The organism is Agrococcus sp. Marseille-P2731, from assembly GCF_900117395.1.
Classification (GTDB): Bacteria; Actinomycetota; Actinomycetes; order Actinomycetales; family Microbacteriaceae; genus Agrococcus.
In genome coordinates, this window is record NZ_FPEG01000003.1 from 673,930 (window position 1) to 895,182 (window position 221,253).

General features: G+C 72.7%; 221 protein-coding genes (1 of these 221 only partly in view). 112 read left to right on the forward strand and 109 right to left on the reverse strand.

The genetic code is table 11. The annotated features are described in order from the left end of the window. The first annotated feature begins 6 nt into the window (after positions 1 to 6). Together BQ6202_RS11330 and BQ6202_RS11335 are read left to right on the forward strand one after the other, a co-directional pair. Positions 7 to 777, forward strand: a complete 771-nt coding sequence (locus BQ6202_RS11330) for a response regulator (RefSeq protein WP_072314542.1) — start codon at positions 7 to 9, stop codon at positions 775 to 777. Between the two features lie 34 nt (positions 778 to 811). Continuing rightward, the gene (locus tag BQ6202_RS11335; RefSeq protein WP_072314543.1) at positions 812 to 1,186 is read left to right on the forward strand and encodes a hypothetical protein; all 375 of its coding nucleotides are present in this window, start codon (positions 812 to 814) and stop codon (positions 1,184 to 1,186) included. A gap of 61 nt (positions 1,187 to 1,247) precedes the next feature. On the opposite strand, the gene BQ6202_RS11340 is transcribed toward BQ6202_RS11335, so the two are convergent. After that, positions 1,248 to 1,454, reverse strand: coding sequence for a helix-turn-helix domain-containing protein (locus BQ6202_RS11340; RefSeq protein ID WP_072314544.1), 207 nt, complete (start codon positions 1,452 to 1,454; stop codon positions 1,248 to 1,250). Continuing rightward, entirely contained in the window at positions 1,454 to 1,930 is a 477-nt protein-coding gene (locus BQ6202_RS11345) for a DUF2975 domain-containing protein (protein WP_072314545.1), read from the reverse strand. Before BQ6202_RS11345 ends, BQ6202_RS11340 begins: the two co-directional genes overlap by 1 nt. A 334-nt stretch (positions 1,931 to 2,264) precedes the next feature. Between BQ6202_RS11345 and BQ6202_RS11350 the strand changes: the two genes are divergently transcribed. From BQ6202_RS11350 to BQ6202_RS11360, 3 genes are read left to right on the forward strand one after another with little or no spacing between them, the layout of a single operon-like run. Then, positions 2,265 to 2,735, forward strand: a complete 471-nt coding sequence (locus BQ6202_RS11350; protein WP_083587231.1) for an ArsR/SmtB family transcription factor — start codon at positions 2,265 to 2,267, stop codon at positions 2,733 to 2,735. Beyond that, on the forward strand, positions 2,732 to 3,181 hold the full coding sequence (locus BQ6202_RS11355; RefSeq protein WP_072314546.1) for an SRPBCC family protein: 450 nt from the start codon (positions 2,732 to 2,734) through the stop codon (positions 3,179 to 3,181). The genes BQ6202_RS11350 and BQ6202_RS11355 overlap by 4 nt, the downstream gene beginning before the upstream one ends. After that, on the forward strand, positions 3,178 to 3,750 hold the full coding sequence (locus tag BQ6202_RS11360; protein ID WP_072314547.1) for a dihydrofolate reductase family protein: 573 nt from the start codon (positions 3,178 to 3,180) through the stop codon (positions 3,748 to 3,750). Before BQ6202_RS11355 ends, BQ6202_RS11360 begins: the two co-directional genes overlap by 4 nt. 228 nt (positions 3,751 to 3,978) lie before the next feature. Here the strand turns inward: BQ6202_RS11360 and BQ6202_RS11365 are convergent, their stop codons facing one another. After that, the gene (locus tag BQ6202_RS11365; RefSeq protein ID WP_072314548.1) at positions 3,979 to 4,401 is read right to left on the reverse strand and encodes an arsenate reductase ArsC; all 423 of its coding nucleotides are present in this window, start codon (positions 4,399 to 4,401) and stop codon (positions 3,979 to 3,981) included. Positions 4,402 to 4,702: 301 nt separating this feature from the next. On the opposite strand from BQ6202_RS11365, the gene BQ6202_RS11370 reads away from it, so the two are divergent. Then, on the forward strand, positions 4,703 to 5,053 hold the full coding sequence (locus BQ6202_RS11370; RefSeq protein WP_072314549.1) for an ArsR/SmtB family transcription factor: 351 nt from the start codon (positions 4,703 to 4,705) through the stop codon (positions 5,051 to 5,053). Here the strand turns inward: BQ6202_RS11370 and BQ6202_RS11375 are convergent. Continuing rightward, positions 5,040 to 5,741: a hypothetical protein gene (locus BQ6202_RS11375; RefSeq protein ID WP_072314550.1), complete on the reverse strand. Its 702-nt coding sequence runs from the start codon at positions 5,739 to 5,741 to the stop codon at positions 5,040 to 5,042. The genes BQ6202_RS11370 and BQ6202_RS11375 overlap by 14 nt on opposite strands. Positions 5,742 to 5,842: 101 nt before the next feature. Here BQ6202_RS11375 and BQ6202_RS11380 point away from each other — a divergent pair, with 101 nt between their 5' ends. After that, the gene (locus BQ6202_RS11380; protein ID WP_072314551.1) at positions 5,843 to 6,724 is read left to right on the forward strand and encodes an ABC transporter ATP-binding protein; all 882 of its coding nucleotides are present in this window, start codon (positions 5,843 to 5,845) and stop codon (positions 6,722 to 6,724) included. Continuing rightward, positions 6,721 to 7,854 carry an ABC transporter permease gene (locus BQ6202_RS11385; protein ID WP_083587233.1) on the forward strand — a complete coding sequence of 378 codons (1,134 nt, stop codon included), beginning with the start codon at positions 6,721 to 6,723 and terminating at the stop codon, positions 7,852 to 7,854. The genes BQ6202_RS11380 and BQ6202_RS11385 overlap by 4 nt, the downstream gene beginning before the upstream one ends. Positions 7,855 to 8,104: 250 nt before the next feature. Here BQ6202_RS11385 and BQ6202_RS11390 read toward each other — a convergent pair whose 3' ends face one another. Continuing rightward, complete coding sequence (locus tag BQ6202_RS11390; protein ID WP_072314552.1) at positions 8,105 to 9,454, reverse strand: cryptochrome/photolyase family protein; 1,350 nt, start codon at positions 9,452 to 9,454, stop codon at positions 8,105 to 8,107. A gap of 125 nt (positions 9,455 to 9,579) precedes the next feature. On the opposite strand from BQ6202_RS11390, the gene BQ6202_RS11395 reads away from it, so the two are divergent. Genes BQ6202_RS11395 through BQ6202_RS11405 form a run of 3 tightly spaced genes read left to right on the forward strand, consistent with a single transcriptional unit; the run spans position 9,580 to position 11,566 of the window. Next, positions 9,580 to 9,939: a GntR family transcriptional regulator gene (locus tag BQ6202_RS11395; protein WP_072314553.1), complete on the forward strand. Its 360-nt coding sequence runs from the start codon at positions 9,580 to 9,582 to the stop codon at positions 9,937 to 9,939. Beyond that, complete coding sequence (locus BQ6202_RS11400) at positions 9,936 to 10,835, forward strand: ATP-binding cassette domain-containing protein (protein ID WP_143143722.1); 900 nt, start codon at positions 9,936 to 9,938, stop codon at positions 10,833 to 10,835. The genes BQ6202_RS11395 and BQ6202_RS11400 overlap by 4 nt, the downstream gene beginning before the upstream one ends. An 11-nt stretch (positions 10,836 to 10,846) precedes the next feature. Continuing rightward, the gene (locus BQ6202_RS11405) at positions 10,847 to 11,566 is read left to right on the forward strand and encodes a hypothetical protein (protein ID WP_072314555.1); all 720 of its coding nucleotides are present in this window, start codon (positions 10,847 to 10,849) and stop codon (positions 11,564 to 11,566) included. Between the two features lie 83 nt (positions 11,567 to 11,649). On the opposite strand, the gene BQ6202_RS11410 is transcribed toward BQ6202_RS11405, so the two are convergent. Continuing rightward, positions 11,650 to 12,060 (reverse strand): hypothetical protein, encoded by a 411-nt coding sequence (locus BQ6202_RS11410; protein WP_072314556.1) that lies wholly within the window; start codon positions 12,058 to 12,060, stop codon positions 11,650 to 11,652. A gap of 192 nt (positions 12,061 to 12,252) precedes the next feature. Between BQ6202_RS11410 and BQ6202_RS11415 the strand changes: the two genes are divergently transcribed. Then, on the forward strand, positions 12,253 to 13,302 hold the full coding sequence (locus BQ6202_RS11415; RefSeq protein ID WP_072314557.1) for a threonine aldolase family protein: 1,050 nt from the start codon (positions 12,253 to 12,255) through the stop codon (positions 13,300 to 13,302). 62 nt (positions 13,303 to 13,364) lie between these two features. Here BQ6202_RS11415 and BQ6202_RS11420 read toward each other — a convergent pair whose 3' ends face one another. From BQ6202_RS11420 to BQ6202_RS11430, 3 genes are read right to left on the reverse strand one after another with little or no spacing between them, the layout of a single operon-like run. Beyond that, entirely contained in the window at positions 13,365 to 13,973 is a 609-nt protein-coding gene (locus tag BQ6202_RS11420) for a DUF3618 domain-containing protein (RefSeq protein ID WP_072314558.1), read from the reverse strand. Then, entirely contained in the window at positions 13,970 to 14,446 is a 477-nt protein-coding gene (locus tag BQ6202_RS11425) for a phage holin family protein (protein WP_234946201.1), read from the reverse strand. The genes BQ6202_RS11420 and BQ6202_RS11425 overlap by 4 nt, the downstream gene beginning before the upstream one ends. Continuing rightward, the gene (locus BQ6202_RS11430) at positions 14,443 to 15,378 is read right to left on the reverse strand and encodes an ATP synthase subunit B family protein (protein ID WP_072314559.1); all 936 of its coding nucleotides are present in this window, start codon (positions 15,376 to 15,378) and stop codon (positions 14,443 to 14,445) included. The genes BQ6202_RS11425 and BQ6202_RS11430 overlap by 4 nt, the downstream gene beginning before the upstream one ends. A gap of 181 nt (positions 15,379 to 15,559) precedes the next feature. Between BQ6202_RS11430 and BQ6202_RS11435 the strand changes: the two genes are divergently transcribed. The 3 genes from BQ6202_RS11435 to BQ6202_RS11445 are packed head-to-tail and all read left to right on the forward strand — an operon-like array spanning position 15,560 to position 17,046. After that, complete coding sequence (locus BQ6202_RS11435; RefSeq protein ID WP_072314560.1) at positions 15,560 to 16,042, forward strand: hypothetical protein; 483 nt, start codon at positions 15,560 to 15,562, stop codon at positions 16,040 to 16,042. Next, a complete protein-coding gene (locus tag BQ6202_RS11440) occupies positions 16,039 to 16,350 on the forward strand; it encodes a transcriptional regulator (protein ID WP_072314561.1) in 312 nt (103 codons plus the stop codon). The genes BQ6202_RS11435 and BQ6202_RS11440 overlap by 4 nt, the downstream gene beginning before the upstream one ends. Positions 16,351 to 16,383: 33 nt before the next feature. Further along, complete coding sequence (locus tag BQ6202_RS11445; protein WP_072314562.1) at positions 16,384 to 17,046, forward strand: YdeI/OmpD-associated family protein; 663 nt, start codon at positions 16,384 to 16,386, stop codon at positions 17,044 to 17,046. 222 nt (positions 17,047 to 17,268) lie between these two features. Here BQ6202_RS11445 and BQ6202_RS15020 read toward each other — a convergent pair whose 3' ends face one another. From BQ6202_RS15020 to BQ6202_RS11465, 3 genes are all read right to left on the reverse strand, one after another. Beyond that, positions 17,269 to 18,402: a pyroglutamyl-peptidase I family protein gene (locus tag BQ6202_RS15020; RefSeq protein ID WP_083587234.1), complete on the reverse strand. Its 1,134-nt coding sequence runs from the start codon at positions 18,400 to 18,402 to the stop codon at positions 17,269 to 17,271. A 63-nt stretch (positions 18,403 to 18,465) separates the two neighbouring features. After that, positions 18,466 to 19,269, reverse strand: a complete 804-nt coding sequence (locus BQ6202_RS11460; protein WP_072314563.1) for an endonuclease/exonuclease/phosphatase family protein — start codon at positions 19,267 to 19,269, stop codon at positions 18,466 to 18,468. Between the two features lie 3 nt (positions 19,270 to 19,272). After that, positions 19,273 to 19,902 (reverse strand): TetR/AcrR family transcriptional regulator, encoded by a 630-nt coding sequence (locus BQ6202_RS11465; RefSeq protein WP_072314564.1) that lies wholly within the window; start codon positions 19,900 to 19,902, stop codon positions 19,273 to 19,275. A 100-nt stretch (positions 19,903 to 20,002) separates the two neighbouring features. Between BQ6202_RS11465 and BQ6202_RS11470 the strand changes: the two genes are divergently transcribed. Beyond that, entirely contained in the window at positions 20,003 to 21,490 is a 1,488-nt protein-coding gene (locus BQ6202_RS11470) for an MDR family MFS transporter (protein WP_072314565.1), read from the forward strand. Positions 21,491 to 21,552: 62 nt separating this feature from the next. Next, positions 21,553 to 22,524 (forward strand): ROK family protein, encoded by a 972-nt coding sequence (locus BQ6202_RS11475; RefSeq protein WP_072314566.1) that lies wholly within the window; start codon positions 21,553 to 21,555, stop codon positions 22,522 to 22,524. A gap of 208 nt (positions 22,525 to 22,732) precedes the next feature. On the opposite strand, the gene BQ6202_RS11480 is transcribed toward BQ6202_RS11475, so the two are convergent. Continuing rightward, the gene (locus BQ6202_RS11480) at positions 22,733 to 24,325 is read right to left on the reverse strand and encodes a DEAD/DEAH box helicase (RefSeq protein ID WP_083587238.1); all 1,593 of its coding nucleotides are present in this window, start codon (positions 24,323 to 24,325) and stop codon (positions 22,733 to 22,735) included. 329 nt (positions 24,326 to 24,654) lie between these two features. Here BQ6202_RS11480 and BQ6202_RS11485 point away from each other — a divergent pair, with 329 nt between their 5' ends. Next, positions 24,655 to 25,974, forward strand: a complete 1,320-nt coding sequence (locus tag BQ6202_RS11485) for a cytochrome P450 (protein WP_072314567.1) — start codon at positions 24,655 to 24,657, stop codon at positions 25,972 to 25,974. A gap of 147 nt (positions 25,975 to 26,121) precedes the next feature. Next, complete coding sequence (locus BQ6202_RS11490) at positions 26,122 to 26,565, forward strand: hypothetical protein (RefSeq protein ID WP_072314568.1); 444 nt, start codon at positions 26,122 to 26,124, stop codon at positions 26,563 to 26,565. Between the two features lie 3 nt (positions 26,566 to 26,568). On the opposite strand, the gene BQ6202_RS11495 is transcribed toward BQ6202_RS11490, so the two are convergent. Genes BQ6202_RS11495 through BQ6202_RS11505 form a run of 3 tightly spaced genes read right to left on the reverse strand, consistent with a single transcriptional unit; the run spans position 26,569 to position 31,004 of the window. After that, positions 26,569 to 28,008 carry a sugar porter family MFS transporter gene (locus BQ6202_RS11495; RefSeq protein WP_200792248.1) on the reverse strand — a complete coding sequence of 480 codons (1,440 nt, stop codon included), beginning with the start codon at positions 28,006 to 28,008 and terminating at the stop codon, positions 26,569 to 26,571. A gap of 12 nt (positions 28,009 to 28,020) precedes the next feature. Next, positions 28,021 to 28,797, reverse strand: a complete 777-nt coding sequence (map, locus tag BQ6202_RS11500) for a type I methionyl aminopeptidase (protein WP_072314570.1) — start codon at positions 28,795 to 28,797, stop codon at positions 28,021 to 28,023. Further along, positions 28,794 to 31,004, reverse strand: coding sequence for an ATP-dependent Clp protease ATP-binding subunit (locus BQ6202_RS11505; RefSeq protein ID WP_072314571.1), 2,211 nt, complete (start codon positions 31,002 to 31,004; stop codon positions 28,794 to 28,796). Before BQ6202_RS11505 ends, map begins: the two co-directional genes overlap by 4 nt. Before the next feature lie 195 nt (positions 31,005 to 31,199). On the opposite strand from BQ6202_RS11505, the gene BQ6202_RS11510 reads away from it, so the two are divergent. Then, complete coding sequence (locus BQ6202_RS11510) at positions 31,200 to 32,258, forward strand: hypothetical protein (protein ID WP_072314572.1); 1,059 nt, start codon at positions 31,200 to 31,202, stop codon at positions 32,256 to 32,258. 108 nt (positions 32,259 to 32,366) lie between these two features. Beyond that, positions 32,367 to 33,116 carry a Pr6Pr family membrane protein gene (locus BQ6202_RS11515; RefSeq protein ID WP_072314573.1) on the forward strand — a complete coding sequence of 250 codons (750 nt, stop codon included), beginning with the start codon at positions 32,367 to 32,369 and terminating at the stop codon, positions 33,114 to 33,116. A gap of 9 nt (positions 33,117 to 33,125) precedes the next feature. Here BQ6202_RS11515 and BQ6202_RS11520 read toward each other — a convergent pair whose 3' ends face one another. The 4 genes from BQ6202_RS11520 to BQ6202_RS11535 form a co-directional block, all read right to left on the reverse strand. After that, positions 33,126 to 33,821: a dihydrofolate reductase family protein gene (locus BQ6202_RS11520; RefSeq protein WP_234946202.1), complete on the reverse strand. Its 696-nt coding sequence runs from the start codon at positions 33,819 to 33,821 to the stop codon at positions 33,126 to 33,128. A 97-nt stretch (positions 33,822 to 33,918) separates the two neighbouring features. Then, positions 33,919 to 34,764 carry a hypothetical protein gene (locus tag BQ6202_RS11525; protein WP_072314574.1) on the reverse strand — a complete coding sequence of 282 codons (846 nt, stop codon included), beginning with the start codon at positions 34,762 to 34,764 and terminating at the stop codon, positions 33,919 to 33,921. Between the two features lie 56 nt (positions 34,765 to 34,820). Then, positions 34,821 to 36,176 carry a sensor histidine kinase gene (locus BQ6202_RS11530; protein ID WP_072314575.1) on the reverse strand — a complete coding sequence of 452 codons (1,356 nt, stop codon included), beginning with the start codon at positions 36,174 to 36,176 and terminating at the stop codon, positions 34,821 to 34,823. Then, complete coding sequence (locus BQ6202_RS11535) at positions 36,169 to 36,846, reverse strand: response regulator transcription factor (protein WP_072314576.1); 678 nt, start codon at positions 36,844 to 36,846, stop codon at positions 36,169 to 36,171. The genes BQ6202_RS11530 and BQ6202_RS11535 overlap by 8 nt, the downstream gene beginning before the upstream one ends. A 93-nt stretch (positions 36,847 to 36,939) precedes the next feature. Between BQ6202_RS11535 and BQ6202_RS11540 the strand changes: the two genes are divergently transcribed. The 5 genes from BQ6202_RS11540 to BQ6202_RS11560 all read left to right on the forward strand — a co-directional run bounded on the left by BQ6202_RS11540 (position 36,940) and on the right by BQ6202_RS11560 (position 39,701). Beyond that, a complete protein-coding gene (locus tag BQ6202_RS11540) occupies positions 36,940 to 37,740 on the forward strand; it encodes an alpha/beta fold hydrolase (protein WP_072314577.1) in 801 nt (266 codons plus the stop codon). 44 nt (positions 37,741 to 37,784) lie between these two features. After that, positions 37,785 to 37,988 (forward strand): CopG family transcriptional regulator, encoded by a 204-nt coding sequence (locus BQ6202_RS11545; RefSeq protein WP_072314578.1) that lies wholly within the window; start codon positions 37,785 to 37,787, stop codon positions 37,986 to 37,988. Further along, complete coding sequence (locus BQ6202_RS11550; RefSeq protein ID WP_072314579.1) at positions 37,985 to 38,374, forward strand: type II toxin-antitoxin system death-on-curing family toxin; 390 nt, start codon at positions 37,985 to 37,987, stop codon at positions 38,372 to 38,374. The genes BQ6202_RS11545 and BQ6202_RS11550 overlap by 4 nt, the downstream gene beginning before the upstream one ends. Before the next feature lie 4 nt (positions 38,375 to 38,378). Next, positions 38,379 to 38,981 (forward strand): hypothetical protein, encoded by a 603-nt coding sequence (locus tag BQ6202_RS11555; RefSeq protein ID WP_072314580.1) that lies wholly within the window; start codon positions 38,379 to 38,381, stop codon positions 38,979 to 38,981. A gap of 225 nt (positions 38,982 to 39,206) precedes the next feature. Beyond that, positions 39,207 to 39,701, forward strand: a complete 495-nt coding sequence (locus tag BQ6202_RS11560; RefSeq protein WP_072314581.1) for an Hsp20/alpha crystallin family protein — start codon at positions 39,207 to 39,209, stop codon at positions 39,699 to 39,701. 64 nt (positions 39,702 to 39,765) lie between these two features. Here the strand turns inward: BQ6202_RS11560 and BQ6202_RS11565 are convergent, their stop codons facing one another. The 7 genes from BQ6202_RS11565 to dnaK all read right to left on the reverse strand — a co-directional run bounded on the left by BQ6202_RS11565 (position 39,766) and on the right by dnaK (position 46,561). After that, positions 39,766 to 40,290, reverse strand: a complete 525-nt coding sequence (locus BQ6202_RS11565) for a hypothetical protein (protein ID WP_143143723.1) — start codon at positions 40,288 to 40,290, stop codon at positions 39,766 to 39,768. A 62-nt stretch (positions 40,291 to 40,352) separates the two neighbouring features. Then, the gene (locus tag BQ6202_RS11570; protein WP_072314583.1) at positions 40,353 to 41,609 is read right to left on the reverse strand and encodes a hypothetical protein; all 1,257 of its coding nucleotides are present in this window, start codon (positions 41,607 to 41,609) and stop codon (positions 40,353 to 40,355) included. An 8-nt stretch (positions 41,610 to 41,617) separates the two neighbouring features. Then, positions 41,618 to 42,472, reverse strand: a complete 855-nt coding sequence (locus tag BQ6202_RS11575; RefSeq protein ID WP_072314584.1) for a hypothetical protein — start codon at positions 42,470 to 42,472, stop codon at positions 41,618 to 41,620. Positions 42,473 to 42,550: 78 nt separating this feature from the next. After that, positions 42,551 to 42,985: a heat shock protein transcriptional repressor HspR gene (locus BQ6202_RS11580; RefSeq protein ID WP_072314585.1), complete on the reverse strand. Its 435-nt coding sequence runs from the start codon at positions 42,983 to 42,985 to the stop codon at positions 42,551 to 42,553. Next, positions 42,985 to 43,944, reverse strand: coding sequence for a DnaJ C-terminal domain-containing protein (locus BQ6202_RS11585; RefSeq protein WP_072314586.1), 960 nt, complete (start codon positions 43,942 to 43,944; stop codon positions 42,985 to 42,987). The genes BQ6202_RS11580 and BQ6202_RS11585 overlap by 1 nt, the downstream gene beginning before the upstream one ends. Positions 43,945 to 43,991: 47 nt before the next feature. Then, a complete protein-coding gene (locus tag BQ6202_RS11590) occupies positions 43,992 to 44,699 on the reverse strand; it encodes a nucleotide exchange factor GrpE (RefSeq protein ID WP_072314587.1) in 708 nt (235 codons plus the stop codon). 2 nt (positions 44,700 to 44,701) lie between these two features. After that, positions 44,702 to 46,561, reverse strand: coding sequence for a molecular chaperone DnaK (gene dnaK, locus BQ6202_RS11595; RefSeq protein WP_072314588.1), 1,860 nt, complete (start codon positions 46,559 to 46,561; stop codon positions 44,702 to 44,704). Positions 46,562 to 46,821: 260 nt separating this feature from the next. Here dnaK and BQ6202_RS11600 point away from each other — a divergent pair, with 260 nt between their 5' ends. The 8 genes from BQ6202_RS11600 to BQ6202_RS11635 all read left to right on the forward strand — a co-directional run bounded on the left by BQ6202_RS11600 (position 46,822) and on the right by BQ6202_RS11635 (position 53,406). Then, positions 46,822 to 47,517: a DUF1345 domain-containing protein gene (locus BQ6202_RS11600; RefSeq protein WP_072314589.1), complete on the forward strand. Its 696-nt coding sequence runs from the start codon at positions 46,822 to 46,824 to the stop codon at positions 47,515 to 47,517. A 45-nt stretch (positions 47,518 to 47,562) separates the two neighbouring features. Then, a complete protein-coding gene (locus tag BQ6202_RS11605; protein WP_072314590.1) occupies positions 47,563 to 48,105 on the forward strand; it encodes an NUDIX domain-containing protein in 543 nt (180 codons plus the stop codon). Positions 48,106 to 48,178: 73 nt separating this feature from the next. Further along, a complete protein-coding gene (locus tag BQ6202_RS11610; RefSeq protein ID WP_083587239.1) occupies positions 48,179 to 49,648 on the forward strand; it encodes an MFS transporter in 1,470 nt (489 codons plus the stop codon). A gap of 136 nt (positions 49,649 to 49,784) precedes the next feature. Beyond that, positions 49,785 to 50,084 (forward strand): hypothetical protein, encoded by a 300-nt coding sequence (locus BQ6202_RS11615; protein ID WP_072314591.1) that lies wholly within the window; start codon positions 49,785 to 49,787, stop codon positions 50,082 to 50,084. Then, a complete protein-coding gene (locus BQ6202_RS11620) occupies positions 50,084 to 51,322 on the forward strand; it encodes a hypothetical protein (protein WP_072314592.1) in 1,239 nt (412 codons plus the stop codon). The genes BQ6202_RS11615 and BQ6202_RS11620 overlap by 1 nt, the downstream gene beginning before the upstream one ends. Before the next feature lie 61 nt (positions 51,323 to 51,383). Then, positions 51,384 to 51,992 (forward strand): hypothetical protein, encoded by a 609-nt coding sequence (locus BQ6202_RS11625; protein ID WP_072314593.1) that lies wholly within the window; start codon positions 51,384 to 51,386, stop codon positions 51,990 to 51,992. Next, positions 51,992 to 52,615 carry a hypothetical protein gene (locus tag BQ6202_RS11630; RefSeq protein WP_072314594.1) on the forward strand — a complete coding sequence of 208 codons (624 nt, stop codon included), beginning with the start codon at positions 51,992 to 51,994 and terminating at the stop codon, positions 52,613 to 52,615. The genes BQ6202_RS11625 and BQ6202_RS11630 overlap by 1 nt, the downstream gene beginning before the upstream one ends. Then, a complete protein-coding gene (locus BQ6202_RS11635) occupies positions 52,603 to 53,406 on the forward strand; it encodes a hypothetical protein (RefSeq protein WP_072314595.1) in 804 nt (267 codons plus the stop codon). The genes BQ6202_RS11630 and BQ6202_RS11635 overlap by 13 nt, the downstream gene beginning before the upstream one ends. Positions 53,407 to 53,415: 9 nt before the next feature. Here the strand turns inward: BQ6202_RS11635 and BQ6202_RS15155 are convergent, their stop codons facing one another. Further along, positions 53,416 to 53,934 carry a MarR family winged helix-turn-helix transcriptional regulator gene (locus tag BQ6202_RS15155; protein WP_234946203.1) on the reverse strand — a complete coding sequence of 173 codons (519 nt, stop codon included), beginning with the start codon at positions 53,932 to 53,934 and terminating at the stop codon, positions 53,416 to 53,418. A 120-nt stretch (positions 53,935 to 54,054) separates the two neighbouring features. Here BQ6202_RS15155 and BQ6202_RS11645 point away from each other — a divergent pair, with 120 nt between their 5' ends. Further along, positions 54,055 to 54,432 carry a hypothetical protein gene (locus BQ6202_RS11645; RefSeq protein ID WP_072314596.1) on the forward strand — a complete coding sequence of 126 codons (378 nt, stop codon included), beginning with the start codon at positions 54,055 to 54,057 and terminating at the stop codon, positions 54,430 to 54,432. Positions 54,433 to 54,545: 113 nt separating this feature from the next. Continuing rightward, positions 54,546 to 55,073 (forward strand): 2'-5' RNA ligase family protein, encoded by a 528-nt coding sequence (locus tag BQ6202_RS11650; RefSeq protein WP_072314597.1) that lies wholly within the window; start codon positions 54,546 to 54,548, stop codon positions 55,071 to 55,073. 10 nt (positions 55,074 to 55,083) lie between these two features. Here BQ6202_RS11650 and BQ6202_RS11655 read toward each other — a convergent pair whose 3' ends face one another. Both BQ6202_RS11655 and dcd read right to left on the reverse strand, forming a co-directional pair. Beyond that, positions 55,084 to 56,022 carry a hypothetical protein gene (locus BQ6202_RS11655; RefSeq protein WP_072314598.1) on the reverse strand — a complete coding sequence of 313 codons (939 nt, stop codon included), beginning with the start codon at positions 56,020 to 56,022 and terminating at the stop codon, positions 55,084 to 55,086. A 17-nt stretch (positions 56,023 to 56,039) separates the two neighbouring features. After that, positions 56,040 to 56,687, reverse strand: a complete 648-nt coding sequence (gene dcd / locus BQ6202_RS11660) for a dCTP deaminase (protein ID WP_072314599.1) — start codon at positions 56,685 to 56,687, stop codon at positions 56,040 to 56,042. Positions 56,688 to 56,831: 144 nt separating this feature from the next. On the opposite strand from dcd, the gene BQ6202_RS11665 reads away from it, so the two are divergent. After that, complete coding sequence (locus BQ6202_RS11665) at positions 56,832 to 57,281, forward strand: hypothetical protein (RefSeq protein WP_072314600.1); 450 nt, start codon at positions 56,832 to 56,834, stop codon at positions 57,279 to 57,281. Positions 57,282 to 57,305: 24 nt separating this feature from the next. Here the strand turns inward: BQ6202_RS11665 and BQ6202_RS11670 are convergent, their stop codons facing one another. Both BQ6202_RS11670 and BQ6202_RS11675 read right to left on the reverse strand, forming a co-directional pair. After that, the gene (locus BQ6202_RS11670) at positions 57,306 to 58,160 is read right to left on the reverse strand and encodes a DUF1206 domain-containing protein (protein WP_083587240.1); all 855 of its coding nucleotides are present in this window, start codon (positions 58,158 to 58,160) and stop codon (positions 57,306 to 57,308) included. 20 nt (positions 58,161 to 58,180) lie between these two features. Continuing rightward, positions 58,181 to 59,068, reverse strand: coding sequence for a DUF1206 domain-containing protein (locus BQ6202_RS11675; RefSeq protein ID WP_159433644.1), 888 nt, complete (start codon positions 59,066 to 59,068; stop codon positions 58,181 to 58,183). Positions 59,069 to 59,242: 174 nt separating this feature from the next. Between BQ6202_RS11675 and BQ6202_RS11680 the strand changes: the two genes are divergently transcribed. Then, positions 59,243 to 61,744, forward strand: coding sequence for a dienelactone hydrolase family protein (locus BQ6202_RS11680; protein WP_072314601.1), 2,502 nt, complete (start codon positions 59,243 to 59,245; stop codon positions 61,742 to 61,744). 150 nt (positions 61,745 to 61,894) lie between these two features. Here BQ6202_RS11680 and BQ6202_RS11685 read toward each other — a convergent pair whose 3' ends face one another. Then, positions 61,895 to 63,004, reverse strand: coding sequence for a carboxylate-amine ligase (locus BQ6202_RS11685; RefSeq protein WP_072314602.1), 1,110 nt, complete (start codon positions 63,002 to 63,004; stop codon positions 61,895 to 61,897). A gap of 112 nt (positions 63,005 to 63,116) precedes the next feature. Between BQ6202_RS11685 and ku the strand changes: the two genes are divergently transcribed. Genes ku through BQ6202_RS11700 form a run of 3 tightly spaced genes read left to right on the forward strand, consistent with a single transcriptional unit; the run spans position 63,117 to position 67,912 of the window. Next, positions 63,117 to 64,193, forward strand: a complete 1,077-nt coding sequence (ku, locus tag BQ6202_RS11690) for a non-homologous end joining protein Ku (protein WP_072314603.1) — start codon at positions 63,117 to 63,119, stop codon at positions 64,191 to 64,193. 1 nt (position 64,194) lies between these two features. Further along, positions 64,195 to 66,714, forward strand: coding sequence for an ATP-dependent DNA ligase (locus BQ6202_RS11695; protein ID WP_143143724.1), 2,520 nt, complete (start codon positions 64,195 to 64,197; stop codon positions 66,712 to 66,714). Positions 66,715 to 66,739: 25 nt separating this feature from the next. Further along, on the forward strand, positions 66,740 to 67,912 hold the full coding sequence (locus tag BQ6202_RS11700) for an acyl-CoA dehydrogenase family protein (RefSeq protein WP_072314604.1): 1,173 nt from the start codon (positions 66,740 to 66,742) through the stop codon (positions 67,910 to 67,912). A gap of 229 nt (positions 67,913 to 68,141) precedes the next feature. Here BQ6202_RS11700 and BQ6202_RS11705 read toward each other — a convergent pair whose 3' ends face one another. Genes BQ6202_RS11705 through BQ6202_RS11715 form a run of 3 tightly spaced genes read right to left on the reverse strand, consistent with a single transcriptional unit; the run spans position 68,142 to position 70,253 of the window. Further along, positions 68,142 to 68,993 carry an HAD family hydrolase gene (locus tag BQ6202_RS11705; RefSeq protein WP_234946204.1) on the reverse strand — a complete coding sequence of 284 codons (852 nt, stop codon included), beginning with the start codon at positions 68,991 to 68,993 and terminating at the stop codon, positions 68,142 to 68,144. A 10-nt stretch (positions 68,994 to 69,003) separates the two neighbouring features. Further along, a complete protein-coding gene (locus BQ6202_RS11710; RefSeq protein WP_072314605.1) occupies positions 69,004 to 69,660 on the reverse strand; it encodes an SDR family oxidoreductase in 657 nt (218 codons plus the stop codon). Then, on the reverse strand, positions 69,657 to 70,253 hold the full coding sequence (locus BQ6202_RS11715) for a DinB family protein (protein ID WP_072314606.1): 597 nt from the start codon (positions 70,251 to 70,253) through the stop codon (positions 69,657 to 69,659). Before BQ6202_RS11715 ends, BQ6202_RS11710 begins: the two co-directional genes overlap by 4 nt. 129 nt (positions 70,254 to 70,382) lie before the next feature. Here BQ6202_RS11715 and BQ6202_RS11720 point away from each other — a divergent pair, with 129 nt between their 5' ends. The 5 genes from BQ6202_RS11720 (at position 70,383) to paaZ (ending at position 75,869) form a co-directional block, all read left to right on the forward strand. Further along, the gene (locus BQ6202_RS11720) at positions 70,383 to 70,589 is read left to right on the forward strand and encodes a hypothetical protein (protein WP_072314607.1); all 207 of its coding nucleotides are present in this window, start codon (positions 70,383 to 70,385) and stop codon (positions 70,587 to 70,589) included. A gap of 198 nt (positions 70,590 to 70,787) precedes the next feature. After that, on the forward strand, positions 70,788 to 71,972 hold the full coding sequence (locus BQ6202_RS11725) for a thiolase family protein (protein ID WP_072314608.1): 1,185 nt from the start codon (positions 70,788 to 70,790) through the stop codon (positions 71,970 to 71,972). A 127-nt stretch (positions 71,973 to 72,099) separates the two neighbouring features. Next, a complete protein-coding gene (locus BQ6202_RS11730) occupies positions 72,100 to 72,870 on the forward strand; it encodes an enoyl-CoA hydratase/isomerase family protein (protein WP_072314609.1) in 771 nt (256 codons plus the stop codon). Next, entirely contained in the window at positions 72,867 to 73,772 is a 906-nt protein-coding gene (locus tag BQ6202_RS11735) for a 3-hydroxyacyl-CoA dehydrogenase family protein (RefSeq protein ID WP_072314610.1), read from the forward strand. The genes BQ6202_RS11730 and BQ6202_RS11735 overlap by 4 nt, the downstream gene beginning before the upstream one ends. Before the next feature lie 3 nt (positions 73,773 to 73,775). Then, a complete protein-coding gene (gene paaZ, locus BQ6202_RS11740; RefSeq protein ID WP_072314611.1) occupies positions 73,776 to 75,869 on the forward strand; it encodes a phenylacetic acid degradation bifunctional protein PaaZ in 2,094 nt (697 codons plus the stop codon). Positions 75,870 to 76,111: 242 nt separating this feature from the next. Here paaZ and BQ6202_RS11745 read toward each other — a convergent pair whose 3' ends face one another. The 4 genes from BQ6202_RS11745 to paaI all read right to left on the reverse strand — a co-directional run bounded on the left by BQ6202_RS11745 (position 76,112) and on the right by paaI (position 79,576). Beyond that, positions 76,112 to 76,813 (reverse strand): transglycosylase family protein, encoded by a 702-nt coding sequence (locus BQ6202_RS11745; protein WP_072314612.1) that lies wholly within the window; start codon positions 76,811 to 76,813, stop codon positions 76,112 to 76,114. A gap of 232 nt (positions 76,814 to 77,045) precedes the next feature. Continuing rightward, a complete protein-coding gene (locus BQ6202_RS11750) occupies positions 77,046 to 77,663 on the reverse strand; it encodes a TetR/AcrR family transcriptional regulator (RefSeq protein WP_072314613.1) in 618 nt (205 codons plus the stop codon). 123 nt (positions 77,664 to 77,786) lie between these two features. Beyond that, positions 77,787 to 79,091, reverse strand: a complete 1,305-nt coding sequence (gene paaK, locus BQ6202_RS11755; RefSeq protein ID WP_072314614.1) for a phenylacetate--CoA ligase PaaK — start codon at positions 79,089 to 79,091, stop codon at positions 77,787 to 77,789. Between the two features lie 38 nt (positions 79,092 to 79,129). Beyond that, positions 79,130 to 79,576, reverse strand: a complete 447-nt coding sequence (paaI, locus tag BQ6202_RS11760; RefSeq protein WP_200792250.1) for a hydroxyphenylacetyl-CoA thioesterase PaaI — start codon at positions 79,574 to 79,576, stop codon at positions 79,130 to 79,132. A gap of 151 nt (positions 79,577 to 79,727) precedes the next feature. Here paaI and paaA point away from each other — a divergent pair, with 151 nt between their 5' ends. From paaA to BQ6202_RS11805, 9 genes are all read left to right on the forward strand, one after another. Then, positions 79,728 to 80,717 carry a 1,2-phenylacetyl-CoA epoxidase subunit PaaA gene (gene paaA, locus BQ6202_RS11765; protein ID WP_072314615.1) on the forward strand — a complete coding sequence of 330 codons (990 nt, stop codon included), beginning with the start codon at positions 79,728 to 79,730 and terminating at the stop codon, positions 80,715 to 80,717. After that, positions 80,717 to 81,022, forward strand: a complete 306-nt coding sequence (gene paaB / locus BQ6202_RS11770; protein ID WP_072314616.1) for a 1,2-phenylacetyl-CoA epoxidase subunit PaaB — start codon at positions 80,717 to 80,719, stop codon at positions 81,020 to 81,022. Before paaA ends, paaB begins: the two co-directional genes overlap by 1 nt. 50 nt (positions 81,023 to 81,072) lie before the next feature. Further along, complete coding sequence (gene paaC, locus BQ6202_RS11775; protein WP_072315144.1) at positions 81,073 to 81,924, forward strand: 1,2-phenylacetyl-CoA epoxidase subunit PaaC; 852 nt, start codon at positions 81,073 to 81,075, stop codon at positions 81,922 to 81,924. After that, entirely contained in the window at positions 81,921 to 82,427 is a 507-nt protein-coding gene (paaD, locus tag BQ6202_RS11780; RefSeq protein WP_072315143.1) for a 1,2-phenylacetyl-CoA epoxidase subunit PaaD, read from the forward strand. Before paaC ends, paaD begins: the two co-directional genes overlap by 4 nt. Before the next feature lies 1 nt (position 82,428). Beyond that, positions 82,429 to 83,583: a 1,2-phenylacetyl-CoA epoxidase subunit PaaE gene (paaE, locus tag BQ6202_RS11785; protein WP_083587245.1), complete on the forward strand. Its 1,155-nt coding sequence runs from the start codon at positions 82,429 to 82,431 to the stop codon at positions 83,581 to 83,583. A gap of 26 nt (positions 83,584 to 83,609) precedes the next feature. After that, positions 83,610 to 84,383, forward strand: coding sequence for an enoyl-CoA hydratase/isomerase family protein (locus BQ6202_RS11790; RefSeq protein WP_072314617.1), 774 nt, complete (start codon positions 83,610 to 83,612; stop codon positions 84,381 to 84,383). A gap of 53 nt (positions 84,384 to 84,436) precedes the next feature. Beyond that, positions 84,437 to 85,177 (forward strand): maleylpyruvate isomerase family mycothiol-dependent enzyme, encoded by a 741-nt coding sequence (locus BQ6202_RS11795; RefSeq protein ID WP_072314618.1) that lies wholly within the window; start codon positions 84,437 to 84,439, stop codon positions 85,175 to 85,177. 61 nt (positions 85,178 to 85,238) lie between these two features. Further along, a complete protein-coding gene (locus BQ6202_RS11800; RefSeq protein ID WP_072314619.1) occupies positions 85,239 to 87,386 on the forward strand; it encodes a RecQ family ATP-dependent DNA helicase in 2,148 nt (715 codons plus the stop codon). A 52-nt stretch (positions 87,387 to 87,438) separates the two neighbouring features. After that, positions 87,439 to 88,209: a DUF805 domain-containing protein gene (locus tag BQ6202_RS11805; RefSeq protein ID WP_072314620.1), complete on the forward strand. Its 771-nt coding sequence runs from the start codon at positions 87,439 to 87,441 to the stop codon at positions 88,207 to 88,209. Positions 88,210 to 88,221: 12 nt separating this feature from the next. Here the strand turns inward: BQ6202_RS11805 and BQ6202_RS11810 are convergent, their stop codons facing one another. The 7 genes from BQ6202_RS11810 to BQ6202_RS11840 form a co-directional block, all read right to left on the reverse strand. After that, a complete protein-coding gene (locus BQ6202_RS11810) occupies positions 88,222 to 89,871 on the reverse strand; it encodes a DHA2 family efflux MFS transporter permease subunit (protein ID WP_234946205.1) in 1,650 nt (549 codons plus the stop codon). A 240-nt stretch (positions 89,872 to 90,111) separates the two neighbouring features. Continuing rightward, the gene (locus tag BQ6202_RS11815) at positions 90,112 to 91,005 is read right to left on the reverse strand and encodes a class C sortase (RefSeq protein WP_072314621.1); all 894 of its coding nucleotides are present in this window, start codon (positions 91,003 to 91,005) and stop codon (positions 90,112 to 90,114) included. An 81-nt stretch (positions 91,006 to 91,086) separates the two neighbouring features. Beyond that, complete coding sequence (locus BQ6202_RS11820; RefSeq protein WP_083587247.1) at positions 91,087 to 92,508, reverse strand: SpaH/EbpB family LPXTG-anchored major pilin; 1,422 nt, start codon at positions 92,506 to 92,508, stop codon at positions 91,087 to 91,089. A gap of 55 nt (positions 92,509 to 92,563) precedes the next feature. Beyond that, on the reverse strand, positions 92,564 to 95,464 hold the full coding sequence (locus BQ6202_RS11825; RefSeq protein ID WP_072314623.1) for a CshA/CshB family fibrillar adhesin-related protein: 2,901 nt from the start codon (positions 95,462 to 95,464) through the stop codon (positions 92,564 to 92,566). Positions 95,465 to 95,887: 423 nt separating this feature from the next. After that, positions 95,888 to 98,416, reverse strand: a complete 2,529-nt coding sequence (locus BQ6202_RS11830; RefSeq protein WP_072314624.1) for an ATP-dependent Clp protease ATP-binding subunit — start codon at positions 98,414 to 98,416, stop codon at positions 95,888 to 95,890. Between the two features lie 105 nt (positions 98,417 to 98,521). Then, positions 98,522 to 98,956, reverse strand: coding sequence for an iron chaperone (locus BQ6202_RS11835; protein WP_072315147.1), 435 nt, complete (start codon positions 98,954 to 98,956; stop codon positions 98,522 to 98,524). A 329-nt stretch (positions 98,957 to 99,285) separates the two neighbouring features. After that, on the reverse strand, positions 99,286 to 100,743 hold the full coding sequence (locus BQ6202_RS11840; RefSeq protein WP_083587248.1) for a dicarboxylate/amino acid:cation symporter: 1,458 nt from the start codon (positions 100,741 to 100,743) through the stop codon (positions 99,286 to 99,288). A gap of 290 nt (positions 100,744 to 101,033) precedes the next feature. On the opposite strand from BQ6202_RS11840, the gene BQ6202_RS11845 reads away from it, so the two are divergent. The 3 genes from BQ6202_RS11845 to BQ6202_RS11855 are packed head-to-tail and all read left to right on the forward strand — an operon-like array spanning position 101,034 to position 103,962. Then, positions 101,034 to 102,563, forward strand: a complete 1,530-nt coding sequence (locus BQ6202_RS11845) for a phytoene desaturase family protein (RefSeq protein WP_083587249.1) — start codon at positions 101,034 to 101,036, stop codon at positions 102,561 to 102,563. Next, positions 102,560 to 103,012 (forward strand): hypothetical protein, encoded by a 453-nt coding sequence (locus tag BQ6202_RS11850; RefSeq protein WP_072314626.1) that lies wholly within the window; start codon positions 102,560 to 102,562, stop codon positions 103,010 to 103,012. Before BQ6202_RS11845 ends, BQ6202_RS11850 begins: the two co-directional genes overlap by 4 nt. Further along, positions 103,009 to 103,962, forward strand: a complete 954-nt coding sequence (locus BQ6202_RS11855) for a hypothetical protein (RefSeq protein ID WP_083587250.1) — start codon at positions 103,009 to 103,011, stop codon at positions 103,960 to 103,962. Before BQ6202_RS11850 ends, BQ6202_RS11855 begins: the two co-directional genes overlap by 4 nt. Positions 103,963 to 104,024: 62 nt before the next feature. Here the strand turns inward: BQ6202_RS11855 and BQ6202_RS11860 are convergent, their stop codons facing one another. Beyond that, positions 104,025 to 104,564, reverse strand: coding sequence for a type 1 glutamine amidotransferase domain-containing protein (locus BQ6202_RS11860; RefSeq protein ID WP_072314628.1), 540 nt, complete (start codon positions 104,562 to 104,564; stop codon positions 104,025 to 104,027). Positions 104,565 to 104,960: 396 nt separating this feature from the next. Between BQ6202_RS11860 and nrdH the strand changes: the two genes are divergently transcribed. The 5 genes from nrdH (at position 104,961) to BQ6202_RS11885 (ending at position 109,674) form a co-directional block, all read left to right on the forward strand. Then, positions 104,961 to 105,188 (forward strand): glutaredoxin-like protein NrdH, encoded by a 228-nt coding sequence (gene nrdH / locus BQ6202_RS11865; protein ID WP_072314629.1) that lies wholly within the window; start codon positions 104,961 to 104,963, stop codon positions 105,186 to 105,188. Then, entirely contained in the window at positions 105,185 to 105,619 is a 435-nt protein-coding gene (gene nrdI, locus BQ6202_RS11870; RefSeq protein ID WP_072315150.1) for a class Ib ribonucleoside-diphosphate reductase assembly flavoprotein NrdI, read from the forward strand. The genes nrdH and nrdI overlap by 4 nt, the downstream gene beginning before the upstream one ends. After that, entirely contained in the window at positions 105,607 to 107,757 is a 2,151-nt protein-coding gene (gene nrdE / locus BQ6202_RS11875; protein WP_200792252.1) for a class 1b ribonucleoside-diphosphate reductase subunit alpha, read from the forward strand. Before nrdI ends, nrdE begins: the two co-directional genes overlap by 13 nt. Before the next feature lie 35 nt (positions 107,758 to 107,792). Further along, positions 107,793 to 108,911 carry a class 1b ribonucleoside-diphosphate reductase subunit beta gene (gene nrdF / locus BQ6202_RS11880; protein WP_083587251.1) on the forward strand — a complete coding sequence of 373 codons (1,119 nt, stop codon included), beginning with the start codon at positions 107,793 to 107,795 and terminating at the stop codon, positions 108,909 to 108,911. A gap of 97 nt (positions 108,912 to 109,008) precedes the next feature. Beyond that, complete coding sequence (locus BQ6202_RS11885) at positions 109,009 to 109,674, forward strand: DUF998 domain-containing protein (protein WP_072314630.1); 666 nt, start codon at positions 109,009 to 109,011, stop codon at positions 109,672 to 109,674. Positions 109,675 to 109,678: 4 nt separating this feature from the next. Here BQ6202_RS11885 and glsA read toward each other — a convergent pair whose 3' ends face one another. After that, positions 109,679 to 110,887, reverse strand: coding sequence for a glutaminase A (gene glsA, locus BQ6202_RS11890; RefSeq protein WP_072314631.1), 1,209 nt, complete (start codon positions 110,885 to 110,887; stop codon positions 109,679 to 109,681). Positions 110,888 to 110,945: 58 nt separating this feature from the next. Then, complete coding sequence (locus tag BQ6202_RS11895) at positions 110,946 to 112,160, reverse strand: glutaminase (protein ID WP_072314632.1); 1,215 nt, start codon at positions 112,158 to 112,160, stop codon at positions 110,946 to 110,948. A gap of 110 nt (positions 112,161 to 112,270) precedes the next feature. On the opposite strand from BQ6202_RS11895, the gene BQ6202_RS11900 reads away from it, so the two are divergent. After that, positions 112,271 to 113,380: a DUF998 domain-containing protein gene (locus tag BQ6202_RS11900; RefSeq protein ID WP_083587252.1), complete on the forward strand. Its 1,110-nt coding sequence runs from the start codon at positions 112,271 to 112,273 to the stop codon at positions 113,378 to 113,380. Next, entirely contained in the window at positions 113,377 to 114,699 is a 1,323-nt protein-coding gene (locus BQ6202_RS11905) for a DUF5302 family protein (protein ID WP_072314633.1), read from the forward strand. Before BQ6202_RS11900 ends, BQ6202_RS11905 begins: the two co-directional genes overlap by 4 nt. Positions 114,700 to 114,882: 183 nt before the next feature. Here BQ6202_RS11905 and BQ6202_RS11910 read toward each other — a convergent pair whose 3' ends face one another. Next, complete coding sequence (locus tag BQ6202_RS11910; RefSeq protein WP_072314634.1) at positions 114,883 to 115,614, reverse strand: MBL fold metallo-hydrolase; 732 nt, start codon at positions 115,612 to 115,614, stop codon at positions 114,883 to 114,885. Between the two features lie 83 nt (positions 115,615 to 115,697). Here BQ6202_RS11910 and rmuC point away from each other — a divergent pair, with 83 nt between their 5' ends. Then, positions 115,698 to 117,182, forward strand: coding sequence for a DNA recombination protein RmuC (rmuC, locus tag BQ6202_RS11915; protein ID WP_072314635.1), 1,485 nt, complete (start codon positions 115,698 to 115,700; stop codon positions 117,180 to 117,182). A gap of 4 nt (positions 117,183 to 117,186) precedes the next feature. After that, positions 117,187 to 117,837 carry an NUDIX hydrolase gene (locus BQ6202_RS11920; RefSeq protein WP_072314636.1) on the forward strand — a complete coding sequence of 217 codons (651 nt, stop codon included), beginning with the start codon at positions 117,187 to 117,189 and terminating at the stop codon, positions 117,835 to 117,837. A 41-nt stretch (positions 117,838 to 117,878) separates the two neighbouring features. Here the strand turns inward: BQ6202_RS11920 and BQ6202_RS11925 are convergent, their stop codons facing one another. Beyond that, positions 117,879 to 119,267, reverse strand: a complete 1,389-nt coding sequence (locus BQ6202_RS11925) for a sodium/glutamate symporter (RefSeq protein ID WP_072314637.1) — start codon at positions 119,265 to 119,267, stop codon at positions 117,879 to 117,881. Between the two features lie 24 nt (positions 119,268 to 119,291). Then, complete coding sequence (locus tag BQ6202_RS11930; protein ID WP_072314638.1) at positions 119,292 to 120,419, reverse strand: NAD(P)/FAD-dependent oxidoreductase; 1,128 nt, start codon at positions 120,417 to 120,419, stop codon at positions 119,292 to 119,294. Positions 120,420 to 120,514: 95 nt separating this feature from the next. Here BQ6202_RS11930 and BQ6202_RS11935 point away from each other — a divergent pair, with 95 nt between their 5' ends. Beyond that, the gene (locus BQ6202_RS11935; protein ID WP_072314639.1) at positions 120,515 to 121,369 is read left to right on the forward strand and encodes a MurR/RpiR family transcriptional regulator; all 855 of its coding nucleotides are present in this window, start codon (positions 120,515 to 120,517) and stop codon (positions 121,367 to 121,369) included. Continuing rightward, positions 121,366 to 122,535 carry an NAD(P)/FAD-dependent oxidoreductase gene (locus BQ6202_RS11940; RefSeq protein ID WP_083587253.1) on the forward strand — a complete coding sequence of 390 codons (1,170 nt, stop codon included), beginning with the start codon at positions 121,366 to 121,368 and terminating at the stop codon, positions 122,533 to 122,535. Before BQ6202_RS11935 ends, BQ6202_RS11940 begins: the two co-directional genes overlap by 4 nt. On the opposite strand, the gene BQ6202_RS11945 is transcribed toward BQ6202_RS11940, so the two are convergent. Beyond that, complete coding sequence (locus tag BQ6202_RS11945; protein WP_072314640.1) at positions 122,536 to 123,420, reverse strand: EamA family transporter; 885 nt, start codon at positions 123,418 to 123,420, stop codon at positions 122,536 to 122,538. It lies immediately after the preceding gene. 39 nt (positions 123,421 to 123,459) lie between these two features. On the opposite strand from BQ6202_RS11945, the gene BQ6202_RS11950 reads away from it, so the two are divergent. Both BQ6202_RS11950 and BQ6202_RS11955 read left to right on the forward strand, forming a co-directional pair. Beyond that, complete coding sequence (locus tag BQ6202_RS11950) at positions 123,460 to 123,996, forward strand: MarR family winged helix-turn-helix transcriptional regulator (protein WP_072314641.1); 537 nt, start codon at positions 123,460 to 123,462, stop codon at positions 123,994 to 123,996. 37 nt (positions 123,997 to 124,033) lie between these two features. Next, complete coding sequence (locus tag BQ6202_RS11955) at positions 124,034 to 124,597, forward strand: MarR family winged helix-turn-helix transcriptional regulator (RefSeq protein WP_143143725.1); 564 nt, start codon at positions 124,034 to 124,036, stop codon at positions 124,595 to 124,597. On the opposite strand, the gene BQ6202_RS11960 is transcribed toward BQ6202_RS11955, so the two are convergent. Genes BQ6202_RS11960 through idi form a run of 9 tightly spaced genes read right to left on the reverse strand, consistent with a single transcriptional unit; the run spans position 124,594 to position 132,320 of the window. Further along, positions 124,594 to 125,025 (reverse strand): pyrimidine dimer DNA glycosylase/endonuclease V, encoded by a 432-nt coding sequence (locus BQ6202_RS11960; RefSeq protein WP_072314642.1) that lies wholly within the window; start codon positions 125,023 to 125,025, stop codon positions 124,594 to 124,596. The two genes, BQ6202_RS11955 and BQ6202_RS11960, sit on opposite strands and share 4 nt — an antisense overlap. Next, positions 125,022 to 126,581, reverse strand: a complete 1,560-nt coding sequence (locus tag BQ6202_RS11965) for an SDR family oxidoreductase (protein WP_072315155.1) — start codon at positions 126,579 to 126,581, stop codon at positions 125,022 to 125,024. Before BQ6202_RS11965 ends, BQ6202_RS11960 begins: the two co-directional genes overlap by 4 nt. 14 nt (positions 126,582 to 126,595) lie before the next feature. Then, complete coding sequence (locus tag BQ6202_RS11970) at positions 126,596 to 127,528, reverse strand: prenyltransferase (protein WP_083587254.1); 933 nt, start codon at positions 127,526 to 127,528, stop codon at positions 126,596 to 126,598. Next, positions 127,521 to 127,880 (reverse strand): lycopene cyclase domain-containing protein, encoded by a 360-nt coding sequence (locus BQ6202_RS11975; protein WP_072314643.1) that lies wholly within the window; start codon positions 127,878 to 127,880, stop codon positions 127,521 to 127,523. The genes BQ6202_RS11970 and BQ6202_RS11975 overlap by 8 nt, the downstream gene beginning before the upstream one ends. After that, a complete protein-coding gene (locus BQ6202_RS11980) occupies positions 127,877 to 128,233 on the reverse strand; it encodes a lycopene cyclase domain-containing protein (RefSeq protein ID WP_072314644.1) in 357 nt (118 codons plus the stop codon). Before BQ6202_RS11980 ends, BQ6202_RS11975 begins: the two co-directional genes overlap by 4 nt. 13 nt (positions 128,234 to 128,246) lie before the next feature. Next, positions 128,247 to 129,818 carry a phytoene desaturase family protein gene (gene crtI, locus BQ6202_RS15025; RefSeq protein WP_072314645.1) on the reverse strand — a complete coding sequence of 524 codons (1,572 nt, stop codon included), beginning with the start codon at positions 129,816 to 129,818 and terminating at the stop codon, positions 128,247 to 128,249. Further along, positions 129,815 to 130,744 carry a phytoene/squalene synthase family protein gene (locus BQ6202_RS15030; RefSeq protein ID WP_072314646.1) on the reverse strand — a complete coding sequence of 310 codons (930 nt, stop codon included), beginning with the start codon at positions 130,742 to 130,744 and terminating at the stop codon, positions 129,815 to 129,817. The genes crtI and BQ6202_RS15030 overlap by 4 nt, the downstream gene beginning before the upstream one ends. Continuing rightward, positions 130,741 to 131,760 (reverse strand): polyprenyl synthetase family protein, encoded by a 1,020-nt coding sequence (locus BQ6202_RS11995; RefSeq protein ID WP_072314647.1) that lies wholly within the window; start codon positions 131,758 to 131,760, stop codon positions 130,741 to 130,743. Before BQ6202_RS11995 ends, BQ6202_RS15030 begins: the two co-directional genes overlap by 4 nt. Further along, complete coding sequence (gene idi / locus BQ6202_RS12000; RefSeq protein ID WP_072314648.1) at positions 131,757 to 132,320, reverse strand: isopentenyl-diphosphate Delta-isomerase; 564 nt, start codon at positions 132,318 to 132,320, stop codon at positions 131,757 to 131,759. The genes BQ6202_RS11995 and idi overlap by 4 nt, the downstream gene beginning before the upstream one ends. A 59-nt stretch (positions 132,321 to 132,379) precedes the next feature. On the opposite strand from idi, the gene BQ6202_RS15240 reads away from it, so the two are divergent. Next, positions 132,380 to 132,919 carry a MarR family winged helix-turn-helix transcriptional regulator gene (locus tag BQ6202_RS15240; protein ID WP_083587255.1) on the forward strand — a complete coding sequence of 180 codons (540 nt, stop codon included), beginning with the start codon at positions 132,380 to 132,382 and terminating at the stop codon, positions 132,917 to 132,919. Between the two features lie 82 nt (positions 132,920 to 133,001). On the opposite strand, the gene BQ6202_RS12010 is transcribed toward BQ6202_RS15240, so the two are convergent. Next, on the reverse strand, positions 133,002 to 134,429 hold the full coding sequence (locus BQ6202_RS12010) for an ATP-dependent DNA helicase (RefSeq protein WP_072314649.1): 1,428 nt from the start codon (positions 134,427 to 134,429) through the stop codon (positions 133,002 to 133,004). Between the two features lie 170 nt (positions 134,430 to 134,599). On the opposite strand from BQ6202_RS12010, the gene BQ6202_RS12015 reads away from it, so the two are divergent. Then, a complete protein-coding gene (locus BQ6202_RS12015; RefSeq protein ID WP_072314650.1) occupies positions 134,600 to 135,409 on the forward strand; it encodes a class II glutamine amidotransferase in 810 nt (269 codons plus the stop codon). Positions 135,410 to 135,414: 5 nt separating this feature from the next. After that, the gene (locus tag BQ6202_RS12020) at positions 135,415 to 136,707 is read left to right on the forward strand and encodes an aminoglycoside phosphotransferase family protein (RefSeq protein WP_072314651.1); all 1,293 of its coding nucleotides are present in this window, start codon (positions 135,415 to 135,417) and stop codon (positions 136,705 to 136,707) included. Here the strand turns inward: BQ6202_RS12020 and BQ6202_RS12025 are convergent. From BQ6202_RS12025 to BQ6202_RS12040, 4 genes are all read right to left on the reverse strand, one after another. Then, on the reverse strand, positions 136,694 to 136,912 hold the full coding sequence (locus BQ6202_RS12025) for a DUF3618 domain-containing protein (protein WP_072314652.1): 219 nt from the start codon (positions 136,910 to 136,912) through the stop codon (positions 136,694 to 136,696). The two genes, BQ6202_RS12020 and BQ6202_RS12025, sit on opposite strands and share 14 nt — an antisense overlap. Next, complete coding sequence (locus BQ6202_RS12030; protein ID WP_072314653.1) at positions 136,909 to 137,409, reverse strand: phage holin family protein; 501 nt, start codon at positions 137,407 to 137,409, stop codon at positions 136,909 to 136,911. Before BQ6202_RS12030 ends, BQ6202_RS12025 begins: the two co-directional genes overlap by 4 nt. Next, positions 137,409 to 137,714 (reverse strand): hypothetical protein, encoded by a 306-nt coding sequence (locus BQ6202_RS12035; protein ID WP_072314654.1) that lies wholly within the window; start codon positions 137,712 to 137,714, stop codon positions 137,409 to 137,411. Before BQ6202_RS12035 ends, BQ6202_RS12030 begins: the two co-directional genes overlap by 1 nt. Before the next feature lie 109 nt (positions 137,715 to 137,823). Beyond that, positions 137,824 to 139,764 (reverse strand): M13 family metallopeptidase, encoded by a 1,941-nt coding sequence (locus BQ6202_RS12040; RefSeq protein WP_072314655.1) that lies wholly within the window; start codon positions 139,762 to 139,764, stop codon positions 137,824 to 137,826. 50 nt (positions 139,765 to 139,814) lie between these two features. Here BQ6202_RS12040 and BQ6202_RS12045 point away from each other — a divergent pair, with 50 nt between their 5' ends. The 5 genes from BQ6202_RS12045 to BQ6202_RS12065 all read left to right on the forward strand — a co-directional run bounded on the left by BQ6202_RS12045 (position 139,815) and on the right by BQ6202_RS12065 (position 144,833). After that, positions 139,815 to 141,125 (forward strand): MATE family efflux transporter, encoded by a 1,311-nt coding sequence (locus BQ6202_RS12045; RefSeq protein WP_072315158.1) that lies wholly within the window; start codon positions 139,815 to 139,817, stop codon positions 141,123 to 141,125. 158 nt (positions 141,126 to 141,283) lie between these two features. Further along, complete coding sequence (locus BQ6202_RS12050; RefSeq protein ID WP_072314656.1) at positions 141,284 to 142,543, forward strand: serine hydrolase domain-containing protein; 1,260 nt, start codon at positions 141,284 to 141,286, stop codon at positions 142,541 to 142,543. A 59-nt stretch (positions 142,544 to 142,602) separates the two neighbouring features. Continuing rightward, entirely contained in the window at positions 142,603 to 143,802 is a 1,200-nt protein-coding gene (locus tag BQ6202_RS12055) for an MFS transporter (RefSeq protein ID WP_072314657.1), read from the forward strand. Next, complete coding sequence (gene nucS / locus BQ6202_RS12060) at positions 143,799 to 144,494, forward strand: endonuclease NucS (RefSeq protein ID WP_072314658.1); 696 nt, start codon at positions 143,799 to 143,801, stop codon at positions 144,492 to 144,494. The genes BQ6202_RS12055 and nucS overlap by 4 nt, the downstream gene beginning before the upstream one ends. Before the next feature lie 81 nt (positions 144,495 to 144,575). Then, on the forward strand, positions 144,576 to 144,833 hold the full coding sequence (locus BQ6202_RS12065; protein ID WP_072314659.1) for a DUF6480 family protein: 258 nt from the start codon (positions 144,576 to 144,578) through the stop codon (positions 144,831 to 144,833). Between the two features lie 28 nt (positions 144,834 to 144,861). Here BQ6202_RS12065 and BQ6202_RS12070 read toward each other — a convergent pair whose 3' ends face one another. The 9 genes from BQ6202_RS12070 to BQ6202_RS12110 form a co-directional block, all read right to left on the reverse strand. Further along, positions 144,862 to 145,470 carry a hypothetical protein gene (locus tag BQ6202_RS12070; RefSeq protein WP_072314660.1) on the reverse strand — a complete coding sequence of 203 codons (609 nt, stop codon included), beginning with the start codon at positions 145,468 to 145,470 and terminating at the stop codon, positions 144,862 to 144,864. A gap of 58 nt (positions 145,471 to 145,528) precedes the next feature. After that, complete coding sequence (gene hemL / locus BQ6202_RS12075) at positions 145,529 to 146,830, reverse strand: glutamate-1-semialdehyde 2,1-aminomutase (protein ID WP_072314661.1); 1,302 nt, start codon at positions 146,828 to 146,830, stop codon at positions 145,529 to 145,531. Then, positions 146,827 to 147,864 carry a porphobilinogen synthase gene (gene hemB, locus BQ6202_RS12080; RefSeq protein WP_083587258.1) on the reverse strand — a complete coding sequence of 346 codons (1,038 nt, stop codon included), beginning with the start codon at positions 147,862 to 147,864 and terminating at the stop codon, positions 146,827 to 146,829. Before hemB ends, hemL begins: the two co-directional genes overlap by 4 nt. A gap of 82 nt (positions 147,865 to 147,946) precedes the next feature. Further along, positions 147,947 to 149,329 carry a tripartite tricarboxylate transporter permease gene (locus BQ6202_RS12085; RefSeq protein WP_072314662.1) on the reverse strand — a complete coding sequence of 461 codons (1,383 nt, stop codon included), beginning with the start codon at positions 149,327 to 149,329 and terminating at the stop codon, positions 147,947 to 147,949. Next, entirely contained in the window at positions 149,329 to 149,754 is a 426-nt protein-coding gene (locus tag BQ6202_RS12090) for a hypothetical protein (protein ID WP_072314663.1), read from the reverse strand. Before BQ6202_RS12090 ends, BQ6202_RS12085 begins: the two co-directional genes overlap by 1 nt. Then, entirely contained in the window at positions 149,751 to 150,707 is a 957-nt protein-coding gene (locus BQ6202_RS12095) for a hydroxymethylglutaryl-CoA lyase (RefSeq protein WP_072314664.1), read from the reverse strand. Before BQ6202_RS12095 ends, BQ6202_RS12090 begins: the two co-directional genes overlap by 4 nt. Further along, a complete protein-coding gene (locus BQ6202_RS12100) occupies positions 150,704 to 151,969 on the reverse strand; it encodes a hydroxymethylglutaryl-CoA reductase, degradative (RefSeq protein WP_072314665.1) in 1,266 nt (421 codons plus the stop codon). The genes BQ6202_RS12095 and BQ6202_RS12100 overlap by 4 nt, the downstream gene beginning before the upstream one ends. An 80-nt stretch (positions 151,970 to 152,049) precedes the next feature. After that, positions 152,050 to 153,837, reverse strand: a complete 1,788-nt coding sequence (locus BQ6202_RS12105; RefSeq protein ID WP_083587259.1) for a helix-turn-helix domain-containing protein — start codon at positions 153,835 to 153,837, stop codon at positions 152,050 to 152,052. A gap of 41 nt (positions 153,838 to 153,878) precedes the next feature. Further along, on the reverse strand, positions 153,879 to 154,721 hold the full coding sequence (locus BQ6202_RS12110) for a helix-turn-helix transcriptional regulator (RefSeq protein WP_200792253.1): 843 nt from the start codon (positions 154,719 to 154,721) through the stop codon (positions 153,879 to 153,881). A 196-nt stretch (positions 154,722 to 154,917) separates the two neighbouring features. Between BQ6202_RS12110 and BQ6202_RS12115 the strand changes: the two genes are divergently transcribed. Then, the gene (locus tag BQ6202_RS12115; protein ID WP_072314667.1) at positions 154,918 to 155,862 is read left to right on the forward strand and encodes an SDR family oxidoreductase; all 945 of its coding nucleotides are present in this window, start codon (positions 154,918 to 154,920) and stop codon (positions 155,860 to 155,862) included. A gap of 46 nt (positions 155,863 to 155,908) precedes the next feature. Here the strand turns inward: BQ6202_RS12115 and BQ6202_RS12120 are convergent, their stop codons facing one another. Further along, the gene (locus BQ6202_RS12120; protein ID WP_072315160.1) at positions 155,909 to 156,955 is read right to left on the reverse strand and encodes a serine hydrolase domain-containing protein; all 1,047 of its coding nucleotides are present in this window, start codon (positions 156,953 to 156,955) and stop codon (positions 155,909 to 155,911) included. Positions 156,956 to 157,014: 59 nt separating this feature from the next. After that, positions 157,015 to 158,691, reverse strand: coding sequence for an ABC-F family ATP-binding cassette domain-containing protein (locus tag BQ6202_RS12125; protein WP_200792254.1), 1,677 nt, complete (start codon positions 158,689 to 158,691; stop codon positions 157,015 to 157,017). Between the two features lie 485 nt (positions 158,692 to 159,176). On the opposite strand from BQ6202_RS12125, the gene kdpA reads away from it, so the two are divergent. From kdpA to BQ6202_RS12150, 5 genes are read left to right on the forward strand one after another with little or no spacing between them, the layout of a single operon-like run. Further along, positions 159,177 to 160,856 (forward strand): potassium-transporting ATPase subunit KdpA, encoded by a 1,680-nt coding sequence (kdpA, locus tag BQ6202_RS12130; RefSeq protein WP_072314669.1) that lies wholly within the window; start codon positions 159,177 to 159,179, stop codon positions 160,854 to 160,856. Beyond that, positions 160,853 to 163,015, forward strand: a complete 2,163-nt coding sequence (gene kdpB / locus BQ6202_RS12135; RefSeq protein ID WP_072314670.1) for a potassium-transporting ATPase subunit KdpB — start codon at positions 160,853 to 160,855, stop codon at positions 163,013 to 163,015. Before kdpA ends, kdpB begins: the two co-directional genes overlap by 4 nt. Before the next feature lie 10 nt (positions 163,016 to 163,025). Beyond that, positions 163,026 to 163,628 (forward strand): potassium-transporting ATPase subunit KdpC, encoded by a 603-nt coding sequence (gene kdpC / locus BQ6202_RS12140; RefSeq protein ID WP_072314671.1) that lies wholly within the window; start codon positions 163,026 to 163,028, stop codon positions 163,626 to 163,628. Between the two features lie 2 nt (positions 163,629 to 163,630). Continuing rightward, positions 163,631 to 166,141 carry a sensor histidine kinase gene (locus BQ6202_RS12145; RefSeq protein WP_072315161.1) on the forward strand — a complete coding sequence of 837 codons (2,511 nt, stop codon included), beginning with the start codon at positions 163,631 to 163,633 and terminating at the stop codon, positions 166,139 to 166,141. Further along, positions 166,138 to 166,815, forward strand: coding sequence for a response regulator (locus BQ6202_RS12150; RefSeq protein WP_072314672.1), 678 nt, complete (start codon positions 166,138 to 166,140; stop codon positions 166,813 to 166,815). Before BQ6202_RS12145 ends, BQ6202_RS12150 begins: the two co-directional genes overlap by 4 nt. Positions 166,816 to 166,820: 5 nt before the next feature. Here BQ6202_RS12150 and BQ6202_RS12155 read toward each other — a convergent pair whose 3' ends face one another. From BQ6202_RS12155 to BQ6202_RS12175, 5 genes are all read right to left on the reverse strand, one after another. After that, positions 166,821 to 167,498 (reverse strand): response regulator, encoded by a 678-nt coding sequence (locus tag BQ6202_RS12155; protein ID WP_072314673.1) that lies wholly within the window; start codon positions 167,496 to 167,498, stop codon positions 166,821 to 166,823. Next, complete coding sequence (locus BQ6202_RS12160) at positions 167,495 to 168,652, reverse strand: sensor histidine kinase (RefSeq protein ID WP_200792255.1); 1,158 nt, start codon at positions 168,650 to 168,652, stop codon at positions 167,495 to 167,497. Before BQ6202_RS12160 ends, BQ6202_RS12155 begins: the two co-directional genes overlap by 4 nt. Before the next feature lie 134 nt (positions 168,653 to 168,786). Further along, complete coding sequence (locus BQ6202_RS12165; RefSeq protein ID WP_072314675.1) at positions 168,787 to 169,632, reverse strand: ABC transporter permease subunit; 846 nt, start codon at positions 169,630 to 169,632, stop codon at positions 168,787 to 168,789. Next, on the reverse strand, positions 169,629 to 170,558 hold the full coding sequence (locus BQ6202_RS12170) for an ABC transporter ATP-binding protein (protein ID WP_072314676.1): 930 nt from the start codon (positions 170,556 to 170,558) through the stop codon (positions 169,629 to 169,631). The genes BQ6202_RS12165 and BQ6202_RS12170 overlap by 4 nt, the downstream gene beginning before the upstream one ends. A gap of 135 nt (positions 170,559 to 170,693) precedes the next feature. After that, the gene (locus BQ6202_RS12175) at positions 170,694 to 171,284 is read right to left on the reverse strand and encodes a helix-turn-helix domain-containing protein (protein ID WP_072314677.1); all 591 of its coding nucleotides are present in this window, start codon (positions 171,282 to 171,284) and stop codon (positions 170,694 to 170,696) included. An 84-nt stretch (positions 171,285 to 171,368) separates the two neighbouring features. Between BQ6202_RS12175 and BQ6202_RS15160 the strand changes: the two genes are divergently transcribed. From BQ6202_RS15160 to BQ6202_RS12190, 3 genes are read left to right on the forward strand one after another with little or no spacing between them, the layout of a single operon-like run. Next, complete coding sequence (locus BQ6202_RS15160; RefSeq protein WP_072314678.1) at positions 171,369 to 172,424, forward strand: NAD(P)/FAD-dependent oxidoreductase; 1,056 nt, start codon at positions 171,369 to 171,371, stop codon at positions 172,422 to 172,424. Beyond that, positions 172,421 to 173,083, forward strand: a complete 663-nt coding sequence (locus BQ6202_RS15165) for a class I SAM-dependent methyltransferase (RefSeq protein WP_072314679.1) — start codon at positions 172,421 to 172,423, stop codon at positions 173,081 to 173,083. Before BQ6202_RS15160 ends, BQ6202_RS15165 begins: the two co-directional genes overlap by 4 nt. Continuing rightward, positions 173,080 to 173,367: a DUF1905 domain-containing protein gene (locus BQ6202_RS12190; protein WP_072314680.1), complete on the forward strand. Its 288-nt coding sequence runs from the start codon at positions 173,080 to 173,082 to the stop codon at positions 173,365 to 173,367. The genes BQ6202_RS15165 and BQ6202_RS12190 overlap by 4 nt, the downstream gene beginning before the upstream one ends. A gap of 7 nt (positions 173,368 to 173,374) precedes the next feature. Here the strand turns inward: BQ6202_RS12190 and BQ6202_RS12195 are convergent, their stop codons facing one another. From BQ6202_RS12195 to BQ6202_RS12240, 10 genes are all read right to left on the reverse strand, one after another. After that, positions 173,375 to 173,866 (reverse strand): aminoacyl-tRNA deacylase, encoded by a 492-nt coding sequence (locus BQ6202_RS12195; RefSeq protein WP_072314681.1) that lies wholly within the window; start codon positions 173,864 to 173,866, stop codon positions 173,375 to 173,377. 181 nt (positions 173,867 to 174,047) lie between these two features. Next, complete coding sequence (locus BQ6202_RS12200) at positions 174,048 to 174,896, reverse strand: uroporphyrinogen-III synthase (protein ID WP_072314682.1); 849 nt, start codon at positions 174,894 to 174,896, stop codon at positions 174,048 to 174,050. A 17-nt stretch (positions 174,897 to 174,913) separates the two neighbouring features. Beyond that, positions 174,914 to 175,861 (reverse strand): hydroxymethylbilane synthase, encoded by a 948-nt coding sequence (hemC, locus tag BQ6202_RS12205; protein ID WP_072314683.1) that lies wholly within the window; start codon positions 175,859 to 175,861, stop codon positions 174,914 to 174,916. A 91-nt stretch (positions 175,862 to 175,952) separates the two neighbouring features. Next, complete coding sequence (locus tag BQ6202_RS12210; protein WP_234946206.1) at positions 175,953 to 177,329, reverse strand: ferrochelatase; 1,377 nt, start codon at positions 177,327 to 177,329, stop codon at positions 175,953 to 175,955. Further along, the gene (gene hemQ / locus BQ6202_RS12215) at positions 177,326 to 178,042 is read right to left on the reverse strand and encodes a hydrogen peroxide-dependent heme synthase (protein ID WP_072314684.1); all 717 of its coding nucleotides are present in this window, start codon (positions 178,040 to 178,042) and stop codon (positions 177,326 to 177,328) included. The genes BQ6202_RS12210 and hemQ overlap by 4 nt, the downstream gene beginning before the upstream one ends. Continuing rightward, the gene (locus BQ6202_RS12220) at positions 178,039 to 179,811 is read right to left on the reverse strand and encodes a protoporphyrinogen/coproporphyrinogen oxidase (RefSeq protein WP_072314685.1); all 1,773 of its coding nucleotides are present in this window, start codon (positions 179,809 to 179,811) and stop codon (positions 178,039 to 178,041) included. Before BQ6202_RS12220 ends, hemQ begins: the two co-directional genes overlap by 4 nt. Further along, positions 179,808 to 180,920: a uroporphyrinogen decarboxylase gene (hemE, locus tag BQ6202_RS12225; protein WP_072314686.1), complete on the reverse strand. Its 1,113-nt coding sequence runs from the start codon at positions 180,918 to 180,920 to the stop codon at positions 179,808 to 179,810. Before hemE ends, BQ6202_RS12220 begins: the two co-directional genes overlap by 4 nt. Positions 180,921 to 180,978: 58 nt before the next feature. After that, on the reverse strand, positions 180,979 to 181,293 hold the full coding sequence (locus BQ6202_RS12230) for a hypothetical protein (RefSeq protein ID WP_072314687.1): 315 nt from the start codon (positions 181,291 to 181,293) through the stop codon (positions 180,979 to 180,981). Continuing rightward, the gene (locus BQ6202_RS12235; protein ID WP_072314688.1) at positions 181,286 to 181,843 is read right to left on the reverse strand and encodes a hypothetical protein; all 558 of its coding nucleotides are present in this window, start codon (positions 181,841 to 181,843) and stop codon (positions 181,286 to 181,288) included. The genes BQ6202_RS12230 and BQ6202_RS12235 overlap by 8 nt, the downstream gene beginning before the upstream one ends. Before the next feature lie 2 nt (positions 181,844 to 181,845). Continuing rightward, complete coding sequence (locus tag BQ6202_RS12240; protein WP_072315163.1) at positions 181,846 to 182,400, reverse strand: RNA polymerase sigma factor; 555 nt, start codon at positions 182,398 to 182,400, stop codon at positions 181,846 to 181,848. A 167-nt stretch (positions 182,401 to 182,567) separates the two neighbouring features. Between BQ6202_RS12240 and BQ6202_RS12245 the strand changes: the two genes are divergently transcribed. The 10 genes from BQ6202_RS12245 (at position 182,568) to BQ6202_RS12290 (ending at position 192,026) form a co-directional block, all read left to right on the forward strand. Beyond that, positions 182,568 to 183,011 carry an Asp23/Gls24 family envelope stress response protein gene (locus tag BQ6202_RS12245; protein WP_072314689.1) on the forward strand — a complete coding sequence of 148 codons (444 nt, stop codon included), beginning with the start codon at positions 182,568 to 182,570 and terminating at the stop codon, positions 183,009 to 183,011. Further along, positions 183,008 to 183,196 carry a hypothetical protein gene (locus BQ6202_RS12250; protein ID WP_072314690.1) on the forward strand — a complete coding sequence of 63 codons (189 nt, stop codon included), beginning with the start codon at positions 183,008 to 183,010 and terminating at the stop codon, positions 183,194 to 183,196. The genes BQ6202_RS12245 and BQ6202_RS12250 overlap by 4 nt, the downstream gene beginning before the upstream one ends. Next, entirely contained in the window at positions 183,193 to 183,501 is a 309-nt protein-coding gene (locus BQ6202_RS12255) for a hypothetical protein (protein ID WP_072314691.1), read from the forward strand. Before BQ6202_RS12250 ends, BQ6202_RS12255 begins: the two co-directional genes overlap by 4 nt. A 28-nt stretch (positions 183,502 to 183,529) precedes the next feature. Beyond that, entirely contained in the window at positions 183,530 to 184,147 is a 618-nt protein-coding gene (locus tag BQ6202_RS12260) for a hypothetical protein (RefSeq protein WP_072314692.1), read from the forward strand. Beyond that, entirely contained in the window at positions 184,144 to 184,689 is a 546-nt protein-coding gene (locus BQ6202_RS12265; protein ID WP_072314693.1) for a hypothetical protein, read from the forward strand. Before BQ6202_RS12260 ends, BQ6202_RS12265 begins: the two co-directional genes overlap by 4 nt. Positions 184,690 to 184,761: 72 nt before the next feature. After that, the gene (locus BQ6202_RS12270) at positions 184,762 to 184,947 is read left to right on the forward strand and encodes a CsbD family protein (protein ID WP_072314694.1); all 186 of its coding nucleotides are present in this window, start codon (positions 184,762 to 184,764) and stop codon (positions 184,945 to 184,947) included. Positions 184,948 to 185,054: 107 nt separating this feature from the next. Next, positions 185,055 to 186,476: a glutamyl-tRNA reductase gene (locus BQ6202_RS12275; RefSeq protein WP_072314695.1), complete on the forward strand. Its 1,422-nt coding sequence runs from the start codon at positions 185,055 to 185,057 to the stop codon at positions 186,474 to 186,476. A 15-nt stretch (positions 186,477 to 186,491) separates the two neighbouring features. Beyond that, the gene (locus tag BQ6202_RS12280) at positions 186,492 to 187,955 is read left to right on the forward strand and encodes an MFS transporter (protein ID WP_234946207.1); all 1,464 of its coding nucleotides are present in this window, start codon (positions 186,492 to 186,494) and stop codon (positions 187,953 to 187,955) included. Between the two features lie 164 nt (positions 187,956 to 188,119). After that, complete coding sequence (locus tag BQ6202_RS12285; RefSeq protein WP_072314696.1) at positions 188,120 to 190,168, forward strand: glycogen debranching N-terminal domain-containing protein; 2,049 nt, start codon at positions 188,120 to 188,122, stop codon at positions 190,166 to 190,168. Between the two features lie 121 nt (positions 190,169 to 190,289). Then, a complete protein-coding gene (locus BQ6202_RS12290; protein WP_072314697.1) occupies positions 190,290 to 192,026 on the forward strand; it encodes an HNH endonuclease in 1,737 nt (578 codons plus the stop codon). Positions 192,027 to 192,221: 195 nt separating this feature from the next. On the opposite strand, the gene BQ6202_RS12295 is transcribed toward BQ6202_RS12290, so the two are convergent. Genes BQ6202_RS12295 through BQ6202_RS12310 form a run of 4 tightly spaced genes read right to left on the reverse strand, consistent with a single transcriptional unit; the run spans position 192,222 to position 196,553 of the window. Next, positions 192,222 to 193,055, reverse strand: a complete 834-nt coding sequence (locus tag BQ6202_RS12295; protein WP_072314698.1) for a carbohydrate ABC transporter permease — start codon at positions 193,053 to 193,055, stop codon at positions 192,222 to 192,224. After that, the gene (locus BQ6202_RS12300) at positions 193,052 to 194,251 is read right to left on the reverse strand and encodes a carbohydrate ABC transporter permease (RefSeq protein ID WP_072314699.1); all 1,200 of its coding nucleotides are present in this window, start codon (positions 194,249 to 194,251) and stop codon (positions 193,052 to 193,054) included. The genes BQ6202_RS12295 and BQ6202_RS12300 overlap by 4 nt, the downstream gene beginning before the upstream one ends. Positions 194,252 to 194,271: 20 nt before the next feature. Beyond that, a complete protein-coding gene (locus tag BQ6202_RS12305) occupies positions 194,272 to 195,519 on the reverse strand; it encodes an extracellular solute-binding protein (RefSeq protein WP_072314700.1) in 1,248 nt (415 codons plus the stop codon). A gap of 11 nt (positions 195,520 to 195,530) precedes the next feature. Beyond that, positions 195,531 to 196,553: a LacI family DNA-binding transcriptional regulator gene (locus BQ6202_RS12310; RefSeq protein WP_072315165.1), complete on the reverse strand. Its 1,023-nt coding sequence runs from the start codon at positions 196,551 to 196,553 to the stop codon at positions 195,531 to 195,533. 117 nt (positions 196,554 to 196,670) lie between these two features. On the opposite strand from BQ6202_RS12310, the gene BQ6202_RS12315 reads away from it, so the two are divergent. Beyond that, positions 196,671 to 198,557, forward strand: coding sequence for a glycogen debranching N-terminal domain-containing protein (locus tag BQ6202_RS12315; protein WP_072315166.1), 1,887 nt, complete (start codon positions 196,671 to 196,673; stop codon positions 198,555 to 198,557). 31 nt (positions 198,558 to 198,588) lie between these two features. Further along, entirely contained in the window at positions 198,589 to 200,034 is a 1,446-nt protein-coding gene (locus BQ6202_RS12320; RefSeq protein ID WP_072314701.1) for a hypothetical protein, read from the forward strand. Here BQ6202_RS12320 and BQ6202_RS14800 read toward each other — a convergent pair. The 6 genes from BQ6202_RS14800 to BQ6202_RS12345 all read right to left on the reverse strand — a co-directional run bounded on the left by BQ6202_RS14800 (position 199,938) and on the right by BQ6202_RS12345 (position 205,802). Next, the gene (locus tag BQ6202_RS14800) at positions 199,938 to 200,447 is read right to left on the reverse strand and encodes a tetratricopeptide repeat protein (protein ID WP_159433645.1); all 510 of its coding nucleotides are present in this window, start codon (positions 200,445 to 200,447) and stop codon (positions 199,938 to 199,940) included. The genes BQ6202_RS12320 and BQ6202_RS14800 overlap by 97 nt on opposite strands. Beyond that, complete coding sequence (locus BQ6202_RS12325; protein WP_072314702.1) at positions 200,444 to 200,989, reverse strand: hypothetical protein; 546 nt, start codon at positions 200,987 to 200,989, stop codon at positions 200,444 to 200,446. Before BQ6202_RS12325 ends, BQ6202_RS14800 begins: the two co-directional genes overlap by 4 nt. Then, complete coding sequence (locus tag BQ6202_RS12330; RefSeq protein ID WP_083587262.1) at positions 200,986 to 201,789, reverse strand: hypothetical protein; 804 nt, start codon at positions 201,787 to 201,789, stop codon at positions 200,986 to 200,988. Before BQ6202_RS12330 ends, BQ6202_RS12325 begins: the two co-directional genes overlap by 4 nt. 66 nt (positions 201,790 to 201,855) lie before the next feature. Beyond that, positions 201,856 to 202,845: a carbohydrate ABC transporter permease gene (locus BQ6202_RS12335; protein WP_083587263.1), complete on the reverse strand. Its 990-nt coding sequence runs from the start codon at positions 202,843 to 202,845 to the stop codon at positions 201,856 to 201,858. Then, positions 202,842 to 203,798 (reverse strand): carbohydrate ABC transporter permease, encoded by a 957-nt coding sequence (locus BQ6202_RS12340; RefSeq protein ID WP_072315169.1) that lies wholly within the window; start codon positions 203,796 to 203,798, stop codon positions 202,842 to 202,844. The genes BQ6202_RS12335 and BQ6202_RS12340 overlap by 4 nt, the downstream gene beginning before the upstream one ends. A 666-nt stretch (positions 203,799 to 204,464) precedes the next feature. Continuing rightward, positions 204,465 to 205,802, reverse strand: coding sequence for an ABC transporter substrate-binding protein (locus BQ6202_RS12345; protein ID WP_072315170.1), 1,338 nt, complete (start codon positions 205,800 to 205,802; stop codon positions 204,465 to 204,467). A gap of 294 nt (positions 205,803 to 206,096) precedes the next feature. Here BQ6202_RS12345 and BQ6202_RS12350 point away from each other — a divergent pair, with 294 nt between their 5' ends. Further along, positions 206,097 to 207,116, forward strand: coding sequence for a LacI family DNA-binding transcriptional regulator (locus BQ6202_RS12350; RefSeq protein ID WP_072314703.1), 1,020 nt, complete (start codon positions 206,097 to 206,099; stop codon positions 207,114 to 207,116). Between the two features lie 45 nt (positions 207,117 to 207,161). Here BQ6202_RS12350 and BQ6202_RS12355 read toward each other — a convergent pair whose 3' ends face one another. Further along, complete coding sequence (locus BQ6202_RS12355) at positions 207,162 to 207,923, reverse strand: ATP-binding cassette domain-containing protein (RefSeq protein WP_072314704.1); 762 nt, start codon at positions 207,921 to 207,923, stop codon at positions 207,162 to 207,164. A gap of 43 nt (positions 207,924 to 207,966) precedes the next feature. Between BQ6202_RS12355 and aztB the strand changes: the two genes are divergently transcribed. From aztB to BQ6202_RS12375, 4 genes are all read left to right on the forward strand, one after another. Continuing rightward, positions 207,967 to 208,878, forward strand: coding sequence for a zinc ABC transporter permease AztB (aztB, locus tag BQ6202_RS12360; RefSeq protein WP_234946208.1), 912 nt, complete (start codon positions 207,967 to 207,969; stop codon positions 208,876 to 208,878). Continuing rightward, positions 208,875 to 210,149 carry an ABC transporter gene (locus BQ6202_RS12365; RefSeq protein WP_234946209.1) on the forward strand — a complete coding sequence of 425 codons (1,275 nt, stop codon included), beginning with the start codon at positions 208,875 to 208,877 and terminating at the stop codon, positions 210,147 to 210,149. Before aztB ends, BQ6202_RS12365 begins: the two co-directional genes overlap by 4 nt. Further along, the gene (gene aztC / locus BQ6202_RS12370) at positions 210,146 to 211,090 is read left to right on the forward strand and encodes a zinc ABC transporter substrate-binding protein AztC (RefSeq protein WP_072314705.1); all 945 of its coding nucleotides are present in this window, start codon (positions 210,146 to 210,148) and stop codon (positions 211,088 to 211,090) included. Before BQ6202_RS12365 ends, aztC begins: the two co-directional genes overlap by 4 nt. An 88-nt stretch (positions 211,091 to 211,178) precedes the next feature. Next, positions 211,179 to 212,432, forward strand: coding sequence for an NHL repeat-containing protein (locus BQ6202_RS12375; protein WP_234946210.1), 1,254 nt, complete (start codon positions 211,179 to 211,181; stop codon positions 212,430 to 212,432). A 69-nt stretch (positions 212,433 to 212,501) separates the two neighbouring features. Here BQ6202_RS12375 and BQ6202_RS12380 read toward each other — a convergent pair whose 3' ends face one another. Next, complete coding sequence (locus BQ6202_RS12380) at positions 212,502 to 213,266, reverse strand: GOLPH3/VPS74 family protein (RefSeq protein ID WP_072314706.1); 765 nt, start codon at positions 213,264 to 213,266, stop codon at positions 212,502 to 212,504. Between the two features lie 100 nt (positions 213,267 to 213,366). Between BQ6202_RS12380 and BQ6202_RS12385 the strand changes: the two genes are divergently transcribed. Both BQ6202_RS12385 and BQ6202_RS12390 read left to right on the forward strand, forming a co-directional pair. Next, positions 213,367 to 214,608, forward strand: coding sequence for an inorganic phosphate transporter (locus tag BQ6202_RS12385; RefSeq protein ID WP_072314707.1), 1,242 nt, complete (start codon positions 213,367 to 213,369; stop codon positions 214,606 to 214,608). Beyond that, positions 214,605 to 214,832: a hypothetical protein gene (locus tag BQ6202_RS12390; protein WP_072314708.1), complete on the forward strand. Its 228-nt coding sequence runs from the start codon at positions 214,605 to 214,607 to the stop codon at positions 214,830 to 214,832. Before BQ6202_RS12385 ends, BQ6202_RS12390 begins: the two co-directional genes overlap by 4 nt. A 12-nt stretch (positions 214,833 to 214,844) precedes the next feature. Here BQ6202_RS12390 and BQ6202_RS12395 read toward each other — a convergent pair whose 3' ends face one another. Then, the gene (locus BQ6202_RS12395; protein ID WP_072314709.1) at positions 214,845 to 215,618 is read right to left on the reverse strand and encodes an RDD family protein; all 774 of its coding nucleotides are present in this window, start codon (positions 215,616 to 215,618) and stop codon (positions 214,845 to 214,847) included. Positions 215,619 to 215,685: 67 nt separating this feature from the next. Between BQ6202_RS12395 and BQ6202_RS12400 the strand changes: the two genes are divergently transcribed. Further along, a complete protein-coding gene (locus tag BQ6202_RS12400; protein ID WP_072314710.1) occupies positions 215,686 to 216,690 on the forward strand; it encodes a pirin family protein in 1,005 nt (334 codons plus the stop codon). Positions 216,691 to 216,696: 6 nt separating this feature from the next. Here the strand turns inward: BQ6202_RS12400 and BQ6202_RS12405 are convergent, their stop codons facing one another. Then, complete coding sequence (locus BQ6202_RS12405) at positions 216,697 to 217,485, reverse strand: alpha/beta fold hydrolase (protein WP_072314711.1); 789 nt, start codon at positions 217,483 to 217,485, stop codon at positions 216,697 to 216,699. Between the two features lie 97 nt (positions 217,486 to 217,582). Then, entirely contained in the window at positions 217,583 to 218,164 is a 582-nt protein-coding gene (locus tag BQ6202_RS12410) for an HhH-GPD-type base excision DNA repair protein (RefSeq protein ID WP_072314712.1), read from the reverse strand. Positions 218,165 to 218,356: 192 nt separating this feature from the next. Between BQ6202_RS12410 and BQ6202_RS12415 the strand changes: the two genes are divergently transcribed. The 4 genes from BQ6202_RS12415 to BQ6202_RS12430 all read left to right on the forward strand — a co-directional run. Then, the gene (locus BQ6202_RS12415) at positions 218,357 to 218,617 is read left to right on the forward strand and encodes a hypothetical protein (protein ID WP_072314713.1); all 261 of its coding nucleotides are present in this window, start codon (positions 218,357 to 218,359) and stop codon (positions 218,615 to 218,617) included. A gap of 53 nt (positions 218,618 to 218,670) precedes the next feature. After that, a complete protein-coding gene (locus BQ6202_RS12420) occupies positions 218,671 to 220,068 on the forward strand; it encodes a glucose-6-phosphate dehydrogenase (RefSeq protein ID WP_072314714.1) in 1,398 nt (465 codons plus the stop codon). Further along, positions 220,065 to 220,736 (forward strand): DUF3159 domain-containing protein, encoded by a 672-nt coding sequence (locus tag BQ6202_RS12425; RefSeq protein WP_072314715.1) that lies wholly within the window; start codon positions 220,065 to 220,067, stop codon positions 220,734 to 220,736. The genes BQ6202_RS12420 and BQ6202_RS12425 overlap by 4 nt, the downstream gene beginning before the upstream one ends. Before the next feature lie 182 nt (positions 220,737 to 220,918). Further along, positions 220,919 to 221,253 carry the 5' portion of a M24 family metallopeptidase gene (locus BQ6202_RS12430; protein ID WP_072314716.1) on the forward strand. It continues 844 nt past the right edge of the window, so only the first 335 of its 1,179 coding nucleotides appear in the window; it begins with the start codon at positions 220,919 to 220,921; the stop codon falls past the right edge of the window.

Below are 221,253 nucleotides of genomic sequence, written 5' to 3' on the forward strand. Positions count from 1 at the left end.
GACACCGTGACGCGCATCCTCCTGGTGGACGACCAATCCCTCGTCCGGGCCGGCTTCGAGACGATCCTGACGAGCGAACCGGGCTTCGAGGTGGTCGGACAGGCCAAGGACGGCGCCGAGGGCGTCACGCTCGCCGCAGAGCTGCAGCCCGACGTGATCTGCATGGACGTGCAGATGCCCGTGATGGACGGCCTCGAGGCCACTCGCCGCATCACCGCGGGCTCGACGCATCCGGCCGTGCTCATGCTCACGACCTTCGACCGAGAGGACTTCCTGTTCGAGGCGCTCTCGGCCGGCGCCTCCGGCTTCCTGCTGAAGACCGCCGAGCCCGAGCACCTGATCGACGCGGTCCACGCGCTCGCACGCGGCGACGCACTGCTCTCACCAGAGGTCACGCGGCGCGTCATCGAGCGCTTCGCGGCGGCGCCGGCGGCCGCGCCGACCGCCGCCTCCGCTGGTGGTGCCGGCGGAGGCGAATCCGACGCAGCCGCACCTGGCGTCGACGCATCCGGCGTCGACGCATCCGGCACCGCGGTCTCGGCAGCCGTCGCGTCGGCGGCCGACGCGGCCCTCGCCCAGCTCACCGAGCGCGAGCGCGAGACGCTGCTGCTGCTCGCACGCGGCCGCTCGAACGCCGAGATCGCGAAGGAGCTCTTCGTGGGCGAGGCGACCGTCAAGACCCACGTGTCGAACGTGCTGCTGAAGCTCGGCATCCGCGACCGCATCCACGCCGTCATCTGGGCCTACGAGCGGGGCGTCGTCGCGCCGAACGGCTGACGGCGCGGCCCGCGTGCTCGCTAGGCTCGACCGCATGCGTGCTCGAACTGCTGCCATCGCCCTCTCCGCCGCCTCGATGCTGCTGCTCGCGGGATGCTCCGGGGGCTCGGACGCATACTGCGAGACCCTGCGGGAGCAGCCCGCCGGCAACTACGTCTTCAACCCCTACATCGGTTGGGGCTCGGGCCCGGCAGAGGTCGACAGCAGGCTCGCGGCGATGGATGCGGTGGGCGAGCCGCCGAGCGACATCGCCGACGAGTGGGAGGCCTGGCGCGCGCACCTGACCGCGATCAGCGAGGCCGAGACGGCCGGCGAGACGCCGACCGAGCTGATCGCAGCGGCTTCCTCCGGCGAGGCGGCAGACGCGGGCACCGCGCTCAGCGAGCACTACGTCGACGCCTGCCTCTAGGCGATCAGCCTGCCCGACACGGGCTGCGCGCTGCCGCGACCGGGCTGCTGAGGTCGGCGCTTCACTCGGGCTCGTGGGCCAGCAGGTCGCCGGGCTGGCACTCGAGCACGCGGCAGATCGCGTCGAGCGTCGAGAATCGCACCGCCTTCGCGCGGCCGCTCTTGAGCACGTGCAGATTGGCGGGCGTGATGCCGATCTGCTCGGCGAGCTCGGCGACGCTCAGCTTGCGCTTCGCGAGCTCGACGTCGAGGTTGAGCACGATCGGCATCAGACCACCTCGGCCATCTCGTGCTCGAGGTCGGTCGCCTTGGTGAGCAGCCCGCGCATCACCACGAGCAGCAGGCCGATGCCGGCGGCGCCGAAGAAGCCCATGATGAGGAAGATCGCCACGACCGGCGGCAGCGCGCTCGCGACCGCGAGGACGACCAGGGCGACTGCGAACAGGGCGGATGCGGCGAGCGCGCACGCGATCATGATGCCGACGAGGCCGAACGCGCGGGCGTCGAAGATGCGGTCGCGCGCGACCATCGAGAGCAGCCGCCACATCACGAGGAGCGCGACCTGCACGCAGAGGATGATCGCGATGCAGCCGATGATGCCCGGCCAGCGCAGTCCCGCGGCCTCGGGCATCTCGCGGACGGCCTCGGCGGCGAGCAGCGGCACGAAGAAGCCCTGCCCGGTCAGCGAGAGCAGCAGCGCGACGACGATGACGACCTTCGCGCCGATGATGGCAGCTCGTTGCATGGTGATCCCTATCGCTATTCGATACTGAAGTATCGAAGAACGATACCATGCGTTCGCACCTCGACCACGGCCCTCGCGGTGTGCGCACCACTCCCCGCTCCCGCTCCCCGCTCCCAGCCCCCAGCTCGCAGCTCGCTCCTCGCTAGCCGCGCACCGCTCCGCAGGTATGGGCGGAAGTGCTCCACAGCGCAGCTCCGGCGAGCACTTCGCCCCATCGCTGCCCCGGGCAGCGGATGAGCGGCGGCGCGGCAGGGGTTGACACGTCGCTCTCCAAGGCGCACGATGGGCTCACACCAGCGCGTAAGCAAGTGCTAACGCACGAGAGGGGTGCGGGATGCCGATCGCGACCGATCCGCTCAGCCGCATCTTCTTCGCGCTCGCCGATCCGACGCGACGCGCGATGCTCGGGCGCCTCGAGGCTGGCAGCGCGACCGTCGGCGAGCTGGCGGAGCCCTTCGCCATCAGCCGGCCCGCCGTCTCTCAGCACCTGCGGGTGCTCGACGACGCCGGCCTCATCGAGCGCACGCGCCAGGGCCAGTGGCGCTCCTGCGCACTGCGCCCCGAGGGCCTCGACGACGCCGAGCGCTGGGTCGCCGAGCACCGCGCCGCCTGGCAGCAGCGCTTCGACCGGCTCGACGAGACGCTCGCCGCCCTCACCGCGCGCCCTGGCGCATCCGATTCCGCCGCATCGGACCTTGCCGCATCCGACCACGACACATCCGACACCGACGCATCCGACACCGACGCATCCGACACCGACAGCACCGGCGCACCAGCCGGGCACGACACCGAGGAGCACCGATGAGCACGACCAAGCAGTTCACGATCACCCGGGCGTTCGACGCCCCGCGCGCAGCCCTGTGGCGCGCGTGGACCGACCCCGCCATCGCCGCGCAGTGGTGGCATCCGCACGAGGTCGTGACGCCGCCCGAGTCGGTCGAGATCGACCTGCGCGTCGGCGGCACCTACCGCTACCTGATGGTCGCCCCGGACGGCAGCGAGTACCCGACGGGCGGCGAGTACCTCGAGGTGCGCGAGCCCGAGCGGCTGCGGTTCTCGTGGGCCGACCCTGACGACGCCGTCGCCGACGCGATGCTCATCACGATCGACCTGCGCGAGCTGCCCGAGGACCGCTGCGAGATGACCTTCCACCTCGCCGGTGTCGACGAGGAGCGAGCGACCGAGGAGAGCATCCACACCGGCTGGAGCGAGGCCTTCGCCGAGCTCGACGCAGCGCTGGCCCGCGCATGATCACCGTCGAGCAGATCGTCTCGGCCGACGGCTTCGCGGCCGAGCCGGACGGCGGCATGCGCTTCGTCGCGGCGACGGCGCCACCTGACGACCTCACCGACGACGCGCAGCTGGCGATGCTCGAGTCGATCGACGCGATCGTGCTGGGCCGCCGCACGTACGAGATGTTCGCGAGCTACTGGCCGAGCGCCGACCCGAGCCGCGAGCGTGTTGCCGAGCCCATCGCGCGGCTCCCGAAGCTCGTCGTCTCCTCGACGCTCGAGCGCGCGCCCTGGGGCGACGGCGAGATCGAGGTCCTGCGCCCAGAGCCGAGCGCGGCGGATGCGGTCGCGAGCCTCGAGGGCAGGTTCGACTCGGTCATCGTCTGGGGGTCGCTGCGCCTCGCGAGCGCGCTGCTCGAGGCGGGCCTCGTCACGCGGCTGCGCCTGCGGATCTGCCCCGCGCTGATCGGCGAGGGCCTGCGCTTCACGCCCCCGAGCCTCGACCAGCGCGTCATGCGGCTGACGTCGTCGACCGCCATGCCCTCCGGCCACGTCGTCACGGAGTACGAGCTGGCGTCGCCGCGCTGACGCTGCGCTCGGGCTCGCGCTCTCGCGCGCGCATCCGTGTGCACCGAGGTGCTGCCTGCCGCCACTCGCGGCCGCAGCAGCGTGCACACGGATGCCCCGGCCCCGGGCGGCGGGGGCAGGGCGAGGGCGGCGGCGTCAGTGCGACGGCGACGGCTCCAGCAGCAGCTCGTCGATCAGCGCCTCGACCCGGCGGCGGCGGCCGCCGCGGATGACGCGAGGGCGGCGGCGTCAGTGCGACGGCGACGGCTCGAGCAGCAGCTCGTCGATCAGCGCCTCGACCCGGCGGCGGATGTCGTCGCGGATGACGCGCACCGCCTCGACGCTCTGGCCGGCGGGGTCGTCGAGCTGCCCATCCTCGTAGCGCTTGCCGGGGAAGATCGGGCAGGCGTCGCCGCAGCCCATGGTGATCACCGCATCCGACGCCCGCACCGCGTCGACCGTGAGCAGCTTCGGCGCGTTCGTCGCGATGTCGATCCCCTCCTCGCGCATGGCCTCGACGGCCGCGGGGTTCAGGCTCTCCTTCGGCGCGGAGCCCGCGGAGCGCACGTCGATGCGATCGCCGGCGAGCGCCTGCAGGTAGCCGGCGGCCATCTGCGATCGGCCGGCGTTGTGCACGCACACGAACAGGACGGTGGGCTTGTGGTCGCTCATGGCATCTCTCTCGGAGTGGTCGGGGTCGTCAGGTGGGGAGGGCTGCGCGGGCCGACCCCGCGCGCGCAGGGCCGACCGCGTGCCCCTCAGCAGCAGCCCGGCGGGCAGCACTGCGCGTCGAGCTCGGGCGGGCAGCCCAGCTCGACGCAGATCGTGTTCGCGTCCATCGCTCCTCCTCCCCCATCATCCGATCGACGTCGATCGATCGATCGATCGATCGACATGAATATCGACAGCCGTCGATGGGATGAGTGTGCCGGGAAGCATCGACGCCTGTCAATATGCGTGGCATCATCGATCCGTGACCACCATCGAGCTGCTGCCGCTGCGCGACCTCCAGGCGTGCTGCTCGCCCATCACGGGCGAGGTCATGAGCGCCGAGAACGCCGCGAGCCTCGCGCGCACCCTGAAGGCGCTCGCCGACCCCGCGCGCCTGCGCCTGCTCTCGATGGTCGCGGCCCACGAAGACGCGGAGGCCTGCGTGTGCGACCTCACCGAGCCGCTCGGGCTCTCGCAGCCGACGGTCTCGCACCACATGAAGGTGCTCGTCGACGCCGGCTTCCTCACTCGCTCCAAGCGCGGCACCTGGGCCTACTACCGGCTCGTGCCCGACGCGCTCGAGCAGGTCTCCTCGCTGCTCACGAAGCCCTGACGCCCGGCCCATCCGGCCGCGGTCGTCGCATCAGCTCGACGCGCACCAGCGGCAGGAGGTGCTTCGCGAGCACCACCGTCGCGATCGCGTCGTCGAGCTCGACACCGAGGCTGACCACGTGCTCGTCGTCGATCGTGATCGCCGGCAGCTCCACGCCGTCGACGGTGACGGATGCGGCGACCGCGTCGCGCTCGGACGGCGGATCCACGAAGGAGTCGGGATCGAACAGCACCGGATGCCGCTCCTCGCGGAAGGTGTTGGCGATCACGTTCCACATGTGCAGCGCGAGCCGCTCGGCCAGCGTCGAGTCGTCGGGCCCGAGCACGTGCGTCTGCACGGCCTCGTACGCGAGCGGGAACCGCATCCACCGCATCAGCTCGATGGCGTGAGGCGAGAACCGCGGCGACGGGTTCGCGAGCGCCGCCTCCTGGTCGGGCGAGAGCTCGACGTGGTTGCCCGGATCCTCGAGGTCGGCCGGGTTCCTGACCACGGCGTACATGATCGACGCGTTCGTCCAGTGGGTCGGCCCGCCGTCGATCGACGACGACGAGATCGTGTTCACAGCGATCTCGCGGATGCTCGGCTGCGGCACCAGGGTCACGAGCGGCACGGGGAACGTGGCCGCCACCTCGTCGATCGTCGGCAGATCGGGGATCGGCCCGTCGTCCTCATGGTCCTCGAAGAGCATGCCGCGAGCCTCGCACGCTGCGCCCTCCCCCGCCAGGGGGAGGCGCGATTCCCACCCGCAGGCGGAGGCGGCCAGACACTCGCGCTCCCTACCGTTGAGGCATGCTCTCCATCCATGCGATCAGTCGCTCCTTCAACGGGCACCAGGCGCTCAAGGACATCTCCTTCGAGGTGCACGACGGCCTGATGACCGGCTTCGTGGGCGCCAACGGTGCCGGCAAGACCACCGCCATGCGCATCCTCCTCGGCGTGCTCTCGCCCGACAGCGGCGAGGTGTGCATGGACGGCCGCCCCATCACCGCCGACGACCGCGCCCAGTTCGGCTACATGCCCGAGGAGCGCGGTCTCTACCCGAAGATGAAGGTGCACGAGCAGCTCGTCTACCTGGCCCGCCTGCACGGCGTGACGGCCCCCGCGGCCGCCAAGCGCGCGGACGACCTGCTCGAGCGCCTCGGCCTCGGGGAGCGCAAGGACGACACGCTCGAGTCGCTCAGCCTCGGCAACCAGCAGCGCGCGCAGATCGCCGCCGCGCTCGTGCACGATCCCTCGGCGCTCGTGCTCGACGAGCCCTTCTCGGGCCTCGACCCGATGGCCGTCGAGGTCACGCTCGACGTGCTGCGCGACGTGGCGCGCGCCGGCGCCCCGGTGCTCTTCTCCAGCCACCAGCTCGACGTCGTCGAGCGCCTGTGCGACTCGCTCGTCATCCTCGCCCACGGCGAGGTGCGCGCCGCCGGCACCCGCGCCGAGATCCGCGCCGCCCACACGCGCCCCGAGTGGGTGCTCGAGACCGACGACGCGGGCTTCGTGCGCGCGATCCCCGGCATCGAGGTGATCGAGTTCGACGGCGGCCACGTGCGCTTCGCCGCCGACAGCACCGACGCCGCCGACCGCGTGCTCCGCGACGCGATCGAGCGCGGCACCGTGCGCAGCTTCGCCCCCTCCATCCGCCCGCTGAACGAGATCTTCCAGGAGGTCGTCCGATGAGCGCCACCACCGCATCCGCCCCCGCTGACGGCGGTCACGCCAACCACCGCGGCCGCACCGGCTTCTGGCAGGCGACGGGCATCGTCGCCCAGCGCGAGATCCTCATCCGCGTGCGCTCGAAGTCGTTCATCATCTCGACCGCGATCATGCTCGCGCTGATCCTCGCGGGCGTGCTGTTCTCGTCGGTCGGCCCGCAGCTGTTCGACGAGGACACCACGGTCGCGACCATCGCGGCGCTCGCCCCCGCGCTGCAGGGGCTCGACGGCGTCGTCGTCGACACCCTCGGCTCTGCGGATGCGGTGCGGCAGGCCGTGCAGTCCGGCGCGGCCAGCGCGGGCGTGCTGCAGGGCACCGGGGCGAGCGGCCTGCTCGTCATCGGCGACCGCGAGACCCCCTCGGCGATCGTGCAGATGCTGAGCGTCACGCCCGAGGTCGAGCTGCTCGACCCGAACGCGCCCGACCCGCTGCTCACCTACTTCATCGGCATCGCCTTCGGCATCGTCTTCTTCTCGTCGGCCATCACCTTCGGCCAGACGATCGCGCAGTCGGTCGTCGAGGAGAAGCAGTCGCGCATCGTCGAGATCATGCTCGCGGCGATCCCCGCCCGCGCCATCCTCGCCGGCAAGGTGATCGGCAACTCGGTGCTCGCCTTCGGGCAGATCCTGATGATCGCCGCTGTCGTGCTGCTCGGCGGAGCCATCACCGGCTCGCAGCTGCTGCTCGACGGGCTCGGCATGCCGATCGTGTGGTTCGTGGTGCTCTTCACCGTCGGCTTCGTGATGCTCGCCTCGCTTTATGCTGCGGCGGCCGCGCTCGTGTCGCGCGCCGAGGATCTCGGCACGGCGACGAGCCCGCTGATGATGCTCGTGATGCTGCCCTACATCGCGGTGATCATCTTCAACAACAACCCGGTGGCGCTGCAGATCATGTCCTACGTGCCCTTCTCGGCGCCCGTGGCCGTGCCGATGCGCGTCTACCTGCAGTCGCAGGAGTGGTGGGAGCCGTACCTCTCGCTCGCGATCCTCATCGCGTTCACGGTCGCCGTCATCGCCTTCGCCGCGAGGATCTACGAGCGCTCGCTGCTGAAGACCGGCTCGATGGTGAAGTGGCGGGATGCGCTGAAGCAGTAGCGCTCGCACTCCCGCAGCGGCCCCCGGCACTCGCCCGGGGGCCGCTGCCGCGCGAGCCCTCGCACAACGCAAGCCCCGCGAGCGATCAGCGGGCCGGATCGCTCCCGTCGCGGGCGATCGCCGGGCGCGTGCGCTCGACGGCTTGCGTTGTGCGAGGAGTGAGGGCGCGAGGTCAGAGGCACGAGGTCAGGGGCACGCGGGCAGGGGCACGCGGGCAGGGGCACGCGGGTAGGGGCACGCGGGTGCTCGGTCAGGGGCGGGCGGCCTCGTAGCGCGCGAGCGCCTCCTGCCGCTCGGCGGCGTGGTCGACGATCGGCCCCGGGTAGCCGCCCTCGTAGCCATCGGCGGCCTTCCAGGGCTCATGGGCGGATGCGCCGGGCAGGTGCCGCAGCTCCGGCACCCATCGCCGCACGTAGGCGCCGTCGGGGTCGAACTTCTTGCCCTGCAGGATCGGGTTGAAGACCCGGAAGTACGGGGAGGCATCCGTGCCCGTGCCCGCCGTCCACTGCCAGCCGTGGTTGTTCGAGGCGAGATCGCCGTCGGCGAGCAGGTCGAGGAAGTGCCGGGCGCCGACGCCCCACCAGACGTGGAGATCCTTCGTCAGGAAGCTCGCGGTCAGCATGCGCAGGCGGTTGTGCATCCAGCCCTCGGCCTGCAGCTGCCGCATGCCCGCGTCGACCATCGGGAAGCCGGTGCGGCCCTCCTGCCAGGCGCGGAAGCGCTCGTCGGGCTCGTCGTAGGCCATCGTCACGAGCTGCTCGCTGTAGTCGTGCCACGCCGAGCGCGGCTGGTGCCACAGCACGTCGGCGTAGAACTCGCGCCAGGCGAGCTCGGTGCGGTAGCGCAGCATCGAGCGCTGCCCTGCCCCGCTGCGCGAGTGCGCGACGCGGTCGAGGTCGGCGAGCAGCGTGCGCGGGTGCACGGCACCGAGCTTGAGCGCGACCGACATGCGCGAGGTGTCGTCGAGGTCGGGGCGGTCGCGGTGCTCGTCGTAGTCATCGATCGGCCCGTCGAGGAACTCGGCCCAGCGCTCGAGCGCTGGCTCCTCGGCGGCCCAGTCGAGCGTCGCCGACACCTCGGGCACCGCCGGCAGCGCCTCGCTCTCGACCCCGCGCACCCACCGCGGCGAGGGCGCCTCGGCGGGCGCCCGCCAGCCGTGCTCGAGCCATGCCCGCGAGAAGGGCGTGAACACGCGGTAGTGCTCGCCATCGCCCTTCAGCACGCGCCCGGGCGAGACCGCGTAGGGGGTGCCGGTGGCCACGAGCGGCACGTCGAGCGCGCGCTCCACCGCCCGGTCGCGGCGGCGCCCGAGCGGCGTGGTCTCCCCGGAGACGTGCACGGCGCTCGCGCCCGCCTCGGTCACGAGCGCCGGGATCACCTCCTCCGGCCGACCCGAGCGCACGACGAGCGCACCATCGGTCGCCGCGTGCAGCGCGTGCAGCGCCGTGAAGAGCGCGGCCGTGCGCGCCGTGCCCGCGCGCTCGAAGGACGGGTCGAGCACGAACACCGGCAGCACCTCGCCCGCCTCGGCGGCCGCGACGAGCGCGGGGTGGTCGCGCACCCGCAGGTCGCGGCGGAACCAGACGATCTGCGCGGGCATGACGGCAGGCTACCCGCGCCGCATCGCGAATCGCTTGACACCGCATCGCTTGCATGGTTCATTAGTGGAGTAATGAACCAACGGAGCGAGATGCGCAGCTCGGTCCAGACCCCCAGGAGGCAGTCATGCTCGACGAGAGCAAGCCGCTCTTCCAAGCGGTTGCCGAACAGATCGAGGACGGGATCCTCGACGGCACCTACAGGGAAGACAGCCAGGTCCCCTCGACCAACGAGCTGGCCGCCTTCCTCCGCATCAACCCCGCAACCGCCGGCAAGGGCCTCGGGCTCCTCGTCGACGCGGATGTGCTCATCAAGAGGAGAGGGATCGGCATGTTCGTCGCTCCAGGCGCCCGCGAGGCACTTCGCCAGCGCCGCAAGTTCGCATTCCAGGACCAGTACATCGCACCGCTGCTCCGCGAGGCAGCACAGCTCGGCATCACCGCCGAGGAGCTCGCGGGCATGATCACGAAGGAGGCATCGCGATGAGCGCCGTCGTCACCACCGAGCTCACGAAGCGCTATCCAGAGGTGGCAGCGCTCTCGGGCGTCTCGATCCGCCTCGAGGAGCACCGCATCCACGGCCTCCTGGGCCGCAACGGCGCGGGCAAGACCACCCTCATGCAGCTGCTGACCGGCCAGGTCTTCGCGACCGGCGGCGAGATGCAGGTGCTGGGCGCGAGCCCGGTCGAGAACGTCGAGGTGCTCTCGCAGACGGCGTTCATCCAGGAGAGCCAGAAGTACCCCGACACCTTCCGTGCCATCGACGTGCTCCGCATCGCCGCGGGCGCCTACCCGAACTGGGACCAGGCGTACGCCGACCGGCTCGTCGAGCAGTACCGCCTGCCGGTCAAGCGCCTGATCAAGAAGCTCTCGCGCGGCCAGCTCTCGGCCATCGGCATCGTGATCGGCCTCGCCGCCCGCGCACCGCTCACCTTCTTCGACGAGCCCTACCTGGGGCTCGACGCGGTCGCTCGCCAGATGTTCTTCGACGACCTGCTCGCCGACTACACCGCGCATCCGCGCACCATCGTGCTCTCGACCCACCACATCGACGAGGTCGCGAACCTGCTCGAGCACATCGTGATCCTCGATCAGGGCAAGGTGCTGCTCGAGGCAGACACCGACGACCTGCACGACGCGGCCATCACGGTGTCGGGCAGGGCGACGACGGTGGATGCGTTCCTGTCGGGCCGCGAGGTCCTGGAGCGCAAGGTGCTCGGCACGCTGGCCACCGCCACCTTCGCCCCGCGAGACGGCGACGAGCTCGCCGCCCGCGAGGCCGGCCTGGACATCAGCCAGGTCTCCCTGCAGGCGCTGTTCGTGCACCTGACCACCGCCAACGCGGCCACGGCCGCTGACCGCGCCGACCGCGCGATCGTCTGAGAGGAGTCGTCATGCGCATCCGCAACGTCGTCCAGCTCCACACCGTCAACAAGATGCAGGCCTTCGGCTGGCCGCTGCTCATCATGTGCTTCTCGCTCGCCATCGTGCTCGCCATCGGCGCGCTCGTCGGCAACCTCGGCGGCCCCGAGGCACGCGAGGGCATGAACACGGGCATGCAGTACAACGGCGCGATCTTCGCCCTGCTCGGCCCGCTCATCGGCTTCGGATTCACCGCGATGGGGCAGTACTTCCCGCTCGCGCTGGGCCTCGGCCTCAGCCGCCGCGAGTTCGCGGCCGGCACCACGCTCGTCTTCCTCGGCAACGCCGTGTTCTACGCGGCCATCATCACGATCGGCAAGGTGATCGAGGTCGCCACCGGCGGCTTCGGGCTCTCGATCCGCTTCTTCGACGTCGTCTACACGGGGCTCGGCGAGTGGTGGCAGACGCTGCTGCAGACCTTCCTGCTCATCATCATGGTGATGCTGGTCGGCGCCGCGATCACCACCGCGTTCCACCGCTGGGGCCAGCCGTTCCTCTGGGTCTTCTGGAGCAGCCTCGCGGTCGTCGCCGTTGCCATCGGCGCCGGCTTCATGCTCTCGGAGGGCTTCCGCAGCACCGGCCTCGAGATCCTCGCGATGGGCTGGCTGCCCTGGATGGGCGTGACAGCGGCCCTCGCCCTGATCGGCGCCGCGGTGTGGCTCACGCTGGTGCGGCGGGCGCAGGCTCGCTGACATCGCCCGCCCGCAGCACGAGAGCCCGTCCCGCAGACGCGGGGCGGGCTCTCTGCTCTCGTCGGTCGGTCGGATGCGTCGGCTCAGCCGAGCGGGTCTGCCTGATCCGGGTGCTCGTCGCCGTCCGCGTCGTGCTGGCCCACGTCGATCGTGGCGGCGCCGGTGCCGTGCTCGGGCGACTCCGCCTGCTGCACGGGCGAGCCCTCGTGCGGCCCCCCGCCCCTCGCGCCCGAGGCGCCGAGGCCGTGGATGGGCGATTCTGCCTCCTGCACCGGCGAGCCCTCGCCGTCGATCGAGGCACCTAGGCCGTGCACGGGCGAGGCCGCGCCCTCGACGGGCGAGCCCCGACCCGCATCCGAGGGGCCGGTGCCGTCCGCCGGCGACGCAGCGCCGTCGTGGTCGTGGTCGTGGTCGTGCGCGTGGTCGTGCGTGTGGTCGTGCGCGTGATCGTGGTCGGTCGTCCCGTCGTGCTGCGAGTTCTCGTGGTGATCCATCTGCTGCTCCGTTCCGCTGGAAGCTGCGCCGGCTGGCGCCGCGGTCTCGACACGGGTTGCCCCGCACGTCGTCGTGCTGGTGGTGCTGCCGCCATTGTGCACCGCCCGCCTGAAGACCCGTACCCCGAGATCTGCGCCCCGCATCCGCCCGCCGCTCGCCGCCGCGCCCGCCACGTCTGCGAGGATCGTCACGTGCAGACGCTCCACGACTCCGACCGCCGCGGCTTCGCCTCCGACAACTACTCCGGGGTGCACCCCGAGGTGCTCGACGCCATCGTCGCCGCCAACGGCGGCCACCAGACCGCCTACGGTGCCGACGACTACACCGCCCACCTGCAGCGGGTCGTGCGCGGCCACTTCGGCGAGCAGGCCGCGGTGTTCCCGGTCTTCAACGGCACCGGCGCCAACGTCGTCGCGCTGCAGTCGCTGCTGCCCCGCTGGGGCGCGGTGATCGCCGCGAAGAGCGCGCACATCAACGTGGACGAGGGCGGTGCCCCCGAACGCGTCGGCGGCATGAAGCTGCTCACTGTCGACACCCCCGACGGCAAGCTGACGCCCGAGCTCGTCGAGCAGGAGGCGTGGGGCTGGGGCGACGAGCACCGAGCGCAGCCGCTCGCGGTCTCCATCACCCAATCCACCGAGCTCGGCACGCTCTACACCGCTGACGAGATCCGCGCGCTGGCCGACCACGCCCACGAGCGCGGCATGCTGCTGCACCTCGACGGCGCGCGGCTGTCGAACGCGGCGGTCGCGCTCGGGCAGCCCTTCCGGGCGTTCACGACGGATGCGGGGGTCGACATCCTCTCGCTCGGCGGCACGAAGAACGGCGCGATGGGCGCCGAGGCCGTCGTCGTGCTCTCGGCCAGGGCGGGCGAGGGCTTCGTCTATCTGCGCAAGCTCAACATGCAGCTCGCATCGAAGATGCGCTTCATCTCCGCGCAGCTGATCGCGCTCTTCGAGGGCGACCTGTGGGAGCGCAACGCTGCGCACGCGAACGCCATGGCGGCGCGCCTGCGCGCCGCCGTCGAGCAGCTGCCGGGGGTCGAGTTCGCCTACCCGACGCAGTCGAACGGCGTCTTCGCGCGCTTGCCGGAAGGTGTCGCAGACGCGGTGCGCGACGCGTTCTTCTTCTACGACTGGAACGCATCCGCCCGTGAGGTGCGATGGATGTGCACGTGGGACACGACCGAGGCAGACGTGGATGCGTTCGCGGCGGCCGTGCGGCAGGCCGTCGGCGCGTAGGCGGCGCGCACGAAGCAGGGGCCCCGGCGATCGCCGGGGCCCCTGCTCGCTGACGGATCAGATCAGTGCTTGGCCTGGTCCTGCACGCGCTGCTGCGCGTCCTGCGCATCCGACCTCACGTCGTCTGCGGCGCCCTGCGCCTCGCCCTTGATGTTCTGGCCGGCGGCGGTCGCCGTCTCCTTGAGCGACTGCGCGGCGTCCTGCGCGGGCTCCTTGAGGTGCTCGCCGGCCTCCTTGGCCACGTCCTTCGCCTCGTCGACGAGGGGCTGCGCGCTCTCCTTCACCTTGGCAGCGGCCTGCTTCTCCTGGTCGCTCGCGGGGATCAGCGAGGCGATGAGCGCGCCGACGCCGAAGGCGATCAGGCCCACCGCGAGCGGGTTGCCCTTCGCCTTGCGCGCGACGCTGTCGGTCGCGTGGTGCACGCTGTCGCCGACCTGGCCGACCGCCCCCTGCACGTTGTCGCCGACGCGGCCGATCGCTCCGGAGCCGTGGTTGTCGTCGCTGCCGAACAGCTTGTCCTTGACGTCGCCCAGCGCAGCCTTCGCGCGGGTCGTCTGGCGGTCGACCATGCTGCTGGGCGAGACCTTCTCGGCGAGCGCGTCGACGTCACCGCTCACCTCGGCTCGCGTGCGGTCGATGCGCGCGCGGATCTCCTCGGGTGTCTCGTTCATCGGTTCTCCTCCTTGGTGTGCAGTGCGTCAGGGATGTGCTTGACGGAGTCGACCGTCTTGGGCATCGGCTCGACCTTCGCGAGGGCCTTGCGACCCTGCAGGTAGAGGACGAGGGCGACGACGGCCCAGAGGACCGCGACCACGACGAAGCCCCAGGCGGTGTGGTCGAAGAGGTCGCCGAGGGCGAACGCGAGCGCGAACGACAGCAGCACGACGAAGAGGTGGCCTGCGTAGCCGGCGCCGCCGAGCATGCCGGCGCTCTTGCCCGCGCGCTTCGCCTGCTCCGTCGCCTCCGCCTTCGCGAGGGCGATCTCGTCGCGCATGAGCGTCGAGACGTCCTGCATCAGCTCGCCGACGATGTCGCCCACCGACTGCCCGGCCGCGCGGCGCTCCGCGTCGTTCGTGGCTGCGGCGACGGCCGGATCCACATGGGGCGCGTTGCTCCCGTAGGTGGGGATCTCGGAGCCGCTCACAGTCCGCGCTCCTCCGGGCGGGTACCGGTCGAGGGGCCGCCGGGCATGTCGCCGGGCACGGTGTCGCCCGTCCACGGCTCGTTGTCGCCTGCGGTCGGGACGCCCGAGCCGGCCGCGTAGCCGGTGCCGGGCACATCCGTCACGACGCCAGGCCCTGCGCCCGCACCGCCGACGGTGCCTGCAGAGCCGGTCGAGTAGCCGCCGGTGCCGGGGGTGCTGCTCGAGTAGCCATCCGTCGAGGAGCCGCCGGCCGCGTGGGCTCCGCCGCTGCTCGGGTAGCCGCTGCCACCGGTCGTGCTCGAGCTGCCGTGCTCATCCTTCGCGTCGGCGATGAGGCCGCGCGTCAGTCGGCCCACCAGCAGGCCTGCGACGCCGGCGATGGCGATGAAGGTGCCGGGGCGACGGCGGGCGAACGACTTGAGCTCGTCGAGCAGGTCTGCCGGCTCGCGGTCGTTCAGCCAGCCCGCTGCTGCCTCGACGCGGTCGCCGACCTGTGTGACGATCTGCTGCGCGATGCCGTCGCTGGCGCCCTCGCCCGAGGCCATCGAGCGGAGGTCGTCGCTCACGGTGCGCATGCCCTCGGCAGCGCGACGCTGCTGCGTCGACGCCTGCTCGCGGGCCTCCTGCATCGTGGTGTCGAGCAGCTGCTTGGCCTGGTGCTTCGCCTCTCCGGCGACGTTCTTGGCCTCGTCCTTGGCGGTGCCCGCGACGCGCTGGCCTGCGTCCTTGGCGGAGCTGCCGAGGTTCGCGGCCTCCTCCTTGGCGGTGTCCTTCACGCCCGAGGAGGAGCTGCTGCCGCTCGGACCGGTCGTGCCGGTGGAGAAGGGCTCGCCTGCGGCCGGCACGGTCGGAGCGGCGAACACCGCGTCTGCCTCCGGTGGCGTGCCGGTGGGCCGGGCGAGCGGGTCATTGGGCTGGTATGCGTCGGTCATGAGTCATCCAATCCTGTTGACGCGGGAGGATTCCCCCGCTGCCGCCGATGTTGTACCCCAATGCTGAGTGTGGCCTCCGAGGTCGCTTCGCGTCGGCGCCGAGCAGACCGTGCTGCGAGCGCCCACGCGGCGGCGACGAAGAGACTTGCCACTCGGGCAAGTCGCTCGTAGACTTGCCGACATGGAAAACGATGGCGCCGCATCCGCCCTCACCCCTGATGAAGCGCGCGAGGCGCTGCGCGACCTCGACAGCGATGGCGCCGCGCTCGCCGAGCGCGTGGTCACGCCGCCCTGGTACCACCCCGTCGTGGCGCTCTTCGTCGTGATCTTCGTGGTGTCGACGGCGATCCCCGGTCCAGCCTCGCTGATCGTGCTGGCCATCGCCGTCGTGGGCCTCGTGCTGGTCACGATCGCCTACCAGCGCCGCTACGGCGTCGCGACGAGCCGGCCGGCCGGGCCACGCAGCCGACGCATCCTCAGCGCGATGATCACCGTCATGGTGGTCTGCATGCTCAGCGGACTCGCCATCAAGTTCACGGAGGTGTCGCCGTGGTGGTCGCTCATCCCGGCAGTCGTGGCCGGGGCGCTCACCGTCGTGCTCGGCCGCGCCTACGACGCGCGGCTGCGCGGCGAGCTCGGTCAGAACGGCAGTGCGCCGGCATGAGCGCGAAGGTCGTGCCGGCCTTCAGCGAGGTGATCCACTCCCCCGTGCGGCTGCGCATCGCTGGCCTGCTGCGGCGTGTCGACGAGCTCGAGTTCGGGGTCGTGCGCGACACCCTCGGCATCGCCGACGCGAACCTGTCGAAGAACCTCAAGGTGCTGACGGATGCGGGGCTCGCCTCGGTGCGCAAGGAGCCGTCGCTGCAGCGCGCGGATGCTCGGCGGCTCACCTGGGTCTCGCTCACGCCGAGCGGCAGGGCCGCGCTCGAGGGGCACCTGGCTGCGCTCGCCGAGATCGCCGGCGGCGACTGATCGCGCGTGGGCGGCTGCTGGCATGCTGACTGCATGCAGCAGCAGATCGGCACACCAGGCGGCAGCGACGAGCGGCCCGCGGTGTTCTTCCGCGACGCGGCCGAGTTCCGCGCCTGGCTCGAGGCGCACCACGAGACCGCGACCGAGCTCTGGATGGGCCTCAACGCCAAGCACGTCTCGCCGCGCGGCCTCACGTGGGCCGAGGCGGTGCCAGAGGCGCTGTGCTTCGGCTGGATCGACTCGCTCTCGCAGAAGGTCGATGACGACGCGCGGCGCCAGCGCTGGACCCCGCGCAAGACGGGCTCGAACTGGTCTGCTGTCAACGTCGCGCACATCGCGCGGCTGACGGCAGAGGGGCGGATGCGCCCGGCCGGCATCGCGGCCTACGAGGCCCGCCGGGAGGACAGGACGGCCATCTACACCTACGAGACGAACCCCGAGTCGCTGCCGCCCGAGCTGCAGCGCCACGTCGACGCGAGCCCGGCCGCGGTGGCGTTCCTGGCGGAGGCGACCGCGAGCTATCGCCGCACCGCCATCGGCTGGGTGCTGGGCGCGAAGCGCGAGGAGACCCGCCAGCAGCGCGCGGAGCAGCTGGCCGTCGACTCGGCTGCCGGCCGCCTCATCCCGCCGCAGCGCTACGGCGCCACCCCCCGCTGGGTGGAGCGGGCCGCAGCCGCAGCCGCCGCCGCCGGCTGAGCCCGCCGGTCGAGCCCCGCCGGTCGAGGAGCGCGCCGGGCGCAGCCCGGCAAGCCCCCGCCGGTCGAGCCCCGCAGGTCGAGGAGCGCGCCGCGCGCAGCCCGGCACGCCCCCCGCAGGTCGAGGAGCGCGCCGCGCGCAGCCCGGCACGCCCCCCGCAGGTCGAGGAGCGCGCCGGGCGCAGCTCGGCACGCGTCACGAGACCAAGCCCCGCAAGACCCGCTACGCCCCCAGATACCGCGCCAGCTTCGCCAACGACGACCCCAGCCCCAGCTCGTGATCAGCCTGCGACACGCCCTCCGGCACCCCTGTCGCAGCGACCGTCACGCGCGTGCCCGCCTCGACGGGCTCCAGCACCCACGTCATCGTCATCTCGCCGCCGAAGCGCTCCTGACCCGAGTCGAACACCACGCGCTGCACGACGCGGCGCCCGGGCACGAGCTCCGCGAACGTCACCCGCGACACGTCGGTGTCCTCGCCCGTCTTGGCGTCGACCGGAGCTGCGAACCGCAGCTCCATCGTGAACCCGCCGCCCTCGTGCGCGCCAGCCCACTCGATGCGGCCGACAGCCCCCTCCGGCGGCAGCCACGCCTCCAGCGCGGCGGGGTCCAGCAGCGCCGCGTAGACCTGCCCGGCGGCGGCGGCCACCACGGTCGACGCGCGATCCACCCGCCCGACCTCGCGCGTCGACGGCCGGTTCGCTCGCGCCTCCGCGATCGCCCGCACCATCGCGGCGAGCGCCAGCCCGAGGTCGTCGAAGGTGAGCCCCTTGCCCTCGTGCGTGATGCCGGATGCGCGTGCCGGCGCATCCGCGTCGGTCTCGGCACCGACGGTGGCGGCGCCGCGCGTGCGCACGGCGGGCACGTGCACGAAGCCGCCCGGCACCGGCAGACCTGCGACGCGGTAGGCGATGTGGTTGCAGAGGAAGCGACCCGCGTCGTCGCTGACGTCGGCGGGCAGGCCGACCGCCAGAACCGCGGAGACCAGGGCGTCGACCTCGAAGCCGGATCCCCGACGCGCGGGGCCGGCGGGGTCGATCGCTGAGCCGAGCGGCTGGCCGCCGGTGTTGTCGGGGATCCACGCGAAGTCCTCGTTCACGCCCCAGCGCTCCGGCGTGATCGCGGCGCGGCCACCGGCCTCGCCCACCGCGAGCACCGCATCCGGAGCGTGCTGCTCGACGAGCGCCGCGAGCGAAGGGCCGGCTGCAGCGAACGAGACGGGCAGCTCGCCGGTGACCAGCTCGACCCCGGCCTGCGGGTCGGCGGCCCAGGCCGCCGCGAGTCGCCGCACCGCCTCGATGCTCGCGTTCTCGGGGTCGCCGCCGAAGGGCTCGAAGCCTGTCACGAGGATCTTCATGCGCTCCATCCTGCCGGGGCCGGCCGGGAGCGGCCTCACCGCGGCTGCCGCCCCAGCCAGCGGCTATCGCTCGCCGGCGCCGTGGCCGAGCTGCACGAGCACGGGCAGGTGGTCGGAGACCACCGGCCGCTCGACCGCGAGCTGCCTCGACGGCGGCAGCGCGGCCGCGTCGTCGACGATGCCGAGCGCGTGGTCGAGCTGCACGAGCGGACTCGGCATCGGATAGGTGGCGCCGCGAGCGAGCAGCGTGCTGCCGGCTCCTCCGACGGCGCGCACGAGCGCGCGCGGCAAGTTGAGATCGCCCAGCAGGATGCGCGGGCCGGGCAGCGTGCGCAGCCACGGCAGCACCTGCCGCAGCTGCCGAGCGTTGGCGCCCGGCACGAACGTGAGGTGCGCGCTCGCGACGGTGATCTGGCCGAGCGGCGCGTCGATCGTCGCCGCGATCGCCGCGCGCGGCTCGTCGTCGATCCAGTGCACGGAGCGCGACCGCACGTCGACGACAGGTGCGCGGAACGAGGACGCCGGCTCGAGCCGCAGCGTGTGCCAGCGCACGACCGGATGCCGCGAGAGCAGGGCGATGCCGTAGGCGTGCGGCGTCTGATCGAGGTCGGCGTCGTCGGCCGGCCGCCACGACCGCGCGGGGTCGCCGATGAGCGTCGGATGGAACCGCCAGGCGGTCGCGCCCATCGCCTCGGCGGCGAGCGCGGTGAGGTCGAGCGAGCCCGATCGCGGTTGGCCGCGGTCGACCTCCTGCAGCGCGAGCACGTCGGCGTCGAGCACCGCGATCGCCTGCGAGAGGGCGTCGGGGTCGACCAGCCCGTCGGCCCGCGCCACGCCGTGCTGCAGGTTCCAGGTCGCCAGGCGCATGGGTCAGTCGCCGGGCGAGCCGTCGGCGGGTCGCAGTGCCGCGAACACCACGTCGAGCAGTCGCAGGCGCTCGGCGAGCGGCATGCCGCGCGGCTCGCTCTCGCGGGTGACGGCGTTCAGCCCGGCGAAGGCCGCCCCGACCAGGGCCCGATGGCGCACGAGATCCTCGACCGCGGCGGGGCGGCCGCCCGCGGCCTGCGCGCGTGCCAGCAGCCGCTCGGTCACCTCCTGCTCGAGCTTGGAGAAGCGGTTCAGCAGGATCCCCGTCAGCACCGGCGCGCCCTCGGCGATGCGCTGCACCTTCGCGGCCCACTCACCCTCGGCCTGCGGGCTGCTCTGCGCGATGGCCTCGCGGATCACGACGCGCAGCGTCTCCCACGGCCGCTCGTCGAGCGGGCGCTCGTCGATCGCCTCCAGCACGGTGTGCGCCGTGCGATCGAAGTGCAGGAAGAGCACCTCGTCCTTGGTCGCGAAGTAGCGGAAGAACGTGCGCTGCGAGATGCCGACCGCCTCCGCCACGTCCTGCACGGTGGTCGACTCGTAGCCGCGCTCGAGGAACAGCCGCTCGGCCACCTCGGCGATCTCCCGCTGCACGGCACGCCGTGCGAGGTCGCGCGTCGGTGAACGGGTCATGAACGAAACGTACCAGGCAGACGAAAGCGGCGGTTCATGCATATACTGGCAGTCACTGACACGAACGGATGCTCGTGCCAGGCAGAAGAGGGAGAGTGCGATGACCACGGTCGAGCAGCGCGAAGCTGAGCAGGTCGACGATGCCGGGCAGCGGAGGCGGATCGCGGCACTGATCGGCACGCTCGTCGCCGGCGCGTTCGTGATGATCCTCAACGAGACGGTGATGGGCGTCGCCCTGCCGGCCGTGATGCAGGACTTCGGCGTCACCGCCGGCGCCGGCCAGTGGCTGACGACGATCTTCATGCTGACGATGGCGATCGTCATCCCGATGACCGGCTTCCTCCTGCAGCGCTTCTCGGCGCGCGCGATCTTCATCGCCGCGCTCGTGCTCTTCACCATCGGCACCGGCATCGCGGCGTTCGCACCCGCGTTCTGGGTGCTCCTCGTCGCCCGCGTGGCGCAGGCGGCCGGCACCGCGGTCATGATGCCGCTGCTCACCACGACCATCCTCAGCTCGGTGCCGCCCGAGCGCCGCGGCCGCATGATGGGCCTCATGGCGATCGTCATCTCGGTCGCGCCGGCGCTCGGCCCGCCGCTGTCGGGCTTCGTCATCACGCTCGCCGGCTGGCGCGCCGTCTTCCTCGTCGTCCTCCCGATCGCGGCGCTCGTGCTGTTCGTCGGCGCCGCGCTCATCCGCGGCGGCAGCGCACCCGGCGGCGGCCGCTTCGACCTCGTGAGCGTGCTGCTCTCGACCACCGCCTTCGGCGGCCTGCTCTTCGGGCTCGGCAGCATCGGCGAGGCGGCCGGCGGCCACGGCAGCAGCCTGCTGCCCGCCGTCGCCATCGCGGTCGGCGCGGTCGCGCTCGCCCTCTTCGTCTGGCGGCAGCTGCGCCTGCAGCGCAGCGACGCGGCGATGCTCGACCTGCGCACCTTCACCTACCGACCGTTCTGGATCGGCATCGTGCTGCTGCTCGTGGCGATGGCGTCGCTCTTCGGGGCGCTCATCCTGCTGCCGCTCTACCTGCAGAACGTGCGCGGCCTCACGCCGCTCGACACCGGCCTCGTCACGCTGCCCGGCGCGCTGCTGATGGGCATCGCGGCGCCGTTCATCGGCGCGCTCTTCGACCGGGTCGGGCCGCGCCCGCTCGTCATCCCGGGCGCCGTGGTCCTCAGTGCCGGCCTGCTCCTGCTCGCGCTCGTCAGCGACGCGACGCCGATCTGGGGCGTCGTGCTCGCCCACGTCACGCTGAGCGCGGGCCTCGCCCTCATGATGACGCCGCTGATGACGAGCGCGCTCGGCTCCCTGCCGCCACGGCTCTACTCGCACGGCAGCGCGATCACGAGCACGCTGCAGCAGTTCGCCGGCGCGCTCGGCACGGCGGTCTTCGTCACGATCATGTCGGTCGGCGCGGCGAACGCGGCCGACGCGGGACTCGACCCGATCGCGGCGCAGGGCCAGGGCATCCACCTCGCCTTCGTCGCCGGGGCGGTCGCTTCGCTGCTCGCGATCGTCATCGCGTGCTTCGTGCGCCGACCCGAGGAGCCGGCGGCGTCCGCCGACGCCGAGACGCAGGACCTCGTCCGCTAGGCCGCGAGCGCTCCTGCGCGAAGCGGTGCGGTGCGGATGCGCCGGTACGGCAGGATTGGCCCGTGACGATCGCAGGCCTCGATGTTGGCGGGACGAAGATCGCGGGCGTCGCGCTCGCCGCGCGCGGCGGGAGCGGCAGCGCGCCGCCCCCGTGGACCCTCGACGACGTGCTGGCGCGCAGCCACCGCACCCACAGCATCCACGGCCCCGAGTCGCTGGCCGACGCGGTCGAGGCCGCGGTGCGCGAGCTCGACGAGCAGCTCGCGGCAGCCGGACACCCGCCGGTCGAGTCGGTCGGCCTGGCGATCGCGGCGTGGATGACGCGCGACCGCGAGACCGTCATCTGGGCGGCGCACCTCGGCGTGCGCGACGCGCAGGTGCGGGCCATGCTCGAGCAGCGGCTCGGCATGCCGGTGACGATCGACAACGACGCCAACGGCTACCTCGTCGGCGAGGCGGCGATGGGCGCGGCGGCGGATGCGTCGTCGTCGATCCTGATCGCGCTCGGCACCGGCGTGGGTGGCGCGTACGTCGCCGACGGCCGACCGCTCATCGGCGCGAACGGCCTCGGCGCTGAGCTCGGCCACGTGACGGTGCTCGAGGCGGGGCCGCTGTGCTCGTGCAGCGCGCACGGCTGCCTCGAGGCCTTCGCGGGCGGCAACGCGCTGCGCCGCGAGGCGGCATCGGTGCCCGCAGCCGTGGCGCTCGCGCCGGACGGAGTGCCGACGGCTGCGCACCTCGCCGCCGCCGCCCGCGCGGGCGACGAGCGAGCGCTCGCGGCGATGGCGCATGCAGGATGGGCGGTCGCGGCGGGGCTGCGGCGGCTGCTGCCCGCCTTCGATCCCGAGGTGGTCGTGCTCGGCGGCACCGTCATGCTGGCGTGCGCCGACCTGCTGCTGCCGGTCATCGAGCGCGAGCTCGCCGAGCACGCGCCGCTGCAGGGCGTGCCGCAGCCGCGCCGCCTGGTGCTCGCGCAGCTGGGCGGCCACGCCGCGGCGATCGGCGCCGCCGTGCTCGCCGCGTCGCCGCGCTGAGGAGCGCCGCGCCCCACGCCCCACGCGCCACGTCCCCCCTGCCGCGCGGCGGCCTCTCAGAGTTGCAGCGAATGGTCGTCCCGCTGCCGCTCAGCCGACCGAACGCTGCAACTCTGAGGGGCCCGACGCCGCAGGGGCGGGAGGCGCCCGACACAGCGGCAGCGCCCCTCCGGCGGACCGGAGGGGCGCTGTGCAGTGCTTCGAGGGGTCAGCCCTGCGCGCGGCGCGGGGCGCGGCGCTGGCCGCCGCCCGAGCGACCGCTCGGCTGGCCGTCCTGCAGCGAGCCGCCACCGCCCGACGACCACGCGACCGACGAGCCGCCACGCGGCGAGCGAGCGCCGCCCTGGCCGCCGCGGCCGCCCTGACCGCCACGGCCGCCGGCCGCAGGTGCCTGCTGGCGCTGCTTCGTCTCGGGGCGACCCGAGCGATCCTTGCGGGGGCGCTCGGCGCGAGCCTCGCCGCCGCCGGCACCGTGGGCACCGGAGCCCGCGACTCCATCGCGCGACGCGCGCTTGCGGCGCGCGTTCGCACCCTGCGACGAGCCGCCACCGCGCTGCTGCGGCAGCTCGTTGCCCGAGCCCGGGCCGCCGGGGACCGGCGCCACGTGGGGCGCGTACGGCCCGACCAGCACGTCCACCGCATCCGACGAGGCCGTGACGATCTGCGCCGGCGCCTTGATGTCGGCCTTGCGCAGCAGCGCCATCGTGTCGCGGCGCTGCGAGGGCAGCATCACCGTCGCGACGTCACCGGCCGAGCCAGCGCGTGCCGTGCGGCCCGAGCGGTGCAGGTATGCCTTGTGCTCCATGGGCGGGTCGACGTGGACCACGAGCTGCACGTCGTCGACGTGCACGCCGCGGGCCGCGACATCCGTGGCCACGAGCACGCGGACGGTGCCGGCCGAGAACTCCGCCAGGTTGCGGTCGCGGGCGTTCTGCGACAGGTTGCCGTGCAGGTCGACGGCCGGGATGCCGGATGCGGTCAGGTGCTTCGCGAGCTTCTTCGCCTGGTGCTTGGTGCGGGTGAAGAGGATGCGACGGCCCTCGCCCGAGGCCAGGCGGCGCACGAGCAGGTTCTTGTCGGAGTCGGCGACCTCGAAGACGTGGTGCGTCATCGCGGCGACGGGCGAGTTCGCCTCGTCGACCGAGTGCATGACCTGGTTCGTGAGGAAGCGCTTGACGAGCTTGTCCACGCCGTTGTCGAGCGTGGCCGAGAACAGCAGGCGCTGGCCAGAGCTGGGCGTCTTGTCGAGGATCTTCGTGACGACCGGCAGGAAGCCGAGGTCGGCCATGTGGTCGGCCTCGTCGATGACGGTCATCTCGATCGCCTGCAGCGACGCGATGCCCTGGTTCATGAGGTCCTCGAGGCGGCCGGGGCACGCGACGACGATGTCGACGCCGTTGCGCAGCGCGGTCTCCTGCGGGCGCTGCGAGACGCCGCCGAAGATGGTGGTGACGGTGAGGCCTGCGGCCTTCGCGAGCGGCGCGATCTCGGTCGCGATCTGCGTGGCGAGCTCGCGCGTCGGTGCGAGCACCAGGCCGAGCGGCAGGCCCTTGCGGCGACCGCCGCCGGCGAGGTCGCCGGAGAGGCGGGCGACCAGCGGGATCGAGAAGGCGAGCGTCTTGCCGGAGCCCGTCTTGCCGCGGCCCAGCACGTCGCGTCCCGCGAGGGTGTCCGGGAGCGTGTCCGCCTGGATCGGGAACGGGCGCTCGCGGCCTGCGGCGCTCAGCGCGGCGACGAGCTTGGCGGGCACGCCGAGCTCGGCGAAGGTCGTGGTGACCTGAGGGGTGGTGGTGTCAGTCAAGGTTGCTCTTTCTGTGAGCGTGCGCGCGCATCCTGGTCCGCACACTCGTGCGGTCGGGCCCGTGCTGGACCCGGGATGGGTGGATGCGTCGACGCAGTTCGGCGAGCGCGGCGGTGGCCGCGATCGTTCGCCGTGGAAGGTTCATCGACACCCGAGGATCTCGGATGGAGAGAGGAGCGTTCAACGACGCAGGCGAGCTGGCAGCGATGCCCTGCTCGCGCAGTGCCTCCATCGTAGCAGGTGGGGTCTGACACCGGCAGGGCTCGGGGACGCTCGGGGCGCGGTCAGGCGGTCTCGTTAGCGTCGAGGGTGACGGAAGGACGACCTCCATGACGCACTCCCCGACTGCCGACGACACCATCCCCTTCGTGCTGCGCGGCTACGACTTCACCCGCTCGGTCTGGCGCCGCTCCCGCAGCGCCACGGCGCGCGCCATCCCCATGCGCCTGCTGCTCGACGACGGGCTGCTGGTGCGCGGCCGCGAGGGCGTCGAGCTGTTCTACGACGAGGCTCGGATGCGCCGGCACGGCGCGATGCCGGCGTTCGTCCAGGAGACGCTGTTCGGGCACGGCTCGGTGCACTCGCTCGACGGGGCCGAGCACAAGCACCGCAAGGCGACGTTCCTCGACGTCGCGTACGAGGACGAGCAGGTCGAGCGGCTGCTGCCGCACCTCGAGCGGGAGTGGCGCAGCGAGGTGGAGGCGTGGGCAGCCGGAGGCGAGCGCTCGGCCTACGACGCGGCGGTCGGCGCACTGGGCCGAGCGATCATGCGCTGGGCGGGCCTGCCGGGCACCGCGGCGGCGAAGACGCGCTGGGCGGCGAGGGAGGCGCAGATCGTCGACGGCTTCGGCGTGCCCTACTCGCCGGAGTTCGTGCTTGCCGTGCTCAACCGCCACTGGTGCGACCGGCACGCGAGGGAGCTGATCGCAGCGGTGCGGGCCGGCACCGTCGAGGCTGCGGAGGGCTCGGCGCTGCATGCCTGGGCCTGGCACCGCGGTCCGGACGGCGAGCTGCTGGAGCCAAAGCTCGCGGGCGTCGAGCTGCAGAACGTGCTGCGCCCGATGATCGCCGTCGCCCGCTTCGTCGCCTTCGCCGCGAAGGAGCTGCACGAGCGCCCCGAGTGGCGAGCGCGCATCGCCGCGGAGACCGCGGAGCGCGGCAGCCTGACGGAGGGGCCGCTCGCGGTCGCCTTCGCGCAGGAGCTGCGACGCACCGCGCCCTTCGTGCCGATGCTGCCCGCGGAGACGCTGACCGAGGTCGAGCTCGACGGCGAGCGGCTGCCGGCCGGGCACCGCGTGTTCCTCGACATCCAGGGCACGAACCACGATCAGGCGGCGTGGGATCGACCGCGCGAGTTCGACCCGGAGCGCTTCGTCGGCCGTGACGACTGGGAGTCGATCCCCGAGTTCATCCCGCACGGTGGCGGCCACCCCGCCACGGGTCACCGCTGCCCGGGCGAGAAGATCGCGATCGCCGGGCTCGCTGCGGCGGTCGCGGCGCTCAGCGACCCGCGGGTGCGGATCCTCGGCGAGGGCCTCGACGTCAACCGCCGGCGGCTGCCCACGAAGCCGGCCTCCGGCGGTCGCGTGCGCAGCGCATCCGACCCCTCGTCGTCGACCCAGTCCCAGGCGAAGTGCCCGTTCCACTGACGCTCGTGCGGTGAGATCGCCGTCGCCTGTGGACCGCTCCCTGGCCGGATCCTGCGGCCCCGGCTAGCCTGGGGCCAGACCAGGGGCGCCTGGCGGCGACCATCGCTGACCGACGACTCCGCGGCATGACGGACGAAGGAGCTCGCCATGGCACACACCGACGACCGGCCGGCGAGCGAGCGCGAGCCGCTCCACCAGCGCACGGCACCGGAGGCGGCGCCGATGGTCGTCGGGCGTGCGAGCGAGCGGCCGAGTAGGCGCCGCTCGACCCTCGGCATCGCGATGCTCGTCGCGGGCATCGCCGCCGTGGCTGTCGGCCTCATCGGGCTCGGCTCGCGCATGCTGCCGACCGCCCGCGCCGTGCGCGACACGACGCTCGACCCGATGGCGACCTTCTTCATGGGCACCGCGGGCTCGACGGGCGAGCTGGTGCTGGTCATCGTGCTCATCGCGCTGGTGCCGGTCGGCATCGTGCTCGGATGGCTCGGCTATCGGCGCCTGGTCGACGACGGCCCCTCGCTGGCGGCCATGCACCAGTCGAACTCTCCGAACGCGATCATCAACCTGGGCGGACCGGGCGGTTCGTACTAGCGGTCAGGACCGTGAGAAGACCGCGCCGCTGGCGATGTCGGCCTCGAGCGACTCGAGCGTGCGGCCCCGCGTCTCTGGCACCTGCGTCGCGATGAACGCGAGGGCGAGCGCACCGACACCGGCGAAGAGGAAGAAGGTGCCGGTGATGCCGACCCCTGCGACGAGCGAGGGGAAGGTGAGCGCGATGGTGCCGTTCGCGATCCAGTGCGCGAACACCGCGACGCCGATGCCGACCCCGCGCATGTGCAGCGGGAAGATCTCGGAGAGGTAGACCCAGGTCGCGACGTTGAGGAACGTCTGCATCGAACCGACGAAGGCGACGACGAGCACGAGGATCACCCAGGGGCGCAGCGGGTCGCCGGGCTGCAGCAGCAGCGAGGCGCCGCCGATCAGCAGGTGGCAGGCGGTCGTCAGCGAGAAGCCGGCGAGCAGCGTCGTCCGCCGATCGAGCCGATCCATGAGCCGCAGCGCGATCAGCCCGCCGATGACGGCGATGACGCCCGGTGCGATGTTGGCGATCAGCGCTGCGGTCTGCTCGAACCCGGCTTCGACCAGCACCGTGTTGCCGTAGTACATGATCGAGTTGATGCCGGTGAGCTGCTGCGCCACGCCCACGCCGATGCCGACCAGCAGGATGCGCACGAGCCAGCGGCTGCGCAGCACCGCTCGGAGACCGGTGCGCGATCCCGATCGCTCGTGCCGTCGCGTCGCGACCTGCGCGACCTCGCCGAGCTCGGCGATCGCGCGATCCTCGGCGCGCACGGTGCGCAGGACCGCGAGCGCCTCGTCGCGCCGGCCGCGCTCGGCGAGCCACCTGGGAGACTCGGGCATGCGCAGCATGCCGATGAACAGCGCGATCGCGGGCAGCGCGCAGACCGCGAACATGATGCGCCAGACGCCGTCGAGGTGCCCGAGCGCGATGCCGAGCACCGCGTTGACGATGAACGCCGCGAGCTGTCCCGCGACGATCGCGACCTCGTTGCGGCCGGAGATCGAGCCGCGGATCTCGTAGGGCGCGAGCTCTGAGAGGTACACCGGCACGACCGTCGACGCGCCGCCGACCGCGAGCCCGAGCAGGATGCGGCCGAGCACGAGCGCGGCGAAGCCGGGTGCGAGGACGATCACGAGCGTGCCGACGAAGAACACGACGGCCAGGGCGACGAGCAGCGTCCGGCGACCGAACGCATCCGACAGCCGGCCGCCGACGAGGGCGCCGAAGGCGGCGGCGAACACTAGCGAGCTCGTGACGATGCCCTCGGTGAGGGCGTCGAGGCCGAGCTCGGCGCTCATCGGCCGCAGCGCCCCGTTGATGACGCCGGTGTCGTAGCCGAACAGGAGCCCGCCGAAGCACGCGACGATCGAGATCACCCCGAGCCGCCGACGGTGGGGGCCTGGCGTGAGCGGCGGCAGCGCCGACGCGCGCGACAGCGTGTCGCCGGTCACGATCGAGCCGGCCTAGCGCCGCGTCGGCAGCGTGAGGATCTCGGCAGCGCCGTCGGTGATGGCGATGGTGTGCTCGGAGTGCGCCGTGCGCGAGCCGGTCGCGCTGCGGAGCGTCCAGCCGTCGGCGTCGGTGACGAGGACGTCGGTGTCCGCCCTCACCCAGGGCTCGATCGCGAGCAGCATGCCGGTGCGCAGCGGCACACCGCGGCCGGGCCGTCCGTCGTTGGGGATGTGCGGATCCTGGTGCATCGTGGTGCCGATGCCGTGGCCGCCGAAGTCGGTGTTGATCGCGTAGCCGGCGTCGCTGAGCACCGTGCCGATCGCGTGCGAGATGTCGCCGGTGCGACCGCCGGGCACCGCTGCGGCGATGCCGGCGGCGAGCGCGCGCTCGGTGATCTCGATGAGGGCGAGGCTCTCGGCGTCACCGTCGCCGCCGACGACGAAGCTGATGGCCGCGTCGGCGGCCACGCCGTCGAGCAGCACCGCGAGGTCGAGCGTCAGCAGGTCGCCGGCCGCGAGGCGGTGGTCGCGCGGCTTGGCGTGCAGCACCGCATCGTTGACGCCCGTGCAGATGTAGTGCCCGAAGGGGCCGTTGCCGAACGACGGCGCGTAGTCGACGTAGCACGACCGCGCACCGGCCTCCTCGATCATCGCCTTGGCCCAGCGGTCGATCTCGAGCAGGTTCGTGCCCGCGGCGACCCGGCCCTCCAGGGCGTGGAGGATGTCGCCGACGAGCGCGCCGGTCTTCCGGCCGCGGGCGACCTCGGCGGGGCTCAGGATCTCGATCATCCCTCCATCTTCCCGTCTCCGGCGGGGTCGAACGACCACGGCGCGGGCCGCTCTGCCCCCGCGGCACCCACCCACAGGCCCGTGCCATCGGGGGCGACGTCGACCGCGACCGTGTCGCCGTCGCGCACCTCGCCCGCCAGCAGCGCTCGCGCGAGCCGATCGTCGATCTCGCGCTGCATGAGCCTGCGCAGCGGCCGCGCGCCGTACATCGGGTCGTAGCCGCGCTCGCTGAGCCACTGCCTCGCCGCATCCGTGACCTCGACCGTGAGGCGCCGCTCGGCCAGGCGCCGGTCGAGCCCGCCGACCTGGATGCCGACGATCGAGCCGAGCTCCTCGGCGCTCAGCGCGTCGAAGATGACGATGTCGTCGAGCCGGTTGACGAACTCGGGCTTGAACGCCGCGCGCACCGCGCCCATCACCTGCTCGTGGGCCTGCGCCTGCGGCACCGTCGGGTCGGTGAGGAACGCCGAGCCGAGGTTGGAGGTGAGGATGAGGATGGTGTTGCGGAAGTCGACCGTGCGGCCCTGGCCGTCCGTGAGGCGCCCGTCGTCGAGCACCTGCAGCAGCAGGTCGAAGACCTCGGGGTGGGCCTTCTCGACCTCGTCCATGAGCACGACCGAGTAGGGGCGGCGGCGCACCGCCTCGGTCAGCTGCCCGCCCTGCTCGTAGCCGATGTAGCCGGGAGGGGCGCCGACCAGGCGGGCGACCGAGTGCTTCTCGCCGTACTCCGACATGTCGATGCGCACGAGCGCCTTCTCCTCGTCGAAGAGCAGCTCGGCGAGCGCCTTCGCGAGCTCGGTCTTGCCGACGCCCGTGGGCCCGAGGAAGAGGAACGATCCGGTGGGCTGATCGGGGTTCGAGACACCTGCGCGCGAGCGGCGGACGGCGTCGGCGACCGCCGAGACCGCCTGGCGCTGGCCGACGACGCGGTGCGCGAGCGCATCCTCGAGCGCGAGCAGCTTCTGCGTCTCGCCCTGCATGAGGCGGCCGACGGGGATCCCCGTCCAGGCGGCGACGACCGAGGCGATGTCGTCGCTCGAGACCTGGTCGCCGACCATGCGGGCGCCAGCCTCCGCAGCGCTCGCCTCGGCCTCGGCCACCTGCCGCTCGATCTGCGGGATCTCGCCGTAGAGCAGGCGGCTCGCACGCTCGAGGTCGCCGTCGCGCTGCGCGCGCTCTGCGCGGTTGCGCAGCTCGTCGAGCGACTCGCGCAGGCTGCCGATGCGGTTGAGGCTCGCGCGCTCGGTCTGCCAGCGGGCGTCGAGCTCCGCGAGCTCCGCCCGCTGCTGCTCGAGGCTCGCCTCGAGGGCGGCGAGGCGCTCCTTCGAGGCCTCGTCGCGCTCGCGCTTGAGCGCGAGCCGCTCGATCTCCATCCGGTCGACGGTGCGGCGCAGCTGGTCGATCTCGGTCGGAGCCGAGTCGATCTCCATGCGCAGGCGGCTCGCGGCCTCGTCGATGAGGTCGATCGCCTTGTCGGGCAGCTGCCGGGCGGTGATGTAGCGGTTCGAGAGGGATGCGGCTGCGACCAGCGCGCTGTCGGCGATCGTCACCTTGTGGTGGGCCTCGTACCGCTCCTTGAGCCCGCGCAGGATCGCCACGGTGTCCTCGACGCTCGGCTCGCCCACGTAGACCTGCTGGAAGCGGCGCTCCATCGCCGCATCCTTCTCGATGAACTCGCGGTACTCGTCGAGCGTCGTCGCGCCGATGAGGCGCAGCTCGCCGCGGGCGAGCATGGGCTTCAGCATGTTCGAGGCGCCCTGGCTGCCCTCTGCGGCGCCCGCGCCCATGATGATGTGCAGCTCGTCGATGAAGGTGACGACCTGCCCATCGGCCTTGGCGATCTCGGAGAGCACGTTCTTCATGCGCTCCTCGAAGTCGCCGCGGTACTTGCTGCCGGCGATCATCGCGTTGACGTCGAGCGAGACGAGTCGCTTGCCCTTGAGGCTCTCCGGCACGTCGCCCGCGACGATGCGCTGGGCGAGGCCCTCGACCACGGCGGTCTTGCCGACGCCGGGCTCGCCGATGAGCACCGGGTTGTTCTTGGTGCGGCGCGAGAGCACCTGGCTGATGCGGCGGATCTCGCTGTCGCGCCCGATCACCGGGTCGAGCTTGCCGGCGCGCGCGATCGCGGTGAGGTCGGTGCCGAACTGCTCGAGCGCCGAGCGCTGGTCGTCCTGATCCGGCAGTATGCCGCCCATTCGTGCCATCGATTCCCCCATCGATCAAACTTGAGTGGTGTTGGCTCAAGTTTATGCGAGATCCGGTGAGAGCACCAGCGCCGAGGCCGAACCTGCGGTGGCAGCGAGTCCGAGACCTTGGGCCGGGGAGCCCGGGTCTGCTACAAACAGGCCATGTCTCGGACCCCGCCCGCGCGAACACCGCGGAGTGCGGCGACGCCACGCGTGGTCGGGCTCGCGCTCATCGTGCTCGGCATGGTCGCGGGAGCGATCGCGGCGTTCTCGATCGCTGATCCCCGGTGGTCGGTCGCTGCGGCATGGCTCCTCTCGTTCGCGACGGTGGGCGTGGCCGCGGGCCTGCTCACGCTGCGCCGAGCGAGCTGGTCCGATGACGCGTGGCCCAGCGCGAGCGCTCAGGACAGTGAGCGGCAGACCCGCCGCACCCTGCTGATCTGCGGCGCGTTCCTGCTCGTCGCCTGCGCTGCCGCGCTGCTCGGGCTGCTGCTGCCGGACACTGCCGGCGAAGCGGATGCGACCCGCACCTGGTGGTTGGTCGGCAGCACCGGTGTCATCGGAGCCGTGCTCGTGATCGCAGGGCTCGCGCCCATCCCTCCCGCCGTCGACTCCATGGAGCGGCCGCCGGAGGACGCCGATGCGGATGCGGACGCGGCGTGGGTGCGGATCGGGCCGCCCGCATCCGCGCAGCGGGCCGGGGACGTGCTGGGACCGCTCAAGAGCGCCCAGCACCTCCAGGTGCCGCTCCTGCTCCTGCCGCTGCTCCCTGCCTTCTTCAACCTGGGGACGTGGGTGGCGGCAGCCGTCGTCGCAGCCGCGCTGGCGGCCTCCGCGGTGATGCTGCTGGTGCTCCGCCGCCGATCCCGGCCGCCGTGGATCGCGCGCGACGGCTCCGCGATCCGTCACGGCGCCGTCGACCTGCCCGCGGAGGAGATCGACGCCGCCAGCCTGTCGGTCGTGCCCTGGCAGGCCGACGCGACCGAGCGCAGCCTCTCCATGACGATCACCGCTGCTGGCAAGCACCGAGGCACGATCGCGCTCCGCCGGCGCGGACGACTCGTGCTGACCGCGTCGCAGACCGCTGCGCTCGAGGCGCTCGTCACGCGCTCTGCGATCGAGCTGCCGCGCGACTCGAGCGACCCGAAAGGTCGGTTCTCCCGATCGTCCTACCCGACGCACCTCACCAAGGAGGACGCGCTCGCCGTGGTGCGCGAGCCTCCGGGCGATGGCGAGCCGCTGCCGATCCTCGCGCAGCCCGGCCGGCCTTGAGGTCGAGACTCCTCCGAGCAGCCGCCGATCGTCCTCCCCGCACGGCTACGATCACCGTGACGGGGTCGAGCCTCCTCGATCCCCCACGAGCGAGCGTCAGGAGCCCGCATGTCGACCAGCCCCACCACGGCCTCCCCGGTGCGTCGATTCCTGCTCGTCGGGCGGGCGGTGATGGCGCTCGCCATCCTCGCCGCGGTCATCGGCCAGCTCATCACGAGCGTCAACGTCTGGACGGCCAGGGGCGACGAGTCGATCCCCCTCGACGTGCTCAACTTCTTCAGCTTCTTCACGATCGAGTCGAACCTGCTCGCGATGGTCGTGCTGGGCGTGCTCGTCTCCGCGCAGCTCGGCCGACCGCGCATCGGTCGGCGCTTCGACGTGCTGCTGCTGTGCGCGACCACCTTCATGATCGTCACCGGCATCGTCTACAACACGCTGCTGCGCGGCATCGAGCTGCCGCAGGGCTCGACGCTCGGCTGGTCGAACGAGATCCTGCACCTGATCGCGCCGCTCTGGATGCTCATCGACTGGGTGCTGAGCTCCGGCAAGCGTCAGGTGCGCTTCGCCGATCTCGGCATCGTCGCGATCTTCCCCGTCGTCTGGCTCGCCTACACGCTGCTGCGCGGACCCTTCACCCTCGACCAGTCGCGCGGCCGCGACTGGTGGTACCCCTACCCCTTCCTCGACCCCTCCACGCACGCGAACGGCTACGCCGGCGTCGCGATCATGTGCGTGATCGTGGCGGCCACGGTGCTGCTCGGTGCCGCAGCGATGGTCGCGATCGCTCGGGCTCGCCGCCGGCCTGGCGCAACAGCCGTCGAGCCCTCGGCCGGCGAAGCCTCGACGCCGATCGCCTGAGGGCAGCGCCTACTCCTCGACCTGCATCTCCTTGCCGTCGACCACCACGTAGGTCGCGGTGCGGAAGGGCGCCGGGGTCAGCGTCATCGCGACCGCGCCGCTGCCCGCGACCCGGGCATCCGTCACCTGGAAGCCTGTGGGCTGCGCCACGTCGTGGAAGAGCCGCTTGCCCGCGCCGACGACGGTCGGGAACACGATGAGCCGCAGCTCGTCGAGCAGCTGCTCGGCGATGAGCGTCTGCAGCAGCTGCCAGGAGCCGTGCACCTGCAGCTCGCCATCGCCCGAGTCCTTCAGGGCGCGGATGCGCTCGGTCACGTCGTCGGCGATGATCGCCTCGGTACCCGCCCACGTCGCGTCGGCCTCGCGCATGGTGGTCGAGACGACATGCTTCGGCGCCGTGTTGAGGCGCTGCGCGACCGGGTCCTGGGGATCGGTCACGAGCGGCCAGTAGTCCGCCATCATCCGGTAGGTCGAGCGACCGAAGAGCAGCGCGTCCGTGCGCTCGAACCAGCCGCTGACCACCTCGCCGACCGTGTCGTCGAAGGCGGGGGCGACCCATCCGCCGTACCGGAAGCCACCGCTCGTGTCCTCCTCGGCACCGCCCGGGCCCTGCATGACACCGTCGAGCGTCATGAACTCGTGCGCGATCAGTCGCATCGTCGTCTCCTCGTCGAGACCGGTCTGGCGGGGCGCCGCTGCCGGCACGTCCGAGCATGCTCGCCCGCGACGGCACTGGCAAGGGGCGGAACGCCGAACCGCCGCGCCGCCTCTCGGCTGCGCGGCGGTCCCTGTCGAGGTGGGATCAGCGGTCGGTCTCGAGCACCGCGAGATCCTCGGCGAGGTCGACGTCGATCTCCTCGCCGTTCAGCACGACCTCGACCTCGTAGCGCACCCGGTCGTCGTCGGTCTCGATCGAGCGCACCTCGCCGCCGCCGGCCGCGGCGATCGCTGCGGCGCTGATGTCGCCGATGCGCGCGGGGTCGAGCGGCAGGTCGTTCGAGCGGTCGTCGTCGTCCTCGCGCACGAGCGCCTCGCCGGAGAGGGGCACGAGCACGTCGAGCTCGCTGCCGTCCTCGAGGCGCACGTCGACCTTCCAGCCGCCCTGCTCGACCTCGATGCCCGTGGCCTGGCCGCCGTCGGCCGCGGCGATGGCCGCATCGATCGCGGCGATGAGGTCGGCCTCATCACCCGTCGCGGCAGCACCGGCGGGGGCGGCGCTGGCCGAGGGGCTGTCGTCGCCCGGCTCTGCCGAGGCCGACGGCTCCGGTGCGGTGGTGGAGCCGGGAGTCGCCGCGCCCGGAGCGGTCGAAGCGCCCGGTGCGTTCGACTCGTCGGGGGTCGACGAGGTGGACTGCGGCTCGCGCTCGTCGCCGTCCTCGACGGCCTCGGCGATCGCCATGCCGACACCGGCGACGGTGAGCACGGTGAGCGCGGCTGCCGAGCCGATCAGCACCGGCTTCAGGATGCCGCGGCCGCGCTTGGCGGCGGGCGCCTCGGCGGGCGCGCCGTCGATGACGGCGGTGGGCTCTGCGGATGCGTCGGTGGGCCGGGCGGGATCGCGCGGCGTCGGGTCGTTCGAGAGGTCGTTCGTGCGGGCGTCGTTGGCGTCGCCGGACTGCTGCGGCTCGCGGGGGGTCTGCTCGTTCATGGCTCCACCCTCGCCCGCGGGGCCTGACGCGACTCTGAACGATCCTGAACAGCGCTTCAGGTGCGGTCGGCGTCGACCGGCAGCTCGAGCACGAACCGCGCGCCGCCCGCGGGCGAGGTCGTGATCCAGGCGTCGCCGGCGTGCGCCCGCGCGACCTCGCGCACGATCGCCAGCCCCAGGCCGGAGCCGCCGGCGTCGCGCGCCCGTGACTCGTCGAGGCGCACGAAGCGCTCGAACACCCGCTCGCGCTCGCCCTCGGGCACGCCCGAGCCGTCGTCGTCGACCCAGACCATGCTGCGACCGTCGCGCACGACCGAGCCGAGCGCGACGCCGTCCCGCGCGTGGCGCAGCGCGTTGTCGACCAGGTTGCGCAGCGCGCGCCCGAGGAGTCGCGCATCCCCCACCACCGGGGCGCTGCGCAGCGCAGCGCCGTCGATGCGTCGCCCCAGCGCGCGCACGCGCTGCACCTCGGTCAGCGCGAGGTCGTCGAGGTCGACCGGGCGGCGCTGGCCCGCCTCGTGCTCGTCGAGCCGCGCGAGCAGCAGCAGGGCCTCGACGATGCCGTGCATGCGCTCGCCCTCGGCGAGCACGACGTCGGCGAGCTCGCCGGGCGCCGTCGCCTGGGGATGCGTGCGCGAGAGCTCGGCGAACTGCCGCATCGAGGCGAGCGGCGAGCGCAGCTCGTGCGACGCGTCGGCGACGAAGCGGCGGCGCGCACGCGCTCCCGCCTCGACCCGCCCGAGCATCCGGTTCATGGTCGCCGCGAGCCGGTCGATCTCGTCTCCTCGCCCGCTCGCCGGCAGCCTGCGGTCGAGCGCGGTCGCGTCGATCGCGTCGACCTCTGCGCGCATCCGGTCCACGGGGTCGAGCGCGCGGCCCACGACGATCCACACCACGGTGCCCACGAGCACGATCGCGAGCGGCACCGCCACGAGCAGCAGCATCGTCGCGAGCCGCACCGCGTCGTCGATCGCCGACGCGGAGCGGGCGACGACGATCGTGCCTTCGTCGACCTGCTCGGCGACCACCACGAAGCGCTCGTCGTCGAGCCGCGCCTCGATCGGCTCGAGCGCTGGCGGCTCGGGCAGCTGCGCGGCGGCGTCGGCGTTGACGACCACGCCCGTCGCCGTGCGCAGCGCCACGAGCACGTCGTCGTCGCGCTGCACGAGCGCGGCGGTCTGGATCGTGCCGGCGTCGACGCCCTCCGCGAGCGCCGCGAGCTCATCGGTGAGCTGCGCGCCGACCGAGGCGGTCAGCAGCCGATCGAGCGACCAGACGACGGCGACGGCGCCGAGGCTGAGCGCCACCGCGACGACCGAGAGGGCGGCGACCAGGATGCGCAGGCGGATGGATGCGCCGCGTCGCGCGCGCCGCGCGCCCGCAGCGGGCTGGCGTGCAGCGGGCTCAGCCACCGTCGGCCGCCAGCCGATAGCCGGCGCCCCGCACCGTCTGCAGCGCGTCGCGCCCGAACGGCCGGTCGACCTTGCGACGGATGCGCCCGATGTAGACCTCGACGATGTTCGGATCGCCCTCGAACTCGTCGGACCACACGTCGTCGAGCAGCTCGCGCTTCGTCACCACCTCGCCGCGGCGCCGCAGCAGCAGCTCGAGCACGGCGAGCTCGCGCGCGGTGAGCTCGACCTCCGCGTCGCCGCGGTGCACGGTGCGCGCCGCCGGGTCGAGCCGCAGGTCGCCCGCCTCGAGCACCGCCGGCCGCTCGCGAGCGCCGCGCCGGGCGAGGGCGCGGATGCGCGCCACGAGCACCGGGAACGAGAACGGCTTCGTGAGCCAGTCGTCGCCACCGGTGTCGAGTCCCTCGACCTCATCCCACTCGCCGTCCTTGGCGGTCAGGAAGAGCACCGGCGTCCAGTCGCCCTCAGCGCGCATGGTCTGGCAGACGCGGTAGCCGCTCATGCCGGGCATCATGACGTCGAGCAGCACGATGTCGTAGCTGAACTCCCGCACCCGCCAGAGGCCGTCGACGCCGTCGTGCGCGACATCCACCGTCATGCCCTCGGCCTGCAGCCCGCGGCGCACGCCGTCGGCGAGGCGCACCTCGTCATCGACCAGCAGCACGCGCATCCCATGATCATCGCGGCTCGAGACTGACGCGGCGCTGAACAGGCCGGGCAGCTCGTGCCGTGCCGTCGCATCCGCCGCCGCTAGCGTGGTCGCATGACGAGCGGCAGCCTGCACACCACGCACCTGGGCGAGCACGGCTCGCCCGTCGTCTTCTGCCACGGCCTGTTCGGGCAGGGCAAGAACTGGACGGCGATCGGCAAGGCGCTCGCCGATCGGCACCGCGTGACGCTCGTCGACATGCCGAACCACGGGCAGTCGCCGTGGACGGAGCGGCTCGACTACGAGCAGATGGCGGATGCGGTCGCCGACGTGATCGACGAGCCCGCGACGCTCGTGGGGCACTCGATGGGCGGCAAGGCGGCGATGCTGGCGGCGCTGCGGCACCCAGCGGAGGTCGCGCGACTCGTCGTCGTCGACGTCTCGCCGGTGGAGTATCGCTCGAGCGACGAGTTCCGCGGCTTCATCGACGCGATGCTCGCGATCGACCTCACCACGATCGCGTCGCGCGGCGAGGCGAGCGCGGCGCTCGAGTCGGCGGTCCCCGACCCGGGCATCCGCGGGTTCCTGCTGCAGAGCCTGCGTCGCACCACGAGCGCTGAGCAGGAGACGGACGGCAGCGCGGCGTGGCGCTGGATGCCGAACCTCGAGGTGCTGCGCCGCGACCTCTCGGTGCTGCGCGGCTTCCCCGAGACCGATGCCGTCTACGACGGGCCGGTGCTGTGGATCGGCGGCGAGCGGTCGGGCTATGTGCGCGACGAGTTCCGCGACGCGATGGAGGCGCGGTTCCCGAACGTGCGACGCGTGACGGTGCGCGGCGCCGGGCACTGGGTGCACTCCGAGCAGCCCGCGATCGTGACCGAGCTGCTCGAGCGCTTCCTCGACGCGGAGGCCTGACCGCGGGCCTTGCGTCACTGGTACCACATTGATACCATCTGGCCATGGCCATGACGCTGCGACTGACGGAGGATGACGAGCGCATCCTCGGCGAGCTTGCCGAAGCCGAGGGCGTGAGCCGCCAAGAAGCGACGATCCGCGCGATCAGGGAAGCTGCTGCCCGCCGGGGCCACGAGGATGCCGTGGGCCAGCTGTCGTCCGCGGCGCGCATCCGCTACGCCGCGTTGCTCGACCGGCTCGGTCGTTGACCGACTACCTGACGACTGAGGACCTGCTGACGCTCGTCTCCGACCTCCGCGTCGGCCCCGTGCGCGACGTCGGGCTGCTCGAGTCGGCGGCGCGACGTCCGGCGACCACGCTCTGGGGCACCCCCGCGTACGCATCCCTCGAGGAGCAGGCAGGCGCGCTCATCGAATCTCTCGTCCGCGGGCAACCACTGGTCGACGGCAACAAGCGGCTCGGCTGGCTGGCCCTCGTGGTGTTCCTCGGGCTCAACGGCGTCGAGCTGAACGCCCCCGATGACGACGCCTATGACCTGGTCATCGCCATCGCGACAGGCTCCGCCGATGTCGCGGCCACGGCCGCGGCGCTGCGCTCGTGGCGCGAGCACCCGCACCGCATCAGGCAGGATTGAGGTCATGCCTGCGACCGAAGAGCCCCGTGCGCGCGTCGTGCTCATCGGGGGTGCATCGGGATCCGGCAAGTCCCGCATCGCCGAGCTGAGCGGCCTGCCGATCCTGCGGCTCGACGACTACTACCGCGAGGGCGACGACCCTGCGCTCCCCCGCCTCGAGTCGGGCGAGGCCGACTGGGATCACCCGGGCTCCTGGCACCGCGACCGCGCGCTCGCTGCGCTCGAGGAGCTCGCCCGCACCGGCCGCACGACCGCGCCGGTCTACGACATCTCGCGCAGCGCATCCGTCGGCGCCCACGAGGTGACGCTCGGCGGTGCCACGCGCTTCGTGGCGGAGGGGATCTTCGTGGCCGAGGTGGTGGCCGAGGCGGAGCGCCGCGGGATCCTGGCCGATGCGCTGTGCGTGCGACGCTCGCGCTGGGTGACGATGGGGCTGCGCTTCGCGCGCGATCTGCGCGAGCACCGCAAGAGCCCGGCGTTCCTCGTGAAGCGCGGCATGCTGCTCGCGCGGCGCGAGCCCGCGATCGTGGCGCGGCTGACGGATGCCGGGTGCCGGCCCGTGCGCGTGCGGGCGGCTGCGCGCATGCTGGCGTCGTCACGCGCCTGACGCTTCGACGCGCTCAGCGGTCAGCCGCTGCTCCCTGAACCGGTGCTCGCCGCACGCGCCACCGTATCGAAGGGCCGATTCCCAGCGATCACGAAGCAAGGAGTTAGCACTCTCCGAGCGAGAGTGCCAATCATGGAAGCACCTCGAGATGCGCAGCATCCCGAGCGCCACAGACACCGGAGCCGACGCACGGGGCGGCGGCTCACGCACGAGGAGGTGGTTGTCATGGCACTGACCTTCGATCCCTTCCGGGAGATGGACCGCATGGCCGCTCGGCTGCTCACCAGCAGCGGCACGCAGCGTGCCGCCAGCTGGATGCCGATGGACCTGTATCGCTCCGGCGACGCGTACGTCGTGAACGTCGACCTGCCGGGCGTCGACCCCGGGTCGATCGCCCTCGACGTCGACGCCAACACGCTCACCATCCAGGCCGAGCGCACGATCGGGGCGGCGGATGGGTCGCAGTGGCTCGCGCAGGAGCGCCCGGCTGGGCGCTACGTCCGGCAGCTCGGGCTCGGCACCGACGTCGACCTCGAGCACATCCAGGCGAGCTACGAGCACGGCGTACTGATGCTCACGATCCCGATCGCCGAGCGCGCCAAGCCCCGCAGGATCACCGTCGAGCAGCGCGACAGCCGCGCGCAGCTCGACGCCGGCTCGTCCGCCGACGACGCCCGGAGCGCGGGCTCGCCCACGCGGGCGGCCGGAGCGGCCGCCTAGCGACCAACGATGGCCCCGCCGCGAGCGCAGCCGATGCTGCCGACCGCGGCGGGGCCCTTCGCGGTCAGGCGGGGTGCGCCATCCGCGCCTCGCGCCTCGCGAGCGCCAGCCAGGTGCGCGGGCCGGCGAGCCAGCCGATCAGCCACGAGAGGGCGATCGACAGCACGACCCACGACGAGGCGATGATCCAGAAGCCGACGACGCCGGTCAGCAGCGTCAGGAGGCCGAGCATCCAGCTCGACAGCGTCGAGAGCACGGCCTGCAGGCCGGTGCCGAGCGCGGCGCCCCTGAACGTCACGGCCGCCGCGCCCACGACGCCGGCCGCGCGCATCCGCCTGGTGCTGAGCCAGCAGCCGGGCGCGCCCGCCGCGACCGCCACCAGCACCAGGGCGAGCACGAGCGGCACGAGCCAGCCCGGGTCGAGCTGTTCGATCCAGTCGACCACGCGCAGCCCCCACTCGACATCGTCGAAGAGGTCGATGATCGCCCAGCGCAGGAAGGCCGCGACGAGGGCAGCGACGAGCAGCCCCCAGAAGAGCCCTGCGCCCGCAGCCACGAAGCCCAGCCCGACCCCGCCCGCCGCGCGCACAGCGGCACGCTGCGGCGCGCTCAGCGGATCCGGGGGCGCGATCTGCCGCGCACGCCTCGGCGTCATCGCTGCGCCGCTTCGGCCCGCCCGGTCGCGAGCTCTGCCTCGTCGCGGGCACGTGCGGCGGCCTCCTCCTCGGCGGCGAGCGCGCGCAGGTCGACGCGCGGTCGCGACTGCGAGAGGAACAGCCAACCGAAGAGCATGCCGACGAGGCCGGTCAGCACGACCGCGATGCCGAGCTCCCAGAACAGCGCCGTCCACAGCGTGCCGACCGTGAACGATGCGCTCGAGCTCGCGAGCATGGCGAACACCGCACCGATGAGCGCGATGGGCCACAGCATGAGCCCGATGAGGCCGGTCGCCGCCGTGGTGCACAGCCAGGCGAGCCAGGTCGAGCGGTGAGGCTTCGTGAGCCCGGCCGACGCCGACCACATCGCCTGCACGAGCCAGCCGCCGGCGAGCAGGCCGCCCCCGATGAGCAGCCCGATGAGCGCGGTCGCCCAGATGCGGTCGGGCATGGTCCAGCGGGCGACGATCGCGGTGAAGGAGTCGGTCTCGAAGTCGCCGCCGTCGCCGCCGGTGTGCAGCAGCAGCGCGAAGCCCGCGATCAGGATGCCTGCGGTGAGCAGGTGCGTGGCGAGCGCCATGAGCGTCTGCCCCAGCCACGAGCTGAGCAGGGCCGCGCGGCGCTGGCGTGCCGACCACGTCACCCTCGGCGGGAGCATCATCACCATGTGCTGCGGCGGCGGGCCGTAGCCGTACGGGCTCGGCGCATAGGGGCCGGGCGCTGGGCGCACCTGCTGCGGCGGCGGGCCGTAGCCGTACGGGCCCGGCGGGTAGGGGCCGGGTGCCGGCTGCGCTTGCTGCACCTGCTGCGGCGGCAGCCGATATCCCTGCTGCGGCGCGGCGTGGACGACCTGCGCGCCGCCGAACGGCATCCCTGCCACCGGGTTCTGCACCTGCCAGCCGGTCGGCACGAAGCGCTGCGGCATCGCCTCGGCGACTGCCGGCACGAAGCCCGGCGGCATCAGCTGCCCGGGCATGCCGAGGCCCGGGTTCGCGATCGGCAGGCCGTGGGGCCCCACGACGCCGAGCCGCTCGCGCCTGGCCCTCGCGCGCTCCTCGGCGCGCGTCTCGACGGTCGTCGTCGGCACGAGCGCGTCCCGCCGCGCCGCGGCCCGGTCGGCCCTGCGCTTCGCTCGACCCGAGGCGGCAGCGCGTGCCGCAGCGTCAGCGGGCACCGGGCTGTCGGCACCGGGCGGGGGCGGTGCGCCGGTGCCGGGCTCCGGCGGCCCGGGGACGGGTCGAGGGTCGGGCACGATCGCGATCAGCCCTCCCCGCCCGCCGGCACTCCGGTCACCACCGTCGCGCGGAAGGCGGACGCCATCCACCGCCACACGAGCAGTCCCGCGATCACCGCGATCGCCACGACCGCGGCGAGCACCAGCAGCGCGAGCATCGGGCTCACCACGGCGCCAGCCGCCCCGCCGTCGCCGAGCTGCAGCACCAGCGCCGTGAGCGCCACCGCCTGCAGCAGGCCGGCGAGCCCGAGGCCCGTCGGCACGGCCGTGAGCGTGACGAGCACGGGGCGGAACACCCCGTGCGCCCGCAGCACGAGCCAAGACAGCAGCATGCCGACGAGGATCAGCCCGCCGCCGGCGACGAGCAGCCAGACCGACCCGGCGTCGAGCGCGATCGCCGCGTCGCCAGCGGCGGAGCCGCCGAGCGCGAGCGCCCGCTCATCGGCGATGAGCAAGCCCGTCAGCGCCTCGGCCACGGGCGCGATGACCCTGATGGAGAACCATGCCACGACCGGCAGCAAGAGCGCGATGAGGCCGAGCGACACGAGCGGCAGCCCGAGCGCACCGGCGATCGAGGCACCGCGCCTGGCGCGGCGCGTCAGCTTCGGACGCTGCACCTGCACGCGCTCGACGGTGACCTGCGGGTGCCGGATGCGCTCGGTGGCGTCGGGCACGTCCGCGGGCGAGATCGTGATCCGCGCAGGCAGCTCGCCGTCGCCCTGCGCGGCAGGCTCCACCTGCTCAGCGCGCGTCGGCGTCGCCGCCGCCGTGCGAGGCGCCCCGCTCGAGCGCCGCGGACGTGCCTCGCCGTCGTCGAGCGGCAGCGGGATGGGCGCCGACGCGTCGCGTGGCACGGGCTTCGGCCTCGGGGTCTCGTCCACGGCCACATTGTGGCACTGCTGGAGCGCGGGCGCCTGGTGCAGACGTCGGCGCACGCGGCCGCGGCCGGTCGCCGCGGCTCAGAGGTGGCGCTGCGGCCGCCAGAGCACGACCTGGCCCGGCTTCGCGGGCCGCGCGCCGGCGCGCAGCGTCGTGATGCCCGCGTGACCCGCCGCGAACACGCGGCGGCCCGCCTGCTGCATCACCGCATCCGCCAGCGCGCTCTCGAGCTGCCGCACGCGTGCGCGCAGCTCGCGGTTCTCGTCGCTCATCTCGAGGATCCGGCGGATGCCCTCGAGCGAGACGCCCTCGCCCGAGAGCAACTGCACCTGCTTGAGGCGTCCGACGTCGCGCATCGAGTAGCGGCGCGTGTTGCCCGCCGTGCGAGCGGGCTCGACGAGCCCCAACCGGTCGTACTGCCGCAGGGTCTGGGCGTGCAGGCCGGCCAGCTCGGCGGCCGCCGCGATCGAGAAGATCGGCGACGCCTCGTCGAGGCCCTCCGGCACGCCCAGCATCAGCTGGCCTTCGCCTTGGTGAGCAGATCCTCGCGAGGCGACTCGGTCGGGCCGGCCTGCACGAAGGCCTCGAGGTGCGAGACCTGCTCCTTCGTCAGGTGACCCGGCACCGCGACCTGGATGGTCGCGAGCAGGTCGCCCGTGCCCTTCTTGCCCGCGACGCCGCGGCCCTTGACGCGCAGCACGCGGCCCGACGGCGTACCGGGCGCGACCTTGAGCCGCACAGGGGCGCCACCGAGGGTCGGCACCTCGATCGTGGCCCCGAGCGTCGCCTCGGCGAACGTCACGGGCACGTCGACGCGCAGGTGCAGCCCGTCCATGGTGAAGACGGGGTGCGGGCGCACCTGCACCGTCAGGATGAGGTCGCCGGGCTCGCCGCCGGACGGCGAGGGGTCGCCCTTGCCCGCCAGCTTGATCTTCTGGCCGTCGTGCACGCCTGCCGGCACCTTGACGGTCATCGTCTTGCCGCCGACGGTGAGCTTGAGGGTGTCGCCCTGCACCGCCGAGGTGAAGTCGAGCGCGGCGCGCGCGGCGACGTCACGACCCTTGGCCGGCCGCCGGCCGCCGAAGCCGCCGCCGAAGCCTGGCGTCTGCCCGCCGAACATGCCGCCCAGCAGATCCTCGAAGTCCCCCTGCGAGTACTGCACGCGGGGGCCGCCGCCGAAGCCGCCGAAGACATCCTCGAAGCCGCCGGAGCCGCCGGGCGCGAAGCGCGGCCGGCCGCCGGCCATCGCGCGCACCGCGTCGTACTCCTGGCGCTGCTTCGGGTCGGAGAGCACCGAGTGGGCCTCGGAGATCTCCTTGAAGCGCGACTCGGCGGCGGCATCGCCCGGGTTCGAATCCGGGTGGTACTGCCGTGCGAGCTTGCGGTACTGCTTCTTCAGGTCGGCAGCCGAGACGTCCTTGGCGACGCCGAGCACGGCGTAGAAGTCCTTGTCGAACCAGTCATTGCTGGCCATGCGGCGTCACCTCCTCCTGCCCGCGACGGGGCGCACTGCTCCCCGCCTCACTCTGCCGGGACGAAGACCGCGACCTTGGCGGGCCGCAGCATGCGGTCGCCGACGCGGTAGCCCGACTGGATCACGTCGGCGACCACCATCTCGGTCACCTCCGGGTTCGGCAGCTGCGCGACGGCCTCGTGCTTGTCAATGTCGAAGACCTCACCGACCTCGCCCAGCCTGACGACGCCGAGCGCCTCGAACGAGCCGCGCAGCTTCGCCGCCACGATCGCGAGCGGGCCCTCGACCAGATCGCCGTGCTTGTCGGCCAGGTCGAGGTCGTCGAGCGCCGGCAGCAGCGATTTGATGACGGATGCGGTGGTCGCCTCGCGGTCACCGGCCCGCTCCCGCTCGGTGCGGGCGCGGAAGTTGACGTACTCGGCCCGCAGGCGCTGCAGCTCGTCGAGCTGCGCCGCCGACTTCGCCTCGAGCGCTGCGCGCTCGGCGTCGACCGCTGCGGCCTCGCCCTCGAGCAGCGCGCGGTCCTCTGCGCTCAGCTCATCGTCGGCGGGCGCGGCCTCGGACGCGTCGTCCTGCGCCGCTCCCGCCGCCGGGGCGGCCCCGGAGGCCTCTCCTGCGCCCGCCGAAGGGGCGGCCGAAGCCGGCTCGCGGGGCTCACCCGTGACGGGATCGATGCGGCGCTTGTCCGTGACGCGAGGCTCCTCGAGCCCCTCGTCGTGCTCGCGCGGCTCCTCGAACTCCTTGGGATCCGCCACGATTACTTCTTCTCGTCCTCGTCGTCCACGACCTCGGCGTCGACGACGTCGTCGTCAGCGCTCGCGTCGGCCTGCGGCTCTGCGCCGGCCTCGTCGGTGGGCTGCTCGGCCTGGGCCTGCTGGTAGATCGCCTCGCCGAGCTTCGACTGCGACTGCTGCAGCTTCTCGACCGAGGTCTTCACGGCCTCGTCGTCGTCGCCCGCGAGCGCGGCCTTGACCGCGTCGACGTCGCCCTGCACCTCGGTCTTCACGTCCTCCGGCAGCTGCTCGCCGTTGTCGGTGAGGATCTTCTCGACCGAGTAGACGAGCGTCTCACCGGTGTTGCGCATCTCTGCGGCCTCGCGGCGGGCGTGATCGGCGGCCGCGTTCTCCTCGGCCTCCTTCACCATCCGGTCGATGTCCTCCTTCGAGAGGCTCGAGCCGCCCGTGATGGTCATCGACTGCTCCTTGCCCGTGCCCTTGTCCTTGGCGGACACGTGCACGATGCCGTTCGCGTCGATGTCGAAGGTGACCTCGACCTGCGGGATGCCGCGCGGAGCCGGCGCGATGCCGGTGAGCTCGAAGGTGCCGAGCGGCTTGTTGTCGCGCGTGAAGTCGCGCTCGCCCTGGAAGACCTGGATGGCGACCGAGGGCTGGTTGTCCTCCGCGGTCGTGAAGGTCTCGGAGCGCTTGGTCGGGATCGCGGTGTTGCGCTCGATGAGCTTCGTCATCATGCCGCCCTTGGTCTCGATGCCGAGCGACAGCGGGGTGACGTCGATGAGCAGCACGTCCTTGCGCTCACCCTTCAGCACACCGGCCTGCAGCGCGGCGCCGACGGCGACGACCTCGTCGGGGTTGACCGACTTGTTCGGCTCCTTGCCGCCGGTGAGCTGCTTGACGAGCTCGGTGACGGCGGGCATGCGGGTCGAGCCGCCGACCAGCACGACGTGGGCGATCTCGCTCACGGTGATGCCGGCCTCGCGGATGACGTCCTCGAAGGGCTTGCGAGTGCGCTCGAGCAGATCCTTCGTCATGTTCTCGAACTGGGCGCGGGTCAGCGTCTCCTCGAGGTTGGCCGGCCCGTTCTCGGTGAGCGAGAAGTAGGGCAGCTGGATGCTCGTGCTCGACGAGGCCGAGAGCTCCTTCTTGGCCTGCTCGGCGGCCTCCTTCAGGCGACGCATGGCGATCTTGTCCTTCGAGACGTCGACGCCGGACTGCTCCTTGAAGCGCGTCTTGAGCCACTCGACGACCCGGTCATCCCAGTCATCGCCGCCGAGGCGGTTGTCGCCGGAGGTCGAGCGCACCTGGATCGTGGAGAAGTCGTCGTCCTTGCCCACCTCGAGCAGCGAGACGTCGAAGGTGCCGCCACCGAGGTCGAAGACGAGGATCAGCTCGTCCTCCTTGCCCTTGTCGAGGCCGTAGGCGAGCGCCGCGGCGGTGGGCTCGTTGATGATGCGCAGCACGTTGAGGCCTGAGATCTCGCCGGCCTCCTTCGTGGCCTGGCGCTCCGCGTCGTTGAAGTACGCGGGCACGGTGATGACCGCGTCCGTCACCGGCTCGCCGAGGTAGGTCTCGGCGTCGCGCTTGAGCTTGCCGAGGATGCGCGCCGAGATCTCCTGCGGCGTCAGCTGCTTGCCGTCGATCTCCTGCTTCCAGTCGGTGCCCATGTGGCGCTTGACCGAGGAGATGGTGCGGTCGACGTTCGTGACGGCCTGGCGCTTGGCCGGCTCGCCCACGAGCGTCTCGCCCTCCTTGACGAAGGCGACGACCGAGGGGGTCGTGCGGAAGCCCTCAGCGTTCGCGATGACGGTGGGCTCGCCGCCGTCGAGGAACGCGACGACGGAGTTGGTGGTGCCGAGGTCGATGCCGACTGCTCGTGCCATAGTCTCTTGCCTCCTGTTCGCAGCTGTGCTGCGCTCTGCCTGATTCCGGCGGAGGAGGCCACCGTCAGCCCCCGGGCCGCCCAGTGGGCGCCCGCCTGACGGTGGACTCGTCCCCCGGAACCTCGGCTGCGACCGGCGCCCGGGTGGGCGCACAACCTGAGTCGCGATGGCTCAACTTTCGCACCTTGAGTCGAGGGGTGTCAAGTTTCGCGGCTGTGCATCCGCCGTGAGTCCCCGCGGTGCCCACTAGCGTGAGCACCATGGCGAAGATCTCCGCGTTCCTCCAGCGCGAGTACATCCGTCACTCGGTCGCGACGGTGATCGCCGGGATCGTGGCAGCTGCGGCCTACATCGTGGCCTACCTCGTCCTGCGCGAGCCCTTCGAGGGTGGTCTCCTCAACCTGTACGCGTCGGCCTTCGCGCTCGTCTTCGGCGCCTACGGCCCGACCTTCCTCCTCCTGTCGCACCTCGCCTTCCGCTCCTTGCGCGGCAAGGCGCTGCGCGCACGGCTGCGGCGCTCAGAGGAGCGCAGCCGCCTCGTGCGCCACCTCTTCCTGGGCGGGCCGGCGTCGTGGTCGATCTCCATCGTCGCCGTCGGTGTCGCCTCCGTCGTGCTGCTCGCGGTCGAGAGCACGGGGGTCGACCTGTGGCTCATCGTGCGCTGCGTGCTGGGCGTCGGCGGCACCTGGGTGCTGCTCGTCGCGGTGTTCGCGATCGACCACATGCGCGGCTGGGCCGAGCACGGCGGGCTGCGCTTCCCTGGCGACGAGGAGCGCTCCTTCGGCGACTTCGTCTACGTCTCGACGCAGCTCTCCACCACCTTCTCGTCGTCGGACGTCGCGCTCACGAACGGCGCAGCCCGCCGCGTCGCGACGGTGCAGTCGATCGTCGGCTTCGCCTACAGCACCGTGATCATCGCGGTCTTCGCCTCGTTGCTCATCACGCGCACCGCGTAGTCCGACCGCGCGCCTCGCCGCGACGGCCATCTCTAGGCTGGCGCAATGAGATGGACCACGCGCTCGACCCGCATCGCCTACGAGAACCCCTGGATCCGGGTGCACGAGGACGAGGTCACGCGCCCGGACGGCGGCGAAGGGCTCTACGGAGTGGTGGAGCTGCGCGACGCCGTCTTCGTCGTGGCGCTCGACGAGGACGACGCGGTCGTGCTCGTCACCATCGATCGGTACACGATCGGCCGCGACTCGCTCGAGGTGCCGGCTGGCGGCAGCGACGATCAGGAGCCGCTCGTCGCCGCCCAGCGGGAGCTGCTCGAGGAGACCGGGCTGGAAGCCTCGGAGTGGATGCCGCTCGGCAGCCTCGACGCGCTCAACGGGATCGCGCGCGCCCGCGAGCACGTCTTCCTCGCCCGCGGCCTCTCCCAGGCGGCGGATGCAGCGGAGAGCCAGGGCGAGGAGGGCATCTCGGCCGTCACCCGGGTGCCATTCGGCGAGGCCCTCGCGATGTGCGGCGACGGTCGCATCCGCGACGGCGAGACCATCGCCGCGCTCGCGCTCGCCGCGATCCGCCTCGGCCGGCTCGCCTGACGCGCTCGGGCACGCCCTGGCGCGCCCTCGCCGGCGTCACCTGCTGTTCGCCTTTCGGTCCTACGCTCAACCCATGAGCGTCCCTCACGAGCCGCACGCGGCATCCGCCACCGCTTCACCGCCGACGGCGGATCGATCGCCCGACGACATCGTGCAGCCGGCCCAGATCGGCGTCGAGCCGATGACCCGCCGCGAGCTCGGCAGGCGTGCCCGCGCGTGGGCGATGTGGGATTGGGGCTCCGCGTCGTTCAACGCGGTGGTGACGACCTTCGTCTTCAGCACCTACCTCGCATCCGACCTCTTCGTCGACCCCGCGATCGTCGACGCGGCGGGCGAGGCGGGTTCCCCGGAGCTCACCCGAGCGCTCGCCGACAACGCTGCCGTCGTCGCCTGGGCCATCGCGATCGCCGGTGTCCTGGTCGCGCTCATCGCGCCCATCGTCGGCCAGCGGTCGGATGGCGGCGGTCGCCGCAAGCTGTGGGTGCTGGTGAACACGGGGTTCACGATCCTCGCGATGGCCGGCATGTTCTTCGTCACCCCGGTGCCCGAGTACGTCTGGCTGGGCGCCCTGCTGCTTGCCGCGGGCAACCTCTTCTTCGAGTTCGCCAGCGTCAACTACAACGCGATGCTCCACCAGGTCTCGACCAAGGAGTCGCTCGGGCGCACCTCGGGCTTCGGCTGGGGCATGGGCTACGTGGGCGGCATCGTGCTGCTGGCCCTGCTGCTCGTGCTGTTCATCCTGCCCCTGGGCGGAGACGGCCACGGCGTGCTGGGCGTGCCCTTCGGCCGCGACGGCGCCGGGCTCGACACGCGCCTCGCGGTGCTCGCGAGCGCCGCCTGGTTCCTCGCGTTCGCGCTGCCGCTCATGCTCCGCGTCCCCGAGCTGCCGCCGACCGGCATCGTGCCCAAGCGCGTCAGCGTCGTCGAGTCGTACCGCATCCTCTTCCGCACGATCTCTCGCATCGGTCGCCGCGCCCCCAAGACGCTGCTCTTCCTGGTCGCCTCCGCGATCTTCCGCGACGGCCTCTCCGGCGTGTTCACCTTCGGCGCCATCATCGCCGCGCAGGTGTTCGGCTTCGAGTTCCTGGAGGTCATGCTCTTCGCCATCGCCGCGAACGTCACGGCCGGCATCGGCACCTTCGTCGGCGGCTGGGCCGACGACCGGTTCGGTCCGAAGATCGTCATCATCGCCTCGCTGCTCGTGCTCGTGGCCTCCGGCACGGCGGTGATGTTCGTCGATGGCAAGGACATGTTCTGGGTGTGCGGCCTGGCGCTCGCGACCTTCGTCGGCCCGGTGCAGTCGGCATCGCGCTCGTTCATGGCGCGCATCACACCCGAGGGGCGCGAGGGCGAGATGTTCGGCCTCTACGCCACCACCGGCCGCTCCGTGTCCTTCCTCACTGCGACGCTGTTCGGCGCGTTCGTCGGGCTCACGGGCGACACCCGCTTCGGGATCCTCGGCATCGTCGTCGTGCTGCTGGCCGGGCTGCTGCTGGTGCTGCCCATCACGCCGAAGCCGACGACCATCGACGACCGCGACTGACGCATCCGGCCACCCCGCTGGCGAGCGCTGCGCGCAGGACAGCCCGGACGGGCAGTTGTCCCCATCGCGAGCACCCCGCCCGAGTCGCTAGCGTCACTATGTCCCTCCAACCGACGAGAAAGCACCACTGCGCCCCATGAACGTCAAGGTCGACTACTCCAAGCTCTCGACGCTCAGTCGTCGACTGCGCGACATCATCGATGAGTTCGACGAGGCATCGGCGCGCCGCGAGGACCTCGAGGCGGCGGTCGATCGGCCCGACGGCCACGCCACGCTGCAGGATCGCGTGCGCGAGTTCGAGTCGCAGTGGGACGACCGCCGCAACCAGCTGAAGGACGGCCTCGAGAACGTGCTCGAGCGCACCGACAAGACGCTGGAGGCATGGCAGACCGGCGACGAGGAGCTGGCCGCGAGCGTCGAGAGCGAGGAGTCCTGATGGAGATCACACCGGTCGGCAAGCACGAGATCCGGGTCATCGAGGGCAACGCCGAGGAGGTCACGAAGCGCGGTCGCGCGATCGTCACGCTCGGCTTCCAGATGACCCAGGCCGCCGAGACGATGAACGCGCTGCTCGAGGACGGGGCGGAGCAGGAGGGTCAGTGGATCGACAAGCTCAAGGAGGCCTCGAGGGAGGTCAACGATGAGCTCGAGCGCGCAGGCTCCCTGTACTCGGACGTCGGCCCGTACGTGCGCGACTACGGCCTCGCTCTCGGCGAGGTGAAGACGGCGATGACGCCCATCGTGAGCGAGTGCCAGCGGCTCTGGGACATCTACGTCGAGAAGCGCGACGCCGCCGACGACGCGGAGTCGATGCCCGTGGCCTACCCGACGGGCGAGCGCGCGGATGATCCGGACGCCAGGCAGCAGGCGGAGCAGGACCAGCAGTCGGCCGCGACCACCGCGCGGACCGCCGCCGACAACGCCTACGCCGACTGGAGCGCCGAGGCCGCGAAGTTCGACACCGAGCACGACACGTGGTGGGAGGAGTTCGACGCCGCCTGCAACGGCATCGAGACCGCGACGACCAACGGCATCGAGGACTCCTGGAAGGACAACCTCGACGGGCTCGTCGCGTTCGTCCAGACCGTCCTCTCGATCGCCGGCCTCGTGCTGGCGGTGCTCGCGCTCGTCGTCGGCGGCCCCATCGTGGGCCTCCTGGCGCTCATCGTCGGCGTCATCGCGCTCGGCCTCACGATCTACCAGTTCTGCCGCGGCGACGCGAACGGGTGGGACCTCGCGTTCGCGATCGTCGGCGTGCTGCCGATCGGCGCCATCGGCGACTTCGCCTCCGGGGGCCTGAAGACGGGGTTCAAGAGTTGGATCGGGCTCTCGAACGGCATGAGCTTCACCGACGATGCCGCCCGCTGGGGCCTCTCGCTCACCGGCTCGGGCTTCAGCCCCGCGACCTGGGCGTCGAACATGCGCGGCCTCGCCCCGGAGGCGGGCTACCTCGTGGGCGAGGGCACCGAGATGTTCGCCGAGTTCATCTCGACGCACGGCGGCGACACCTGGCAGGCGCTCGGCGACCTCGGCCACACGCCGTGGGCGCTGGCGTACACCGCCGACGCCGTCGGCAACTACTTCGGCGTCGTGCCGGGGATGGTGCGCGACACCATCCAGGCCGGCACGGGCATGCCCGACCTGTTCGAGCAGATCCGCTGGCCGACGTATTGAGCGCCCCCGCCGGGACGCCTGGGCCGGCCGGCGCCGGTAGCGTTGTGGCCGAGGTGATCACGTGACCGATCTGCGAACGCTGCTGCGAGGCGGCGACGCCGTCCCCGCGTTCCGCATGCTGCTCCCGCAGGGCTGGGTGGCGCATCGACCCGACGAGCGCGGCGAGCGGCAGCTGCTCGACGCGGCGGCGAAGAAGCTCGCGGCAGCCGGCCGCCCAGAGCTGCTCGCGCAGCTGCGCGCGCACGCATCCGTCGCCTACCGCCAGCTGCGCGAGCAGCGGGCGTTCCTCGTGATCATGCCGGGCGAGGGCACCCCGCAGGCGCTCTTCCTGCCGGCGACGATCACCGGCATCGAGCGCGTGGACACGCCGGATGCGCCGGTGCGCGAGGTGGTGATCGACGCGATCCGCTCCAAGGGCGCGAAGCCGCTCGACCGCGCGGGGATGATCGTGCGGTGGGTCGAGCGCCGCGACGTCGCGCTCGACGGCGAGCAGACCGCCACCACGTCGATCAGCTACATGATCCCCATCCCCGGCGCCGAGCGGCGCCGGGCCGTGCAGCTCACGGCCGTCATCACGCATCCGACCGATCTGCCCGCCGACGACGAGGTGCTCGAGCGCTGGATCGCGCTCATCGACACGCACGTCGCGACCTTCTCCTGGGAGCCCTGATGCGCGGCATCACCGTCGACTTCGACCCGAGCCTGACCATCGAGGTGCCGCGCGACGGATCGCTCGGCGAGCGCCACCCGGGATGGGCGGCGTCAGAGCTGGAGCGCATCGCGGCGCACGACGAGCAGCTGCTCGACGACCCGGCGGCGATCACCGACTGGCTCGAGGGCGTGCGCGCGAGCGTGGCACCGACCGCGACCTACACGCTCGCCGTGCGCTCCCCGGACGCGAGCGCGCTCGCGGTGCTGCGCTTCGACGTGCTCGACGAGCCGCTCGACGAGGCCTCGCAGCGTCGCATCGTCGAGCCACCGGCGTCGTTGCCGCCGCGGCACGACGTGGTGGAGCTGCCGCAGCTCGGCACGAGCCTGCGCATGCAGATGCTCGGTGAGCGCCAGGGGCAGCCGTACTCCCTCGTGCAGTGGATGGCGGTGCGCCCCGGCGGCTCGGTCGTCGCCACGCTGGGACCGCTGCCCCCGAACGGCATCGAGGCCTTCCGCCCCTACGCCGAGGCCGTCGTCGCCAGTGCACGCCCCTCCGGCCTCGACCACGAGGGCACGCCGTGGGCGGAGCAGCCGTCGCTGCTCGTCGAGGTCGTGCCTCCGGTCGAGCGGTGGCAGGCATGACCGCCGCGGGCTACGCCGCGCACCGCTCGAGCTTCGCGCCCGACGACTGGTGGCGGATGGAGGCAGCGGCCTTCCGCGGTGACGACGCGGTGCGCGACGCGCTCGCGCTCACCGCCCCTCGGCACCTCGCCCTCACCCTGCGGGGCGAGCGCAGCGGCGCCAGCGCGCTGCAGCGGGCCCTCGCGGTGCCCCTGCTGCTGTGGTCGCTCGGCGCGCTCACCCTCACCGTCGTGTGGGGCCTGCCCGTGCTGGCGTGGAGCATCGCCTTCCGCGACGACGGTCTGGCCGCCGGCAGCTTCGGCCTCATCGCGCTCGTCTCCGCGCTCTGCGGCCTCGCGCTGCTGGTTCAGGAGCTGCGTCGGCCCGCGCTCGACCGCGGGCTCGTGCCCGTCGCGATGATCCGCCTGGTGCCGGCGGCGCTCGGCGTGCTCGGAGCGCTCGTCTGGCTCGGCGCCGGCGCCCCCGTGGACGACTCGCTCGAGCGCGTCGTGCCGGTCACCGCCGCGTGGGTGGTGCCGATGGTGGCCGACCTCGTGATCAGCGCGGTGCTGCTCGTCCTGGCGCTGCGCGGCCCGCGTGTGCCCGGCGGCGCGCGGCAGGCGCGCAACGACGAGCGGCTCGCCGCCGCGGTCGCCGCACTGCCGGCTGAGCGGCGCGAGGCCATCGCGCGCGACCTGGGCGCAGCGATCGACACCCTGCTGCGTGCCGGCGCCATCGAGCCGGCGGTCGCCGAGCGCGCTCGCGCCGCGCAGCTGGGCGGGCTCGCCCGCTCGATGTCGCCCGCGCTCTAGGCAACCGCCTCAGGCGGGCCAGGCGAGGGCGAGCTTGGCCAGCAGCCGAGCGAGCTCTGCGCGCTCGGCGCTCGTGAGCGACGTCGCCGCTGCGGCCACCTCCGCTGCCCGAGCCTCTGCGTGCGCCTCGAAGCGCGCGCGGCCGGCCCTGGTCGCCTCGATGACGGTGCGCCGACCGTCTGCGGGGTCGGGGATGCGACGCACGAGACCCGCGTCGCCCAGCGCCTGTACGAGACGGGATGCGCGCGGCTGATCCACGCCGATCGCGTGACCGAGGTCGGTGATGGACCGCGGCTGCTCGGCGTGCACGATCGCGTGCAGCATGCGTCGCGCGCCCATCGCGCCGCGGTGCCCGCGGGGGCCGCCGTGCTCGTGCTCGCCGTGAGCGGCGCCTGCCTCCACGTGCGGGCGCGGCGTCGGAGCCATGGCGCGGTGGCCGCGCCCCGGCGCCCTGCGCATGCCGATGCGGTCGAGCGCAGCGGCGATCTCGACGATCGACGGATCTGGGGCTTGACGATCAGCGCTCATGCATGTCATCCTACATGTACATGCTCCTTGACATGGATATGTCCAATGACATGTATCGCCCGGCGCACCGCGCCGGCATCGGCGGCGGAGCGCCGCCACAGCTGAGAGAGGACCATCGCCATGCGACACCCCCACCACCTCCACGAGAACACCCATCACCACGAGATCGACGGCCGCCAGGGCCGCGAGCACGAGCACCGCCGGGGCCGCGGGCACGAGCACCGCGAGGACCGCGGGCACGAGCACCGCGAGGCGCACGCCGGCCCCGGGCACTGCCACCGCAGTGGCCGCCCCGACGGCGTGCACCCCCGCGGCGCTGCACACCGACACCCAACCCTCGAGCGCAGCATCATGCGGTCAGCCCGACGCATCCGTCGTGCGGGCCTGACGCCCGAGCAGCTGCACGATCGCATCGCGACGACCGTCAGCCACGCGGACTACGTCACGACCATGCGCACGCTGCGGCGCATCGGCATGGAGCTGCGCGCCGAGCGCTGATCCCGGCGGCCGCTGGCAGCAGCCACCATCGAGCGCGCCCCTGCACCAGCGGGGGCGCGCTCTCGTGCGTCCACGTTCGGCCGCGCACCGCCCGCATCGGGCAGGCTGGGCGCATGGAAGCGCGCCGATCGAGCCTCGAGCTGCTGCTCGACGAGCGCGCAGAGGCGCAGGTGCGCGCGCTTTGGAGGGCGCTCGCCGATGCCGGCCTCTCGAGCCTCGCCCGCCATGAGGCCCCGAGCAACCGGCCGCACGTGACGCTCCTCGCGCTCGCCGGCCTCTCCGCCGACGCAGCGCCGCAGGACGTGCCGCTCCCGGTCCCGCTCGTGCTCGGGCCGCCGCTGCTGATGGGTGAGGGTGACCGCCGCGTGCTCGCGCTCGCCATCGTGCCGAGCGCCGAGCTGCTGGCGCTGCAGCGGCAGGTGCGGCAGGCAGCAGGCGGCGACGACGCGCAGCAGGACCCGCACTTCGCCGCTGGGCGCTGGCTGCCGCACGTCACGCTCGCACGCCGCCTGCGCCTGGCCGACGCAGCCCAGGCGCTCGCGCTGATGGGCCCGTCGATCGAGGCGCACGCGGTCGCGCTGCGGCACTGGGACCCGGAGACGGCGACGATCACGACGATCGCGAGCGCCCCGGCCTCCTAGCGCTGAGCCACTAGACGAGCGGGTCGTCGGGGCGCGTGCGCTCGGCCTCGATCGACGGATGCCCGAGGATGCGGCCGATCAGGTGGGCGCTGCCGCCGACGAGCGTGATGTCGAGGTCGAGGTCGGTCGCGATGAACCAGGCGGGGGCGCCGTGCGGCTCGACTGGCCAGAGCGCGTTCGGCGTGCGGCCGGAGTGCGGCCACTCCGCACGCCACCCGAGGCCCGCGCGCTCGACCCAGGCCGGGTCGGCGAAGGTCGACAGGCGGCCCCGCAGCAGCACGTGGCCGCGCCCCTGCCCCTCAGCCGGCAGGCCGAGCTCGTGCTGCTCGCGCAGCGCTCGGGCCACCTCGGGGTCGACCGCGGCGGCGAACGCCGCGTCGTGCGCCGCTTGCGCCGCGCGCGTCGCACGCTTGGCCTCGCGCCGCGAGGGCTTGTCGCCCTCTGGCCACGCGAGGGCGATCACGCTCCCAGCGCTGTCGAGCCCGTGCCCTCCCCAGAACGCCGTCAGCACCTCCGCGTCGCCGTGCTCGTCGAGCAGCAGCTCGGTGAGCGTGCCCAGCAGCGGCAGCGGGATGTCGCCGTCGGTTGGCTCTTGGATGCGGCTGCCGTCCGGCAAGGTGTGCCCCTCGATCAACAGACTGCCGTCGGGCAGGTCACGAGCAACCTGGCCGAAGCGGTTGAGCCACGCCGTCCAGGGTTGCCGCTCCCCCACCCGATCACCGATCAGCTCGGCCGCCTCCGCCCACGTGATCTCGCGTGACGACTGCTCGGGGTTGCCCCACGCATCCGTCGTGCCCGTCGGCGTCATGAGCGTCGCGGGGTGCAGGATGCGCGCGTAGGCGTCGAAGATCGGCGGCACGTTGGTCGCGACCGAGCCGAGGTCGCTGAGCGACGCCTGCACCCAGCGGGCGACCTCGATGTCGTGCTCGACGCGCAGCGGGCCGGCCATCAGCGATCAGCCCCGGCTCACGGCTCGGCCTGCTCGACCTCGCTCGGCACCGCGGGCACCTCGGCGGTCGCAGCGGCACCGGGCGTCGACTCGATGCGCGTGCGGTGGAAGCTCTGGAACGAGCGCGACGCGGTCGGCCCGCGCTGGCCCTGGTAGCGGTTGAGGTTGCCGCCCTGCCCATAGGGCACCTCGGCTGGCGACGAGAGCTGGAAGTAGCAGACCTGCCCGATCTTCATGCCCGGCCACAGCTTGATCGGCAGGGTCGAGACGTTCGAGAGCTCGAGGGTCACGTGCCCCGAGAAGCCGGGGTCGATGAAGCCGGCCGTCGAGTGCGTGAGCAGGCCGAGCCGCCCGAGCGACGACTTGCCCTCGAGTCGCGCGGCGACGTCGTCGGGCAGCGAGATGCGCTCGTAGGTCGCGCCGAGCACGAACTCGCCCGGGTGCAGGATGAATGCCTCGTCGGCGCCCACCTCGATCAGTCTGGTGAGCTCGGGCTGATCCTCCGCGGGATCGATGTAGGGGTACTTGTGGTTGTCGAAGAGCCGGAAGCCCCGGTCGAGCCGCACGTCGACGCTCGACGGCTGCAGCATCGAGCGGTCGAGCGGGTCGAGGCCGAGGGAGCCGGAGTCGAGCCGGGCACGGATGTCGCGATCGCTGAGCAGCACGAGTGCGAGCGTATCGCCCGATGCCTAGGCGGAGCAGGCGGATGCGGTGGGGTGGTTCACAGGCGAAGAGGGGACGATGAGAGCACGGGTCGTCGTGCGGAGACGGCTCGCGGCACGGCATGGAGCCTCACGGGGAGGTGGCGCATGGATGGCAAGCGGGAGCGCCGGCTCGAGGATTGGGTCGAGCTCGCAGCAGCTGCAGTCGAGCGCGCCCGGAGATCCCACGGCAAGGACGAGGTCGCCCGTCGCGTCGACGCGTCGCTGACCGACGAGGACTACGAGACGGTGGTGCGCGTGCTGCGCACGATGGGCCGCGACCTGCAGGTGAGCGGCCCGAACCTCACGACGCTCGACGCCCGCCTGCGGGGCAGCGCGCACGTCGATCAGCACCCACACGTGCCCCAGACCCCGGAGGACGCGGCCGAGTCGGAGCAGGGCGGCGAGATGGCCGACGACGCTCGGAACCCCGAGTCGACGCTCGCAGACCTGCCGCCTGCCGAGCGCGCCGGGCTCTCGCCGGCAGAGCTCGCCCGCAAGCTCGCGCGCCTGCGGAATCCCGTGCTGCCGCATCCGCGGCGCGGCCGGGGGAGCTAGCCGGCCAGACGGCGGGGGCTGCGCTCAGCGCGCCCACACCCCGCGGGCGACGCAATACGCGCCGTAGACGATCAGGCCGACCGCGATCGCCAGCAGCGCGATCACCCCGCCCGGCACCGTCGTCAGCGACTGCAGCGCGCCGTCGAGCCCGCCAGCCTCCTCCGGATCGACGCGCACCGCGGCGATCACGAACAGCACGCCGGCGATGCCGATCGCCACGCCCTTCGCGACGAAGCCCGGAGCGCCGAGCGCCTCGACGAGGCGGCAGAACCGCGCGGACGGCGCGACATCCTCGAAGAACCTCCTGCGCACGCCGCGCAGCACGAAGGCGACGCCCACCCCGACGACCACGACGCCCACGAGCCCGACCAGCCACTGGCCGAGGGGATTCGTGAGCAGCGCCGACGACACCGACTCGGTCGTCTCCTCGCCGTCGACGTCGCCTCCCGCCGCGAAGATCAGCGCGGTGCCGCCGACCACGCCGTGGCCGATGCCGCGCCCGGCGGCTCGCAGCGCATCGCGCCGGCTCGTGCGCGACTGCGCGACCGCGACGACGAAGGCGTGCAGCGAGAGCGCGACGAGCGCGATGCCGACGCACCACAGCGCGATGCCGCCGAGGAGCGTGCTGTCGATCGCGCGCATCGCGCCCGACTGGTCGGCCGAGCCACCCGCGCCGAAGGCGACGCCGATGGCGATGCCGCCGATGAGCATGTGCACGAGGCCGTTGGCTGACTGCCCGACGCTCTCGACCCAGGAGGTCGCGCTGTGCTCCTCGGCCTCCACCGCCGCATCCTGCGCCTTGTGCGCTGCGCGACCCGCCGCATCCGCAGCGCCGGTCGCATCGTCGGCCGTCGCCTCAGGCCTCTCGCTCGTCGCCATGCCTGCGCTCGCCCCGGGTCTCAGCGCATGCGGGGCCACGCCGCGCGCGCGAAGCAGTAGACCCCGTAGAGCATGAGGCCGAGCGCGATCGCGATGAGTGCGAAGACACCGCCGGGCACGGTCGTCAGGGACTGCAGCGCGCCGTCGAGCCCGCCCGCCTGCTCGGGGTCGTGCAGGATGGCCGCGATCACGAAGAGCACGCCGACGATGACGACCGCAGCGCCCTTCGCGACGTAGCCGCCGGTGCCGAGCGCATTCACCGCCTTGCTCCAGCGCTGGGGCGGCGCGACATCCTCGCGGAACTTGTGCTGCAGGCCCTTCACGACGAAGTAGGCGCCGACCGCGGCGATGCCGAGGCCGATCGCGCCGACGAGGATGCGGCCGAAGGGCTGCGCCATCAGGTCGCCTGAGAACGATTGCGCGCTCTGCTCCCCGTCCGAGCTGCCGCCGAGCGCAGCGGTGATCGCCGTCGCGCTGACGACCGCGTAGGCGATCGCGCGCCCCGCGGACTTCAGCCCGTCCTGCTTGTCGTGCCGCGAGTCGGAGACCGCGCTGACGATCGAGTAGATCGCGAGCGCAGCGAGCGCGATCCCGACCGCCCACAGCGCGAAGGCGCCGAACGGGCTCTGCTGCAAGGCCTGCATGGCGCCCGACTGATCCGCGGATCCGCCGTCGCCGAACGCGACGCCCAGCGCGATGCCACCGATGATGAGGTGCACGACGCCGTTCGCCACCTGGCCTGCGCTCAGCGCCCAGCGCGCAGCCGGGTGCCGCTCGGCGTCGGCCGCGGCGCTCTGCGCCTTGCCCGCGGCGCCGCGCGCCGACGCGGTCGCGCGACCGGCGGCATCCGACGCCTTGTCTGCCGCGCCCGAGGCGCGATCGCGGGCAGGGTGCTCTGAGCTCGTCATGCCGGTCACCGTACGCGGCATCGCCAGAAGGATGCTGAGCAGGATGGCCGCGGCGGGGGTTGGAGGCGGTGAGGGTTGGACGCGGCGGGGGTCGGACGCGGTGAGGGCTGGACGCGGTGGCGGGTGGGCGCTGAGACGGATCGGCTACCGTGGCGACGACGCGAAGGAGCAGAGATGGCGATCGAGACCACCGACGACACCGCGACCCACTGGCACGGCACCGAGGGCGACCCGGTCGTCGTGCTCGCGCACGACTGGAACGGGCGGCTGCCCTGGATCGACGAGCTGGCCGAGCGGCTCGCGGGCGAGGGCTTCCGCGTGGCGGTGCCCGACCTCTTCGACGGCCGCACCACGACCGACGATGCCGACGCGACGGCGCTGCTCACCGAGCGCTACGCCGACACCGAGGGTGCCAACCGCATCCTGAGCGAGGCGATCGGCGAGGCCAGGGCGCTCGGCAGCGAGCGTGCGGCGATCGTCGGCTTCTCGATGGGGTCGACGCTCGCGCTCGGCTATGCCGCCGAGGGCGCGCTCGAGGCGGTCGTCGCCTACTACGGCGCGGCGATGCCGGGGATCGAGGCCGGGCCGCGGACGCCGGTGCTCTTCCAGCTCGCCGAGAGCGACGACTGGAGCGGGCGCGAGGCGCCGGAGGACTACCGCGCGCGGCTCGAGGGCGAGGGCTTCGACGAGGTCGAGATCCGGCACTACGCGGGAGCGGTGCACGGGTTCCAGAACGCGCAGATCCCGCAGCGGTTCTCGGCGGATGCGTCGGCTGCGGCCTGGGAGACGACGGTCGCGTTCCTGCGGGGGCGGGGCGCGATCAGGGCCGCTCAGCGTTCCCGGCTCGGCAGGTTGACGGCTCGTCCACAGTCCCTGAGTCGTGTCAGTGGCCGGTGCGACACTTCGCCCATGACGAGGGATGCGGTGCGGCAGCAAGGGCCGGAGGGCGCGGTCGGTGCGGCGTGCTTGGGTGCCGCGCCTGATGCCTCGCCGCCGGCGCCGACGCTGCCGCCGCACCGGGTGCCGGTGCCGTTCGCTCCGGACTTCTTCGACGGTCCGACGTGGCTGCGCGGCGGGCCGCACCCGCTCGACGAACCAGTGGCCAAGGCGCCCGCGGCGCGCGATGACGATGCCAGCCGATCGGACGTCGCGGGGATCGAGTCGGTTGCCGCTGAGGTCGAGTCGGTGGCTCCTGCGCCGGTGACGGGTCGTGACGTGGCGGAGTCGGCGATGCGTGCGGTGGTCGAGATCGATGCGGCGATCGCGAGCCTGGAGGCGATGCGGGTGCGGTTCCTCGCCGGCATCGGGCACGTCGCGGTCGAGGATGAGCTCGAGGAGCGCCTCGACCCGGGCGTCGGCGTGCGCGATGTCGCGTGCGAGCTGGCGCTGATGGAGCGCCGCAGCGACCGCACCCTCGAGGCCGACATCAGCCACGCCATGGAACAGGTCGCCGCATGGCCGGCGACGGTGCACGCGTGGGGCGAGGCGCGCATCCACCGCGGCCACGTCGGCGTGATCACCGAGATCGGCGGAGCCATCCAAGACCCCGACGGCCGGGCGGCGTTCGAGGAGGCGCTGCTACCGCACGCCGAGCAGACCACGCCCGGCCGGCTGCGCGCCATCGCGCGCCGCGAGCTCGAGCGGCACCTGGAGCAGCCGCTCGCAGCCCGTCACCGGACGGCCCGCGACCGTCGGGGTGTGTTCCAGAAGGAGCTCGACGACGGCATGTCGCGGCTCGAGCTGATCGCCCCGACCGTGCTCGTGGCCGCGACTCACGATCGGCTCACGCAGATGGCCAAGGCCACCCTCCGCGCCGCCGACGCCAGCGGAGAGGGCAAGGACCCGCGCACCTTCGACCAGCTCCGCGCAGATCTGATGTGCGATCTGCTGCTCACCGGCGACCCCGCCGGCGCCACAATCGACGCCATCCGAGCAGACGTCACGATCGTCATGCCCGCCGACGTCCTCGTCGGTGTCGACGACGGCGACACCGACCGAGACCGCACCGCCGGCGACACCGACGGCACTGCCGACGACGCTGTGAGTGACGCCGCTGTGAGTGACGCCGCTGTGAGTGGCGCGGCGCAGCGCCCCAGTGTTGGTGGCGAAGTGTCCAGCCGGGCGCGTTCCGCCGACGTCGGCCGCGATCAGCGGACCCGCAGACGGACGGCCGCGGTCGCGCGCCTCTCCACCGGCGCCCCCGTCGACCCCGAGACCGCTAGGCGGCTCGCCGAGCGCGCGACCGCCTGGACGCGCCTGTTCACCGACCCCCTCACCGGCCACGTCACCGCCGTCGACACCTACGTGCCCTCCAAGCGGCTCAAGCAGCTCCTCCGAGCCAGAGACCAGCACTGCAGATGGCCCGGCTGCGGCCAACGCGCACACCGCAGCGACCTCGACCACACCATCCCCTGGACCGACGGCGGCACCACCGACACCGGCAACCTCGCCCACCTCTGCAGACGACACCACACCCTCAAAGGCGCACAGCTCTCCGGCGCCAGACGCTGGAAGGTCCACCAGCGCTCACCAGGCGTCCTCGCCTTCACCTCACCCATGGGGGAGACGTATGTGGACGAGCCGCCAGAGGTGAGGCCGGTGTTCCGCGAGCGCGAGACCGAACCTGAGGTGTGGGGCGCCGAGGTCAGCGAGTCCGCTGGGCCGCTCCCCTTCTGACACCTTGCCGGTCGACGGCAGCGCCGGCCGGATCTCACGACGCGAGCGCCCGCGGGGTGCGCTTCGCATCCTGAGCTCCTCGAAGTGCGACCGGCGGCGGGAGGGCGCGCACTCCGGATGCCGGGCTCGTCGCGGCGCGACCGCGCGCGCTCAGGCTGTGAACGTCGAGCGCAGGAGGCGCGCGACCGCAGGGCGGCCATCCGCGAGCGCCGCGCGCTGCCGGACGGCGCCGTTGCCCTCGGCACGCGTGCGCTCGATGACGGCGCGCACTCGCTCCTCGTCACCGGCAGCGGCCAGCGCGGGCGCGACGAGCTCGAGCATCCGATCGATCACGCTCCAGGCGGGGGCCAGCTCGGCCGTCGTGGGGTCGACGAGCTCGCCCTCCAACCCATGCCTCGCCGCGTGCCAGACGGCGCCGTCGACCAGCTCGGCGTGGGCGCTCGCCTCGTGGTGCGGCAGCTGGCCGGCCGCAGCCACCTCCACGAGCGCGCGGCTCAGCAGTGCCGCAGCGACCGTCTCGTCGGCCGAGAGCTGCGCGTCGAAGGCTCGCAGCTCCACGGTCGGGTAGCGCTCGGCCAGCCGCATCATCCAGTAGATCGAGGCGGTGTCGAGCGTCGTGCCGATCCCGACGAGCGCACGCACGCGCCGCTCGTAGTCGGCGGCGTCGGCGAAGATCGGCGGCACCGAAGCGGTCGTGAAGCGCCGCCCGACGATGGTGCGCCAGCTCGCGAACCCCGTGTCCGCACCCTCGAAGCACGGCGAGTTCGCGGTGAGCGCGATGAGCGGCGCGAGCCAAGGCCGCAGCGCCCGCATCACCCGCACGCCCTCCTCGCGGCTGCCGATCCCGACGTGCACGTGCAGGCCCTGGATGCGGTGGTCCGGGCGGATCGCACCGAGCTCGTCGACGAACCGGGCATAGCGATCGCCACCGGCGACGCTCGAGACTCCGCGCCCGAAGGGCGTGCCGATGCTCGCGGGGACCAGCCCGCGGCGATCGGCCGCCCCTCCGAGCGCCCGCCGGAACTCCCGCACCACCCGCTCTGCGGCATCGCCCTCGCACAGCACCGGCGACGCGAACTCCAGCTGCGCCTTCAAGAACTCGCTCTCGACCCAGCCGACGGTCGCCTCGACGTCGGCGATCTCGGCGATGACATCCTCGGCGACGTCGACCGGCGCGAGCGTGTCCGGCTCGAGCAGGATCATCTCCTCCTCGACGCCGAAGGTGCGCGGTGAGCGCCTGACCGGGTGCGTGACCGTCATGCTCGGGATTCTCCCCGACGCCGCGCAGACCCTCCAGAGCGACGCGACGCATCCGCCGTTCCTGTGAGTTGCGGGGGTGGCGCCTCTCAGGCGTGTGGGGGACAGTGAACGCATGCGGGCGATCTGGAAGGGCTCGATCACGTTCGGGCTGGTCAACGTGCCGGTGAAGCTGTACGCAGCCACCGAGGAGCACGATCTCGAGCTGCACCAGGTGCACGACGCCGACGGCGGGCGCATCCGCTACCAGCGGCGCTGCGAGGTGTGCGGCAAGAAGGTCGAGTACTCCCACATCGACAAGGCCTACGACGACGGCGAGCAGACGGTCGTCCTCACCGACGACGACATGGATGCGCTGCCCGCCGAGAAGAGCCGCGAGATCGAGGTGATGGAGTTCGTGCCCAACGAGCAGATCGACCCGATCCTCTTCGAGCGCAGCTACTACCTCGAACCCGACTCGAAGAGCCCGAAGGCCTACGTGCTGCTGCGCCGCGTGCTCGAGGAGACCGAGCGCACCGCCGTCGTGAAGCTGTCGCTGCGGCAGCGCACCCGCCTCGCCTCGATGCGCGTGCGCGACGGGGTGCTCACCGTGCAGACGATGCGCTGGGCCGACGAGGTGCGCGCGGCCGAGTTCGAGTCGCTCGACGCCGACGTGCGGATCGGCAAGCGCGAGATGGAGCTCGCCCGCTCGATCGTGAGCGACCTCGAGGCCGACTTCGAGCCCGAGCAGTACATCGACGAGTACCAGGAGCAGCTGCGCACGCTCGTCGAGGCCAAGCTCGACCAGGGCGAGGCGCTCGACACGGCGGCGACCTTCGGCGAGAGCGACGAGGGCGAGGGCGCCGAGGTCATCGACCTGCTCGAGGCGCTGCAGCGCTCGGTCGAGAAGAAGCAGGGCGCGGATGCGTCGAGCCCGACGCGCAGGCGAGCACCGGCGCGGAAGGCGGCCGACGATGAGGAGCCCGCGGCGAAGGAGCCCGCCGCGAAGCGAACCCCGTCGAAGCGCGCGGCAGCCGACGAGCCGGCGGCCAAGAAGCTCGCCGCAAAGAAGGCACCCGCCAAGAAGGCACCTGCCAAGAAGGCACCGGCGAAGAAGGCACCGGCGAAGAAGGCACCGGCGAAGAAGGCACCGAGCGCCAGCTCCACGAGCTCGACCACCAAGAAGCCGGCGGCGAAGCGGAAGTCGGCCTGACGTGCCGGCTGCCGAGCGGATCACGGTCGGCGGGCGGAGCCTGCGCTTCACGAACGGCGACAAGGTGCTCTACCCGTCGACGGGCACGACCAAGCGCGACGTGCTCGAGTACGTGCTGCGCGCATCCGACGCCCTCATCGCGCACTCGGCAGGGCGCCCCGTCACGCGCAAGCGCTGGCCGGATGGGGTGGGCACGGCGCGCAAGTCCGGGCAGGTGTTCTTCCAGAAGACGCTCGAGCGGGGCGCGCCCGACTGGATCGAGACCGTCGAGCAGCGGCACTCGACCGGGCCGAAGCACTACCCGCTGCTGACCGAGCCCGCGACGCTCGCGTGGATGGCGCAGATGGGTGCGCTCGAGCTGCACGTGCCGCAGTGGCGCGGCGTCGACGGCGAGCGCTCGAACCCCGACCGGTTGGTGCTCGACCTCGACCCCGGCGACGGCGCCGACCTCGACGACTGCGCGCAGGTGGCGCTGTGGGTGCGCGAGCTGCTCGTCGACATCGGGCTCGACCCGGTGCCGCTCACGAGCGGCTCGAAGGGCATCCACCTCTATGCGCGCCTCGACGGCACCGTGACCTCCGAGCAGGCCAGCGCGGTGGCGCACCAGCTGGCGCGGTCGCTCGAGCAGCTCCACCCCGACCTGGTCGTCAGCGACATGAAGAAGGCGCTGCGGCAGGGCAAAGTGCTCATCGACTGGAGCCAGAACTCGGCGTCGAAGACGACGGTCGCGCCCTACTCGCTGCGCGGGCGGCTGCGACCCACGGTCGCGGCACCGCGCACGTGGGAGGAGGTCGAGGCGGGCGGCCTCGAGCAGCTCGAGATGGATGCGGTGCTCGAGCGCCTGGAGCGCGACGGCGACCTCATCGCCGCGCTCGACCCGCCGCCCGACCGGCTCGCGAAGTACCGCGGCATGCGATCGGCCGATCGCACGCCCGAGCCCGTGCCGGCCGAGCCCGCCGTGGCAGGCGAGGGGCAGTCGTGGGTGGTGCAGAAGCACCAGGCTCGGCGCCTGCACTACGACTTCCGGCTCGAGCAGGAGGGCGTGCTCGTGTCGTGGGCGGTGCCGAAGGGGCTGCCGACCTCGACGACGCAGAACCGGCTGGCGGTGCAGACCGAGGACCACCCGCTCGAGTACGGCTCGTTCGAGGGCGTGATCCCGAAGGGCGAGTACGGCGCCGGCAAGGTCGAGATCTGGGATGCCGGCGACTTCGAGCTCGAGAAGTGGCGCGACGACGAGGTGATCGCGGTGCTGCACGGGCAGCCGGGCGGCGGGCTCGGAGGCGAGCCCTACCGCTTCGCGCTGATCCAGACCGACGCCGACAAGCGGCAGTGGCTGGTGAAGAAGACGAAGGAGCAGCCGGGCGAGGATGCGGCGCCGGCGAAGGCGGCGGGCGCGGGGGCCGGCGCGAAGCAGGCGAGTGCCAAGGAAGCCGGTGCGAAGGCCGGCGCCAAGGCCGGCGCCAAGGCCGGTGCGAAGGCCGGCACCAAGGCCGGCACCAGGGCTGGCGCGAGGACCGGCGCGAAGGCGCGATCCTCGGCGAAGGAGCGCACCCGCGGTGCGAAGCCGCGCCCCACCGACCTGCGGCCGATGCTCGCGACGCAGGGCGACGCATCCGACATCGACGACGAGCGGGAGTGGTCGTTCGAGGTGAAGTGGGATGGCTGGCGCGCGATCGTGCAGCGAGACGGCGACACCGTGCGGCTCGTGAGCCGCAACGGTCGCGACCTCTCCGGCGCGTTCCCCGAGCTCGTCGAGGCGCTGCCCGCCGCGATCGGAGCGACGGATGCGGTGCTCGACGGCGAGATCGTGATGCTCGAGCGCGGCGTGGCGAGCTTCGAGGCGCTGCAGGATCGCGCGGGCCTGACGGGGCGCGCGGCGGCGCGGGCTGCGAAGCAGACGCCGGCGACCATCATGCTGTTCGACGCGCTCGAGGTGGACGGCGAGCGCCTCACGGGCGAGCGCCTCGACGAGCGGCAGTCGCGGCTCGACGAGATCGTGCACGAGAGCCCGCGCGTGAAGGTCTCGAAGCCGCTGCGAGGGGCGCTCGCGCGGATCCTCGAGGTGACGGCCGAGCGCGGCCTCGAGGGCGTCATCGCGAAGCGCGACGACGGCACGTATCGGCCGGGCGTGCGCACGCGCGACTGGCTCAAGCTCAAGCACCAGCTGCAGCGCGAGGTGGTCGTCGTGGGTTGGCTCGAGGGCAACGGCTCGCTCTCGGGCACCGTCGGCTCGCTCGTGCTCGCGCTGCCGGGCGAGGGCGGGCGGATGCGCTACGCCGGCCGGGTGGGCACGGGCTTCTCGGGCGCGGACCGCGACCGGTTGCGCGATGAGCTGCGCCCGCGCAGGACCGCGCCGACCATCGACGACCTGCCCGCGGACGTGGCGCGCAAGGCGCACTGGGTTCGCGCCGCCGTCGGCGAGGTGGAGCACACCGAGCAGACCTCCTCCGGTGCCCTGCGGCACCCCGTCTGGCGTGGCCTGCGCCCCGACAAGTCGCTCGCCGACCTGAACCCCGAGTAGGCCGCAGCGCAGGCAGGATGGATCCATGACCACCGACCTGCTGGACCTCGAGTCGCTGCTCACCGACGAGGAGCGCGCCGTGCGAGCGCGGGTGCGCGCGCTCGTCGACCGCGAGATCAGGCCGCACATCGCCGACTGGTTCGAGCGCGCGCACTTCCCGCGCGAGCTCGTGCCGCAGCTCGCGGCGGAGGGGCTGCTCGGCATGCACCTGACGGGCTACGGATGCGCGGGGCGCTCGGCCGTGGAGTACGGCATCGCGATGCAGGAGCTCGAGGCGGGCGACAGCGGGATCCGCACCTTCGCGTCGGTGCAGGGATCGCTCGCCATGACGGCGATCGCGAAGCACGGCTCGGAGGAGCAGCGGGAGGCCTGGCTGCCGCGGATGGCTGCGGGCGAGGCGATCGGCTGCTTCGGGCTGACCGAGCCGGGCGCGGGCAGCGACCCCGGCGCCATGCAGACCTTCGCGCGCCGCGACGGCGGCGACTGGATCATCGACGGAGCGAAGCGCTGGATCGGGCTCGCCTCGATCGCCGACGTCGCCGTCATCTGGGCGCAGACCGACGATGGCGTGCGCGGCTTCCTGGTCGAGACGGCGCCGCACGGCGTGCCGACGCCGGGCTTCACGGCGGCCCCGATCGAGCCGAAGCTGTCGATGCGGGCCTCCATCCAGTGCGACATCGTGCTCGACGGGGTGCGCGTGCCGGGGGCCATGCGCCTGCCGGAGGCGCGCGGGCTGCGGGCGGCCTTCGAGTGCCTGAACGAAGCGCGCTTCGGCATCGCGTGGGGAGCCCTCGGCGCCGGGCGCGATGCGCTCGAGACCGCGCTCGCCTACGCCGGCGAGCGCGAGGTCTTCGGTCGTCCGCTCGCCGCGATGCAGCTGACGCAGGCGCGGCTGGCCGAGATGGCGCTGTCGCTGCAGCAGGCGCAGCTGCTCGCGCTGCACCTGGGGCGTCGGAAGGATGCGGGGCTGCTGCGACCGCACGAGATCTCGATGGGCAAGCTCGCCTCGTGCCGCACCGCGATCGACGTCTGCCGCGAGGCGCGCGCGATCCTGGGCGGCAACGGCGTCTCGCTCGACCACTCCCCCATGCGGCACGCGGCGAACCTCGAGAGCGTGCGCACCTACGAGGGCACGGACGAGGTGCACACGCTCGTGATCGGGCAGGCGCTGACGGGGATCGCCGCGTTCCGCGGCTAGCGGGCCCGGAGGAGCGTGCGGCACTCCGTAGGTCGAGGAGCGCGCGGCCTCTGGCCGCACGCGTCACGAGACCGGCCGGCAGGGCGCGGGCTCCGGTCTCGTGACGGCAGCGACGCTCCGCGCCGCGGCCTCCTCGACCTACGGGGCGCCGGCCTCCTCGACCTCCGGGGCGCCGCGGCCTCCTCGACCTCCGGGGCGCCGCGGCCTCCTCGACCGCCGGGGTCGCGCGCTACGCGAGCAGCCGCTCCAGCACCCGCACGACGCCGTGCTCGGCGTTGCTCGGGGCGCGGTGACGGGCCGCCATCAGCACCTCAGGGTGCGCGTTCGCCATCGCGAAGCTCCACTCGGCGTCGGCGAGCATGCCGAGGTCGTTCAGGTAGTCGCCGAAGACCACCGTCTGCGCCCGCGTCACGCCCAGCTCGCGCTGCAGCGCCTCGACGCCGAGCCTCTTGTCGACGCCGTCGCGGATGACGTCGGCCCAGTGCGGCGAGCCGATCACGACGCGATGCCCCGCAGGCGCATCCGGCACCCAGCGCGCCACCGCCGCCGACGAATCGGTCGCGGAGTGCATCGCGAGCTTCAGCACGTCGTCCGTGCGCTCGAGGAGGTCGTCGACCGTCTCGAGGGCGGCGTGATAGCGCTGCGCCTGCTCGACGAAGCCGGGCTCCCGCGACTCGATCGACGCCACGGCGCGGCGGCTCGCGACGACCCCGAGCTCACCCTCGGATGCCCGCACGCGCCGCACGATCTCGTGCACCGCATCCGCGCTCACCGTGGTCGCCTCGAGCACCTCGCCGTCGTGCGTGACGATCGCGCCGTTCTCGGCGATGCAGGACGTGCCACCGGCGCGCTCGAAGAGCTGCTCGAGGGTCGCGAGCTGCCGGCCGCTCGCCGGCACGAACGCGATGCCGGCGTCGCGCATGCGCGCCAGCAGGGGCCAGAAGGCCTCGGGGATGCGTCCGGCGCCGTCGAGCAGCGTGCCATCCATGTCGGCGACCACGAGCCGGATGTCGAGGTCGGCCGGGAGGTCTGGCTCTGGCGGGTGCTCGACGGGCGCCGCGGGCAGCGGCGTGCCCGTCACGCGGCGCGACTCACGCCGTGACAGCGACGGCGATGGGCGTGCGGCCGTCGCCGAACTGGATCGTCCGGCCGATCGTCGAGGGATCGGCCAGGGTCGCCGCGACCACGCGGGCGACGTTGGCGCGCGAGACCGCGTGCTCGCCATCGGCGGCGCCATCGCCCACGACCTCGATCTGCTCGGTCGGCTCCTCGAGCGTCAGCATGCCCGGGCCGAGGATCGTCCAGTCGAGGCTCGACGCCCGCAGGTGGTCGTCGGCGTCGGCCTTCGCCTGTGCGTAGGCGTAGAAGTCGTCGTCCTCCGGCACGCCGTGGTCCTGGCCCGCGCCCATGTAGGACACCATCACGAAGCGCTGCACGCCGGCATCCGCCGCTGCGTCGATGACGCGGATCGCCGCATCGCGATCGACCGCGAAGGTGCGCTCGGCGCTGCCGCCCCCGGCGCCCGCGCTCCAGACGACCGCATCCTGCCCGCGCAGCAGCTCGGCGAGCTGCTCGCGGTCGAGCTGCTGCACGTCGGCGACGACCGGCGTCGCGCCTGCCGCCTCGATGTCGGCCGACTGCTCGGCCTTGCGGATCACGCTCGAGACCTGATCGCCACGCTCTGCCAGCAGGGGTGCCAGCAGCAGCGCGACCTTGCCGTGCCCGCCGATGATGGTGATGCTCGTCATGCTCGCTCCTCGGTTCCGTGGTTCGTCGTCTCGTCTGTCTTGCCTGTCGTGCCTGCCGTGCCTGCTGCATCCGCAGCATCCGTCACGTCCCAAGCGTGGTGCTCGAGGTCGTGCAGCGCATAGATGAGCAGCGTCTCCACGGTGAACACCGAGCCGTTGGATCGCCTTCCCGGCCGATCCCACGCGTCGGAGGGCACCGCATCCGCCGCGCTGGCGAGCCCCGCGGCCGCCACGTCGAGCGCGGCCGCCACATGCTCGGGCGCTTCGCTGCCGTAGTCGCCGTCGATCGCCGCCCGATCCTGATCCCAGTTCGCGAACTCGGGGTCGTCCTCGCCGAGCAGTTGCTCGAGCCGCGCCTGCATGACCCCGCAGACGTCGCGCACGTGCGCGGCGTACTCGAGCGGCGACCAGGTCGCCTCGTCGGGCCGCTCGGCGACGGACTCGCCGTGCAGCCGCTGGTGCATCGCCGCAGCGGCGAGGCGGATGCGGCGGCCGAGATCGTCGCGATCGACCGCGAGCGGGTCGAACCCGCAGTCGGGGCACCGCTCGCGCAGCACCCACGTCCAGTCCTTCGTGTCGGGCTCGATGGGCATGCGCCCAGCCTCCCACGCGGGCTCGGGCGCACCCTGATCATCCGCGAGGATGACGCCCGCGCGACCGCGGGGGGACGCGGCCCGGGGCCTGCGATTCGTAGCGTCGAAGCAGACGAAGGGAACCCCATCATGGAGATGTTCGCACTGCTGTTCACCATCGCCGAGGTCGCGCTCGTGGCGCTCGGGATCGCCGCGATGACGGTGGTCGCCATCGGCGGCGTCGTCGTCGGGAGCGCCTCGCTCGTGCAGCTGCGCGGCTCGCACCGAGCCAGCAGCGCCCCGCGCACCGCTCCGGCCGCGCGCCGCCAGCCGGCGGCCGCCTCCGCCACGGCCTGAGCCACTCGGCCTGAGCCACTCGGCCTGGGCCGCTCGGCCTGAGCCACTCCGCCTGGGCCGCTCGGCCTGAGCCGGCCCGCGCACCCGCCGCCCCGCGCTTGCGAGCGCACCCACGGGGGCATACTGTATTCCTGAACGATCGGTCACTAATTCGCGGCCGCATCGGATCGCGTCACCGACAGCGCAGTCAGGAGTCCCATGCCCGAGGCCCTTCTCGTCGGCGGCGTGCGCACGCCGGTCGGCCGCTACGGCGGCGCCCTCGCCGGGGTGCGCCCCGATGACCTCGCCGCCCTCGTCATCGCCGAGGCAGTGCAGCGCGCGGGCATCGACCCGGCGTCGATCGACGAGGTGATCTTCGGCGGCGCCAACCAGGCCGGCGAGGACAACCGCAACGTGGCGCGCATGGCGACGCTGCTCGCGGGTCTGCCCGACGAGATCCCCGGCATCACGGTCAACCGGCTCTGCTCCTCGGGCATGTCGGCCATCATCATGGCCTCGCAGATGATCCGGGCCGGTGACGCCGACATCGTGATCGCGGGCGGCGTCGAGTCGATGACCCGTGCGCCCTGGGTGCAGGCGAAGCCCGAGCGCCCCTGGGCCAAGCCCGGCGAGGCCTTCGACACCTCGATCGGCTGGCGCTTCACGAACCCCCGCCTCGCGGCCCGCGACAAGGCCACCTTCTCGATGCCGGAGACGGCCGAGGAGGTCGCGCGCGTCGACGGCATCACCCGCGAGGAGGCCGATGCCTTCGCGCTGCGCTCCCACGAGCGCGCCATCGCGGCGATCGACGCCGGCCGCTTCACCGACGAGATCGTCGCCGTGCCGACGAAGGGCGGCGAGGTGGCGGTCGACGAGGGGCCGCGGCGGGAGACGACGATGGATGCGCTGGCGCGCCTCCGGCCCGTCGTGACCGGTGGGTCCGTGGTCACGGCCGGCAACGCATCCAGCCTCAACGACGGCGCATCGGCGATCGTCATCGCGAGCGACGCTGCGGTCGAGCGCCTGGGCCTCGCTGCGCGCGCCCGGGTCGTCGGCGGTACGAGCGCCGGCATCGCGCCGGAGATCATGGGCCTCGGGCCCGTGCCCGCGACCGAGAAGCTGCTCGCGCGCACCGGGCTCGAGATCGACGACATCGGTGCCGTCGAGCTGAACGAGGCGTTCGCGACGCAGTCGATCGGGACGATCCGGCGCCTCGGCCTCGACGACGGGATCGTGAACGCCGACGGCGGCGCGATCGCCCTCGGGCATCCGCTCGGCTCGTCGGGCTCGCGCCTCGTCGTGACCCTGCTGGGTCGCATGGAGCGCGAGGGCGCCGACCGCGGACTCGCGACCATGTGCGTCGGCGTCGGCCAGGGCACCGCGATCATCCTGGAGCGCGTGTGAGCGCCGGCACCCTGCCCGCCCCGACCGTCAACCGGTGTGGCGGCACCCCGACCGGATCATCCGGTCGAAGCGCCGCCACACCGGTTGAGCGTCGCGCTCGCGCGCGGCCGTCGGCGAGGAGCGCGGCATGAGCGAGTCGCTGCGGATCGAGGATCGCGGCAGTCACGTGCTGGCCACGCTCGACCGACCCGAGAAGCGCAACGCGATCGACCAGGACCTCGTCGACGCGCTGCACGAGCTCTGCGCACGTCTCGAGGTCGAGCGCCGCACGCTCGTGCTCACCGGCAGCGGCGGCACCTTCGCCGCCGGCGCCGACATCGCGCAGCTGCGCGAGCGCCGAGCCGCCGATGCGCGCGCGGGCATCAACACCCGCTGCTTCCAGCGCATCCGGGCCCTGCCCATGCCGGTCATCGCCGTGCTCGACGGCTACGCGCTCGGCGGCGGCGCCGAGCTCGCCTACGCCGCCGACATCCGCATCGGCACGCCGAGCCTCAAGATCGGCAACCCCGAGACCGGGCTCGGCATCATCGCCGGCGCCGGCGCGACCTGGCGGCTGCCGGAGCTCGTCGGCAGCGCCCTCGCGAGCGAGATGCTCCTGACCGGCCGCATCCTGACCGCCGGCGAGGCGCTCGCCGCAGGCCTCGTCACCGCCGTGCTCGAGCCGGTCGCCGCCCTCGATCGCGCCGCCGAGCTCGCCGCGCGCATCGCGAGCCTCGATCCCGCGGCGACGCAGGCGACGAAGCGCACCCTGCTCGCGCCGCCAGAGGCCCACCCGGCGATCGAGCTCGACGAGCAGGCCGTGCTCTTCGAGTCGGAGGAGAAGGAGCGTCGCATGACCGAGTTCCTCGAGCGGCGCAGCCGGCGGGCCGATACCTCCGAGCGCGAGGGCGAGCGATGAGCGACCAGCAGCAGCACGAGCATCAGCACGACGACACGGATGCCGTGGTCGGCGCGGGCGCGCCAGAGCGCGTCGGGGTGCTCGGCGGCGGCCGCATGGGCGCCGGCATCGCGCACGCCTTCGTGCTCGCCGGCAGCCAGGTCGTGGTCGTCGAGCGCGACGCAGCGGCGGCCGAGGCGGCGCGCGAGCGCGTGACCGCGAGCCTCGAGAAGAGCGTGGCGCGCGGCTGGTCCGAGCCGCTCGACGAGCTCGAGGGCCGCCTGCGCGTCGCGATCGACATCGACGCCTTCGCCGGCAACGGCCTCGTGATCGAGGCCGTGCCCGAGGACGAGGCGATGAAGGCGGATGCGCTGGCCCGCGTCGAGCGCGTGCTCCACGAGCGCGCGGCGCTCGCGAGCAACACCTCCTCCATCTCGATCGACCGGCTGTCGGCGACGCTGGCGCGACCGGAGCGGTTCCTGGGCCTGCACTTCTTCAACCCGGTCCCGGCATCCGCCCTGGTCGAGATCGTGCTGGGCACGGCGACGCAGCCGGCCCTCGCGAACGACGCGCGCGCCTGGGTCGAGGCGATCGGCAAGACGCCCGTGACGGTGCACGACGCCCCCGGCTTCGCGAGCTCGCGCCTCGGGGTCGCGCTCGGGCTCGAGGCGATCCGCATGGTCGAGGAGGGCGTCGCGAGCCCCGGCGACATCGACGCGGCGATGGAGCTCGGCTACAAGCACCCGGTCGGGCCGCTGCGCACCACCGACATCGTCGGCCTCGACGTGCGCCTCGGCATCGCCGAGCAGCTGCATCAGGACCTCGGGCCGCGCTTCGCCCCGCCGCAGCTGCTGCGCGACATGGTGGCGGATGGCCGGCTCGGCAAGAAGAGCGGCCGCGGCTTCTACGACTGGAACGACTGACCGATGACCGAGAGCGAGCGCCCGATGAGCCAGCCCCGACTCCTGCCCAGCTACATCCGCGACGCGTGGTGGGAGCCCGCCGACGCGAGCGACGCCACCGTCGTGCGCGACGCGTCCACCGGTGACGAGGTCGTGCGCGTCAGCGCCTCGGGCCTCGACATCGCCGCCGCGCTCGACCACGGGCGCACGATCGGCCAGCACAGCCTCGCCCCGCTCACCTTCCACCAGCGGGCGATCCTGCTGAAGCAGATGGCCCTCGCGCTCACCGAGCGCAAGCACGAGCTCTACGAGCTGAGCACCCGCACGGGCGCGACGAAGGCCGACTCCTGGGTCGACATCGACGGCGGCATCGGCGTGCTCTTCACCTACTCGTCGAAGGGCCGCCGCGAGCTGCCGCAGTCGACGATCTACCTCGACGGCGCGGTCGAGCCCCTCTCGAAGGACGGCTCGTTCCTCGCCCGCCACATCTGCACGACGCTGCCGGGCGTCGCCGTGCAGATCAACGCCTTCAACTTCCCCGTCTGGGGCTCGCTCGAGAAGCTCGCGCCTGCGTTCCTCGCCGGCATGCCCACGCTCATCAAGCCCGCGACGCCCACGGGCTTCGTCGCCGAGCACATGGTGCGCATCCTGGCCGAGTCGGGTCTGCTGCCCGCGGGCAGCATCCAGCTCGTCAACGGCTCCGCCCGCGACGTGATGGATCACCTGCGGCTCGGCGACACCGTCGGGTTCACCGGTTCCGCCTCCACCGCCGACGCGCTGCGCCGCCACGAGGCCGTGCAGGCCCGGGGCGTGCGCTTCACGGCCGAGACCGACTCGATCAACGCATCCGTGCTCGGCCCCGACGCGGCCCCCGGCACCCCCGAGTTCGACGCCTTCGTGCGCGGCCTCGTCGCTGAGATGACCTCGAAGGCCGGCCAGAAGTGCACGGCGATCCGCCGCGCGATCGTGCCGACGGGCATGACGGATGCCGTGGCCGGCGCCGTGCGCGATCGCATCGCCGCGAAGGTGGTCGTCGGCGACCCGCGCGGCGAGGGCGTGACGATGGGGCCGCTCGCCTCCACCGGCCAGCGGGACGAGGTGCTGCAGCAGGTGATGAAGCTGCGCGAGGGCGGTGGCCGCGTGGTGGTGGGCGGTGACGCCGGCGAGGTGCGGCTGGCCGACGGCTCGATGGGGCTCGCCGAGGGCGGCGCATTCGTGGCGCCGACGCTGCTCGCCTTCGCCGATGCAGAGGCGGATGCCTTGCACACGGTCGAGGCGTTCGGCCCGGTCTCGTCGCTCGTGGAGTACGGCTCCCCCGAGCAGGCCGCAGAGCTCGTCGCGCGCGGCGGCGGATCGCTCGTCACCTCGGTGGCCTCGCACGACGGCGCCTTCGTGGCAGAGCTCACGCGCCGCATCGCGCCGCACAACGGCCGCATCCTGCTGCTCGACCGCGACGACGCGCGTGCCTCGACGGGCCACGGCTCGCCGCTGCCGATGCTCGTGCACGGCGGGCCGGGTCGCGCCGGCGGCGGCGAGGAGCTCGGCGGCATGCGCTCGGTGCTGCACCACATGCAGCGCACGGCGATCCAGGGCTCGCCCGCCATGCTGACCGCAGTGACCGGGGTCTGGCACCCGGGGGCTCCGGCGACGACCGAGCCGCCGCATCCGTTCAGGAAGTCGCTCGCTGAGCTGCGCATCGGCGACCAGGTGGTCTCGGAGCGCCGCGAGATCACGCTCGACGACATCGAGCACTTCGCCGAGTTCACGGGCGACACCTTCTATGCCCACATGGACCAGGAGGCGGCGGAGGCGAACCCGTTCTTCCCCGGTCGCGTCGCGCACGGCTACCTGCTGCTGTCGTTCGCCGCCGGCCTGTTCGTCGAGCCGGCGCCCGGCCCCGTGCTGGCGAACACCGGCCTCGACAACCTGCGCTTCATGACACCGGTCTCCCCCGGCGACACTCTGCGGGTGACGCTCACGGCCAAGCAGATCACGCCGCGCGAGACCGACCCCTACGGCGAGGTGCGGTGGGATGCGCAGCTCACGAACCAGGACGACGAGACGGTCGCGCAGTACGACCTGCTGACCTACGTCGCGAAGGAGCAGGCACCCGCGTAGCCGGCACCGTCCCCCGCAGGTCGAGGAGCGCGCGGGCGCAGCCCGCACGCTTCCCCCGCAGGTCGAGGAGCGCGCGGGCGCAGCCCGCACGCGAGTCCCGCGGGTCGAGGAGCGCGCGGGCGCAGCCCGCACGCGAGCCCCGCAGGTCGAGGAGCGCGCGGGCGCAGCCCGCACGCGTCACGAGACCGGAGACGCGAGCGGCGGAGCCCCCGAAGGACCTCCGCCGCTCCCCGATCCGCTCGCTACTCGGCCGGGAGGATCAGCTGCTGCCCCGCCATGATGAGGTCGGGGTTCGAGAGGGTCTCCTGGTTCACGGCGAAGATGCCGAGCCAGCCGCTCTCGACGCCCTCGGCCTCGGCGATCTCGAAGAGCGTGTCGCCGGGCGCGACCGCGACGGTCTCGTCAGACGCCTCGACGTCGGGCAGGGCGTAGCTGGGCGCGGCCGCGGCGGGCGCTGCGGTCGCTGCGGCAGCGGCCGGAGCGGCCTGCTGCACGGGCGCGGCCTGCTGCACGGGTGCTGGCTGCTCTGCGGGTGCCGCCTGCTGCGCGCTGTCGACCGGCGTGCTGCTGGGCTCGGCCGATCCGCTCGCGCCGATCTGCGCCGAGCACGACGGCCATGCGCCCCAGCCCTGGCCGGCCAGCGTGTTCTCGGCGACGCGGATCTGCTCGGCGCGCGACGCGTCGGCCGGGTTGCCCGAGCCGCCGTAGGCCTGCCACGTCGACAGCGAGAACTGCAGGCCGCCGTAGTAGCCGTTGCCCGTGTCGATCGACCAGTTGCCGCCCGACTCGCACTGCGCGAGGGCGTCCCAGGTCGACGCAGGCGCGGCATTGGCCGCGGTCGGCACGAGCACCGCGCCTCCGACGGTCGCGATGCCGGTGGCGATGAGACCGGCGACGGCGCGCTTCGATCGGCGTGCGGGGGTAGTGGTGTGCTGCTTGCTCACGAATGAACTCCAGGCCCCGTCTCGCACGCGCTGAGCGCGCACGACCGCCCGGCCGGTGCATATCGATTCGATGGCACGAAGGACTCATGGGGCGGATGCGACGGCCGTCCTTCGCGGTTCAAGCCGCCAACACTACCTCAATGTCACGATTGGGTAACAATCATGCCAAGACGGCACGTCGTGATGCCTCCCGGGCGGTATCGCTGATAGCGCTCCCGTCGACTCCACAGGGCTACAGCGACGCGGGATCGCGCAGCCCGGTCCGCACGAGCTCGAGCACCGACTCCGCGAGCTCCTCAGGCGTGAAGGGGCCGTCGGGGCGGTACCACTCGACGATGGAGTTCACCATGCCGAAGGTCAGCCGCTCGGCGATGCGCGGCTCCATGTCGGCCCGCAGCGTGCCCTCATCGCGCGAGGCCTCGAACAGCGCACGCAGCTTCGCGTCGATCTCGCGTCGCCGCCGCATCGCCTCGAGCTCGATCGGGGTGTTGCCGCGCAGCCGCAGCAGCAGCGTCACGTAGGGCGTGCGCTCGCACAGCACGAGCACCGCACCGCGGATCACGTGGCGGATGCGGTCGACGATCGGTCCGGTCGTCGCCCCGGGCTGCTCGAACACGGCCTCCAGGGCATCGAGCGCCATGCCGAGCGCGACCTCGAGCATCTGCTCCTTCGACGCGAAGTGGTGGTAGATCGCCGACTTCGACAGCCCCAGCCGCTCGGCGAGCACCCCGAGCGAGGTGGCGTCGTAGCCGCGCTCGTTGAACGCCTCGACGACCACCTCGAGCATCGAGTCGCGGTCGTAGCCGGGACGGCCGCGGCGCGCGGCGACGGCGGGCTCGGTCGTGGTCATCGAGCCATCATCTCAGCGCCCTTCGACACGCTCAGCGCCTGCGGCGCGGAGCGGCTCAGGGGACGGGGCCCTGCTCCCTGAGCCGGTGCGTGCCGCAGGCGCACACCGAGTCGAAGGGCACCCCTATCGGAGGTCGTAGACACGCTTGTACTTGCCCTCGCTGCGCGGCAGCGAGCCGGTCGGCACGATCTCCACGTCGACCGTGGTGCCGATCCGCTCCTTCACCCGCAGCTTCAGGATCTCGGCGGCCGCGGTCGACACGACCGGCTTCACGCCCGGCGTGCACTCGATCTTCACGACCAGCCCGTCCATCCGCCCCCGCTTCACGAGCTCGAGCACGAAGTGCGGGGTCAGGTGCTCGATCTCGAGCGCGATCTCCTCGATCTGCGTCGGGAAGAGGTTGACGCCGCGCAGGATGATCATGTCGTCGTTGCGGCCGGTGATCTTCTCGATGCGCCGCATGGTGGGCGTCGAGGTGCCCGGCAGCAGCCGCGACAGGTCGCGCGTGCGGTAGCGCAGCACCGGGAACGCGGTCTTCGTCAGCGACGTGAAGACCAGCTCGCCCAGCTCGCCGTCGGGCAGCACCTCGCCGCTCTCGCCGTCGATGATCTCCGGCAGGAAGTGGTCCTCCCAGATCGTCGGCCCGTCCTTCGTGACGACCGACTCGCTGCCGACGCCCGGCCCCATGACCTCCGACAGGCCGTAGATGTCGACCGCATCCAGCCCCATCCGCCGCTCGAGCTCTGCCCGCATCTCGTTCGTCCAGGGCTCGGCGCCGCAGATCGCGACCCGCAGCGAGGTCTCGCGCGGGTCGAGCCCGGCCTCCTCGAAGGCGTCGGCGATCGTCAGCAGGTACGACGGCGTGCACATGATCACGTCGGGCTCGAAGTCGCGGATGAGCTGCACCTGCCGCGCGGTCTGCCCGCCGGAGACGGGGATCACGGTCGCACCGAGGCGCTCGATGCCGGCGTGCGCCCCCTGGCCGCCCGTGAAGAGGCCGTAGCCGTAGGCGTTGTGCACCTTCATGCCCGGCAGCACACCGGCCGCGCGCAGCGATCGCGCCACCACCTCCGCCCAGTTGTCGAGGTCGCCGCGCGTGTAGCCGACGACGGTCGGGCGCCCGGTCGTGCCGGACGAGGCGTGGATGCGCGCGACCTGCGCCATCGGCACCGCGAACATGCCGAAGGGGTAGGACTGCCGCAGATCCTCCTTCGTCGTGAAGGGCAGGCGCTGCAGGTCGTCGAGCGAGCGGATGTCCTCGGGGCGCACCCCCGCCTCGTCGAGCTTGCGCGTGTAGGTCGGCACGTTCCCGTAGGCGTGCCGCACGGTCTCCTGCAGCCGCTGCAGCTGCAGCGCGCGCAGCTCGTCGAGCGAGAGGAGCTCGCCGGCGTCGCGCAGGTCGTCGGATGCGGTGGGTGCAGTGGGCATCGTTGCTCCTGGTGCGATCGAGGGACGGGAGGGAGGGGTCATGCCGGGCCGCCCGGGCCGCTCGGCGCTGCCTGGTTGGTCGTGAACGAGCGGCCTCGGAACTCGGCGACCGTCTCCCCGGTCTCGTCGACGATCGTCACGTCGTAGATCCCGTTGCGGCCGCGCTTCCAGCGCCGCTCGGCGGTCGCGGTGAGCGTCTGCCCCGCGCGCGTCGGCTTCGCGAAGGTGATGTCGGCGCCGGATGCGACGGTGGCGTTCGCATCCTCGTTGCACGCGTAGGCGAAGGCCGTGTCGGCGAGCGTGAAGACGAGCCCGCCGTGCGTGATGCCGAAGCCGTTCACCATCGCGTCGGTCACCGTCATCGTGAGCACGGCCCTGCCGCGCTCGAGCTCGGCGATCTCGATGCCGAACGCCTCCTTGGCGCGATCGGTCTCGGCCATGATCGTCGCGAGCCAGGTGTCGTCTCTGGGTGCCTCGAAAGCCATGCACGCTCCATTGCGCTCGGTCTCGCCCGCCTGCCGGCGGCGCTGCTTCCAGGCCGTTGCGGGCCTGCGTGCCCTCAGTCTATACTTACTGAACGTTCGGTCACTAATTCCGAACCTACCGCAGCCCGACCGTCTGCAGGAGGAGTCGACGATGACGCTCACCGCACCCGACGCATCCGTCACCGACCGCGACGAGGCAGCGCTGGCCGAGGCCCAGGCGCACTTCGACGCCATCATCGAGGCCGACCAGCGCATCGAGCCGCGCGACTGGATGCCCGACGCATACCGCAAGACGCTCATCCGCCAGATCTCGCAGCACGCGCACTCCGAGATCATCGGCATGCAGCCCGAGGGCAACTGGATCTCCCGCGCCCCGAGCCTCAAGCGCAAGGCCATCCTGATGGCCAAGGTGCAGGACGAGGCGGGCCACGGGCTCTACCTCTACTCCGCCGCGCAGACGCTCGGCATCAGCCGCGACGAGATGACGGAGCAGCTGATCGAGTCGCGCGCCCGCTACTCCTCGATCTTCAACTACCCGACGCCCAGCTGGGCGGACATGGGCGCGATCGGCTGGCTCGTCGACGGCGCAGCGATCTGCAACCAGGTGCCGCTGTGCCGCGCCTCGTACGGCCCCTACGGCCGCGCGATGGTGCGCATCTGCAAGGAGGAGTCGTTCCACCAGCGGCAGGGCTTCGAGATCCTGCTCGAGCTCTCGAACGGCACCGAGGCGCAGCACCGCATGGCGCAGGAGGCGGTGGACCGCTGGTACTGGCCGAGCCTCATGATGTTCGGCCCGCCCGACGACGAGTCGCCGAACTCGGCGCAGTCGATGGCGTGGAAGATCAAGCGCTTCTCGAACGACGAGCTGCGCCAGCGCTTCGTCGGCATGCTCGTGCCCCAGGCCGAGGTGCTGGGGCTCACGCTCCCCGACCCGAACCTGCGCTGGAACGACGAGACGCAGCAGTGGGACATGTCGGAGATCGACTGGACCGAGTTCAACGAGGTGCTCGCCGGCCGCGGGCCCGCGAACGCGCAGCGCATCCAGCACCGCCGCGACGCCCACGAGGAGGGCGCGTGGGTGCGCGAGGCCGCTGCTGCGTACGCCGAGAAGCAGGCGGCGCGCGAGCGGCAGGCCGCCTGATGTCGACGCCCGGAGAGGTCGCCGGCGAGGGCTGGCCGCTGTACGAGGTGTTCGTGCGCGCTAACCGTGGCCTCAGCCACGTGCACGTCGGCTCGCTGCACGCGCCCGACGACGAGATGGCGCTGCGCAACGCGCGCGACCTCTACACCCGCCGCAACGAGGGCGTCTCGGTGTGGGTGGCGCGCTCCACCGCCATCACGACGAGCGATCCCGACCAGAAGGGCGCCTTCTTCGAGAGCCCCGCCGGCAAGAACTATCGCCACGCGAAGTACTACGAGAAGAGCGCGGAGGTGCCGCACCTGTGAACGCTCCCCAGCCTCCGGCAACCGGCCGCGACGCCGCATCGATCGCCGCGATGCACCAGGCCGATGCCGACGCGGTGCACGGCGACGTCACCGTCGACGAGCTCGACCTCGCAGCAGAGCTGTCCGGGGCGGATGCCTCGGCCATCGCGAGCGCAGACATCGCGGAGTACGCGATGCGGCTCGGCGACGACGCGCTGATCCTCTCGCAGCGGCTCGGCTGGTGGATCTCGCGAGCCCCGGAGCTCGAAGAGGACATGGCGCTCGGCAACATCGCGCTCGACCTGCTCGGGCACGCGCGCAGCCTCCTGCACTACGCGGGCACCGCATCCGGTCGCACCGAGGACGAGCTGGCCTATTGGCGCGAGGAGCACGAGTTCCGCTGCGCATGGCTCTTCCAGCAGCCGAACGGCGACTTCGCGCACACGATCGTGCGCGGGCTGATCGCCGCGATCTGGATGCAGGAGCTCTACACGGCCCTGGCTCGGTCGACGGATGCGTCGCTCGCGGCGATCGGCGCGAAGTCGGTCAAGGAGGTGTCGTACCACCGCGACCACGCCGTGCAGTGGACGCTGCGCCTGGCCGGCGGCACGGAGGAGTCGCGGCGTCGGCTGCTCGTCGCGCTCACCGACGTCTGGCCCTACACCGACGAGCTCTTCCGCGACGACCCGCTGCACGACCGGCTGGAGGGCGCGGCCCCGCGGCCGTCGAGCCTGCGCGCCGGGTTCGACGAGGTGTGGGAGGCCGTGCTCGCCGAGGCGGAGATCACCGAGGCCGACTTCACGAACTCGAAGATCGGCCAGTCCTCGGGCGGCGGCCGCCAGGGCAACCACTCGACGCACCTCGGGCCGCTGCTCGCCGAGATGCAGGTGCTGGCCCGCTCGCACCCGGGGGCGTCGTGGTGAGCGCTGCCACCGCATCCGCCCGCACGCGGGACGAGGCATGGCGCATCGCCGCCGCCGTGCCCGACCCGGAGGTGCCGGTGCTGACGATCGAGGATCTCGGCGTGCTGCGCGCGGTCGAGGTCGACGACTCGGGCGTGCGCGTCACCCTCACCCCGACCTACTCGGGCTGCCCCGCCATCGACCAGATGCGCGACGACGTGCTGCTCTCGCTCACCGCCGCCGGCTTCCGCGACATCACCGTGGACTTCACGCTCAGCCCCGCCTGGACCACCGACTGGATGAGCGAGGCCGGCAAGCAGAAGCTCGAGGCCTACGGCATCGCCCCGCCCACGCATCGCGCGGGCGAGCGCCGTGGCCCCATCCCCGTCATGATCGGCGTGAAGTGCCCGCGCTGCGGGAGCCTGCGCACCCGCGAGGTCTCGCGCTTCGGCTCGACCGCGTGCAAGAGCCACTTCGAGTGCCTCGCGTGCCTCGAGCCCTTCGACCACTTCAAGGTGCACTGACGTGGCGGCCACGAACCTCGGCTCCACCGGCCTGCGCGCGCCGGCCGGCGGCTCCGCGCCCCGGTCGCGCGGCCGCTTCCACACCCTCGAGGTCGCCGAGGTGCGACCCCTGACCGCCGAGTCGGTCGAGGTGACCTTCGCGGTGCCCGAGGAGCTGCACGGCGACTTCGGCTACGTCGCCGGCCAGCACCTGGCGCTGCGCGCCACGGTCGACGGGCACGAGATGCGCCGCTCCTACTCGATCTGCCGGCCGCCGGCGCCGGGGTCGATCTCGGTCGCCATCAAGCGCGACCTCGGCGGCCGCTTCTCGACCTGGGCCAACAGCGAGCTCGCGCCCGGCGACCGCGTCGACGTCATGAGCCCGCAGGGCACCTTCACCTCGGCGCTCGAGACGATCGATGGCGCGCACGTCGTGGGCATCGCCGCCGGCAGCGGCATCACGCCGATGATGGCGCTCGCGCACGAGGTGCTGTCGCGCTCGGCCACCTCGACCTTCTCGCTGCTGTTCTCGAACCGGTCGACGCTCGACGTCATGTTCATCGAAGAGCTCGCCGACCTCAAGGATCGCTACCCCGCGCGGCTCGCGCTGCACCACGTGCTCTCGCGAGAGCAGCGCGCGGCGCCGCTCATGTCGGGCCGCATCGACCAGGAGCGCCTCGAGCGCATCCTGTCGGAGCTCATCCGGCCCGACTCGGTCGACGAGTGGTTCCTGTGCGGGCCGTTCGAGCTCGTGCAGCTGTGCCGCGACGTGCTCGAGGCGCAGGGCGTGGATGCCGCGCACGTGCGGTTCGAGCTGTTCACGACCGGCAAGCCCGTCGACGCGGGCGGCGACCGCGGCCGCCCGGTGCAGGTCGAGGCCGGCGAGGACACCTGGACGCTCGACTTCACCCTCGACGGGCAGTCGACGCAGGTCGAGAGCCCCATCTCGGCGCGCGAGTCGATCCTCAACGCCGCGCTGCGCGTGCGGCCCGACGTGCCCTTCGCGTGCGCGGGCGGGGTCTGCGGCACGTGCCGCGCGAAGGTCGTCTCGGGCAGCGTGCACATGACCGAGAACTACGCGCTCGAGCCCGACGAGCTCGACCGCGGCTACGTGCTCACGTGCCAGTCGCATCCGAAGCCCGACACCGCCAGGGTGGTCGTCGACTACGACGTCTGACCCGGCCGGCCGACGAAGGAGCCACCATGATCGAGCTGCAGATCGCCGGAGACATCGCCGAGGTCGTGCTCTGCGCACCCGAGAAGCGCAACGCGGTCGACGAAGCCGCGCTGCATGCACTGGCGGATGCGTACACGGAGGCCGAGCGCGCCGGTGTGCGCGCGCTCGTGCTGCGCGGGGAGGGCAAGGCGTTCTGCGCCGGCCGCGACATCTCGCAGGTGGATCCGCGCACCGACGACGCCTCGGGCTTCATGCGCGGCGCGCTGCAGCCGCTGCTCGAGCAGATGGCGGCGTTCCCGGCGCCGACCTTCGCGGTGGCGCACGGGGCGTGCCTGGGCGTCGGGCTCGGGCTCCTGATCGCCACCGACGTCGTCTACGTCGCCGAGTCGGCGAAGCTCGGCAGCCCCTTCGCGGCACTCGGCGCGACCCTCGACTCGGGTGGTCACGCGCTCCTCTTCGAGCGGCTGGGCGCGCACCGCGCCTTCGACCTGATCTACTCCGGCCGGCTGCTCTCGGGTGCTGAAGCCGTCGCGGCCGGGCTCTTCTCCCAGTCGTTCCCCGACGACGAGGTGCTCGAGGCGACGCGCGCTGCAGCCGCGCACGCCGCGCAGGGCCCGACGCTGGCCTTCCTCGCCACGAAGGAGATCATGCGCGGCCTGCGCGACGACCGGCAGGGACTCTGGCGCTCGGTCGAGGCCGAGAACGCGGCGCAGGTCGAGCTGGCGCAGTCGAGCGACTTCCGGGAGGGCTTCGAGGCCTTCCAGCAGAAGCGGCAGCCGCGCTTCACCGGGCGCGGCTGAGCGGTCGCCGCTCGTCGGTCGAGCGCATCGGCGAAGCGGCGTAGCCTGCCGCCATGGATCACCTGCAGTCGCTCGGCCACTGCCAGGCGCTGTTCCTCGAGACAGCGCAGCGCGCCGATCTACGCACCCCGGTGCCGTGGCTCGGGCGCTGGCGGGTCGAGCAGCTGGTCGTGCACCTCGCCCGCATCCACCACTGGGCAGCAGGGCAGGCCAGGCGCCGGCAGGAGGAGCCGCTCGGGCGCGGGCCCTTCGACGTGCCGCAGCTCTACGCCGACTGCGCGGCCGAGCTGCGCGAGACCCTCGCCTCGCTCGATCCCGAGGCACGCGCCTGGGCGCTCGTCGACGACGGCGTGCCGAAGGCCGAGCAGCGCGGCACCGTCCGCTTCTGGCACCGGCGGCAGCTGCACGAGACGCTCATCCACCTGTGGGATCTGCGCACGGCGATCGGCGAGCCGCTGGAGGACGCGGAGCTCGGCGACGCTGCAGCGCTCTGGTTCGACTGCATCGACGAGGTCGTGGCCGTCATGCACCCGCGCCAGCTGCGGCTCGAGCGGGTGCCTCCGCCGCCGGTGCGGATCGCCTTCGCTGCGACGGGGGCGGATGCAGTGCTCGAGCTCGCGGGCGCCTCGGCCGACGCACCGAGCGCGGTCGTGCGCGGCCCTGCGCGATCGCTCGCGCTGCTGGCGTGGGGCCGAGGAGTGCCAGACCACGACCGGCTCGCGGCTCCGGGCGTCGAGGTGCAGGGCGAGCGGTCGCTCGCCGAGGCGGCCCTCCGCGCCGGCCTCACACCCTGAACCGGCCGCGCTGCCCACGCGCGCCTCGACCGCTGTCAGCGGCATCTGAGACCTTGGGGCGGTGACGACCACCCGCGATGCCGCCCTCGAGATCCTCCGCACCCTCGTCGGGGCGCCCGACGCCGAGTTCCACGAGGGCCAGTTCGAGGCGATCGAGACCCTCGTCGCCGAGCGCCAGCGCGCCCTCGTCGTGCAGCGCACCGGGTGGGGCAAGTCGGCCGTCTACTTCGTCGCGACGCTGCTGCTGCGCCAGCGAGGCGCGGGTCCGACGCTGCTCGTCTCACCGCTCCTCGCGCTCATGCGCGATCAGGTCGAGGCCGCCGCCCGCGCCGGCGTGCGCGCCGTGGCGATCAACTCCGCCAACCCCCACGAGTGGAGCGAGGTGCTGCAGCGGCTCGACGCCGACGAGGTCGACGTGCTCCTCGTCTCCCCCGAGCGGCTCAACAACCCGCGATTCCGCGACGAGCAGCTGCCGAAGCTCATCCCTCGCACCGGCCTGCTCGTCGTCGACGAGGCGCACTGCATCTCCGACTGGGGCCACGACTTCCGCCCCGACTACCGCCGCCTCCGCGACCTCATCGCGCAGATGCCGCAGGGGGTCCCGGTGCTGGCCACGACCGCGACCGCCAACTCACGGGTCGTCACCGACGTCGCCGAGCAGCTCGAGCACGCCGGTGGCGACCCGGTCGTGACGATCCGCGGGCCGCTGGCACGCGCATCCCTGCGCCTCGGCGTGCTGCGGCTGCCCGACGCCGGTGCGCGCCTCGGCTGGCTGCTGAGCCATCTCGGCGAGCTGCCGGGCTCTGGCATCATCTACGCGCTCACCGTCTCCGCCGCCGAGGACACCGCCCGGCTGCTGCGCGACGCGGGCCACGAGGTGCAGGCCTACACCGGGCGCACCGACGCGGGCGAGCGCGAGGGGCTGGAGCAGGCGCTCAAGCACGACCGCGTCAAGGCGCTCGTCGCCACGAGTGCGCTCGGGATGGGCTTCGACAAGCCGGATCTCGGCTTCGTCATCCACCTCGGCGCGCCCTCCTCCCCCGTCGCCTACTACCAGCAGGTCGGACGCGCAGGCCGTGCCGCGATGATCGCCGGCAAGGCCGCGAGCGCCGACGTGCTGCTCCTGCCCGGCACCGAGGACGAGGCGATCTGGCAGTACTTCGCGACCTCGTCGATGCCCGACGAGCAGAAGGCGCTCGCGGTGATCGACGAGCTGACCGCCGAGGGTGCTCCGCTGTCGACCCCGGCCCTCGAGGCGCGCGTCAACCTCAAGCGCTCACCGCTCGAGCTGCTGCTCAAGGTGCTCGACGTCGACGGTGCGGTGCGGCGCGTCACGGGTGGGTGGGTCGCCACCGGTGCCCCGTGGGTCTACGACGCGGAGCGCTACGAGCGCATCGCCGCCGCTCGGGTCGAGGAGCAGCGCTCGATGCTCGAGTACGAGCGCACGAGCGCGTGCCGCATGGAGTTCCTGCAGCGGGCGCTCGACGACGACACGGCCGTGCCCTGCGGTCGATGCGACACGTGCGCCGCCGCGGCGGGGCAGCCGGCCTGGTATCCGAGCGAGGTGCGCGAGGAGGCGACCGGCCAGGCCAGGCAGTCGCTCAGCCGCGTCGGCGTGACCATCGAACCGCGGGCGCAGTGGCCCACCGGCGCCGACGTGCTCGGCGTCCCCGTCAAGGGCAAGATCGCGCCGGCCGAGCGCGTCGAGGCGGGGCGGGCGCTCGCCCGGCTCACCGACCTCGGCTGGGGCGGCACGCTCCGCGGCCTCTTCGCGCCCGGCACGCCCGACGCTCCGGCGAGCCCCGCGCTCGTCCAGGCCTGCATCCGAGTGCTGGCGGAGTGGCAGTGGGACGAGCGCCCGGTCGCGGTCGTCAGCATGCCGTCGCGGCGCCGGCCGCAGCTGATCGCATCGGTCGCCCACGCGCTCTCGGAGGTCGGCCGACTGCCCCACCTCGGTGCGCTCAGCCTCGTCGACGGCGGTCCTGCGGGCGAGCCGGGCGGCAACAGCGCCTACCGGCTCGCGAGCGTCTGGGATCGGTTCGCGCTCGGGCCAGAGCTGGCGAGCGCGGTCGAGGGCGTTGCGGGCCGCCCCGTGCTGCTGGTCGACGACCTGGTGGACAGCCGCTGGACGATCACGGTCGCAGGTCGCTCGCTGCGCCGCGCCGGCGCATCCGCTGTGCTGCCGTTCAGCCTCGCCCTGCAGGCCTGAGCCGAGCCCGCCGGTGGCGTGATCCGGTCGCAGGTTGGGGGACAATGGATGCATGACCGTCCCGATCGCCGTGCCAGTCGGCCAGCCGCTGCCCGGCACGTCGTTCGGCCTCGCGGTGAAGCGCTTCTTCCAGGGCTACGTGCTCTTCTCCGGACGCGCGAGCCGCAGCGAGTACTGGTGGGCACAGCTGTTCGTCGCGATCGTCCTGCTCATCCCGTCGGCGCTGCTCGCGGTGGCGAGCTTCGGCCTGATCGCGAGCATCATCGCTGCGGCGGCCAGCCAGGATCCTGAGCTGCTCGTCAGCATCTCGCTCGCCGGCTCCGGCGGCATCACGCTGCTGAGCGTCATCGTCGTGCTCGTCTCGCTGCCGCTCATCCTGCCCACCTACTCCTCGATGTGGCGCAGGCTCCAGGACGCCGGCTTCCACGGCGCCTTCACGCTGCTCTCGCTCGCTGGCCTCTCGATCATCCCGCTCATCCTCTGCATCTTCCCGTCGAGCCCGGAGGGCATCCGCTTCGACCCCGCGTACCGCGCGCACCTGGCCACGCAGTACGGCTACGGCGTGCCCGCGCACGGTGCTCCCGCGCACGGCTACCCGGGGTACGGTCCGCCCGCCCACGGCTCCCCCGCCTACGGCCCGCCCGCATCGGGCTCGCCCGCATACGCTCCGCCCGCATCGAGCTCGCCCGCATACGCTCCCGCGACCGGCCAGCCCCCGTGGATGCCACCGGGCGTGGCACGACCCGTCGAGGGGCAGATGGCGCACCCCTACGACCACCCGGCCTCCTACTCGCAGTCAGAGCCGCAGCAGCAGCAGCCGTAGCCGCGGCGGGCGTCAGTCCGCGGCCGCCTCCGGCGCACGATCCGCTGCTGCACTGCGGATGCGCAGGCTCGAGAGCAGCCCGACGACGAGTGCAGCCGCCGCGATCCAGCCGGCCAGCGCGGTGCCCTCGGTCATGGCGGCTCGCGCCGCCTCCGCGATGAACGCGGTCTGCGGGTCGGCGGCGAGGGCCGCGATGCTGCCGCCAGAGCTCGCCGTCACCGAGTCGACGAGCGGCTGCAGCGATGGGTCTGCCGCGACGGCGTCGGCGAGCCGACCCTCGGTGCCGACGGCGAGCGAGGTGAAGAACGCGCTGCCCAGCACGGCGATGCCGAGCGCAGAGCCGGTCTGCCGTGCCGTGCTCTGCGTCGCCGAGCCCTGCCCGCTGCGCTCGAGGGGCACATCCGCCAGCACCACGCTCGTGAGCTGCGCGGTCGCGAGCCCCACGCCGATGCCGTAGACGAACAGCACCGGAGCGGTCAGCCATGCGGTGCTGTCGGGGCGGATGAGCAGCGCGAGCGCAGCGATCGCGCTGATCTCGAGCACGAGGCCGATGCGAACGACGACGACCGGGCTGAGCCTGCGCGCGAGCCCGGCGACCGCGCCGCTCGCGAGGAACGACCCGACCGCGAGCGGCACGAGCGCGAGGCCGGCCTCGAACGCGGTGAACCCGAGCACGTTCTGGAACCACAGCGGCAGCGACAGGATGAGGCCGAACTCGCCGAAGCTCACGATGAGCGCGGTCACGTTGCCGTTCGCGAAGGAGGGGATGCGGAACAGCGAGAGGTCGAGGATGACCCCCTTGCCCGCGCGGCCGCGAGCGCGCTGCAGCAGCACGAAGGCGGTCAGCGCGAGCACGGCCACGAGGAACGCGAGCGGCACGGGCGAGACGCCGACGACGTCGAACGGTACGGCGTCCTCCGCCGTCCACCAGCCATAGCTGCGGCCCTCGATGAGACCGAAGACGAGGGCGCCGAAGCCGAGGATCGACAGCAGCGCGCCGCCGATGTCGAGGCGCTGCGCCGCGCCCGCCAAGGCCTCGCGCGACTCCGCGACGAACAGCAGCAGACCGGCGACGATGAGCACGCCGACGGGCACGTTGATGCCGAACGCCCACCGCCAGCTCGCGTTCTCGGTGAGCCAGCCGCCCACGAGCGGCCCGATCGCCGCCATGCCGCCGATCGTCGAGCCCCACACCGCGAACGCGATGCCGCGCTCGCGCCCGTGGAAGTTCGCGTTGAGCAGCGCGAGCGTCGTCGGCAGGATCATCGAGCCGCCGAGCCCCTGCAGCGCACGGCCGGCGATGAGGAGCGCGCCGCTGTCGGCGAGCGCGCACAGCACGCTCGCGAGGACGAAGATGACGATGCCCGTCAGCATGATCCGGCGTCGGCCGACGCGGTCGGCCAGGCGACCCCAGGTGAGCAGCAGCGCCGCGAAGAGCAGCGTGTAGATCTCCTGGACCCACTGGATCTCGGTGCTCGAGATCTGCAGGTCGTCGACGATCGACGGGATGGCGACCGAGACGATCGTCGAGTCCATGATGATGATGGCGACGCCGAGGCTGATGGCGAGCAATCCCCACCAGCGGTAGCGCACGAAGCGGTCCGCGGGCGCTGCGCGGTCAGCGCGGTCGGCGGGCAGGGCGGGGTCGGGTTCGCGGCTCACGGTGCTCCTTCGTGCATCGATGCACGGGCAGCGCGGGCGGTCCGGAGGCACCTCGAAGCAAACATGATAGCCAGGCTCTCTGTGCGCCTGGCTATGCATCTTGAGTGCTCGCGGCCGGCCACGGCATCGCCATCCGGACCCTCGACCGGTCAGCTGGTGGGCGGACGCCCCTACGGCGGTCGGCCTGCCCGTCAGCCGGTTGAGCGTCGTGGTGGAGGGGCGCAGCGAGCGGGCACTGCCTCAGCGAGCGAGCGCCGTGGCGCTCTGCACCGCGCCCGAGGCCGGCGTGCGCGGGCGCGCCGTGCCCGTGAGGACGGCGGTCGACAGTCCGAGCGCTCCGGCGAGCCCGACGGCCCACCACGGCGGGCCGGGGATCGGTGGCATCACCAGCGCGGGCTCGTTCGCCGCCGGGGTCGGGATGCGCTCCGCGGTCACGAGGATCCGGTGCGTGTTGATCCCGAGCGGCGTGCAGGTGATGAGCGTCACGAGGTCATCCCCCGCCACCGGGTAGAGCGAGTGCGTCTCCTCCGGCTGGACGACGCGGGTGTCGCGCACGCGGTAGGTCAGCACCTCGCCGTACACCTCGACCTGCACCAGGTCGCCGACGGCCACCTGGTCGAGGTCGCTGAAGAGGGTCGACTCCGGCAGCCCGCGGTGAGCGGTGAGGACGGTGTGACCACCCTCGCCGCCGACGGGCAGCGCCGTGCCGAAGAGGTGGCCGACGCCACGGCGCAGCACCGCCTCGCTCGTGCCGTGGTAGATCGGCAGATCGACGCCGATCGCGGGCACGCGCACGCGCGCCATCACGCCGGCCTCGTCGAGCGAGAGCAGCGAGCGGTACTCGGCCGCCACCTCGCCGGATCCGTCGGACACTCGCTCGAGCAGCGGGTCGACCACCGCTCCGCCCGTGAGCGCGCTGTTGTAGGCGTGCGCCGCCGCGAGCGACGCATGGCGATCAGCGGGGCCGAGCTCGGCCGCCTCCTGCGAGTAGGACTGGCCGACCTGCGACTGCGCCGCCTCGGCGAACCACGCCGCGGTCGACGGGTAGACCATGATGCTCGAGCCGCACGCGATGAGCGCAGCCGCGACCGACCCGAGCGCGGTCGCCCGGCGGGTCCTGCGGATGCGGCGCATGGCGCTCCTCGAGGTGTGGCGGATGCGGCGGGGCGGCGACGAGCATCGCTCGCCACCGCCCCGCACAGCGGATCGGGCCGATCAGGCCTTGTGCGTGCCGCGGCGACGCGCGACGACCAGCACGACGCCGATGCCGATCAGCAGCAGCGCACCGCCGCCGATCAGGAAGGCGATCTGGCCGTCGCCACCCGTGATGGGCAGCTGGAAGGCCGGAGCCTGCGCGTTCTCGATCGTCGTGGTGTTGGGCGCTGCCAGGCTGCTCGGGAGCACCGTGACCTCGTAGTCACCGGTGCCGCCGATGATGTAGCCCAGCGGTGCCTCGACCTCGCGCAGCGTGTAGGTCACGCCCTCGAGCGTCGTGCGCAGGCCGGGGATGACGACGACGCCGTCGACGGTCGTGAACCGCGTCTCGCCGTCGACCTCGACCAGCGCGCCGGCCGTGTCGTACACCTCGAAGACCGCGCCGTCGAGCAGCTCGGTGGAGCCGGCGGCCGTCTTGGTGATCTGGAGCGCGCCCCAGTAGCTCACCGCCTCGTTCGACACGAAGCCGTTCATCCGCTCGGGGTCGTTGACGAAGACGGCCGCGGTGTTCTCGATCGAGCCGTCGCCCACCGCGATGATCTCGCTCGTGATCGTCACGGCGAGGGTCTGGCCGCCGGCAGCGTTCAGCGCGAGGAGGCCGGGGCCTGACATCTCGACGACGACGAGGCCGCCGGTCGAGGTGAGCGCGTAGTCGGTGCCTGCCGTCAGCGAGGTCTCGCCGAGCGTGACCGTCGCCGAGACGAAGGCGAGCTGCTCGACCGAGAGCTGGTCGATGACCGCGAAGGCCGACAGCGTGTTGCCCTCGCTCTGGTAGGGCACGAAGGTGTCGATCGTCCAGGCGACCTGGTCGCCGATGCCGCGAGCGTCGGTGTCCACGACCTCCTTCGCGACGTCGATCAGCGAGTTCTTCGGGTAGACGTTGACGTCGTAGAGCCAGTCATCGCCCTCGATCGCCTGCGGGATCGAGACGAGGAAGGGCTGCGCCGGCAGCGCGACCGGGTTGGCGCCCGTGCTGGTCTCCGTCACGAGGTACACGCCGATCGGCAGGCCGCCGAAGACCGCCTCACCTGCGGTCGGGGTGCCGATCGCGCCGGTCGTCGCCGTGTCGGCGGCGCCCAGCGGGTAGGCCTCGGCGTCGCCGAGCACGTCAGCGGCGACGAGCCCGTCCGCTGCAGCCCAGCCCGCGTTGGTGCTCAGGTCGATGCTCTCGACCTGCTGCGCCGTGAACGTCACGCCGCCCAGCGGGTTCATGCCGGTCGTGTCGATCTCGGTGCCGTCGCCGACGGTGCCGGGCGTCGGCGGCTGCTCGAGCTTGTGGACGGTGATCGAGCCCTCGGCGGCGGGGTCGATGTTGGGTGCAGCGGAGGCAGGTGCAGCGCCGAGCGCCAGCAGTCCGGCGACCGACACGGCGGCGATGGCAGCTGCGAGGCGGCTGCTCATGCCCATCTGTCGTTGCTTCATGAGTGGGTTCTCCTGGTGATGAGTGGTTCGGAAGGGATGGGGGAAGTCGAAGGGGTCAGTGCGCGCGTCGATGCCGCACGGCCAGCGCCAGCACGAGGAGCAGGCCGAGGGCGAGCACCCCGCCACCGGCGAGCGCGAGCTGATCGGCGCCGATGCCGCCGGTGAGCGGCAGCGCGAAGGCCGGCACCGCCTGGTTGACGAAGCGGTAGACGTCGTGCGCGGCAGCGCCGACGGAGACGGCTCTCGGATCGACCTCCTGCCACAGCGACGCGTCGGCGTGGTCGATCGGCGCCTCGGGATCCCCGAGGTAGCGCTCCACGCGCAGCGCGAGGTGCGGCGCGGTGCCGCCCTCCGTCAGCGCGTACGCGTGGCCGGGCCGAACCTCGAAGGTGTTCGCCGCCAGCGCCGGCTCGGCGCCCTGCACGACCGTCGGGGTGAGGCCAGCGAGCTGCGCGGGCGAGGCGACCAGCTCGAACGCGGCGGGGACCAGCTGGCCCTGCTCGTCGATGACCTGCTTGAGGAGCGTCAGCTCTGCGGTCGTCTGCCCGATCGCGCACGTGACGCGTGCGCCGGTCGGGACCCGCACTGCGGCGCCGGTGAGCGCGACCGGCACCCCCGCATCCGTCGTGCACGACCACGGGCCGGAGGCCACGTAGGTCGCCGGGCCCGCGTGACCGAGGGTGTAGTCGGCGGTGGGGCTGACGCGCCCGGTGACGCCCGTCGGACCCGACAGCGAGCCGGTCGGGCCGGTCGCGCTCAGCGTCCACTGCCCGGCGCCCGCGCTGCCGTGGTCCACGCGGTTGACGAGCGTCAGGGTGCTCTGGCACGTGACCGTGTTCGTCACGGTGACGACGGTGGTCGTGCCCGAGAGGGCGACGGATGCGGGCATCGGCCGGGTGACGCCGCCGGCCGTCGCCGTGGAGGACACGAGCGTGCAGGAGACGGAGGGAGCGATCGTGGTGGTCTCGGCCACCGTCACGGTCGCGGTCGGCAGGTAGCCGTCGCGGGGCACGGCCCACGTCTGCGCCGTGGCGCCGGCGGCGCCCGGCCCCGTGAGGGTGGCGGATGCGGTGAGTCCGGCGGGCTGCGAGCCCTCGGGGTAGCTGACGCCGTCGACGACCCATGCCTTGCGCACTTCGACCCGGACGGCGCCGCTGTTCACGACCGCCGCGGTCTGGCTGAGGACCGCGGTGCTGCCGACCGGCGTCGCCGTCGCGGTCGCGGTGTTGCGCACCTCGAGGCCGCGTGACGCCTCGGTGAGCTGCACCCGGTAGGTCAGCGTCACGGTGGCGCCGATGGGGAGCCCGGCCGTGCGCGTCCAGGTGATGGTGGTGCCGGCGCGAGAGACCGTGCCCTGCTCGCCGGTGGAGACCACGGCTCGCAGAGAGCCCTCGACGAAGGTGGCGCGGGTGAGCACGCCGCTGAGGTCGTCGGTGAGCTGTGGCGAGCTCAACAGCGTCTGACCGCTGTTGCGGAGCGTCACCGTGTACTCGATCGCCTGCCCTGGCACGCCGCCGGCACCGGCGGGCACGTTCGAGGCCTTCGTCACGGCCAGCTGGGGCAGCGCGACGACGACGGGGTGGTCCTCGACCTCTCCCACCGCGGCGACGCCCGTCGGGGCGAGGGTCGTGCCCGTCGCGCCGATGCGGAGGCGCAGGTAGGTCGGAGTCGCGGCGGGCGCCGCGACGACGGTGGCGGGCACCGTCCACGTGAGGGTCGCGGAACCTGACGCGCAGACCGTCTGCTGCGAGGCATCCGCCGCGTCGGCCGCACCGATGAAGGAGCCGTTGCGGTTCCAGTCGAGCCAGCCGCGCACGGCGCCCGTGCCGGTGCACGAGACGCGCACCTGGTACTGCTGGCCTGCGGCGGTCGCGACCTGGAGGGTGCCGCTCGTCACCTGCTGGCCGGTCGTGGGGCTCGTGAACGTGAAGAGCGCATCCTCGTCGTCGATGCCGGTGGTGTCGTCGCCGGTCCCCGGCCCCGGGTTCGGCGCGCCCTCCCCGTCGACGGTGGCACCGAGGGTGCCGACCGGCGTGGTCGTCGAGGTCGAAGGGGTCGCGAAGGGGATGGAGGAGAAGACGGGGACGCCGCGGTTCGTCGTGGTCCAGGCGCCGGTCGTCGTCGGCACCTCGCCGCGGTCGTAGCGAGGCTGCAGGATCGCGCCGGCGTCGCCGTAGGAGGCGGGGGCGTCGCCGAAGTCGAGCGCGAGCATGACGCCGAGGGCGATGGCGCTCTTGCCGCCGCCGCGCACGGTCACGCTCGTCAGCGAGGTGGCGCCGTCGACGAACGCCACCGTGGCGGGACCGGAGGCGCAGGGGGAGGTCGGACCGTAGAGCTCGAGCCGCTGCGGGCTGGTCGACGGACGGTAGGCGTAGGAGTCCGCCGTGCAGCCGGCGGTGCGGTGGCCGTCGATCATGCGCCAGGTGGCGCCGGCGGGCGCGGTCGCGCCCACGTGCTCCTGGGCGCCAGACTGCTCGGCGTCGGCGAAGACGAGGCCGGCGAGCGGCACGTTCGCACCCTGGTACGCCGCGCTGCACGCGAGGTTGAACGTGACGGTCGAGTTGTCCGGCCCGCTCAGGCCGCTGATGAGCCGGTTGCTGGCACCCGTGCCGCCGATGTTGTAGAGCTCGTCGAGCGCGTCGCCGCCCCAAGAGCCCGGGCGATACGCGGTGAGCGAGCCGCTCAGGCTCGAGATCGTGCACGAGACCGTGAGCGGCTGCCCCGCCACCGTGACGGTGGTGGTGCGGGTGCCGTTGCTGACGGCCTGGTTGTGCGTGCCCCACTCGATCCACTCGATCGACTGCAGGTAGCGACCGGAGCCACCCGTCGCCTGCGCCGCCTCCGCCTCGGACGCGGGGGTCAACGGCGAGAGCGGCACGAGCACGGCACCGAGCAGGATCGCCGCGGTCGCCGCAGCGATCGCACCGATGGAGCGACGGGTTCTGGACGCGCGCATGCCGAGGAGACCTCCGGGAGGGGATGAGGCTCCCGGCGCGACTGCGCGCCGCAACCCATCGAGATCGACGGGGGGAGCATGAGCAGGCTAAGCGCAAAAGCGCGCTTCCAGCAATCTTTCTTCGAGCAGCACTCACTTAAGGTTTCCTCAGCCGCGCGGGCGCCCGGCTTGGGGCGGCTGCGCGCTGGGCTCACCTGTCCGCCGGGCGGGCGTCCTCGTGGAGGGGGATGGCGGTGAGCATGGCGGCAGCGGGCGGCGCGGGCAAGACCACGTCGCCGGGCGGGTAGGGCGACGCGCCACGAGACGAGCTGGCTGGCTGGGTCTCGTGACGCGTCGCGCTGCGCGCGGCGCTCCTCGACCGGCGGGGGGCCGGCTGGGTCTCGTGACGCGTCGCGCTGCGCGCGGCGCTCCTCGACCGGCGGGTCAGGTCGCGGGGCTCGGCTCCTCCTTGGCCGACGTCGCGACGGACAGCTGGCCACCCGGGGCGTCGAGCCGCACCGTGCCGGAGGCGAGCCCTCCGATCACGAGGTCGGCAACGCGATCCTCGACCTCGCGCTGGATCAGCCGGCGCAGCGGCCGCGCGCCGAACTCGGGCTCGTACCCGTGCTCCGCGAGCCACGCGAGCGCAGCATCCGTCACCTCGAGCTCGATCCCCTGCGCGCGCAGGCGCTCGCCGACGCGCTCGAGCAGCAGCGACACGATCTGGTGCAGCTGCGCGGGCTCGAGCTTCTGGAAGAGCACGATCTCGTCGATCCGGTTGATGAGCTCCGGGCGCATCTGCTCGCGCAGCTTGCCCATCACCTTCGCCCGCAGCTCATCGGTGGAGCCCGCGCCGTCGCCGGCCTGGAAGCCGATCGGCCCCGACTTCGACGCCAGGAACTCGCCGCCGAGGTTCGACGTCATGATCACGACCGTGTTGCGGAAGTCGACGGTGCGCCCCTGACCGTCGGTGAGCCGGCCGTCCTCGAGCACCTGCAGCAGCAGGTTGAAGACATCCGGATGCGCCTTCTCGATCTCGTCGAGCAGCACCACCGAGTAGGGCTGGCGGCGGATGCGCTCGGTCAGCTGCCCAGCCTCGTCGTAGCCGACGTAGCCGGGAGGGGCACCGATCAGGCGCGCGACCGTGTGCCGCTCGCCGAACTCCGACATGTCGAAGCGCACGAGCGCTCCCTCGGAGCCGAACAGGCTGCCGGCGAGCGCCTTCGCGAGCTCGGTCTTGCCGACGCCCGTGGGGCCCAGGAACAGGAACGAGCCGATGGGCCGCCCGGCGTCGCCGAGGCCGGATCGCGAGCGCCGCACCGCCTTCGCGACGGCGGCGACCGCGTCGTCCTGCCCGATGACGCGCTCGTGCAGCTCCTGCTCGAGCACCGCGAGCCGCGCGCGATCGCCCTCGGTCAGGCGAGAGGCGGGGATGCCGGTGGCGCGCGAGACGACCTCGGCGATCTGCTCCTCGTCGATCTCGCCCTCCTCGCCGGAGCCCGTCTGCATCGCGGCCTCGATCGCGGCGATCCGGTCGCGCAGCCGCGTCGCCTCCTCGAACTCCTCAGCCGCGACGGCCTGCCGCTTCTCGTCCTCGAGGTGCTCGCGCTCGGTCGTCAGCGCATCCACGTCGACCTTCGCGCCCAGCCGCAGGCGCAGCCTGGCGCCGGCCTGGTCGATCAGGTCGATCGCCTTGTCGGGCAGGAAGCGGTCGCTGATGTAGCGGTGCGAGAGCTCGACCGCGGCGCGGATGGCCGCGTCGGTGTAGCGGACGCGGTGGTGCTCCTCGTAGGCGTCCTTGAGGCCGGCGAGGATGCGCACGGCGTCCTCGACGGAGGGCTCGGCGACGAGCACGGGCTGGAAGCGGCGCGTGAGCGCCGCGTCCTTCTCGATGCGGCGGAACTCGGCGAGGGTCGTCGCGCCGATCATGTGCAGGTCGCCGCGCGCGAGGCGCGGCTTCAGGATGTTCGCGGCATCCATCCCGCCCTCGCCGCCGCCACCGGCGCCGAGGATGGTGTGCAGCTCGTCGATGAAGACGATCAGCTGCTCCTTGTGGGCGGTGATCTCCTCCATCGCCTTCGTGATGCGCTCCTCGAAGTCACCGCGATAGCGGGTGCCGGCGACCATCGCCGTGAGGTCGAGCGCGACGACGCGCTTGCCGGTGAGCGACTTGGGCACGCCGCCCTCGACGATCGCGCGCGCCAGCCCCTCGACGATCGCGGTCTTGCCGACGCCGGCCTCACCGATCAGCACCGGGTTGTTCTTCGAGCGGCGGGAGAGGATCTCGATGGTCTGCTCGATCTCGTCGGCGCGACCGATGACCGGGTCGAGCCTGCCCTCTCGGGCGCGCTCGGTGAGGTCGATCCCGAACTCGTCGAGCGTCGGCGTCGTCGAGCCGGGGTCGACCGCCTTCGAGGGCTGCCGCCCCTGCTGCGCCTCGAGCGCCTGGCGCTGCGCCTCCATGGCGCCGCGCTGCAGCGACTCCTGCGTGATGCCGGCCTCCTGCAGCAGCGCGCCGACCGCGCTGTCGCCGGCGACCAGGAACGCGAAGAACAGGTGCTCGGGGTCGATGTAGCTCGAGCCGTTGGCGCGGGCGATCTGGTAGGCGTCGCGCAGCGCGCGCTGGGCGGATGCGGTGAGCGCGGGCGGGCCCTGCGTCTCGCGCTCGCCGTCGGCCGGCATCCGCTCCTCGATCGTGGCGCGAAGCCCGTCGAGGTCGGCGCCCGCGCCGCTGACGGCGGCCGAGACCTGCGGCAGCTCGAGCAGCGCGTGCAGCAGGTGCAGCGCGTCGACCTCGGCGTGCCGGTGCTCGCGCGCGTACTCGACCGCCGTCGCGATGACCGAGCTCATGCGCCGCGAAACGAGGCGGGTGAGGTCGATGGAGCGCTGCGCGGGCATGCGCTGCCCCTGCAGGATCCGAGCGATGAAGTCGTCGAACGATCCCTCGCCGACGGGCCCGTAGATGGCTGCCATGTGCGTCCTCCGAGAACTTGAGCGTATGAGACTCAAGTTAGAACATCGGAGTGCGCCGCGCATTCCCGTTCGCCGAGGGCGAGCGCGGAGTGCGCGCCGATGGCCTCAGCCGACCGCCTTCTTGACGAGCTCCTCGACGCGCTTGCGCACCGCATCCGTCGCCTCGACGATCGCGAACGACGCCGGCCACATCGCGCCGTCGTCGAGCGAGGCGTCGTCCTGGAAGCCGAGCGTGCCGTAGCGGGCGTCGAACTTCGAGGCCTGCTGGTAGAACACGATCACCTTGCCGTCCCTGGCGTAGGCGGGGAAGCCGTACCAGGTCTTGGGGTCGAGCTCTGGCGCGACCTCGGTGACCGCCTCGTGGATCATCTGCGCGATCGCCTTGTCGGGCTCCGGCAGGCCCTCGATCGTGTCGAGCACGTCGCGCAGGTCCTTCTCCTTCTTGCTGCCGCCCTTGCGGCCCGCCTGCTTGCGGAGCTCGGCGGCGCGATCCTTGAGCGCCTGCTTCTCGAAGTCGGAGAGCTTGCCGTCGTCAGCCATGTCGATTCCCTCGGTCGGATGCGGTGCGCCGCTGGTGCGCGTGTGCGCCACAGCAGCGCGCTGCGCGGTCTGCGTTGCACCGATCATGCCGCGCTCGCCGCCCATCGCGCTTCTCCATTCCTGCGCGATCCCGTCGCGGGCAGGTCGAGGCGGTCCCTCTCGCTCCCGCCGAGCGCTCGCCGAACGAAGGGGACCCCTTCGCCCATGCGGGACCCGGTGCACCGGGTCCCGCATGGGCGGAGGGGTCCCGCAGCAGAGGAGGGCGGCGGAGGCGGCGGCGACGGAGGCGCGGAGGCTGCGGAGGCGCGCAGCACGCGCCGCGATCCGCGTCAGGCGGTGGGGACCGGCTGCCGACGCGGCCCGGGCTCGTCGCCCGGCGTCGCCGACGCATCCGTCGCCGCGTCGCCGTGCGGTGCAGCGACCTCGGCCGGCTCGTCGGCGTCGTCGACGAAGGGCCCGTCGCCGCGCTCGCCGTTGTAGAGCTCCAGGTCGAGGATGCCCTCGCGCTTCGCCACGATCGTCGGCACGAGCGCCTGCCCCGCCACGTTGAGCGCCGTGCGCCCCATGTCGACGATGGGGTCGACCGCGAGCAGCAGGCCGACGCCCTCGAGCGGCAGGCCGAGCGTCGAGAGCGTCAGCGTCAGCATCACGGTGGCTCCCGTGGTGCCAGCGGTGGCAGCCGATCCGACGATCGAGACGAAGGCGATCAGGACGTACTGGATGATCGTCAGCTCGATGCCGAAGAACTGGGCGACGAAGATGGCGGCGATCGCCGGGTAGATCGCGGCGCAGCCATCCATCTTGGTCGTCGAGCCGAAGGGCACCGCGAAGGATGCGTACTCGCGCGGCACGCCGAGGTTGCGCTCGGCGACGCGCTGCGTCAGCGGCAGCGTGCCCATGGACGAGCGACTGACGAAGCCGAGCTGCACCGCCGGCCACACGCCCGAGAAGAACTTGCGCGCCGACAGGCCGTGCGCCTTCGCGAGCGCCGGGTAGACGATGAACATCACGATCGCGAGGCCGAGGTAGACGGCGCCGACGAACCAGGCGAGGGTGCCGAGCTTCTCCCAGCCGTACTGCACGACCGCGTTGCCGAGCAGGCCGACCGTGCCGATCGGCGCGATGCGGATGATCCACCACAGCACCTTCTGGATCACCTGCAGCGCCGACTCGGTGAAGTCGAGGAACGGCTGCGCCTTCTTGCCGAGCTTGAGCGCGGCGATGCCCACGACGGCCGCCACGACGATGACCTGCAGCACGTTGAAGCCGACGGTCGAGCTGAGGTCACCGGTGTCGGATGCGCGCGTCGAGACGGTCAGGCCCAGGAAGTTCTGCGGCACGAGGCCGATGAGGAAGTCCCACCAGGTGCCGACCCGGCCGGGCGCCTCGGTCTGCAGCTCGCCGGTGTCGACGCGCGATCCCGGCTGCAGCACGGTGCCGAGGGCGATGCCGATCGTGACGGCGATGGCCGCCGTGATCGCGAACCAGAGCAGCGTCTGGCCGGCCAGGCGGGCAGCGTTCTGCACCTTCCGCAGCTGCGCGATCGAGGCGATGATCGCGGTCAGGATGAGCGGCACGACCGCCGTCTTCAGCAGCGCCACGTAGCTCGAGCCGATCGCGGCGAGGGTCGCGGCGAGGCCGTTGTCGTTGCCCTCTGCATCAGGGCCGAGCTGGCGCGCGACGAGGCCGAGCACGACGCCGAGCACGAGCGCCAGGGTGATCTGGAACCCGAACGAGCCGAGGATCTTCCGGGCGCGAGAGGGCGCCGGGGTGGTGGTCGCGGACACAGTGCTCCTTCATGGATGCGGTGGGAGGGGTGCGCGGGCCACGTCGCCCGAGGTGCACCATCAGTTATACCCCCCATCGCGGATCGTTTCAGCGCGGCCGTGGTCTCGCGCCGTCACGCGGCGTCACATCCCTCGGCCGCGCCCGCATGAGAGGCCTCTCACCGCGCGCTCCTCTGGCCTTCACCGCCGGCCGCGAACCTGGTCGCAGGCCGCTCGACAGGAACGGCCGCTCAGCCACAGCCGGAGGACCTCGTGGACCGCAGATGCAGCGCCAGCCCGGAAGCCCGGCGATGAGAGCGGCCGTGGTCGGCTCCGGCCCCAACGGCCTGGTCGCCGCGATCGAGCTGGCTCGCGCGGGTGTCGAGACGACTGTCTTCGAGGCGCACGCTCGGCCGGGCGGCGCGCTGCGCTCCGCAGCGCCCTTCGGCGAGGGCCACATCGTCGACCTCGGCGCCACGAGCATGCCCTTCGCGGCGATGAGCCCGGCGCTGGCCCAGCTGCCGCTCGCGGCGCACGGCCTGCGCTGGGTGCAGCCCGAGACCCCCATGGCGCATCCGCTCGACGACGGCCCCGCCGCCGTGCTGCACCGCGACCTCGAGCGCACGAGCGATGGCCTCGGCCGCGACGGCCGCGCCTGGCGCCGCGTGCACGAGCCGATCGCACGACGGATGGGCGAGGTCGCCTCGAGCGTGCTGCGCCCGCTGGTGCCGCCCACCGGCCCGCTCCCGGCTGACCCGCTGCTGCTCGCGAGCTTCGGGCTGCGAGCGGCGGCGCCCGCAGCGGCCCTCGCGCGCGGCGCCTTCCGGTCGGAGCCGGCACGCGCGCTCTTCGCCGGCTCGGCCGCGCACTCGTGGCGGCCGCTCTCGAAGCCACTCACCGCGTCCTTCGGCGTGCTCTTCGGCGCGGCCGCCCACGCGGGCGGCTGGCCCTTCGTCGCCGGCGGCAGCGAGCGGCTCGCCGAGGCGCTCGTGGCGGTGCTGCGCTCGCTGGGCGGCGAGGTCGTGACGGACGCACCGATCGACGACGTCGCATCCCTCGACCGCTTCGACCTCGTGCTGCTCGACGTCGCGCCCCGCAGCGCCGCGCGGCTGCTCGTCGACCGGGCGGCGCCCGCCTACCTGTCGGCGCTGCGCCGCTTCCGCCACGCGCCCGCAGCAGCCAAGGTCGACCTGCTGCTCGACGGGCCGGTGCCCTGGCGCGACCCTGCGGTCGCCGAGGCGGGCATCGTGCACCTCGGCGGCTCGCTCGCCGAGATCGCCGCCGCCGAGCGCGCGGTCGTGCGCGGCGCGCTGCCCGAGCGCCCCTTCACGCTGCTCGCGCAGCAGGATGCGCACGACGCATCCCGCCGGCCCGCGAGCGACCGGGGCTCGCGCGAGGGCAGGCGCGTCGTCTGGGCGTACGCGCACGTGCCGCACGGCTGCACCGCCCCCGCGCTCGAGCTCGTCACGGCGCAGATCGAGCGCTTCGCCCCTGGGATCCGCGATCGCATCGTCGGCGCGATCGAGACCGGCCCGGCCGCGCTCGAGCGCTCGAACCCCAACCTCGTCGGCGGCGACATCATCGGCGGCTCGATCGCCGGCACGCAGCTGCTGCTGCGCCCGACCCGCTCGCTGCGTCCCTACGGCACGCCCGACCCGCGCATCTGGCTCTGCTCGGCATCGACCCCGCCGGGCGGCGGCGTGCACGGCATGAGCGGCTTCCACGCCGCGCGAGCCGCGCTGCGCGCCCACGGCATCCCCGTGCCCGCCCCGATGACGCCGTCGCACCCGACCCCACCCCACGCACCGCTCGCACACCACCGATCCGGAGACCACCGATGACCGACACCCGACCGCTCGCGCTCGCGCTCGGCGGCCTGCTGCTCACCGCCGTCGCTGCGCCCGTCCTGCGGCATCGCCGCCCAGGCGCTGCCGACGACTTCCCGCTCTCGCACTACCCGATGTTCAGCGCGAAGCGGCGCCGGCACGGCCGCGTCGTGCACGTGGTCGTCGACGACGCCGACGGCTCGCACCCGCTCGGCTATCGGCGGCTCGGCACCGGCGGCTTCAACCAGGTGCGGCGGCAGCTCACGCGACGCGCAGCGACCCCGGAGGGCGCGGCCCGCCTCGCGAGCGAGGTGCTCGCCCGGCTCGAGCCGACGCGGCGAACCCCCATCGACCGCGTGCGCGTCGTGCGCTCGACCTTCGAGTTCGACCGCTTCTTCGCGGGCGACCGCGAGCCAAAGCGCCAGGTCACGCTCGGCGTCGCACAGCGATCGGATGCGTCGTGAGGGGCGATGCGGCCAAGCTCGCGACCGCGGTCGGCCGCGCCGCCCTCGACCGGGTGCTCGCACCCGCGCCGCCGGAGCGCCTCGCGGGCTCGCGCATCCTGCTGGGCGCCTACGCGGTGGGCTACCTTGCTCGACGCACCCGCATGCTCGCGCGCATCCACCGCACGGATCCAGAGCTCTTCGCGCCCGTCGGGCCGTGCAAGCTGCTGCGCCGCCCACTGCCGCCGCGCGTCGCCGATGCGCTCGTGGTCGCCGAGATCGCCGCCGGCGCCGCCTTCACGCTCGGCATCGCGCATCGCATCACGGGCCCCGTGCACGCGGGGCTGCTGCTGTGGACCCTCAGCTATCGCAACTCCTGGTCGATGGTCTTCCACAACGACAACGCGCTCGTGCTGCACACGATCGTCGCGGCCTGCGCGCCATCCGCCGACGCCTGGAGCGCAGACGCGCTCGCGCTCCGCATCCTCGGCAGGCCCGCCTCGTCGGCGCCGCACTGGCGCTACGGCTACCCGCCGCGCCTGATGTCTGCCGTGTCGGCCCTCGTGTACTGGCTGAGCGGCGTCGCCAAGGTCGAGGGGCCGCTCGGCTGGGGCTGGGCGACGGGCGACTCGATGCGCGGCCAGGTCGCCGCCGACGGACTGCGCAAGGAGGTGCTCGGCTCGAAGGCGTCGCCGCTCGGCGTGCGGCTCTACGGCTTCCGCCCGATCTGGACGGCGACCGCCGCGCCCTCGCTCGCGCTCGAGCTCATCGCCCCGCTCGCGCTCCTGCACCCCGTGACGGGGCGGCTCTGGGCGGTGGGCGCCTTCGGCATGCACTGGGGCATCAAGGCGCTGATGAACATCTCGTTCCGCTACCAGCTCTCGGGCGCGGCCTACGCGTCGTTCGTGCCGTGGGAGCGGCTGCCGCAGGTGGTGGGCGGCGCCCTCGCGGTGCTGCCGGGCCGCCGCTAGACACGCGGGAGGGCGCGGGGCCTCTCGCCTCGCGCCCTCCCGATGCGTCGGTCGCGCGCCGCTCAGGCGGGGTGCACGCCCTCCGCGAACTCCTCGAGGATCTTCGCGTTGAAGGCGGGCAGGTCGTCGGGCGTGCGGCTCGAGACCAGGCCGTTGTCGGTGGCGACCTCCTGGTCGACCCAGCTCGCGCCGGCGTTCTGCAGGTCGGTCTTGAGGCTCGGGTAGCTCGTGATCGTCCGCCCCTCGACGCCGCCGGCCTCGATCAGGATCCAGGCGCCGTGGCAGATCACGCCGATCGGCTTGCCCGCGTCGACGAAGCCCTTGACGAGCGCGACCGCGCCCTCGTCCATGCGCAGGTGATCGGCGTTGACGACGCCGCCCGGCAGCACCAGGGCATCGAACTCGGATGCGTCGACGTCGGCGGCCGTCGCGTCCACCGCCTGCGAGTGGCCGTTCTTGCCCTCGACAGCACCTGTCTTCGGTGCGACGAGCGTGGGCTGCGCGCCAGCGCCCTGCACTGCCTCCCAGGGACTCGTCAGCTCGGAGTCCTCGTAGCCGTCCGTGAGCACGAACGCGACCTTCTTGCCGGTGATGTCAGCCATCTGCTTCCTCCTCCGTTTGGGGTACATCGGCACCGTACGCTCCCTCGCTGAGCGTCGCCTCACCGTCATCCGGCGTGTGGGTGGCCGGGTGCACAGTGGCTGCAGAGCCACCGGAGGTGCCGCCGTGACGATCGCGAATGACACGCGTGTAACTCGACTCCGGCGTGTCGCGAAGAGATTTCGATCCGACTGCACAGGTGTCAGCATCCGCTCTCCACAGCAAGTTCCGCGTCGTTCCGCGGCGGGAATCACCAGCTGGGGAGAACTGTTGAAACAGGTGTGGAGAAACACACCATCTTGTGTCATCGCTCGGCGCCAGACCCCACATATAGTGGGAGCCCGGCCAGCGCCGCTCCCCTGCTCACCACCACCACCCCTCCACGAAGGAAGGCCGACATGACTGTCACCGTCTACTCCAAGCCCGCTTGCGTGCAGTGCACGATGACCACTCGTGCGCTCGACGCCCAGGGCATCGAGTACGAGATCTTCGACGTCACCGCAGACGACAAGGCGCTGCAGACCGTCAAGGATCTGGGCTACATGCAGGCCCCCGTCGTGATCGCCGACGAGGCGCACTGGTCGGGCTTCCAGCCCGACCGCATCAAGGCCATCGTCGCGGCCTGATCGCCGTGACCTCGGCCGTGCTGGATGCAGCCGTGGTCGACCTGGTCTTCTTCTCGAGCGTCTCGGGCAACACCGCCCGCTTCGTGGAGAAGCTCGGCCGGCCGGCTGCGCGCATCCCCCTCTATGCCACGGAGCCGCCCCTCGAGCAGCGTGAGCCCTTCGTGCTCATCGTGCCGACCTACGGCGGCGGCGACGGCAAGGGCGCGGTGCCCAAGCAGGTCATCCGGTTCCTCAACGACGAGGAGAACCGCAAGCACCTGCGAGGCGTGATCTCCGCCGGCAACACCAACTTCGGTGCGGGCTACGGGCTCGCGGGCGACATCATCGCCCGCAAGTGCGACGTGCCGCACCTCTACCGCTTCGAACTGTTCGGAACTCCTGACGACGTGCGCGTCGTCAACGAAGGATTGGATGCACTATGGCGACCGTGACGCCCGAGATGACGACGGGGAAGACGTCGGCGATGGACTACCACTCGCTCAACGCGATGCTCAACCTCTATGGATCGGACGGCAAGATCCAGTTCGAGAAGGATCGTGAGGCGGCGAACCAGTACTTCCTGCAGCACGTCAACCAGAACACCGTCTTCTTCCACTCCCTGAAGGAGAAGCTCGACTACCTGGTGGAGAACGAGTACTACGAGCAGGAGGTGCTCGACCAGTACTCCTTCGACTTCATCAAGGCGCTCATGAAGCGCGCCTACGGCTACAAGTTCCGCTTCCCGACCTTCCTCGGCGCGTTCAAGTACTACACCTCGTACACGCTGAAGACCTTCGACGGGAAGCGCTACCTCGAGCGCTACGAGGACCGCGTCGTCAACGTCGCGCTCGCGCTCGCCGCCGGCAACGAGACCCTCGCCGAGCAGATCGTCGACGAGGTCGTGAACGGCCGCTTCCAGCCGGCCACCCCCACGTTCCTCAACGCGGGCAAGAAGCAGCGCGGCGAGCTCGTCTCCTGCTTCCTCCTCCGCATCGAGGACAACATGGAGTCGATCGGCCGCTCGATCAACTCGGCCCTGCAGCTCTCGAAGCGCGGCGGCGGCGTGGCGTTCAACCTCACGAACATCCGTGAGTACGGCGCCCCGATCAAGCAGATCCAGAACCAGTCCTCCGGCGTCATCCCCGTGATGAAGCTGTTCGAAGACAGCTTCTCCTACGCGAACCAGCTGGGCGCCCGTCAGGGTGCGGGCGCGGTGTACCTGCAGGCGCACCACCCCGACATCATGCGATTCCTCGACACGAAGCGTGAGAACGCCGACGAGAAGATCCGCATCAAGACGCTGTCCCTCGGCGTCGTCGTGCCCGACATCACGTTCGAGCTGGCGAAGAAGGGCGAGGACATGTACCTCTTCTCGCCCTACGACGTCGAGCGCGTCTACGGCGTGCCGTTCAGCGACATCTCGGTGACCGAGAAGTACCACGAGATGGTCGACGACTCGCGCATCACGAAGACGAAGATCAACGCTCGCGAGTTCTTCCAGACGCTGGCCGAGATCCAGTTCGAGTCGGGCTACCCGTACGTCATGTTCGAGGACACCGTCAACCGGGCGAACCCGATCGACGGCCGCATCAACATGTCGAACCTCTGCAGCGAGATCCTGCAGGTCAACACCCCGTCGACCTACGACGACGACCTCGACTACGAGTCCGTCGGCAAGGACATCTCCTGCAACCTCGGCTCGATGAACATCGCGCTGTCGATGGATGCGCCCGACTTCGGCCGCACGGTCGAGACGGCCATCCGCGCCCTCACGGCGGTCTCCGACCAGTCGAACATCGGCTCCGTGCCCTCGATCGCCCGCGGCAACGACATGAGCCACGCCATCGGCCTCGGCCAGATGAACCTGCACGGCTACCTCGGTCGCGAGCGCATCCACTACGGCTCCGACGAGGGCATCGACTTCACGAACATCTACTTCTACACGGTGCTGTTCCACGCCCTCCGCGCGTCGAACCTCATCGCGCAGGAGACGGGTCGCACCTTCGACGGCTTCGAGCGCTCGACCTACGCCTCCGGTGAGTTCTTCGAGAAGTACACCCAGCAGGAGTGGAAGCCGGCGACGGCCCGCGTGCAGGAGCTGTTCGACACCGCTGAGGTCGCGATCCCGACGCAGGACGACTGGCGCCAGCTGCAGGCGCTCGTGCAGCAGCACGGCATCTACAACCAGAACCTGCAGGCGGTGCCCCCGACCGGCTCGATCTCGTACATCAACAACTCGACGTCGTCGATCCACCCGATCGCGTCGAAGATCGAGATCCGCAAGGAGGGCAAGCTCGGCCGCGTCTACTACCCGGCGCCGTTCATGACGAACGACAACCTGGAGTACTTCCAGGACGCGTACGAGATCGGCCCCGAGAAGATCATCGACACCTACGCCGCGGCGACGCAGCACGTCGACCAGGGTCTGTCGCTCACGCTGTTCTTCAAGGACACCGCGACGACGCGCGACATCAACAAGGCCCAGATCTACGCATGGCGCAAGGGCATCAAGACCATCTACTACGTGCGACTCCGCCAGCTGGCGCTCGAGGGCACCGAGGTCGATGGCTGCGTCAGCTGCATGCTCTAGCGGCAGCCGACGACGAGACGATGAAGGAACAGGACATGGACACCCAGGACACCGCCGCGAGCGCGTTCGACGAGATCGCCGAGGCGCCCGTCGACGCCGAGCAGGCGCGCGAGACCATCGAGGTCGAGCGAGCCGAGACCGCTGAGGCCCACGCGGAGGGCGCCGAGCAGACGGCGGCCCAGAAGCAGCAGCACCGCCACAACCACCTGGTGCAAGCGATCAACTGGAACCGCATCGAGGACGACAAGGACCTCGAGGTCTGGAACCGGCTCGTGAACAACTTCTGGCTGCCCGAGAAGGTGCCGCTGTCGAACGACGTCCAGTCGTGGGGCACGCTGACGGAGGACGAGAAGCTCCTCACGATGCGCGTCTTCACGGGCCTGACGCTGCTCGACACGATCCAGGGCACCGTCGGCGCCGTGTCGCTCATCCCCGACGCGATCACGCCGCACGAGGAGGCCGTCTACACGAACATCGCGTTCATGGAGTCGGTGCACGCCAAGTCCTACTCCTCGATCTTCTCGACGCTCGCGTCGACGAAGGAGATCGATGAGGCCTTCCGCTGGTCGCAGGAGAACCCCTACCTGCAGCGCAAGGCAGAGATCATCATCGACTACTACGAGGGCGATGACCCGCTGAAGCGCAAGATCGCCTCGACGCTGCTCGAGTCGTTCCTGTTCTACTCGGGCTTCTACCTCCCGATGCACTGGTCGAGCCGCGCGAAGCTGACGAACACGGCAGACCTGATCCGCCTCATCATCCGCGACGAGGCCGTGCACGGCTACTACATCGGCTACAAGTTCCAGAAGGCCTTCGAGCAGCTGCCCGCTGACCGCCAGGCCGAGATCAAGGACTACACGTACTCGCTGCTCTACGAGCTCTACGAGAACGAGTCGAAGTACACGGCCGACCTCTACGACAGCGTCGGCCTCACGGAGGACGTCAAGAAGTTCCTCCACTACAACGCCAACAAGGCGCTCATGAACCTCGGCTTCGAGCCGCTGTTCCCCCAGACCGTGACCGACGTATCGCCGGCGATCCTCTCGGCCCTGTCGCCGAACGCCGACGAGAACCACGACTTCTTCTCGGGCTCGGGCTCCTCCTACGTCATCGGCAAGGCCGAGGCGACCGAGGACGACGACTGGGACTTCTAGTCCGGAAGCTCGAAGCGGCCTCGCACCATCGCGGTGCGGGGCCGCTTCGCTGCATGATGCGGCCGTGCGAGCGGTGCGGCTGCGAGACGATGGATGGATGCGCACCAGAGCTCGACGCCTCGCCGGCGGCATCCTGCTGATCATGACGGCGCAGTACTTCGTCGCCGAGCTCGTCACCGCCGCAGCCTGGACCCGCGTCCCCTACAGCTTCGTCGCCAACTACATCTCTGACCTCGGCGTGCCCGAGTGCGAGACGCTCCCCGAGCGCATCGTGTGCTCACCCGCCCACGCGGTCATGAACACCGGCTTCGTGCTCCAGGGCGTGCTGCTCGTCGGAGCGACCTGGCTGCTGGCGCGCGAGCTGCCTCGCGGATGGCGCTGGATCGTCGGCATCCTCGGCCACGTCTTCGCCGTCGGGACGGCGATCGTCGGGCTCTTCCCCGGCTCGATCGCCGAGGAGCTCGGCGGCGACCCGGCGCGCAGCGCCATGCACGGCCTCGGAGCGCTGCTGGCGATCGGCGGCGGCGCGCTGCTCGTGACCGCGACGTCGATCGCGCTCGTGGCTGCGGGGCGGTGGCGCGTCGGCGCCATCATCGGCGCGCTGGCCGCCGCCGACTGGCTCGGCATCGTGCTGTTCCTCCAGCAGGACGCCGCGACGATCGGTGCGACCGAGCGGCTCGCGGTCTGGCCCACCACGATCGCCTTCGTCGTGCTCGGCGTCTCGACGCTCGTGCTCCGCTCGCGCGACGAGTCCGTGGCCTGAGCGATCAGCCCCCGAGGATGTCGTGGGGGTCGGTGATGCGCACCTCTCGACGATCGGCGCGCATCCGCTCGACCGCCTCGAGCAGGAGCCGGCGGCCGACGTCGGTCGCCGAGGCGACGCGCGAGAGGTCGAGCACGAAGGACTCGCCGTCAGGCACCTCCTCGAGCTCCCGCAGCGCCACCTCGACGGCCGCGAAGTGCATCGTGCCCTGCAGCTGCACCTCGCGCAGGCCGTCGCCGTCCGCATCCGGCTCGACCACGCCGTAGAGCACGTGCGACGCCACCTCTGGCGCGTGCATGAGGTGCAGGCCGAGGTCTGCCGACAGTGCCTCGAAGGCGCGCACGCCGCGCACGCTGTTGCCGATCTCGTCGAGCCGGGGCGAGAAGGCTCCGATGCCGGCCTGGCCCGGCAGCGCCCCGAGCACCCCGCCCGAGACGCCGCTCTTCGCCGGGATCCCGACCGTGCTCATCCACTGGCCGGAGGCGTCGTACATGCCGCAGGTCGCCATGACGCTCAGCACCTGCGTGCAGACCCACGTCGGCACCACCTGCTCGCCGGTCACCGGGTTGCGACCGCCCGCCGCGAGCGTCATCGCCATGACGGCGAGGTCGCGCACGTCGACCAGCAGCGAGCACTGCCGGATGTAGCCCTCCACCGCGTGGTGCGGCTCGCCGTCGAGCTTCTCCCGCGCGTGCACGAGATAGGCGAGCGCGAGGTTCCTGCTCGCCTCCGACTGCTCGGAGGCGAAGACCTCCTCGTCGACGTCGAGCTTCCGACCCGCGAAGGCCGAGAGCCCCTGCTGCACGCGCTTGTCGCGCTGCTTGCGGCTGATGCCCTCGTGGCCGATGAGGGCATGCGTCGTGATGGCGCCGATGTTGATCATCGGGTTGCGGGGTCTGCCGCTCTGCTCGAGCGAGATCTCGTTGAAGGAGTCGCCCGAGGGCTCGACGCCGACGTGCTCGAGCACGGTGTCGCGTCCGCGGTCCGCGAGCGCGAGCGCGTAGGCGAAGGGCTTCGAGATCGACTGGATCGAGAAGCGGTGCTCGGCGTCGCCCGTGCCGTAGACGGTGCCGTCGATCGTGCAGAGCCCGATGCCGAAGCGATCCGGATCGGCCTTCGCGAGCTCGGGGATCGTGCTGAGCACCTCACCGCCGTCGTCATCGGCGCATCGCTCGCGCAGCTCGTCCAGCAGGTCGGGGATCGGGTTGCGCATGGGGCGAGGCTAGCGAGCGGCGCTGATGGTGGACCGGTGGGGCCCGGCGCTGCGCCGCTCAGTCGTCGAGCACGCCGTCCGGATCGTCGACGCGCACCGCGTGGCCGTCGCGCTCCAGCCGCCGCACGCCCTCGCGCAGCATCAGCCTGCCCACCGCGTTCGCAGAGCTCACGCGCGAGAGGTCGAGCACGATCGGCTCGTCGCCCTCGGGGATCCGCTCCAGCTCGCGGAGCGCGACCTCGGCCGCCGCGAAGTGCATGACGCCCTGCAGCTTCACCTCGCGCATCCGATCGCCGTCGTCGTCAGGGTCGACCACGCCGTAGAGCACGTGCGAGGCGACCTCCGGGGTCTGCATCAGGTGCAGGCCCATGTCGCTCGACAGCCGCTCGCAGGCGCGAACGCCGCGCACGCTGTTGCCGAAGCGATCGAGGCGCGGCGAGAAGGTGCCGATGCCCACCTGCCCGGGCAGCGAGGCGAGCACGCCGCCCGAGACGCCGCTCTTCGCCGGCATGCCGACGTGGCTCATCCAGTCGCCGGCCGCGTCGTACATGCCGCAGGTCGCCATCACGCTCAGCACCTGCCGGCACACCCACGCCGGCACCACCTGCTCGCCGGTGACGGGGTTTCGGCCGCCCGCCGCGAGCGTCATCGCCATCACCGCCAGGTCGCGCACGTCGACGACGAGCGAGCACTGTGCCGTGTAGCCATCGACGGCATCGCCCGGCGCGTCCTCGAGCTTGCCGCGAGCCCGCACGAGGTACGCGAGCGCCATGTTGCGGTCGGAGGTGGCGCGCTCGGAGGCGTAGACCTGCTGGTCGACCTCGAGCTGCCGGCCCGCGAAGGCCGAGAGCCCCTCGATCACGCGGGCCGTGCTCTCCTCGGCCGTCGCATCCGGCGGCCCGGTCAGCGCATGGGTGGTGATCGCGCCGATGTTGATCATGGGGTTGCGCGGCCGGCCGTTGTCCTCGAGCGAGATCTCGTTGAACGCGTCGCCCGAGGGCTCGACGCCCACGTGCTCGAGCACGGCCTCGAGCCCGCGATCCGCGAGCGCCAGCGCGTAGGCGAAGGGCTTCGACATCGACTGGATGGTGAAGCGATGCTCGGCGTCGCCCGCCGCGTAGACGGTGCCGTCGATCGTGCAGAGCGCGACCGCGAAGCGATCGGGATCGACGGCTGCGAGCTCGGGGATGTACGTCGCGACCTCGCCCTCGTCGCCGTCGTCGATGCAGGAGCGGAGGACCGCCCCGAGGTAGTCGGTCACGGGTGAGCGCATGCGCCGAGGCTATCGACCGGCCAGCGCTGGCCGGCTGACCGCCCACAGCCGTCGGCGCCGCTGTGCACGGCGCGGGGCGCGCGTCAGCCCCGCGTGGTTGCATCGGATGCGTGCAGTCACCCGAGCAAGCAGCGTCGCGCGCCGCCGCCGCCCGCCGCGAGTCGCGCGCGACCGCCGCGGCCTGGGCAGCGTTCGGCGTGGGCCTCGCGCTCGGCCTCATCGTCCTCGCCGGCGCCCCGCGCCCCATCAGCGGTGACTTCGGATCCCCGACCGTCACGCATCCGGCCGCCGGCATCGCCGCGATCGTCGCCGCGAGCGCCTTCGTGCTGAGCACCCTCCTGCACCGCCGCCGCGAGACCGCGCCGATGCCCAGCTGGCAGCGCGCCGTCTCGCACGCCTCCACGGCCGCCCTCACGCTCGCCCTCGCAGCGGTCAGCGCCATCGGCGTCCTCACCGGCGGTGAGATCCTCGCACTCGGGCTGCAGGGGCTCGAGGCGCCCGCGATCGGTGGCGCGCTGCTCACCGGCATCGCGAGCGCCGCGGCCGGTTGGCTGGCGTTCCAGGCGGGCGTCGAGCTGCGCACGCACGACCTCGCCGCCCTGCTGTTCTGCTACCTCACCATCGGGGTGGTCTTCGCCATGATCACTGCCGCAGACCCGCGCTGGTGGGAGCGGCACTTCTCCGACCTCGGCACCGGCGAGGGCGGCTGGGCGTTCAACGGCACCGTCATCGTCGCCGGCCTGCTGGTCGCGACCATCGGCTCCTACCTCGGCCGCGACCTGCACCGCTGGCTCGGCGACGCCGCGCTCGGCCGCATCGCGGCGGTGGTGGTGCTGTTCGCCCTCACCGGGGCGTGCCTCGCAGCCGTCGGCCTGCTGCCGGTCACCGACGCCCGACTGGCGCACAATGTCGCAGCCTTCGGCACCCTCGGCCTGTTCGGCGTGACGGCTGTCGTCGTGACGCTCGTCATGCCCGGGCCGCCGCGCGCGATGCTCCTCACCACCGTGGCCGCCGTCGTCGCGCTCGTGGTCGCCCTGCTGCTGTGGCGACCATTCGACGTCTACAGCGCCGCCGGGCTCGAGGCGGTCGCGGTCGGCATCCTCTTCGTCTGGATGACCGCGCTCGTGCGCACCGTGGCCGCTGGCGCGCCCGACGGATCCCGCCCCTCGGCGCAGCCGTCGCTGCTGCGAGGCGCGAACGTGGTTCGATCAGCAGCATGACCGATCTCGTCACCCGGATCCGCGATGCGATCGATGCGCTCGCGCACCCCTCGGGCGGCGAGGGAAGCAGCGCCCGCGCACGCCTCGAGCTGCGCGCCGTGCTCAGCGCCGGCGCGACCGGTGCCATCGCCCTCGTGATCGCGCTCGTCGTCCTCCGCGGCGACACGCACCCCCTCGCCGGCGACGACTCGGTCGCCAGGGTCGCCGCTTTCACCACGGGCGGTGCAGCAGCCGCGTCATTCGCGCTCGCCCAGCTGCACTCCACGCACCGGCTGCCGACGCTGACCGAGCACCTGCAGCGCACCACGCGTGCCTGCGCGATGCTCGCGATCGCGCTCGTCACCTTCGGGCTCGGCTACCTGGCCGCTTACTCCGCCGGCGAGGTGTTCCAGGCCGGCTTCGTCGGGCTCGAGCTCGACGCCCTCGGCGGAGCGCTCGCCTGCGCCATCGCCGCTGGCGCGGCGGCCTACCTCGCCCATCCGCTGGGCGACGACATCTCGACGCGCACCCTCGGCATCCTCATGCCCACCTTCCTGGTGGTGGGGGTGCTCTTCTCGATGCTCACCGCATCCAACGAGGAGTGGTGGGAGGTGCACTTCTCAGAGCTGGGCGCCGACGGCGGCATCTCGGGCTTCGCCTTCAACATGACGCTCGGGCTCTCGGGGGTGCTCGTCGCGACGTTGGGCGGCTGCGTGCGCGCCGACCTCGATCGCATCACCGGGCGCGGCGAGCGGGGCGGCGCGGAGTGGGTCGGTCGACTGCTCGCGCTGATCGGTGCGTGCATGGTGCTCACGGGCATCGTGCGCGTCGACATCGCGCAGTGGCTCCACATCGGCTTCGCCGCCAGCATGGTCGTGATCTTCCTCGTGCTGTGCGTCGGGCTGCCTCGTCGCGCTCGTGCTCTGGGTGCCCCTCGGCTACTACAACTTCACGGGCTTCGAGTTCGCGGCCTGCGGCATCATCTTCATCTGGCTCATCGTCTTCGTGCGCGCGCTCGACGCCGCGACCGCCGATCGCGACGCGAGCGATGCGGCCGCATCTGCTCGCGACGGTGCGTCGAGGTCGACATCACAGGCGCGAGGCGGCAAGGTGGTCGCATGACGACTCACGATGCCGAGCCGGAAGAGGTCACGACCCCTTCGGACACCCCTGAGGGCAGCGAGACGCCCGAGGAGGCGCAGCGGCGCAAGTTCCGCGAGGCGCTCGACAAGAAGAAGCTCGGCCACCACGGCCAGGGCATGGCCGGGCAGACGAACGTGCAGGGCGCGCACACCGGCCCCGCCGTGCAGAAGCGCGTGCACCGCCGCAAGAGCGGCTGACGCACCGAGTCGAGGACCGAACGCGGGCAGCGGGCGATCCGTCCTCTGCTCGGTGCGGATCGCCGATCCGTCCTCTGCTCGGTGCGGATCGCCGATCCATCCTGATCACGGCGCGGATCGCCGAGTCGCGCTCGCTCGCGACGGCCAGTGCGCTCCTGCAGGCAGGGGCCGTGCGGGCGGTCCTCAGTCGGTCGCGGCGAGGTGCGCCAGCTGCGCCGCCATGGACGCGCGCGCAGCGAAGCGGATCTCGTCGTCGACGTCGGCGTAGACCCGGTCCGTGATGGCGTCGAGGTCGGCGTCCTCGGCACTCGTGCCGAGCTCGGCGACCGCGTCGCGCACCTCTGCCAGGCGCTGCTTGCGGTGCTCGCGGTACTCGCGCGCGGCCTCCGCGATCGAGGCTCGCGGGTCGCCGTGGCCGGGCAGCACCTCGAGATCGCCGAGCGCCTCGAGCTTGTCGAGCGTCGCGAGGAACGCGCTCACCGAGCCGTCGGGGTGCATGATCACCGTGGAGCCGCGGCCGAGGACCGTGTCGCCCGTGAGCACCGCCTGACCGGGCACCACGATCGAGATCGAGTCGGAGGTGTGCCCGGGGGTGGCGAGGATCTGCAGCTCGACGTCGTCGACCGGGATCCACTCGCCGTCGACGAGGGGCTCGCCCCGCAGGCAGTGGTCGGGATCGAAGGCGCGCAGCTCTGCGCCTGTCGAGCGCGCGAGCTCGCTCGCCCCCTCGCTGTGATCCGCGTGCCCGTGCGTGATGAGGATCAGCCGCGGGCGCAGCGCCACGAGCGGCTCGAGGTGCTCGGGGTCGGCGGGCCCCGGATCAACGACCACCTGGCCGCCGAGCACGTAGGTGTTCGTGCCGTCGAGGGTCATGAGGCCAGGGTTTGGCGCGAGGATGCGCTGGATGTCGACCATGGCAACGACCCTACGCGCGCCGGGCGTCTCGCGCGCTGGGCGCGGCGCGCTCGGATGTGGGCGGCCTCTGGTGCGATGGGGTCATGGATCCGCTCATCGTCGTCGTCGCCCTCCTCGCGGTCGTGCTGGCGGGCGGGCTCGGCGCGTGGCTCGGCATGCGGGCCGGTGCCGCGCGCGCGAGCGGCGCGCTCGAGGCGACGCGCAGCCGGCTCGAGATGCTCGAGCACGAGCGCGAGCGGGAGCGCGACATGGCCGACCGCCGGCATGCAGCGCAGCTCGAGGAGGTGCGCGATGAGGCCCAGCGCCGCGTCGCTGACGAGCGCGAGCGCGGCCGCGAGGCGATCGCCGAGCTGCAGGCCGATGCGCAGCGCCGGGCCGACGAGTTCGCGCAGCTCTCCCGCGCCGCGCTCGAGCGCAACTCCGCGGTCTTCCTCGAGCAGGCCGAGGAGCGACTGCGGCGCTCGAGCAGCGAGGGCGCGGCAGAGCTCGCCAAGCGCGAGGCCGCCGTCCAGCAGCTCGTCGAGCCGCTGTCGAAGTCGCTGGAATCGGTGCGCGGCGAGGTGACGGCCGCCGAGAAGGCGCGCGCCGAGGCGAGCGCGGCCCTCGCCGAGCAGCTGCAGGCCATGCGCTCCTCCTCCGAGCAGCTCTCGCTCGAGACGCGGCAGCTCGTGAACGCCCTGCGCGCTCCGCAGGTGCGCGGGCGCTGGGGCGAGCTGCAGCTGCGCCGCGTCGTCGAGGCCGCCGGCATGCTCGAGCACGTCGACTTCACCGAGCAGGCGCACCACGTCACCGACGACGGCGCCCTGCGCCCCGACATGCTCGTGCACCTGGCCGGCGACAAGCAGATCATCGTCGATGCGAAGGTCGCCTTCAGCGGCTACCTCGAGGCGATGGAGGCACGCGACGACGCCACCCGCGACAAGCGGCTCGACGCGCACGCCAGGCACCTGCGCGACCACATCGACCAGCTCGGCTCGAAGGCCTACTGGGAGGCCGTGCCCGGCACCCCGGAGTTCGTCGTGATGTTCGTGCCGGCCGAGCCCTTCCTCAACGCCGCGCTCGAGCGCGACCCCTCGCTCTTCGAGCGGGCCTTCGATCGCAACGTGGTGCTCGCGACCCCAGCGACCCTCGTCGCGCTGCTGCGCACGGTCGGCTACACGTGGCGCCAGGAGCAGCTCGCGAGCGAGGCCCTGCAGGTGCTCGAGGTGGGCCGCGAGCTGCACAAGCGCCTCGGCACGATGGGCACGCACCTGACGACGCTCGGCACGCGGCTCAACAAGACCGTCGAGGCGTACAACGCGTTCAACGCATCCCTCGACCGCAACGTCGTCACGCAGGCGCGGCGCTTCTCGAGCCTGCAGGGGCTCGAGCCCTCGCTCGAGCGCAACGCGCCCCTCGAGGTGCTCGCGGTGCCGGCGCAGAAGGCCGACCTGCACGCGGCCAGCACGGCGGACGCGCGAAGCACGGCCCATGCGGAGGACCCGACCGAGGGCACCCGCGCCGACCGCGAGATCCGCGAGATGACGCGCGAGTTGAGCACGGGAGAGGGCGACTCGGCGATAGCGTGACCGCGTGACCGCCATTCGCACCGCCGCGACCCTCGTGCTCATGCGCGACGGCTCCGGCGCCATCGAGGTGCTGCTGCTGCAGCGGCCCGACCGCGGCTCGTTCGCCGGCGGCTGGGTGTTCCCCGGCGGCAAGGTCGAGCCCGTCGACGCGGTGTCGGACGACGCCGAGCTGACGGCTCGCAACGCCGCCGTGCGCGAGACGGCCGAGGAGACCGGGCTGATCGCCGAGCCCGAGTCGCTCGTCCCGCTCTCGCACTGGTCGCCGCCCGTGCAGCTCGACACGAAGTTCCTCACCTGGTTCTTCGTCGCCGAAGCACCCGACGGCGAGATCGTGCCGCAGCCCTCAGAGGTCGTCGACCACCTCTGGATCAGGCCGGCGGATGCGTTGAAGCGCCACGGCGCGGGCGGCCTGCGGCTCTTCCCGCCCACGTGGGTGACGCTCGACACCCTGATGGCCTACCCGACGGTCGAGAGCGCGCTCGCCGGGCTGCGGCAGCACGAGCTGCGCGTCTATGCGACGAAGCAGGACTCCGCGCGCGGCCTGGCCATCTGGGAGGGCGACGAGGGCTACGAGGCTGACGCGCCCGACACCGAGGAGGGCCCGCGCCACCGGCTGCACGTCGGCTCGCTGCCCTGGAGGTTCGAGCACCGCTGAGCGTGGCCGCTCCGGGGCGGCTTCCGCCGCCCCGGTCCACCTCATCCGAGCGCCGAGGTCGCCTGCAGCTCAGCCGCGCGCTTCCGAGGCGACTTCCAGACACCCGTGACCTTCGCGAGCAGGATGAGCGCCGCGCAGATGACGACGCACCCGACACCGACCCAGAGGTTGCCCCAGTTCGCGACGGCGACCGGGAACAGCGCGGTGAGCAGACCGCCCCCGACGAACGGGCTCGCGAACGGAGCGCGGAGGGCGAAGCCGCGGAACGCGCCGGTCTTGAGGTTCGGGTCGGCGGCACGCAGCAGCACGAGCCCGACGGACACGACGCCTGTCATCGCACCGAAGTTCACGATGCTGTTCTCCACCCAGTCCTTGGCGAAGATCCTCGGGCCGATCCAGTAGAAGATCGCGACGCTCATGGCAGCCACGATGATGAGCGAGATCAGGAGCGCCTGCCAGTTGTCGAGCAGCACGGGCAGCGAGAGCGCTGCGACCGCGGCGACCACGAGGAAGTCGAGCGCGATGCCGGTGATCGCGTTGAGCGTCGCCTTGTCGACCAGCGCGTATGCGGGAGTGCGCTTGATGATCAGGTGCACGATGAGTCCGCCGATCATCGCGAGCGGGAACAGCGGCACGCCGGTGATGACCATGTCGACGAGGATCTTCAGCCCGTAGCCGAGGAGCACGGCGACGGCGATGAGCGCGAAGTGGAACGCGAGGTTGTCGAGCGAGGCCCGGTTCAGGCGTCCCTGCGACTCGACCCGGGCCTCGGCGATCGGCAGGATGTCGGTGGTGGTCCCCTTGGCACCGCCCCCGGCGTTGAGCAGCTGCCCTCGACGAACCGCGATGTTGATCAGCACCATGCCGCCGACGATGCCGAAGACCAGGCCCGCCGTCGCAGAGCCGAGGCCGAGCGACGAGCCCTCGGCCCAGCCGAGGGCCGAGTAGGCCTCCTCCATGCCCGCCGCGGTGCCGTGACCGCCGGGCCACGAGACCTCGAAGATCGTCGAGAAGAGCGCGTTCGTGCCGAAGAGGGGCGTGAAGACCAGGAAGGTCAGCAGCGCCGGCACAGCGATCACCGCGAAGCTGCTGAAGTAGGAGTAGAAGACGTGCGGCGCAGCCTCCTTGACCGCCTCGCGCGCCTTCGGGAGGTTCTCTCCGAGCAGCATCGGAGCGAACACGATCGTGATCAGGATTCCGGCGAGCGCAGACCACGTGCCGCTCACCTCTTCCGGCACCACGCCGGTGGCGTGCGGGCCCAGGATGAGGCCGATGATGCCACCGATGAGCGCGGCGGGGATGAAGTAGCGGCGCAGGGCCGGGATGAGTGCTCGCAGCAGCACGCCCGCGAGCAGCAGCACACCGAGCAGGCTCACTGCGATCAGCAGCGAACCCAGCGCACCGGAATCGATGGCGACGAGGTCTGGCATCTTTGCCTCCTTGGTCTGGACAGGTCAGTGGAAGCGGTCGGGGCTGAACGGCGCCAGGAGCGCAGACCGCGAGTCGTGCAGCAGCATGGTCGCCAGGTGTCGCGCGACCACGGGCGCGATGGCCCACCCGTGCCCCGACCAGCCCGTGGCCACGGACAGGTTGGGGCCGCATCGGCCGATGATGGGGATCTGATCGACGGAGGCGCTCTCAGCCCTAGACACGTCGGCATCCACCACCTCGAGACCGGTGAGATACGGAAAGACCGCTTCGAGCACCGCGATGTTGCCGCGGATGCGCTCTTCGTCGGGAACGCCTCCGGCCGGCGTCGCTCGACCGCGCCATCCGCCGCTCAGCATGAGCTCATCGCCGAGCACCTTCACCGACAGCGGACGCGTCTCGTGGCCTGTGAGCATCGGGATCTGGGGAGCGACCAAGCTGCGCAGGCGAAGCGCCTGCGGGTAGACGGACCAGAGCGGGAGCTCCTGACCCGCGGCGGCGAGCACGAGATCGCGCACGCCGGTGTTGTTGGCCAGGAGGACCTCCCTCCCGACTCGGATGCGCTCGCCCTGCGCCGTGATGACCGCTCGGACGCGCCCTGCAGCGTCGACCTCGAGGTCGGCGACGTGCGTCTGCTCGACCACCTGGACGCCGAGGCGGCGCGCTGCCTGCGCGTACGCCTCCGTCGTCTTCGCGTGCGAGGCGACACCATCGGTCTGCACGAAGCTCGCCCCCTGGACAGCCGGAGAGATGCCCGGATACTCGCGCTCGACGCGACGCCGATCCCAGACCTCAGCGACTACACCGAGGCCGCGGTGCGCCTTCGCGTAGACCTCGGCCGCGTCCAGGCCCTTGAAGCCGGTGCTGGCGGGGCCGTCGATGAGGTAGACGCCACCCGTGCGGCGGTACCCGGTCGGGGCTCCGAGCTCCTCGTGCAGCGTGGGCCAGAGGGAGTTCGCCTCAGCCATCAGCGGCAGCTCGCGAAGATCGCGTCGGTTGGCGCGCACCCCGCGCTCTCCGAAGCCGCCGGACGCGCCGCTCGCGACGACCCCCGCCTCGAGCACCGTGACCGATGCTGCGCCGCCGAGCGCGAGGTGGTACGCCGTTGCCAGGCCGTGCACTCCGCCGCCGACGATGACGAACTCCGCGTCCATGTACTTCTCCTGTCACTCGCACATTGCCTGTACCGTAGACTTTCCTCCAGTCAGTGTCAATTCTGGAAGATTTCCTTCAGCGAGAGGATGGTCGCATGTGGCCCCAGACACGCCCCAGCCTCACCCGCCTCGAGCAGGCCGTGGCGCTCTTCGCGCTGGAGCGCCCGCTGCAGTTCGCGACGGCGAGCGGCTCAGAGATCGCGCAGCACACCGGTACGAGCGAGGCGACCGTCGCGCGGACCGCGCAGAAGCTCGGCTTCGACAACATCAAGGAGATGAAGGCGTACTGCGCGAACGAGCTGCATGATCCCGGCAACCTCCAGACCGTGCTGAGGAGCAGGCTCGACGCGGTGTCCGTGACCGACGAAGATGATCCGAGCGCTAGTGCGGCGGCCGCGATGGCGCCGGTGCTGCGATCCGCAGCCGCACTGACCCTCGGTGTGCACGACAGCATCGACTGGGGCGTCGCTGCTCGCGCGGTCGACGCGTGCAGCGCGGCCTCGAGCATCACCCTCTACGGGCTCGGCACAGCGTCGTTCATGGCCGGGTACGCAGATCTCGAGTTCGCGCGGATCGGCTTGCGCTCACGGGCAGTGACGGGTGGCGGACACGCGAACGCCGATGCCGCCTTCCGCACTGGCACGGATGACGCGGTGCTGATCGTCGCTCCGCGCGCGATGTTCCCCGATGTCGAGCGGTTCGCTGCGGCCGCTCTGCGGCTCACATCGCGCGTCTTCATCATCACGCAGGGCGCGGTCTCCGCCGATCTGCGCTCCGCAGGGGCGGAGGTGCTCCGCCTGCCGCCGACGCAGAGCAGTGCTGCCACCGAAGCGGCGAGCACGATGGCGCTCATCGATGCGCTCGTGGCAGAGATCGCTCGACGCCACCCGCGACGCGCGATGGAGGCCAGGCAGCGCGCGCAGGCCTACCGCAGCGAGTTCTCGCGATGACCGCAGCAGGGCCCGCATCGTCGCTGCACGTCGCGGTGGTCGGTGCCGGCTTCGTCGGCACGACCCTTGCCGACGCGCTCGTCGCGCGCGGCTGCCGCGTGACGCTCGTCGACCAGTCAGGCGACGTCGCAGGGGCGACGTCGACGACGTTCGCGTGGCTCAACAGCCATCGCAAGCGGCCCGAGTCCTATCAAGCGCTGAACCGCAGAGGCCTCGACGTCTGGCGCGGGCGCTTCGGCGATCGGCACGCAGCGCACGTCACCTGGGGCGGTCACGCGGTGATCGTCGCTCGAGCGGAGCACGTGGAGACGCTGCGGGAGCGCGTCGTTCACCTGCGCTCGCTCGGTTACCCCGCCTCGTTCGTCCCCGTTGCAGGGGCCGCCGAACGCGTACCCGGCGCCGTCTCGCCCGGCGCCATCGCCGCTGAGTTCCCGCTCGAGGGGCACTGCGATCCGGGGCCGATCCGGGCGTCGCTGCTCGCCGGGCTCGCGGCGTCGGGCGCGTGCACCGTCGTCACGGATGCGGCAGTCGCGGTCGATGGAGCGGGAGTCGCGCTCCGCTCGGGTGGGCGCGTCGATGCCGACCGCGTCGTGCTCGCAGCCGGCAACGGAAGCGAGGCGCTCGCGGCGTCGGCCGGCTTCCGGCTGCCGCTCGTCGGCCCGCAGGCGGGCGGTGCGGCATGGGGCTTCCTGGCGCGCATCGTGGTGCCTTCGCACGGCATCGACCGAGTGCTCTCGACAGACGACGTGAACATCCGGCCGGACGGCCCGGACGCGCTGGTCGCGCAGTGCCTCGACCTCGATCGCGCCGCCGGTCCGGACCACCAGCACGATCCGGAGATCGCAGCCGCGTTCGCGTCCCGCGTCATGCACCTCCTGCAGCGGGACGACGCGACCGTCGCGTCGGTGCGCGTCGGACACCGCGTAATTCCCGCCGACGGGCAGACCGTCGCTGGCCCGCTGGACGGCACGCCGGATGCGAGGACCTGGGCCGTCGTGACGCACAGCGGCATCACCCTGGCTCCCCTGCTTGCAGAGCTCATCGCAGGAGAGCTCTGCGGGGGCGAGCCGAGCCCCCTGCTCGACGGCTTCCGACCCGGGCGCTTCGCTGCCGGGGGCAGGCAGTCCGAGGGCGTGGCTCCCGCTCGACGGCCCGGCGAGCAGTGATCAGGCGCGGGTTGGCCTGCGACGCCGTGCCACCGTCTGCCCGACGGCCACGCCCGCGAGCACGACCGCGATGCCCAGCCACTGCCATCCGCTCAGCGCCTCGCTGCCGAGCGCGACGCCGAGCAGCACGCCCGTCACGGGGTTGAGCAGCCCGAGCAGCCCCACCTGGCCGGCCGTCAGGTGCCGCAGGGCGCTGAACCAGCAGACGAAGGCGAGCGCCGTCGCGATCACCGAGATGTAGGCGTAGCCCAGGACGGCCGTCGCGGGCAGCCCGCTCGGCACGCCCTCGAGGGCGAGCGCGAAGGGCAGCAGCAGGAGCCCGCCGGCCGTCAGCTGCCACGAGGAGGAGGCGACCGCATCGACCTCGCCGCTCCAGCGCTTGCCGAGCACCGAGCCGAGCGCGTACATCGCCATGCCGGTCACCGACGCCCCGACGCCCCAGCCGTCGATCGCGCCGACCGACGCGGCCATGAGGAGCACGACGCCGAGGAGCCCCATGGCGGCGCCGAGCAGCCGCCTCGCGGTGGGCCGCTCGGAGACCAGGCCCCATGCGATCAGCATCATCGCGATCGGCGACAGGCTCATCAGCATCGCCGCGATGGAGGTCGGCAGCAGCTTGGCGGCGACGTAGACGAGCACGAAGAACGCGCTGCAGTTCAGCAGGCCGAGCACGACCGACTTCCACCACCAGGAGCCGCTCGGCAGCGTGCGGCGCAGCACGAGCAGCAGCAGCCCGGCGGGGAGCGATCGCAGCATCGCAGCGGTCAGCGGCTCTTCGGCCGGCAGCCAGTGCAGGGTCACGAAGTACACCGAGCCCCACGAGAGCGGTGCGAGCGCTCCGATCAGGATCCAGCGCAGCGCGCCGGCACCCGTTTTCGTTTCCATGGAAACCACTCTAGTTTCCGTGTCAACTACACTGCAAGCATGCAGCGCGACGCAGTGGCGACCATGATCGACCAGTGGGCCCGCGAGCGCCCCGACCTCGACGCATCCCCCGTCGCCGTCATCGGGCGCCTCAGCCGCGTCGCGCAGCACGTCAGCGGAGAGCTCGCCGCGCTCTACCGACGCTTCGGCCTCAGCGAGGGCGAGTTCGACATCATCGCGACCCTGCGCCGCACGGGTGCGCCCCACGCGCTCGCGCCGTCGGCGCTCGCCGGCGCGACGATGGTGACGAAGGGCGCGGTCTCCAAGCGCCTCGATTCGCTCGAGGCCAAGGGCCTCGTCGAGCGTGCGGCCGACGAGCTCGACGGACGCGGCCGCATCGTGCGCCTGACGGATGCGGGGCGGCGGCTCATCGACGAGGCCATGCCCGCGCACCTCGAGAACGAGCGGCGCATCCTCGCACCCCTGCCCGAGGGCGACCGGCGCGAGCTCGAGCGCATCCTCACGACGTGGGCGCTGCACCTCGAGGCGGGGACGGGCGCGACTGCCGCCAGCGCTTCCCACAGCGACGATCGTTAGACAGAGCAACTATGAGCCGGCGCGCTAGCATGGCGACGTGCCGCTGACCGCCGACGACGCCCAAGGCGATCACGACGGCCGCGCGATGCTCGACCCGCGCCGCCTCGGCGCATCCGCCCCCCTCGTGCGCGAGCGCGGGCTCGCTGATGCCGAGGTCGACGAGATCGTCGAGCTCTTCCACGCGCTGCGTCGTTGGCACCGCACCTCGGAGGCGCACAGCGAGGCGGGACGGCGCTTCATGCAGCTCGGCGAGAACGACATGCGCGCCGTGCGCTACGTCATGGCGCTCGGCCGCGAGGGCGCCATCGTCACCTCGACGATGATCGCCGCGCACCTGGGCATCTCCGGCCCCTCGGTCACGAAGATGCTCGACCGGCTCTCGGCCGCCGGCCACATCGAGCGGCTGCCGCACCCGACCGACCGCCGCGCGCTCTCGATCGTCGTGACGGACGCCACGCGCAGCTCGGCGAGCAGCACGGTCGGCACCGACCACAGCCGCAGGTTCGAGGTGGCGGCCTCGCTCACCTCAGAGGAGCGCCGCGCCGCGACCCGCTTCCTGAGCGCGCTGGCCGACCTGCCGGTCATCGAGCACGAACGCTAGGGCCGCTCCCAGCTCGCGAGCGGGCCGCGCTCGACCACGAAGAGCGGATGCACGACGGGCTCGAGCGGCACGGTCGCGTCAGGGCTGCGCACCGCGAGCTTCGCGCGCAGGTGCGCGAGCTCGAAGGACAGCTGGCCATCGGTGACCGGGATGCGCTGCACGGCACCGAGGGCCGCGCGCCCCGCGCTGTCGATGCGCTCGCGGTCGAAGCGGTAGCCGCGCGCGGCCGCGGCATCCGCGATGACCTCGAGGTAGGCGCCGATCGCGCGCACGGGATCGGCTTGCTCGCGGAACCGCTCGAGCTGCGGATGCCGCGTGTAGCCGCGCGTGCGGCCGGCGAGCACCGCCTGCGCGAGCAGCGCCTCGCGCCATGCGGCCGTCAGCCCCTGGCGATCGAGCATCTCGGGGTGCAGCGACCACAGCCTCATCGAGCGGGGTCCTCCGCGGGATCGCCGGACGGGGTCGATGCGGCATCCTCGGCGGCCGCGACGATGCGGCTCGCCATCACCTCGAAGATGACCTGATGCGCGGGCACGAGCGACCACCAGTAGAGCCGGCCCGAGAGCCCGCTCGGCAGGAAGATCGCGCGCTGCCGATAGCGGCTGCCACCCTCGGTCGGCTCGACGCTGAACTCGATCCAGGCGCGGCCGGGCACCTTCATCTCTGCGCGCAGCCGCAGCAGGCGGCCGCGATCCAGCCGCTCGACCCGCCAGAAGTCGACGACGTCGCCCTCTCGCAGCCGATCGGGGTCGCGCCGGCCGCGGCGCAGCCCGACGCCGCCCACCAGGCGGTCGGCGAGGCCGCGGATGCTCCACAGCAGCGGCACGGAGTACCAGCCGCGATCACCGCCGACGGCCTCGATGACCCGCCAGACCGCCTCGGGAGGCGCGTGCGTCGTCCGCTCCCGCGCATCGTCGAGCACCGTGGAGCCCGACCAGCTCGGGTCGCTCGGCAGCGGATCCGAGGGGGCACCGGCCGACGAGGCCGAGCGCCAGCTCGACTCGATGTCGCCCGACCGCTCGCGCGCGATCGCCAGTCGCACGGCCTGCCGATAGCCGGTGAGGCCACCCTCGGGCGGCGGGATGAGCGCGTCGATGCGCCGCTCGGTGACCACGCAGTCGTGCAGCAGCGAGCCGATGAGCGGCATCGCGATGGCGCGAGGCACGGGCGTCACGAGGTTGACCCACTGCGACGCGAGCCACGGCGTCAGCACCGGCAGCGGCGCGATCGGCCGCTGCGGGAGCCCGGCCTCGACCGCGTAGCCGTTCATGACCTGGCCGTAGCGCAGCACGTCGGGCCCGCCGATGTCGTACGCGCCATGCACCTCACCCGGCAGCGACGCCGTCGCCACCAGGTAGTGCAGCACGTCGCGCACCGCGATCGGCTGCACGAAGTTGCGAACCCAGCGCGGCGCCGGCATGTAGGGCAGCACCTCGGTGAGGTGGCGGATCATCTCGAACGACGCGGAGCCCGAGCCGATGACGATGCCCGCCTGCAGCACGATGGTCGGCACGCCCGAGGCGAGCAGCGCATCCCCCACCGCGACCCTCGAGGCGAGGTGCTTCGAGAGGTGCTCGCCCTGCGGGTGCAGGCCGGAGAGGTAGACGATGCGCTGCACGCCCGCCGCCTTCGCGCCGGCGGCCACGTTGCGGGCCTGCTCGAGCTCGGCGGCCGCGAAGTCGCCGCCCGCGCTCATCGCGTGCACGAGGTGGAAGACGACGTCGATGCCCTCCATGGCGCGACGCGTGTCGCTCGCGACCTCGAGGTCGCCGCGCACGACCTCCACCGCATCCGCCCACGACGCACCGCGCAGCCGGCCGGGATCGCGCGCCAGCACGCGCACCCGGTGCCCGGCCTCGACCAGGCGCGGCGCGAGCCTGCCGCCGACGTAGCCGGTGGCGCCGGTGACGAGCACGCGCCTGCCGCCCGCGGTGCCGCTATCGCTCGTCGGGCCCGTGCCGGCCGCGTCGCTCGTGTCGCTCATGTCGTGCTCCTCGCTCATCGGACGCCCAGGGCCCAGGCGATGCAGATCATCGTCACCAGGAAGCCGCAGCCGTAGTTCACCCACAGGAAGCGACGCCACCCGCGGTTCGCGTCGGCGCTGTCGGCGTCGCTCACCGAGCGGAACGGGAGCGCGAGCAACAGGTAGGGCACGGCGACGAGCGCCGCGAGCGAGGCCGGCCACGGCGCGAGCAGCATCAGGGGGCCGGCAGCCAGCCAGAGGCCGAGGGCAAGCCGGACCGTCGCCCTCGCACCCAGCGCCGTCGCGATCGAGGCGATGCCGCCCTCGCGGTCGGGCACGACATCCTGCACGGCGCCGAAGGCGTGACTGGCCATGCCCCAGCAGAAGAACGCGACGAGGATCGCGATGAGCTGCGGCGTCCACTCGGCGCCCGCGAGCACGAGGCCGTAGACCGCCGGGCTGACGAAGTGGGTGCTCGAGGTGATCGAGTCGAGCACCGGCACCTCCTTGAACCGCAGTCCCCGTGCCGAGTAGGCGATGACCGCGAAGAGGCTCACGGCCAGCACTGCCCACGAGGCGGGGCCGCCGAGCACGACGAGCGCCACCACGAAGGGCAGGCACAGCAGCGCCGACCACCACAGCGTCGCCGCATGCGTGGAGGGCGGCAGCAGCGCGCCCTCGATGCCGCCCTTGCGGGGGTTCTGAGCATCGGATGCGTAGTCGAAGACGTCGTTGATGCCGTACATCGCGAGGTTGTACGGCACGAGGAAGAAGAGGGTGCCGATGACGAGGCGGGCGTCGATCGCGCCCGTCGTCAGCAGCATCGCGGCCGCGAAGGGGAAGGCCGTGTTGATCCAGCTCACGGGGCGGGAGGCCAGCAGCAGGCGGCCCGCGAGACCGCGGTCGCGCGCGGCCTCGGCGCCGGGCGCGCGCACGCCGACGCCGTCTTGCCCGGTGGTCTCACGCATCCCTCTGCCCCCTCGCGCCGCGCTCGTCGGAGCGCGGCTGCGCTGCCAGTCTGCCCGCCCGTGACCTGGCCGGCCACAGCCGCCAGGTGGCGGCCGCGATGAGCACCGCGATGAGGGCGTAGCCGAGATCCTCGATCGGCGCCAGGCCGATGCGCACGCCCAGCAGCAGCGCATCGTCGAAGCGGAAGAGGTCGGCGGCGATCATGAGCGAGTCGAACACCACGGTGAGCAGCAGCACCGCGGCGGCGGCGAGCGCGACGGCAGCCCAGCCGCGGCGGTCGCGCCGCAGCGCCCAGGCGGCGAGACCGACCGCGATGAGGAGCGCGGGCGCGAGCAGCAGCGCGTACATCATCGGCGCGGCGCCCCGCTGCCGGCCCGGGCGCCGCGTCCGGCGCGCGCCGCGAGCGCCCGCTCTGCCGCGCAGAGCGCGACGATCGAGACGTAGGCGAGGAAGGTCACGAAGGCGAGCTCCTCGATCGGCAGGTGCGGCAGCACCTCGAAGCCCGTCATCCAGGGCGACTCGCCCAGCCGGAAGTTGCCGGTGGCGATGCCGCCCAGGTCGATCAGCAGCATGGCGAGCGCGGTGATGACGACGGTCGCGACCGCCCGCGGCGCGTCGCGGAAGAGCGCGAGCCGCCACCGCGCGTCGATCGCGCCGACGCCGAGCGCGGCGAGCAGCAGGGCTCCGAGGTAGGCCAGGGTCACCGGGGCTCCCTGGTCATCGGGCGGGCGTGCGATCCAGCGGCTGCAGCGGGCCGATGCTGCGATCGCCGCGCACGTGCTTGACGACCAGCTCGGCCGAGATGAGGCACATCGGCACGCCGATCCCCGGTACGGTGGTGGCGCCGGCGAGCAGCAGGTCGCGCACGCTCGCGTGCTTCGTCGAGCCGCGCAGGAACGCGCTCTGCCGCAGGGTGTGGGCGGGGCCGAGCGCCGTGCCGCGCCACGAGTCGAAGTCGGCGGCGAAGTCGGCAGGCCCGATCGTCCGGCGCGTGACGACGCGCGACGCGAGACCGTCGATCCCCGCCCAGTCGCCGATCTGCGCGATGGCGCGATCGGCGATCGCCTCGACCGCCGCGTCGCCGGCGCCGTCGATGCCGCCGTGCCCGAGGCGGGTGTCGGCGGGCACGGGCACGAGCACGAACAGCGCCTCGTGGCCGGCGGGCGCGACCGATGGGTCGGTGGCGGAGGTGCGGCTGACGTAGAGCGAGGCGGGGTCGGTGACGCCGTCGGCCGGCTCGGCAGCCTCTGCGCCGAAGATGCGGCCGAAGCCCTCCTCCCAGTCGCGCGTGAACAGCAGCGTGTGATGGGCGAGCTGCGGCAGCTCACCCTCGACGCCGAGCATGACGAGCACGGCGGATGGGCCGGCCACGCTGCGCGCCCAGCGCTTGCGCGCGCGCTCGGCGACGCCCGGGACGTGCGCGAGCAGGCGCGTGTCGGTGGCGTGGCCGTCGGCAGCCGAGACCACGATGTCGGCGACGATGCGCTCGCCGCCGGCCAGCTCGACGCCGCGGGCGGCGCCGTCGGCGACGAGGATGCGCTGCACCGCGGTGCCGGTGCGCACCTCGACGCCCGCGCGCACTGCCAGCTGCGCCAGCGCATCCACCACCCGCGTGAATCCCCCCTGCGGGTACCAGACCCCCTCGACGAGGTCGAAGTGGCTCATCAGGTGGTACATCGAGGGCGCAGAGCGCGGTTCGGTGCCGAGGAAGACCGCCGGGTAGCCGAGCGCCTGGCGCAGGCGCCGATCGGTGAAGGAGCGATCGACCCGCCGCTCGAGCGACTCGACGAGCAGGCGGCCGAGGCGCGGCAGGCGAGCGCCGAGGCCGAGCCCGGCGAAGGCCCGCAGCGAGTCGAAGCGGTTCGACAGCAGGGAGGCGGTGGCGAGCTCTGCCGTCTCGGTCGCCGAGGCGAGGTAGCGGCGCAGCGCCGCACCGGCACCCGGCTCGATCGCCTCGAAGCGCGCGATCGTGGTCTCGAGGTCACCGGAGACCTCGAGCGCCTCGGTCTCGCCCTCGTAGAGCACGCGGTAGGCGGGGTCGAGCCGCACGACGTCGACCTCGTCCTCGAGCCGCGAGCCGAGCAGCCGGAAGGCGTGCTCGTAGGGCTCGCGCATCAGCATCCACGAGGGGCCGGTGTCGAACGTGAAGTCGCCGGAGCGCCAGGCGCCCGCGCGCCCGCCGAGCTCCTCGCGCTGCTCGACGAGCGTCACCTCGTGCCCGTCGCGGGCGAGCAGGCCGGCGCTCGCGATCCCCGCGACGCCGCCGCCGATGACGACGATGCGGCTCATCGCGCGGGCTCCGCGTCGGCTGCGCGATGGCGGAGCGAGCGCTGCCGATCCGGTCGCGTGCGGCTGAGCCCTGCGCCGAGCGCTGCTCGCGCCACGATCGCCGCCTTCTGCGCGGGCGGCACGCTGATGCGGCGGGTGGGCAGCACCGCCGCGGGGGTGGCGCGGATGCGGCGGGCCAGGGCCGCGAAGATGTCGTGCGCCGCGATCACGGCCGGCCTCGCACCGCGCGGCAGCAGCGCGACGGTGCTGCGGGCGATGCGCAGCTCGCCCTCGAGCCTGTCCAGCACGTGCCCGACCGCCTCGTCGGTCGGCGCGGCAGGGTCGACGCCGGGCAGGTAGGCGCGGCCGAGCCCGGCGGAGTCGGCGCCGAGGTCGCGGAGGAAGTTGACGATCTGGAACGCGCTGCCGAGCGCACGAGCGCCGCGGGCCACCCGTCGCGCCTCGGCGTCGGGCAGGCGCTCGCCGCCGAGGAAGCAGCGCACGCACATGATGCCGACGACCTCGGCCGAGCCGTAGACGTAGGTGCGCAGCTCGCGCTCGTCGGCGAACGCGACCGGGTCGAGGTCGCGCCGCATGGCGGCGAAGAACGGCGCCGTCTGGCCGGTCGTGATGCCGACCCGGCGCGCGGTCTCGGCGAAGGCGTGCACGACCAGGTCGGCGCTGAAGCCGCTCTCGAGCGCGCGCTCCACCTCGCGCTCGAGCTCGTCGAGCACCCGGCGACAGCCCGCGGGGTCGAGCCCCGACTCGGCACCCGGCCCGTCGACGATCTCGTCGGCGACGCGCACGAGGGCGTAGACGGTCTCGATGTCGCCGCGCATCTGCGGCGGCAGCAGGCGGCTCGCGAGCCCGAAGGACGAGGAGTAGGCGCTGATGACCGCGCCGCTCGCCCGGCGCGCGGTCGCGGTGTAGAGCTCGAGCCCCGTCACCGCGCGCGCTCCGCGCAGCGGGAGAGGATGTCGAGCAGGTCGTCGCGCAGGCGCTGCTCGACGGGCGCTGCAGCGATCAGCTCTCGCACCCTTGCGCAGCCGTCGGCGATGCGCTGCTCGACGGCGGCGAGGGCGCCACTGCCGCGCATGACGGCGCGCACGCGAGAGGCGGCTCCGGCGTCGGCCGTCGGATCGCCGTAGTGCTGCGCGACAGATGCCCACGCCGGGTCGCGACGGGCGAGCGCCGAGAGCAGGGTGGGAGCGCCCGCGCGGATGTCGCTCAGCGCGCTCTTGCCCGTGACCGCCTCGTCGCCGAAGACGCCGAGCATGTCGTCGCGCAGCTGGTAGACGACGCCGAGCCGCAGGCCGATCTCGCCGAGCGCCTCGACCGCCGCGTCCTCGCGCCCGCCCAGCAGCGCGCCGATCTCGAGCGGAGCGCGGAAGGAGTAGTCGGCGGTCTTGTCCTCCAGGATCCGCGTGATGACCGCCTCCTCCGGCGCGCTGCCGGCCAGCAGCACGTCGTCGTGCTCGCCCTCGGCGGCGTGCACCATCGAGCGCTCGACCACGTCGAGCAGTCGGATGCGCGTGGCCGCGGGCACGTCGATGCGGCCGAGCGCGGCGAGGGCGCGCACGAGCAGCGCGTCGCCCGCGACGATCGCCGTCGTGAGCCCCAGGCGCCTGGCGGAGGCGGAATCGAGGCCCGCAGCCACCGCCGTGCTCGTCGCCGCGTGGGCGACGGTGGGCTCCCCGCGGCGCTCGGCGTCCGCGTCGATGACGTCGTCGTGCACGAGCAGCGCCGCGTGCAGCAGCTCGATGGCGGCTGCCGCGGTGACGACCGCATCGCGATCGACGGCATCACCCGCGGCGATGAGCACGAGGCGCGGGCGCAGCAGCTTGCCGCCGCCGACGGCACCGGCGGCAGCCGCCTGCACCGGATGCGGGCGCGTGGGGGCCGCGAGCGCCGCGATCCTGCGCTCGACGTCGGCGAGCATCGTCTCCGCGCCGACGACGGTCATGCGGCACCGGCGAGGAGCGGCAGCTGCTCTGCCTGGAGCACGAGCCACGGGCTGAATGCCCAGGGGGTCGCGCGGACGCCCGCGAGCAGGCGCTCGGGCTCCACCCACTGCCACTCGACGGTCTCGTCGGGGTCGGGGCGCAGCTCGCCGTCGACGCGGGCGATGTAGACAGGGCAGCGCTCGTGCTCGACGATGCCGCTCGCATCGACCGCGCGGTACTCGAAGTCGGGCAGGGCGAGCTCGAGCGCGGTGATGTCGACACCGAGCTCCTGGCGCACGCGCCGCTGCACCGCGGTCTCCATGTGCTCGCCGGGCGCCGGGTGGCCGCAGCACGCGTTGGTCCAAACGCCGGGCCACGCGCGCTTGCCGAGCGCGCGACGCGTGACGAGCATCCGCCCCTCGTCGTCGAGCAGGTGGCAGGAGAAGGCGAGGTGGAACGGCGTCGCGTCGGTGTGCACGTCGGCCTTCGGGGCCGTGCCGATCGGCGAGCCGCCCTCATCGAGCAGCACCACGAGCTCGACGTCCGTCACCGGCTCGGGCGCTTCCCGCGTCGTCGTCATGAGCACAGCGTAGCAATACTTAGACAGTGCAACTATCAGTTTAGGAATAGAATGACCGCATGACGGAACCGCTGGGCACTCCTGACGAGCGTGCTGTCGTCGATCCCCGCAACCACCCCATGGCTGCGGATGCGATGCGCGAGCTGGGGCTCGCGGATGCCGACGTCGACGAGATCGTCGACATGTTCGAGGCGCTGCGAGCGTGGCGCAAGGCCGCAGACGAGGAGCAGGAGCAGAGCCGTCGCCTCATGGGCCTCGGCGAGAACGACATGCGGGCGCTGCGGTTCCTGATGGCGTCCAGCCACGGCGACGGCGTCATCACCTCGACGATGCTCGCCGAGCACCTGGGCCTCCAGGGCTCGTCGGTGACGAAGATGCTCGACCGCCTCGAGCGCGCCGGCCACGTGCGCCGCAAGCCGCACCCGACCGATCGCCGCGCGCTCTCGATCGTCGTGACGCCCGCGACCGCCGCGAGCGCCACCGAGGGCGTCGGCGCCGCGCACCTGCGGCGCTTCCGCGTTGCGGCCACCATGCCGAGCACCGACCGCCGCGCCGTGACGCGCTTCCTCACCGAGATCACCGCCCGCACCGGCCTCTGAGCCTGGCCCGCCCACGGTGCCGCGCTCCACGTGCGGCGCACTGGCCGCGCCGCCTGCGGAGCCGCGCAGACCGCGGACCGGGTCAGAACGGCGTCGGACCGCCGGGGGCGAAGCCCGCGTCGACGCGATCGCGCGCGTCGTCCTCGGCGGCGGACTCGGCGGGAGCGTCGTGCGCGGCAGGGGTCGTCGCGCGAGGGCCCCCGGATGCGTCGCGCAGGTCGTCGCGCGCGGCGCGCGCGGCATCGCGCTCCCGCACCTCGTGGATGAAGCGGCGCACCCGCTGATCGACGATGATGTCGCGCGGCTGCAGCGGCCGCGAGAGGTAGAGCCCCTCGAGCGACGTGAGCCGCGAGAGCGCCACGTAGGTCTGCCCGGGCGCGAAGGCCCGCGAGCCGAGGTCGACGATCGCGCGGTCGAAGGTCTTGCCCTGCGACTTGTGGATGGTGACCGCCCACGCGAGCCGCAGCGGGAACTGCGTGAACTCGGCCACGACATCCCGCTTGATCTCCTTCGTGGTCGGCGAGTAGGAGTAGCGGAACTGCTCCCACACCGCCGGCTCGACCTCGTGCTGCTCGCCGTCGACCTCGACCCAGACGGTGCCGCCGATGTCGACGACCTTGCCGAGCGAGCCGTTCACCCAGCGCCCCGCCGAGTCGTTGCGCAGGAACATCACCTGCGCCCCGATCTTGAGCTGCAGCTCGGCGTCGGCCGGGTACTGCCTCCCACCGAAGTCGCCAGAGACCTCCGCGACCGCGGTCTTCGACCTGCCGGCCAGCCGGGCGAGCTCGCGCGAGTTGATGCGCGTGACGGTGTCGTTGCGCGTCGCGAGGGTCAGCACGTCGTCGCCGGGCGGCGTGCGAGCGCCGGCGTCGTTGAGCAGCTGGGCGATCTCGGCCGTGACCGTGCCGTGCCGCACGGCGTTGAGCGCCTGCTTGAACTCCAGGTCGCTCTGACGATGGATGTGCACGAGCTCGACCACCTCGAGCGGCTCGTCGCGCCACACCCGGGCGTCGAAGAACCACATCGACTCGTAGTGGTCGCCGAAGTAGGCGCGCTCCTCGGCATCGCCGGGCACCGGAGCCAGCTGGTACGGATCGCCGAACATGACGACCTGCACGCCGCCGAAGGGCACCGAGCGCACGCCGCGAGCCTGCCGCAGCGAGCGGTCGATGGCGTCCATGAGGTCGGCGTTGACCATCGAGATCTCGTCGATCACCAGCAAGTCGAGCTTGCCGAGCATGCGCTTGAGCTCGGCGCTCTGCCGCAGCGGTGCGTCGGCGATGACACCGAGCGGCAGCTTCAGCAGCGAGTGGATCGTCTGCCCGCCGACGTTGAGCGCCGCGACGCCGGTGGGCGCGCAGACGATGATCTGCTTCCTCGAGCTCTGGGTCAGGTGCCGCAGCAGCGTCGACTTGCCCGTGCCCGCGCGGCCGGTGATGAAGAGGTGCCCGTCGCCGTGCTCGATGCGCTCATAGATCGCCAGCTGCTCCTCGGTCAGCACGACGGTCATCCCACCATCCTCGCGCACGCCCGGCACCGTAGCCGGGAGCCGGCGCGCGCGTCCGCGCAAGCGGAGGGGCTGTGGATGCGCGGCGAGCGTCTGTGACCGAGTGTGACGACGGATACGCCGGGCCCTTGACGGATGCGAGAGGATGGAGCCAGGAACGGAGGACCGCCCCCATGTGTCGACTGCTCGCGCACGTCTCACCGACACCTGCCACGACGCAGGAGGTCATAGGGAGCGCGTCCTGCGCGGAGTGGCAGCGGCTGGGCCGCCTGCACACCGACGGCTGGGGAACGGCGTGGCTCGACGGTGACCAGGTGCGCCGCTATCGCGATGCTGCCCGCGGCCTCGACAGCGCCGACCTCACCGACGCGCTCGTCGACACCCCGACGCGCGCCCGCCTCACGCACCTGCGGCTCGCGACCGAGGGGCTCGCGACCCGCGTCGCGAACACGCACCCGTTCCGCGTCGGCGAGATCGTGCTGGCCCAGAACGGCTCGGTCACCCCGATCTCGCGCCTGCGCGAGAAGGTGACGGATGCGGAGCTCGCGCGCGTGGGCGGCGAGACCGACACGGCGATGGTCTTCGCGCTCATCCTGCGCCGCCACGAGGCGGGCGAGCCCCTCTTCGACGCCGTGACGACCACGGTGACCGAGCTGCGGCGCGACTTCCCCGCTGCAGCCCTCAACCTGCTGGTGCTCTCGCCCGACGAGCTGATCGCGACGCACGCGAACCAGGGCGCACCGATCCCGCACGACCTCTTCGAGGAGTCGGGGCTCGGCGACGACCTGCCCGCCGACCACGTCGACCACTACTACCAGCTGTCGTGGCGGCGTGCAGAGGACGGCGCCATCGCGGTCACGTCGAGCGGACTCACGGGCGACGGCTGGAACCGCATGGCCCCCGAGACCGCGGTGCGGATCGACCTCGCCTCGCTCGAGGTGTCGCGCCGCGAGCTGCACGAGCACGTCGCGCTCTCAGCCTGATCGCCGTGGGCGGCGCTCCGAACGACCACGTCGCCCTCATCGTCGGCGGCCGCGTGCTCGCCGACGCCAGCGGCCGCTTGCCGGCGCTCCCTCCGCTCGCACCCCACGCGCACCGCACCGAGCGTCCGCTCACCGAGGTGCTCTCGCTCGTCGACGGCGAGCTGCTCCTCGCCCCGACCGCCGAGCTCGCCGACGGGAGCCTGCTGCACTTCGTCGGCCTGCGGGGTCCGTCGGGCGACAGCGGCTCTGCCAGCGAGCACCGCAGCGCTCCGGGTGACCTCGCCGAACCGGAGCACGCGGCGGCCGTGGGGCGCACCATCGCCGAGCTCGCGCCCGGGGACGCTCCTGCGCTTCGCCCCGCGTGGTTCGCGCCGGGCTGGTTCGACCTCGTCGAGGCCTGGATCGACGCGGTGCTCGCACCGCTCGGCCGCCGGCGCATCGCGCCGGTGGAGCCGCATCAGCTGCGCAGCATCTCGGCCGTGCTGCGCGTGCCGACCGACGCCGGCGTGCTGTGGTGCAAGGCGCCGTTCCGGCACTTCCGCGACGAGGCGCGCATCCACCGCGAGGTCGCGCGGCTGCTGCCGGCGCTCGTGCCAGCGCTCGTCGCCGTCGAGGTCTCGGAAGGATGGCTGCTGATGGAGCCCATGGCGGGCGCCGAGGAGGAGACGCAGGCCGAGGGCATCGCCACCGAGGCCGCATCGCAGTGGGCGGCGGCGCAGCTGGCGACCGTCGAGCACGTGCCGTCGCTGCTGGCTGCGGGCCTCGAGCACCGCGGGCTCGAGGCCACGATCGGCGACTTCGAGCTGCTGCTGTCCTCGAGCTCCGAGCTCGCCCTGCTCACCGCCGACGAGCTGACCGCTGCGCGCACCGCAGCCGTGCGTGCGCTGACGCTCACCCGCGAGCTCTGGTCGGCGGGCATCCCCGAGGCGCTCTGCCACGGCGACCTGCACCTCGGCAACGTCGCCTGGGACGGCGACTCCCTGCGCGTGTTCGACTGGACCGACGGCTGCATCAGCCACCCGTTCCTCGACGGCGCGCACCTCGTGCGCGCCCTCGATGGCGAGGACGCTGCGATCGCGCGCGACGCCTACGCGTCCGTCTGGCGCGCGGCGCACCCGGCGGTCGTCGTCGGGCGGATGCTCGAGATCGCACCGCTCGTCGACCTCGTCTTCCAGACCGTCACCTTCGAGCGGATCGCCCGCGCGACGGAGGCGCAGTCCGCGTGGGAGCTGGGCGGCATCGTCGCGCGCAACCTGCGGCAGCTGCCGCAGGCCGTCGCTGCCGTCAGCGGCGGCTGAAGAGCGCCAGCGCGATGCCTCCGACGATCAGCACGGCGACACCCGCGGCCGCCGCGATCCACGGCGTCGGGTCCTCGTTGTAGGAGTCCTGCGCCTTGCCGACCGCACGGTCGGCGACCTTCTTGGGGTTGACGCGCTCCTCGAGCTGGTTCAGGTGCTCGCGCAGCTCTTCGCGCTTGCGGTCGACCTCTCGCTGTTCGGTCATCGCTGCACTCCGTTGCTGTGAGATCCGGTGGTGTCGGTGCGGCTCGCCGTTGGGCCAGTCGCGCCGAGGCCGCCCGCGGGGATGTCGTCGAGCGGGTCGCTGCCGTCGGCGGCGTGGCCGAGGCCCCGCACCATGTTGACGTCGTCCTTGATGGAGTCGACCGCTTCGAGGTTGTTGAAGTCCTTGTTCTTCTTGATCGACGAGAGCCCGGCGAGCGCCAGGATCGCGACGAGCAGCAGCAGCACGCCCGAGACGATCAGCGCCGAGAGCCACGGCGCGAAGGCCTCGTTCAGGCCCTGGTAGCCCGCGTAGATGAGCCAGCTGAGCAGGAACACGCCCAGCACGCCGGCGACCGCGAGCAGTGCGCCGCCGACGCCGAGGCCCTTCGCCTTGCCGGCGATCTCGGTCTTCAGGTTGTCGATCTCAGCCTTGACGAGCTCGACCATGAGCTTGGGGGTCTCTGCGAGCAGGTCTCCCAGCGACTTGCGCTGCACCATCAGACGTCCTCGGGGCGCGCCACGTCAGTGCCGTGACCGCCGCGACGCGAGCCCTTGCTCTTGCCCTTGGTGCGGTGCGTGACCTTGCCGATCGCGTCGCTCGCGGCATCCGTCGCCGTCTCGACGAGCTTGGGGCCCTGGGTGCCCACGAAGTGCTGCACCTCGTGCCGCTGCTTCGTGACCGTCGGGGAGTTCCAGACCTTGTCCGCTGCTCCGGCGATCTGCTCGTAGCGCTGTCGGCCGGCCTTCGCGCCGAGCACGTAGCCCGCGCCCAGTCCGACCACGAAGAGGATCCTGCCGCGCATGTTCACTCCTGCCGTTCGTGTGCCAGCGATGCTGGCGTTGGTCTGCCCCCACGATACCCAGCGCATCCCTGGACGCGCTCACAGTCTTCGCGCCTCTCGCGCAGCGGCGTCACCAGATCGTGACGCGGGCCTCAGGATCGAGCCACAGGCCGTCGCCGGCCTGCACGTCGAAGGCCTCGACGAAGGCGTCGAGGTTCTTCACCACCTGGTTCGTGCGGTGCTCGTTGGGCGAGTGCGGGTCGATCGAGACCAGGCGCACGGCCTCCTCCGGGCGGATCTTCATCTGCCAGGCGTAGGCCCACGACAGGAAGAAGCGCTGCGCGCCCGTCAGACCGTCGATCACCGGCGGCTCCTCGCCGCCGAGGGAGCGCAGGTAGGCGCGCCAGGCGATGCCGAGGCCGCCCAGGTCGCCGATGTTCTCGCCGATCGTGAGGGCACCGTTGACGCGGTGGCCCGGCGCCGCGACCGGCTCCAGGGCGTCGTACTGCGCGATGAGCGAGGCGGTGCGCTGCTCGAACGCGGCGCGGTCCGCATCCGTCCACCAGTCGATGAGGCGCCCGTCGCCGTCGTACTTCGAGCCCTGGTCGTCGAAGCCGTGCCCGATCTCGTGTCCGATGACCGCGCCGATGCCGCCGAAGTTGGCCGCCGCATCCCGACCCGCGTCGAAGAACGGGGGCTGGAGGATGGCCGCCGGGAAGACGATCTCGTTGAAGCCCGGGTTGTAGTAGGCGTTGACCGTCTGCGGGTTCATGAACCACTCGTCGCGGTCGATCGGCTTGCCGATCTTGGAGAGCTCGCGGTCGTGCTCGAAGCGCGTCGCCGCCTGCACGTTGGTGACCAGGTCGTCGCCGATCTCGAGCGAGCCGTAGTCCTTCCAGCGGCGCGGGAAGCCGATCTTCGGCGTGAACTTGTCGAGCTTCTCGAAGGCGCGCTGCCGCGTCTCCTCGCCCATCCACTCGAGCGTCGCCATGGAGGCCCGGTAGGCCTCGACGAGGTGCTCGATGAGGACGTCCATGGCCGCCTCGGCCTCCGGCGGGTAGTGCCGCTCGACGTAGATCTTGCCGACGGCGTCGCCGAGCATGCCCTCGACGAGGGAGATGCCGCGCTTCCAGCGCTCGCGCTGCTCCGTCGCTCCCGTGAGCACGGTGCCGTAGAAGTCGAACTGGTCGCGCGAGATCTGCGTGGTCAGGTAGCTGGCGTAGGAGCGCAGGATGCCGATGCGCAGCCACGAGCGCCACTCGTCGATGCGCTCGTCGACGAGCATCGTCTCGAGCCCGTCGAAGAAGCTGGGCTGGCGCACCACGGCCTCCGCGTAGATGCCGGCGGGCGCGTCGATGGCCTCGAGCCACGGGCGCAGGCGCGGGTGCTCGTCGATCAGGCGCTGCAGGTTGTAGGTCTTCTCGTCGTCGCGGCTCTGCACGTTGTCCCAGTGGTGGGTCGCGAGCTCGGTCTCGAGCGCGAACACGACCGCCGCCTCCGACTCGGCGCCCTCGGCGCCGAGGTGGCCGAACATCGTCTGCAGGTGCTCGAGGTAGGCGGCGCGGATCTCGGCGAACGACTCCTCGCGGTAGTACGACTCGTCGGGCATGCCGATACCGCCCTGGGTGACGTGGACGAGGTAGCGGGACGGGTCCCCCGGGTCGGTGTCGACCCACTGGCCGGCGAGCGCGGGGCCGCCGATCGACTCGAGCTCGCCGAGCAGCGTCAGCAGGCCGTCGATGTCCGTGACGCGCTCGGCGCGCTCCAGCAGTGGGCGGATCGGCTCGATGCCCTTCGCGTTCGCCGCGTCCTCGTCGAGGAACGAGGCGTAGAGGTCGCCGACCTTGCGGGCGTCGGTGCCGGGCTCTGCATCCTGCATCTCGATGACGATCTCTCGCACGGCCTCCTCTGCCGCTTCGGCGAGCACCGCGAAGGAGCCCCAGCGGGCCTTGTCGGCGGGGATCTCCGTGCGCTCGAGCCAGCGGGAGTGCACGTGGAGGAACAGGTCGTCCTGAGGACGGATCGCGTCGTCGAAGTCGTCGACGGGCAGGCCGGAGGGCAGAGTCGTCATGCTCCTCAGCCTACGGCCGGTGCTCTGATCGGTAGCGTGGGGCGGTGCGGATGCAGCCCAGCGAGCGGGATCGCGAGATCCTGCGCCTCGCCGTGCCCGCGCTCGGCGCGCTCGTGGCGGAGCCGGCGTTCCTGCTCGTCGACACCGCGCTCGTCGGGCACCTCGGCGCCGAGCAGCTCGCCGGCGTCGGCATCGGCGTCGCCGTGCTTTCGACCGCTGTCGGCCTGCTGATCTTCCTCGCCTACGGCACGACGCCGGCTGTCGCGCGGCTGCTCGGCGCCGGCGACCGACCGGCGGCGATCCGCGCGGGCATCGACGGCATCTGGCTCGCGATCGTCGCAGGCGCGGCGCTGCTGCTGGCGACCCCGCTCGCGCATCCGCTCGTCGCCCTCTTCGGCGCCGCCTCCGCCGTCACCGAGCACGCCGCGGTCTACCTCGGCATCTCGATCCTCGGCCTGCCGGCGATGCTCATCGTGCTCGCCGCGACGGGCCTCATGCGCGGCCTGCAGGACACGCGCACGCCGCTCGTCGTCGCCACGATCGGCTTCGGCGCGAACGCCGCGCTCAACGTGCTCCTCATCTACGGCCTCGGGCTCGGCGTGGCCGGCAGCGCGCTCGGCACCGTCATCGCGCAGTGGGGCATGGCGGCCTTCTTCCTGTGGTTCGCGGTGCGCGAGGCGCGGCGGCAGGGCGTGCCGCTCGGCATCCGCTGGGCCGACCTGGGCCGCACGGCGTCCACGGGTGGCTGGCTCTTCGTGCGCACGCTCTCGCTGCGCGTCGCGCTGCTCGCGACGACCGCCGTCGCGACGCAGGCCGGGACGACGACGCTCGCTGCCACGCAGATCGCCTTCACGCTCTTCTCGACCCTCGCCTTCGCGCTCGACGCGCTCGCGATCGCCGGGCAGGCGATGGTCGGCAGATCCCTAGGCGCGGGCGACGTGGGCGAGGTGCGCGCGGTGACGCGGCGGCTGCAGGTCTGGGGCGTGGGGTTCGGATGCGTCGTGGGCGCGGCGCTCCTCGCCGTCGCCTGGGTGCTCGGGCGGGTGTTCACCACCGATGCGGCCGTGCTCGAGGCGCTGCCGGTCGCGCTGGTGCTGCTGGCGCTCGCGCAGCCGATCGCGGGCTTCGTCTTCGTGCTCGACGGCGTGCTGATCGGTGCCGGCGACGTGCGCTACCTCGCCTGGACGGGCATCGTGAACCTGCTCGTCTACCTGCCGCTCCTGCTGCTCGCGCTCGTGCCGGGGTGGGGCGAGCTCGCCGTCATCTGGGCGGCGTTCTCGTTCGCCTACCTCGGCGCGCGGGCGGTCACGCTGGGGCTGCGCGCGCGCAGCGACGCGTGGATGCGGGTCGGCCGCAGCTGACGCGCGCCTCCGCCGACCGACCGAGGCGATCTCCCTCCGATGAGGGATGCGCCGCCCAGCGCGCCCTGCCAGCGTTGAGGCGTCGGCGCGGTGCAGCCCAACGGGGCAGTGCCCGGACTCCGGTCCATCGCACGACGTCGCGAAGAGGAGCTGAGCACATGCGCACATCGAAGCTGCTGATCACTGCCGGGGCGGTCGCTGCCGTCACGGCCCTCACGGGCGCGAGCCTCGCGCCATCGGGCGAACCCGCCGCGGTGCCCGACGACACCGCGCTGCACGAGCAGCTGTGGTCGTCGCCCGCGATCGATTCGCTGCGCTCGGCCGAGCCCGAGGGCACGCAGCAGCGGCCCGGGCAGGCACCGGAGCAGCCGCAGGACCCGTACGCGCAGATCGAGGCGGCGCTCGACGAGGTCGTCGCGGCCGGCGCGGTCGGAGCGGTGGCTCGCGTCGAGACCGCCGACGGTGCGTGGTCGGATGCGGCGGGCACGAGGGCGCTCGACCGTCGCCCGCCGGTGCTCGACCACAGCGGGTTCCGCGCCGCGAGCAACACCAAGATGATGATCGCCGCGCTCGTCCTGCAGGAGGTCGAGGCCGGCACCTGGAGCCTCGACACCCCGATCGGCGAGGTCGTGCCCGGCATCTTCCCCGAGCACCCGGGCGTCACCCTCCGCCAGCTGCTGAGCCACACCGGCGGCACCCCCAACGGCACCGTCGAGCTGCTGCTCGCGAACATGCAGGACCCGACCTCGATCGACGAGCTCGTCGCGGTGCTCGGCGACCGCTACCCCGACGAGGAGCACGTCGCCGCCGCGAACGCCGGCGCGTGGACGCCCGCGGGCGAGTACGCCTACTCGAACGCCGCCTACGTGGCGCTCGGCGTCGCGCTCGAGGAGGCGACCGGCGAGAGCGTCGCCGACCTGCTCGAGGAGCGCATCTTCGACCCTCTGGGGCTGCGCCAGACCAGCTACCCAGATGAGCCGGGCCTGCGCGGCAACGCCATGCAGGAGGCGATGTGGGACGGCCAGCGCTGGCACGACCTGCAGCACTTCGACCCGACGTTCTTCTCGCACGCCGGCGCGCTCGTGACCACCACGCGCGACCTGTCGGCCTTCACGGAGGCGCTCATCACCGGTGAGGTGGTGTCGCAGGAGTCGCTGGCCGAGATGATCGCGCCCGTGACCGAGGCGACCGGCTACGGCCTCGGCATCTACCGGGTGCCGGACCCGTGCGTGCCGGGCGAGTTCCTCTACGGCCACGACGGCGGCGCGATGGGCACGGTGAGCGTCGCCTACACCTCGGCCGACGGCTCGCGCCAGGTGACTTTCGCCATCACGGGCATGGATCGCTCCGGCAGCCCCGAGCCGCTGTACGACCTCAACGCGGTGCTGCTGCCGATGCTCGCGGCCAGCTGCGGCTGACCCCCGCCGGCGGGCGGCGAGGCGCAGCGCGCCGCCCGCCGGCACGGCAGAATGGGCCGGTGCACTCCGTGACCTCGTGGCGCAACGCCATCTTCGCCACCTTCTTCGCCATGGGCTTCGGCTTCGCGAGCTGGATGGCGCGCGTGCCGCACGTGCGCGACCAGCTGGGCGTGACGACGGGCGAGATGGGGCTGATCCTCCTCGGCATCTCGATCGGCTCGGTCACCGGTCTGCTGCTCGCGAGCCACATCATCCACGCGCTCGGTACGCGCCTGGTGGTCTCCGCCGGCATGGTGGTCGTCTCTGTCGGCCTCGCGATCGCCGGCTGGGCCGCCGACTCGAGCCTGCTGTGGCTGCTGATCGCCGGCTTCATCCTGGGCGGCAGCTTCACCGGCATCACCGACGTGGCGATGAACATCTCGGGCGCGGCCAACGAGCGCGCCCTCGGCAAGCCGATCATGCCGATCTTCCACGCCTTCTTCTCGCTCGGCACCGTCGCCGGCGCGGGCGTCGGCGGGCTCTGCGAGCTGCTCGGCGTCGGCATCGGCTGGCAGGCCACGGGCGTCGGCATCGCCCTGATGGCGCTCGCCGTCACGGTCTTCCGCTTCCTGCCCGCCGACGTCGAGGCGGAGGACGAGGAGCCCGTGACGCTGCGCGAGCGCCTCGCGGTCTGGAAGGATCCGCGCACGATCATGCTGGGCCTGCTCGTGCTCGGCATGTCGCTCACCGAGGGCAGCGCCAACGACTGGCTCGCGCTCACGATGGTCGACGGCCACGGCTTCTCGAACGAGGGCGGCGCCTTCATGCTCGCGCTCTTCCTGACGGCCATGACGCTCGGCCGCGTGCTCGGCGTCAAGCTGCTCGCGCGCTTCGGCCGCGTGCCGGTGCTGCGCGCCACCGCCGCGATCGCGGCCATCGGCCTGCTGCTCGTGATCTACGCCGAGCCCACCCCGCTCGTCATCACGGGCGTCGTGCTGTGGGGCGTGGGCGCGAGCCTCGGCTTCCCCGTGGGCATGAGCGCCGCCGCCGACGAGCCGCGCATGGCAGCGGCGCGCGTCGGCACCGTCTCGGCGATCGGCTACATCGCGTTCCTCGCCGGTCCGCCGCTGCTCGGCCTCCTCGGCGACGTCGTCGGCCTGCGGCTCGCGCTGCTCGCGGTGCTCGCCTTCGTGCTGCTGTCGCTGCTCACGAGCCACGTCGCCCGCGAGCGCGGCACCGCCGCCATCGCCGTCGTCAAGCCCCCGAAGGAGACCGCATGAGGATCGTCGTCGCCCACTGCTCCGTCGACTACGCCGGGCGCCTCTCCGCGCACCTCCCGCTCGCCCCGCGGGTGCTGATGCTGAAGGCCGACGGCTCGATCCTCGTGCACTCCGACGGCGGCTCGTACAAGCCGCTCAACTGGATGAGCCCGCCCGCGGTGCTCACCGCATCCGCGCCCGATCAGGACCAGGCGGATGCCGGGGTCACCGAGGTCTGGAAGGTCACCCACAAGAAGACCGGCGACTCGCTCATCGTGTCGCTGCACGAGATCCTCTCGGACACCTCGCACGAGCTGGGTGTCGACCCGGGCCTCGTGAAGGACGGCGTCGAGGCGCACCTGCAGGTGCTGCTCGCCGAGCAGATCGAGCGCCTCGGCGACGGCTTCGAGCTGTGGCGGCGGGAGTACATGACGGCGATCGGGCCCGTCGACATCCTGGCTCGGGACGACGCCGGGGCGACCGTCGCGGTCGAGATCAAGCGCCGCGGCGAGATCGACGGCGTGGAGCAGCTGACCCGCTACCTCGAGCTGCTGAACCGCGACCCGCGCATCGCTCCGGTCACGGGAGTCTTCGCGGCGCAGGAGATCAAGCCGCAGGCGCGCACGCTCGCCGAGGATCGCGGCATCCGCTGCGTGGTGCTCGACTACGACGAGATGCGCGGCATCGACTCCGGGCGGGCGCGACTCTTCTAGCCGCAGCCACAGCCGCGCCCCGGCGTGGGGTTGCTAGCCTGTGGTCACTTCCCATGCAGCATCGGCCGAAGGCGGGCAACCGTGTCGAACATCACGCCAGAAGACGCTCGGAACGACCCAGAGGCGGGAGCCCGGGCCGCCGACGAGCACTCCGGCTTCAGCATCGAGGGCGACACGCCGCCCGCCGAGGGCACGGGCGTCGGCCCCACGAACCCGGGCCTCGACCGCGACCGTGGCGGTGAGGGCGCCGGCAACAAGGCCTGGCTGATCGCGATCCCCGTCGTGCTCGTGATCGCCGTGGTCCTCGGCATGGTCGGGCGCATCATCGGCTTCTTCTGACGCGGCCGGCCCTGCGGCCGCACCGCCGCTACGAGGCGTAGGGGTCGATGCGGTCGCGCCAGCCTCCGGAGCGCTCCGGCAGCCGATCGTCGCGAGATGCGTAGGGCCCGACGCGCTCGGGGGTCGGCGTCGAGCCGGCAGGCAGGGCATCCTCGCGCGAGGCGTAGGGCTCGACGTGATCGGGCGTCGGGTGGCCGTGCTCGGGCAGCGCGTCCTCGCGGGAGGCGTAGGGCTCGACGTGGTCGCGCCAGTCCGCACCCGACGCGACGCCGCCGAAGTCCTCGTCGACGAACGGCGACGCATCCATCGCCGCTCGCACCGCGGCGCCGCCGTCGTTGCGCTCGTGGTCGCTCATGGGGGCCTCCTGCTTCGCGGGCTGCGGGTTGCTGAAGGCGACCGCGAACGGATGCTCGGTCGCCGTGGGCTCGGGCCGCTCGAGCGCCGCGCCGTCGGCATCGGCTCGGGTGCCGCACGCCGGGCACTGCAGTGCCGCGACGCGACCGTCGGGGTCGACGTCGATCACGCAGCCGCCGATCACGACGTCACCGGCATCGGCCACGTCGGCGATGGTGCCGTAGCCCCACACGATCTCGCGCATGGTGCTGCCGCAGTTCGGGCATTCCAGCTGGGTCGCCATGCCGCCCACCGTAACCGCGTTGCCCGCCGACGGCCAGGGGGCGGAATGCGGCGGCGCCTCAGCGAGTGGCTGCGGCAGCTGCTCGAGCGGCGGCAGGCAGCGCCTCGACGATGCGCGCCAGCGGCTCGTCACCGTGCGAGGCCATCACGAACCAGGCCTCGAAGACGCTCGGCGGCAGGCTCACGCCCGCGTCGAGCATCGCGTGGAAGAACGGCGGGGAGCGGGAGGCGTCCTGCGCGCGCACCTCGTCGAAGCTCGACGGCGCGCCCTCTCGGAACGCCACCGAGAAGAGGCTGCCGACCCGCGTGATCGCGTGCGGCACGCCCTCGGCGTGCAGCGCATCCGTCAACGCCTGCGTGATCACGTCGGCCGCGGCGTCGAGCCTCGCGTAGACGCTGTCGGTCGTCAGGCGAAGCGTCGCGAGACCAGCGGCGACCGCGACCGGATTGCCGGAGAGCGTGCCCGCCTGGTACACCGGGCCCGTCGGGGCCAGGAGCTCCATGAGCGCTGCCTTGCCGCCGAGGGCGGCGAGCGGCATGCCGCCGCCGATGACCTTGCCGAAGGTGATGAGGTCGGGGGCCTCGTCACCCACCCACTGCTCGATGCCCCACATGCCGGCCCGGTGGACGCGGAAGCCCGTGAGCACCTCGTCGCTGATGAGCAGCGCGCCGTGCGCGTGGGCGGTGCGGGCGAGGAAGGCGTTGAAGTCGCCGTCGGGCTCGACGACGCCCATGTTGGCGGGCGCGGCCTCGACGATGACGGCCGCGATCTCGTCACCGCGCTCGGCGAAGACCGCCCGGACGGCGTCGCGGTCGTTGTAGGGGATGACGAGGGTCGTCGCGGCGACCGCGGCCGGCACGCCGGCCGAGCCGGGCAGCGCGAGCGTCGCGAGACCGCTGCCCGCGGCGGCCAGCAGCCCGTCGGAGTGCCCGTGGTAGTGCCCGTCGAACTTCACCAGCAGGTCGCGGCCGGTCGCGCCGCGCGCGAGGCGGATCGCCGTCATGGTCGCCTCGGTGCCGGTCGAGACGAGCCGCAGCCGCTCGACGGGGCCGACGCGGCGCTCGACCTCCTCGGCGAGCAGCGCCTCGCCCGGCGTGGACGCGCCGAACGACAGGCCGCGGCTCGCGGCATCCTGCACGGCCTCGACGACCTCCGGGTGCGCGTGGCCGAGGATCGCCGGGCCCCAGCTCGCGACCAGGTCGACGAGCTCGCGACCCTCCGCATCCGTCACGTATGCGCCCTTGGCGCCGACGAGGAACGCGGGCGTGCCGCCCACCGAGCCGAAGGCGCGGACGGGCGAGCTCACGCCGCCCGGGATCGCGAGCTTGGCCCGCTCGAACAGCTCGGCGTTGGTGCTCACGGTCGTGCCCCCGATGCTCCGTGCAGGCCCTGGTCGGGCATGCCCTGCGTGCTGAGCCCGCGCGCCTGCAGCCATTCGGCCTGCTCGATGGCCCAGTAGGTCAGCACGGTGTCGGCCCCGGCCCGCACGATGCTCGTCAGGCTCTCGGTGATGAGGCGGTCGCGGTCGATCCAGCCGTTCGCGGCCGCGGCCTCGACCATCGCGTACTCCCCCGACACCTGATAGGCCCAGACGGGCACGTCGGATGCGGCGGCGACGTCGGCGAGCACGTCGAGGTAGAGGCCGGCCGGCTTCACCATCACGATGTCGGCGCCCTCGGCGATGTCGAGGAGCGCCTCGCGCAGGCCCTCGCGGCGGTTGCCCGGATCCTGCTGGTAGGTCTTGCGGTCGCCGGTGAGGCTCGAGTCGACGGCCTCGCGGAAGGGGCCGTAGAGCGCGGTCGCGTACTTCGCGCTGTAGGCGAGGATCGCGGTCTGCTGGTGGCCGGTGGCGTCGAGGGCGGTGCGCACGTGCTCGACCTGGCCGTCCATCATGCCGCTGAGGCCGAGGATGCGGCTGCCGGCCTCGGCCTGCGCGATGGCCATGTCGGCGTAGCGCTCGAGGGTCGCGTCGTTGTCGACCGAGCCGTCGTCGGCGAGCACGCCGCAGTGGCCGTGGTCGGTGAACTCGTCGAGGCACAGGTCGGTCTGGATGACCGTGGCGTCGCCGAAGCGCTCGGCGAGGAACGCCGTCGCGCGGTTGAGGATGCCGTCCGGATCCGTCGCTCCCGAGCCCACCGCATCCTTGTGCTGCGGCACGCCGAAGAGCATGACGCCGCCGATGCCGGCGGCGATGCCCCGCTCGACCTCGCGCGCGGCGGTGTCGAGCGTGTGCTGCACCTGGCCGGGCATCGAGCTGATCGCGCGCGGCTCGGTCAGCCCCTCGGCGACGAACATCGGCAGCACGAGCTGGGCGGGGTGGATGCGGGTCTCGGCGACCAGGCGGCGCATGGGTGCGCTCTGCCGCAGCCGGCGGGGGCGGATGGTGGGAGGCATTGCCTCCAGGGTACTCGCGCGACCCAGGGGCCGACCCGCGCTGCGGATCGGCCCCTGGGTGCTCTGCTCGAGCGTGCTCGGATCAGGCGAAGAGCGCCATGATCGCGGGCACCGAGAGCGCCGCGACGTAGAAGCCCATGAACTGCACGCCCGTGTGCATGTTGAACATGCGGTTGAGCATGCCGCCCACGAGGCCGACCGTGAGCGTCACCAGCAGCGCGACGATGCCGCCCTCGTAGAGGCAGATGACCACGATCAGCGCCGCGAAGGCCCCGATGATCGCCTCGTGCGAGACCTTGCGCATGACCCACTTCGCCGCCCGGTGCGCCTGCGTCATCGCGAAGGGGTAGCTGATGAGCACCGCGATGATCACCGCGACGAGGCCGAACACGAGGAACTGCCACGGCTCGAGCATGTCGTGCAGGTTATTCGTCGTGCCCGCCTCGGTGTCGATCGTGTAGACCGGCGGCGCGTTGAACAGCGGGCTCGCGACGCTCGCGGCCATCGGCGAGAGCGGCAGGCCGATCGCGATGAGCGGGATGAGCGTCTCGGCGATGTACGTCGACTCGGTCGTGCCGTTGCGGATGGCCATGCGCGCCGTGAGGCGGTGGTAGCCGTTCTTGAAGCGAGCGCCGAAGAGCTCACCCATGAGCACCGTCATGGCCACCGGCGAGAACACGAAGGTCGCGCTCGAGATGCCCGCGGCGGTCGCCGTGTAGCCGAGCTGCTTGCGGTCGAGCACCGAGAGCGGGTTCGGCATCCGCCCCTTCCAGGTGCGCGTGTCGCGCGCGAGCTCGAAGGTGCGCTGCTCGGTGCGACCGATGAGCTTGCGCCCTGCGGGGCTCGAGGCGAGGAAGAGGTCGGCGATCAGCGGACCGGTCGCGATGCCGAGGAAGAACGCGATGGTGAGGCCCTTGTCGAGCACCGAGGTCGCGAAGCCCTGCAGCCCGACCACGAGCAGCACGAAGGGCACGAGCGCGAACAGCGCGGCCCAGCGGCCCTTCGAGAGCACGGCGACGAGCGCGGCGGCCCCGAGGAACAGCCACGGCGCCACGGCGCCGATCGCGTCGGCGAAGGGGGTGAGCACGAGCGCGAAGAGCACGGCGAGCGGCACGGCGATGAGCGCCGCGACGACGCCGCCGGAGATCGCCTTGCGCAGCGCGATGTGCGGCACGCCGAGCTCGCGCAGCATCTGCGCGTCCTGCAGCAGGGGCGCAGCCATGGTGTCGCCCGGGATGCCGAGCAGGGTGGTCGGGATCGCGTGGGTGATGTGCTTCGAGGCGACTGCCGCCATGAAGAAGGCGAAGACACCGGGTGCCGGCACGCCCAGCAGGATCACGAGCAGCGTCACGGGCGCGATGGTGGCGGTCTCGTCGGTGCCGGAGACCAGGCCGAGGAGGCCGAAGACGATGGCGCCGATGAGCGCCATGCCCACGGCCCAGAGGGTTGCGTCGAGGATCTCCATCAGCGGTTCGCCTCCTTCGCGGCGTGCTTCGCGTGCTGGCGTGCCAGGTCCTCGTAGAGCCCGAGCTCCTTGACCTCGCGCAGCACTGCGGGAGGCAACTCGTCGGGGTCGCCGAGCGGGCCGAACTCCTCCTCGATCGAGTCCATCGCGACCTCGCGCGAGCCCGGCTCGTCCGCCGCCTCGACGAGGACGCGCTTCGGCGGGAAGATGCGGGCGGAGATGACGCCCGTCAGGACGCAGGCGCCCAGTCCGACCAGCAGCGCGTAGGACTTGGACAGGGCGGGGTCGATGGTCTCCGCCTGACCGAACAGCCATGCGGCGACTAAGTAGGCCGGGGTGCCGAGGCCGACGCCGATGAGGATGGCCCCGAGCAGGTGGCGCCCGTCGACCGTGTCACCCCAGACCTCGAGATACGTGCGCTTCATCGCGCTTCCTTTCCGCTCGCGAGCGCTCGTGCGACGCGAGATGTCGTGGCCTTGCCGAGCTGCACGCTCAGCCAGTTGCCGGTGTCGGCGATCGCCGACAGGTCCATGCCGTGCTCGATGCCGAGCCCGTCGAGCATCCAGAGGAGATCCTCCGTCGCCAGGTTCCCGGTCGCGGACTTCGCGAACGGGCAGCCGCCCGTGCCTGCGACCGCGCTGTCGAAGATGCGCACGCCTGCCTCGAGGCCCGCGTAGACGTTCGCGAGCGCCTGGCCATAGGTGTCGTGCATGTGCAGCGCGAGCAGGTCGACGGGGATGCCGCGGTCGCGGTGCGCCGCGACGACGTCGGTGACCGCGCCGGGGGTGCCGACGCCGATCGTGTCGCCGAGCGACACCTCGGCGACGCCCCACTCGAGCATCCGCTCGGAGACCTCGACGGTCGCCTCGTGCGCGACCGGCCCCTCCCAGGGGTCGCCGAAGACCATGGAGACGTAGCCGCGCACCCGGATCCCCTGCTCGAGCGCCGCGCGCACGACCGCCTCAGCGGCGCGCTCGGCATCGGCCTTCGAGGCGCCGAGGTTCGCGAGTGAGAAGCGCTCGGTCGCGCTGAGGAAGACCGCGACCTCGCGAGCGCCGGCGGCGACCGCGTCGTCGAGCCCGCGCAGGTTCGGCGTGAGCACGGGCAGCCGCACGCCGACGTCGCCGAGCGCGCTCAGCACCTCACCGGAGCCGGCCATCTGCGGCACGCGGTCTGCGCGCACGAAGCTGCCCGCCTCGATCACGCTGGCCCCGGCTGCCGCGAGCCGCCGGATCAGGTCGACGCGGTCGCCGACGGAGAGCGATGTCGCCTCGGCCTGCAGACCGTCACGGGGGCCGACCTCCCAGATCGTCACGCGCTCGGGCAGCCCCGCGCGGGAGCGCGGGACGGGGAGCCCGAGGGCGAGGGTGTCGGTCACGCCTTGCCCCGGATGGCGGCGAGCTCGCGCTCGGCGACGTCGGCGCGCACGGCGCGCTGCTCGACGAGGCGCGCGGCGACGGCCTCGATCTCGTCGCCCTCCGCGCCTGCGGCCACGGCGACGTTGCGAGCGTGCAGGGCCATGTGCCCCTGCTGGATGCCCTCGGCGGCGAGCGCGCGCACGGCGGCGACGTTCTGCGAGAGGCCGACGGCGCAGATCAGCTCTGCGAGCTCCTGCGCGGTCGTGACCTCGGTCATCGCGACGGCGGCCTGGGCTGCGGGATGCGACTTGGTCGCGCCCCCGACGAGGCCGACGGCGAGGGGCAGCTCGAGCGTGGCGACGAGGTCGCCGGCCGCGTCGCGCTCGAAGTGCGAGAGCGAGCCGTAGTGGCCGTCGCGCGCCGCGTGCGAGTGCGCTCCTGCCTCCACCGCGCGGGTGTCGTTGCCGGTCGCGAGCACGACGGCGGTGATGCCGTTCATGATGCCCTTGTTGTGCGTGGCGGCGCGGTAGGGGTCGTCCTCCGCCAGCTGAGCGCCGAGGATCATGTTCTCGACGACCTCGGCGCCGCCGAGCATCTCGGCGGGGACCGTGACGCGCGCGCGGCTGAGGCGCAGGTCGGCCTTGTTCGTCAGGATGCGCAGCAGCGGCCGGCCGCCGGCGAGCTCGGCGACCCGAGGTGCGATGGCCTCCGCCATGGTGTTGACAGCGTTCGCGCCCATCGCGTCGCGGACGTCGACCAGCAGGTGCGCGACGAGGTGCCGCCGTCCGCCGCGCTCGACGATCCGAACGATCAGGTCGCGCACGCCGCCGCCGAGCTCCACCAGCCGCGGGTCCTGCTCGTCGGCGAGGCGCATGAGCTCGTCGCGCTGCTCGAGGATGCGCAGCTTCGCGCCGTGCGCGTCGGCGACCTCGACGACGTGGATCTGCGCCTGCATGATGGGCGCCGTGCTCGAGGTCGTGAACCCGCCGCGCTCGCGCGCCATGCGGGCGACGTTGCTCGCGGCCGCGACGACCGAGGGCTCCTCGGTGGCCATGGGCACGAGCACCTCGCGACCGTTCACGAGGAAGTTCGTGGCGACGCCGAGCGGGATGCCGATCTGGCCGACGACGTGCTCGATCATGCGATCGGCGCGCGCCTCGTCGAGGCCGCCGTCGACGAGCTGCGCGAGCGCATCCGGTGCGCCGAGCGCATCCGCGACGATCGCGCGACGCTCCTCGATCGTGTGATTGCGCAGCCCGCTGAGCCTGCTCGTCCGTGCCATCCTCGCCACCTCTCGCGCCGCACCCTCGTCGGCCGCCTCAGTCAAGCGCGCGGCGCACCGCGGGTGCATGGCCGGATGGGTCACATTCCGGGGGTCGAGCGTGTCCTCTCCAGACCCTGCAGTGCGCGGTGGAGTCGGATGGCGACCTCGACTCGGAAGCGCGGCTCCGGCGCATCCCAGTCCTCGCCGAGCAGCGAGCGCAGCCGCGCCGCTCGCTGCTTCACGGTGCTGACGTGCACGCGCAGCACTCGGGCAGCCGAGACCGCCGAGCCCTGCGCCTCCAGCAGCGCGGCGAGCGTCGCACCGAGCTCGGTGCCGCGACGCGCATCCCATCCGAGCACCGCGCCGATCGATGCGTCGATGAAGGCGCGAGCGCGTGCGCCGTCGTCGTCGAACATCGCCGCGTAGGGGCCGAGCTCGACGGCGGTCGTCGCCGCGTCGTCGATGCCGAGCCCCCGCAGCAACCGGGCGGCGCGCACCGCGGCGCGCATGCCCGACTGCGCGCCGGCGAGGGTCGCGACGGGCTCGGCGACCACGACCGCCGGCAGCCCCTCCAGCAGCGAGCGCACGGTCGATGCCGCCCGCTGCGCCTCGCCCTCCGGCACGAGCACCGCGCATCCGTCCGGAGCGATGCTGACGAGCGCGCCTCGCAGCTGCCGCAGTCGCGCGGCGGCGCGCGAGCGCTCGCTCTCGGCCACGCTCACCGCGACCGTGCTCCACGGGCGGTCCACCGCGACCCCTCGCTGCCGCGCGCGGCGCACGGCCGCCTCGGCGTCGGCGCTGTCGAGCAGGTCGAGCACGAGCTCGCCGCGCACGCGCTCCTCGGCGTCGGAGACCGCGTTGCGCTGCATCGTCACGAGCGCCAGGATCTGCGCAGTGCGCTCGAGCGTGCGCCGCTGCAGCTCGCTGAGCGGGGTGACGCCGCCGATGTGCACCGCGCCGATGCGCTGGCCGGCGCCGAGCACGGTGATCGTCGCGCGTACCGGTCCGCCGCCGAGCACCGACACCCTGCCGGTCGCCGCGCTGTGCGAGACCGCCAGGGCGAGCTCTGCGCGGGCGTCGCGCGCACCCAGTCGCGGCGTGCCCCAGAGCGGTTCGCCGTGCAGGTCCTCGGCCCAGATCGGGCGCTCGAGCGCCACGGCGAGCGCCGCGAGCACGTCGGCCTGCCCGCCGCCACCGACGATGAGTCCGGTGAGCTCGCCGTGCAGCCGCGACGCCGAGAGCGTGTCGGCTGCGAGCCGCTCCGCCCGCTCGCGCGCCGCCTCCGCCTCGTGCCTGCTCGCGGTCAGCGCGTCGAGCACGCCGGCGATGCGCAGCACGATCGCCGCGTGGTCGGCGAAGGCGGTGAGCAGCGACGAGTCCTCCTCGTCGAAGCGGCGCGCGGCGCGATTCGCGACGAACAGCACGCCAAGCACCTCGCCGGCCGCGAGCAGCGGCGCACCGAGGATCGCGTGGATGCCCTCAGCACCGACGATCTCGTCGATCTGGTGGTCGCGCGGCAGCGCACCGAGCTCGTCGTAGTCGGCGACCGACTGCGCGCTGCGCGTGCGAACCGCGAGGCTCGCGACGCCCACGCCCGCCGGAACCCGCATGCCGAGGAACCTGCCGGAGCGCGAGCCGCGCACCGCGCGCACGAACAGCTCGTCGGAGTCGACGTCGTACACGGAGAGATAGGTGACGTCGGCACCCGCGAGCTCGTGCACGCGATCGACGATGCGCTGCAGCATCGCCGTCGCATCCTGCACCTCGAGCAGGTCGCGGGTCGTGCTCGCGATCGCGGCGAGCTGCGCCTCGGCGCGCTGCAGGCGCTCGAGCTCGTCGCGCCTCGACCCGTCGTCGACCACGGCACCTCCAGCGCTCTCCGGCATCCTGCGCGCAGCATGCGCTGCGGGGCCGGCCGTCGCTCAGGCTATCGAGGCATCCGCGCGCTCAGGGTCGACAGCAGCCGCAGCTTCTCGGCGCTCTCGCTGCCCGGAGCGGCCGTGTACACGAGCAGGACGTGCGACTGGCTCGGCTCGACGAGCGTCTGGCAGGAGAGCTCGAGCGTGCCGACCTCCGGGTGCTCGAAGCGCTTGACCTCGCGCGGTCGCAGCCCCACCTCCTGCAGCTCCCAGACGCTGCGGAACTCGGCGCTGCGCTCGAGCAGCAGGTCGAGCAGCATCGTGCCGCGCGACGGGCGCCCGCGCTCTGCCACCACCTGGCGGATGCCGGAGGCCCACAGGCGCGACAGGAACTCGTGGTCGTCGGTGGCGTAGAGCCGGCGGCTCTCCGGGTCGGTGAACCACCGGTAGCCGATGCTGCGCTCCGGCCCCCGCAGGCTCGCGGTGTCGCCGGTGAGCACCACGCCGAGCGGGGTCTGCCGCAGCGTCTCGCCGAGCTCTGTGACGATCTCGGCCGGGGTGTCGGCGAGCCGATCGAAGATGCGCAGCATCCCCGGGCTGACGTGATCGCTCGAGGCGCCTCGCAGCGGCGCTCGGTGGCCCGCGAGCCGGAACAGGTGGTCGCGCTCGTCGACGCTCAGGTGCAGCCCCTGTGCGATCGCGGCGAGCATCTGCTCGGAGGGCTGCGGCCCCGTGCCGCGCTCCAGGCGCGCGTAGTAGTCGGTCGACATGCTGCTGAGCGCGGCGACCTCCTCGCGGCGCAGGCCCTCCGTGCGGCGCCGCTGGCCGCGGCCGAGCCCCACGTCCTCCGGCTGCAGCACCGAGCGACGATGCCGCAGGAACTCGGCGAGCCCGTCTCGATCGATCACCATGTCGCACCTCCGCCTCATCGTCGTTCCTACCGGGTCGAGCGGCGTCGAGCCACGCCCTGACGATCCACGGATGCGGAGCGGCGGATGCGGAGTGGCGGATGCGGAGCGGTGGATGCGGAGCGGTGGATCGGGAGGTCCTGGTTCAGGCCAGCGGCGCGCCCGACAGTGGAGGCACCACCCGAACGATGGAGCACCCATGACACGCAGGACGATCGACATCGAGATCCCCGACCTGAGCGGCACGCGCGCCCTCGTCACCGGCGGCAGCGACGGCATCGGGCTGGGCATCGCGACTCGCCTCGCCCGCGCCGGCGCCGAGCTGGTGCTGCCCGTGCGCAACCAGCAGAAGGGCGCTGCGGCCAAGGCCGCGATCGAGGAGCGCGCGCCGGCCGCGACGGTCGAGCTGCAGCAGCTCGACCTCTCCTCGCTCGCCTCCGTGGCGGCGCTCGGCGACACCCTGCGGGGCGACGGCAGGCCCATCCACCTCCTGATCAACAACGCGGGCGTCATGACGCCGCCGACGCGGCAGGTAACGAGCGACTGCTTCGAGCTGCAGCTCGGCACCAATCACCTCGGCCACTTCGCGCTCGTGGCGCAGCTGCTGCCGCTGCTGCGCCACGGCCGCGCGCGCGTCACCTCGCAGGTGAGCGTCGCGGCGAACGGCGGCGCGATCAACTGGCAGGACTCGAACTGGGAGCGCAGCTACGACGGCATGCGGGCCTACCGGCACTCGAAGATCCTCTTCGGCCTGTTCGGGCTCGAGCTCGAGCGGCGCAGCGCGGCGGCGGGCTGGGGCATCACGAGCAACCTCTCGCACCCCGGCATCGCACCGACCAGCCTGCTCTCGGCGCGACCGGAGCTCGACCGCGCGCGCGACACCGCAGCCGTGCGCGCGATCCGCTGGATGTCCGCGCGCGGCATCCTCGCCGGCACCCCGCAGACCGCTGGCCTGCCGGCGCTCCACGCGGCCACCTCGCCAGACGCTCGACCGGGCAGGCTGTACGGCCCGCGCGGGCCTGGGCACCTGGGCGGCGCGCCCGCCGAGCAGCGGATGTACTCGCGCCTGCGCAGCGAGGACGACGCGCGCCGCGGCTGGAGCCTCTCGGAGGAGCTGACGGGCGTGCGCTTCCCCACGGCCTGAGGATGCCGCGGCTCGCGGCGGAGCCGGCGGCCGCGTCGTCGGTCCGTCAGGCCCCGGGGTCGTCGAGCGCCCACCCAGCGCCCTCCAGCTCGGCGTCGATAGCCTCGGCGAGCACGCCGATCACCGGCCACGCGCCCTCGGAGCTGTTGCCGAGCACGCTGACGGTCGTCTGCGACGCGGGGATGTGGGTGGTGCGGAACGAGGCGCCGGCGTCGTAGCCCTCGAGCACGAGCGCAGGGCCGGTGGCGTGCAGGAAGAGGCCGAGCCCGGCGCGCAGGTCCTCCCCCGGCACCTCGTGGCGCGGCTGGGTCATGGTGTCGACGCTCTCCCTCGAGACGATGCGGCCATCCAGCAGCGCGAGCCAGAAGCGGTGCAGGTCACCGGCGGTCGTGAACGCCCCGCCGTCGCCGTTGCCCAGCACCGGCAGGTGTAGGGTGTTGGCGAGGTCGCCCTCCTCGTCCAGGTATCCGACCGCCGCATCACCCGGCAGCGCGTTGAGGGGCAGGAAGCCGGTGCGCTCGAGACCCGCGGGCTCGAGCACGAGTCGCTGCACCGCATCCTGGTACCCCTCGCCCGTCACGCGCTCGAGCACCAGGGCCAGCACCATGGAGCCGCCGTTGCAGTAGGCGAAGCGCTCACCCGGTGCGGAGCGCTGCTCGTGCCCCTCGAGCATCGGCAGGAACGCCTCCGCCCGCGTGAGCGCGTGCACCGGCTCGGTCATGACGAAGTCGCTGATGTCGCCGAGCGCCTCCTCGTCGAGGTAGTCGCCGATGCCGGAGGTGTGGCCGAGCAGGTGCTCGATCGTCACCGCGTCGTCGATGAGCGGCAGGTCGTCGCCGAGCACCTCGCGCACGGGCTGCTCGAGCCGCAGCGCGGCCTCCTCGACGAGCCGCATGATCGCGAGCGCTGTGAAGGCCTTGCTGCCGCTCGCGATCGCGATGCGCGTGTCCGCGGTCATCGGCGCCTCGAGCGCACGGTGCCGGTATCCCTCGCAGCGCTCGAGCGTGCGCTCGCCTGCCACGTCGATCGTGGCGACGCCGGTGAAGGCGCGCTCCGCGACGGCCTCGTCGAGCGCTCGGGTGTCCACGTGCATCATCGCCTCCGGGGGTCTCCATCGGTGTCCTCCGCTCGATGCTACGGGCGCGGCGGCGCTCACGGCAGGCGATCGACGAGCCCGCCGGCCTCGATCGACCAGCTGCGCGTGCTGCCGATCCGCTCGAGGAAGCCGGCGTCGTGGCTCACCACGACGAGCGCGCCCTCGAAGGCCGCGAGCGCCTCCACCAGCCGGTCGACCGAGTCGAGGTCGAGCGAGTTCGTCGGCTCGTCGAGCAGCAGCAGCTGGGGCGGCGGGTCGGCCAGCAGCAGGCGCGCGAGCGCGAGCCGCAAGCGCTCGCCGCCCGAGAGCTCGCGCACGCGCTGCTCGGCCCTGCGCCCGCGGAACAGGAATCGCGCGAGCTGCGCGCGCACCTCACCGGGGTCGCGATCCGGCGCGACCTCGCGCACGGCGTCGATGAGCGTCGCATCCTCGTCGCCGAAGCGCACGCGCTGCGGCAGCAGGGCGGTGCTGCGGATGCGGTGGGTCACGACCGCGACAGGCGCCGGCCGAGCGTGGCTCGCCTCGGGCGTCGCGCTGACGGACGTCACACCGCCGGACGACGCGCTGCCGAACGAAGCGATGGCGTCGAGCAGCGTCGACTTCCCCGCGCCGTTCGCGCCGGTCAGCGCGATGCGTTCGGGCCCGCGGACGCGGATGGCTGCGCCCGCGGCCGTGCGCAGCTCGAGCACCTCGCGCCCAGCGGGCACGCGGGTGTCGGGCAGCTCGATGCGGATCGCGCGATCGTCGCGCAGCCGCTCCTCGGCCGCCTCGAGCGCTGCGCCCGCAGCCGCCTCCCGCCCCTCGTGCAGCGCCTTCGAGCGCGCGCTCGTGCCCTCAGCCTTCCGCTGCAGTCCGCCCGCCACGATCTTCGGGATCCCGCCCGCCGCGCCCGCGCGTCGCCCGGCGGCCTCCGACCGCGAGCGCCGCTCGGCCGCCTCGATGCGCTGGCGCTTCTCGCGTCGCAGCAGCTGCTCGGCGTCGCGCACGTCGCGCTCGGCCTCGCGCTGCTCGGCCTCGATCGCCGCGCGGTACACCGAGTAGGGCCCGTCGAACGTGCGCAGGCTCGCGCCCGCGGCGCCCGAGCGCGTGCTGCCGTGCAGCTCGGCGATGCGGTCGACCCGCTCGAGCAGCTCGGTGTCGTGGCTGACCACGACGAGCGTGCCGCGCCAGCCCTCGACCGCCGCGTGCAGGCGGGCACGAGCGGATGCGTCCAGGTTGTTGGTCGGCTCGTCGAGCAGCGCGATGTCGGCGCGCTGCAGCCGGATGGCGGTCAGGCCGACGAGCACGGCCTCCCCGCCCGAGAGCGAGGCGATGGGGCGGCGCAGCAGCTCTGCGTCGCCGGCGAGGCCGAGCGCGGCGAGCTCGCCGAGCGCCTCGGCCTCGACGCCCCAGCGGTCGCCGACCTCGTCGAAGCGCGCGGGCGAGGCGTCGCCCGACTCGATCGCCTCGATCGCGCCGAGCACGCGTGCGATGCCGAGCGCATCCGCCACCGTGCCCGGCCCGAGCGCGAGCTGCTGCGGCAGCGTCGCGACCGTGCCGTGCACCGAGACGTCGCCGGCGGCGGGTGCGAGCTCGCCGGCGATGAGGCGCAGCAGCGTCGACTTGCCGACGCCGTTGCGGCCGACGAGCCCGGTGCGGCCGTGGCCGAGGCTGCCGGTGAGGCCGTCGAGCACCGCGGTGCCGTCAGGCCAGGAGACGTGGATGCGCGTGAGCGCGATGGCGGGATGAGCCAAGAGAGATCCTCCGAGAGCGGGATGCGCTGACGGATCGATCGACCGTGCGTGTGCGGTCGGGTCAGCGCGTGGTCGCGGCTCCCTGGGTCTCGGTCATCTCGGCTCTTCTCTCGCGGAGGGCACGGGCACTGACACTGCCCGCACGTGCTCGAGCGATGCTACGCGAAGCGATGCCGCGAGGGAAGCGTGAGGCGTGGCCACCGACCCGTGAGGGAAGCGTGAGGACTGACCGCCGGGCCCTCCGGCAGGTGTCTGATCGAGATCGGCCGCCCGCGGCCCGGCGACGGCTGCGTCGCCGCCCCGACCGGAGGAACCCATGCTCGACCTTGTCGTCGTCGCCGGCATCATCGCGATCTTCGCGCTCGTCGGCCTGCTCGTGCGGGGGGCCGACGCGCTGTGATCGTCTTCGAGATCATCGCCGTCGCCCTCGCCCTCGCTGCGCTCGCACTGCTCGTGCGCACGCTCGTGCACCCGGAGCGGTGAGCATGCCCGCCGACCTCCTGCCCGGCCTCGCCCAGGCCGCCGCCCTCGTCGCCGTGCTCGCGCTGCTCTGGCGCCCGGTGGGCGACGGCATGGCGCGAGCCTTCACCTCCCCGCACGACCTCACGATCGAGCGCGGCGCCTACCGGCTGCTGGGCGTCGACCCGGAGCGCGAGCAGTCGTGGCAGTCCTACGCGAAGTCAGTGCTCGCCGTATCGCTCGTGGGCGTGCTCGTCGTCTACGGGCTCCAGCGCTTGCAGGCCTTCCTGCCGCTCTCGCTCGGCACGCCCGCAGTGCCAGAGCTGCTCGCGGCCAACACCGCCGTCTCGTTCGTGACGAACACGAACTGGCAGTCCTACTCGCCGGAGGTGACCATGGGGCACCTGGTGCAGCTCGGCGGCCTCGCAGTGCAGAACTTCGTCTCGGCGGCCGTCGGCATCGCCGTCGCGGTGGCGCTCGTGCGCGGCCTCTCGCGGCGCAGGGCAGCGACGATCGGCTCCTTCTGGGTCGACCTCGTGCGCATCTGCACGCGCATCCTGCTGCCGCTCGCCGCGATCGTCGCCGTCGTGCTCGTGATCGGCGGCACCGTCCAGACGCTCGCGCCCTTCGGCAGCGCGACCTCGCTCACCGGCCAGCAGGTGACCGTGCCGCTCGGTCCCGTCGCCTCGCAGGAGGCGATCAAGATCCTTGGCACGAACGGCGGCGGCTTCTTCAACGCCAACTCCGCGCATCCGCTCGAGAACCCGACCGCCTGGACCAGCCTGGTGCAGACGGTGCTCATGCTGCTGATCCCGGTGGCGCTCACCCGCACCTTCGGCACGATGGTCGGCGACCGCAGGCAGGGGTTGGCGATCCTCGGTGCGATGGCGGCGATCTTCATCGCATCCCTCACGATCCTCTCGGTCGTCGAGAGCGCGGGCCACGGCACCGCCCCTGAGCTCGCCGGCGGCGCCATGGAGGGCAAGGAGGTGCGCTTCGGTGTGCTCGGCACGACGCTGTTCGGCACGGTCTCGACCGCCACCTCCACTGGCGCGGTCAACGGCATGCACGACTCCTTCACGGCCTTCGGCGGTCTGCTGCCGATGCTCAACATGATGCTCGGCGAGGTCGCGCCCGGCGGGGTCGGCTCCGGCCTCTACGGGATGCTCGTGCTCGCGATCATCGCCGTCTTCCTCTCTGGCCTGCTGGTCGGACGCAGCCCCGAGTACCTCGGCAAGCGCATCGGACCGCGAGAGATGAAGCTCGCGAGCCTCATGATCCTGGTGACGCCGACGCTCGTGCTCGCGGGCACCGCGCTCAGCTTCGCGATCCCTGCGGTGCGCGCATCGGTGGAGGGCGAGTCGCTGTGGAACCCCGGGCTGCACGGCCTCAGCGAGGTGCTCTACGCCTTCACCTCAGCCGCCAACAACAACGGCTCGGCCTTCGCGGGCCTCACCGCCTCGACGCCCTGGTTCACCGTGGCGCTCGGAGTCGCGATGCTGCTGGGCCGCTTCGTGCCGATCGTCCTGGTGCTCGCGCTCGCGGGCAGCTTCGCCCGCCAGGGCGCTGCGCCCGCCACCGTCGGCACCCTGCCGACGCACCGGCCGCTCTTCGTCGGCCTGCTCGTGGGCGTGACGGTCATCGTCACCGCCCTCACCTACTTCCCCATCCTCACCCTCGGACCCATCGCGGAGGGCCTCCTGTGACCACCACGCCCACGACCACGCCGGCATCCAGCCCGGCATCCACCTCGGCCAAGCCCGACGCGCACTCCGCCGAGGGCGAGCGCCGCGGCGCACTGACGCCCGCCCAGCTCTGGCAGGCGCTGCCCGGCGCGCTGCGCAAGCTGCACCCGCGCCACATGCTCGCCACGCCCGTCATGCTCATCGTGGAGGCGGGCGCCGCCCTCACGACCGCGATCGCCGTCGCGCACCCGTTCCTCCCGGCAGGCGGAGGCTCGTCGCTGGCCTTCACCTGGGCGATCGCGGTCTGGCTCTGGCTCACGGTGCTCTTCGCGAACCTCGCGGAGGCGGTCGCCGAGGGCCGCGGCAAGGCGCAGGCGGATTCGCTGCGCCAGACCCGCACGGCGACCCCTGCCCGCAGGCTCGCCTCGTGGACCCCGGCGGATGCGGGGGCCGAGCGCGCGCAGACGAGCGAGATCTCGTCGAGCGAGCTGCTGCCCGGCGACCACGTGCTCGTGACGGCTGGCGAGGCGATCCCCGGCGACGGCGAGATCGTCTGGGGCATCGCGACGGTCGACGAATCGGCGATCACTGGCGAGTCGGCTCCGGTCGTGCGCGAATCCGGCGGAGATCGCAGCGCCGTGACCGGCGGCACGCGGGTGCTGAGCGACCGCATCGTCGTGCGCATCACCTCGAAGCCGGGAGAGAGCTTCGTCGACCGCATGATCGCGCTGGTCGAGGGTGCCGACCGTCAGAAGACGCCCAACGAGATCGCTCTCGAGATCCTGCTCGCGAGCCTCTCGATCGTCTTCGTGGTCGTGGCGCTCACCATCAACCCGATCGCCGGCTTCGTGGCAGAGCCCGTGAGCGTCGCGGTGCTCATCGCGCTGCTCGTGTGCCTCATCCCCACTACCATCGGCGCCCTGCTCTCCGCCATCGGCATCGCCGGCATGGATCGGCTGGTGCAGCGCAACGTGCTGGCGATGTCGGGTCGCGCGGTCGAGGCCGCCGGCGACGTCACGACGCTGCTGCTCGACAAGACCGGCACGATCACGCACGGCAACCGTCGCGCGGTGGCGTTCCTGCCTGCCGACGGCGTGACGGATGCGCGGCTCGCCATCGCGGCCGCGACCGGCTCGCTCGCCGATCCCACCCCCGAGGGGGCATCCATCGTCGAGCTCGCGCACCAGCAGGGTCACGAGTTCGGCGAGGTCGCAGGCGAGCCGGTCGAGTTCACGGCGCAGACGCGCATGTCGGGCGTCGACCTGCAGGGGCCCGATGGCCTGCGCGAGATCCGCAAGGGTGCGGCGGGCGCCGTGCTGGCCTGGATGGGATCGGATGCATCCACCGGGGCGGATGCGCGCGCGCTGACCGAGCAGGTCGAGGCGATCGCCCGCTCGGGCGGCACGCCGCTCGTGGTCGCGGAGCGCATCGGCGGCGTCGCTCGTGCGCTCGGCGTCGTGCACCTCAAGGACATCGTCAAGGACGGTCTGCGCGAGCGCTTCGCGGAGCTGCGGGCGATGGGCATCCGCACCGTCATGATCACCGGCGACAACCGGCTCACGGCCGCCGCGATCGCCGAGGAGGCAGGCGTCGACGACGTGCTCGCCGAGGCCACGCCGGAGGACAAGCTGGCGCTCATCCGCAAGGAGCAGGAAGGCGGGCGGCTGGTGGCGATGACGGGCGACGGCACGAACGACGCCCCCGCGCTGGCGCAGGCGGATGTCGGGGTCGCCATGAACTCCGGCACCTCGGCAGCGAAGGAGGCCGGCAACATGGTCGACCTCGACTCCGACCCGACGAAGCTCATCGACGTCGTGCGGATCGGCAAGCAGCTGCTCGTCACCCGGGGGGCCCTGACGACCTTCTCGATCGCGAACGACATCGCGAAGTACTTCGCCATCGTGCCCGCGATGTTCGCCGCCTCGCTCCCGCAGCTCGCACCGCTCAACGTGATGCAGCTGAGCTCCCCGGAGTCGGCCATCCTCTCCGCCGTCATCTTCAACGCGCTCGTCATCGTCGCGCTCGTGCCGCTCGCCCTGCGGGGCGTGCGCACCCGCGCGGAGAGCGCATCCCGGATGCTCTCCCGCAACCTGCTCGTCTACGGGCTCGGCGGCGTGATCGCACCCTTCATCGGCATCAAGCTCATCGACCTCGTCGTGAGCCTGCTGCCCGGATTCTGAGGAGACCCTCGTGCGCACCGCGCTCAAGACCCACCTGACCGCCCTCCGCGCCCTCGCGCTGGCCACCGTCGTGCTCGGCATCGCCTACACGCTCGCCGTCACCGGCGTCGCGCAGCTGCTGCTGCCGGCGCAGGCGAACGGCTCGCTCGTCGAGCGCGAGGGGCAGGTCGTCGGTTCCGCCCTCATCGGCCAGTCCTGGCTCGACGCCGAGGGTGAGCCGCTGCCGGAGTGGTTCCAGGGCCGCCCCTCGGCGGCCGGCGACGGCTACGACGGCGGCGCATCCAGCGGCTCCAACCTGGGGCCGGAGCATCCCGATCTGATCACCGCCATCGTCGAGCGCCGGGCCGCCATCGCTGCCTTCGAGGGCGTGGAGGCGGCGGCGATCCCGGCCGACGCGCTCACCGCATCCGGCTCGGGCCTCGATCCCCACATCTCGCCCGACTACGCCCTGCTGCAGGCGCCTCGCGTCGCCGAGGCGCGCGGCCTGCCGACGAGCGAGGTGCGCGAGCTCGTGGAGCGTAGGATCGCCCCGCGCGACCTCGGCATCCTCGGCGAGCCGCGCGTGAACGTGCTCGAGCTCAACCTGGCGCTCGACGAGCTCACTGGGAGGTGACCGTGGCCCGCGGTGCATTGCGCGTGCTGCTCGGCGCCGCGCCCGGCGTCGGCAAGACGTTCGCGATGCTCGAGGAGGGCCACCAGCTGCTGGCCGCGAGGCGCGATGTCGTGGTGGGCGTCGTCGAGACCCACGGCCGCGCGGGGACCGCCGCGCTGCTCGACGGCTTCGAGCAGGTGGCGACGCGCGGGGTGCAGCACCGCGGTGTGGAGCTGCAGGAGCTGGACCTGGATGCGGTGCTGCGGCGGGCACCGGAGGTCGCGCTGATCGACGAGCTGGCGCACACGAACGCACCGGGCGGAGCGCACGAGAAGCGGTGGCAGGATGTCGCGGCGCTGCTGGATGCCGGCATCGACGTGATCTCCACCGTCAACGTGCAGCACCTGGAGTCGCTCGGCGACGTCGTCGAGCAGATCACCGGCGTCCGGCAGCGGGAGACCGTGCCGGATGCGGTGCTGCGCGACGCCGATCGCGTCGAGCTCGTCGACCTGCAGCCGCAGGCGCTGCGAGCGCGGCTCGAGGCGGGCGAGGTCTACCCCGCCGCCCGCGTCGACGCGGCGCTGTCGAACTACTTCCGGCTCGGCAACCTCACGGCGCTGCGCGAGCTCGCGCTGCTGTGGCTGGCCGACGAGGTCGACCAGGCGCTGCAGCGCTATCGCGAGCAGCAGGGCATCGACGCGACCTGGGAGACCCGCGAGCGCGTCGTCGTCGCGCTCACCGGCGGCCCCGAGGGTGAGACGCTGCTGAAGCGCGGCGCGCGCATCGCCGCGCGCTCCTCCGGCGGCGACCTGCTCGCGGTGCACGTGCAGCGGCAGGACGGCCTCGTCGACCGCGACCTCGCCGCCATCACCGCGCAGCGCGCGCTCGTCGAGCGGCTGGGGGGCTCGTTCCACACGGTGGTCGGCGACGACGTGCCCAAGGCGCTCGTGCAGTTCGCGCGCGCCAGCCACGCCACGCAGCTCGTGGTCGGCGCGAGCCGCCGCGGCTGGCTGCAGACCGCCCTCACCGGTCCCGGCATCGGGCAGGCCGTGGTGCGCGAGTCCGGCGACATCGACGTGCACACGGTGGCGCACGCTGCCGCCGCACGGGGTCGCAGGCTGCCGTCGCTCGCCCACGCGCCGCTGTCGGGACGGCGGCAGCTGGCCGGCTGGGCGCTCGCCGTGCTGGGCGTGCCAATGCTGACCTGGATGCTCGACGCCGGGAGCGAGCAGGCGTCGGTGACCGCGGATGCGCTGCTGCTGCAGCTCTGGGTGGTGGTCGTGGCGCTCGTCGGCGGCATCTGGGCCGCCACGTTCGCCGCGCTGCTGGCCGGCGTGCTGTTCCTGGTCGTGCTGGTGGAGCCGCGCTTCACGTTCGTGGTCGCCGAGCCGTGGCACGTGGTGGCCGTCGTGGTGCTGTTCGTGAGTGCGCTGCTGGTGAGCTGGGTCGTCGACCGCGCCGCCCGCACCACGCGCGCAGCGGGTCGCTCGGCGGCGGAGTCGGAGCTGCTCGCCGCGATCTCGAGCGGCGTGCTCGGCGGTCAGGGCTCGATCCAGGTGGCGCTGACGCGCACGCGCGAGGCGCTCGGGCTCACCGGCGTGCGGCTGCTGCAGGGCGAGCGCGTCGTCGCCCTCGACGGCGAGCCGGCCGACGGCGCTGGCGAGAGCGGGCGCGCGCCCACCACGGTGCCGGTGGGGGACGACTCGATGCTGGAGCTGCACGGGCGGATGCTCGACGCGGGCGAGCGCCGCATCCTCGACGTCGTGGTCCACCAGCTCGCTGCCTCGCTGCGGCACCGCTCCGTCGCCGCCATCGCCTCCGAGCTCGAGCCGCTCGCCGCGCAGGATCGCGTGCGTTCGGCGCTGCTGCGCGCCGTCAGCCACGACCTGCGCCGACCGCTCGCCGCCGCGACCGCCTCCGTCGGTGCCCTGCGATCCTCGACGATCAGCCTGGGCGAGGCCGACCGCGCCGAGCTGCTCGCCACCGCCGGCGAGAGCCTCGCGACCCTCGGCGCGCTCGTCACCGATCTGCTCGACGTGAGCCGCATCGACGCGGGCGCGCTCGCCGTCGCGACGCGTGCGATCGACGTCGAGGACGCCATCGCGCCGGCGCTCGACGAGGTCGGCGCCTCGCCGGACGCGATCGCGCTCAAGCTGGGCGCGGTGCCGCAGGTCGTGGCCGATCCGGTCCTCCTGCAGCGCGTGCTCGTCAACCTGCTGAGCAACGCGATGCGGCACAGCCCGGCACGGGTGCCGGTCACCATCGTCGCGAGCGCGTTCGGCGAGGCGGTGGAGGTGCGCATCGCCGACCGCGGGCCGGGCATCGCGCCCGACGAGCGCGATCGCGCGTTCGTACCCTTCCAGCGCCTGGGCGATACCGACAACGACACCGGACTGGGCCTGGGCCTCGCGCTCTCGCGCGGCTTCGCCGAGGCGATGGGCGGTGAGCTCGCCGCGGAGACCACGCCGGGTGGCGGGCTGACGATGGTGGTGCGGCTGCGGCGAGCCGCCGATGCGGGTGAGGCGGGCTCGTGAAGGTGCTCGTCGTCGACGACGATCCGCAGATCGTGCGGGCGCTGCGCCTGACGCTGCGCAGCGTCGGCTACGAGGTGGAGACGGCCGTCGACGGCCAGGAGGCGATCCGCATGGCCGCGACGATCCGCCCCGACATCGTGATGCTCGACCTCGGCATGCCGGCGGTCGACGGCATCGACGTCATCGCGGCGCTTCGAGGCTGGAGCGAGGTGCCCATCCTGGTCGTGTCCGGCCGGACGGGATCGGCCGACAAGGTCGAGGCGCTCGACGCCGGCGCCGACGACTACGTGACCAAGCCGTTCGAGATCGACGAGCTGCTGGCGCGGCTGCGCGCGCTCGGCCGGCGCCGCGGCGGGGTGGACGCGGCCCCGGTGCTGCGGGTCGGCGACGCCGAGATCGACCTGGGCGCGAAGGCTGTCGCACGCGGCGGTGAGCGCGTGCGCCTCACCCCGACCGAGTGGCGCATCCTCGAGCAGCTCGCCCGGGCCGAGGGTCGCCTGGTGACCCGCGCCGAGTTGCTGACGGAGCTGTGGGGCACCGCCGAGGTGCGCGACACCGGCTACCTGCGCATCTACATCTCGCAGCTGCGCAAGAAGCTCGAGCCACGGCCCGCGGCACCGAAGCACATCCTGACGGAGGCCGGCATGGGCTATCGACTGGTGACCGGCCCCTGAGGGCGTCAGCCGACGACGCCGAGCTCGTAGGCGCGGATGACCGCCTCGACCCGATTGCGCAGGTGCAGCTTCGAGAGCACGCGGCCGACGTTCGCCTTCACGGTCGACTCGCTGAGGAAGAGCGACGCGGCGATCTCGCCGTTGGTGGCGCCCCGCCCGATGAGAAGGAAGATCTCGCGCTCGCGCGGGGTCAGCTCGCCGAGGGCCGCGTCGGCATCGGGTGCCCGGCCGTCGCCGGGGCGATGCGCGCCCAGGTGCGGCGCCGCGACCTCGATGAGCCTCGCGGTGATGCGCGGCGAGACGACGGCGTCGCCCGCGTGCACGGCTCGGATGGCGGCGACCAGGTCGTCGGGCCGCGCATCCTTCAGCAGGAAGCCGGAGGCACCGGCGCTGAGCGCGCCGAAGGCATGGTCGTCGAGGTCGTAGGTCGTGAGCACGAGCACCCGCGCGTCCGGCCGCAGCTCGGTGATGCGCCGCGTCGCCTCGATGCCGCCGACGCCGGGCATCCGCACATCCATCAGCACCACGTCGGGCTGCAGCCGGGCGACCGCGTCGATCGCCTCCGCACCGTCGCCCGCCTCGCCGACGACGACGAGGCCCGGCCGAGCGTCGAGCATCAGTCGCAAGCCGTAGCGCACGAGCTCCTGGTCGTCGACGAGCAGCACCCTGATCTCGTCCCTCATCGAGCCTGCTCCTCTCGCAGCAGCCGGGCGTCGACGCGCCAGCCGCCTGCAGCGAGCCGCCGCGACTCGACCGTGCCGCCGAAGAGGGCAGCGCGCTCCTGCATCCCGAGGATGCCACGGCCCGGCTGCGACGGTGCAGCAGCTCCCGTGCCCGAGTCGGTGACCGCGATCCGCACCTCGTCCGGCTCCCAGGTGATCGCCACGGAGGCGGAGCCCGCGCCCTGCGCATGCCGGAGGGCGTTCGTGAGCGACTCCTGCACGATCCGGTAGATGGTGAGACCGAGGGCCGGGTCGGTCGAGGCGACCCCCGTCACGGCGAGCCGCACGGGCAGACCGGCGGCCGTGATCTCGGCGACGAGGGCCGGCAGGTCTGCCGCGCCCGGCTGTGGCGCGTCCCGCACCATTCCCCGGTCGTGCTCGGCAGCAGCACCACCTGCAGCAGCCTCGCCGCGCACCGCGCCCAGCAGGCGACGCACCTCCCCCAAGGTGCGCCTGCCGGTCTCCGCGACGCGCCCGATCGCTCGCTTCGCCTCCTCCGGGCGCTGCTCGATCGAGGCGTGCGCGCCGTCGGAGATCGCGACCATGACCGAGAGGCTGTGGGCGATCACGTCGTGCATCTCCCGCGCGATCCGCTCCCGCTCGAGCGCCTTCGCGATCTCGGCCTGCTGGTCGCGCTCGCGCGCGAGGCGCTCGGCGCGGTCGACGAGCTCGGCGATGTGGCGTCGCCGATGCCCGGTGTTCATGCCGAGCAGCGCGGCGATCAGCAGCACGCCGGTCACGAGCGCGAAGACGTTGACCCAGTCGAGCAGGGTGTCGCGCGGCAGCGTGGGCGGCGCGATGCCGAGGATCGGCGGCCCGAGCCGCGTGCGCAGCGTGAGCGCGAGCGCCCCGAGCGCGCCGGCGGCCGCCGCGATGCCGAAGGCGAGCCAGGCGCGACCGGCGCTGCAGCGCACCCCAGCGGCGTGCACCGCGACGACGGCGAGCAGCGCCTCGGCGCCCGAGCCGCCCGCGAACGAGAGCACCGGCAGCGCCATCGCGGCCGCGAACGCCGTGCGCGGATGCCGGCGCCGCACCGCGAGCGCGGCGAACCCGCCTGCAACGAGCGCCACCATCGACCACAGCGGCGTGACGAACGGCGGTTCGAGCGAGAGCACGGCCATCCCAGCGGCCATTGCGGCGTAGGCCGTGATGAGCACCGCATCCGAGACCCGTCGTCGCCGCTGCCCGCCTGCGGGCGCGGCAGTGCGCGGCGCCTCGGGCGAGGCGCCGCGCGTGCCCAGCAGGGGGATCAGGCGTCCCTCCTGCGCAGCGCCAGCGCGCCGAGGGCGAGGAAGCCGAGCGCCCAGACCGTCGCGATCAGCCAGCCGGCGCCGGTGCTCACGTAGCCGGCGGCCAGGTCGAAGAACCCGCCGTGGGCGTCGACGCCGCTCACCATCGCGTCGCCGGCCTTCGACATCGTGAGCAGGTGCAGGTTGCGCACGAGGTCGGATGCGGGCAGCACCGACAGCACGATCGGCAGCAGGAGGATGGCCGAGACGACGGCCGCGACCCCTGCCGCGACCGAGCGCAGCAGCGTGCCGATGCCGAGGCCGAGGACGCCGGCGAGGCCGACGTACACGGCGCCACCGAGCAGCGCGGGCACGACGCCCTCGGCGCCCAGGCCGATCTCGATGCCGTGCGTCGCGAGCATCGGGTAGGTCACCGCCCACGAGCCGAGCATCGCGATGAGCGCCGCTGCCGTCACGCTCGCGAAGACCACGACCGCCTTGGCGGAGAGCACCCTGAGTCGCGCGGGCACCGCGGTGAGCGTGGGCTGGATGGTGCCGCTCGCGTACTCGCCGGTGATGACGAGCACGCCGAGCACCCCGGCGATGAGCTGACCGAACAGCACGGTGCCGATCGTGACCTGGTCGAGCATGAAGCCGGCGGACGGCCCGGCCGGGAGGCCGGCGCTCTCGAGCGTGAGCCCGAGCGCGACGCTCACGCCGATGCCGAGGACGACGATCGAGAGGAGGAGCCCCACGGACGACCGCAGGCTCGTGAGCTTGATGGCCTCGGAGCGCACGAGGTCGACGAAGCGGAGCCTGTCGTGCTGCTCGGCGGTGGTGGTGCGCTCGAGCGAGGTGGCGGTCATCGGTCTGCTCCTGTGGTCGCGGCGGATGCCGAGCGGTATTCGACGGCTCCCGCGGTGAGCGAGAGGTAGGCCTGCTCGAGCGAGCCGGTCAGCGACGCGATCTCGTGCAGCACGATACCCGCGCCGGCGGCCGCGACCGCGACCTGCTCAGCGGTCAGGCCCGCGATGTCGAGGGCGCCGTCCTCGAGCACGGTCACCGTGACCTCCGGCCCGGCGACCGCCTCGGTGAGCTGCGCGGCCGCGTGGGTGCGCACCCGCACGACCGAGCGCGTCGCGCCGGCGATGACGTCGCCGATCGCGTCGTCGGCGAGGATCCGGCCGCGCCCGATCACGATGAGGCGATCGGCCGTCTGCGCCATCTCGCTCATCAGGTGCGACGAGAGCAGCACGGTGCGACCCTCCTCCGCGAGGCCGCGCAGCAGGGTCCTCGCCCAGCGCACGCCCTCGGGGTCGAGCCCGTTGACCGGCTCGTCGAGGATGATCGTCGCCGGGTCGCCGATGAGCGCCGCCGCGATGCCGAGGCGCTGGCGCATGCCGAGCGAGAAGCCGCCGACGCGCTTGCCGGCGACGGGGTCGAGCCCGGCGAGGCCGATGACCTCGCGCACCCGGGACGCACCGATCCGGTGGGTGGCCGCGATGGCGAGCAGGTGCTTGTAGGCCGTGCGGCCGGAGGCTGCGGCGCGCGCGTCGAGCAGCACGCCCACCTCGCGCAGCGGCGCGCGGTGCTCGAGGTAGGGCCGGCCGTTCACCTGCACGCTGCCGCTCGTGGGCCGATCGAGCCCCACGATCATCCGCATCGTCGTCGACTTGCCCGCCCCGTTCGGCCCGAGGAATCCGGTCACCTGACCGGGCCTCACCGTGAAGTCGACGCCGTCGACGGCAGCCGTGCTGCCGTATCGCTTCGTCAGCGCTGTCGCTGTGATCATGTGCCCACCTCTTCCATGCCCTCCACGCTAGGCACGGGCATCCGGCACCGCATCGGACCGCGGTCCCGTCGGCGCCCGCTCGGGGCGGCACCTGGGTACTGCCGGAACGCGGCGCTGCTGCAGGCGTGCCTCGGCTCAGTCGGCGACCGGCGCGTCCTCCGCCGACGCGACGGCCCCGCCGACGTGCGTGTGCATGCGCACGCCGTCGTCGTTGAAGATGCTGATGACCTGCGCGGGCTTGCCGCCCGCGGCGTGGATGGCGTGCGGGATGCGGGTGTCGAACTCGGCGGCCTCGCCGCGCGTGAGCACGAGATCCTGCTCCCCGAGCCGCAGCCGCAGGCGCCCGGAGAGCACGTAGAGCCACTCGTAGCCGTCGTGCACGCGCAGCTCGGGCAGCTCGCGCAGCGGCGGGTAGGTGATCTTGTAGGTGTGCACGGCCGAGCCCTCCGGCGCGAGCGGCGCGATCACGAGCCCGTCGCGGCGGATCGCCGGGCGGCGCACGCGCGGGTCGGGCGCCTCGACGCTGATGAGGTCGTCGATGCGGATGCCCAGCTGGCGCGTGAGCGGCAGCAGCAGCTCGAGGCTCGCCTGGCGCTTGCCGGACTCCAGGCGCGAGAGCGTGCTCGGCGACATGCCGGCACGGGCGGCGAGCTCGTCGAGCGTCCAGCCCTTGTCGTGCCGCACCGCGCGCAGCCGCGGGCCCATCTGCTCCAGCGCTTCGCGCATCCGCTCGCTCCTCTGTGCTTCGGGTGCTTGCCAATTCTGCAAGCGCGCTTGCGATTCTCTCATGCCCCGCGATGCAATGGAGCCATGAACTCCTCAGACCTGATCTCCGGCCCGAGCGCTTCGGGCTCCTCCCCCGCGTGGGATGCCATCGTCGTCGGCGGCAGCGCCGCCGGCCTCTCCGCGGCGCTCATGCTCGGACGCGCCCGTCGGCGCGTGCTCGTGATCGACGCTGGCTCGCCGCGCAACCGCTTCGCCGCGCACATGCACGGCGTGCTCGGCAACGAGGGCACGGCACCCGCCGAGCTCGTGGGCCGCGGCCGCGCCGAGGTCGCCGCCTACGGCGTCGAGGTCCGCGAGGGCACGGTCGAGCGCGTGAGCGAGATCGCCGCGGGTGCGCCCACCAGCGCAGGTGAGGCGGATGCGCGCCTGACGGTCGCGGTGTCGGGCGCGGCACCCGAGCGCACGCGAGCGCTCATCGTGGCCACCGGCATCGCCGACGAGCTCCCCGCCATCCCCGGCCTCGCCGAGCGCTGGGGCACCAGCGTGCTCCACTGCCCCTACTGCCACGGCTGGGAGGTGCGCGATCGGCGCATCGGCGTGATCGCGACCTCGCCGATGGCGCTGCACCAGGCGCGGCTCGTGCGCCAGTGGAGCGATCGGGTCGTGCTCTTCTCCGCCGCGGCAGGTGAGATCGACGCCGCCGATGCGCAGCGGCTGCGCTCGCGCGGCGTCGAGGTGGAGACCTCGCCCGTGGTGGAGGTGCTCGGCGACGGCGACGCCGTGACGGGCGTGCGCACCGCCGACGGGCGCGTGACCGAGGTCGGCGCGATCTTCACAGCCGGCGCCCCGCGGCCGCACGACGGCTTCCTCGCCGACCTCGACCTCGCGCGCACCGAGCAGCCGTTCGGCCTCGGCTCCTTCCTGACCGTCGACTTCGCCGGCAGGACGAGCCACGAGCGCATCTGGGGCGTTGGCAACGTCGTGAACCCGATGGCCAACGTGCCCATCGCGATGGCAGCGGGGGCGATGGCGGGCGGCGCGGCGAACGGCGCGCTCGTCGAAGCCGACTTCGACCTCGCGGTGCGAGCGACGAGCGAGGGCTCGGATGCGGACGCCGGGGCCGCGGGAGCTCGCGCGTGAGCGGGACGACGGCTGCTGCCGAGTTCTGGGAGGCGCGCTACGCCGACGCCGACCGCATCTGGTCGGGCCGCGTCAACGCGGTGCTCGCCGACGTCGCGGCCACGCTCACGCCCGGCCGGGCGCTCGACCTCGGCTGCGGCGAGGGCGGCGACGCGCTCTGGCTGGCGCAGCAGGGCTGGCGCGTCACCGGCGTCGACCTCTCGCCGACCGCGATCGAGCGCGCGCGTGCCGCGGCAGCCGCCGCGGGCATCCGCACCGCCGACCTGCACCTCGAGGCCGGCGACCTCGCGACGTGGCAGACGACGGATGCGCACGACCTGGTGAGCGCGTCGTTCCTGCAGTCGTGGCCGGTTGTGATCCCGCGGGAGGAGATCCTGCACCGCGCGACCGGCTTCGTCGCGCCCGGCGGGCACCTGCTCGTCGTCGCGCACGCCGGTGCGCCCTCGTGGGCCGACCCCGAGATGGCGCGCACGCACCCCTTCCCGACGCCCGAGGGCGATCTCGCGGCGCTGCAGCTGGACGCTTCACGGTGGGAGGTGCTCGCGTGCGAGCGGCGGGAGCGCTCGATCACGGCGCCCGACGGATCACCCGCGACGCTGGACGACTCGGTGGTGCTGGTGCGCCGCATGGGCGAGCGGCGCGCCAGGATGGTGCCATGACCGAACCCACGCCGCTCGATGTCACCTTCACCGCGCCCATCGGCGTCGACGTCAAGGGCGAGCTGTGGTCCTGCGTCGAGGTTCCGGGCTCTGCCGAGCTCTTCGGCACCAAGCGCGCGGTGCGGGTGGACGCATCCGTCGACGGCATCGCGCTGCCGAACGTCGGGCTGATGGTGACCGGCACCGGCGGGCACATGCTCTCCCTGAGCGCCAAGCTGCGCAAGCAGCTCGACAAGGAGCTCGGGGACACCGTCACCGTGCGGCTGGAGCGCCGCCTCACCTGACCCCGAGTCAGCGCGGCTGCTCGGCCTCGGTCACGTCGGCGACCCGCGCGCCCAGGTGCGCGATCAACGCGTCGCCGTCGAGCGTGGCGGCGACGCCGTGGGCTCCGGCGCCGATCGAGACGCGGCGGCCACGCACCCGATCGTCGGCGACGACGGGCAGCTGCTGCGTCGTGCCGAAGGGAGTGATCGTGCCGCGTTCGAAGCCCGTCACGGTGCGCGCCTCCGCAGCATCAGGCATCGAGAGGCGCTTGACGCCCAGCAGCTCGCGCAGCTTCGGCCACGAGATGGTGCGGTCACCCGGGACGAGCACGAGCAGGTGATCGCCCTCTCCGCGCCGCACGACCATCGTCTTGATGATGTCGGCGGGCGTCACGCCCCGCGCGGCCGCCGCCTCGGCGAGCGAGCCGACTCGGCCGTGGCGCGTCACCTCGTGCTCGAGGCCGGATGCGCTGAGCGCGTCGAGCGCAGGATTCGCGGCTTCGCGATCGGTGTCAGCCATGCGGCCAGGCTACGCCGCGCGCCGGGCGCGCCAGGCGCGCCCGCGCTTCGCGATGCGATGCGGCGCGGTGCGCCGGCGCTCCACGCGCAGGAGCCCGACCCCTTGCGCCAAGGGCGACCCGGTCCACCAGGTCGCCCTTGGCGCACGAGGTCGGCGATTCGTGCCGCACGCTCCGGCCGCGTCAGGTGCGTGCGGTCGGCGCAGCCGCGAGCAGCGCGGCCACGAGGCCCGCGGCGCTCGGCTGCTTCGCGATGCCCGCGACCTGCAGACCGGCGCGACGGCAGTCCTCGGCCGTCTGCTCGCCGATCGCGATGATGCTCGTGCTGGCGGCGAGCCCGAGCCGCGCCACCTGCTTCGCGACCGACCCAGAGGTCACGAGCACCGCGTCGATCGGGGTCTCCGCGGGCTCGACGGCGGTCAGCACGCCCTCGTCCCCATCCTGCCCGGCCGCGGTGGCCTCCTCGCGGCGCCGCAGCGCATCCGCATCGATCACGGGCATGACGCCCGTGTGCGCCGCCTCGAGCAGCTGCTCGGCGGAGCGGAAGATCGGGGTGGTGCGGTAGGCGACGACCTCGCTCAGCTGCATGCCGTGCTGGCGCAGGCCGTCGGCGATCGTCGGCTTCGCGTCGAGCGCGTGCGGCCAGAGCACCCGGCCCGAGCGGATGGGCCACTCGTCGACGAGACCGGCGGCCGACTGCTTCGTCGGGATGAAGGCGACGGGCACGCCGCGCTCGCGCAGCGCCGCCGCGGTGACCGAGCCGACCGCGGCGACCGAGGTCGAGACGGGCACCCGCGGCAGCACCCGCACCGTCGACTGGCTGGTGACCACGAGCCAGTCGAAGCGGCCCGCGGCGAGCTGGTCGAGCATGAGCTGCAGCTGCTGCTGATCCTCGGCGGGCGAGAGCTGCACGAGCGGCAGGATCAGCGGCTCGAAGCCGGCCTCGGTGACGCGCTGGGCGACGTCGTCGCCCCAGCTGCCGCCGCGCGGGATCAGGACGCGGACGTGCCTGCTCTGCGTGGGATCGATCATGCGCGCAGACCGACCGCTCAGTGGATGAGGTCGGCGGCGCCGGCGTCCATCAGCTCGGACACCGCCCGGTCGGCGACGTCGCGCGCCGCCTCGGCGAGCTCCGATGCCGAGGTGGCGTCGAGCGTGTAGGCGTGGGATGCGCTGAGCTTCTTCGAGCCATCGGTCGCGTACGCGACGGCGGCGAGGAAGAGCATGCCGTCCGCGACCTCGGCGTGCGCGGCCAGCGGCGCCGCGCATCCGGCCTCGAGGCCCGCGAGCACGCGCCGCTCGGCGTCGGTCGCGGCGCGCGTCGAGGCGTGGTCGGTCTTCGCGACGGCCGTGCGCGCTGCCGCGTCGCCCGCGCGGATCTCGACCGCGAGGGCGCCCTGCCCGGGCGCGGTCGGGAAGTCGATCAGGTCGAGGAGCTCGGTCGCCTTCGCCTCGAGCCCGAGGCGCTTGAGGCCAGCGAGCGCCAGCACGACGGCATCGAGGTCGCCGCCCTCCCCCGTCTCGGCGTCGCCGAGCGCGCGGGCGATGCGGGTCGGCACGTTGCCGCGGATGTCGACGATCTCGACGTCGGGGCGCGCGAGCCGGAGCTGCGCGGCTCGGCGGGGCGAGCCGGTGCCGATCCTCGCGCCCTCAGGCAGGTCAGCGAAGGAGAGGCCGTCGCGGGCGATGAGCGCGTCGCGGGCGTCCTCGCGCTTCGCGACCGCCGCCAGCTCGATGCCCTCAGCGGGCTTCGTCGGCAGGTCCTTCATCGAGTGGACCGCCACGTCGACGGTGCCGTCGAGCAGCGCGTCGCGCAGCGCCGACACGAACACGCCAGTGCCGCCCAGCTGCTGCAGCGACGAGCGATCGGTGTCGCCCTGCGTCGTGATCGGCACGAGCTCGACCTCGCCGGCGAAGCGCGCGGCGAGCGCCGAGCACTGCGCCATCGCGAGCGCCGAGCCGCGCGTGCCGACCCGCAGCGGCGCGGTGGCGCTCATCGCTCGCTCCTCGGGGACCCGTTCCGCCCGCACGGACCCGGTGCACCGGGTCCCGCTCGGTGGAAGAGGTCCCGGACCGCCATCGGCGCGCTCACGGCTGCAGCCCGGCGATCGCCGGGCGGAAGCCGAGGCGCGGGTTCTCGCAGCAGCCCGGACGGCACACGTCGTACCACGTGTGGATCGAGGTGACCGCCTTGCGGTCAGCGACCGGCCGGCCCTCGAGCCGCTCCTGCACGAGGTCGACGAGCGCGCCGACGTACTGCGGGTCGATGCCGGGCGTCGGCGCGCGACGCGCCCACAGGCCAGCCTCGGTGGCCGTCTCGATGGCCTCCTCGTCGAGGTCCCACATGACCTCCATGTGGTCGCTGACGAAGCCGAGCGGCACGATCACGATCGCCTTGCGGCCGCCCTCGCCGCCCGCCTGCTTCGAGGCCTCGGCGAGCTCGTCGATCGCATCGTTGATGTCGGGCTCGAGCCACGGCTGCGACGCCGGCCCCGAGCGCGACTGGTAGACGAGCTGCCAGGCGACGCCCGGCGCCGCCTCCGCCATGACCCACTCGGCGGCGGCGAGGTGCTGGCCCTCGTAGCCGCCGCCCGGGCCCCACTGGTGCAGGTCGGGCGCGCCGGAGCGCTCCGCGTCGGCGGTGGGGATGCTGTGGGTCGCGAAGAGCACCTCGACCTCAGCGTCGGCGAAGCCGGCGGCCCGCGCCTCGGCGACCGTGGCGCGCACGCCGTCGACGAAGGTCGCGAGGAAGCCGGGGTGGTTGAAGAACTGCCGCACCTTGTCGATCTGCATCGACGCCTGCAGGCCGGTGGCCTCGAGCGCGTCGGCCCAGTCCTCGCGGTACTGCCGGCACGACGAGTAGGAGGAGTAGGCCGAGGTGGGGATGGCGAGCAGCTTCGAGGCTCCCGCGTCGGCGGCCTCCTGCAGCGCCTCGTCGAGGTAGGGCGCCCAGTTGCGATTGCCCCAGTAGACGGGCAGGTCGACGCCGGCATCGGCGAGCGCGGCCTCGAACGCGGCCTTCAGGTCGCGGTTCTGCTGGTTGATGGGGCTGACACCGCCGAAGTGGCGGTAGTGGGTCGAGACCTCCTCGAGCCGCTCGTCGGGGATCCCCCGGCCGCGCGTGACGTTGCGGAGGAACGGGATGACGTCGTCCTGGCCCTCCGGTCCGCCGAAGCCCGACAGCAGGATGCCGTCGTACGCGACCGGCTCCTCGACGTGCTCGGGGCCGGTCTGCGCGGCGGGCGTCGCGCTCGGCACCGCGGCGCCGGGCTCGATGTGCACGCCGGTCGCGGCGGGCGCCTTCGTCTCGCGGCGCTCGCTCTCCTGCTGGGCCTGCTGCTGCTGCGTCTGCAGCTGCAGCGCCTCCGCGCCCAGGGCCGAGGCCTCCGCCTGACCGCCACCGCAGCATCCGCCACCGCAGCACCCGCCTGCGGGCTGCTGCACCTGCTCCATCGACTCGCTCACGCGAGCACCTCCTCGATCTCGTCGGCCGCGATCCGGCGGCCCGTGAAGAATGGGGTCTCCTCGCGCACGTGCAGGCGGGCGTCGACCGCCCGCAGGTCGCGCATCATGTCGACGAGCTCGGTGAGCTCGTCTGCCTCGAGCGGGAGGATCCACTCGTAGTCGCCGAGCGCGAACGCCGCGACCGTGTTGGCGATCACCCCGGGGTAGGCCGACCCGGCGCGGCCGTGCTCGGCGAGCATCCGGCTGCGCTCCTCGGCCGGCAGCAGGTACCAGTCGTAGGAGCGGTCGAACGGGTAGACGCTCACCCAGCGCTTGGGCTCGACGTCGCGCAGGAAGCCGGGCACGTGGCGCTTGTTGAACTCGGCGTCGCGGTGCACGCCCATCGCGCCCCAGACCTGCGTGGTGCCGGCGAGCTCGCGCGAGCGGCGCACGCGGCGGACGGCCGACTGCAGCGCCTCCGGCGGGGTGCCCGCGCCCTTCGCGCCGTGCATCCACACGAGCACGTCGGCGTCGGCGCGCATGCCGGAGACGTCGTAGACGCCGCGCGTGACGATGCCCTCGGCCGCGAGCTCGTCGAGCACCTCGGCGAGCGGCACGCGGGCGTCACCGTCTGCGGGCACGCCGGTGCCGCGCTGGAAGACCGCCCAGATCGCGTAGCCGTCGCCGATCTCGGCCTGGGGTGCCTCGTGGGCGTGCGTGCTCTGCTCGCTCATGCCTCTCCTCGTCCTGCTGCTGGTGTGGTGTCGGATGCGCCGGCCGGCTCGGCCGCGTCGGGCGCGATGGCCTCGTCGGGCGCGATGTCGGCCGTCCAGGGCGTGCCCTCGACGGCGAAGCGCTCGCGCCGGATCTCGAGCGCCGTCCTGCGCGCGTCGGGCACGACCTGGGCGAGGCCCGTGCCTGCGACGGCGGCGCCGACGACGAAGAGGTTGTCGCGCTCTGCGGCCGCATTGCGCAGCTCCTGCTGCCGGCGGCGGCCTCCGATGATGCTCGAGGGCTGGCCCTGGTGCCAGCGCACGCGGGCACTGGCGACCGGCCTCGGCAGCGCGGTGCCGAAGATCGCGCGGGCATCGTCGAGGGCGAGCTCGGCGGCGGCCGCATCGTCCAGCGGCTCGGTCGCCGGCACGTCGGTGCCGGCGCCATAGGACAGGCGCACGATCTCGCGGCCGGCGGCAGCCTCGCGCAGCCACGGCCACTTCGCGGTCGCATGGGTCATCGCCTTCGCGCGCACCCTGCGGTTGTCGGCCGCGACGAGCACGCCCGTGCCGCGCGGGTCGCCGGTGATGGCGCCGGGCGGGAAGACGAGGGTGACGAGCTCGACGACCGGGCTTCGAGACGCCTGCGCCTGCGGCGCGGGCTCCTCAGCCAACGGCGGTGCCTGCGGCGCGGGCTCCTCAGCCAACGGGGGCGCCTGCGGCGCGGGCTCCGGCTCCGGTCCCTGAGCCGATGCGCGCCCAAGGCGCTCATCGTGTCGAAGGGCAGCCGGCGAGGACAGCAGCGCGCGCGCAGCCGCCTCCGGGAGCGCGACGACCAGCGACGACGCGTGGTGCGTGCCCGCATCCGTCTCGACCGCCCAGCACGTCGCCGTCTCGGTCGCGCCGAGCACGCGCACACCCGTGCGGATCTCGGCGTGGTGCGCCACCGCCCGCTCGGCGAGGCGCTCCGGCAGCTGGTGGATGCCGCCGCGCAGGCCCTGCACCGCGCTGCCGGGCTTCGCGTCGCCACCACCGCCGGCAGCCTGCGCGCGCTCCTCGAGCACGAAGGCGACCCCGCCGGAGAGCGATCCCGCGCGCGTGACGCCGCCGTTGAGGCCCGGCGCCACCGTCGCCACGTCGAGCAGCTCGGGGTCGGCCGAGTACACGCCGCCCGCGAGCGGCGCGACGAGGCGGTCGAGCACCTTCTGACCCATGCGGCGCCGCACGAGCGGGCCGAGCGCGTCGTCGGTGCCGATGCGCAGCACGGGCATCAGTCGATCGAGGTAGGCGCGCAGCGCGCCGCCCCAGCCGAGCGCGTCGATGACATCCCGCGCCAGCGGCGTCGAAGGGATGCCGAGCAGCGTGCGCTTCGGGAGCGGCACCGCGCGATCGGCCAGCTGCAGCCAGGCGCCTGCCGGATTGGGGTCGACGATCGCGTCGCCGAGGCCGAGCTCGGTCGCGAGCGCCGCGACCGCACCGCCGCGCACCGCGAACGACTCGGCGCCGGCGTCGATCGCGAGCGCGCCGGCCCGCCCGCCGCTGCCCGCTGCGCCTCCGATGCCCGGCAGCTCGAGCTTGGCGGCGGTGCCGCCGATGCGGTCGGCGGCCTCGAGCACGAGCACCCGGTAGCCGCGCGCCGCCAGGTCGTGCGCGACCGTCAGCCCCGCGATGCCCGCACCGGCCACGATCGTGTCGAACCGCGAGCGCTCGTCGCGCGCCGACGCATCCGCCCCCGTGCCGGGCTCGGGAGCGCCGGCGGGCGCAGCGGCAGCGGCGCTGTGCTCGGTCACCGCTCGTGCACCGCCTGCACGATGCGCGTCAGCACCGCGGGGTCGGCGCTCGGCGGCACCCCGTGGCCGAGGTTGAAGACGTGCGCTCGGGCGACGGATCCGGCCATCAGCACGTGGTCGATCGCCGCCTCGACGAACTCCCAGGGCGCGCCGAGCACTGCCGGGTCGAGGTTGCCCTGCACGGTGAGGTCGCTGCCGATGCGCTCGAGCGCGGTGTCGAGCGAGACGCGCCAGTCGACACCGACGGCGTCGACGTCGAGATCCATCGCGCCGTAGAGCTCGCCCGCGCCGACGCCGAAGTGCACGAGCGGCACCCGGGTGCCGGATGCGTCGGTCAGCTCGCGCACGGCGTCGAGCGCGACGCGCGAGGCAGGGGCGACGTGCTGCTGGTACTGGTCGAGCGGCAGCGAACCCGCCCACGAGTCGAACAGCTGCGCGGCGCTCGCGCCCTCCTCGACCTGCGCGCGCAGGAAGCGGCCGGTGACGTCGGCCGCCCAGCGCGTGAGGCGATCCCAGGCTTCGGGGTGCGAGCGCATGAGGGTGCGCGCCTCGAGGTGGTCCTTCGAGGGGCGGCCGGCCACGAGGTAGGCGGCGAGCGTGAAGGGGGCACCGGCGAAGCCGATCAGGGGGGTCGAGCCGTCGCCGATCTCAGCGAGCCCAGCCACCGTCTGGCGCACGCCCTCGCGCACCGGCTCGAGCGCTGCATCCAGCATCGCCGGGTCGTTGGCCACGAGCCGCTCGACGTCGTCGGGGGTGCGGATGGGCTGGGCCACCACGGGCCCGACACCGGGCTCGATCTTCACGTCGACCCCCGCGAGCCGCAGCGGCACCATGATGTCGCTGAAGAAGATGGCGGCGTCGACGCCGTGGCGGCGCACGGGCTGGAGCGTGATCTCGCTCGCGAGCTCCGGCACGAGGCAGGTGTCGATCATGTCGCGCGCGGGACCGTCGGTGCGCGCGCGCAGCTCGCGGTACTCGGGCAGCGAGCGACCCGCCTGGCGCATGAACCAGACCGGCGTGATCTCCGGACGGTCGCCGCGGTACGCGCGCACCAGGCGGGACTGGCCGGTGCGAGCGTTCAGGGGGTGGGCTTCGCGCAGAGCAGGCATCGCATCCATCATCCCACTTCGCGCGTGGGGCCGCGCCGAGCGCCGGTGTCGTCCGGCCTCAACCCTCGGGCGGCGGGTCGAGCTGCTCGATGCGCCGCACCTGCACGCGCACCGCGGCATCACTCCAGTCCTCCGGCAGGACGGCGCGCACGGCGCCCGCGACGCTCGCTGCGACCACTCGGGAGTCGTCGGCCTCGGTGACGCCGACGCTCACCGCGACGCGACGGGGCAGGAGCGTGACGTGCGCGAGGACGCTCGAGGGCGCAGCCCTGCCCGCCGCGGTCGGCACGGCGCGATAGGCGCGGGCCACGCCGGGGAGCGCGGCCACCGCCGCGTCCACGAGCTCTGCCACGCGCTGCGGGCTCTCAGGCATCCGGCACCCCCGCTTCGAAGACGTCGTCGATCACGACGTCGACCTGCTGCACCGGCGTCGGCGCGTGCGCCGCGAGCGCGGTGCGGATCCTCGAGCGCACGTCGTCCGCGCGCTCGCGCATGGGCGACCCGAAGCGAACGCCGATCGTGACGCGCACGTGCGGCTCCTGCTGCTCGTCGAAGCGCAGCTCGACGCTGCCGACGAGCACGCCGTCGACCTCGTCGCCCGCGCGCCGGACGAGCTCGCGGAGGGCGCCCTCGGTGACGGTCGTCTCCGTGCGATCGTCGATCGTCTCGAGCGGCAGGTCGCGACCCGCGCGCACCTCGTCGCGGACGACCGCGAGCACGCGATCGACCCAGCTGGACTCGACGACGCGCGATTCCTCGGCCGCGAGGGCACGGGTGAGCCGCGACATCCGCTCCATCGATGCGAGCATCGCCCTGCACTCGGGATCCTGCTCGATCGCGTCGATCGCTGGAGACCTGCCCGCGTCGAAGTAGTCGGACAGCTCTTCGAGCGTCCGGCCGGACTCTCCGATCGTGTCATCCATGGTCACCTCCACTCTTCCATCGCCGCGAGCACCGCGCCCCGAGCGCGAGCCAGGCGGCCGCGCACGGTCGCGACGCCGACGTCGAGCCGCTCGGCGATCTCGTCATAGGAGAGCTCGGCCATCTCGCGCAGCAGCCACACCTCTCGCTGGTCCTGCGGCAGCGCTGCCAGGACGTCGCCGAGCGCGCGCGTCGCTGCGCGGCCCTCTGCCACCGCCTCCGTCAGCGGCGCGAGCGAGGGGCGCTCCTCATCGGGCAGCGGCCGCACGTCGCGACGCGCGCGCGTGCGCAGCACATCCGTCGCCCGGCGCGCGACCGAGGTGGCGAGCCACGACCGGATGCGCGCGGGGTCGCGGAGCTCGTCGAGCTGCCGCCACCCGGCGATGAGCGCCTCCTGCACCACGTCGTCGGCATCGCTCGAGCCGCCGAGGTAGCGGGTCGCGAAGGCGACGAGGAAAGGCGAGTGCCGGCGGATGAGCACGCCGAAGGCCCGCTCGTCACCGTCCTTCGCGCGCTGCGCGAGGAGGGCGTCGGGCGCAGATTCCAGCTGCGTCGTCATCGTGCTCGGAGCGTATGCCTCGTCCGCCGTGAGCGCGCCGAGGCGCACGGCGCCGGGGCCGCGCAATCCGGAGGCGGTTCGATCTCGAATCGATGTGTGACGAAACCGGCACTGGTGCCGTCTCAGTTGCAGAGGGGCGCATCCGCCCCCACGAATCGGAGGACATCATGAGCAGCACCACTCCCGCCGCGAAGGTCAGCACGTCGGGCGACGGCACCGGCCTCGAGAGCACGGGGATCCACGGCACCACCGTGGTCGTCGACCCCGTGGTCGCGAAGATCGCCGGCATGGCGGCGCGCGAGGTGCCCGGCGTGCACGCGCTCGGCGGTGGCGCTGCGCGCGTGGTCGGCGCCGTGCGCGACGCGATCGGGCAGAGCGACCTCAGCCAGGGCGTGCGCGTCGAGGTGGGCGAGCACCAGGTGGCGGCCGACGTGACGATCGTCGTCGCCTACCCCGAGCAGCTCCACGTCGTCGCCGAGAACGTGCGGCAGGCGGTGGGCAACGCCATCGTCGAGCTCATCGGCATGGAGGTCGCCGAGGTCAACGTCACGGTCTCCGACGTGCACATCCCGGGTGACGACGAGGAGCCCGAGGGGCTGCGACTCGCATGAGCGCCATCGCCTTCGGAGCATTCGCCGGCATCGCGCTGGCCGCGCTCGCGCTCGCGTTCGGGCCGGGCGGCTTCTTCCTCGGCCTCGCGCTCGCCGTGCTCGGGGCCCTGATCGCCGCCATCGCGACCGGCGCGCTCGACCTGCGCGCCGCGGCCGCGGCCGCCAGGGGCAGGAGCGTCTGGTGACCGACGTGCCCGGGGCTGTCACCATCGCTCCCCGCGCGCTGCGCGCCACCGTGCGCGCGGCCGCTGCGGAGGCGTTCGGCGCCAGCGCGAGCGACGTCCGCGCCGAGGTGCTGGAGCGCGGTCGCTCTCTCGACATCCGCATCGCCACCCCCATCCGGCTCGGCCCCGAGACCGTGCAGGGCGCCGCCGAGCGATCGCGAGCGCGCCTGCTCGAGCGCGCCGGCGTGCTCACCGGGGCCAGGCTCGGCCGCTGCGAGGTCCGCATCACCCGATGCGCGCCGCCGGCTCGGCCTCGAGTCCGCTGACGACCGCAAGGCCCAGGAAGGACAGGACATGACTCCGCACACGGAGGGCAGCACGGCCACGCTCGACACGAGCGTGCGCGGCACGACGGAAGCGCGCGCCCTGCGCCGCCTCGCGCGCCGAGAGCTGCACCGCTCGCGCTCCCTGTCGGCGAGCGCGGCGCTCTGGATCACCGCTCTCGCCGTCGCGGCGACCGCTGCGCTGCTGCTGCTCGAGCGCACGGGGACCACGGTTCCCGGGCTCGCGCTGCCCGGCAGCGCCGAGATCGCGACGCTGGCTGGCGGCGCGGGCGCCGTCGGGCTGGCGATCGGCGCGGCAGCAGTGGTGCTCGGCGCCGCCCTGCTCGTCGCCGCGCTGACGCCGGCTCGTCGTCGCAGGCACGCCCTGCAGCGGCCCGGCATGGCGATGCTCGCCGATGACGCCCTGCTCGCGAGCGCCATCTCCCGCGCAGCATCCCGCGGCTCACGCCTGCCGCTCGACCGCGCTCGCACCTCGCTCGGCCGCGCCGCAGCGATGGTCGCCCTACACCCGCAGAGCGGCTTCTCGAGCGACGCCCCCGCGGCCGACGCTGCCGTGCGCTCGCTCATCGAGTCGCTGCGACCCACGCCTGGTCTGCGCGTGGTCGTCCGAGAGGAGCGCAGCGCATGAGCGGCTCCTCCCGCATCCTGAACCGGGTGCTGCTGGCCGTGCTGGGAATCGCCTGGCTCGCAGCGGGCTCGCTCGTGCTGCTGTGGCACCTGCAGCCGGAGGCAGTGATCGCTGCCCTCGCCCCGCTCGCGGCACCCGCGGCGCAGCTCGACTGGCCGATCGTCGCCGCAATCGCCGGCGCGGCACTCATCCTCATCGCGGCGATCCACACCGCGACCAGGGGCCGCGGCCGCAGCGACGACGCGCTCGTCGCCGGATCGATCACGGTCGACAAGCACGCCGTGCGCGACGTCTTCCGCGCCGAGCTCGGCGAGCACCCCGACCTGCTCGACCTCGACGTGCAGCCCTGGCGGACACGTGGGCGCGAGGCGTGGCAGGTCACCCTGCGCGTGCGTCGCGGCGCTCGGCTCGACGAGCTCGCCGACCGGGCAGCGGCCGCCGCCGAGGGCACCCGCGCACGGCTGGGCGCTGCGGCGCCCATCCTCATCCACCTCAGCGGCGGGCTGCGCTCAGCCGTCGCTCACGCTCGACGGGCCGAATGACCCGTCGCCCTGCGACGCATCCGCACCGCAGGCAACGCGCGTCGAATCGCGCACCCATCGAAGGAGGCCCCCGTGGGCATGGACGACAAGATCCGCAACAAGGCTGAGGAGCTCGGCGGCAAGGCCAAGGAGGCCTTCGGCGACCTCACGAACAACGAGCGCCTCGAGGCCGAGGGCCAGGCCGACCAGGCCGGCGCCAAGGCCAAGCAGGCCGGCGAGCACGTGAAGGATGCGGCCAAGGACGCATTCGGCAAGTGAGCCACCGAGCGGCCCCCGTCGAGCTCCGGCGGGGGCCGCTCCGCTCGTTCGCCGCGAGCGGATGCGGCGCGCTCGAGCGCCAAGTGGGGTACGGGTAGGATGGTCCAGTGCTGATCTGCCTCACGGCGAGCCACAAGAACGCCGACTTCACCGCTCTCGAGACTCTGTCGACCGCAGACGCAGCCCAGCTCCCCACCGCGTTCGCCGCGCATCCCGCCGTGGACGGCGCCGTCGTGATCTCCACCTGCAACCGCTTCGAGGTCTACCTCGACGTGCAGACCGACAAGGATGCCGCGGAGGCCGCGGGCATCGCACAGACGGCGGCAGCGGATGCGCTGGGCTTCCACCACCCGGAGGCCCTGGAGCCGCTCACCGACGTGCGCGCCGCCGAGCACCTCTTCTCGGTCGCGGCGGGCCTCGAGTCGGTCGTCATCGGTGAGGGCGAGATCGCCGGGCAGGTGCGCCGAGCGCTCTCCTCCGCGCAGGAGGCCGGCACCACGAGCCCGCACCTCGAGCGCCTCTTCCAGCGGGCCTCCGAGACCCAGCGCGGCATCAAGAACCGCACCGGCATCGGCGAGGCGGGCCGCTCGATCGTGCGCCTCGCGCTCGACCTCGCGAGTGCCCGCGTCGACCTCGCCGACGCCCGCGTGCTGCTCGTCGGCACCGGCCGCTTCGCCGGCATCTCGCTCGCCGAGCTGCGCCGCCGCGGCGCCAAGAGCGTCGAGGTGTGGAGCCCCTCCGGCCGCGGCAACGGCTTCGCCCGCAGCCACGCGATCGGCCACGTCGACGGCCGCGACGCGGCCCTCGCCGCGGCGACCGCCGACGTCATCGTCACCTGCACGAGCGCCGACGGCTTCGTCGTCGACGCCGAGCTCCTGACCGCCGGGCGGCAGCAGCTCGCGGCGACCCACGCCTTCCCGGGCTCCGCTGCCCGCGACCACGACGCATCCGGCTGCCCCATGCGCCTCCTCACGGCGGGCGCCTCGATCGCAGACGCGCACCGCGCGACCACGACGGCCCCCCTCGGCTGCCCCGTGCACGCCGGCGGCGCGACCGCCGTCGCCGAGTGCCCGGTCGAGCACGGCCGCGCCGCCCAGCTCGTCATCGACATGGGCATGCCCCGCAACGTCGACCCCGACGTCGCCACGGTGCACGGGGTCGAGCTGCTCGACCTCGAGACCATCCGCCTGCACGCGCCCCTGGAGCACCTCACGGCCACCGAGGATGCCCGCGGCCTCGTCCGCAAGGCCGCGCGCCGCTTCGAGCGCGGCACCGCCGAGCGCCAGGTCGGGCCTGCGATCGCGGCGCTGCGCCAGCACGTCGAGGAGGCCATGGAGGCCGAGCTCGAGCGCATCGCGAAGCGCGGCAGCGAGGCAGAGCGCAAGGCTGCCGAGCAGGCGCTGCGCCACTTCGCCGGGGTGCTGCTGCACAAGCCCACCGTGCGCGCCCGCGAGCTCGCGGCCGAGGGCCGCCACGACGACTTCCTCTCGGCCATCGACGCGCTGTACGGCATCGACGACGTCGCCTAGGCGCGGTCTCGCCGCGTGACAGAGCCCTTCGAGTCCGGCGCAGAGCCGACCACCGGCGCCCACGGCATCCTGCCGCCCGCTGGCGCACAGCTGCCGGGCCAGAGCGCGGCAGCTGATGATGGCGCTGCGGGCGACGGGGCAGGCGTCGGCGAACCCCTGAAGCGCCGCCGCTTCGTCGACCTCGCCCCGCTGCGGGCCTCGCCGGTCTTCGCGCGCCTCTGGATCGGCAACGCCATCAGCGGCATCGGGGCGCAGATGACGATCGTGGCCGTCGGGCTGCAGATCTTCGACATGACGCAGAGCACCATGATGGTCGCGCTCGTCGGCGGCGTCGCCCTGCTGCCGATGGTGGTCGCGGGCCTCTGGGGCGGCATGCTCGCCGACGCGTTCGATCGGCGGCTGGTCCTCATCATCTCGAGCCTCACCGGCTGGGCGGCCGTGCTGGGGCTCGTCGCGCTCTCCACGTGGGACGCGATGCTCATCGACGCCGGCGAGCGCGCGGTGGTCTGGCCCTTCTACGTGCTCACGACGATCAACACCGTCGCGCACACCATCTCGGGTGCGACGCGCAGCGCCGTCACCCCGCGCATCCTGCCCGCGCACCTCATCTCCCGCGCCGCCGCGCTCAACGGCATCGCCATGGGCATCATGCTCACGGTCGGCCCGGCCGCGGCAGGGGTGCTCGTGGCGGGGGTCGGCCTGCCGATCACCTTCGCGATCGACGCGGTGCTGTTCACGGCCGGCTTCCTCGGCATCATCGGGCTGCCGAAGCTGCCGCCGCTCGGCGCGGTCGTCCGGCCGGGGCTCGCGTCGCTGCTCGACGGCGTCGCGTTCATGCGGCAGGCGCCCAACATCCGCATGTCGTTCATCGTCGACATCATCGCCATGACCTTCGGGCGGCCCTTCGCCCTGCTGCCGGCGGTCGGTGCCGTCGCGATCGGCGGCGGGCCCGTCACGGTCGGCGTGCTCACGGCGGCGGCCGCGGTCGGCACGCTGCTGGCGAGCGTCTTCTCGGGCCCGGTGGCGCACGTGCACCGCCACGGCCTCGCCGTGTCGCGGTCGATCATGCTCTACGGCGGCTTCGTCACGCTGCTGGGCGCGGTGATCCTGGCGATGGCGATCGGATGGGGCGGGCCGGTCGGGCCGGAGTGGCCGGACGTGTCCTGGGTCGCGCTGGGCGTCGCAGCGGTCGCGTTCGCGGGCATGGGCGCGAGCGACGAGATCAGCGCGATCTTCCGCTCGACGATGATGCTGACCGCAGCCCCCGACGACATGCGCGGTCGCACGCAGGGCCTGTTCATGGTGGTCGTCGCGGGCGGGCCCCGCATCGGCGATCTCTACGCCGGAGCCGCCGCGACGCTCATCGCGCTGTGGGCTCCGCCGCTGTTCGGCGGGCTCGTCATCGTCGTGCTGATCGCCGTCGTGACGCGCGCGCAACGCTCGTTCCTTGCGTACGACGCGCGCAATCCGACGCCCTGAACCGCAGCCGCGCAGACTCGCGATTCTCTGCCTCCGAGCCTGAGGAAACTGAAAGATAAGACTTGCTCACTCTTGGGCAGTCCGCGCAGGTGCGCGACTAGCGTTTGGTGCGCCGCCCGCAAAAGATCGGAAAAGTCATGTCTCCAGAGCGCCTGAGAAGCGCCGTGCGACAGCCGCTTCTCTCCACCGAGAACCTCGCCCTCGCCGCCCCGACCCAGGTGTGGTCGGCGCAGGACGGCTCCATGACCGCGCCCTCCCACGGCGTCTTCCACGGCGACTGGCGCTACGTCTCCGGCATCGAGCTGCGCGTCGACGGCCTGCTCGTCGAGCCGCTCGCAGCCGCTGACGAGGACGGCGGCACCGTCTTCCGCGCGCTCGCGCTCGATCCCTCCACCCGGCGCGCGCGCACCCGCGTCACCGTCGAGCAGCTGCGTCATGCGCACTCCGGCGGGATGGTGGAGCGAGCGACCATCATCAACGGCGGCGACGACCCGATCGACGTGCTCGTCGAGCTCGCCTGCCGCATCGAGCTCGCGCCCACCGCCTCGGTCGAGGCCGGCGCGCCCGACGCCGCCGACATCACGCTCGACCTCTTCGACGACGAGGCGATCGCCACCGACGGCGTCCGCTCGGTGAGCGTGCGCAGCGACGGCGGCAGCGTGCGCCTCGAGGGTCACCGCGTCGTGGTCTCGCAGCGGGCGCGCATCGCACCGGAGGACTGGCTGGGCATCACGCTCGAGCTCGAGATCGACGATCCCTCGCTCGCGTTCCACGGTGCCACCGGCACGCATCTCGACGAGCCGCTGCCGACGGGCAGGGTCGCGCTCGACCGCTGGGCCGAGCGCGCCACGATCGACCTCGAGCACCTGCTGCTCGACGCGGGGCACGGCCCGTTCCCCGCAGCGAGCGCCCCCTGGCACATGACGCTGGTCGCGCGCGACGCGCTCATCGCGAGCCGCCTGCTGCTGCCGCTGGGCACCGAGGTCGCCGAGGGCACGCTGCGCACCCTCGCCGCCAGGCAGGGCGTGCAGCTCGACGCGTCCACCCGCGAGGAGCCGGGCCGCATCCTGCACGAGATCCGTCAGGGCGCCACCGAGGCGCCCCGACCCGGTGTCGAGCCTCCGCCCGTCTTCGCCGGCTCCGTCGACGCGACGCCGCTCTGGGTCGCACTGCTGCACGACGCCTGGCGCGCCGGCCTGCCGCTCGAGGTCGTGCGCGAGCTGCGCACGGCGCTGCACGCGGCGCTCGGCTGGATGCGATCGCACACGCGCGACGGACTGCTCATCAGCCCGGACGAGCAGTGCCTCGGCGTGACCGGCAAGGACGCGCACGACGACGACTGCCAGCGCCTCGACGGCAGCCGCAGCGGCATCGCCATGGCGCAGGTGCAGGGCCTCGCGTGCCGCGCGGCGGTCGGCGCGGCCGACCTGCTCGACGCGCTCGGCGACGACGGGGAGCCCTGGCGCGCATGGGCAGAGGAGATGCGCGAGCGGTTCCGCGCGTCGTACTGGGTCACGGTGGCAGAGGATCGCTTCCCCGCCATGGCGCTCGACGCCGACGGTATCCCGGTGCCGACGCTCGTGAGCGACATCGGCCACCTCATCGGCACCACGCTGCTCGACGCGGCAGAGGAAGCCGAGGTCGCGCAGCTGCTGCTCGACGAGCGGCTCTCCTCGGGCTTCGGCCTGCGCACCATGGCGACCGATGCCGAGCAGTACTGGCCGCTCGCGCACCACTGCGGCTCGGTCTGGCCGCACGACACCGCGATCGCCATCGAGGGGCTGCTGCGAGCAGGGCTCGTCGATGTGGCGGCGCAGCTCGCGGCCCAGCTCGAGCGCGCGGCGGATGCGTTCGACGGCCGGGTGCCGGAGGTCTACGCGGGCTACGGCACCGACGAGACCGAGATCCCGATCCCGCTCCCGGGTGCGCGTGCGCCGCAGGCGTGGGCCGCGGCATCCGTCGTGCCCGTGCTGCGCGCCGTGATCGAGGCGGAGGCCGCGCGGGCGCCGATGGCCGAGCGCCACCTGGCGGCGGTCGCGACGCTGAGCAGGCGCGGCAACGGGATGGACTCCGACACGGATGGCGCTGGCTCGGAGTCGGCGTCGAGCGGGCCCGAGCCCATCGAGATCAACGCGGGCGCGCGCGGCTCGGCGACGTCGCGGCAGCATCCGCACCTGCACCTCGTGCCGCCGCTGCCGCTGCCGCAGGGCTGAGGGGCCGCGAGGCGCATCCTCCGCTGCGTGCTGACGCTGACCTTGGCGCAGGCAGATCGGTGGGGCTGCCGCCCGTTCGCACCCGTCGGGTCGTGTCAGTGGTCGATGCGACACTTCGCCCATGACGAGGGATGCGGTGCGGCAGCAAGGGCCGGAGGGCGCGGTCGGTGCGGCGAGCTTGGGTGCCGCGCCTGCTGTCGCGCGGGTTGCCTCGCCGCCGGCGCCGACGCTGCCGCCGCACCGGGTGCCGGTGCCGTTCGCGCCTGACTTCTTCGACGGCCCGACGTGGCTGCGCGGCGGGCCGCACCCGCTCGACGCGGCTGCGGCCGTGCCGTCTGGCGAGCGTGCGGTCGCGGCTGAGGCTGAACCGATCCCTCCCGCCCCGGTGACGGGTCGTGATGTGGCCGAATCGGCGATGCGTGCCGTGGTCGAGATCGATGTGGCGATCGCGAGCCTGGAGGCGATGCGGGTGCGGTTCCTCGCCGGCATCGGGCACGTCGCGGTCGAGGATGCGCTCGAGGAGCGCCTCGACCCGGGCGTCGGCGTGCGCGAGGTCGCCTGCGAGCTGGCGCTGATGGAGCGCCGCAGCGACCGCACCCTCGAGGCGAACATCAGTCACGCGATGGAACAGGTCGCCGCATGGCCGGCGACGGTGCACGCGTGGGGCGAGGCGCGCATCCACCGCGGACACGTCGGCGTGATCACCGAGATCGGCGGAGCCATCCAAGACCCCGAAGGCCGGGCCGCGTTCGAGGAGGCGCTGCTACCGCACGCCGAGCAGACCACGCCCGGCCGCCTGCGAGCCATCGCGCGCCGCGAGCTCGAGCGGCACCTGGAGCAGCCGCTCGCGGCCCGGCATCGGTCGGCCAGGGATCGTCGGGGTGTGTTCCAGAAGGAGCTCGACGACGGCATGTCGCGGCTCGAGCTGATCGCCCCGACCGTGCTCGTGGCCGCGACTCACGATCGGCTGACGCAGATGGCCAAGGCCACCCTCCGCGCCGCCGACGCCAGCGGAGAGGGCAAGGACCCGCGCACCTTCGACCAGCTCCGCGCAGATCTGATGTGCGATCTGCTGCTCACCGGCGACCCCGCCGGCGCCACAATCGACGCCATCCGAGCAGACGTCACGATCGTCATGCCCGCCGACGTCCTCGTCGGTGTCGACGACGGCGACACCGACCGAGACCGCACCGCCGGCGACACCGACGGCACTGCCGACGACGCTGTGAGTGACGCCGCTGTGAGTGACGCGGCGCAGCGCCCCAGTGTTGGTGGCGAAGTGTCCAGCCGGGCGCGTTCCGCCGACGTCGGCCGCGATCAGCGGACCCGCAGACGAACGGCCGCGGTCGCGCGGCTCTCCACCGGCGCCCCCGTCGACCCCGAGACCGCTAGGCGGCTCGCCGAGCGCGCGACCGCCTGGACGCGCCTGTTCACCGACCCCCTCACCGGCCACGTCACCGCCGTCGACACCTACGTGCCCTCCAAGCGGCTCAAGCAGCTCCTCCGAGCCAGAGACCAGCACTGCAGATGGCCCGGCTGCGGCCAACGCGCACACCGCAGCGACCTCGACCACACCATCCCCTGGACCGACGGCGGCACCACCGACACCGGCAACCTCGCCCACCTCTGCAGACGACACCACACCCTCAAAGGCGCACAGCTCTCCGGCGCCAGACGCTGGAAGGTCCACCAGCGCTCACCAGGCGTCCTCGCCTTCACCTCACCCATGGGGGAGACGTATGTGGACGAGCCGCCAGAGGTGAGGCCGGTGTTCCGCGAGCGCGAGCCTGAGCGTGAACCCGAGCCGCAGGTGTGGGGCACCGAGGTCAGCGAAACCGCGCGGCCGCTGCCCTTCTGAGGTCTCGCGGGTCGACGGCAGCCCTGGCTGGGCCTCGTGACGCGAGCGCCTGTGGTGCGCGGTCCGCCTCCTGCGGTCGTCGAAGCGCCACCAGCAGGCGCGCACTCCGCATCCTGTGGTGGTCGAAGCACCACCAGCGGGCGCCCGCTCCGGCTCCTTCGCTCATCGAAGGGCGACCGACGCCGAGCTCGCCGGCTAGCCCTTCTCCGCACCCTCCGTCGTCGACATGATGCGCCGCTGGAAGATGAAGAACACCACCGCGACCGGGATCGTCATGAGCACCGCCGCGGCGAGCTTCAGCGGGAACTGCGTCCCAGAGCCCAGCTGCCCAGAGACGAGCGAGCCGACCCCGGTGGTGAGCGTGTGCAGCTCCGGGCTCTGCCGCGAGATCACGAAGTGCGCGAACTCGTTCCAGGAGCCCTGGAACGACAGGATCGTCAGCGTGATGAGCGCGGGCGTCGCCATCGGCAGCGTCACCGACCAGAAGGTGCGGAAGACACCGGCGCCGTCGATGCGCGCCGCCTCCTCGATCGACGCGGGGATGGAGTCGAAGAACTGCTTCATGATGAAGATGCCGGCGGCATCCGCGAGCAGCGGGATGATCATGCCCGCATAGCTGTCGTAGAGCCCGAGTTCCTTGATGACGAGGAACCGCGGGATCATCAGCACCACGCTCGGCACCGCGAGCACGGCGATGAACAGCGCGAAGATCGCGCTCCTGCCGCGGAATCGCAGCCGAGACAGCGCGTAGGCCGCCAGCGAGTCGAAGAACACCCGGAACACCGTCACGACGACCGTGATGAACACCGAGTTCGCCGCCCACAGCGGCAGGTCGGTGCCCGTGACCAGCCGCTCGTAGGCGGCGAAGGTGAACGTCTCGGGGATGAGCCGCATCGGGTCGCCGTTCGCCTCGGCATCGGTCTTGAACGAGCTGCTGATGGCGATGACGAAGGGGTAGATGTAGAGCATCGCCAGGACGACGAGGATCACGTAGCCCGCGATCAGGCCACCGCTGATGCGCTCCCTCATGTGAGCCCACCTCCCGTCGTGCTCTGCGGACCGGCCTGCAGGCGCACGGCGCCCTCCGCCATCAGCCCCGCCTCGCGGTCATCGCCCTTCCCCCTGCGACGCCGCTCGCGCTTCGTGCCCATGCCGCTCGCATCCCGCTCGCCCAGCACCCAGCGCTGGATGAGCGTCATCGCGATGATGATGAGGAACAGCACGAACGCGATCGCGGCCGCGATGCCCGGCTCGTTGTTCTCGAACGCCTGGTTGAAGGCCAGGTACGCCGGGCTCGTCAGCGTGGGCGCCGCGGGCGTGCCCCGCGTGAGGTAGACCTGGTCGAAGACCTGCCAGGTGCCGATGAGCCCGAGCGTGAGCACCGTGAACAGCGTCGGCTTGAGCATCGGCACGGTGACCGAGAAGAAGGTGCGGATGGGTCCGGCACCGTCCATCACCGCCGCCTCCCCGACCTCGGCGCCGATGTTCTGCAGCCCGGCCAGGAAGAGCAGCATGAAGGTGCCGGAGGTCGTGAAGATCGCCATGATGATCAGCACGCACTGGGCGACCGATGGTCCGGCGACCCACTCCCAGGCGGAGACGCCGAGGAAGCCCGGCGCCTCCCAGCCGGCGGGCGGCCCGTCGACGCCGGCGAGCCCGAGCAGCATCTGCAGCACGCCGCGCGGGTCGGCGAACCAGTTCGGCCCGTTGATGCTCAGCCACGCGAGCACCCGGTTCACGACGCCCGTCGCGCCGAAGAGGAACAGGAACACTCCCGTGATCGCGATCGACGAGGTGACCGAGGGGAAGTAGAACGCGGTCCGGAAGAAGCTCTTCGCCCGCAGCATGCGGCGGTTGACCTGCACTGCGAGGAAGAGGGCGAGCGCGGTCTGCAGCGGCACGACGAGCAGCACGTAGAAGACGTTGTTGCGGATCGAGCGGCCGAAGAGCTCGCGAGTGAGGGAGTCGTCGGTGGTGATCGCGGCGTAGTTCTCGAGCCCGACCACGTCGACGCTGTCGTTGAACAGCGGCGAGTTGCGGCCGTTCCAGTCGGTGAACGAGACCCAGAGCGCGAGGGCGATCGGCGCGATCAGGAAGACGCCGATGATGAGGATCGCCGGCAGCGTGAAGAGCCAGCCGGCGACGGCCTCGCCGCTGCGCTTGGTCTGGCGCCGCGCGCTCCGGCGCCGCGCATGCGGCGCCGGAGCGGCGGTGGTGGTGCTCATGTCGGTCGCGCCCGGCTGCGTCAGCCCTGCGAGGCCTCGAGCGCAGCCTCGAGCTGCGTCTGCACCTGGTCGAGCACGGCCTGCGCGTCACCGCCCTGCAGGGTCGTGATGGCGTTGTTGAACTCGCCCACCACATCCGCTGCGCCCGAGAAGGCGACCGGGCTGACCGCGTAGTCGGCGCCCGCGACGAAGGCCTCGTTCTCGGGGTAGGTCTCGGCGTAGGTCGCCGCGGCCGACTCGGTCGAGGGGATCACACCGAAGGCCTCGGCGAACTCGAGCTGCTGCTCGTCGCTCGTGAGGAAGGCGACGAGCTCCTGCGCGCTCTCGACGGTGTCCTGCCCCTCGGGGATGCCCCAGCAGTTCGAGAACGTGAACGTGCCCTGCCCCGCGGGGCCGGCCGGCAGCTCGACGACCTGGAACTCGACGTCCGGGAAGTCGTTCTCGAGCGCGCCGCGGATCCACGGGCCCTCGATCACCATCGCCGCCGAGCCGTTGCCGAACGCCTCGCCGCCCCAGCCCGCACCGAGGTCGGCCGGCCACTGCAGCGCGCCCGCCTCGAGCAGGCCCTGCACGTACTCGAGCGCCTCGAGGTTCTCCGGCGAGCTCGCCGTCACCGTCTCGCCATCCATGAGGCCGCCGCCGGCCTGCTCCATGAACACGCCGAGGCGCGCGTACTCCGCACCCATCGAGAGGCCGACGGTGTCGCCGCTCGTGAGCGTCTCGGCCGCCGACTGGAGCGACGCCCAGTCGGTCGGGATGTCTGCCTCCGTGAGTCCAGCATCCGCCCACAGCTGAGTGTTGATGACGAGGCCGAGCGTCGAGAAGTCCTTCGGGGCGCACACGAACTCGCCGTCGTAGGAGAAGGCGTCGACGAGCGCGGGGTAGAACGCGTCGGCGTTCTCGAGGTTCGCGGCGTAGGGCTCCAGGAAGTCGTCGCTCGCGTAGGTCTGGAACTGATCCCAGCCCATGTAGAAGACGTCGGGCGCCGTGTCACCCGCGAAGCCCTGCGCGAGCTCCTGGTTCAGGTCGGATGCGGCGATCACCTCGACGTCGACGCCGGACTCGGTGCTCCACGCGTCGGCAGCCGCCTGCACGGCGGCCGTCTCTGCGTCACCGGAGGAGCCGATGAGCATCGTCAGGGGGTCGCCCGAGGCTGCGGGCTCGCCCGCCTCGCCCGAGGTGTCGGGGGCGCCGCCGCCCGAGCAGGAGGCCAGGGCGAGAGCGAGCGCACCGACGAGGGCGACGCTGCCCAGCTTGCTGAGTCGCATGGGGATTCCTTTCAGGATGGGGTCGAGCCCCGGTCGGCGGCGGGGGCGATCCCCCACCGTGCGTCGTCGCGCCGCACCAGCTGCGGTGTGACGAGGGTCGTGGTGACGCCGGCCTCGGGGTCGAGCGCCAGCAGCGCTGCCGCCGCGACCTCGCCGAGGCTCTGGTCGACGCTCGGGAAGCCGAGGCCGGCCGCGAGCGAGGTGTTGTCGAAGCCGATGACCGGCACGCGGGCGGCGGTCTGCGCGAGGGCGCCGATGGCACCGGTCGCGAGCGAGTCGGAGGCGCACACCAGGGCGTCGACGCCCTGCTCGAGCAGCGGGGCCACGGCGGCGAGCGCCTCGGCGACGCCGTCCTCGCTGCGCACCGTGAGCGCGTCGAGGTCGCGCCCGTCGACGCCGAGCCGCTCGCGCATCGCACTCGCCCAGCCCAGTCGGCGGTCGTCGCCGGAGCCGCTGCCCTCGGGCCAGCCCAGGAACCCGATGCGGCGGTGACCGGCGTCGAGCAGCACCTCGGTGGCCTCTCGCGTGCCCGCCGCGCCGTCGACGTCCACCCACGAGTGCTGGGGCGAGGGGCCCCACGGGCGGCCGAAGGTGACGAAGGGCAGCCCCGCATCCAGGAGCGCCGGCACGCGCGCGTCGCCCATGTGCGTCGAGGTGAGCATGAAGCGATCGGCGACCCGTCCGCTCGCGAGGCCGCGGATCTTCTCGACCTCCTCCTCGTCGGAGGTGGCGGTGAAGAGCACGACGTGCTGGCCCTGCAGATCCGCCTTCGCGGTCAGCTCGTGCAGGAATCGGTCGAGCAGCGACGAGGCGATGTTGTCGGCGAGCGGCTCGATGCGCAGCCCGATGGTCGACACGGTGCGCTGCCGCAGCCGCCTCGCCTGCATGTTGGGCGAGTAGCCGAGCACCTCGACGGCGGCGAGCACGCGTGCGAGGGTGTCGGCCTTCAGCAGCGCCGGATTGTTGAGCGCGTTCGAGACGGTCTGCACCGAGACGCCGGCGTGGGCGGCGACGTCGACGAGCGTCGTAGCCATCGTCACCCCTTCGTGCCGGCACTTCGCAGCGTGGCTGCGCTTCACTCTTGGATCGTTCCAATCGTGACGGTAGCGTATCCCCCGTCGGATGTGAAGCACGAGCGGAAGAGGCGATCGATGCACCCCGAGCCCCCGCACCAGGAGCACGGCAGGCAGCCGCTGCTGCACGATGCCCTCGTCGTGCTCGAAGCCCCGACCCAGGCGTGGTCGGATGTGTCGGGCGAGATGGGCGGGGAACCGATCGACGGCGTGTTCCACGGCGACTGGCGCTACGTCAGCGGCCTCCGGCTCACGATCGCGGGCGAGACCGTCGAGGCGACGGGCACGGCGGCCACCGCGAGCGCCGCGAGCTTCCACGGCGTCACGCGCTCGATCGACGACGCGACGCCCGACCCCCGGGTGCTCGTCGAGCGCCGCCGCGAGGTCTCGGCCGGCCGCCTGGTGGAGCGCGTGCTCGTGCGCAACGGCCTCGACGCATCCGTCGTCGCCCCGGTGCGCCTGTCGCTCGACGCCTCGTTCGCCGAGCTCTCGAGCGTCAAGGCCGGACTGCCGGCGCCCGTGGCGCTCTCGTGGCGCGAGACCGCCCGCGGGCTGGCCGCGGATGATGGCACGCGATCGCTCGAGGTGTCTGCGCCCGGCGCGGCCGCGATCGAGCGCGACGGCGACTCGGTGCACGCCGAGTGGCGCCTCGAGGTGCCGCCGGGGCAGACGCTCGGGGTGCTGCTCGAGCTCGCGGTCGCCGACCCGACCGCGGTCGTCGGGCCCGCCTCCCGCCGCAGCCTCGGCGCTCTCTCGCCGAGCGGTGACGCCGCGCTCGACCGCTGGGCCGCGCGCGCGGTCGGCGACCTCGAGGCCCTGCTGCTCGACACCGGGCAGGGGCCCTTCGCCGCGGCCGGCGCGCCCTGGTTCATGACGCTCTTCGGCCGCGACACGCTCATCACCGCGCGGCTGCTGCTGCCGCTGTCGCTCGACGTGGCGGTCGGCACCCTGCGCACGCTCGCCGCCCGCCAGGGCGTGTCGATCGATCCGGCGACCGCCGAGCAGCCGGGCAAGATCCTGCACGAGATCCGCCAGGCCACGTTCACGATGCCGGGCGAGGGCATCGTGCTGCCGCCCGTCTACTACGGCACGATCGACGCGACGCCGCTCTGGGTCATCCTGCTGCACGAGGCGTGGCGGGCGGGCCTGCCGCTGGCCGCGGTGCGCGAGCTGCAGCCGGCGCTGGAGGCGGCGCTGGCCTGGATGCGCGACCACGGCAGCCCCGGCGACTCCGGGTTCCTGCAGTACATCGACGAGACCGGCACGGGCCTCGCCAACCAGGGCTGGAAGGACTCGGGCGACTCCATCCGCTTCCGCGACGGCTCGATCGCCGAGGGGCCGATCGCGCTGTGCGAGGTGCAGGCGCAGGCGTGCCAGGCCGCCGCCGCGGGGGCCGAGCTGCTCGAGGCGCTCGGCGGCGACGGCGACGAGTGGCGCGCGTGGGCCGAGGCGATGCGCGCTCGCTTCCGCGCCACCTTCTGGGTCGAGCGCGGCGGGGAGCACTACCCGGCGATCGCCCTCGACGGCACCGGCACCCCGGTCGACGCCAAGTCCTCCAACATGGGCCAGCTGCTGGGCACGACGCTGCTGAGCCCCGCGGAGGAGGCGCACGTCGCCCGCCTGCTCGTCGACGAGCGCTTCGCCTCCGGCTGGGGCCTGCGCACGATGGCGAGCGACGAGGGCGGCTACTGGCCGCTGTCGTACCACTGCGGCTCGGTGTGGCCGCACGACACGGGCGTCGTCATCGAGGGGATGCTGCGAGCGGGTCTCGACGACGAGGCGCGGGTGCTCTCCGCGCAGCTCGTGCGAGCCGCCGACGCCTTCGGCGGTCGCCTGCCGGAGCTCTTTGCGGGCTTCGCAGCCGCCGAGGCCTCCACGCCCGTCGCCTACCCCGCATCCTGCCGGCCGCAGGCCTGGAGCGCGGCAGCGGTCGTGCCCGTGCACCGCGCCCTCGCGAAGGCGTAAGAACCCGCCACCCACCCACTAGATTGATGCCGTGCTCGGCATGCTCGCCACCATCGGACGCGTCCTCGTCCAGCACTGGCCCGCGCTCCTCGCCTGGCACCTGGGCGGTGTGCTGAGCCGCTACGTGCTCATCGAGATCGCCGGCTGGGTGGGCGCCTTCAGCGCGGTCGCCGGCTTCCTGATCCTGCCGCTCGCCGTGCTCGCGCGCCTCGCGTCGTTCGTCGGCATGTTCCTCGTGGTGCGCAGCAGCCTGCGCGAGCTGAGCGCCATCGCTCCCCCGCCCACCACGCCCGAGGCGCGCCGCAAGACCTTCGTCGCCTCCCTGCTCGGCGGCGTCCTGCCGTTCTTCGCCGTCTACATGGCCACCGGCAACGTGCAGGAGGACGCCGACGCCTACGCCACCCGCGCCCTCGAGGTGCAGTCGTCCCTGAGCTGGGGCGCGTTCGTCACCGGCGAGGAGTTCGACAGCACCGGCACGGTCAACGAGGTGCTGCTCAGCCCAGCGGTGCTCATCGCGCTCGGCATCGCGTTCGCGGGCCGGCTCGCGTGGGGCCGCTGGGAGCAGCGCCTCCCCCGCTGGGTCTCGGTCATCGCCGTCTACCTCGAGGGCGTGTGGGTCTTCCTGTTCGTGCTCCTCATCGGCGAGTACCTGCCGCTCGTCACCGCCTGGGTCGACGACCGCCAGGCGATGGCCTGGGTGGCGGATGCGCGAGGCTGGCTCGCCGCCTCCGTCGCGCCGATCGCGTGGCTCTGGGATGGCATCGACTGGGCGCTCGGCCACCTCGGCTCGGCGCTCGGCCAGCCGCTGGCGTGGCTGACGATCGGCGGCGTGATGTACGGCCAGGCCGTGCGCGCGCAGGCGCCCCCCATCCCCGCGCAGCTCGGCGACCCCCGCCTCGCGCCCGTCCACGAGCGCATCGAGCAGGCCCGCCGCCGCTACGGCGCGCTGCCCACGTGGGCGCAGTCGCAGGCGAAGCAGGCGTGGGGCTCGGTCAGCGGTCGCTTCATGCCCATCTGGCGCGCGATCCTGCTCATGCTCCGGGGCGGGCCCCTGCTGTTCGGCACCGCGGTGCTGCTCTACGCAGTCGTCGAGTGGCTCGAGGGCGGCCTGATGCTGCTCACGACCCGCATCGTCGGGCCGCAGGGCTTCAACGAGTTCTGGATGGTGTGGGACTCGCTGCTCTTCCTGCCCACGGCGATGCTCGTCGAGACCCTGCGGATCGCGCTCATCGCGGGCGCGTACGACGCGATGATCGGCCGCCTCCGCCGCCACGAGGCGGGGGCCGCACCCGCCGGTGCCGCGACGACGACGACGGATGCGTCGGCGCGCGAGGCCATCGCCGGTCCGGCAGCGCCGCAGGCAGCGCGGCCGACCGCGGCTCAGGGCAGCTCGACGACGAACGTCGGCAGCACCGGCTCGGAGCCGAGGATCGCGACCTCGAGCTCGAACGGCCCGGCGTCCTCCGGCACGAGGTAGAGCAGGTTGAGGAACACGGGCTCGGTCGCCTCGTAGCAGGAGACCTCGCCCTCCCACCCGAGCGGCCCCCAGCTGCCCTCCCAGCTGCGGCCCGTCCCTCGCTCGACCAGCAGCGGGCGGGCGCACGAGAGCGGCTCGTCGCCGGGGACGACGGTGACCTGCGCCGCGAGGGCTCGCGCGCCGGGCGGCACGTCCACGTCGAGCTCCGCCGGAACCTCGACGATGCTCGCGGGGCCGATGTCGACGCCGTCGAGCTCGATCGAAGCGCCAGCTGCCACGGGGAGGTGCTGCCAGTGGCGGAACTCGTAGTACGTGCGCCACTCCTGCCACGCGATCGCGCCGCCCGTCACCGGCACGAGCACCGCGAGCGCGATGAGCGCGATCGCGTTCCGGCGCCACCAGCTGCGCCTCACTGCGCCCATCCCGTCTCCCGGAGCTCGATCGAGGGCTCGCGCTCGATCGCGGCGAGGTCGATGCGCAGCTCGACGATCGTGTCGACGCGCGTCTCGAGCGATCGCCCCAGCCGCAGCGTCGCCTCTCCCGTGAGCGCCCCCTCCGGCAGCTCGAACGCGAGCGAGCCCGACTGCGGGATGCCGAGTCGCAGCGAGGCCGAGCGGAGCGACTCCGGCCGCTCGCTCGCCGAGATCACGCGGTCGCCGAGATCGAGCTCAGCGAGCGAGAGCAGGCTCGCCACCTCGGTCTGCATGGCCTCCACGTCCAGGTCGACCACGACCCACGTGCCTCCCGCCTGCCATCCGCTCGCGTCGCTCAGCTGCTCGGTCGCTCGCACCTCGCGCACCGTGGCGGCGAACAGCCGCGCCTCGGCCCGCTCGCCGACCGCCGCCTCGACGACGAACGGCTGCGCGGTCTCGGTGTCGCCCAGGGTCAGCGTGCCGATCAGCGCCGCGAGCGCGATCATCCCGAGCCCGACGACCCACGACACGACGCGCCTCACGGGGCCTCCTCGCCGTCTGCCTCGGCGTCGGCGCCGGCCCCGACGTCCTCGACCTCGAGCACGACGGTCGCCGCGAGCTCCTGGTCGCTCCAGTACTCGCCGTAGAGCGTGCTCGAACCCACGTACAGCTGGTGGTCGAAGAGCGAGACCCGCACCTCGTCGCCGTCGGCGAACAGATCCTCCGGCACGATCCAGGTGAGGACGAGCTCGGCGGGCACGCCCGGCTGCACCTTGGGCGAGAGCGTCGCGTCGTCCAGGCGCGCGGCGGCCGTCATGCTCGCATCCGGCATCGCCTCGAGGCGGACCGCCTGCACGAAGGTGCTGGCGTCCGTGCCCATCGAGCGGTCCCAGGTCCCCTCCACGGTGCCGACGAGGGCGAGCACCCGCTCGCCGGCCGCCGGGTCAGCGGTGGCGCCGGCCTCGTCGAAGGTGTCGATCAGCACCGCGCGCTCGAGCGTGAACGACGCGAAGGGGCCGATGTGCGTCTCCCCCGCCGCGAGATCCGCGGGCAGCGTCGACGCGGCCGTCTCGAGCCCGCCGAAGGCGGCGGTCGCGGCGAGGAACACGCCGGCGACCGCGGTCGTCAGCCACCGCATCGGCACCTTCTCGGCCGCCTTGCTCAGCAGGCCGCCGGCGCGCCCGCTGCCCCGCTTCGCGGCGACCGCGGCGGGAGGCGCCTTCGAGACGTCCGCGGCCCTCGCCCCGGGCGCAGGCTTGGCAGCCCCGGGTGCTGGCTTGGCAGCCCCGGGCGCAGGCGCCTTCGAAGACGCGGCGCTGGCCTTGCCCGGCTGGTCGTCCACAGCACGAGCATAGGGCCGGGACTCGCGTCCCGGCCCCATGCCGTGCCCTGCAGCGATCCGCTCGGATCAGCCCTTCGCGGAGCCCGCCAGGAGCCCTCGGACGAAGAACCGCTGCAGACCGAAGAACACCGCCAGCGGCACGATCAGCGAGACGAAGGCACCGGCCGTGAGCCGCTCCCAGTTCTCGCCTCGCGAACCCGCGAGCTCGGCCAATCGTTGGGTGAGTGGCGCGGTGTCTGGTGTGCCGGAGGAGAACACCAGCGCGACGAGCAGGTCGTTCCACACCCACAGGAACTGGAAGATGCCGAACGACGCGATGGCCGGCATCGCCAGGGGCAGGATGATGCGGAAGAAGATCTGCCCATGACCGGCGCCGTCGACGCGGGCCGCCTCGATCACCTCGCCGGGGATCTCCGAGATGAAGTTGTGCAGCAGGAAGATCGCCAGCGGCAGGCCGAAGATCGTGTGCGCGATCCAGACCGGCAGGAACTGCTTCTCGCTCACGAACGGCATGATCTCGTGCAGCCCGTTCTGGAACGGCTGCAGGAAGGTCACGAACAGCTGCAGCAGCGGGATGAGCGCCATCTGCAGCGGCACGATCTGCAGCGCGAACACGATCACGAACAGCGTCGACGAGCCCTTGAACTTCACCCACGCGAACGCATATGCCGCGAGCGACGCGAGCACGAGCGGGATGAGCGTGCCGGGGATCGAGATCAGCAGCGAGTTCATGAAGTACTCGCCGAGCTGCGGCGACGAGGACGACGAGGAGAAGAGCACCTCGCCGTAGTTGTCGAGCGTCAGCTGCGGGTCGGTGAAGAACGTCCACCAGCCCGTCGTGCCGATCTGATCCGCTGGGCGGAAGGACGACAGGAACAGGCCGAAGGTCGGCACCGTCCAGAGCAGGGCGATCACGATCGCCGCGAGCGTCGCCCACGGGCTCGTCAGCCGCTGCTTCACCCGATCGGCGCGCGTGCGCTCGGGCTTGCCGCCGAGCGCCGCCTCCGCGCTGGCCGTGGTGATCGCGGGGTCTGGGGTCACTGCGGCGCTGGTCATCGGATCGCCTTCTGCTGGTTCATGACACGGATGTTGTAGATGACGATCGGCAGCACCATGATGAACAGCACGAGCGCCAGGGCCGCGCCTCTGCCGGGTTCACCGGAGCGGAAGGCCTGCGTGTACATCTCGTTCGCGACCACCGAGGTCTCGAAGTTGCCAGCGGTCATGGTGCGGACGATGTCGAAGACCTTGAGGGTCGCGATCGAGATCGTCGTGACGACCACGACGAGCGACGAGCGGATGCCCGGCACCACCACGTTGCGGAAGCGCTGCCACGGGTTGGCGCCGTCGAGCTGCGCCGCCTCGAGCTGCTCGGTCGCGACGCCCTTGATCGCCGCCGACAGCACGACCATGGCGAAGCCGGTCTGGATCCAGATCATCACGAGGATCAGCGCGAGCGTGTTCCAGGGGCTGTTCTGCAGGATCTGCTGCGGCTCGCCGCCGAACATGACGATGAGCTGGTTGATGAGACCGATCTGGTCCTGCTCCGGCCCGCGGTAGGCGTACATGAACTTCCAGATGATGCCGGCGCCGACGAACGAGATCGCCATCGGCATGAAGACCAGCATCTTGTAGACCTTCTCGCCCCTGCTCTTGTCGATGAAGACCGCGTAGGCGAGGCCGACGATCGTCGAGATGAGCGGCACGAGCACGACCCACACGACCGTGTTCCCGAGCGTGACCAGGGCCTCCGGCTGCGTGAACATCCAGACGAAGTTGTCGACGCCGTTGAAGGTGCCGGTCTTGTCGGTGAAGGCCAGCAGCGCCGTGCGGATCGCCGGGTACACGAGCCCGGCGGTGAGCAGCAGCGCGGCGGGCATGAGGAACACGAGCATCGGCTTCGAGTCCTCGTCCTTGTCGGCCACGTAGCCGAGCACGCCGACGACGCTGAGGGCCGCGGCGAACGCCCACGGCCAGACACCGATGGCCTCTTCGCCGCCGGCCTCCATCAGGGTCGCGATCGCGACGACCGCGACTGCGGCGACGAGCCACACGATGAGGCGCAGACCACGGCGGATGCGCGTGGGCGCGAAGGCGACACCGGCCGTCACGACGAGCGCGCCGGCGAGCGGCCAGCCCACGATGGTGGCGGCGAGGATGAGCGCGGAGGTGACCCAGTCGAGCATCGGGATGCTCTCCGCCATCTGCGTCACCAGCACGACGGCGATCACGACGGCGGCGGCGACGAGGCGCATGACCGCGCTCCGGACCGCCGGCGACACCCTCGCGAGCATCCGGTCGAGCCCCCACTGGAGCAGGACGACCACCAGGCCGACGACGGCGAAGATGATCGCCGCGTTCGTCAGCCCCTGCGTCATCCACGGCACGACGCCGTAGAGCACGCGGGCCAGCACGGCGATCAGCAGGAGCACCCCGATGATCACCACGCGCGGCCTGAGGCCCTGCTTGATGCCCGCCCAGCCCTTGACGAACGGCTTGTCCTCAGGGCGATCGAGGAACGCGAGCAGCAGCGCCATCACGACGCCGAACGCCGCGAGCCCGACGACCGCCTGCATCAGCTTGCCGATGAGATCCATCGTGGTCATAGTCACCTACCTCCGTCGATGCGGGCGTGGGGGCCGCAGCTGCGGCCCCCACGCCCGATCACCTACTTGTTACGGCCAGCTCTGCTCGACCGTGGCCAGCATGGAGGCAGTCTCGGCACCGGAGATCCAGTCGATCATGCCCTTCCACAGCGTGCCCGAGCCGACGGCGCCGGGCATGGAGTCCGAACCGTCGAAGCGGAACGTGGTGTTCTCGTCCTGGAGGATGTCGTACGCCTCGCGCAGCAGGTCGCTCGAGGCGTTCGCCGGGTCGAGACCCGAGTTCGCCGAGAGCACGCCGCCGAGGGAGACGCGGCTGTTCGCCCACTCCGGGCTCGACAGGTACGTCTGCACGGCCACGACCTCCTCGTCGTCGCTGAACGCGCCGACGAACTCGCCGCCACCCGTGACATCCGCAGCGCCAGCCTCCACGCCCGGCAGCAGGAAGGCCCAGACGTCGCCGTCCTCAGCGACGTTCACGTCGCCCTCCGGGTTGAAGAAGCCCTCGTAGAACGTGGCCTGGTGGTGCATCGCGCACTGACCGTCGAGCACCGGCAGGCCGGCCTCGCCGAAGTCGGTGCTGGAGATGGTCGAGACGTCGCCGATGCCGCCGTTGACGTAGTCGGGGTTCTTGATCAGGTCGCCGACGCGGTCGAGCGCGGTGACGATCTCAGGCGCGTCGAAGGGGATCTCGTGCGTGACCCACTGGTCGTAGACGTCGGCGCCCGCGGTGCGGAGCACGTAGTCCTCGAGCCAGTCGGTGCCCGGCCAGCCGGTCGCCTCACCGGAGCCGAAGCCGACGCACCACGGCGTGACATCCGAGTCGGCGACGGTCGCGGTCAGCTCGTCGAGCTCGTCGAGCGTCGTCGGGATCTCCCAGCCGTTCTCCTCGAAGACCGACGGCGAGTACCAGACCATGCCCTTCACCGAGGCCATGAGCGGGGCGGCGTAGAACGTGCCATCGACGGTGCCGAAGCCCTGCCAGGTCTCGTTCCAGTACTCCTGCGCGTTCGCGGCCACCGACTCCGGAGCCTCGAGCACGGCACCGGTGCCGACGACCGAGGCCAGCAGGCCCGGCTGCGGGAAGATGCCGAGGTCCGGCGGGTTGCCGCCCTGGACGCGCACGTTGATCTGCGCCTCGAACTCGGAGGAGCCCTCGTACACGATGTCGATGCCGGTGCATTCCTCGAACTCGGCCCACGACTCGTTGAGGCGGTCGGCCTCTGCGTCGAGGATCGTGCCGTAGGCGCTCACCTCGGCACCATCGAAGGTGCCGTAGTCGGCGTAGGTCTCGCAGCCCTCGGCGGCTGCGGGAGCCGAGCCGCCCGGCTCGGCCGAGGGGTCGGCGGGTGCGTCGCCGACACAGCCCGTGAGGGCGAGTGCTGCGACGCCCGCGATGCCCAGCGGCATCGCGATCCTGCGTGCGTGCTTCACATGAACTCCTTCGCTCAGTGCAATCGGCACGCGCCGCAGCATTCCGCACAGCGCCGTGCCCGATCCTCAGAACCGGAACCGGTTCCATTGCCAGCGACGCTAGCGCACCGAGGCGGTGAACGATGCGCGACGATGTTTCGATTCGGCAACGATCGACATGCGCGCGCCTTGGCCGGGGCGGCCGGAGGGGCTACGTTTGGAACCGGTTCCAACGATGAGACCGGTGGCGCGGCCCCGCACGCGCGCGCTGCCACGGCACGAGGAGGCGCGATGCCACGGCTCGATGACGTCGCCCGTGCGGCGGGGGTCTCGAAGGCCACCGCGAGTCGCGCACTCTCGGGCGCCGACGCCGTCTCCCCCGCGACGCGCGAGCGGGTGCAGCGCATCGCTGCGGAGCTCGGCTTCCGAGCCTCCGGCGCCGCGCGCCGACTCGCGACCGGCATGACACGCACGATCGGGGTGCTGACCCCATCCGTCGACCGCTGGTACTTCGGCAGCGTCCTGCACGGCATCGCGCACGCGGCCGATGCCCACGAGCACGACGTGCTGCTCTACGACCTCGGCGCCTTCGGGCACGGAGGCCACGAGAAGTTCGAGCGCTTCATGCGGCGCGGCGAGGTCGATGGGCTCGTGACCATCACCTGGAGCCTCGTCGGCGGTGACCTCAGCCGCCTCGCCGAGCTCGGCATCCCGGTGGCGACCGTGGGCGAGCCGACGCCGCACAGCCGCTCCTTCAGCCTCGACGACACCGCCGCCGGAGAGCTCGTCACCGAGCACCTCGTGGCGCTAGGCCACACCGACCTGCTGCACATCGCGAGCGCCACCGAGGTGCAGCCCTTCGACTCGTCGTCGTCGGATCGTCGCAAGCAGGCGTTCGAGGCGGTCTCGGCTCGGCACCGCCTGCCGCTGCGACCGGTCGTGACCATGCCGACGACCCTCGAGGGGGCGCACAGGGCGGCGGTCGAGCTGCTCTCGAGCGGCGACCTCCCGACCGCGATCATGGCCGGCACCGACGAGGTGGCGGTCGGTGTGCTGCTCGCGGCGCATCAGCTCGGCATCCGGGTGCCCGAGGAGCTGAGCGTGACCGGCGTGGACGACATCCCCTCGGCGAGCTCCTTCGGGCTCACGACCGTGCGGCAGGATCCGGCCCGCCACGGCGAGGACGTGGTGGGGTGGATCATGGCCGCGCTGCACCGCGACGGCACGACGAGCGGCGAGCCCGACCGCAGCCACACGAACTACGCGCCGGAGCTCGTCGTGCGCACCTCGACCGCGCCGCCGGCGCGCTGATGCGCTGACGCCCAACGGGCCTCCGCCCGGTCCTCGAGGCCGTCGCTAGGTCGGCACCACCGGCACCACCGGCGCCAGCGCAGCCGCCGCTCGTGCCGCCTGCGCATCGGCCACCTCGCTCGGCGACCCGGTGGCGATGAGCCTGCCGCGCTCCAGCAGGATCGCGTGATCGGCTCGCGCAAGGCTCGAGCGGTCATGGGTCGCGAGCACGACGGTCGCGCCGGCCGCAGCAGCCTCGGCGATCGCCGCGTCGATGCGGTCGCGGGCCTCGGCATCCGCGGCGGCGGCGGGCTCGTCGAGCAGCAGCAGCGGCGCGCGCTGCACGAGGCCCTGCGCGACGAGCACGCGCTGCCGCTGACCGCCGGACATCCCCGAGAGCTGCCGCTCGGCGCTGCCCTCCATGTCGACGGCACGCAGTGCCGCGGTCACGCGCCGACGCCCCTCTGCGCCGATCCGGCCGAGCAGTCCGCGCTCGCGCCACAGGCCCATCTCGACCGCCTGCCGCGCGGTGAGCGGCAAGCGGTCGCCGCCCTCGGTGCGCTGCAGCACGAGCGCTCGGTCGTCGGGCAGCCCCGTCACCTCGCCCGCCGTCGGCTCGAGCAGCCCGGCGAGCACCTCGAGCAGCGTCGACTTGCCGCTGCCGTTGCCGCCGACGATCGCCGTCACGGCTCCGGCGGGCAGGTCGCAGGTCACCGCGTCGAGCGCGAGCGCATCGCCGCGCGCAGCGCTCAGGGCATGCACGCGGATGCACGGCGCGGTCGACGCGGTCGACGCGGTCGACGCGCGCTCGGTCTCGTCTGTGTCCATCCCCCGATTGTACTTTGAGAATCGTTATCGTTATCGTCGGTGCGTGCCCTGGATCCACGAGCTGCTGCTCGCCCCCTTCGAGACCGCCTTCTTCGGGCGCGCGCTCATCGGTGGCATGCTCGCGGCGAGCATCTGCGCGACCGCCGGGGCCTGGGTCGTGGCTCGCGGGATGGCGTTCCTCGGCGAGGCGCTCGGGCACGGCATGCTGCCGGGCGTCGCGATCGCCACGCTGATCGGCGGCTCGCCGCTCGCGGGCGCCGCTGTCAGCGCGGCAGCCATGGCCGTCGGCATCGGTTGGCTCACCCGCAGGGCGCGACTGCGCGACGACACCGCCATCGGCATCGCCTTCGTCGGCATGCTCGCGCTCGGCGTCGTGATCGTGTCGCACTCGGGCAGCTTCGCGACCGACGCGACCGCCATCCTCTTCGGCGACGTGCTCGCCGTCCAGCAGGCAGAGCTGGTCGCGCTCGCCATCGGCCTGCTCGGCACCGCTGTGCTCGCCGCCGTGCTGCACCGACCCATCCTCGCCCTCGCCTTCGACGAGCGCATCGCCGCGACCCTGCGGCTGCGCCCCGGCCTCGCCAGGATCGGCCTCGCCGCGCTCGTCACCGTCGCGGTCGTCGCCTCCTACCAGGCGGTCGGCACGCTGCTGGTCGTCGCCCTCCTCGTCGCACCCCCCGCAGCGGCGGCCGTCTGGTCGCGCAGCATCCCGGGCGCCATGCTCGGCGGCGCGGCCATCGGGTCGCTCGCCGTGGTCGTGGGCCTCACGGCCTCGTGGCACCTCGGCACCGCCGCCGGCGCATCCATCGCCATCGCCGCCGTGCTCGCCTTCGCCGTCTCGAGCTGCCTGCGAGCGCTCACCGATCTTCGACCGCGCGACGGCGCGCGGGTCACGACGACCGCACGACCGATGATCGGCGAGCCCGCGCTCGCCAGCGAGAGGAGCGCAGCGTGACCCTGCGACCGACCACCGCCCGACGCCGCGCGCGAGGGGCAGCTGCAGCGCAGACGACCGCCGTCGTCGCGAGCGCGGCGCTCCTGCTCGCCGGCTGCAGCACGCCCGCGGCGCCGAGCGCGCCGACCGGCGGCGCTGCTGCGTCGGCCGAGGCCGCGCCGACCGAGACCGCCGTGCCGCACGGCTACGTCGAGGGCGCGGCAGAGCTCGCCGAGCCGCAGCACGTGCTCGCCGCGATCGGCCCGGCGGGCGAGGTGCGCCTCCTCGACCTGCTCACCGAGCAGACCGAGGAGCTCGAGGCCATCGGCGAGGTGGCGTCGCTCGAGCACGACGGCCGCTTCCTCGTCGCGACCACCGAGGGCGGTGTCACGATCGTCGACACCGGCGTCTGGACGGTGGACCACGCCGACCACGTGCACTACTACCGCGCGGATGCGCGCGTCGTCGGCTCGCTCGAGCTCGGCGGCCCCGCGACGATCTCGTCGACCGAGTCGCGCACCGCGGTGCTCGGTGACGGCGAGGTCGTGCTGCTCGATCGCGAGGCGCTCGGGCAGGGCGAGATCGTCGAGACGGGCCGCTTCCCGGCCGACTCTGGCGGATTCGCGACACCGGCGGGCGACGGCGCCATCGTGGGCGTCGACGACGCGGTCGTCGTGCTGGACGCATCCGGCACCGAGGTCGCGAGCGAGCCGTGCACGGACCCGCAGGGCGGCATCGTCACGCGCGTCGGCGCGGTCCTCGGCTGCGACGAGGGCGCGGTGCTGGCGACGACGGTGGATGAGGCGGGCGAGTCGCTCGTCGAGCTCGAGTCGATCGGCTACCCCGCGGGCACCGCCGCAGCGCTCCGCGCGACGGGCTTCGACATGCGCGCCGGCCGTGCGACGGCGGCCGCGATCGCCGGCGACGCCGGCTTCTGGCTGCTCGACACCCGCGAGCGCACCATGACGCTCGTCGAGACCCCGCAGCCGCTCGTGCGGGTCGTCGCCGTCGACGATGAGGCGGGGCACGTCGTGGCCATCGCCGCCGACGGCCGCGTGCTCGTGCTCGACGAGTCGGGCGCCGAGCTCGGCGCCACCGAGCCGGTGCTCGCCGCCACCCTCGCCGACCCGGTCGCCGCGGCGGCGCTCTCGCTCGAGCTCGACGCGAGCCGCGCCTACGTGCCGGTGCTCGCCGATGGCTCCGTGCTCGAGATCGACTACGCCGATGGCGCGCGCATCGCTCGCACGCTGCCCGTGCCGACGCCGCTGCACATCGCGGAGACCGGACGATGAGCGCGCGTCGACCCGCCATCCGTGCCGGTGCCGCGGTCGCCGCGGGTGCCCTCGCGATCGTGCTGGCCGGATGCGCGGTCACGGCCCCCGCGTCGACCGGCGCCGCCGAGTCCGAGCGCCCGCAGGTCGTCGTCACCACGAACATCCTGGGCGATGTCGTCGACGAGCTGGTCGGCGAGCAGGCAGAGGTCATGACGCTCATGCGCCCGAACGCCGACCCGCACTCCTTCGAGATCTCGGCGCAGGAGGCCGCGGCCATGGAGTCGGCCGACCTCATCGTCGCCAACGGGCTCGGCCTCGAGGAGGGCCTGGCCCAGCACGTCGAGGCCGCAGCAGCAGCGGGGGTGCCGATCCTCGAGGCGGGCGAGCAGGTCGACGTGCTCGAGTACTCCTCGGAGGACGCCTCCGGCGCCGACCCCCACTTCTGGACCGACCCGACCCAGATGGTCGCGGTCGTCGAGGCGCTGCGCGCGGAGCTCGGCGCGATCGACGGCATTGACGCGACCGCGCTCGACGCGGCCGCCGACGCCTACGCCGGCACCCTGACCGAGCTCGACGCCGACCTCGCCGCACGCTTCGGCGCCATCGATCCGGCGCACCGCGCGCTCGTGACGAACCACCACGTGTTCGGCTACCTCGCCGAGCGCTACGGCTTCCGCATCATCGGCGCGATCGTGCCGGGAGGCACGACGCTCGCGGCGCCCAGCGCGAGCGACCTCGCCGACCTCGCAGGCGCCGTCGAGGAGGCCGGCGTGCCGGTGATCTTCGCCGAGTCGTCGCAGCCCGATCGGCTCGTGCAGGTGCTGGCCGAGGAGGCCGGCATCGACGTGCGCGTCGAGACGCTCTTCACCGAGTCCCTCACCGGGCCCGGCGAGGGCGCCGAGACCTATGTGCAGATGCTCGAGGCCAACGCCGACCGCATCGAGGCCGCATTGCGCTGAGCCTCGGCCGCCCCAGCGCTCCCCCGAACCCCCTGGCGGCAGCGACCGCTGTCGCCGGACCCACCGAAGATCCCCACGGAAGGACACCATGCACATCCGCACCACACAGCGCGCCAGGGCCCACAGCCCCAGGCGCCTGCTCGCCGCCGCGGGCCTCGCGACGGCGGCGGCCATCGCGCTCGCCGGCTGCTCGAGCGCCGAGGCGCCCGTCGACACCGAGTCGGCACCCGCGCCGGCTCCGGCAGAGACCTCGGCCGGCGCCGCGACCGGCGAGGCAGGCACTCGTCTCGCCCTCGCCTACGACGGCGGCATCGCCGTGCTCGACGCCGCGACGCTCGAGCAGGTCGCGGACCTGCCGATCGAGGGCTTCAACCGCCTCAACACCGCAGGCGACGGCGAGCACGTCTTCGTCACCACCGTCGGCGGCTTCCAGGTGCTCGCCACCGGCGCCTCCGGCGGCGAGGCCGAGCTGACCGACACGGTCATCGAGGCGACCACCCCGGCGCACGTCGTGCGCCACGCGGGCAGCACGGTGCTGTTCGACGACGGCACGGGCGACTTCCACATCTTCGACACGGATGCGCTGCTCGAGACCGAGGGCGTGCCGGAGATGCGCAGCTTCGAGTCGGAGGCGGCCCACCACGGCGTCGCCGTCGAGCTCGAGGACGGCACGATCCTCTCGACCCTCGGCGACAGCGAGTCGCGCTCAGGCGTGCGCGCGCTCGACGACCACGGCCACGAGGTCGCCCGCTTCGAGGAGTGCCCCTCGGTGCACGGCGAGGGCGTCGTGGGCGACGAGGCCGTCGTGTTCGGCTGCGAGGACGGCGTGCTGACGTACGTCGACGGCGAGTTCGTCAAGATCGACAGCCCCGACGACTTCGGCCGCGTCGGCAACACCTACACGACCGACTCCTCGACGATCGCGGTCGTCGACTACAAGGACGACCCGGATGCCGAGGGCGTGCTGCTCGAGAACCTCGCGTTCGTCGACCCCGCGGCGAGCACCATGGATGTGCTCGCACTGCCTGAGGGCGTCTCCTACACCTGGCGCGGCGTCGGCCGCGACGATGCCGGCGACGCATGGGTGATCGGCACCGATGGCGCCCTCCACCACGTCGACGTCGAGGCGCAGGAGATCGTCGCCTCCTACCCGGTGATCGACGCCTGGGAGGGCCCTGCCGAGTGGCAGCTGCCGCACCCGGCGCTGCTGATCGACGGTGACGCGGCCATCGTCACCGACCCGGCCACGAACAGCGTGCACCGCGTCGACCTCGCCACCGGCGAGATCCTCACGAGCGGCGAGATCGCCGGGCAGCCGAACGAGCTGGCGCTCGCAGGCTGATCCGCACGAGCAGCACCCGATGGCCCGGTGGCCGCGACCTGGAGTCGCGTCCACCGGGCTCTCGCTGCCTCAGCTGCTCGTCGTCGTGGTGATGACGCCGGCCACCAGGACCGTGATCATCACCGCCTCGAGCTGCTGCAGCGCGCCTCGCACCGCCTCGCTCGCCCAGTCGTCGCTGGCGAGCGCGCTGCCGGCGGCCTCGACCTGCTCCTTCGGCAGGTCGGGGAAGACCTTCGGGAGCGCCTCGGCCGAGTGCAGGATCGCGAGCGCAGCGGCGAGCACGTGATCGCGCTGCTCGAGCCGCGCGATCGCGTCGCCAGCCGCGGCGCCCTCGTGCGCCTGCTGCGCCCTGCCCTGCAGCAGCGCCCGCGCCCGCGCCTGCACCGCATCCTCGACCTCTCGTCGCTCGCCGCGCTCCCAGCGCTCCGACCACGTCATGCCGAGGAACCGCTGCTCCTGCCGCGCGAGCACGCCCTCCTCGGCGAAGTCGGCGAGCATCCGCTGCCGCACCTGCATCGCAGGAGCACCCGGGCCTCCGAAGCGCAGCACGTGCGAGATGGCGCTCGAGGGCTGCTTGCCGTCGATGAGCTCGACGAGGGCCTCCAGCCGCTCGTCGACGGCGCCGTCCGCGGCGACGAAGGTCCCGGGCCTCGCCTCGGCCTCCCCCTCCTGCGCGAGCCGCACGCGACCGAGCATCGTCAGCTGCGCGATCGCGCCGACCGCGAAGGCGAGCCGGAGCCGCTCGTCGCCGACGACCGGCTTGCCGGTCTCGTCGTCGATGCCCAGCAGCAGGATGGTCTCCGGGATCGTGATGTCCACAGGCGTGATGTCCATGCCGTCGACGCTACGAGCAGCGATCCGGGCGCGCCTCCCGCTCGCGGTGGGGATCGGATCCGCGACATCCGCCGCGCGGCGGAGGTGGCAGACTGGCGCGGTGCCGGAAGTCGCCATCCTCGTGATCGTCGTGGTCGTCGCGCTCGCCTTCGACTTCACGAACGGCTTCCACGACACCGCGAACGCCATGGCACCGTCGGTCGCCACCGGCGCGCTCAAGCCCAAGCCGGCCGTCGCGCTCTCGGCCAGCCTCAACCTCGTCGGGGCCTTCCTGTCGATCGAGGTCGCCCGCACGGTCGGCAGCGGCATCGTCGACCTCACCGGGGTGGACGGCGAGCAGCTCATGCTCATCGTGCTGTGCGGACTCACCGGCGCGATCGTCTGGAACGTGCTGACGTGGCTCTTCGGGCTGCCGTCGTCGTCGAGCCACGCGCTGTTCGGCGGGCTCATCGGCGCGACGATCGCTGCGCTCGGCGTCTCCGGCGTGCTCTGGGGCGGCGTCGCGCAGAAGATCCTCATCCCCGCGCTCTTCGCGCCCATCATCGCCGGCGTGGTCGCCTTCGGCGGCACGTGGCTCGTGCACCGCGTCACGCGCAGCATCAGCACCCGCGCCGAGCAGCGCAGCTTCCGCTGGGGCCAGATCGGTGCCGCATCGCTCATGTCGCTCGCGCACGGCACCAACGACGCGCAGAAGACGATGGGCGTGATCTTCCTCGCGCTCGTCGCGCACGGCTCCCTCGATGCATCCGCCGACATGCCGCTGTGGGTGCGCATCGCCTGCGCCGTCGCGATCGCGGCGGGCACCTACACGGGCGGCTGGCGCGTGATCCGCACGCTCGGCAAGGGCATCGTCGACATCTCGCCACGCCAGGGCATGGCCGCCGACTTCTCGAGCGCCTCCATCATCCTCACCTCCAGCCACCTCGGACTGCCGCTCTCGACGACCCACGTGGCATCGGGCTCGGTGATCGGCTCGGGCCTCGCGCGCGATGACGTGAAGGTGCGCTGGGGCGTCGCGCGTCGCATGCTCGTCGCGTGGCTCATCACCCTGCCGGCCGCAGGAGCGGTGGGCGCCGCGTGCCTGTTCATCTCGAACCTCTTCGGCCACTTCTGGGGGGCGATCGTCGTGACGGCGATCCTCATCGTGGCGTGCACGATCATGTGGATGCGCTCGCGCCTGAGCCCCGTCGGCCACGACAACGTCACCGATGAGTGGGAGCAGCCGAAGGCGGAGCGCAAGCGCAGCATCGACCGCGAGCTGAGCGCCGTCGCCTCGGGCGTCGCCCCGCTCTCGAAGCCGCGCAAACGCAAGCGCCGCGGCAAGAAGAAGGGCACCGCATGACCATCGACTTCGGAGCGCTCGCCGTGGCCGTCGCCTCGGTGCTCGGTGTCGGCCTGCTGCTGGGCGCGGGCATCCCGCTGCTCTACGCGCTCGGCGTGCGATCGCGAGAGAGCCGGCGGCCGGGATCGAGCGCGGTCAGCGTCGCGCTCTTCGCCGCCTGCGTGCTGCTCGCGATCGCTGGCATCGTCGTGATCGTGTTCGGCGACGCCATCTTCGGCGGCTGAGGCCGCCGCCGCTCAGCGCGAGCGCACCACGACCGTGCGGCCCGCCTTGTCGTGGAAGGCCTGGTTCCGCGGGTCCCACAGCGGCCACAGGTGATCGGCGATCGAGAAGACGCCGCTCAGGAACCCGATGGCCGGCACGCTGTTCAGCAGGTTCGGGCCGAACTGTACGAGCCACCGCAGGCCGGCGCCGCGCAGCTCGGGATTGCGATCCTCGTCGATGCGGCGCACCCGGATGCCGACCAGCATCTTGCCCGGTGTCGCGCCGCGGGAGACGTGGAAGCCGATGTTGTAGATGGCCGAGAACGCGAGGTTCGCGGCACTGATGGCGAGGCCGACGGGGCTGAGGGTGGAGAGCATGGCGTTGACCTCGTCGATCGCCGCAGCGTCGCCCGAGGCGAGCGCGGCGTTCATCGCGTCGACGACGCCCAGCAGCTGCAGCAGCACCATGGTCAGCACGATCATGGGGATGCAGTCCAGCAGGTAGGCGCCGACGCGGCGGCCCCAGCTCGCGAGGGGCGGCTGACCCTGAGCATCCGCTCCCTGGTCCCAGCCCTGCGCCGCGGCCCGCTGCCACGGCTGCGCCTCGGGGTGGCCGGCGGGCGGCGATGCCGCGCCGAAGCCGCGCGCGCCGCCTGCGCCGTGGCCGTCGTGCTCGCGCTGCGCGGGCTGCGGCTCGGGCGCGGGTGCCTGCGCGTTGCTCGTCCACCGCTCGCCGTCCCAGTAGCGCGTCGCTCCCGGCACTGCGGCGAAGGGGTCGGGGTACCACCCGGCAGGCTGCTCGTTCACCCCTCGATGGTACGGCGGATGCCGATGGCCAGGCGCGTCGCTGAGCCGCGGTGCGTAGCCTGGCGGCATGAGCAACACCGAGGCGACGATCGTCGAGAACAGCGAGGCCGCCTGCGTCGAGGAGGCAGCGGCCGCCGGCCTCGAGCTGCTGCTGCCCCGCGACGTGCCGCTCGGCGGTCCGCGCGCGATGCCCGTGCAGCGCGTCCTGCCCAACAAGCACCGCCACTTCATCGGCGCGTGGTGCTTCGCGGATGCCTTCGGCCCCGCACCCATGGCCGGGCATCCGGGCATGGACGTGCCACCGCATCCGCACACCGGCCTGCAGACCTGGAGCTGGCTCGTCGACGGCGCGATCGAGCACCGCGACTCCGCAGGCTTCTCGCACACGGTGCGACCCGGTGGGCTCAACATCATGACCGCGGGGCGCGGCATCGCGCACAGCGAGTACTCCACGCCCGACACCCAGGTGCTGCACGGCGTGCAGCTGTGGACGGTGCTGCCGAGCCACGAGCGCGGCCGCGAGCCCTGGTTCGACGGGCTCGACGCGGTGCCGCAGGTGCAGCTCGCCGCGGGCGTCACCGGCAGCGTCTTCGTCGGCGAGCACGCCGGCGCCGCGAGCCACGTGGGCGCATACACGCCGCTCGTCGGCGTCGAGCTGCGCATGGCAGCCGGCAGCGAGGTGCGCCTCGAGCTGCGCGGCGACTTCGAGCACGGGGTGCTCGCGCTCAGCGACGGCATCGCGGTCGACGACGTGCCGGTCGGTCGCGGCGCCCTCGCCTACGCGGCACCGGGCCGCGAGGCCGTGATCGTCTCGGCCCAGCGCGACGGCGTCGCGATCCTGCTCGGCGGTGAGCCCTTCGCCGAGGAGGTCGTGATGTTCTGGAACTTCATCGGCACCGACCACGACGAGGTGCAGCAGGCACGAGACGAGTGGATGCGCGAGCGCGAGTCGAGCGCGTCGGCCCGGCCGCGCTTCGGCTCGGTCGTCGACGACGACAGCCACCCGCTCGCGAGTCCGCGGCTGCCGAGCGCGCAGCTGCTGCCCCGCGGGCGCGCGAAGCGGCGCGGCTGAGGGCCGCTACCCGCCCTGTGCGGCGAGCTGTGCGATGGCGGTCGCCATGGGCCCCGCCTCCCACTCGTGCATCGCGCCGGGCATGACGCGGAAGGTCGCGGAAGGGATCGCTGCCTGCAGCGCCTCGGCGCTCTCGGTCATGCCGGGGAAGGTGTGCTCGCCGACCATGACGAGCACCGGCACGGCGATGCGGGCGTAGCGCTCGTCAGCGGGCAGCTCCTCGGCCCAGGCGAGCGAGCGCGCGTCGGCGCGGTAGCTGCGGCTGCCGAGCACGATCTGCGGCCACGACGGATCCTGCATCGCGCCCTCGAGGAACTCCGGCGGCATGTCGCGCATGTACTCGCGCTGCGCCGCGTCGAGGTCGCCCGCGTCGAGGTGCCGCAGGAAGTCGGCCTCGAAGCCGGCGGCGCCGCCCTCGAACTGGCCGATCGGCGCCTCCCAGAGCGCGAGCGCCGTGACGGGCAGCCCTGCGTCGGCGGCAGCGAGCGCGATCGAGCAGCCGGAGGAGTGCCCGACGAGCACTGCGCTGCCGCCCACCTCGTCGATGGCGGCCGCGATGGCCGCGAGCTCCCGGTCGAGCGTCAGGTCGCCGTCGGCGGGGCTGTCGCCTCGGCCGAGGCGGTCGTAGACGAGCGCCTGCACGCCCTGCTCGGCGGCGAGCCGCGCGGTCTCGGTCGTCGTCGCATCCTGCGCTCGGAACGGCCCGGCGCCCGCGACGAAGACGACGCCCGGTCCGCTGCCATAGCGATCGAAGCCGATGCGGTCGCCCGCGCTCGTATCGGTGTACTCGGTCATGGCATGCTCCGCCCTGCGACCGCTCCATCGCGCGCCGCGCTCGGGATCAACCTAGCGATGCCCGTCGGCGCGCCGCACGACGAAGGTGGCGGCACGCTCAGCCCTTCGCCGCCTTGGCCGCAGCCTTCGCAGCCTGCTTCGTCGCGCGCACCTCGGCGAGCGAGGCCGCGTCGACGATGTCCGCCACCGAGCGCTTCGCGCCGGGCTCGCCATACGGGCCCGCCGCATCCGCCCACCCATCGCCGTCGAAGCCCGCCTGCTTGCCGAGCAGCGCCAGGAAGATCTTCGCCTTCTGCTCGCCGAAGCCGGGCAGCGCCTCGAGGCGCCGCAGCACCTCGGGGCCGTCGGGCTCGCCCTGGCGCCAGATCGCGCCGGCGTCGCCGCCCCACTCGTCGACGATGACGCTCGCGAGCGCCTGCACGCGCGTGGCCATGGAGCCCGGGAAGCGGTGGACCGCCGGCTTCTCGCCGAAGGCGGCGAGGAACGCTTCCGGGTCCATCCTCGCGATCTCGGATGCGTCGAAGCGGCCGAGCCGGTCGCGCAGCTTCGCGGGCCCGGCGAACGCCGACTCCATCGTCACCTGCTGGTCGAGCAGCATGCCCGTCAGCAGCGCGAAGTCATCGTCCGAGAGCAGGCGGTCGGCGCTCTCGTCGCCGGTGATGTGGAGGTCGCGCGTCATGCCCCCACCCTGCCACGGTGCTGCCGAGGACCGCGCCCCCACCCGGTCACGACGGGTGGGGGCGCAGCTGCATCCATTCTGCGGTGAGCGTCACTCGTCTCCTCGCGGCAGCGGCCCAGGTCTCGCTCAAGAGCCGCTGTGGTCGCGCCGGCTCCCGGCGAGCATGAAGCGAGGCCGCGAGAGGATGGGGGCATGGAAATCAAGCGCTCCAACCCCTGGGCGTGGTGGGCGTTCTGGATCGGCCTCCTCGGCCTCGTCCTCATGCCGATCCCGCTGTTCGTCGGCCTCATCCTCGGCGGCGGCCTCGCAGCCATCGCGGCGATCCTCGCCGTCATCGCGCTGTTCAAGTCTCGCCACGCGGGCGGCCGCGGTGTCGCCCCCGCGGTCATCGCTGGCGTCTTCGTGCTGCTGACGTACGGCGGCATCTCGCTCGGCGGCGGCGTGTGGTGGTGACGCCCGGGCGCTGACCGACCCCCGAGCAGAGCATCGGATGCGAGGATCGAGCCATGGCCACTGCGCAGCGCTCGACCTCTCAGCCCGCCACGACCCTCCTCATCCTCGGCGCATCCGGCGATCTCACGAGCCGCCTGCTGCTGCCCGGCATCGCCACGCTGCTGCAGATCGAGCCGCAGCGACGGGTCGAGATCGTCGGCGCTGACCTGCGCCAGCTCAGCGACGCCGACTGGGCAGGCCGCGTGCAGACCGCGTTGGCCGCCGGCAGCGCGACCGGCGAGGCCGCAGAGCACGTGCTGCGCTCGACCCGCTACGTCGCCTCCGACGCGACCGATCCGGAGTCGCTGGCAGCGCTCATCGCCTCGATCCCCTGCGACCGGCTCGTCATCTACTTCGCGCTGCCGCCGCACGTCACGCAGCTCGTGTGCACCGCGCTCGAGCAGATCGGCGTGCCAGAGGGCACGATCCTCGCGATCGAGAAGCCCTTCGGCGCCAGCCTCGAGTCTGCGCGCGAGCTCAACGCGCTCGTCACGCGCATCGTGCCGGAGGACCGCGTCTTCCGCATCGACCACTTCCTCGGCCTGCACACGGTGCTCAACCTCATCGGCCTGCGCTTCGCGAACCGCCTGTTCGAACCGGTCTGGGATCGCGACAGCATCGCGAAGGTCGAGGTGCTCTACGACGAGACGGTCACGCTCGAGGGTCGCGCCGGCTACTACGACCGCAACGGTGCGCTGCGGGACATGATCCAGTCGCACCTGCTGCAGATCATGGCGCTCATCGCGATCGAGCCGATCTCGAGCGTCACCGCCGGCGACCTGCGCGATGCGATCAGCCAGGTGCTGCGCGCCTCGAGCGTCGTCGACCCGATCGAGCACTCGCGCCGCGCCCGCTACACGGCCGGCAGCGTCGAGAGCCGCGCGGTGCCCGACTACGTCGCGGAGGACGGCGTCGATCCCGCGCTCGGCACCGAGACGCTCGCCGAGGTGCAGGTCGAGATCGCGACGGCGCGGTGGGCGGGCGTGCCCTTCATCCTGCGCTCCGGCAAGTCGCTCGGCGGCGTCCGCAAGCGGGCCGTCATCCACTGGAAGCCTCCGGCGCACGTGCCGACCGGCTTCGGCGGCCACGACTCCCCCGACTGCCTGGTGATCGACTTCAAGCCCGACGGCTTCGAGCTGCACATCACGACGAACGGCAAGGGCGACCCCTTCACGCTCGAGCAGACCGTCCTGCGCGGCGAGCTCGGCGGCGGCCAGCTGCTGCCCTACGGCGAGGTGCTCGCCTCCATCCTCGACAGCGACCCCCGCATCGCGGTGCGCGGTGACGCGGCCGAGGAGTGCTGGCGCATCATCGAGCCGGTGCTCGCTGCGTGGCGAGCGGATGCGGTGCCCATGGACGACTACGCGGCCGGGTCGACGGGGCCGGAGGGCTGGGAGACCAGCCGGGCGTGAGCGCCGACCGCTTCGACGCCGACGGCGACCCGACCCAGGAGGAGTCGCTCTCCCGCCTGCTCGGCGGCGGCAGGGCGGCGCTCGAGGGCAGCATCCCGCCCATCGCCTTCCTCGCCGCGTGGCTCGCGAGCGACGGCGAGCTGCTGACCGCGGTCGTCTGGTCACTCGTCGCGAGCGCCGCGACCCTGATCCCCGCCCTCATCGCGCGCCGCACGCCGAAGGCCGTCGTCATCGGGATGCTCATGACCGTGCTCGCGGCGATGATCGCCTACTACTCGGGCGAGGCGCGCAACTTCTTCCTGATCCAGCTGCTCTCGAACGCCGCGAGCGCGCTCGCGTGGATGGTCTCGATCGTCATCGGCTGGCCGTTCCTCGGCCTCATCGTCGGCGGGCTCATCGGCACGAAGACGCGCTGGCGCAGGGATCCCGCTCTCCTGCGCGCCTACCAGCGCGCCTCCTGGATCTGGGTGCTGCAGTACGTCATCCGCGTCGTCGTCTTCTCGGTGCTCTGGTGGCTCGACGAGACCACCTGGCTCGCCATCATGCGCGCGGCGCTGACCTACCCGCTGATCATCGCGTGCATCGCCGCGTCCGGCTGGGTGCTGTTCGCGTCGATCCCGAGGTCGCACCCCGGCATCCGGAAGCCGCAGGTCGCGGTCAGCGATTGATGCATTGCGGATGCGCTGGGCCCGGCGTACAGTTCCGGGCAAGCAGCGATGCGGACCGACCAGGCGCCTTCACCAGTTCTTGCACTTGAGCAAGCGCCTCTGAGCCAGTCCGCATCGCTTCTCCTCGCCGACCGGCTCTCGACGCTGGCATAGGGTTGCGCCAAGCAGAACGAGGAGTCACCGTGCGCCCCAGCCCCGACGAGTACGCAGCCCGGCTCACCCGCACGCGCGAGCGCATGGCCGCCGCCGGCCTCGACGGCCTCGTCGTCGTCGACCCGGCCAACCTGCACTACCTCACGGGCTACGACGCCTGGTCGTTCTACATGCCGCAGCTGCTCTTCGTGCCCCTCGCGGGTGAGCCCCTCCTCATCATGCGCGACATGGATGCGGGCGGCGCTCACCGCACCGCCGTCGAGACGCCGCGCGAGCGCATCCTCGGCTACCCCGAGTCGCTCGTGCACCAGCGCGACGCGCACCCCTTCGACTGGGCGGCCGAGCAGCTGCGCGCCCACGGCTT

Coding starts and splice junctions, on each gene's coding strand:
- BQ6202_RS11335 (WP_072314543.1), top strand. CDS start 812: ATGCGTGCTCGAACTGCTGCCATCGCCCTCTCCGCCGCCTCGATGCTG.
- BQ6202_RS11340 (WP_072314544.1), bottom strand. CDS start 1,454: ATGCCGATCGTGCTCAACCTCGACGTCGAGCTCGCGAAGCGCAAGCTG.
- BQ6202_RS11345 (WP_072314545.1), bottom strand. CDS start 1,930: ATGCAACGAGCTGCCATCATCGGCGCGAAGGTCGTCATCGTCGTCGCG.
- BQ6202_RS11350 (WP_083587231.1), top strand. CDS start 2,265: ATGCCGATCGCGACCGATCCGCTCAGCCGCATCTTCTTCGCGCTCGCC.
- BQ6202_RS11355 (WP_072314546.1), top strand. CDS start 2,732: ATGAGCACGACCAAGCAGTTCACGATCACCCGGGCGTTCGACGCCCCG.
- BQ6202_RS11360 (WP_072314547.1), top strand. CDS start 3,178: ATGATCACCGTCGAGCAGATCGTCTCGGCCGACGGCTTCGCGGCCGAG.
- BQ6202_RS11365 (WP_072314548.1), bottom strand. CDS start 4,401: ATGAGCGACCACAAGCCCACCGTCCTGTTCGTGTGCGTGCACAACGCC.
- BQ6202_RS11375 (WP_072314550.1), bottom strand. CDS start 5,741: ATGCTCTTCGAGGACCATGAGGACGACGGGCCGATCCCCGATCTGCCG.
- BQ6202_RS11380 (WP_072314551.1), top strand. CDS start 5,843: ATGCTCTCCATCCATGCGATCAGTCGCTCCTTCAACGGGCACCAGGCG.
- BQ6202_RS11385 (WP_083587233.1), top strand. CDS start 6,721: ATGAGCGCCACCACCGCATCCGCCCCCGCTGACGGCGGTCACGCCAAC.
- BQ6202_RS11390 (WP_072314552.1), bottom strand. CDS start 9,454: ATGCCCGCGCAGATCGTCTGGTTCCGCCGCGACCTGCGGGTGCGCGAC.
- BQ6202_RS11395 (WP_072314553.1), top strand. CDS start 9,580: ATGCTCGACGAGAGCAAGCCGCTCTTCCAAGCGGTTGCCGAACAGATC.
- BQ6202_RS11400 (WP_143143722.1), top strand. CDS start 9,936: ATGAGCGCCGTCGTCACCACCGAGCTCACGAAGCGCTATCCAGAGGTG.
- BQ6202_RS11405 (WP_072314555.1), top strand. CDS start 10,847: ATGCGCATCCGCAACGTCGTCCAGCTCCACACCGTCAACAAGATGCAG.
- BQ6202_RS11410 (WP_072314556.1), bottom strand. CDS start 12,060: ATGGATCACCACGAGAACTCGCAGCACGACGGGACGACCGACCACGAT.
- BQ6202_RS11420 (WP_072314558.1), bottom strand. CDS start 13,973: ATGAACGAGACACCCGAGGAGATCCGCGCGCGCATCGACCGCACGCGA.
- BQ6202_RS11430 (WP_072314559.1), bottom strand. CDS start 15,378: ATGACCGACGCATACCAGCCCAATGACCCGCTCGCCCGGCCCACCGGC.
- BQ6202_RS11435 (WP_072314560.1), top strand. CDS start 15,560: ATGGAAAACGATGGCGCCGCATCCGCCCTCACCCCTGATGAAGCGCGC.
- BQ6202_RS11440 (WP_072314561.1), top strand. CDS start 16,039: ATGAGCGCGAAGGTCGTGCCGGCCTTCAGCGAGGTGATCCACTCCCCC.
- BQ6202_RS11445 (WP_072314562.1), top strand. CDS start 16,384: ATGCAGCAGCAGATCGGCACACCAGGCGGCAGCGACGAGCGGCCCGCG.
- BQ6202_RS15020 (WP_083587234.1), bottom strand. CDS start 18,402: ATGAAGATCCTCGTGACAGGCTTCGAGCCCTTCGGCGGCGACCCCGAG.
- BQ6202_RS11460 (WP_072314563.1), bottom strand. CDS start 19,269: ATGCGCCTGGCGACCTGGAACCTGCAGCACGGCGTGGCGCGGGCCGAC.
- BQ6202_RS11465 (WP_072314564.1), bottom strand. CDS start 19,902: ATGACCCGTTCACCGACGCGCGACCTCGCACGGCGTGCCGTGCAGCGG.
- BQ6202_RS11470 (WP_072314565.1), top strand. CDS start 20,003: ATGACCACGGTCGAGCAGCGCGAAGCTGAGCAGGTCGACGATGCCGGG.
- BQ6202_RS11485 (WP_072314567.1), top strand. CDS start 24,655: ATGACGCACTCCCCGACTGCCGACGACACCATCCCCTTCGTGCTGCGC.
- BQ6202_RS11490 (WP_072314568.1), top strand. CDS start 26,122: ATGGCACACACCGACGACCGGCCGGCGAGCGAGCGCGAGCCGCTCCAC.
- map (WP_072314570.1), bottom strand. CDS start 28,797: ATGATCGAGATCCTGAGCCCCGCCGAGGTCGCCCGCGGCCGGAAGACC.
- BQ6202_RS11505 (WP_072314571.1), bottom strand. CDS start 31,004: ATGGCACGAATGGGCGGCATACTGCCGGATCAGGACGACCAGCGCTCG.
- BQ6202_RS11515 (WP_072314573.1), top strand. CDS start 32,367: ATGTCGACCAGCCCCACCACGGCCTCCCCGGTGCGTCGATTCCTGCTC.
- BQ6202_RS11525 (WP_072314574.1), bottom strand. CDS start 34,764: ATGAACGAGCAGACCCCCCGCGAGCCGCAGCAGTCCGGCGACGCCAAC.
- BQ6202_RS11535 (WP_072314576.1), bottom strand. CDS start 36,846: ATGCGCGTGCTGCTGGTCGATGACGAGGTGCGCCTCGCCGACGGCGTG.
- BQ6202_RS11540 (WP_072314577.1), top strand. CDS start 36,940: ATGACGAGCGGCAGCCTGCACACCACGCACCTGGGCGAGCACGGCTCG.
- BQ6202_RS11545 (WP_072314578.1), top strand. CDS start 37,785: ATGGCCATGACGCTGCGACTGACGGAGGATGACGAGCGCATCCTCGGC.
- BQ6202_RS11555 (WP_072314580.1), top strand. CDS start 38,379: ATGCCTGCGACCGAAGAGCCCCGTGCGCGCGTCGTGCTCATCGGGGGT.
- BQ6202_RS11560 (WP_072314581.1), top strand. CDS start 39,207: ATGGCACTGACCTTCGATCCCTTCCGGGAGATGGACCGCATGGCCGCT.
- BQ6202_RS11580 (WP_072314585.1), bottom strand. CDS start 42,985: ATGCTGGGCGTGCCGGAGGGCCTCGACGAGGCGTCGCCGATCTTCTCG.
- BQ6202_RS11585 (WP_072314586.1), bottom strand. CDS start 43,944: ATGGCCAGCAATGACTGGTTCGACAAGGACTTCTACGCCGTGCTCGGC.
- dnaK (WP_072314588.1), bottom strand. CDS start 46,561: ATGGCACGAGCAGTCGGCATCGACCTCGGCACCACCAACTCCGTCGTC.
- BQ6202_RS11600 (WP_072314589.1), top strand. CDS start 46,822: ATGGCGAAGATCTCCGCGTTCCTCCAGCGCGAGTACATCCGTCACTCG.
- BQ6202_RS11605 (WP_072314590.1), top strand. CDS start 47,563: ATGAGATGGACCACGCGCTCGACCCGCATCGCCTACGAGAACCCCTGG.
- BQ6202_RS11610 (WP_083587239.1), top strand. CDS start 48,179: ATGAGCGTCCCTCACGAGCCGCACGCGGCATCCGCCACCGCTTCACCG.
- BQ6202_RS11615 (WP_072314591.1), top strand. CDS start 49,785: ATGAACGTCAAGGTCGACTACTCCAAGCTCTCGACGCTCAGTCGTCGA.
- BQ6202_RS11620 (WP_072314592.1), top strand. CDS start 50,084: ATGGAGATCACACCGGTCGGCAAGCACGAGATCCGGGTCATCGAGGGC.
- BQ6202_RS11630 (WP_072314594.1), top strand. CDS start 51,992: ATGCGCGGCATCACCGTCGACTTCGACCCGAGCCTGACCATCGAGGTG.
- BQ6202_RS15155 (WP_234946203.1), bottom strand. CDS start 53,934: ATGAGCGCTGATCGTCAAGCCCCAGATCCGTCGATCGTCGAGATCGCC.
- BQ6202_RS11645 (WP_072314596.1), top strand. CDS start 54,055: ATGCGACACCCCCACCACCTCCACGAGAACACCCATCACCACGAGATC.
- BQ6202_RS11650 (WP_072314597.1), top strand. CDS start 54,546: ATGGAAGCGCGCCGATCGAGCCTCGAGCTGCTGCTCGACGAGCGCGCA.
- BQ6202_RS11655 (WP_072314598.1), bottom strand. CDS start 56,022: ATGGCCGGCCCGCTGCGCGTCGAGCACGACATCGAGGTCGCCCGCTGG.
- BQ6202_RS11665 (WP_072314600.1), top strand. CDS start 56,832: ATGGATGGCAAGCGGGAGCGCCGGCTCGAGGATTGGGTCGAGCTCGCA.
- BQ6202_RS11670 (WP_083587240.1), bottom strand. CDS start 58,160: ATGGCGACGAGCGAGAGGCCTGAGGCGACGGCCGACGATGCGACCGGC.
- BQ6202_RS11675 (WP_159433644.1), bottom strand. CDS start 59,068: ATGACGAGCTCAGAGCACCCTGCCCGCGATCGCGCCTCGGGCGCGGCA.
- BQ6202_RS11680 (WP_072314601.1), top strand. CDS start 59,243: ATGGCGATCGAGACCACCGACGACACCGCGACCCACTGGCACGGCACC.
- BQ6202_RS11685 (WP_072314602.1), bottom strand. CDS start 63,004: ATGACGGTCACGCACCCGGTCAGGCGCTCACCGCGCACCTTCGGCGTC.
- ku (WP_072314603.1), top strand. CDS start 63,117: ATGCGGGCGATCTGGAAGGGCTCGATCACGTTCGGGCTGGTCAACGTG.
- BQ6202_RS11700 (WP_072314604.1), top strand. CDS start 66,740: ATGACCACCGACCTGCTGGACCTCGAGTCGCTGCTCACCGACGAGGAG.
- BQ6202_RS11710 (WP_072314605.1), bottom strand. CDS start 69,660: ATGACGAGCATCACCATCATCGGCGGGCACGGCAAGGTCGCGCTGCTG.
- BQ6202_RS11715 (WP_072314606.1), bottom strand. CDS start 70,253: ATGCCCATCGAGCCCGACACGAAGGACTGGACGTGGGTGCTGCGCGAG.
- BQ6202_RS11720 (WP_072314607.1), top strand. CDS start 70,383: ATGGAGATGTTCGCACTGCTGTTCACCATCGCCGAGGTCGCGCTCGTG.
- BQ6202_RS11725 (WP_072314608.1), top strand. CDS start 70,788: ATGCCCGAGGCCCTTCTCGTCGGCGGCGTGCGCACGCCGGTCGGCCGC.
- BQ6202_RS11730 (WP_072314609.1), top strand. CDS start 72,100: ATGAGCGAGTCGCTGCGGATCGAGGATCGCGGCAGTCACGTGCTGGCC.
- BQ6202_RS11735 (WP_072314610.1), top strand. CDS start 72,867: ATGAGCGACCAGCAGCAGCACGAGCATCAGCACGACGACACGGATGCC.
- paaZ (WP_072314611.1), top strand. CDS start 73,776: ATGACCGAGAGCGAGCGCCCGATGAGCCAGCCCCGACTCCTGCCCAGC.
- BQ6202_RS11750 (WP_072314613.1), bottom strand. CDS start 77,663: ATGACCACGACCGAGCCCGCCGTCGCCGCGCGCCGCGGCCGTCCCGGC.
- paaK (WP_072314614.1), bottom strand. CDS start 79,091: ATGCCCACTGCACCCACCGCATCCGACGACCTGCGCGACGCCGGCGAG.
- paaI (WP_200792250.1), bottom strand. CDS start 79,576: ATGGCTTTCGAGGCACCCAGAGACGACACCTGGCTCGCGACGATCATG.
- paaA (WP_072314615.1), top strand. CDS start 79,728: ATGACGCTCACCGCACCCGACGCATCCGTCACCGACCGCGACGAGGCA.
- paaB (WP_072314616.1), top strand. CDS start 80,717: ATGTCGACGCCCGGAGAGGTCGCCGGCGAGGGCTGGCCGCTGTACGAG.
- paaC (WP_072315144.1), top strand. CDS start 81,073: ATGCACCAGGCCGATGCCGACGCGGTGCACGGCGACGTCACCGTCGAC.
- BQ6202_RS11790 (WP_072314617.1), top strand. CDS start 83,610: ATGATCGAGCTGCAGATCGCCGGAGACATCGCCGAGGTCGTGCTCTGC.
- BQ6202_RS11795 (WP_072314618.1), top strand. CDS start 84,437: ATGGATCACCTGCAGTCGCTCGGCCACTGCCAGGCGCTGTTCCTCGAG.
- BQ6202_RS11805 (WP_072314620.1), top strand. CDS start 87,439: ATGACCGTCCCGATCGCCGTGCCAGTCGGCCAGCCGCTGCCCGGCACG.
- BQ6202_RS11815 (WP_072314621.1), bottom strand. CDS start 91,005: ATGCGCCGCATCCGCAGGACCCGCCGGGCGACCGCGCTCGGGTCGGTC.
- BQ6202_RS11820 (WP_083587247.1), bottom strand. CDS start 92,508: ATGAAGCAACGACAGATGGGCATGAGCAGCCGCCTCGCAGCTGCCATC.
- BQ6202_RS11825 (WP_072314623.1), bottom strand. CDS start 95,464: ATGCGCGCGTCCAGAACCCGTCGCTCCATCGGTGCGATCGCTGCGGCG.
- BQ6202_RS11830 (WP_072314624.1), bottom strand. CDS start 98,416: ATGGCAGCCATCTACGGGCCCGTCGGCGAGGGATCGTTCGACGACTTC.
- BQ6202_RS11835 (WP_072315147.1), bottom strand. CDS start 98,956: ATGGCTGACGACGGCAAGCTCTCCGACTTCGAGAAGCAGGCGCTCAAG.
- BQ6202_RS11845 (WP_083587249.1), top strand. CDS start 101,034: ATGAGAGCGGCCGTGGTCGGCTCCGGCCCCAACGGCCTGGTCGCCGCG.
- BQ6202_RS11850 (WP_072314626.1), top strand. CDS start 102,560: ATGACCGACACCCGACCGCTCGCGCTCGCGCTCGGCGGCCTGCTGCTC.
- BQ6202_RS11860 (WP_072314628.1), bottom strand. CDS start 104,564: ATGGCTGACATCACCGGCAAGAAGGTCGCGTTCGTGCTCACGGACGGC.
- nrdH (WP_072314629.1), top strand. CDS start 104,961: ATGACTGTCACCGTCTACTCCAAGCCCGCTTGCGTGCAGTGCACGATG.
- nrdE (WP_200792252.1), top strand. CDS start 105,607: ATGGCGACCGTGACGCCCGAGATGACGACGGGGAAGACGTCGGCGATG.
- nrdF (WP_083587251.1), top strand. CDS start 107,793: ATGGACACCCAGGACACCGCCGCGAGCGCGTTCGACGAGATCGCCGAG.
- BQ6202_RS11885 (WP_072314630.1), top strand. CDS start 109,009: ATGCGCACCAGAGCTCGACGCCTCGCCGGCGGCATCCTGCTGATCATG.
- glsA (WP_072314631.1), bottom strand. CDS start 110,887: ATGCGCAACCCGATCCCCGACCTGCTGGACGAGCTGCGCGAGCGATGC.
- BQ6202_RS11895 (WP_072314632.1), bottom strand. CDS start 112,160: ATGCGCTCACCCGTGACCGACTACCTCGGGGCGGTCCTCCGCTCCTGC.
- BQ6202_RS11905 (WP_072314633.1), top strand. CDS start 113,377: ATGACCGATCTCGTCACCCGGATCCGCGATGCGATCGATGCGCTCGCG.
- BQ6202_RS11910 (WP_072314634.1), bottom strand. CDS start 115,614: ATGGTCGACATCCAGCGCATCCTCGCGCCAAACCCTGGCCTCATGACC.
- rmuC (WP_072314635.1), top strand. CDS start 115,698: ATGGATCCGCTCATCGTCGTCGTCGCCCTCCTCGCGGTCGTGCTGGCG.
- BQ6202_RS11925 (WP_072314637.1), bottom strand. CDS start 119,267: ATGCCAGACCTCGTCGCCATCGATTCCGGTGCGCTGGGTTCGCTGCTG.
- BQ6202_RS11930 (WP_072314638.1), bottom strand. CDS start 120,419: ATGGACGCGGAGTTCGTCATCGTCGGCGGCGGAGTGCACGGCCTGGCA.
- BQ6202_RS11935 (WP_072314639.1), top strand. CDS start 120,515: ATGTGGCCCCAGACACGCCCCAGCCTCACCCGCCTCGAGCAGGCCGTG.
- BQ6202_RS11940 (WP_083587253.1), top strand. CDS start 121,366: ATGACCGCAGCAGGGCCCGCATCGTCGCTGCACGTCGCGGTGGTCGGT.
- BQ6202_RS11945 (WP_072314640.1), bottom strand. CDS start 123,420: ATGGAAACGAAAACGGGTGCCGGCGCGCTGCGCTGGATCCTGATCGGA.
- BQ6202_RS11950 (WP_072314641.1), top strand. CDS start 123,460: ATGCAGCGCGACGCAGTGGCGACCATGATCGACCAGTGGGCCCGCGAG.
- BQ6202_RS11960 (WP_072314642.1), bottom strand. CDS start 125,025: ATGAGGCTGTGGTCGCTGCACCCCGAGATGCTCGATCGCCAGGGGCTG.
- BQ6202_RS11965 (WP_072315155.1), bottom strand. CDS start 126,581: ATGAGCGACACGAGCGACGCGGCCGGCACGGGCCCGACGAGCGATAGC.
- BQ6202_RS11970 (WP_083587254.1), bottom strand. CDS start 127,528: ATGCGTGAGACCACCGGGCAAGACGGCGTCGGCGTGCGCGCGCCCGGC.
- BQ6202_RS11975 (WP_072314643.1), bottom strand. CDS start 127,880: ATGATGTACGCGCTGCTGCTCGCGCCCGCGCTCCTCATCGCGGTCGGT.
- crtI (WP_072314645.1), bottom strand. CDS start 129,818: ATGAGCCGCATCGTCGTCATCGGCGGCGGCGTCGCGGGGATCGCGAGC.
- BQ6202_RS11995 (WP_072314647.1), bottom strand. CDS start 131,760: ATGACCGTCGTCGGCGCGGAGACGATGCTCGCCGACGTCGAGCGCAGG.
- idi (WP_072314648.1), bottom strand. CDS start 132,320: ATGACGACGACGCGGGAAGCGCCCGAGCCGGTGACGGACGTCGAGCTC.
- BQ6202_RS15240 (WP_083587255.1), top strand. CDS start 132,380: ATGACGGAACCGCTGGGCACTCCTGACGAGCGTGCTGTCGTCGATCCC.
- BQ6202_RS12010 (WP_072314649.1), bottom strand. CDS start 134,429: ATGACCGTCGTGCTGACCGAGGAGCAGCTGGCGATCTATGAGCGCATC.
- BQ6202_RS12015 (WP_072314650.1), top strand. CDS start 134,600: ATGTGTCGACTGCTCGCGCACGTCTCACCGACACCTGCCACGACGCAG.
- BQ6202_RS12025 (WP_072314652.1), bottom strand. CDS start 136,912: ATGACCGAACAGCGAGAGGTCGACCGCAAGCGCGAAGAGCTGCGCGAG.
- BQ6202_RS12030 (WP_072314653.1), bottom strand. CDS start 137,409: ATGGTGCAGCGCAAGTCGCTGGGAGACCTGCTCGCAGAGACCCCCAAG.
- BQ6202_RS12035 (WP_072314654.1), bottom strand. CDS start 137,714: ATGCGCGGCAGGATCCTCTTCGTGGTCGGACTGGGCGCGGGCTACGTG.
- BQ6202_RS12040 (WP_072314655.1), bottom strand. CDS start 139,764: ATGACGACTCTGCCCTCCGGCCTGCCCGTCGACGACTTCGACGACGCG.
- BQ6202_RS12045 (WP_072315158.1), top strand. CDS start 139,815: ATGCAGCCCAGCGAGCGGGATCGCGAGATCCTGCGCCTCGCCGTGCCC.
- BQ6202_RS12050 (WP_072314656.1), top strand. CDS start 141,284: ATGCGCACATCGAAGCTGCTGATCACTGCCGGGGCGGTCGCTGCCGTC.
- nucS (WP_072314658.1), top strand. CDS start 143,799: ATGAGGATCGTCGTCGCCCACTGCTCCGTCGACTACGCCGGGCGCCTC.
- BQ6202_RS12070 (WP_072314660.1), bottom strand. CDS start 145,470: ATGGCGACCCAGCTGGAATGCCCGAACTGCGGCAGCACCATGCGCGAG.
- hemB (WP_083587258.1), bottom strand. CDS start 147,864: ATGCCTCCCACCATCCGCCCCCGCCGGCTGCGGCAGAGCGCACCCATG.
- BQ6202_RS12085 (WP_072314662.1), bottom strand. CDS start 149,329: ATGGAGATCCTCGACGCAACCCTCTGGGCCGTGGGCATGGCGCTCATC.
- BQ6202_RS12090 (WP_072314663.1), bottom strand. CDS start 149,754: ATGAAGCGCACGTATCTCGAGGTCTGGGGTGACACGGTCGACGGGCGC.
- BQ6202_RS12100 (WP_072314665.1), bottom strand. CDS start 151,969: ATGGCACGGACGAGCAGGCTCAGCGGGCTGCGCAATCACACGATCGAG.
- BQ6202_RS12105 (WP_083587259.1), bottom strand. CDS start 153,837: ATGCCGGAGAGCGCTGGAGGTGCCGTGGTCGACGACGGGTCGAGGCGC.
- BQ6202_RS12110 (WP_200792253.1), bottom strand. CDS start 154,721: ATGGTGATCGATCGAGACGGGCTCGCCGAGTTCCTGCGGCATCGTCGC.
- BQ6202_RS12115 (WP_072314667.1), top strand. CDS start 154,918: ATGACACGCAGGACGATCGACATCGAGATCCCCGACCTGAGCGGCACG.
- BQ6202_RS12120 (WP_072315160.1), bottom strand. CDS start 156,955: ATGCACGTGGACACCCGAGCGCTCGACGAGGCCGTCGCGGAGCGCGCC.
- kdpA (WP_072314669.1), top strand. CDS start 159,177: ATGCCCGCCGACCTCCTGCCCGGCCTCGCCCAGGCCGCCGCCCTCGTC.
- BQ6202_RS12155 (WP_072314673.1), bottom strand. CDS start 167,498: ATGAGGGACGAGATCAGGGTGCTGCTCGTCGACGACCAGGAGCTCGTG.
- BQ6202_RS12165 (WP_072314675.1), bottom strand. CDS start 169,632: ATGACCGCCACCTCGCTCGAGCGCACCACCACCGCCGAGCAGCACGAC.
- BQ6202_RS12170 (WP_072314676.1), bottom strand. CDS start 170,558: ATGATCACAGCGACAGCGCTGACGAAGCGATACGGCAGCACGGCTGCC.
- BQ6202_RS12175 (WP_072314677.1), bottom strand. CDS start 171,284: ATGCGCGAAGCGCTGGAGCAGATGGGCCCGCGGCTGCGCGCGGTGCGG.
- BQ6202_RS15160 (WP_072314678.1), top strand. CDS start 171,369: ATGAACTCCTCAGACCTGATCTCCGGCCCGAGCGCTTCGGGCTCCTCC.
- BQ6202_RS12190 (WP_072314680.1), top strand. CDS start 173,080: ATGACCGAACCCACGCCGCTCGATGTCACCTTCACCGCGCCCATCGGC.
- BQ6202_RS12195 (WP_072314681.1), bottom strand. CDS start 173,866: ATGGCTGACACCGATCGCGAAGCCGCGAATCCTGCGCTCGACGCGCTC.
- BQ6202_RS12200 (WP_072314682.1), bottom strand. CDS start 174,896: ATGATCGATCCCACGCAGAGCAGGCACGTCCGCGTCCTGATCCCGCGC.
- hemC (WP_072314683.1), bottom strand. CDS start 175,861: ATGAGCGCCACCGCGCCGCTGCGGGTCGGCACGCGCGGCTCGGCGCTC.
- hemQ (WP_072314684.1), bottom strand. CDS start 178,042: ATGAGCGAGCAGAGCACGCACGCCCACGAGGCACCCCAGGCCGAGATC.
- hemE (WP_072314686.1), bottom strand. CDS start 180,920: ATGCCTGCTCTGCGCGAAGCCCACCCCCTGAACGCTCGCACCGGCCAG.
- BQ6202_RS12230 (WP_072314687.1), bottom strand. CDS start 181,293: ATGCCTGAGAGCCCGCAGCGCGTGGCAGAGCTCGTGGACGCGGCGGTG.
- BQ6202_RS12235 (WP_072314688.1), bottom strand. CDS start 181,843: ATGGATGACACGATCGGAGAGTCCGGCCGGACGCTCGAAGAGCTGTCC.
- BQ6202_RS12240 (WP_072315163.1), bottom strand. CDS start 182,400: ATGACGACGCAGCTGGAATCTGCGCCCGACGCCCTCCTCGCGCAGCGC.
- BQ6202_RS12245 (WP_072314689.1), top strand. CDS start 182,568: ATGAGCAGCACCACTCCCGCCGCGAAGGTCAGCACGTCGGGCGACGGC.
- BQ6202_RS12250 (WP_072314690.1), top strand. CDS start 183,008: ATGAGCGCCATCGCCTTCGGAGCATTCGCCGGCATCGCGCTGGCCGCG.
- BQ6202_RS12260 (WP_072314692.1), top strand. CDS start 183,530: ATGACTCCGCACACGGAGGGCAGCACGGCCACGCTCGACACGAGCGTG.
- BQ6202_RS12265 (WP_072314693.1), top strand. CDS start 184,144: ATGAGCGGCTCCTCCCGCATCCTGAACCGGGTGCTGCTGGCCGTGCTG.
- BQ6202_RS12290 (WP_072314697.1), top strand. CDS start 190,290: ATGACGAGGGATGCGGTGCGGCAGCAAGGGCCGGAGGGCGCGGTCGGT.
- BQ6202_RS12295 (WP_072314698.1), bottom strand. CDS start 193,055: ATGAGGGAGCGCATCAGCGGTGGCCTGATCGCGGGCTACGTGATCCTC.
- BQ6202_RS12300 (WP_072314699.1), bottom strand. CDS start 194,251: ATGAGCACCACCACCGCCGCTCCGGCGCCGCATGCGCGGCGCCGGAGC.
- BQ6202_RS12305 (WP_072314700.1), bottom strand. CDS start 195,519: ATGCGACTCAGCAAGCTGGGCAGCGTCGCCCTCGTCGGTGCGCTCGCT.
- BQ6202_RS12310 (WP_072315165.1), bottom strand. CDS start 196,553: ATGGCTACGACGCTCGTCGACGTCGCCGCCCACGCCGGCGTCTCGGTG.
- BQ6202_RS12315 (WP_072315166.1), top strand. CDS start 196,671: ATGCACCCCGAGCCCCCGCACCAGGAGCACGGCAGGCAGCCGCTGCTG.
- BQ6202_RS12335 (WP_083587263.1), bottom strand. CDS start 202,845: ATGACCAGCGCCGCAGTGACCCCAGACCCCGCGATCACCACGGCCAGC.
- BQ6202_RS12340 (WP_072315169.1), bottom strand. CDS start 203,798: ATGGAGGCCGGCGGCGAAGAGGCCATCGGTGTCTGGCCGTGGGCGTTC.
- BQ6202_RS12345 (WP_072315170.1), bottom strand. CDS start 205,802: ATGCCGCTGGGCATCGCGGGCGTCGCAGCACTCGCCCTCACGGGCTGT.
- BQ6202_RS12350 (WP_072314703.1), top strand. CDS start 206,097: ATGCCACGGCTCGATGACGTCGCCCGTGCGGCGGGGGTCTCGAAGGCC.
- BQ6202_RS12355 (WP_072314704.1), bottom strand. CDS start 207,923: ATGGACACAGACGAGACCGAGCGCGCGTCGACCGCGTCGACCGCGTCG.
- aztC (WP_072314705.1), top strand. CDS start 210,146: ATGAGCGCGCGTCGACCCGCCATCCGTGCCGGTGCCGCGGTCGCCGCG.
- BQ6202_RS12375 (WP_234946210.1), top strand. CDS start 211,179: ATGCACATCCGCACCACACAGCGCGCCAGGGCCCACAGCCCCAGGCGC.
- BQ6202_RS12380 (WP_072314706.1), bottom strand. CDS start 213,266: ATGGACATCACGCCTGTGGACATCACGATCCCGGAGACCATCCTGCTG.
- BQ6202_RS12390 (WP_072314708.1), top strand. CDS start 214,605: ATGACCATCGACTTCGGAGCGCTCGCCGTGGCCGTCGCCTCGGTGCTC.
- BQ6202_RS12400 (WP_072314710.1), top strand. CDS start 215,686: ATGAGCAACACCGAGGCGACGATCGTCGAGAACAGCGAGGCCGCCTGC.
- BQ6202_RS12405 (WP_072314711.1), bottom strand. CDS start 217,485: ATGACCGAGTACACCGATACGAGCGCGGGCGACCGCATCGGCTTCGAT.
- BQ6202_RS12410 (WP_072314712.1), bottom strand. CDS start 218,164: ATGACGCGCGACCTCCACATCACCGGCGACGAGAGCGCCGACCGCCTG.
- BQ6202_RS12415 (WP_072314713.1), top strand. CDS start 218,357: ATGGAAATCAAGCGCTCCAACCCCTGGGCGTGGTGGGCGTTCTGGATC.
- BQ6202_RS12420 (WP_072314714.1), top strand. CDS start 218,671: ATGGCCACTGCGCAGCGCTCGACCTCTCAGCCCGCCACGACCCTCCTC.